General features: G+C 44.7%; 225 protein-coding genes, 1 tRNA gene, 1 pseudogene and 3 riboswitches (2 of these 230 running past the window's edge). Of the genes and pseudogenes, 173 read left to right on the top strand and 54 right to left on the bottom strand.

Annotated features, from left to right (window positions below; translation table 11 throughout):
* A protein-coding gene (locus tag ACOJUR_RS14710; protein WP_203114720.1) for an adenosylhomocysteinase crosses the window boundary here: on the top strand, positions 1-732 show its 3' portion. Its footprint begins 537 nt before the window's first position; only the last 732 of its 1269 coding nucleotides appear in the window; the start codon falls outside the window, past its left edge; the stop codon is at positions 730-732.
* A gap of 82 nt (positions 733-814) precedes the next feature.
* On the top strand, positions 815-1546 hold the full coding sequence (locus ACOJUR_RS14705) for a gamma-glutamyl-gamma-aminobutyrate hydrolase family protein (protein ID WP_420950410.1): 732 nt from the start codon (positions 815-817) through the stop codon (positions 1544-1546).
* On the opposite strand, the gene ACOJUR_RS14700 is transcribed toward ACOJUR_RS14705, so the two are convergent.
* Positions 1531-2286, bottom strand: coding sequence for an alpha/beta hydrolase (locus ACOJUR_RS14700; protein ID WP_420950409.1), 756 nt, complete (start codon positions 2284-2286; stop codon positions 1531-1533). The two genes, ACOJUR_RS14705 and ACOJUR_RS14700, sit on opposite strands and share 16 nt — an antisense overlap.
* A 274-nt stretch (positions 2287-2560) precedes the next feature.
* On the opposite strand from ACOJUR_RS14700, the gene ACOJUR_RS14695 reads away from it, so the two are divergent.
* Positions 2561-3211: a peroxiredoxin gene (locus ACOJUR_RS14695; RefSeq protein ID WP_072873354.1), complete on the top strand. Its 651-nt coding sequence runs from the start codon at positions 2561-2563 to the stop codon at positions 3209-3211.
* A gap of 109 nt (positions 3212-3320) precedes the next feature.
* On the opposite strand, the gene ACOJUR_RS14690 is transcribed toward ACOJUR_RS14695, so the two are convergent.
* Positions 3321-4142 (bottom strand): methyl-accepting chemotaxis protein, encoded by an 822-nt coding sequence (locus ACOJUR_RS14690; protein WP_420950408.1) that lies wholly within the window; start codon positions 4140-4142, stop codon positions 3321-3323.
* A 188-nt stretch (positions 4143-4330) separates the two neighbouring features.
* Between ACOJUR_RS14690 and ACOJUR_RS14685 the strand changes: the two genes are divergently transcribed.
* The 14 genes from ACOJUR_RS14685 (at position 4331) to ACOJUR_RS14620 (ending at position 19053) form a co-directional block, all read left to right on the top strand.
* Entirely contained in the window at positions 4331-4591 is a 261-nt protein-coding gene (locus ACOJUR_RS14685; RefSeq protein ID WP_072873356.1) for a DUF2642 domain-containing protein, read from the top strand.
* Positions 4592-4748: 157 nt separating this feature from the next.
* Positions 4749-6332, top strand: coding sequence for a GtrA family protein (locus ACOJUR_RS14680; RefSeq protein ID WP_420950407.1), 1584 nt, complete (start codon positions 4749-4751; stop codon positions 6330-6332).
* A gap of 81 nt (positions 6333-6413) precedes the next feature.
* Complete coding sequence (locus tag ACOJUR_RS14675; protein WP_083574074.1) at positions 6414-7382, top strand: glycosyltransferase family 2 protein; 969 nt, start codon at positions 6414-6416, stop codon at positions 7380-7382.
* 228 nt (positions 7383-7610) lie between these two features.
* Entirely contained in the window at positions 7611-8924 is a 1314-nt protein-coding gene (locus ACOJUR_RS14670; protein WP_203114714.1) for an MFS transporter, read from the top strand.
* Between the two features lie 294 nt (positions 8925-9218).
* A complete protein-coding gene (locus ACOJUR_RS14665) occupies positions 9219-10667 on the top strand; it encodes an MFS transporter (RefSeq protein WP_306953574.1) in 1449 nt (482 codons plus the stop codon).
* A 148-nt stretch (positions 10668-10815) separates the two neighbouring features.
* On the top strand, positions 10816-11826 hold the full coding sequence (locus tag ACOJUR_RS14660) for an NADP-dependent oxidoreductase (RefSeq protein ID WP_072875082.1): 1011 nt from the start codon (positions 10816-10818) through the stop codon (positions 11824-11826).
* An 85-nt stretch (positions 11827-11911) separates the two neighbouring features.
* Positions 11912-13591: an ABC1 kinase family protein gene (locus ACOJUR_RS14655; RefSeq protein ID WP_306953571.1), complete on the top strand. Its 1680-nt coding sequence runs from the start codon at positions 11912-11914 to the stop codon at positions 13589-13591.
* Positions 13592-13600: 9 nt separating this feature from the next.
* Positions 13601-13846, top strand: a complete 246-nt coding sequence (locus ACOJUR_RS14650) for a hypothetical protein (RefSeq protein WP_072875080.1) — start codon at positions 13601-13603, stop codon at positions 13844-13846.
* Positions 13847-14032: 186 nt separating this feature from the next.
* Positions 14033-14425: a hypothetical protein gene (locus ACOJUR_RS14645; RefSeq protein WP_420950406.1), complete on the top strand. Its 393-nt coding sequence runs from the start codon at positions 14033-14035 to the stop codon at positions 14423-14425.
* A 19-nt stretch (positions 14426-14444) separates the two neighbouring features.
* The gene (locus tag ACOJUR_RS14640; protein ID WP_420950405.1) at positions 14445-15143 is read left to right on the top strand and encodes a cytochrome c biogenesis CcdA family protein; all 699 of its coding nucleotides are present in this window, start codon (positions 14445-14447) and stop codon (positions 15141-15143) included.
* Between the two features lie 136 nt (positions 15144-15279).
* Positions 15280-15600 (top strand): hypothetical protein, encoded by a 321-nt coding sequence (locus ACOJUR_RS14635; RefSeq protein ID WP_420950404.1) that lies wholly within the window; start codon positions 15280-15282, stop codon positions 15598-15600.
* Positions 15601-15680: 80 nt separating this feature from the next.
* Positions 15681-17342 (top strand): mercury(II) reductase, encoded by a 1662-nt coding sequence (merA, locus tag ACOJUR_RS14630; RefSeq protein WP_420950403.1) that lies wholly within the window; start codon positions 15681-15683, stop codon positions 17340-17342.
* Between the two features lie 139 nt (positions 17343-17481).
* Entirely contained in the window at positions 17482-17829 is a 348-nt protein-coding gene (locus tag ACOJUR_RS14625) for an ArsR/SmtB family transcription factor (RefSeq protein ID WP_203114707.1), read from the top strand.
* Between the two features lie 213 nt (positions 17830-18042).
* Positions 18043-19053: a Rieske 2Fe-2S domain-containing protein gene (locus ACOJUR_RS14620; RefSeq protein ID WP_420950561.1), complete on the top strand. Its 1011-nt coding sequence runs from the start codon at positions 18043-18045 to the stop codon at positions 19051-19053.
* 118 nt (positions 19054-19171) lie between these two features.
* Here the strand turns inward: ACOJUR_RS14620 and aceB are convergent, their stop codons facing one another.
* On the bottom strand, positions 19172-20776 hold the full coding sequence (aceB, locus tag ACOJUR_RS14615; protein WP_420950402.1) for a malate synthase A: 1605 nt from the start codon (positions 20774-20776) through the stop codon (positions 19172-19174).
* A 115-nt stretch (positions 20777-20891) separates the two neighbouring features.
* Entirely contained in the window at positions 20892-22502 is a 1611-nt protein-coding gene (locus ACOJUR_RS14610; RefSeq protein ID WP_072875084.1) for an L-lactate permease, read from the bottom strand.
* 294 nt (positions 22503-22796) lie between these two features.
* Between ACOJUR_RS14610 and ACOJUR_RS14605 the strand changes: the two genes are divergently transcribed.
* The 4 genes from ACOJUR_RS14605 (at position 22797) to ACOJUR_RS14590 (ending at position 27863) form a co-directional block, all read left to right on the top strand.
* Positions 22797-23576 (top strand): IclR family transcriptional regulator, encoded by a 780-nt coding sequence (locus ACOJUR_RS14605; RefSeq protein ID WP_072875074.1) that lies wholly within the window; start codon positions 22797-22799, stop codon positions 23574-23576.
* A gap of 151 nt (positions 23577-23727) precedes the next feature.
* A complete protein-coding gene (locus ACOJUR_RS14600; RefSeq protein WP_420950401.1) occupies positions 23728-25068 on the top strand; it encodes an FAD-binding oxidoreductase in 1341 nt (446 codons plus the stop codon).
* The gene (locus ACOJUR_RS14595) at positions 25052-26431 is read left to right on the top strand and encodes a (Fe-S)-binding protein (protein WP_420950400.1); all 1380 of its coding nucleotides are present in this window, start codon (positions 25052-25054) and stop codon (positions 26429-26431) included. The genes ACOJUR_RS14600 and ACOJUR_RS14595 overlap by 17 nt, the downstream gene beginning before the upstream one ends.
* Positions 26406-27863, top strand: a complete 1458-nt coding sequence (locus tag ACOJUR_RS14590; protein ID WP_420950399.1) for an FAD-linked oxidase C-terminal domain-containing protein — start codon at positions 26406-26408, stop codon at positions 27861-27863. The genes ACOJUR_RS14595 and ACOJUR_RS14590 overlap by 26 nt, the downstream gene beginning before the upstream one ends.
* Before the next feature lie 86 nt (positions 27864-27949).
* Here the strand turns inward: ACOJUR_RS14590 and proS are convergent, their stop codons facing one another.
* The gene (gene proS, locus ACOJUR_RS14585) at positions 27950-29401 is read right to left on the bottom strand and encodes a proline--tRNA ligase (RefSeq protein WP_420950398.1); all 1452 of its coding nucleotides are present in this window, start codon (positions 29399-29401) and stop codon (positions 27950-27952) included.
* A 116-nt stretch (positions 29402-29517) separates the two neighbouring features.
* Here proS and ACOJUR_RS14580 point away from each other — a divergent pair, with 116 nt between their 5' ends.
* Positions 29518-30546: a metal-dependent hydrolase gene (locus ACOJUR_RS14580; protein WP_420950397.1), complete on the top strand. Its 1029-nt coding sequence runs from the start codon at positions 29518-29520 to the stop codon at positions 30544-30546.
* On the opposite strand, the gene ACOJUR_RS14575 is transcribed toward ACOJUR_RS14580, so the two are convergent.
* Both ACOJUR_RS14575 and ACOJUR_RS14570 read right to left on the bottom strand, forming a co-directional pair.
* Positions 30532-30930 carry a helix-turn-helix domain-containing protein gene (locus tag ACOJUR_RS14575; RefSeq protein ID WP_255567372.1) on the bottom strand — a complete coding sequence of 133 codons (399 nt, stop codon included), beginning with the start codon at positions 30928-30930 and terminating at the stop codon, positions 30532-30534. The genes ACOJUR_RS14580 and ACOJUR_RS14575 overlap by 15 nt on opposite strands.
* 81 nt (positions 30931-31011) lie before the next feature.
* Positions 31012-31659: a hypothetical protein gene (locus ACOJUR_RS14570; RefSeq protein WP_420950396.1), complete on the bottom strand. Its 648-nt coding sequence runs from the start codon at positions 31657-31659 to the stop codon at positions 31012-31014.
* 180 nt (positions 31660-31839) lie between these two features.
* Between ACOJUR_RS14570 and ACOJUR_RS14565 the strand changes: the two genes are divergently transcribed.
* The 7 genes from ACOJUR_RS14565 (at position 31840) to ACOJUR_RS14535 (ending at position 43463) form a co-directional block, all read left to right on the top strand.
* A complete protein-coding gene (locus ACOJUR_RS14565; protein ID WP_238413550.1) occupies positions 31840-32049 on the top strand; it encodes a helix-turn-helix domain-containing protein in 210 nt (69 codons plus the stop codon).
* On the top strand, positions 32046-32726 hold the full coding sequence (locus ACOJUR_RS14560; RefSeq protein ID WP_203114699.1) for a helix-turn-helix domain-containing protein: 681 nt from the start codon (positions 32046-32048) through the stop codon (positions 32724-32726). Before ACOJUR_RS14565 ends, ACOJUR_RS14560 begins: the two co-directional genes overlap by 4 nt.
* Entirely contained in the window at positions 32713-32904 is a 192-nt protein-coding gene (locus ACOJUR_RS14555) for a hypothetical protein (RefSeq protein WP_129583649.1), read from the top strand. The genes ACOJUR_RS14560 and ACOJUR_RS14555 overlap by 14 nt, the downstream gene beginning before the upstream one ends.
* A gap of 94 nt (positions 32905-32998) precedes the next feature.
* Positions 32999-33340, top strand: a complete 342-nt coding sequence (locus ACOJUR_RS14550; RefSeq protein ID WP_072875063.1) for a YerC/YecD family TrpR-related protein — start codon at positions 32999-33001, stop codon at positions 33338-33340.
* Positions 33333-34016, top strand: coding sequence for a class I SAM-dependent methyltransferase (locus ACOJUR_RS14545; RefSeq protein ID WP_072875062.1), 684 nt, complete (start codon positions 33333-33335; stop codon positions 34014-34016). Before ACOJUR_RS14550 ends, ACOJUR_RS14545 begins: the two co-directional genes overlap by 8 nt.
* Before the next feature lie 376 nt (positions 34017-34392).
* Positions 34393-35175, top strand: coding sequence for a GTP-sensing pleiotropic transcriptional regulator CodY (gene codY, locus ACOJUR_RS14540; RefSeq protein ID WP_203114698.1), 783 nt, complete (start codon positions 34393-34395; stop codon positions 35173-35175).
* A 152-nt stretch (positions 35176-35327) separates the two neighbouring features.
* Entirely contained in the window at positions 35328-43463 is an 8136-nt protein-coding gene (locus tag ACOJUR_RS14535) for a GH36-type glycosyl hydrolase domain-containing protein (protein ID WP_420950395.1), read from the top strand.
* A 34-nt stretch (positions 43464-43497) separates the two neighbouring features.
* Here the strand turns inward: ACOJUR_RS14535 and ACOJUR_RS14530 are convergent, their stop codons facing one another.
* On the bottom strand, positions 43498-44868 hold the full coding sequence (locus ACOJUR_RS14530) for a dipeptidase (RefSeq protein WP_420950394.1): 1371 nt from the start codon (positions 44866-44868) through the stop codon (positions 43498-43500).
* A 188-nt stretch (positions 44869-45056) separates the two neighbouring features.
* A riboswitch (cobalamin riboswitch) is annotated at positions 45057-45243 on the top strand.
* Between the two features lie 33 nt (positions 45244-45276).
* Between ACOJUR_RS14530 and ACOJUR_RS14525 the strand changes: the two genes are divergently transcribed.
* Both ACOJUR_RS14525 and epsC read left to right on the top strand, forming a co-directional pair.
* The gene (locus ACOJUR_RS14525; RefSeq protein ID WP_420950393.1) at positions 45277-46707 is read left to right on the top strand and encodes an APC family permease; all 1431 of its coding nucleotides are present in this window, start codon (positions 45277-45279) and stop codon (positions 46705-46707) included.
* Positions 46708-46748: 41 nt separating this feature from the next.
* A complete protein-coding gene (gene epsC, locus ACOJUR_RS14520) occupies positions 46749-47627 on the top strand; it encodes a serine O-acetyltransferase EpsC (RefSeq protein WP_238413549.1) in 879 nt (292 codons plus the stop codon).
* A gap of 182 nt (positions 47628-47809) precedes the next feature.
* Here the strand turns inward: epsC and ACOJUR_RS14515 are convergent, their stop codons facing one another.
* Positions 47810-48004, bottom strand: a complete 195-nt coding sequence (locus ACOJUR_RS14515; RefSeq protein ID WP_072875376.1) for a hypothetical protein — start codon at positions 48002-48004, stop codon at positions 47810-47812.
* Positions 48005-48205: 201 nt separating this feature from the next.
* Positions 48206-48384: riboswitch (FMN riboswitch) on the top strand.
* A gap of 127 nt (positions 48385-48511) precedes the next feature.
* Here ACOJUR_RS14515 and ribD point away from each other — a divergent pair.
* From ribD to ACOJUR_RS14475, 8 genes are all read left to right on the top strand, one after another.
* Positions 48512-49696: a bifunctional diaminohydroxyphosphoribosylaminopyrimidine deaminase/5-amino-6-(5-phosphoribosylamino)uracil reductase RibD gene (ribD, locus tag ACOJUR_RS14510; RefSeq protein ID WP_420950392.1), complete on the top strand. Its 1185-nt coding sequence runs from the start codon at positions 48512-48514 to the stop codon at positions 49694-49696.
* On the top strand, positions 49696-50358 hold the full coding sequence (locus tag ACOJUR_RS14505; protein ID WP_072875375.1) for a riboflavin synthase: 663 nt from the start codon (positions 49696-49698) through the stop codon (positions 50356-50358). The genes ribD and ACOJUR_RS14505 overlap by 1 nt, the downstream gene beginning before the upstream one ends.
* A gap of 33 nt (positions 50359-50391) precedes the next feature.
* Complete coding sequence (locus ACOJUR_RS14500) at positions 50392-51582, top strand: bifunctional 3,4-dihydroxy-2-butanone-4-phosphate synthase/GTP cyclohydrolase II (RefSeq protein WP_072875374.1); 1191 nt, start codon at positions 50392-50394, stop codon at positions 51580-51582.
* An 83-nt stretch (positions 51583-51665) separates the two neighbouring features.
* Complete coding sequence (ribH, locus tag ACOJUR_RS14495) at positions 51666-52145, top strand: 6,7-dimethyl-8-ribityllumazine synthase (protein WP_072875373.1); 480 nt, start codon at positions 51666-51668, stop codon at positions 52143-52145.
* A gap of 287 nt (positions 52146-52432) precedes the next feature.
* Positions 52433-54616: a penicillin-binding transpeptidase domain-containing protein gene (locus ACOJUR_RS14490; RefSeq protein ID WP_420950391.1), complete on the top strand. Its 2184-nt coding sequence runs from the start codon at positions 52433-52435 to the stop codon at positions 54614-54616.
* 33 nt (positions 54617-54649) lie between these two features.
* Positions 54650-55855, top strand: a complete 1206-nt coding sequence (locus ACOJUR_RS14485; RefSeq protein ID WP_306953529.1) for an MFS transporter — start codon at positions 54650-54652, stop codon at positions 55853-55855.
* A 169-nt stretch (positions 55856-56024) separates the two neighbouring features.
* Positions 56025-57275 carry an aminopeptidase gene (locus ACOJUR_RS14480; RefSeq protein ID WP_420950390.1) on the top strand — a complete coding sequence of 417 codons (1251 nt, stop codon included), beginning with the start codon at positions 56025-56027 and terminating at the stop codon, positions 57273-57275.
* A gap of 41 nt (positions 57276-57316) precedes the next feature.
* Positions 57317-58078, top strand: a complete 762-nt coding sequence (locus ACOJUR_RS14475) for a sugar phosphate isomerase/epimerase family protein (protein WP_420950389.1) — start codon at positions 57317-57319, stop codon at positions 58076-58078.
* Between the two features lie 139 nt (positions 58079-58217).
* Here the strand turns inward: ACOJUR_RS14475 and ileS are convergent, their stop codons facing one another.
* Positions 58218-61361: an isoleucine--tRNA ligase gene (gene ileS / locus ACOJUR_RS14470; protein ID WP_420950388.1), complete on the bottom strand. Its 3144-nt coding sequence runs from the start codon at positions 61359-61361 to the stop codon at positions 58218-58220.
* Between the two features lie 529 nt (positions 61362-61890).
* Between ileS and ACOJUR_RS14465 the strand changes: the two genes are divergently transcribed.
* From ACOJUR_RS14465 to queC, 3 genes are read left to right on the top strand one after another with little or no spacing between them, the layout of a single operon-like run.
* The gene (locus ACOJUR_RS14465) at positions 61891-63156 is read left to right on the top strand and encodes a nucleotide sugar dehydrogenase (RefSeq protein WP_072874610.1); all 1266 of its coding nucleotides are present in this window, start codon (positions 61891-61893) and stop codon (positions 63154-63156) included.
* A gap of 39 nt (positions 63157-63195) precedes the next feature.
* Complete coding sequence (locus tag ACOJUR_RS14460) at positions 63196-64590, top strand: glycosyltransferase family 4 protein (RefSeq protein WP_072874609.1); 1395 nt, start codon at positions 63196-63198, stop codon at positions 64588-64590.
* A 31-nt stretch (positions 64591-64621) separates the two neighbouring features.
* Entirely contained in the window at positions 64622-65305 is a 684-nt protein-coding gene (gene queC, locus ACOJUR_RS14455; protein WP_072874608.1) for a 7-cyano-7-deazaguanine synthase QueC, read from the top strand.
* 48 nt (positions 65306-65353) lie between these two features.
* Here the strand turns inward: queC and ACOJUR_RS14450 are convergent, their stop codons facing one another.
* Entirely contained in the window at positions 65354-65800 is a 447-nt protein-coding gene (locus ACOJUR_RS14450) for a helix-turn-helix domain-containing protein (protein WP_420950387.1), read from the bottom strand.
* A 182-nt stretch (positions 65801-65982) separates the two neighbouring features.
* Between ACOJUR_RS14450 and ACOJUR_RS14445 the strand changes: the two genes are divergently transcribed.
* The gene (locus ACOJUR_RS14445) at positions 65983-66672 is read left to right on the top strand and encodes a metal-dependent hydrolase (RefSeq protein ID WP_072874606.1); all 690 of its coding nucleotides are present in this window, start codon (positions 65983-65985) and stop codon (positions 66670-66672) included.
* Positions 66673-66794: 122 nt separating this feature from the next.
* On the opposite strand, the gene ACOJUR_RS14440 is transcribed toward ACOJUR_RS14445, so the two are convergent.
* Positions 66795-67052, bottom strand: a complete 258-nt coding sequence (locus tag ACOJUR_RS14440; RefSeq protein WP_072874605.1) for a DUF3243 domain-containing protein — start codon at positions 67050-67052, stop codon at positions 66795-66797.
* 132 nt (positions 67053-67184) lie between these two features.
* On the opposite strand from ACOJUR_RS14440, the gene ACOJUR_RS14435 reads away from it, so the two are divergent.
* The 5 genes from ACOJUR_RS14435 to tpx all read left to right on the top strand — a co-directional run bounded on the left by ACOJUR_RS14435 (position 67185) and on the right by tpx (position 70926).
* Positions 67185-67490 carry a hypothetical protein gene (locus tag ACOJUR_RS14435; RefSeq protein WP_203114683.1) on the top strand — a complete coding sequence of 102 codons (306 nt, stop codon included), beginning with the start codon at positions 67185-67187 and terminating at the stop codon, positions 67488-67490.
* Between the two features lie 326 nt (positions 67491-67816).
* Positions 67817-68335, top strand: coding sequence for a signal peptidase I (lepB, locus tag ACOJUR_RS14430; protein WP_072874603.1), 519 nt, complete (start codon positions 67817-67819; stop codon positions 68333-68335).
* A 139-nt stretch (positions 68336-68474) separates the two neighbouring features.
* On the top strand, positions 68475-68933 hold the full coding sequence (gene argR / locus ACOJUR_RS14425; protein ID WP_255567371.1) for an arginine repressor: 459 nt from the start codon (positions 68475-68477) through the stop codon (positions 68931-68933).
* Positions 68934-69119: 186 nt separating this feature from the next.
* Positions 69120-70331: a M20 metallopeptidase family protein gene (locus tag ACOJUR_RS14420; protein WP_420950386.1), complete on the top strand. Its 1212-nt coding sequence runs from the start codon at positions 69120-69122 to the stop codon at positions 70329-70331.
* A 76-nt stretch (positions 70332-70407) separates the two neighbouring features.
* A complete protein-coding gene (gene tpx, locus ACOJUR_RS14415) occupies positions 70408-70926 on the top strand; it encodes a thiol peroxidase (protein ID WP_370541883.1) in 519 nt (172 codons plus the stop codon).
* 128 nt (positions 70927-71054) lie between these two features.
* Here tpx and trxA read toward each other — a convergent pair whose 3' ends face one another.
* The 4 genes from trxA to ACOJUR_RS14395 form a co-directional block, all read right to left on the bottom strand.
* Complete coding sequence (trxA, locus tag ACOJUR_RS14410) at positions 71055-71378, bottom strand: thioredoxin (RefSeq protein WP_420950385.1); 324 nt, start codon at positions 71376-71378, stop codon at positions 71055-71057.
* A 73-nt stretch (positions 71379-71451) separates the two neighbouring features.
* Positions 71452-71901 carry a TlpA disulfide reductase family protein gene (locus ACOJUR_RS14405; protein ID WP_083574286.1) on the bottom strand — a complete coding sequence of 150 codons (450 nt, stop codon included), beginning with the start codon at positions 71899-71901 and terminating at the stop codon, positions 71452-71454.
* A 116-nt stretch (positions 71902-72017) separates the two neighbouring features.
* Positions 72018-72557: a peroxiredoxin gene (locus ACOJUR_RS14400; RefSeq protein WP_072874599.1), complete on the bottom strand. Its 540-nt coding sequence runs from the start codon at positions 72555-72557 to the stop codon at positions 72018-72020.
* Positions 72558-72640: 83 nt separating this feature from the next.
* Positions 72641-73045 (bottom strand): Fur family transcriptional regulator, encoded by a 405-nt coding sequence (locus ACOJUR_RS14395; RefSeq protein ID WP_072874598.1) that lies wholly within the window; start codon positions 73043-73045, stop codon positions 72641-72643.
* A gap of 242 nt (positions 73046-73287) precedes the next feature.
* Between ACOJUR_RS14395 and cysK the strand changes: the two genes are divergently transcribed.
* On the top strand, positions 73288-74211 hold the full coding sequence (gene cysK, locus ACOJUR_RS14390) for a cysteine synthase A (protein WP_203114679.1): 924 nt from the start codon (positions 73288-73290) through the stop codon (positions 74209-74211).
* Positions 74212-74356: 145 nt separating this feature from the next.
* On the top strand, positions 74357-76003 hold the full coding sequence (locus ACOJUR_RS14385) for a pyrroloquinoline quinone-dependent dehydrogenase (protein WP_420950384.1): 1647 nt from the start codon (positions 74357-74359) through the stop codon (positions 76001-76003).
* Between the two features lie 4 nt (positions 76004-76007).
* On the opposite strand, the gene ACOJUR_RS14380 is transcribed toward ACOJUR_RS14385, so the two are convergent.
* Positions 76008-76901, bottom strand: coding sequence for a YitT family protein (locus tag ACOJUR_RS14380; RefSeq protein ID WP_203114676.1), 894 nt, complete (start codon positions 76899-76901; stop codon positions 76008-76010).
* Between the two features lie 141 nt (positions 76902-77042).
* Here ACOJUR_RS14380 and ACOJUR_RS14375 point away from each other — a divergent pair, with 141 nt between their 5' ends.
* The 7 genes from ACOJUR_RS14375 to pyk all read left to right on the top strand — a co-directional run bounded on the left by ACOJUR_RS14375 (position 77043) and on the right by pyk (position 86086).
* Positions 77043-78347, top strand: coding sequence for a DRTGG domain-containing protein (locus tag ACOJUR_RS14375; RefSeq protein WP_072874594.1), 1305 nt, complete (start codon positions 77043-77045; stop codon positions 78345-78347).
* Positions 78344-81343 (top strand): DNA polymerase III subunit alpha, encoded by a 3000-nt coding sequence (dnaE, locus tag ACOJUR_RS14370; RefSeq protein ID WP_420950383.1) that lies wholly within the window; start codon positions 78344-78346, stop codon positions 81341-81343. The genes ACOJUR_RS14375 and dnaE overlap by 4 nt, the downstream gene beginning before the upstream one ends.
* Positions 81344-81383: 40 nt before the next feature.
* Entirely contained in the window at positions 81384-81866 is a 483-nt protein-coding gene (locus ACOJUR_RS14365) for a phosphatidylglycerophosphatase A family protein (protein WP_072874592.1), read from the top strand.
* A 103-nt stretch (positions 81867-81969) separates the two neighbouring features.
* Positions 81970-82164, top strand: a complete 195-nt coding sequence (locus tag ACOJUR_RS14360; RefSeq protein WP_072874591.1) for a glutamate decarboxylase — start codon at positions 81970-81972, stop codon at positions 82162-82164.
* Between the two features lie 15 nt (positions 82165-82179).
* Complete coding sequence (accD, locus tag ACOJUR_RS14355) at positions 82180-83088, top strand: acetyl-CoA carboxylase, carboxyltransferase subunit beta (RefSeq protein WP_072874590.1); 909 nt, start codon at positions 82180-82182, stop codon at positions 83086-83088.
* Positions 83072-84025, top strand: a complete 954-nt coding sequence (locus tag ACOJUR_RS14350; RefSeq protein WP_203114675.1) for an acetyl-CoA carboxylase carboxyltransferase subunit alpha — start codon at positions 83072-83074, stop codon at positions 84023-84025. Before accD ends, ACOJUR_RS14350 begins: the two co-directional genes overlap by 17 nt.
* 306 nt (positions 84026-84331) lie before the next feature.
* The gene (gene pyk / locus ACOJUR_RS14345; protein ID WP_072874588.1) at positions 84332-86086 is read left to right on the top strand and encodes a pyruvate kinase; all 1755 of its coding nucleotides are present in this window, start codon (positions 84332-84334) and stop codon (positions 86084-86086) included.
* Between the two features lie 53 nt (positions 86087-86139).
* On the opposite strand, the gene ACOJUR_RS14340 is transcribed toward pyk, so the two are convergent.
* Positions 86140-87006 (bottom strand): bifunctional 5,10-methylenetetrahydrofolate dehydrogenase/5,10-methenyltetrahydrofolate cyclohydrolase, encoded by an 867-nt coding sequence (locus tag ACOJUR_RS14340; protein WP_420950382.1) that lies wholly within the window; start codon positions 87004-87006, stop codon positions 86140-86142.
* A gap of 75 nt (positions 87007-87081) precedes the next feature.
* A riboswitch (ZMP/ZTP riboswitch) is annotated at positions 87082-87169 on the bottom strand.
* A gap of 68 nt (positions 87170-87237) precedes the next feature.
* Entirely contained in the window at positions 87238-87798 is a 561-nt protein-coding gene (locus ACOJUR_RS14335; RefSeq protein WP_083574285.1) for an HNH endonuclease, read from the bottom strand.
* A 190-nt stretch (positions 87799-87988) separates the two neighbouring features.
* Here ACOJUR_RS14335 and ACOJUR_RS14330 point away from each other — a divergent pair, with 190 nt between their 5' ends.
* From ACOJUR_RS14330 to ACOJUR_RS14290, 9 genes are all read left to right on the top strand, one after another.
* A complete protein-coding gene (locus tag ACOJUR_RS14330) occupies positions 87989-88897 on the top strand; it encodes an NAD(P)-dependent oxidoreductase (RefSeq protein WP_420950381.1) in 909 nt (302 codons plus the stop codon).
* Positions 88898-88915: 18 nt separating this feature from the next.
* The gene (gene trpS, locus ACOJUR_RS14325) at positions 88916-89905 is read left to right on the top strand and encodes a tryptophan--tRNA ligase (protein WP_072874584.1); all 990 of its coding nucleotides are present in this window, start codon (positions 88916-88918) and stop codon (positions 89903-89905) included.
* Positions 89906-89988: 83 nt separating this feature from the next.
* The gene (icd, locus tag ACOJUR_RS14320) at positions 89989-91284 is read left to right on the top strand and encodes an NADP-dependent isocitrate dehydrogenase (RefSeq protein WP_072874583.1); all 1296 of its coding nucleotides are present in this window, start codon (positions 89989-89991) and stop codon (positions 91282-91284) included.
* A 100-nt stretch (positions 91285-91384) separates the two neighbouring features.
* On the top strand, positions 91385-92326 hold the full coding sequence (gene mdh / locus ACOJUR_RS14315; RefSeq protein WP_420950380.1) for a malate dehydrogenase: 942 nt from the start codon (positions 91385-91387) through the stop codon (positions 92324-92326).
* 169 nt (positions 92327-92495) lie between these two features.
* On the top strand, positions 92496-95156 hold the full coding sequence (gene polA, locus ACOJUR_RS14310) for a DNA polymerase I (RefSeq protein WP_420950379.1): 2661 nt from the start codon (positions 92496-92498) through the stop codon (positions 95154-95156).
* A gap of 159 nt (positions 95157-95315) precedes the next feature.
* Complete coding sequence (gene mutM, locus ACOJUR_RS14305; protein ID WP_203114670.1) at positions 95316-96182, top strand: DNA-formamidopyrimidine glycosylase; 867 nt, start codon at positions 95316-95318, stop codon at positions 96180-96182.
* Positions 96179-96787 (top strand): dephospho-CoA kinase, encoded by a 609-nt coding sequence (gene coaE / locus ACOJUR_RS14300; RefSeq protein WP_306953487.1) that lies wholly within the window; start codon positions 96179-96181, stop codon positions 96785-96787. Before mutM ends, coaE begins: the two co-directional genes overlap by 4 nt.
* Positions 96751-97386, top strand: a complete 636-nt coding sequence (locus ACOJUR_RS14295) for a lytic transglycosylase domain-containing protein (RefSeq protein ID WP_072874580.1) — start codon at positions 96751-96753, stop codon at positions 97384-97386. The genes coaE and ACOJUR_RS14295 overlap by 37 nt, the downstream gene beginning before the upstream one ends.
* 47 nt (positions 97387-97433) lie before the next feature.
* A tRNA-Leu gene (locus tag ACOJUR_RS14290) sits at positions 97434-97518 on the top strand.
* A 197-nt stretch (positions 97519-97715) separates the two neighbouring features.
* Here ACOJUR_RS14290 and ACOJUR_RS14285 read toward each other — a convergent pair.
* Positions 97716-98297, bottom strand: coding sequence for a pyridoxamine 5'-phosphate oxidase family protein (locus tag ACOJUR_RS14285; protein WP_420950378.1), 582 nt, complete (start codon positions 98295-98297; stop codon positions 97716-97718).
* Between the two features lie 296 nt (positions 98298-98593).
* On the opposite strand from ACOJUR_RS14285, the gene ACOJUR_RS14280 reads away from it, so the two are divergent.
* The 11 genes from ACOJUR_RS14280 to ACOJUR_RS14230 all read left to right on the top strand — a co-directional run bounded on the left by ACOJUR_RS14280 (position 98594) and on the right by ACOJUR_RS14230 (position 111798).
* A complete protein-coding gene (locus ACOJUR_RS14280; RefSeq protein WP_072874578.1) occupies positions 98594-99196 on the top strand; it encodes a transglycosylase SLT domain-containing protein in 603 nt (200 codons plus the stop codon).
* A gap of 214 nt (positions 99197-99410) precedes the next feature.
* Positions 99411-100727, top strand: coding sequence for an RNA polymerase factor sigma-54 (gene rpoN / locus ACOJUR_RS14275; protein ID WP_420950377.1), 1317 nt, complete (start codon positions 99411-99413; stop codon positions 100725-100727).
* 115 nt (positions 100728-100842) lie between these two features.
* Positions 100843-101793 (top strand): cation diffusion facilitator family transporter, encoded by a 951-nt coding sequence (locus ACOJUR_RS14270; RefSeq protein WP_420950376.1) that lies wholly within the window; start codon positions 100843-100845, stop codon positions 101791-101793.
* A 238-nt stretch (positions 101794-102031) separates the two neighbouring features.
* A complete protein-coding gene (locus ACOJUR_RS14265; protein ID WP_203114666.1) occupies positions 102032-103033 on the top strand; it encodes a LacI family DNA-binding transcriptional regulator in 1002 nt (333 codons plus the stop codon).
* 82 nt (positions 103034-103115) lie between these two features.
* Positions 103116-103943, top strand: coding sequence for a carbohydrate ABC transporter permease (locus ACOJUR_RS14260; protein ID WP_072874574.1), 828 nt, complete (start codon positions 103116-103118; stop codon positions 103941-103943).
* 100 nt (positions 103944-104043) lie between these two features.
* Complete coding sequence (locus ACOJUR_RS14255; protein WP_203114665.1) at positions 104044-105414, top strand: ABC transporter substrate-binding protein; 1371 nt, start codon at positions 104044-104046, stop codon at positions 105412-105414.
* A 108-nt stretch (positions 105415-105522) separates the two neighbouring features.
* Complete coding sequence (locus tag ACOJUR_RS14250; RefSeq protein WP_238413543.1) at positions 105523-106455, top strand: carbohydrate ABC transporter permease; 933 nt, start codon at positions 105523-105525, stop codon at positions 106453-106455.
* 33 nt (positions 106456-106488) lie between these two features.
* On the top strand, positions 106489-108699 hold the full coding sequence (locus ACOJUR_RS14245; RefSeq protein ID WP_420950375.1) for an alpha-galactosidase: 2211 nt from the start codon (positions 106489-106491) through the stop codon (positions 108697-108699).
* Positions 108700-108909: 210 nt separating this feature from the next.
* Entirely contained in the window at positions 108910-109587 is a 678-nt protein-coding gene (locus ACOJUR_RS14240; protein WP_420950374.1) for a cobalamin B12-binding domain-containing protein, read from the top strand.
* A 6-nt stretch (positions 109588-109593) separates the two neighbouring features.
* Positions 109594-110688: an ATP-binding protein gene (locus tag ACOJUR_RS14235; protein WP_420950373.1), complete on the top strand. Its 1095-nt coding sequence runs from the start codon at positions 109594-109596 to the stop codon at positions 110686-110688.
* A gap of 135 nt (positions 110689-110823) precedes the next feature.
* Positions 110824-111798 carry an aldo/keto reductase gene (locus ACOJUR_RS14230; protein ID WP_072874569.1) on the top strand — a complete coding sequence of 325 codons (975 nt, stop codon included), beginning with the start codon at positions 110824-110826 and terminating at the stop codon, positions 111796-111798.
* A gap of 11 nt (positions 111799-111809) precedes the next feature.
* On the opposite strand, the gene ACOJUR_RS14225 is transcribed toward ACOJUR_RS14230, so the two are convergent.
* Complete coding sequence (locus tag ACOJUR_RS14225) at positions 111810-112796, bottom strand: aldo/keto reductase (RefSeq protein ID WP_072874568.1); 987 nt, start codon at positions 112794-112796, stop codon at positions 111810-111812.
* Between the two features lie 131 nt (positions 112797-112927).
* Between ACOJUR_RS14225 and ACOJUR_RS14220 the strand changes: the two genes are divergently transcribed.
* Positions 112928-113569 (top strand): MBL fold metallo-hydrolase, encoded by a 642-nt coding sequence (locus ACOJUR_RS14220; protein WP_072874567.1) that lies wholly within the window; start codon positions 112928-112930, stop codon positions 113567-113569.
* 49 nt (positions 113570-113618) lie between these two features.
* Here the strand turns inward: ACOJUR_RS14220 and ACOJUR_RS14215 are convergent, their stop codons facing one another.
* Entirely contained in the window at positions 113619-114071 is a 453-nt protein-coding gene (locus tag ACOJUR_RS14215) for a GNAT family N-acetyltransferase (RefSeq protein WP_420950372.1), read from the bottom strand.
* Positions 114072-114186: 115 nt separating this feature from the next.
* On the opposite strand from ACOJUR_RS14215, the gene ACOJUR_RS14210 reads away from it, so the two are divergent.
* The 3 genes from ACOJUR_RS14210 to ACOJUR_RS14200 all read left to right on the top strand — a co-directional run bounded on the left by ACOJUR_RS14210 (position 114187) and on the right by ACOJUR_RS14200 (position 117156).
* Positions 114187-114762 (top strand): small multi-drug export protein, encoded by a 576-nt coding sequence (locus ACOJUR_RS14210; protein ID WP_420950371.1) that lies wholly within the window; start codon positions 114187-114189, stop codon positions 114760-114762.
* Positions 114759-116087, top strand: coding sequence for an MFS transporter (locus tag ACOJUR_RS14205; RefSeq protein WP_420950370.1), 1329 nt, complete (start codon positions 114759-114761; stop codon positions 116085-116087). Before ACOJUR_RS14210 ends, ACOJUR_RS14205 begins: the two co-directional genes overlap by 4 nt.
* Positions 116088-116376: 289 nt before the next feature.
* Positions 116377-117156, top strand: coding sequence for a nuclease-related domain-containing protein (locus ACOJUR_RS14200; RefSeq protein WP_420950369.1), 780 nt, complete (start codon positions 116377-116379; stop codon positions 117154-117156).
* A 123-nt stretch (positions 117157-117279) separates the two neighbouring features.
* Here the strand turns inward: ACOJUR_RS14200 and ACOJUR_RS14195 are convergent.
* Both ACOJUR_RS14195 and ACOJUR_RS14190 read right to left on the bottom strand, forming a co-directional pair.
* A protein-coding gene (locus ACOJUR_RS14195; RefSeq protein ID WP_420949004.1) for an IS3 family transposase occupies positions 117280-118544 on the bottom strand; the annotation gives its coding sequence in 2 pieces (ribosomal slippage) (positions 117280-118223 and positions 118223-118544; 1266 coding nt in all).
* Between the two features lie 182 nt (positions 118545-118726).
* A complete protein-coding gene (locus ACOJUR_RS14190) occupies positions 118727-118951 on the bottom strand; it encodes a helix-turn-helix domain-containing protein (protein ID WP_420950368.1) in 225 nt (74 codons plus the stop codon).
* Between the two features lie 229 nt (positions 118952-119180).
* On the opposite strand from ACOJUR_RS14190, the gene ACOJUR_RS14185 reads away from it, so the two are divergent.
* The 8 genes from ACOJUR_RS14185 to ACOJUR_RS14150 all read left to right on the top strand — a co-directional run bounded on the left by ACOJUR_RS14185 (position 119181) and on the right by ACOJUR_RS14150 (position 123275).
* Positions 119181-119345 carry a hypothetical protein gene (locus tag ACOJUR_RS14185; RefSeq protein WP_203115738.1) on the top strand — a complete coding sequence of 55 codons (165 nt, stop codon included), beginning with the start codon at positions 119181-119183 and terminating at the stop codon, positions 119343-119345.
* Entirely contained in the window at positions 119324-119692 is a 369-nt protein-coding gene (locus ACOJUR_RS14180; RefSeq protein WP_420950367.1) for an RNA polymerase sigma factor, read from the top strand. The genes ACOJUR_RS14185 and ACOJUR_RS14180 overlap by 22 nt, the downstream gene beginning before the upstream one ends.
* 79 nt (positions 119693-119771) lie before the next feature.
* A complete protein-coding gene (locus ACOJUR_RS14175) occupies positions 119772-120071 on the top strand; it encodes a hypothetical protein (protein WP_420950366.1) in 300 nt (99 codons plus the stop codon).
* 6 nt (positions 120072-120077) lie between these two features.
* Positions 120078-120305, top strand: a complete 228-nt coding sequence (locus ACOJUR_RS14170; RefSeq protein ID WP_420950365.1) for a hypothetical protein — start codon at positions 120078-120080, stop codon at positions 120303-120305.
* Positions 120302-120682, top strand: coding sequence for a sigma-70 family RNA polymerase sigma factor (locus tag ACOJUR_RS14165; protein WP_420950354.1), 381 nt, complete (start codon positions 120302-120304; stop codon positions 120680-120682). Before ACOJUR_RS14170 ends, ACOJUR_RS14165 begins: the two co-directional genes overlap by 4 nt.
* Positions 120683-121129: 447 nt before the next feature.
* A complete protein-coding gene (locus ACOJUR_RS14160; RefSeq protein ID WP_420950364.1) occupies positions 121130-122065 on the top strand; it encodes an IS110 family RNA-guided transposase in 936 nt (311 codons plus the stop codon).
* A gap of 86 nt (positions 122066-122151) precedes the next feature.
* Positions 122152-122349, top strand: a complete 198-nt coding sequence (locus tag ACOJUR_RS14155; RefSeq protein WP_420950363.1) for a hypothetical protein — start codon at positions 122152-122154, stop codon at positions 122347-122349.
* Positions 122350-122576: 227 nt separating this feature from the next.
* Complete coding sequence (locus ACOJUR_RS14150; protein WP_420950362.1) at positions 122577-123275, top strand: glycoside hydrolase family 25 domain-containing protein; 699 nt, start codon at positions 122577-122579, stop codon at positions 123273-123275.
* 44 nt (positions 123276-123319) lie between these two features.
* Here ACOJUR_RS14150 and ACOJUR_RS14145 read toward each other — a convergent pair whose 3' ends face one another.
* Complete coding sequence (locus tag ACOJUR_RS14145) at positions 123320-124537, bottom strand: hypothetical protein (RefSeq protein ID WP_420950361.1); 1218 nt, start codon at positions 124535-124537, stop codon at positions 123320-123322.
* Positions 124538-124634: 97 nt separating this feature from the next.
* Here ACOJUR_RS14145 and ACOJUR_RS14140 point away from each other — a divergent pair, with 97 nt between their 5' ends.
* The 4 genes from ACOJUR_RS14140 (at position 124635) to ACOJUR_RS14125 (ending at position 126201) form a co-directional block, all read left to right on the top strand.
* Positions 124635-124892: a hypothetical protein gene (locus ACOJUR_RS14140; protein ID WP_420950360.1), complete on the top strand. Its 258-nt coding sequence runs from the start codon at positions 124635-124637 to the stop codon at positions 124890-124892.
* A complete protein-coding gene (locus ACOJUR_RS14135; protein WP_420950359.1) occupies positions 124889-125254 on the top strand; it encodes an RNA polymerase sigma factor in 366 nt (121 codons plus the stop codon). The genes ACOJUR_RS14140 and ACOJUR_RS14135 overlap by 4 nt, the downstream gene beginning before the upstream one ends.
* On the top strand, positions 125244-125468 hold the full coding sequence (locus ACOJUR_RS14130; protein ID WP_420950337.1) for a hypothetical protein: 225 nt from the start codon (positions 125244-125246) through the stop codon (positions 125466-125468). The genes ACOJUR_RS14135 and ACOJUR_RS14130 overlap by 11 nt, the downstream gene beginning before the upstream one ends.
* 85 nt (positions 125469-125553) lie before the next feature.
* Complete coding sequence (locus ACOJUR_RS14125; RefSeq protein WP_420950358.1) at positions 125554-126201, top strand: glycoside hydrolase family 25 domain-containing protein; 648 nt, start codon at positions 125554-125556, stop codon at positions 126199-126201.
* Between the two features lie 29 nt (positions 126202-126230).
* Here the strand turns inward: ACOJUR_RS14125 and ACOJUR_RS14120 are convergent, their stop codons facing one another.
* The 4 genes and pseudogenes from ACOJUR_RS14120 to tnpA form a co-directional block, all read right to left on the bottom strand.
* Positions 126231-127103 (bottom strand): hypothetical protein, encoded by an 873-nt coding sequence (locus ACOJUR_RS14120; RefSeq protein WP_420950357.1) that lies wholly within the window; start codon positions 127101-127103, stop codon positions 126231-126233.
* 198 nt (positions 127104-127301) lie between these two features.
* Positions 127302-128888 (bottom strand): annotated as a pseudogene (gene tnpC / locus ACOJUR_RS14115) (IS66 family transposase).
* 64 nt (positions 128889-128952) lie between these two features.
* Complete coding sequence (gene tnpB / locus ACOJUR_RS14110) at positions 128953-129315, bottom strand: IS66 family insertion sequence element accessory protein TnpB (RefSeq protein WP_420950356.1); 363 nt, start codon at positions 129313-129315, stop codon at positions 128953-128955.
* Positions 129309-129653, bottom strand: coding sequence for an IS66 family insertion sequence element accessory protein TnpA (gene tnpA, locus ACOJUR_RS14105; protein WP_072875300.1), 345 nt, complete (start codon positions 129651-129653; stop codon positions 129309-129311). The genes tnpB and tnpA overlap by 7 nt, the downstream gene beginning before the upstream one ends.
* Positions 129654-129746: 93 nt before the next feature.
* Between tnpA and ACOJUR_RS14100 the strand changes: the two genes are divergently transcribed.
* The 3 genes from ACOJUR_RS14100 (at position 129747) to ACOJUR_RS14090 (ending at position 131823) form a co-directional block, all read left to right on the top strand.
* On the top strand, positions 129747-130019 hold the full coding sequence (locus ACOJUR_RS14100; protein WP_420950355.1) for a hypothetical protein: 273 nt from the start codon (positions 129747-129749) through the stop codon (positions 130017-130019).
* Positions 130000-130380: a sigma-70 family RNA polymerase sigma factor gene (locus tag ACOJUR_RS14095; protein ID WP_420950354.1), complete on the top strand. Its 381-nt coding sequence runs from the start codon at positions 130000-130002 to the stop codon at positions 130378-130380. The genes ACOJUR_RS14100 and ACOJUR_RS14095 overlap by 20 nt, the downstream gene beginning before the upstream one ends.
* Positions 130381-130659: 279 nt before the next feature.
* On the top strand, positions 130660-131823 hold the full coding sequence (locus ACOJUR_RS14090) for a hypothetical protein (RefSeq protein WP_420950353.1): 1164 nt from the start codon (positions 130660-130662) through the stop codon (positions 131821-131823).
* A gap of 108 nt (positions 131824-131931) precedes the next feature.
* On the opposite strand, the gene ACOJUR_RS14085 is transcribed toward ACOJUR_RS14090, so the two are convergent.
* Positions 131932-132912 (bottom strand): hypothetical protein, encoded by a 981-nt coding sequence (locus ACOJUR_RS14085; RefSeq protein WP_420950352.1) that lies wholly within the window; start codon positions 132910-132912, stop codon positions 131932-131934.
* A gap of 95 nt (positions 132913-133007) precedes the next feature.
* Between ACOJUR_RS14085 and ACOJUR_RS14080 the strand changes: the two genes are divergently transcribed.
* From ACOJUR_RS14080 to ACOJUR_RS14055, 6 genes are all read left to right on the top strand, one after another.
* Positions 133008-133244 (top strand): hypothetical protein, encoded by a 237-nt coding sequence (locus ACOJUR_RS14080; RefSeq protein ID WP_420950351.1) that lies wholly within the window; start codon positions 133008-133010, stop codon positions 133242-133244.
* Between the two features lie 48 nt (positions 133245-133292).
* Entirely contained in the window at positions 133293-133682 is a 390-nt protein-coding gene (locus tag ACOJUR_RS14075; RefSeq protein WP_420950350.1) for a sigma-70 RNA polymerase sigma factor region 4 domain-containing protein, read from the top strand.
* Positions 133672-133884, top strand: coding sequence for a hypothetical protein (locus ACOJUR_RS14070; RefSeq protein WP_203115748.1), 213 nt, complete (start codon positions 133672-133674; stop codon positions 133882-133884). Before ACOJUR_RS14075 ends, ACOJUR_RS14070 begins: the two co-directional genes overlap by 11 nt.
* A 77-nt stretch (positions 133885-133961) precedes the next feature.
* Positions 133962-134204, top strand: a complete 243-nt coding sequence (locus ACOJUR_RS14065) for a glutaredoxin family protein (RefSeq protein ID WP_420950349.1) — start codon at positions 133962-133964, stop codon at positions 134202-134204.
* A 42-nt stretch (positions 134205-134246) separates the two neighbouring features.
* Positions 134247-134723, top strand: coding sequence for a hypothetical protein (locus tag ACOJUR_RS14060; RefSeq protein ID WP_420950348.1), 477 nt, complete (start codon positions 134247-134249; stop codon positions 134721-134723).
* A 28-nt stretch (positions 134724-134751) separates the two neighbouring features.
* A complete protein-coding gene (locus tag ACOJUR_RS14055; protein WP_420950347.1) occupies positions 134752-135909 on the top strand; it encodes a glycoside hydrolase family 25 domain-containing protein in 1158 nt (385 codons plus the stop codon).
* 69 nt (positions 135910-135978) lie between these two features.
* Here ACOJUR_RS14055 and ACOJUR_RS14050 read toward each other — a convergent pair whose 3' ends face one another.
* Positions 135979-136206 carry a hypothetical protein gene (locus ACOJUR_RS14050; RefSeq protein ID WP_420950346.1) on the bottom strand — a complete coding sequence of 76 codons (228 nt, stop codon included), beginning with the start codon at positions 136204-136206 and terminating at the stop codon, positions 135979-135981.
* Between the two features lie 44 nt (positions 136207-136250).
* On the opposite strand from ACOJUR_RS14050, the gene ACOJUR_RS14045 reads away from it, so the two are divergent.
* Both ACOJUR_RS14045 and ACOJUR_RS14040 read left to right on the top strand, forming a co-directional pair.
* Positions 136251-136577 carry a transposase gene (locus ACOJUR_RS14045; RefSeq protein WP_420950560.1) on the top strand — a complete coding sequence of 109 codons (327 nt, stop codon included), beginning with the start codon at positions 136251-136253 and terminating at the stop codon, positions 136575-136577.
* Between the two features lie 187 nt (positions 136578-136764).
* Positions 136765-136911: a transposase gene (locus tag ACOJUR_RS14040; protein WP_420950345.1), complete on the top strand. Its 147-nt coding sequence runs from the start codon at positions 136765-136767 to the stop codon at positions 136909-136911.
* Positions 136912-136980: 69 nt separating this feature from the next.
* On the opposite strand, the gene ACOJUR_RS14035 is transcribed toward ACOJUR_RS14040, so the two are convergent.
* On the bottom strand, positions 136981-137835 hold the full coding sequence (locus ACOJUR_RS14035; RefSeq protein WP_420950498.1) for an IS3 family transposase: 855 nt from the start codon (positions 137833-137835) through the stop codon (positions 136981-136983).
* An 11-nt stretch (positions 137836-137846) separates the two neighbouring features.
* Complete coding sequence (locus tag ACOJUR_RS14030) at positions 137847-138134, bottom strand: transposase (RefSeq protein ID WP_370541913.1); 288 nt, start codon at positions 138132-138134, stop codon at positions 137847-137849.
* A 312-nt stretch (positions 138135-138446) separates the two neighbouring features.
* Here ACOJUR_RS14030 and ACOJUR_RS14025 point away from each other — a divergent pair, with 312 nt between their 5' ends.
* On the top strand, positions 138447-138932 hold the full coding sequence (locus ACOJUR_RS14025; protein ID WP_420950344.1) for an IS3 family transposase: 486 nt from the start codon (positions 138447-138449) through the stop codon (positions 138930-138932).
* Between the two features lie 233 nt (positions 138933-139165).
* On the opposite strand, the gene ACOJUR_RS14020 is transcribed toward ACOJUR_RS14025, so the two are convergent.
* The gene (locus tag ACOJUR_RS14020) at positions 139166-140074 is read right to left on the bottom strand and encodes a hypothetical protein (RefSeq protein ID WP_420950343.1); all 909 of its coding nucleotides are present in this window, start codon (positions 140072-140074) and stop codon (positions 139166-139168) included.
* A gap of 290 nt (positions 140075-140364) precedes the next feature.
* Between ACOJUR_RS14020 and ACOJUR_RS14015 the strand changes: the two genes are divergently transcribed.
* From ACOJUR_RS14015 to ACOJUR_RS14000, 4 genes are all read left to right on the top strand, one after another.
* The gene (locus ACOJUR_RS14015; RefSeq protein WP_420950339.1) at positions 140365-140622 is read left to right on the top strand and encodes a hypothetical protein; all 258 of its coding nucleotides are present in this window, start codon (positions 140365-140367) and stop codon (positions 140620-140622) included.
* Complete coding sequence (locus ACOJUR_RS14010) at positions 140619-140984, top strand: RNA polymerase sigma factor (protein WP_420950338.1); 366 nt, start codon at positions 140619-140621, stop codon at positions 140982-140984. Before ACOJUR_RS14015 ends, ACOJUR_RS14010 begins: the two co-directional genes overlap by 4 nt.
* Positions 140974-141198: a hypothetical protein gene (locus ACOJUR_RS14005; RefSeq protein ID WP_420950337.1), complete on the top strand. Its 225-nt coding sequence runs from the start codon at positions 140974-140976 to the stop codon at positions 141196-141198. Before ACOJUR_RS14010 ends, ACOJUR_RS14005 begins: the two co-directional genes overlap by 11 nt.
* 86 nt (positions 141199-141284) lie before the next feature.
* Entirely contained in the window at positions 141285-141494 is a 210-nt protein-coding gene (locus ACOJUR_RS14000; protein WP_420950342.1) for a hypothetical protein, read from the top strand.
* Between the two features lie 63 nt (positions 141495-141557).
* Here ACOJUR_RS14000 and ACOJUR_RS13995 read toward each other — a convergent pair.
* A protein-coding gene (locus ACOJUR_RS13995) for an IS3 family transposase (protein ID WP_420949712.1) occupies positions 141558-142723 on the bottom strand; the annotation gives its coding sequence in 2 pieces (ribosomal slippage) (positions 141558-142465 and positions 142465-142723; 1167 coding nt in all).
* 137 nt (positions 142724-142860) lie between these two features.
* Here ACOJUR_RS13995 and ACOJUR_RS13990 point away from each other — a divergent pair.
* Positions 142861-143679 (top strand): hypothetical protein, encoded by an 819-nt coding sequence (locus tag ACOJUR_RS13990; protein WP_420950341.1) that lies wholly within the window; start codon positions 142861-142863, stop codon positions 143677-143679.
* An 85-nt stretch (positions 143680-143764) separates the two neighbouring features.
* Here ACOJUR_RS13990 and ACOJUR_RS13985 read toward each other — a convergent pair whose 3' ends face one another.
* Positions 143765-144742: a hypothetical protein gene (locus tag ACOJUR_RS13985; RefSeq protein ID WP_420950340.1), complete on the bottom strand. Its 978-nt coding sequence runs from the start codon at positions 144740-144742 to the stop codon at positions 143765-143767.
* Between the two features lie 95 nt (positions 144743-144837).
* Here ACOJUR_RS13985 and ACOJUR_RS13980 point away from each other — a divergent pair, with 95 nt between their 5' ends.
* From ACOJUR_RS13980 to ACOJUR_RS13965, 4 genes are all read left to right on the top strand, one after another.
* Positions 144838-145095: a hypothetical protein gene (locus ACOJUR_RS13980; protein ID WP_420950339.1), complete on the top strand. Its 258-nt coding sequence runs from the start codon at positions 144838-144840 to the stop codon at positions 145093-145095.
* Positions 145092-145457, top strand: coding sequence for an RNA polymerase sigma factor (locus ACOJUR_RS13975; protein WP_420950338.1), 366 nt, complete (start codon positions 145092-145094; stop codon positions 145455-145457). Before ACOJUR_RS13980 ends, ACOJUR_RS13975 begins: the two co-directional genes overlap by 4 nt.
* On the top strand, positions 145447-145671 hold the full coding sequence (locus ACOJUR_RS13970; RefSeq protein WP_420950337.1) for a hypothetical protein: 225 nt from the start codon (positions 145447-145449) through the stop codon (positions 145669-145671). Before ACOJUR_RS13975 ends, ACOJUR_RS13970 begins: the two co-directional genes overlap by 11 nt.
* Before the next feature lie 81 nt (positions 145672-145752).
* Entirely contained in the window at positions 145753-146421 is a 669-nt protein-coding gene (locus ACOJUR_RS13965; RefSeq protein WP_420950336.1) for a glycoside hydrolase domain-containing protein, read from the top strand.
* Positions 146422-146479: 58 nt separating this feature from the next.
* Here the strand turns inward: ACOJUR_RS13965 and ACOJUR_RS13960 are convergent, their stop codons facing one another.
* A complete protein-coding gene (locus ACOJUR_RS13960) occupies positions 146480-147466 on the bottom strand; it encodes a carboxypeptidase-like regulatory domain-containing protein (RefSeq protein ID WP_420950335.1) in 987 nt (328 codons plus the stop codon).
* A gap of 41 nt (positions 147467-147507) precedes the next feature.
* On the opposite strand from ACOJUR_RS13960, the gene ACOJUR_RS13955 reads away from it, so the two are divergent.
* On the top strand, positions 147508-147741 hold the full coding sequence (locus tag ACOJUR_RS13955; protein WP_420950334.1) for a hypothetical protein: 234 nt from the start codon (positions 147508-147510) through the stop codon (positions 147739-147741).
* A gap of 189 nt (positions 147742-147930) precedes the next feature.
* On the opposite strand, the gene ACOJUR_RS13950 is transcribed toward ACOJUR_RS13955, so the two are convergent.
* Positions 147931-148683 (bottom strand): hypothetical protein, encoded by a 753-nt coding sequence (locus tag ACOJUR_RS13950; protein WP_420950333.1) that lies wholly within the window; start codon positions 148681-148683, stop codon positions 147931-147933.
* Between the two features lie 368 nt (positions 148684-149051).
* On the opposite strand from ACOJUR_RS13950, the gene ACOJUR_RS13945 reads away from it, so the two are divergent.
* From ACOJUR_RS13945 to ACOJUR_RS13935, 3 genes are all read left to right on the top strand, one after another.
* Positions 149052-149804: a metal-dependent hydrolase gene (locus ACOJUR_RS13945; protein WP_420950332.1), complete on the top strand. Its 753-nt coding sequence runs from the start codon at positions 149052-149054 to the stop codon at positions 149802-149804.
* A 303-nt stretch (positions 149805-150107) separates the two neighbouring features.
* Positions 150108-150809 carry a hypothetical protein gene (locus ACOJUR_RS13940; protein WP_420950331.1) on the top strand — a complete coding sequence of 234 codons (702 nt, stop codon included), beginning with the start codon at positions 150108-150110 and terminating at the stop codon, positions 150807-150809.
* Complete coding sequence (locus ACOJUR_RS13935) at positions 150806-151645, top strand: ABC transporter permease subunit (RefSeq protein ID WP_420950330.1); 840 nt, start codon at positions 150806-150808, stop codon at positions 151643-151645. The genes ACOJUR_RS13940 and ACOJUR_RS13935 overlap by 4 nt, the downstream gene beginning before the upstream one ends.
* An 11-nt stretch (positions 151646-151656) precedes the next feature.
* Here the strand turns inward: ACOJUR_RS13935 and pstB are convergent, their stop codons facing one another.
* Positions 151657-152409 (bottom strand): phosphate ABC transporter ATP-binding protein PstB, encoded by a 753-nt coding sequence (pstB, locus tag ACOJUR_RS13930; protein ID WP_072875009.1) that lies wholly within the window; start codon positions 152407-152409, stop codon positions 151657-151659.
* Between the two features lie 105 nt (positions 152410-152514).
* Here pstB and ACOJUR_RS13925 point away from each other — a divergent pair, with 105 nt between their 5' ends.
* From ACOJUR_RS13925 to ACOJUR_RS13880, 10 genes are all read left to right on the top strand, one after another.
* A complete protein-coding gene (locus ACOJUR_RS13925) occupies positions 152515-152895 on the top strand; it encodes a hypothetical protein (protein WP_072875008.1) in 381 nt (126 codons plus the stop codon).
* 98 nt (positions 152896-152993) lie between these two features.
* Positions 152994-154943 carry an asparagine synthase (glutamine-hydrolyzing) gene (gene asnB / locus ACOJUR_RS13920; RefSeq protein WP_420950329.1) on the top strand — a complete coding sequence of 650 codons (1950 nt, stop codon included), beginning with the start codon at positions 152994-152996 and terminating at the stop codon, positions 154941-154943.
* 99 nt (positions 154944-155042) lie between these two features.
* Entirely contained in the window at positions 155043-155936 is an 894-nt protein-coding gene (locus ACOJUR_RS13915) for a C39 family peptidase (protein WP_083574342.1), read from the top strand.
* Between the two features lie 2 nt (positions 155937-155938).
* Positions 155939-156628 (top strand): response regulator transcription factor, encoded by a 690-nt coding sequence (locus ACOJUR_RS13910; RefSeq protein WP_072875006.1) that lies wholly within the window; start codon positions 155939-155941, stop codon positions 156626-156628.
* On the top strand, positions 156625-158025 hold the full coding sequence (locus tag ACOJUR_RS13905) for a sensor histidine kinase (protein ID WP_420950328.1): 1401 nt from the start codon (positions 156625-156627) through the stop codon (positions 158023-158025). The genes ACOJUR_RS13910 and ACOJUR_RS13905 overlap by 4 nt, the downstream gene beginning before the upstream one ends.
* Positions 158026-158084: 59 nt before the next feature.
* Entirely contained in the window at positions 158085-159965 is a 1881-nt protein-coding gene (locus ACOJUR_RS13900; protein WP_420950327.1) for a cation:proton antiporter domain-containing protein, read from the top strand.
* Positions 159966-160076: 111 nt separating this feature from the next.
* On the top strand, positions 160077-161060 hold the full coding sequence (galT, locus tag ACOJUR_RS13895) for a galactose-1-phosphate uridylyltransferase (RefSeq protein WP_420950326.1): 984 nt from the start codon (positions 160077-160079) through the stop codon (positions 161058-161060).
* Between the two features lie 19 nt (positions 161061-161079).
* Positions 161080-162291: a galactokinase gene (locus ACOJUR_RS13890; protein WP_306954811.1), complete on the top strand. Its 1212-nt coding sequence runs from the start codon at positions 161080-161082 to the stop codon at positions 162289-162291.
* Positions 162288-163298 carry a UDP-glucose 4-epimerase GalE gene (gene galE, locus ACOJUR_RS13885; RefSeq protein WP_420950325.1) on the top strand — a complete coding sequence of 337 codons (1011 nt, stop codon included), beginning with the start codon at positions 162288-162290 and terminating at the stop codon, positions 163296-163298. Before ACOJUR_RS13890 ends, galE begins: the two co-directional genes overlap by 4 nt.
* Positions 163299-163355: 57 nt before the next feature.
* Positions 163356-164981, top strand: coding sequence for an EAL domain-containing protein (locus ACOJUR_RS13880; RefSeq protein WP_420950324.1), 1626 nt, complete (start codon positions 163356-163358; stop codon positions 164979-164981).
* 133 nt (positions 164982-165114) lie between these two features.
* Here the strand turns inward: ACOJUR_RS13880 and pruA are convergent, their stop codons facing one another.
* Positions 165115-166662, bottom strand: coding sequence for an L-glutamate gamma-semialdehyde dehydrogenase (gene pruA / locus ACOJUR_RS13875; protein ID WP_420950323.1), 1548 nt, complete (start codon positions 166660-166662; stop codon positions 165115-165117).
* 31 nt (positions 166663-166693) lie between these two features.
* Here pruA and ACOJUR_RS13870 point away from each other — a divergent pair, with 31 nt between their 5' ends.
* From ACOJUR_RS13870 to coaA, 9 genes are all read left to right on the top strand, one after another.
* A complete protein-coding gene (locus ACOJUR_RS13870; RefSeq protein ID WP_203114643.1) occupies positions 166694-166903 on the top strand; it encodes a hypothetical protein in 210 nt (69 codons plus the stop codon).
* A 206-nt stretch (positions 166904-167109) separates the two neighbouring features.
* Positions 167110-168066 carry a cytochrome c oxidase subunit II gene (locus tag ACOJUR_RS13865; protein ID WP_129583643.1) on the top strand — a complete coding sequence of 319 codons (957 nt, stop codon included), beginning with the start codon at positions 167110-167112 and terminating at the stop codon, positions 168064-168066.
* A 59-nt stretch (positions 168067-168125) separates the two neighbouring features.
* Positions 168126-170084 carry a cytochrome aa3 quinol oxidase subunit I gene (gene qoxB / locus ACOJUR_RS13860; RefSeq protein WP_420950322.1) on the top strand — a complete coding sequence of 653 codons (1959 nt, stop codon included), beginning with the start codon at positions 168126-168128 and terminating at the stop codon, positions 170082-170084.
* Between the two features lie 14 nt (positions 170085-170098).
* Positions 170099-170728, top strand: a complete 630-nt coding sequence (locus ACOJUR_RS13855) for a cytochrome (ubi)quinol oxidase subunit III (protein WP_072875018.1) — start codon at positions 170099-170101, stop codon at positions 170726-170728.
* Between the two features lie 3 nt (positions 170729-170731).
* Positions 170732-171058: a cytochrome aa3 quinol oxidase subunit IV gene (gene qoxD, locus ACOJUR_RS13850; RefSeq protein ID WP_072874999.1), complete on the top strand. Its 327-nt coding sequence runs from the start codon at positions 170732-170734 to the stop codon at positions 171056-171058.
* A gap of 239 nt (positions 171059-171297) precedes the next feature.
* Positions 171298-172227, top strand: coding sequence for a heme o synthase (locus ACOJUR_RS13845; protein ID WP_420950321.1), 930 nt, complete (start codon positions 171298-171300; stop codon positions 172225-172227).
* Between the two features lie 66 nt (positions 172228-172293).
* Entirely contained in the window at positions 172294-173265 is a 972-nt protein-coding gene (locus tag ACOJUR_RS13840; protein WP_306954802.1) for a COX15/CtaA family protein, read from the top strand.
* Between the two features lie 58 nt (positions 173266-173323).
* A complete protein-coding gene (locus ACOJUR_RS13835; RefSeq protein ID WP_420950320.1) occupies positions 173324-174355 on the top strand; it encodes a L,D-transpeptidase in 1032 nt (343 codons plus the stop codon).
* A gap of 97 nt (positions 174356-174452) precedes the next feature.
* A complete protein-coding gene (coaA, locus tag ACOJUR_RS13830) occupies positions 174453-175406 on the top strand; it encodes a type I pantothenate kinase (RefSeq protein ID WP_306954798.1) in 954 nt (317 codons plus the stop codon).
* Between the two features lie 26 nt (positions 175407-175432).
* Here the strand turns inward: coaA and ACOJUR_RS13825 are convergent, their stop codons facing one another.
* Positions 175433-176881, bottom strand: coding sequence for a Ppx/GppA family phosphatase (locus tag ACOJUR_RS13825; protein WP_072874995.1), 1449 nt, complete (start codon positions 176879-176881; stop codon positions 175433-175435).
* The gene (locus tag ACOJUR_RS13820) at positions 176878-178257 is read right to left on the bottom strand and encodes a dTMP kinase (RefSeq protein ID WP_420950319.1); all 1380 of its coding nucleotides are present in this window, start codon (positions 178255-178257) and stop codon (positions 176878-176880) included. The genes ACOJUR_RS13825 and ACOJUR_RS13820 overlap by 4 nt, the downstream gene beginning before the upstream one ends.
* Before the next feature lie 156 nt (positions 178258-178413).
* Between ACOJUR_RS13820 and ACOJUR_RS13815 the strand changes: the two genes are divergently transcribed.
* The 5 genes from ACOJUR_RS13815 to ACOJUR_RS13795 all read left to right on the top strand — a co-directional run bounded on the left by ACOJUR_RS13815 (position 178414) and on the right by ACOJUR_RS13795 (position 182916).
* Positions 178414-178926, top strand: a complete 513-nt coding sequence (locus ACOJUR_RS13815; protein ID WP_420950318.1) for an NUDIX hydrolase — start codon at positions 178414-178416, stop codon at positions 178924-178926.
* Positions 178916-179323: a hypothetical protein gene (locus tag ACOJUR_RS13810; protein WP_072874992.1), complete on the top strand. Its 408-nt coding sequence runs from the start codon at positions 178916-178918 to the stop codon at positions 179321-179323. The genes ACOJUR_RS13815 and ACOJUR_RS13810 overlap by 11 nt, the downstream gene beginning before the upstream one ends.
* A 138-nt stretch (positions 179324-179461) precedes the next feature.
* Positions 179462-180517, top strand: a complete 1056-nt coding sequence (locus tag ACOJUR_RS13805) for a sugar-binding transcriptional regulator (protein ID WP_306954792.1) — start codon at positions 179462-179464, stop codon at positions 180515-180517.
* A 14-nt stretch (positions 180518-180531) separates the two neighbouring features.
* Positions 180532-181554, top strand: a complete 1023-nt coding sequence (gene gap, locus ACOJUR_RS13800) for a type I glyceraldehyde-3-phosphate dehydrogenase (RefSeq protein WP_072874990.1) — start codon at positions 180532-180534, stop codon at positions 181552-181554.
* A 162-nt stretch (positions 181555-181716) separates the two neighbouring features.
* The gene (locus ACOJUR_RS13795) at positions 181717-182916 is read left to right on the top strand and encodes an acyl-CoA dehydrogenase family protein (RefSeq protein ID WP_072874989.1); all 1200 of its coding nucleotides are present in this window, start codon (positions 181717-181719) and stop codon (positions 182914-182916) included.
* Between the two features lie 67 nt (positions 182917-182983).
* On the opposite strand, the gene ACOJUR_RS13790 is transcribed toward ACOJUR_RS13795, so the two are convergent.
* Both ACOJUR_RS13790 and ACOJUR_RS13785 read right to left on the bottom strand, forming a co-directional pair.
* Positions 182984-183850 carry an SDR family oxidoreductase gene (locus tag ACOJUR_RS13790; RefSeq protein ID WP_420950317.1) on the bottom strand — a complete coding sequence of 289 codons (867 nt, stop codon included), beginning with the start codon at positions 183848-183850 and terminating at the stop codon, positions 182984-182986.
* Between the two features lie 95 nt (positions 183851-183945).
* Entirely contained in the window at positions 183946-185226 is a 1281-nt protein-coding gene (locus ACOJUR_RS13785; RefSeq protein ID WP_420950316.1) for an adenylosuccinate synthase, read from the bottom strand.
* A gap of 102 nt (positions 185227-185328) precedes the next feature.
* Between ACOJUR_RS13785 and ACOJUR_RS13780 the strand changes: the two genes are divergently transcribed.
* From ACOJUR_RS13780 to ACOJUR_RS13765, 4 genes are read left to right on the top strand one after another with little or no spacing between them, the layout of a single operon-like run.
* A complete protein-coding gene (locus tag ACOJUR_RS13780) occupies positions 185329-186282 on the top strand; it encodes a LysR family transcriptional regulator (RefSeq protein ID WP_072874986.1) in 954 nt (317 codons plus the stop codon).
* Between the two features lies 1 nt (position 186283).
* Entirely contained in the window at positions 186284-186967 is a 684-nt protein-coding gene (locus tag ACOJUR_RS13775; protein ID WP_420950315.1) for a response regulator transcription factor, read from the top strand.
* Complete coding sequence (locus ACOJUR_RS13770) at positions 186964-188463, top strand: sensor histidine kinase (protein ID WP_420950314.1); 1500 nt, start codon at positions 186964-186966, stop codon at positions 188461-188463. The genes ACOJUR_RS13775 and ACOJUR_RS13770 overlap by 4 nt, the downstream gene beginning before the upstream one ends.
* An 8-nt stretch (positions 188464-188471) precedes the next feature.
* Entirely contained in the window at positions 188472-189275 is an 804-nt protein-coding gene (locus tag ACOJUR_RS13765; RefSeq protein WP_420950559.1) for a lipoate--protein ligase family protein, read from the top strand.
* On the opposite strand, the gene ACOJUR_RS13760 is transcribed toward ACOJUR_RS13765, so the two are convergent.
* Together ACOJUR_RS13760 and ACOJUR_RS13755 are read right to left on the bottom strand one after the other, a co-directional pair.
* Entirely contained in the window at positions 189229-190509 is a 1281-nt protein-coding gene (locus tag ACOJUR_RS13760) for a sensor histidine kinase (RefSeq protein ID WP_420950313.1), read from the bottom strand. The two genes, ACOJUR_RS13765 and ACOJUR_RS13760, sit on opposite strands and share 47 nt — an antisense overlap.
* A gap of 6 nt (positions 190510-190515) precedes the next feature.
* Complete coding sequence (locus tag ACOJUR_RS13755) at positions 190516-191199, bottom strand: response regulator transcription factor (RefSeq protein ID WP_072874981.1); 684 nt, start codon at positions 191197-191199, stop codon at positions 190516-190518.
* A 289-nt stretch (positions 191200-191488) separates the two neighbouring features.
* Here ACOJUR_RS13755 and ACOJUR_RS13750 point away from each other — a divergent pair, with 289 nt between their 5' ends.
* The 6 genes from ACOJUR_RS13750 (at position 191489) to ACOJUR_RS13725 (ending at position 199101) form a co-directional block, all read left to right on the top strand.
* Positions 191489-192730, top strand: coding sequence for an MDR family MFS transporter (locus ACOJUR_RS13750; RefSeq protein ID WP_420950312.1), 1242 nt, complete (start codon positions 191489-191491; stop codon positions 192728-192730).
* A 484-nt stretch (positions 192731-193214) separates the two neighbouring features.
* On the top strand, positions 193215-194195 hold the full coding sequence (locus tag ACOJUR_RS13745; protein ID WP_420950311.1) for an ABC transporter ATP-binding protein: 981 nt from the start codon (positions 193215-193217) through the stop codon (positions 194193-194195).
* Between the two features lie 3 nt (positions 194196-194198).
* A complete protein-coding gene (locus ACOJUR_RS13740) occupies positions 194199-195164 on the top strand; it encodes an ABC transporter ATP-binding protein (protein WP_072875046.1) in 966 nt (321 codons plus the stop codon).
* A gap of 185 nt (positions 195165-195349) precedes the next feature.
* Positions 195350-197110: a peptide ABC transporter substrate-binding protein gene (locus tag ACOJUR_RS13735; RefSeq protein WP_242650334.1), complete on the top strand. Its 1761-nt coding sequence runs from the start codon at positions 195350-195352 to the stop codon at positions 197108-197110.
* 94 nt (positions 197111-197204) lie between these two features.
* Positions 197205-198095 carry an ABC transporter permease gene (locus tag ACOJUR_RS13730; protein WP_072875045.1) on the top strand — a complete coding sequence of 297 codons (891 nt, stop codon included), beginning with the start codon at positions 197205-197207 and terminating at the stop codon, positions 198093-198095.
* 52 nt (positions 198096-198147) lie between these two features.
* Positions 198148-199101 carry an ABC transporter permease gene (locus ACOJUR_RS13725; protein WP_072875044.1) on the top strand — a complete coding sequence of 318 codons (954 nt, stop codon included), beginning with the start codon at positions 198148-198150 and terminating at the stop codon, positions 199099-199101.
* 58 nt (positions 199102-199159) lie between these two features.
* Here the strand turns inward: ACOJUR_RS13725 and ACOJUR_RS13720 are convergent, their stop codons facing one another.
* Positions 199160-200458: a uracil/xanthine transporter gene (locus ACOJUR_RS13720; protein WP_420950310.1), complete on the bottom strand. Its 1299-nt coding sequence runs from the start codon at positions 200456-200458 to the stop codon at positions 199160-199162.
* Positions 200459-200530: 72 nt separating this feature from the next.
* Between ACOJUR_RS13720 and ACOJUR_RS13715 the strand changes: the two genes are divergently transcribed.
* The 3 genes from ACOJUR_RS13715 (at position 200531) to ACOJUR_RS13705 (ending at position 203200) form a co-directional block, all read left to right on the top strand.
* Entirely contained in the window at positions 200531-201268 is a 738-nt protein-coding gene (locus tag ACOJUR_RS13715) for an HAD family hydrolase (RefSeq protein WP_072875042.1), read from the top strand.
* 76 nt (positions 201269-201344) lie between these two features.
* Positions 201345-201557, top strand: coding sequence for a DUF378 domain-containing protein (locus tag ACOJUR_RS13710; RefSeq protein WP_072875041.1), 213 nt, complete (start codon positions 201345-201347; stop codon positions 201555-201557).
* 86 nt (positions 201558-201643) lie between these two features.
* Positions 201644-203200, top strand: a complete 1557-nt coding sequence (locus ACOJUR_RS13705) for a Na+/H+ antiporter NhaC family protein (protein ID WP_420950309.1) — start codon at positions 201644-201646, stop codon at positions 203198-203200.
* Here ACOJUR_RS13705 and ACOJUR_RS13700 read toward each other — a convergent pair.
* Both ACOJUR_RS13700 and ACOJUR_RS13695 read right to left on the bottom strand, forming a co-directional pair.
* On the bottom strand, positions 203197-204516 hold the full coding sequence (locus ACOJUR_RS13700) for a purine-cytosine permease family protein (RefSeq protein WP_420950308.1): 1320 nt from the start codon (positions 204514-204516) through the stop codon (positions 203197-203199). The two genes, ACOJUR_RS13705 and ACOJUR_RS13700, sit on opposite strands and share 4 nt — an antisense overlap.
* Positions 204517-204637: 121 nt before the next feature.
* Entirely contained in the window at positions 204638-205225 is a 588-nt protein-coding gene (locus ACOJUR_RS13695) for a transcription repressor NadR (RefSeq protein WP_420950307.1), read from the bottom strand.
* 187 nt (positions 205226-205412) lie between these two features.
* On the opposite strand from ACOJUR_RS13695, the gene ACOJUR_RS13690 reads away from it, so the two are divergent.
* From ACOJUR_RS13690 to ACOJUR_RS13640, 11 genes are all read left to right on the top strand, one after another.
* On the top strand, positions 205413-207155 hold the full coding sequence (locus ACOJUR_RS13690; protein ID WP_306954761.1) for an ABC transporter ATP-binding protein: 1743 nt from the start codon (positions 205413-205415) through the stop codon (positions 207153-207155).
* Positions 207152-208960: an ABC transporter ATP-binding protein gene (locus tag ACOJUR_RS13685; RefSeq protein ID WP_072875038.1), complete on the top strand. Its 1809-nt coding sequence runs from the start codon at positions 207152-207154 to the stop codon at positions 208958-208960. Before ACOJUR_RS13690 ends, ACOJUR_RS13685 begins: the two co-directional genes overlap by 4 nt.
* 59 nt (positions 208961-209019) lie before the next feature.
* Entirely contained in the window at positions 209020-209910 is an 891-nt protein-coding gene (locus tag ACOJUR_RS13680) for a hypothetical protein (protein WP_072875037.1), read from the top strand.
* Positions 209911-209976: 66 nt separating this feature from the next.
* On the top strand, positions 209977-211440 hold the full coding sequence (locus ACOJUR_RS13675; RefSeq protein ID WP_420950306.1) for a hypothetical protein: 1464 nt from the start codon (positions 209977-209979) through the stop codon (positions 211438-211440).
* Positions 211441-211641: 201 nt separating this feature from the next.
* Positions 211642-212541 carry a LysM peptidoglycan-binding domain-containing protein gene (locus tag ACOJUR_RS13670; protein ID WP_072875035.1) on the top strand — a complete coding sequence of 300 codons (900 nt, stop codon included), beginning with the start codon at positions 211642-211644 and terminating at the stop codon, positions 212539-212541.
* Between the two features lie 127 nt (positions 212542-212668).
* Entirely contained in the window at positions 212669-214294 is a 1626-nt protein-coding gene (locus ACOJUR_RS13665) for a spore germination protein (RefSeq protein WP_420950558.1), read from the top strand.
* Positions 214291-215448, top strand: a complete 1158-nt coding sequence (locus tag ACOJUR_RS13660; protein WP_420950305.1) for a Ger(x)C family spore germination protein — start codon at positions 214291-214293, stop codon at positions 215446-215448. The genes ACOJUR_RS13665 and ACOJUR_RS13660 overlap by 4 nt, the downstream gene beginning before the upstream one ends.
* A gap of 42 nt (positions 215449-215490) precedes the next feature.
* Entirely contained in the window at positions 215491-216588 is a 1098-nt protein-coding gene (locus ACOJUR_RS13655; RefSeq protein WP_420950557.1) for a GerAB/ArcD/ProY family transporter, read from the top strand.
* Between the two features lie 76 nt (positions 216589-216664).
* Positions 216665-217453 carry a DODA-type extradiol aromatic ring-opening family dioxygenase gene (locus ACOJUR_RS13650; protein WP_420950304.1) on the top strand — a complete coding sequence of 263 codons (789 nt, stop codon included), beginning with the start codon at positions 216665-216667 and terminating at the stop codon, positions 217451-217453.
* A gap of 213 nt (positions 217454-217666) precedes the next feature.
* Positions 217667-217873: a hypothetical protein gene (locus ACOJUR_RS13645; protein WP_420950303.1), complete on the top strand. Its 207-nt coding sequence runs from the start codon at positions 217667-217669 to the stop codon at positions 217871-217873.
* Positions 217836-219380, top strand: a complete 1545-nt coding sequence (locus ACOJUR_RS13640) for a recombinase family protein (RefSeq protein ID WP_420950302.1) — start codon at positions 217836-217838, stop codon at positions 219378-219380. Before ACOJUR_RS13645 ends, ACOJUR_RS13640 begins: the two co-directional genes overlap by 38 nt.
* 18 nt (positions 219381-219398) lie before the next feature.
* Here ACOJUR_RS13640 and ACOJUR_RS13635 read toward each other — a convergent pair whose 3' ends face one another.
* On the bottom strand, positions 219399-221642 hold the full coding sequence (locus ACOJUR_RS13635; protein ID WP_420950301.1) for an ATP-binding protein: 2244 nt from the start codon (positions 221640-221642) through the stop codon (positions 219399-219401).
* A gap of 49 nt (positions 221643-221691) precedes the next feature.
* Positions 221692-222492, bottom strand: a complete 801-nt coding sequence (locus tag ACOJUR_RS13630; RefSeq protein WP_420950300.1) for a Na-translocating system protein MpsC family protein — start codon at positions 222490-222492, stop codon at positions 221692-221694.
* Between the two features lie 182 nt (positions 222493-222674).
* Here ACOJUR_RS13630 and ACOJUR_RS13625 point away from each other — a divergent pair, with 182 nt between their 5' ends.
* Positions 222675-223352, top strand: coding sequence for a Na-translocating system protein MpsC family protein (locus tag ACOJUR_RS13625; RefSeq protein WP_420950299.1), 678 nt, complete (start codon positions 222675-222677; stop codon positions 223350-223352).
* Between the two features lie 29 nt (positions 223353-223381).
* Here the strand turns inward: ACOJUR_RS13625 and ACOJUR_RS13620 are convergent, their stop codons facing one another.
* The 3 genes from ACOJUR_RS13620 to ACOJUR_RS13610 all read right to left on the bottom strand — a co-directional run bounded on the left by ACOJUR_RS13620 (position 223382) and on the right by ACOJUR_RS13610 (position 225499).
* Complete coding sequence (locus ACOJUR_RS13620) at positions 223382-223711, bottom strand: hypothetical protein (RefSeq protein ID WP_420950298.1); 330 nt, start codon at positions 223709-223711, stop codon at positions 223382-223384.
* 60 nt (positions 223712-223771) lie between these two features.
* On the bottom strand, positions 223772-224275 hold the full coding sequence (locus ACOJUR_RS13615) for a hypothetical protein (protein ID WP_238413534.1): 504 nt from the start codon (positions 224273-224275) through the stop codon (positions 223772-223774).
* A gap of 138 nt (positions 224276-224413) precedes the next feature.
* Entirely contained in the window at positions 224414-225499 is a 1086-nt protein-coding gene (locus ACOJUR_RS13610; protein ID WP_420950297.1) for an ATP-binding protein, read from the bottom strand.
* A 348-nt stretch (positions 225500-225847) separates the two neighbouring features.
* Here ACOJUR_RS13610 and ACOJUR_RS13605 point away from each other — a divergent pair, with 348 nt between their 5' ends.
* The 6 genes from ACOJUR_RS13605 to ACOJUR_RS13580 form a co-directional block, all read left to right on the top strand.
* On the top strand, positions 225848-226234 hold the full coding sequence (locus ACOJUR_RS13605) for a glycosyl hydrolase family 18 protein (RefSeq protein WP_129583645.1): 387 nt from the start codon (positions 225848-225850) through the stop codon (positions 226232-226234).
* Between the two features lie 422 nt (positions 226235-226656).
* A complete protein-coding gene (locus ACOJUR_RS13600; RefSeq protein ID WP_420950296.1) occupies positions 226657-227415 on the top strand; it encodes a polysaccharide deacetylase family protein in 759 nt (252 codons plus the stop codon).
* A 147-nt stretch (positions 227416-227562) separates the two neighbouring features.
* The gene (locus tag ACOJUR_RS13595; RefSeq protein ID WP_072875023.1) at positions 227563-227772 is read left to right on the top strand and encodes a DUF3311 domain-containing protein; all 210 of its coding nucleotides are present in this window, start codon (positions 227563-227565) and stop codon (positions 227770-227772) included.
* Positions 227773-227843: 71 nt separating this feature from the next.
* Positions 227844-229364, top strand: a complete 1521-nt coding sequence (mctP, locus tag ACOJUR_RS13590) for a monocarboxylate uptake permease MctP (RefSeq protein WP_072875022.1) — start codon at positions 227844-227846, stop codon at positions 229362-229364.
* Positions 229365-229570: 206 nt separating this feature from the next.
* The gene (locus ACOJUR_RS13585; protein ID WP_083574346.1) at positions 229571-230164 is read left to right on the top strand and encodes a DedA family protein; all 594 of its coding nucleotides are present in this window, start codon (positions 229571-229573) and stop codon (positions 230162-230164) included.
* A gap of 108 nt (positions 230165-230272) precedes the next feature.
* Positions 230273-230686 carry the 5' portion of an APC family permease gene (locus ACOJUR_RS13580; protein ID WP_420950295.1) on the top strand. The gene runs 1521 nt beyond the window's last position, so only the first 414 of its 1935 coding nucleotides appear in the window; the start codon lies at positions 230273-230275; its stop codon lies beyond the right edge, outside the window.

Genomic DNA, 230686 nt, shown 5'->3' with positions numbered 1-230686 from the left:
ATGATGGCAGTCAATGACGCTTACTGTAAACATCTTTTTGATAATCGTTACGGTACGGGACAATCGGCCTGGGAGGGAATTATTCGTGCCACCAATTTGTCAGTGGCTGGAAGTACTGCCGTGATAGTGGGCTATGGCTTTGTGGGAAAAGGATTGGCCATGCGAGCGCGTGGGTTAGGTGCGAAAGTGATTGTGACAGAAGTCAATCCAGTGCGAGCACTGGAGGCGGTTATGGATGGGTTTGAGGTTATGCCGATTGTGGAAGCTGCACGATTAGGTGATTTTTTTGTCACAGCGACTGGGAATGTGGCAGTCATTGACGAAGATGCCCTGGCAGTGATGAAAGACGGCGCTATTTTGACCAATGCAGGTCATTTTGATGTAGAAATCAGTAAACCCGCTTTGCTCCGCCTATCCCTCCATAAGAAAAAAGTACGGGAACATGTCGAGCAGTATAGCATGAAAGACGGTCGTTCCCTTTATCTTTTAGCAGAAGGACGTCTGGTCAACTTAATTTGTGCGGATGGTCATCCAGTGGAAGTGATGGATTTGACGTTTGCCATGCAATTTTTGGGACTCGAGTATGTCATTCGTCACCGTCTAGAGCCCGGTTTGCATAGCATGCCAGTAGAACTTGATATGCGCGTTGCAAAAATGCGGTTGTCCGCCTGGGGTATGAAGCTGGATGAACTGACGCCCGAGCAGTCGGCGTACCTCAATTCATGGAAATAAGCTGGCCACCCTGACGGATTGCGCCGCGTTGTTTGACTTCGCAGCAGCAAAGGGGCGATCCCGATTGTACCCAATCATCGCCATGACCACTTCACGACAAAGTTGGCAAGCGTCAGATAATTCCTGGCATCTGATGGGAGCTGGACTTGCAGATGACTATGCTCGCTCGGTAGAAGATGCGGGCGGAGTTCCCTGGTTGATTCCTTACTTGCGCCATCCGGAGACCATTGCATCCGTAGCTGAACGAGCTGATGCACTTATTCTGACAGGTGGCGATGATATGTCTCCCCGCTATTACGGAGAACAGCCACGTTCAGGTTTGCGTCAAGTGACACCTGAAAGAGATTATTTAGAAAGTCTTTTGTTCGCCGCTTTTCGTATGCAAAATAAGCCTATTTTAGGTATTTGTCGGGGGCTGCAAGTTATTAACGTGCTGCTTGGCGGTAATTTGTATCAAGATCTGGAACGGGAGTGGCGCGGATGCCTCCAACATGAGCAGCACGCCCCGCGTTCCCATTTTGCACATACGGTACGTATCGATCCTGAAAGCATTTTGGCGGTCAAAAGAGAACTGGGTGAAGAAATTTGGGTCAATTCCTATCACCATCAGGCCATTCATCGTCTGGCAAGTGGACTTCGCCCTATCGCCTGGGATGAAGAAGGGCTGGTGGAGGCGTTTGTTTCCTTGGATGGAAACATTCTTGCTGTACAATGGCATCCAGAAAACACAGCGCCAGATGACACTGTGTCCAGACGAATTTTTGAATGGTTAGTAGAACGAGCAGTAACGGTTGAATCTCATTCTGGTGCGTAAGTGCGAATAAATTGGATGCAGAGGTCGGCAATTTGATCTTTATCGTGATCGAGCGTAGCTACGTGGTAAGAGTGGGCTAAGGCGATACGCTGTTTTTCTGGTGAGCCGAGCATCTGCATCCAATCTTCTGCATTTTCAGCACCTACCACATGGTCTTCATTGGAGGCCAAAATCAAAGCAGGACATTGAATATCTGCCAGGATAGGACGAGTTTGGTCAATCAAGTGCGACAATTCGCGTAATGAACGGAGTGGAGTACAATCGTAAGCTAACTCTTGCACGCCTTCTGCCCGAATATCACTCCCAATAGCAGGTAAAAAACGGGGCTCACTCATTTCCAGCATCGGTTTTAATGCATCGTTGCGAATGACAGCGTTAATGAGAACCATTCCAGATGTCTCTGGATAGCGATATGCGAGATTGGCGACCAAAGTTCCGCCCATCGAGAGCCCTATAACAAAAATAGTGTCACAAACGCGAGCCAATTTTTCATAACCTTGCGAGGCAGAATCAAGCCAATCTTGATAAGTTGAGCGCTCCATGTCCTCCGGATGGGTGCCGTGTCCGGCTAATCGCGGCGCATGCACGGTAAATCCGGATTTCGCCAGTTGCTCCCCTACATAGCGCATACTATGTGTCGTGCCTGTGAATCCATGTTGCAAGAGCACACCAATAGAATCTCCGTGTAAAAAGAATGGTTCGGCACCTTGCATCAATGGATGATGCTCTTGAAATTTCATAAGTGGCATTCCCCCTCCAACAGATTTGAAAACGATTTCACAAGCTTTATTGATAGAAGTATAACGTCAAATATAGAGCTTCAACACAATTTTTTTTGCAAATGTTCCGACAAAAAACTGAAAGATGTGTAAAATGATAAAGGGGGCTAGAAGTATACTCGCGGGGTCTCTATTCAGTGGTCTGTCGAATCGAAATCAACTTGAATTGTTATTACCCATTTTATAATATAGTAATCAGATAGGATTAATATAAATTAGGGGAGGTTTCAATTCAATGAGCGATACACAAGTCACTTTGCCAAAGTTAAATGAACCAGCTCCAGATTTTGAAGCTGTGACCACACAAGGTAAATTAAAACTCAGCGATTTTCGCGGTAAATACGTGGTACTGTTTTCCCACCCTGCCGATTTTACACCCGTTTGCTCAACTGAATTTGGCTCCTTTGCTTCCCGTCAAGAAGAATTTACAGCTCGCAACGTGCAACTGATTGGACTGTCAGTAGATGGTGTGCAAGCGCACTTAGCGTGGATTAACGATATCGAAAGAATTTTTGGTCAGAAAATCAATTTCCCCGTCATTGCCGATCTCGATATGAAAGTCTCTTCTCTATACGGCATGATTCATCCCGGGGCCTCTTCCACTGCAGCTGTACGTGCGGTCTTTGTGATTGATGACAAAGGTGTATTACGAGCTATGATTTACTATCCTATGAGCGTAGGACGTAATATTTCCGAGATTTTACGTGTAGTTGATGCCTTGCAGACAAACGATAAGCACGGTGTATCCACGCCAGCCGATTGGACTCCTGGAGCGCCTGTGGTGGTTGCGCCACCAGCAACTGCTTCAGCTATTGAGTCTCAGCAAGAAGCAGAAGCAAAAGGTTTAGAGTATAAGAGTTGGTATCTGCGTACAAAAAAACTGTAAATTTATCCTGAGCAGGCTTATGAACAGAGACAAATCAGCCCCAGAGTGAACATGCTCATGGGGCCATTTTTTCGTGAGAGTGTAATTCATAGCTGCTTTTAGGGTTGGTTTAGCTTTTGATAATTTTAGCTAATTCGGTCAATTGGCTGCTTACTTTTTCTACTTCTCCTACAGCATCGGCAACACTATTAATTTCATTTGTCTGTTCATGGATAAAATGGCTGATCTCAACAATGGAAGTTGAAACTTTCTCTAATGATTCCACCATAACTTCTGAGAATTGAACAATCTGATGGCTTGAATTTTTTGTATTTTCTGACAACCTACGAATTTCACTAGCCACAACAGAAAAACCGCGTCCATGTTCACCTGCGCGTGCAGCTTCAATTGCCGCATTGAGACCGAGCATTTTGGTTTGTGTCGAGATGTCGCTAATCATTGTCGCAATACTACTAATCCGTTCCGTTGCTTGTTGAATTTGCTGGTTGTGGGTGGTCAGATGATCGGCTAATGCCTGCAGTTGCCTGGTTTGAACACGCAGTTCCTCTAATGTAGCCGTAATTTCCTGAACCATGCCAAGCATATTTTCTGAAGTGTTTTGTAAGGTTTGTTTGTTTTGGGTAGGTAAAAATATGCACATTGCACCCATGACTTCATTATTTTCTACAATAGGGACTCCTGTTCCTTGATAAGGAATACCTCCAGTTAGCGCTGGATTTCCCATACGCGTAACAATTTTTCCGGTCGTTACTGTTTCTTTGCCAATACTGCCATCTAAAAATGTTTTTCCTTGGTCGAAAACTTCAAGAAAAAAATGTTCACCAGGCAACGCGAGGATATATTTTTCCCTATCGGTCACTACGAGTTGGGCTTCAGGTATTAATGCATGAATCATGGGGGCAGCTTCTAGAATGAGTTCCAGTCGCGTCAAACCTTGTCCTTCCCTTCTGCGCAATGCCTAAATGCTGACTTTTTAAAACTTATTAAAGAAAATTCTTCCGCTCACCTCATTTCTCCTCTTTTGTAAGGCGAAAGTGCTTGATTCCAACTGTCCGTATCAGCTTGGCTTACAACAGACGTAAGATACAGCAACTTCAGAGACAAGGAGGTGCATGCCATATGAAGAGCAAATGGGTCTATCGTCGTCTGACATTTAAAGAAAAGGCTCGTCAATTGGTTGGGAAACGTGTAGTCGTCACTACAACCAACGGCACTTTCCGAGGAGTTCTTTACGCAGTTGAATACGACTATCTGACACTGCGCAGGTTTGAATACGGCAGTTATCGCAAAACCTATATTCGCATTGCTGAGATTGTTTCCCTGCGTCGCGCGCTTACTTCAAGCACAAGTTCATCCAGTCTTTCCAGTTCTAACAGCTAATTTTCCAGGTTGAAAAAAGGGCTGTCTCAAAAGTCATCGTAGATGACGGAGGGACAGCCTCTTTACATACGACACCATTCGACTTTCAGTTTCATCGAAGGTATACTTTGGCTCGAAGACCTATTGTCTGGAAATCTATGGTGAGGGTGAGAGTCGATTGGCTAGAGTCAACCTTTCGGCGGGGGTATCCTTTTTAAAATATTGTGCTACAGGTGTTGTCAATACCCTGGTATCTTATTTGGTTTTTTTGTTATTACGCCGCATAGGAGCTACGGCTGCTGTTTCCCTAGCCATAGGCTATGCCTCTGGAATGGTAACTTCTTATTTGCTCAATGCACTCTGGACATTTGCTCAACCTGTCAAGAGTGGAAGACAAGCGCTGCGGTTTTTAGTTGCTAATCTCTTTGTGTTATTGATCAGTGAAGCCTTATTGCAATGGATTATGCATCACATCACGCACGTGGCTGATGTCGCTCAAGCTATCAATCTTTTACCCACGACTTTGATTGGCTTTTATATCAATCGAAGATATGTTTTTAAGGTGAATTCGAATCGTCCATCCCGTGATGAGAAAAATGACAATCATTTTTGGCTCTTTGGTCTGATCGCGTTCTTGCTTGTGGCTGTTCAGCGAATCATAGTTTTGTTTGGAGAATGGGAAGCTGCTAAAATTCACCATCTACCTGTTTCTGCTTATCAGCTCTGGGTAAAAGGCATGATTCACTGGGATGCGAGATGGTATTTGGAGATTGCCCAATTCGGTTACCAAAATATTGCGCAAACAGCATTTTGGCCGTTTTATCCATGGGTAATACGCTGGACCCATGAATGGACAAGCCTATCCTATCCGGTAGCAGCGATTGTTGTTTCACTGGTCTCTTTTTTCTTGGCCATTTGGGTTATGTTGGTGTGGGTGAATGGTTGGTTGGGTTTCAAAGCAGCGCTTTCTGCCGCAATTTTATTCTGTTTTTATCCTACATCCTTTTATTTCGATGCAGCTTACACAGAATCATTGTTTCTTTTATTGATGTTCTTGTCTGTAGAAGCATCTCGCCGCAATCGAGTATGGTGGGCCAATATTTTTGCGTCACTGGCTACATTAACAAGAAACACGGGTGGATTAATAGGATTTATTTTGTTTTTTCAATATCTTCAAAACAAGCGAATGGATTTTCGTTTTTGGCTCCCGGTTTGGTGGAGAAAGCTGAGTTGGCAAGCTGTTGCTTTTTTGTTGCCATCCGCTAGTCTCTTGGTTTACTGCTATCATCTCAAACAGCGTTTTCACTCATGGATGCCATTCTTAAAGGCCGAAAGAAAACATTGGCATCGTCAGTTTATGTGGCCCTGGAAAGCTTTCGCACACACTTTATATCTTTATCATCACCCTCGTTTAACAGTGATGCAACATCGATATATTGCCTTTGAACTAGCAGCTTTTTTAGTCATGCTCGTTCTTTTGGTGTCAAGTCTTGGACTTTTAGCTTGGCGTCGCCGTTTTACAGAGTGGGGGGTTTTATTATACATGCTCTCCGTCTCATTCATTACGTCAAGTGAGCCTTCTATGAACATTCCAGATTACTTGGTATCACTGCCAAGATACGTCCTTATGTTGTTCCCAGGATTTGCGGCTATAGCCAAACTGCTTCGCTCCCTCGTCTTGTGTGTTTTGATTGCTGCTCTTTGCGCGATTGTTCTTGCATGGAAATCTGGTGTTTTTTTCCGTGGTATTTGGATAGCCTGATAGGCAGGGGAGGAAAGAGTCGTGTTACCGAAACAAGTTTCATCTGAATCGATATATGTAAAAACTCGACCTGCTAAACCGCTGGTATCCATTGTTCTTCCAGCCTTTAACGAAGAAGCCACCTTGCAAACTACAATCTCTCGTATCTCTGATGTCATGCAGAATTTAGACCTAACCTACGAGATAATCGTTGTCAATGACGGTTCGTCCGACCAAACCAAAACAGTGCTTGAAGATTTGGTAAAACGCCATACTGAAGTCAAAGCGATTCATTTTTCACGTAATTTTGGACATCAGATAGCAGTGACGGCTGGAGTCGATCACGCCATTGGTGACGTGGTTGTTTTGATGGATGCTGATTTGCAAGATCCTCCTGAGTTAATTGAGCAATTTTTAGAGAAATGGCGAGAAGGATACGATGTTGTTTATGCTGTTCGTCAAAAAAGAGAAGGAGAAAGTTGGTTTAAAAAAATAAGTGCCCATCTTTTTTATCGCGTACTTCGTGCTATGACTGACATTGATATCCCTATGGATACAGGTGATTTTCGTCTGATGAGTCGAGAAGTCGCATTAACCCTCTCAGCCATCCGGGAACGCCACCGCTTTATTCGCGGCATGATTGCCTGGATGGGTTTTCGACAAATTGGCGTTCCTTATGAAAGACAAGAGCGTTTTGCGGGAGAATCGAAGTATCCTTTGCGTAAGATGATCCGGTTTTCTATAGATGGTATTACTTCGTTTTCTTTCCGCCCTTTGCAGTTTGCAACACATGTCGGTGTGTTTGTCGCCTTTTGTGGTTTTCTCGGCATGCTCGCTGTCTTGTATGAAAAAATATTTACCCGCAATACGGTGCAAGGTTGGACATCACTGATGCTGGTGGTACTTTTTCTAGGTGGGATTCAGTTGATACTGCTTGGTGTGGTTGGAGAATATATTGGACGTATTTACGATGAAGTGCGTGGGCGTCCTATGTATATTGTGGAACAGAGAAGCAATCTCAATCATTCTGCACTTGAACAGGCCCAATCAATTAATAAAAATAGGGAATAAAGGAATAGGTTGATTATTCTAACATAGAGAACAGCGAATTTGCATAATTTTTGTCGATTTAGAGAAAATCATCTGATCTATTGTCTATAAAATTTGTTAAGATGTCGATGCATGCATCAGCGATTGTGAAATCGAGTTCAGAGTGTTGAGAGAGCGCTTTCTGCATGCGCGCGTAAAGTTAAATCCACCATCTTTACGCATCAATCATTATTGACAGGAGGGAAAGGAATGTCTGGTGTGGCGGTTGATACGAGAGAGCGCTGGACGAGCACAGACAGTTGGCTGTTTTGGTCATTCGGCCTCGGCATGCTACTGGAGAACTATATTTTTTCTCTCGCGCCAGTAGCTACTGGATGGGTAAAAGTACCTAAAGTGCTTGACCAACTCATGTTATCTTGGGCACCCATCTGGCTTATCATCGGAATTATCATTTTTGGTCCTATTGCCGATCGCTTTGGACGCAAGTCGACTTTTTATTTAACCATGGCTCTTTATGCGGTGGGCGGCATTATTTTGATTTTTGCTCATACGTATGTCTGGATTCTTATCGCTTTGGCTTTGCTTCTCCTTGCTTCCGGTGGTGAGATGAACACGATTATGGTTGCATCTCACGAAATGATGCCACGTTTGCATCGGAGTAAGACGATGATGATGGAATTAAACTTCATTAATCTTGGTGCTTTCTTGCTGGGTATTTTGGCAGTCATTTCATCAGCATGGAATTCATCGGAGACGTTTCAAAAATCTACAGTGGGCGTCGCTTTAATCATTGTTTTATTTGTTCTCTTTCTGGCTCGGACTCGCACACCGGAATCTATTCGCTGGCTCATGCGTCAAGGTAGAAGAGAACAAGCAGAGGCTGAAGCCATACGTTATTATGGTGAAGAACAGGGACGGATTCGCCTTGAACCCGTTCAAAAGCGAATAGAGCAGCCCTCTGATTCTATGCCTAAAAAACGTGTTTCGCTCGGTTTGCGCTTTTATGTCACGCTGACCACAGCGTTTGCCGGATCGGCCGGATTCGGCTTAATGACCTATACGCTGGCTCCCAACTTTTTTCCCAAATTGACGTCCACCATTATTTTGATAGCTGGTGCGACCGGATTTTTTTCTGGATTCTTTGGTTTGTTTGGAGACCGTTGGAGTCGCAAGAAGCTTTTACTCACAGGATATCTCGGTACGTTTATCATTACGGTTCTCATTTATTTTACCCTTGGTGCTTGGAGTAAAAGTCTGGCCTTGTTCATCATCTTGCTTGTGATTTTGAATGTGTTTGTCAACATTGGCTATTTGACAGAAGACGCGCTGAAAGGCGAGGTTTGGCCGACCCATCGTCGGGGAACATACACGGCTATTGTCCGCTTTGTGTCCATTGGTCTCTACATCCCCACTATCTATATCTCTTATGCAATCAGCCTCAAAGGCAACATGGTCATGAATATTATCATTTGGGCTATTGGCTTGACAGGCGCGCTGCTTTGGGTAGCTCGCGGTATTGAGACAGGTAAAGGTGTTTCTATTGAAGAGGCTTCTTTAGAATAAAAATTTGCGTCTGATAGTTTATTTGTAAAAAGCTATCATTGAATATGCTTTGGGACAAGGGAAAGATTGCCCTTAGTTCTGAAGCATTTTTTTGTTGATACATGTTCACGATAAAAGGTGTTCCAAACATAGGACGTTTATCTTCAGTTCGACAAAAATCACAAAACTTTTACGTCATCTTCACACAGTCTTTACAATTCCGTTTTACGATACAGATAGTCAGTCAGACCAAACATTCTGTTTGCACTCATATGAAGCGTATTTTTTGGCAATCTGGCTGATAATTAGGGGGAGGTGAAGGATTCTCGCGACGGGGTAAGCGCGGGAATCTATGAGCGAATGTCTCAAAACAACAGTTTGGTTGACGCGCTGAATGAAGCGCCGCTTGGCTTGTTTCACTTAAGAGCAGTCATTACAGCAGGGCTGGGATTTTTCACAGATGCTTACGATTTGTTTATCATTGGCGCCGCCCTTGTCCTGATTAAAAGTGAATGGCATTTAAACAGTAGCCAAGTGGGTCTTGTAGGAAGTGCTACTCTAATCGCCACATTTATTGGAGCGTTTGTCTTCGGAAGACTGGCAGATATATATGGTCGCAAGAAACTCTATGGGTTAGAAGCGGCAATTATGGGAATAGGAGCATTATTAAGCGCTTTTTCTCCAAATTTTATTTGGTTAGTTATTTTCCGTATCATTATGGGCATTGGCATAGGAGGAGATTATCCGGTCAGTGCAGTTATCATGTCGGAGTTCTCCAATACTAAAGACAGAGGAAAAACAGTCGGTCTGGTCTTTTCCATGCAAGCTTTGGGCACGATTGTTGGACCGATGGTTGCTATAACTTTAGTGGGTGCAGGAATTCAACATGATTTAGCTTGGAGAATTATGCTCGGTCTGGGAGCGATTCCGGCTTTAGCCGTTATTTATTTACGCCGTACACTTCCTGAATCACCAAGATTTGAAGCGCAGGTTAAAGGTCGTGAAGCGGAAGCGGCGAGTACCATGCGCAAATTCACCAATGGTACGGTGGATGCAAAATCGAACAGTTTAACAAAGAATGTGCAGCGTCTCACTTTCCGTCAATTTATAACCAATCCTCGTTTCCTCATCACGCTCATTGGTACGGCAGGTACATGGTTCGTATTTGACTATGCATACTATGGCAACACCATCTCCACGGGTGCCATTCTCAAACTTGTTTCTCCGCACATGTCCTTAATCCAAAATGAGGCCATCTCGCTCATGATTTTCTCAATTGCCGCAGTTCCTGGCTATGTGGTAGCCTTCCTAACTATGGATAAGATTGGTCACAAACGTCTGCAGCTCATTGGATTCTTTGTCATGGGACTGATGTTCCTCCTTATTGGAGTTATACCTGGAGTTACCAAAGATTTAATCCCATTTGTTTTGCTCTATGGGGTCAGCTACTTCTTTGCGGAATTTGGTCCGAATACAACAACTTTTGTCATGGCTGCAGAACTTTTCCCTGTTTCCCAGCGTACTACTGGACATGGTATATCAGCAGGTATTGCTAAAATTGGGGCGTTTATCGGTGTATTCATCTTCCCTGTTTTGAGCAGCCACCTAGGGCTTAACGGAACGCTTGATATCACATTTGGGTTTGCGCTGGCAGGTATTTTATTGACACTGCTCTTACCAGAACCGGCAAACAAGTCTATGGAAAGTCTCACAGATATTGGTCAACCATCATCCGTTGCCAAAACGGTCTCAACAGGAGCTTAAGTTCTGCGCTCCACTGCTCAATCTTGTCATTGTTCAAAAACGAAAATTGTCTTGGCATGAGTGGAGTGATTCGCTCGTGCTTTTTTTTCATTTGGAGAAGCCACTCAGGATGGTTACAATAGGAAGTAGTAAAGGAGTGGAGAAATTTATGGCAAAACAACGCGAAATTAAACTGGCAAGCAGACCGCAAGGCATGCCAAGTCAAGACAATTTTTTGTTTGAGACAGTTGAAATACCTGCTTTGCAAGCAGATGAGGTTCTTGTAAAGTCTCTTTATATTTCAGTTGACCCTTATATGCGTGGCAGAATGAATGAAGGAAAATCTTATGTGCCTCCCTATGCACTGGGTGAAGTTATTACAGGTGGCGTGGTAGGTCAAGTGGTGGAATCCAAGAATGACCGCTTTCAAACCGGGGATTTCGTCTTAGGTGAACTCGGCTGGCGGGAATTTAACGTAAGTAAGGGACGCTTGACGAAATTAAATCCGCAGCTAGCTCCACTTTCAGCCTTTCTCGGCGTATTAGGTATGCCTGGCTTGACAGCTTATTTCGGATTGTTGGATATTGGACAGCCTAAAGAAGGGGAAACAGTGGTTGTCTCTGGTGCTGCTGGAGCGGTAGGTATGATTGTTGGGCAGATTGCCAAATTAAAAGGATGCCGCGTAGTGGGTATTGCCGGATCGGACGAAAAAAATCAATATCTTGTTTCAGAACTTGGTTTTGACGCAACCATCAATTATAAAACATCACCTTCGATTCGTAAGGAACTAGCGGAGCTTTGTCCACAAGGAGTGGATATTTATTTTGACAATGTGGGAGGAGACATCACAGACGCGGTTTTTCTTCAATTGAATGACTTTGCTCGCGTTGCGCTCTGTGGGCAGATCGCTCTTTACAATACGGAAAAAGTTGAAGTGGGTCCGCGCATTCTGCCTATTCTCCTCGTTCGCAGAGCGTTGCTAAAAGGTTTTATTGTCAGTGATTATCAGCCTCAATACAGTGTAGCTATGCAGGAACTAGGGAAATGGCTTCAGGCAGGTCAATTGAAATATCGTGAAACCATAGTCGAAGGTTTTGAAAATATTCCTGAGGCTTTTTTAGGCCTGTTTCGCGGAGAGAATGTAGGAAAACAACTTGTTAAAGTGGCCGATCCGTTTTAAACCATGTCAGGCATTTGAAACAGATAAGTTTTCCAAACAATCCATATGAGTTCGGTGCAAATGGATGGAAAGGCGGTCATCTATCATGTGGACACGATTCTCGCTTTATCGAATTTTTGTTATCGTGAACATGAGTATCCGCTTTTCCCTGCAAATTTACTGGTTTTCCAAACGCCATCCAGAACCACGTGATGCAGCCGCGATGGAAGCGTGGGAACAATTGCTGGTGCGACAGGCCCGCGAATATCGGTCCATAGCGCTATCACTGCAGGGATTATGGATTAAAATTGGTCAATTTCTCAGTACACGTGCAGACTTGTTGCCTGATGTATTTTTGCACGAGTTGGACAATCTGGTTGATCAAGTGCCACCTGTACCTTGGCAGCAAGTCGAGAAAGTAATGCGAGAAGCTTGGCATGGCGATATCAGCAGTGTGTTAGCAGACGTGGAACACCATTCTGTCGCTTCCGCTTCTATCGGCGTTGTTTATCGTGGGAAATTGCATGATGGTACCGAGGTGGCGGTGAAGGTTCGCAGACCGGGTATTGACCGGATTATTCGTGCGGATTTTCGAGCGATTCGTATTGTCATTTTTCTTATGAAAAGATTTCGTCGTTTTCGCAAGATGGCGGATTGGTCAGCGCTCTATCGCGAACTTGTACTTGTCATTCGCGATGAACTGAACTTCCGCAAGGAAATGGAAAATGGCCAATATTTTCAAGATAAATATGCGGAACGTAAAGATATTCATATTCCACGCTACTATCCTGAGTTTACAACCCGTTCTGTGCTGGTTATGGAATGGATGGAAGGAGCGAAAGTTTCAGATCTCGATTTTCTCGAAGCGCATGGACTCAATCGTAAAGAGTTGGCAGAACGGTTGTTTAATGCTTACGCAGAACAAATTTTTTTCGGCGGCAAATTCCATGCAGATCCCCATCCGGGTAATCTGTTAGTACAGAGTGACGGAACCATTGTCTTTCTTGATTTTGGTATGGTAAGTTCATTAAGATCGGAAGATGCTGCGCACATTCGTTCTTTGGTTGAAGGCATACTTCTCAACAACATGGATCAAATTATTGACGCATTAGAAGCGTTGCGCTTTCTGTTACCTAACGCGAATCGTCGTGAATTGTCACGAGCGATTTCCGATTTGATTTCGCTTTACCAAAGGCAGAGCATAGAACGTTTTGATGAAACGGTACTGGAAGAAATTTTAGTAGATATTCAAGCTGTGATACAACGTCAGCCTATTCAATTGCCTGCAGAATTTGCGTTTTTAGGCAGGGCGCTTTCGACGTTTGTCGGTGTCTTGCATATCCTTTCGCCCGGCATTGATATTGTAGCGCTCGGTAAACCCATTGTTGAGAGCTGGATTCAAGGACGAGGCAAAGATGAGAATCAGGAAACAGGGCAAGGTATATCTTGGCTTCGACTTGCTCAAACCTATTTGGCGCCATTGACGCGATATCCTGGCCTGGTCGAAGAAGCGCTTAAAACTCCGAAAGAGCGCTTGACGTTTGAACGTTTTCAATTCCACTATTCTCTCGTCGAACGTGCTCTTGCAAGACAGATGCTGTACAGTTTTCTGCTGCTCTTCGTTTCTTTTGTGGCACTGATGCTCAGTCTCTGGTTCAAACAAAGGGTTGCAGAAATTATTGCATGCGCTATGATGGGATTGAGCCTGTTATGGCTGTTTATCGTTTGGCGAAAACAGCAAGGCTGGTTAAAAAATATTGCAGAGCGCCATTTTCCGGACAGGTAGGAGATGCGTATGAATGACAAAGAGCGCGTTCTGAAACAGGCCAAGCAGCCTCTTGGACCGGTAGAAGTGAAGGTTGAAGGCTTGGAAGATGGATATCGTCTCACATTTCGCGCCAATCCAGAAAGAATTCGTACCGACAGGCGTGTAGCAGGTTCATTTATAGCATTTTTGTCACAGGTCGATCGCGCTGGCATTCGCTTGCCGTTTTTCTTTCGCTGGTTGCTGCGTTTTTGGAAACGATATAATCAAAAATAGAGCTCAGAAAAGAATAGAGAATCATTCAATTTTAAATAAACACTCCTATTGGAAGGAGTGTTTTTTTTAGACGTACATCAGGTTGATCCAGATGCTTTATCATAGAAGCATGCTTGGAAAACCTCAATAGTTGACTATACATCAAAATATTATATAATTTTAATATGATGAACTGGAGGGAAATCGATGAAAAAATTCTTGCTGAGTTCAACTGTTCTTGTTGCTATTGGGTTGACGGGATGTGGTACACCATTGACTGCAAAATCGCAAATAGCTACCCATACAACTTCTACGATAGGCAAGAGTTCTATCACTACAGAGGCCACTCAAAATGCCTCACTAAAGACCTCTACGAGTTCAGTCAAGAAGACAAGTTTCCTTTTGCAACCTGGTGATTCCTGCTGTGGAGAAGTGTCAGCCAGCACATTTCAACAGTTTATAATGAAATTGCCCGGGGTAAAGAAAGTATCAGCAGAACATAATTTGCATATGACCGTTTGGTACGATTCAGCACAAACAAATCCAAACCAGATTGAGAGAGAAATTCTCCAGGCTTCAGGATATGTAGCAAGGGGATAATGAGGAAGGAGAATACTCATTGGAGACAGCCAACCTATGGTTTGTTTTTGTTGCAGGAATTGCAGCTGCCTTTAATCCATGTAGTATGGCGATGTTGCCGTCTTATGTGTTGTATCTTGTGGGTCATGGTGACGTTGAAAATACATCTTACGTGAAAAATGGAGTGCGTGGAGCACTTGTTGGATGGTGGATGACACTAGGTTTTCTTCTCGTTTTTGTGGTGCTTGGTCTAGGTATTACGTTAATTGGACAAGTACTGTATCAAATTATACCTTGGCTTTCTGTAGGTATTGGCGTCATTCTCGTAGGAATGGGAATAATGATGCTGGCTGGACGTGGATTCGAAGTAAACACTGCGAAATATACTGGCGGTCTCGGTAAAAGAATAAAAGTAGGGTCTGCTTGGTCGATGTTTACTTATGGCATATTCTTTGCTATAGCATCGATAGGCTGTACGTTCCCAGTATTTTTAATGCTTGTATCTCAGTCTATCATGTTTGGAAAGTTTGAACAGGGATTATCACATTTTGTCTTATATGCTCTGGGTATGGGTCTTGTGGTTGTGACGATTTCTGTTTTGGCGCTTATTTCAAAAACATATCTTGTCAAAAGACTACGCCAGATATTGCCTTGGGTCACTCGAATCAGTGCTATCATGATGATAAGCGCTGGATTATATGTTATATATGACTGGCTATTTGGCCACCATTTGATTTAAGAGAATAAAATTTGTATTGGCTCCTCTTTTATATTAAAATATTAAAATATAATTATTCAAAAAAGAAACTGAGACGATTTTTAGATTTGTGCAAGCAGGAATATAACAATGAATCATAATAGGAGGAGGATATTTTTTGGAAGATAAAAAGAATGGTTCGTGGTGGAGTGTTTTGGGCATTTTGTCTCTTTTGATTGCGCCGTTGATTTGTTGTGGGGGACCACTGATTGCTGGGATTTTGGGGGCGACAGGTGTGGGACTCTTCATTACGGGGTTCCTCAAACATTGGCTGCTTGCTGGTGTGATTGGAATCGTCCTTGTGATGGGTATCGTAATCTTTGTGAAACAACGAAATAAGCGTAAAGCGGCTTGTCACTGTGATGTCAAACTCTCCAGTCCTCTTACAAGCGCAAAGGATGCTAACTTAAGCAATCATCACAGTACGAACAAGACTTAATACGAAGCTTTTTCTTCATTCCGGTGTTTTGTTTTCCTCTTTTTAGGGCGATATATCTCAAATGTCGGGAGTGGTTATAAATGTCTGACAATAACGAATGGAGAGTTCGTTTAAAAATACGAGGCATGACTTGTACAGACTGTGAAAATCACGTCAAATCTGCCTTATTGCGTGTCGGAGCGAAAGATGTATCCGCAAATTTTCGGCGTGGAGAAGCAACTTTTCAGGTTAAAGATAAAGAGAGCCTCGAAGAGGCCAAACACGAAGTTTCCAATATAGGTTATATGCCGGGTGATGCGGAAATCTTAAATATTTCAGAGCGTGTTCCAGAAATTGCGCCGGGAAATGATGAATATGATTTGCTCATCATTGGATCGGGAGCATCAGCGTTTTCTGCAGCGATTCAAGCGGTTGGGTATGGGGCGAAAGTAGCCATGGTGGAACGTGGCACCATTGGCGGAACCTGTGTGAATATTGGTTGTGTCCCATCCAAGACGATGTTGCGAGCGGCAGAAATTCATCATATGGCTATGCATAATCCGTTTCATGGGCTAAATACGTCAACAGGTGCAGTTGATTTAGCAAAGCTGATAGTTGACAAGAATGAGCTTGTAGGGGAGCTTCGCCAGCATAAATATATTGATTTGATTGATGAATACGGGTTTAATCTCATTCAAGGGGAAGCACGGTTCGTAGATGAAAGGACCGTGGAAGTCAACGGCCGCCAAATCACAGCACGCAACTTTCTGATTTCGACTGGTGCTTCTCCTGCAGTCCCGAATATTCCTGGTCTTTACGAAGTCGATTATCTGGTAAGCACGACGGCTCTTGAACTACAGAAGCTTCCAAAGCGACTTGCTGTCATCGGATCAGGCTACATCGCCATGGAGCTGGGACAAATGTTTCACAATCTCGGTTCTGAAGTGACCTTGATGCAAAGAAGTGCCCGTGTATTGAAGTCGTACGAACCGGAAGTCTCACAGGCGATCACCGAGGCACTCACGGAGCAGGGTATGAAAATCATCACCAGTGCGACGTTTAACAGAGTCGAACAAGTCGGGGATATCAAGCGGGTTTACATTACGGTAGGTGGTCATGAGCAAGTCGTTGAGGCCGAAGCTCTGCTCATTGCAACGGGACGCAAACCGAATACGGATTCCTTAAACTTGGAGGCTGCCAAGGTGAAGTTGGGGGATCGCGGTGAAGTGATTGTGAATGAATATCTGCGTACGAGTAATCATCGGATTTATGCGGCTGGAGATGTTACGATGGGGCCACAGTTTGTGTACGTGGCTGCGTATGAAGGCATGATTGTGGCAGAAAACGCAATTACTGGTGCCGAGAAAAAAATCGACCTCCGTGTCGTCCCAGGTGTGACATTCACTAACCCATCCATTGCAACAGTCGGCTTGACTGAAGAGAAAGCAAAGACTGAAGGGTTTGACGTGATGACGTCCGTATTGCCTTTGGATGCGGTACCACGAGCTTTGGTTAATCGAGAAACGACGGGAGTGTTCAAAATCGTAGCGGATTCACAAACACGGAAGATTCTGGGTGTCCACGTGGTTGCTGAGAATGCTGGTGACGTTATCTATTCTGCTCTGTTGGCTGTGAAATTTGGACTTACCATTGATGATTTGCGGTCAACACTTGCTCCGTATCTGACAATGGCAGAAGGGTTGAAACTTGCGACACTGACATTTGATAAAAACGTATCAAAGCTTTCCTGCTGTGCAGGGTAATATAAAACCTATTTTGTAGATGCTAACCTCCGAAATTCTTTGCAAGATTCACTTTAATAAGATTAAAGTATTATAATATCTTTAGAACTTTGAGCATCAATAATTTATGCCATTCATTGAATATAAGGGGATAGTTGAAATGGCGGATACTAGCTCTCCGTATCAGGAGTCTGAAAATATATTGCAAACAGAAATATACGCAAAATTTTTTCATGGTTTGTCAAATTCAACACGACTTCGCATTGTTGAGTTGTTACTAGCTGGGGAGAAAAGTGTCAGCCAGTTGGTCGAAATGATAGGCGCCACGCAGAGCCAAGTTTCAAACCAGTTAGCTTGCTTGAAGTGGTGTGGATATGTTACTTCTCGACAAAATGGCAAGTATGTGTTGTATCGGATTTCAGATGAGCGAGTGAGTGCGATTTTAAGACTTGCCAAAGAAATTGTGGCGGATAATGCAGAACATATTCGTAGTTGTACGCGTATGTAGCTGACAGAATTGAATATAAAAATCCCATGGTCATCGAAGAGAGTCAACCTTGTTTAGTCAAGGCTTTGACTCTCTTTTGACGCTTCACTTAAAGATTGGAATCCCTTTGTAAAATCAGACTGTCTTATAAATTATATATACGGTATAATATAAATAATGGTGTGAAAAAGTTTGATTCAAGTCGAGTGATGAGGAGAAATCATATTGGAGACTATGAGAAACCCCATAACGAATATGGCAAAAGATGAAGAACCCGCTGTTTTTCACAAGTTGCCAAGTGACGATTCGGTTATCCCTCTCGCGTGGTATCCAGTGGCTTGGTCAAAAGAGTTGCGCGATCGACCTTTAAAATGTCGAATTGCTGGTATGGATCTGGTTCTTTATCGTACAAGCAAACAAAAGGCTCGTGCGCTTGAAGCGTATTGTGCACATCGGGGAGCAGATTTGTCTTTAGGGAAATGCATTGGTGATCATTTGCAATGTGCGTATCATGGATGGGAGTTTTCTGAGAAGGGTATATGCGAGAAAATCCCTGCTCATCCAGACAGGCCGATACCTGATTTTGCGCGAGTCAGAGCGTATCCGGTCGAAGAGTGTGCAGGATTGATTTGGGTATGGCCGGATGCCAATATTCCATCTCAACCTCTGCGCGTATTCCCCGAGCTTTTAGAAGCCCAGATGCATTTGGCTGCCTATGAACAAACCTGGAACGCGCATCTCACTCGTGTAGTGGAAAGCGTGCTGGATGTGGCCCATTTGGCCTTTGTGCATGAAAAGACAATTGGGCGTCGTTTGCGTCCGGAAATTCCAAAAATTCAATTTTCAGTCGAACAGCAGGACGTTATTCAAATTCAAAACGGCGGCGGTCATTTGCGATATGAATTTCCTCAACAATGGATATTGACTCCATCATCAGAGGCGCGTCGTAAGTTTATTAATTATGTTGTATTCTCTCCGATGGATGGAAAGACAACTAAAATTTTTGGTTATGCGGGAAGAAATTTTATGCAGAGTGTACCTGGGATGGATAGAATTTTTAGTCGTTATAGCTTGAAAATACTAAATGAGGATAGGGAAGTTGTGGAAAGTCAACACCCACGACCTATTCCTGAGGCTTTACGCATGGAGGCGCATGTTCCTGCAGATGCGCCGCAGATTCGGTTTCGACAGCGCTGGTTTGAGTTTTTAAGTTCAGATGAAGCCAAGTTGAACGTACAATCCTAAACCATGTCTTGATCGATTATAAATTGAAGTTGGTGATTGCGTTGCTTAGATAGTTCACTAGGAGATTCGGTTAAGAACTGGATGGATACCCTGTTCTTAACCGAATCATATGTGTGTGTTATTCTGTCAGGAGTTCGTAACCAGGAAGAGTTAAAAATTCAACGCATTCTTCAGAAGTCGAGATTTTGTCAAACAATTGCTTGGCATCAGTGAAACGGGAATGATTCATCGCTTCATTGCCAATTTGCGACGCAATTTTTTCAAGTTCTTCATCGAGCAGTTGCCGGAAAAGTTCGACTGTCACTTTGCGTCCATCTTCCAAAATACCTTTGGGATGGTGAATCCATTGCCAAATTTGTGTTCTGGAGATTTCTGCAGTCGCCGCGTCCTCCATCAGATTGAAAATAGGAACTGCTCCAGAACCGCGCAACCAAGCCTCAATATACTGAAGTCCTACACTAATATTCGTACGCAATCCTGCTTCAGTAATCGAACCTTCAGAGGGACGGATAAGTTCTTCCGCCGTCACATGAACATCTTCACGCAATCGAGAAATCTGGTTGGGTGTTGGCATGTGTTGATTAAAAACTTCCATGGCAACAGGGACTAAACCAGGATGAGCTACCCAGGTTCCGTCATGTCCGTCTGTGACTTCCCGTTCTTTATCTGCGCGCACTTTAGCAAAAGCTTGTTCGTTAGCTGCTTCGTCGTTTTTCACTGGAATTTGCGCCGCCATGCCCCCCATAGCGTGAGCTCCGCGACGATGACAAGTTTGAATCGTCAATAGCGTATAAGCACGCATGAAAGGAACTGTCATCGTTACTTGAGCGCGATCGGGCAAAAAGAAGTCCGGCAAGTTTCGGAAACGTTTGATGTAGCTAAAGATATAGTCCCAACGTCCGCAATTTAAGCCTGCAGCGTGGTGACGAAGTTCATAAAGGATTTCGTCCATTTCAAATACTGCCATAATAGTTTCAATCAGAACAGTAGCTTTGATAGAGCCACTGGGAATCCCCAGTTTTTCTTCGGAATATTGAAAAACATCATTCCAAAGTCGAGCTTCTAAATGACTTTCCATTTTGGGCAAATAGAAATAGGGTCCCGATCCGCGTGCGAGGAGTTCTTTAGCGTTGTGATAGAAATAGAGACCAAAATCAACCAGTGCTCCAGAAGTCAGCTCGCCGTCTACGAGAATATGCCGTTCGGGGAGATGCCAACCGCGAGGCCGCATAATGAGCACGGCTGTTTGCTCATTTAAACGATATTCTTTTCCCTCAGGGGAAACATAGTCAATTTGGCGGCGAATAGCGTCAAACAGGTTGATTTGACCTTGTATCGTATTTTTCCAGGTGGGAGAATTGGCATCTTCAAAGTCCACCAAAAAAGCCTTGGCGCCAGAATTAAGAGCATTGATGACCATTTTTCGATCACTGCTCGGACCAGTAATTTCTACACGCCTGTCCTGTAAATCAGCAGGGACAGGGTCTATTTTCCAATCAGAGTTGCGAATTTCAGCCGTTTCAGGAAGAAATGTGGGTAGTTTTCCTGCGTTTAATTCAGCTTGACGCTTTTCTCTGTTTTGTAGCAATTCAAGTCTGCGGCGGTTAAAGTGGCGATGTAAATCAGCCACAAATTGTAGCGCGTCCATACTCAGAATAGGTTGGTATTCTTCACGCCACGCGCCATGAATTTCCACTCCTTGGGGGGTGTTAAAACGGGTCATCTCTTGAACCTCCCTGTCTGAATGAATTGAACACTTAGAATCATATCACAGTGTTCTGAAATATAGAAGTGCGTTCTGATATACAGAACGCACTTTAGAGTATCCAACAGGTGTTTTAGGGAACCATACCTTTCCATACATGAGCTTGCAGAACAACTAAAATTCCTAAGAGTGCAGTCAGAATTAAGCTGTGAATGAATGTCCTGCGAATGACCAAACCTTCTTTTCCTTTGAGTTCGCCTGTTGATACGCCCGTAGATACGTTTTGTGGCGAAATCATTTTACTCATCACGGCACCACTTGAATTTGTAGCAGCCATTAAGGTGGGTGATAGATGTAAACGGTTGGCGGCGACTACCTGAAGATTGCCAAATAGGGCATTGGAAGAAGTGTCCGAACCCGATAAAAAGCAGGCTATCCAACCCAAAAATCCTGAAAAGAATGGGAATGCCGCACCCAAGGCTGCCACAGCAATACCCAGAGTATAGGCCATACCTGAATAATTATAGAGGTAGGCAAGACCTACGATGCACATAACCGTCAGTATGGGAAATCGCAATTGTCTCCAACTGTCTGCTGCCGCCAGCCAGAAATTTTTCCAACCAGAACGAAGCAACAAAGCAGAGAAAATAACGGCAACCAATATAGGTGTACCACTTCCAAGAGGTTGGAAAACGTAAACGGCTGCATACTTTTTCGCGTACAGTGTCAAATAAATAAGATTGTCCAAGCCTGGCCAGTGAATTTTCTGAGTGCCGAGATCGGACAAATGCAAAAATGTCCAGGCTATGACAATCACTGTAATGGTGAGCCAGGGCAACCAGCCTCGCCAACCTTCTTTACTTGTAAAACCTTCAAAATCTTTGTTGCGTGATTCTGCATGAGCATAAGACTGAAATTCATGACTGTCTTTAGGTTTCCAAACTCGTGTGAAAAGAACAAGGACAATGAGAGAAACTAAAGCAGCCAGTACATCAGGAAGTTGTGGACCTAGATAGTTGGAAACGAGAAATTGTGTAATAGCATAAGAGAATCCTGCTACAAACGCGGCTGGCCAGGCGCCTTTTAAAGCTTTCCAACCACCCATGACTAAAATGACATAGAAGGGTAGGAGGAAGGCGAAAAAAGGTAACTGTCGCCCGACCATGGCTGATAAATGGGCTACTGGCAAATTGGTCACAGAACCGAGTGTGACAATGGGTACGCCAAGAGCTCCGAAAGCGACAGGAGCGGTATCAAAAATAAGAGCGTATACTACGGCGTCCAAAACTGGAAAACCCAGACCGACAAGAAGTGCAGATGCAATGGCTACAGGTGTTCCAAATCCTGCTATTCCCTCCATAAGTGCACCAAAACTGAAAGCAATGACAAGCAGTTGAATTCTTCGGTCAGTTGTAGCGTAGCGATACATCCACCGGCGAAAATTTTCAAACGATCCGGTTCTTTGACTAAGGTTGTAGAGCCACATAGCGGCAAAGACAATCCACATGACAGGCCATAAGGCAAATACCGCTCCGTTGGCAATTGAACTTACAGCTAGATGAGCGGGCAATTTCCACACGAATACGGCCATAATAAAACCAATCACCAGGCCGCTCAGAGCTGCAATCCAGGCAGGTACACGAAGAATACCAAGCAGAACCAGGACAACGGCAATGGGAATCAATCCTACCAAAAAGGAAGGTAGTGTTGCGTGAGCAACCGGGAGTAAGAGCTGATGAAACAATGCGTGGGAAAGATTCAATCGGCTCACATCCTTCTGTAATCATGAATCGTAAAGCTTGAAATACAACGAGATCAGGAAATATATATGAAAGCGGTTACATTATTTTTCTGGACGCTTCCTATCCTCCTTTCTTTGCTGTCATCGACAGACAAGGATCGTGTTCGACACATTCTATTGCGCAAAAATTCAAAATACAATATTCTAGAACAAAATTCTGTATAGTAGAATTCAGTAGGAAGAAATGTCTCCCGAATATCGGGATCATATTGAACATCAAGATTAGGGGATAGACATTTGGAGGATTATACGGTCAAATCTGTTGAAAAAGCATTGCAGTTGCTGGAAGCTGTCAGTGAGTATCCACAAGGAGTGGCTATTACTGAGTTAGCAGAACGTATGAGAATGGTCAAAAGCACTGTACATCGTCTTTTGCAAACGATGATGCGTCGCGGTTTTATTGAACAGGACAGCACCACGGGACGTTATAAGTTGGGTTATGCTGTGCTCGATCTCGGTATGCGTTTATATGCGTCGATTGACTTGCGCAAGGAAGCTGAGCCTTTTCTACGCGAACTCGTGCAACAAACTGGTGAAGTTGTTCATCTGGCGCTAGTTGATCAAGGATCGGTCGTTTATATTGACAAATACGATAGTGCGAGTACCATACGTATGCACTCCAGAGTTGGCAAGCGAGTACCCGTTCATGCTACTGGGCTCGGAAAAGCGATTTTAGCTTTCTCTCCTCGTCAAATAGCACTTTCTATACTGGATCGGTATGGGATGCCATCGCTGACTCCTTATACCATCACGAGTAAAGAAGTATTTATGCAGATTTTGCAACAAGTTCGTGAGAATGGTTTTGCGGAGGATGCCGAGGAGAACGAATTAGGTGTTTGTTGTGTGGCTGCGCCTATTTTTAATAATCAACGGCAGGCGGTTGCGGCTTGCAGTGTTTCCGGTCCGAAGGATAGAATGGACGACAAACGACGTCAAGAGTATGCTGAATATGTGCGACAGGCAGGGCATAACATTTCTATGCGACTTGGCTACGGATTAAGTGGTTCCTCTATTTAACGATTCGTTGCATGGAGTGGCTTTACGTGTGAAATACATAAATTACAGAACACAGTTCTGTAATATAGAACAATTTTTCAGAATGATGGCATGTTTCGGTTTTATTCGTTAAAAGATCATCCATGATAGGTCGGTAAAAGGTGGGGAAAGTATGGGGCAGCATCCAGATGATGTGTTGGAAAAAATAAGTCTGTTACAGAAAACGGCAGCCCATTTTTCGGAAAATACTGGCATTACAGTGGAAGAAAGAGCTGGAATGTACAATAACCAATATCTTCATGTGAAAGCCCATAGTCCAGAGGCGGTTGTTTCGGTCATGAACTTGGCGGGAGAGAAGGGCTGGCGTGTACACCCTTGCGGAGCTGGGACGATTTGGCCAATGTTGGATGATGATTCCATGGACATTCTGCTGGATGTATCTCCTCTTCAACAATGCATAGAGTATTCTCCTGCTGATATGGTCATTACCGTACAAAGCGGAATGTCTTTGCATTGTTTACAGAATATAGTTCATGAGCAAGGGCAGCATCTACCCGTTTATCCAGTTTGTCATCCTGGAGCCACTGTAGGAGGACTTTTGGCTGCCAATCATAATGGACCCGAAAGGGTGTTGTATGGTACTTGGAGAGATTTGTTGATTGGTGCACGGGTTGTGATGGCGAATGGTGAGTTATTGCGTACTGGAGGCAAAGTGGTTAAGAATGTAGCTGGTTATGATATGTCCAAGTTATGGGTAGGTTCTTATGGTTCTCTGGGTATTCTTACGGAATGCACTTTTAAGTTGCGTCCCTTGCCACTTTATCACTCCGTATGTCTATTAACTGGTGATTTTATGAAAATTTCTGAGGCTAGTTCCTTGATTAGAGATTCATCGTTGATTCCAAGTACTTTTGAGTGGATGTCAGGAGATGAATTGAACAACTTATGGGATACGCCAGCGCCAACAGCGTTAGCCATCGGTTGTCATGAGAACCAGCTTTCAGCTGAATACCAAGCTGATTTTCTTCGTCAGATTTGCCGTCAACTCGGTATTCAAATATCTGTCCTTCACGGGCAGGAAGCAGATGAATGGTGGCAACAATACCGCCAATTGCTTGCTTCCTATCCCATTCTCCTGCAAATACAGGCTAAGCCCACAACTTTGCCTGAAATTCAGAAAACATTGCACAACTGGTCTCACGTTACAGGTTGTCCAATAGAACAGAGTGCAAGTCAACCAGTGGGAGTTTTACGCATCTATACCAAGCCTACAGAAATTAATGCCCGTCTATTGATAGCAGAGGCAGTCCGCCTAACTCGCCAATATTCAGCTACGCTTCAACTACTTTCTGCCCCACTTGCCTGGCGTTCCTCTTTGCTTCGTGAATTGCCCACTTATCTTCATCCTGTGGAGCAACAACTGATGAAATCGTTAAAACAATCGTTTGATCCAAATGAAATTCTACCCCAACTACCTATTTTGGGAGGCGGTTTGCTTGAGTCTGCCATTTGAAGAAGTACATCGCCAGTCATCTTTCATATTTGCGGATGCTCCAGATGAGGATAAATACTCCGTCTGTGTACATTGCGGTTTTTGCTTAGAAGTTTGCCCTACATATCAGGAGTGGTCGGATGAAAACCATTCACCGCGGGGAAGGGTTTATTTAATTAAACAAACAGCCGAAGGTCACTTGACTCTAAACGAAGATGTTATGGATCCCGTTTTCACTTGTCTAGATTGTCGAGCTTGCGAATCTGTTTGTCCTTCTGGTGTGCAAGTGGGAGCTTTGATAGAGGAGGCGCGAGGACAAGTGTTTTATGCCAACCCTAAAAGAGGTTGGCGAGGATGGTTAGAGCAACTATTTTTACGTGAGATTTTCCCCCATCCTAAACGTTTACAAAAGTTACGGGCTCTGACGCGTTTTTATCAAGTTTCAGGACTTCAAACTTGGGTGAGAAAGCTTGGGTTATTGCGGATTTTGCCTCGGCATTTACAGGCGTTGGAAGCGGCTATGCCTGAAGTGACTGTTCAACCATTACTAGGGAATTCGGAAAATTTACCAATGGTGGATGGCAAATCTTCAACTCGTAAAAATACGGGAGAAAAAGGTAAGGTTGCACTGTTTACAGGTTGTGTGATGGATGTTTTTTATACGCATGTTCATGAAGCTACAGCTGAAGTCTTGCTTCGCAATCATTTCCAAGTTCATGTACCAAGCGAACAGAAATGTTGCGGAGCACTGCAGGTTCATGCGGGAGACCGGGAAACAGCGCGTTCGTTGGCAAGAAAGAATATACAAGCATTCCTAAATTCAGATGCAGATTATATTGTTGTTAACGCTGCAGGTTGTGGAGCGTTGTTGAAAGAATATCCTGAACTTTTCCACAATTATCCAGAAGAAATAGAAAGAGCAGAGTTATTTGCATCTAAAGTCAGAGATATTTCTGAATTGCTTTTTGAAAAAGGATGGGAACCTCCGAAAGGTGAGCTTTGCGAAACTGTAGCCTATCATGATGCTTGTCATCTCTGTCATGCACAAAAAATACGGCATCAACCAAGAGCATTGCTCGCTTCTATTCCAGGACTTCAATTAGTGGATTTGCCAGATGCAGATCGGTGTTGTGGAAGTGCAGGTATATATAACCTGACACATCCAGAAATGGCTCAAAGACTTCTCGAACGTAAACTGGCGGACATTCCGGATGACGTATCCACTTTAGCAATGGGAAATCCGGGTTGTCTATTACAAATTTCCTCAGGTCTGAAAGAAAAAAATGTACCCGTCAAAGTGGTCCATACGGTGGAACTGTTGCAACGAGCCTACAGAATGGAAGGGGAAGGTGAAGACGGTGCTGCCAAGACATGTGCAAATTGAGCTTGAAAACTTGCTCGGATCGGCAAATGTCATCTTTCAATCGGATAAGCTAAAAGCTTATGACTGCGATGCGTATGTAGCTGAAAAGGCGATGCCAAGAGCAGTAGTGTTCCCTCAATCTACTGAACAAGTGGCCTCCATTGTAAAAATCTTCAATCGCGAGCAAATACCTTTCCTTCCTCGTGGCGCTGGTACAGGATTGTCAGGGGGAGCTACTCCGTTCGCTGGTGAGGTTGTCATTAGTTTAGTTAAAATGGATCGATTGCTGCATGTGGATTTTGAAAATCATCGAGCTATTGTGCAGCCGGGTTTTGTGAACTTAGTTTTAAGTCGCCAGATTGCACATCGTGGCTTCTATTACGCTCCCGATCCCTCCAGCCAGTCTGTATGCACCATAGGAGGAAATGTGGCTGAAAATTCTGGGGGATCGCACTGCCTCAAATACGGGGTAACGAGCAATCACGTAGTGGCTTTAACTTTGGTCACTCCCACAGGTGAAATTGTTACGCTTGGGCAGGTACATGGTGATGTGTTGGGATATGATTTACTGGGAGTCATGGTAGGTTCGGAAGGGACATTGGGCATTGTTACAGAGATTACAGTAAAAATTTTAAAAAAACCAGAATCGGTGGAAACTGTATTAGCTTATTTTCATACGGTAGCCGACGCTTCTGACACAGTTTCTGATCTCATAGCTCATGGTGTGCTGCCAGCTGCGGTAGAGATGATGGATCAATTGATGATGCAGGCAGTAGATAAAAGTGTCTACCATGTAGGTTATCCGCCGGAAATTGCGGCAGTGCTGCTGATTGAAGTAGATGGCCTTCAAGCTGGTGTGGAAGATATGGCCCAACGCGTATTGGATATCTGTTGTCGCCATAATGTTCATTCAGTTCGTCGGGCTGTTAATGAAGAAGAACGGAAACTTTGGTGGAGCAGTCGGAAGATGGCATTTCCAGCCGTAGGTCGAATTTCTCCTGATTATATGGTTCAAGATGGTGTGATTCCACGTACAAGGTTAACGGAGATATTGGCTAGGATTGCAGATTTGAGTCATGAATATGGATTGCGCGTCGCCAATGTCTTTCATGCTGGGGATGGGAATTTACACCCATTGATATGTTATGACGGCCGTATTCCAGAGCAGTTGGCAAAAGCGATGGATCTCGGCAGAAAAATTTTAGAGCTTTGTGTAGAAATGGGTGGGAGTATTACAGGTGAGCATGGTGTGGGAATTGAGAAAATTGAACAGATGAAAGTCCAATTCTCTTCTGTTGACTTGCAATGGCAGGAAAGGTTGCGACGTGTGTTCAATCCTGCTGATTTATGTAATTCTGGCAAGCTGATTCCACGCCCTGCCCGTTGTGCTGAATTTCGACAAATTCAAACCATGGTTGAAAAGTACGCAGCAGCGTTCCAGGAAACGGTATAATTCGTCAATACCAGCGCCCCAATCCATTGTCGACTGATTGGGGCGTGTAAATGGACTAGCAGCTCAAATGACCAAACAGATTCTTCTTAATAAGACTTGGCGTACCATACGCTGTGTTTCGCTTCAGAGCCGCAGACTACGCATGTTTGTAAGTGAGTAGGCGGCTCAAAGGGAATGTTGCGGCTTGTAGCGCCAGTTTTCTCTTTGATAGTTAACTCGCAAACGTTGTCACCACACCAACCTGCTAAAACAAACCCACGCTGATTTTGGATAATATCATCTAATTCAGTAAAAGATGCAGCGATTCGGCTATTTTCTTCGGCAAATTGCTTAGCTTTGCGATACATATTTTGTTGAATATCCGTTAAAAGATGTTCAACGGTCTCTTCTAATTTATCTATTGCAATAGCCTGTTTATCTCCTGTGTCGCGACGAACCAAGACCACTTGTCCAGCATCCATGTCGCGCGGTCCCACTTCTAATCGAATAGGAATTCCTCGCATTTCATATTCGTTAAATTTCCAGCCGGGACTTGTATCTTCATTGGCGTCCATTTGAACGCGAATGTTACGTTTAGAAATTCGCTTCAATAAATCTTTGGCGTGAGTTACAACGCGTTCTCTCTCTTTTTGTGGACCAATTGGAATGATCATGACTTGGGTAGGTGCGATTTTAGGTGGTAGTGCCAAACCGCGATCGTCCCCATGAACCATAATCAGCGCTCCAAGAATACGTGTGGAGATCCCCCAGGAAGTCGTATGAACATATTTTCTCTCGTTGTCTTTATCGAGAAATTGAATCTCAAACCCTTTGGCAAAGTTTTGTCCCAAATAGTGTGATGTTGCTGCCTGCAGCGCTTTTCCATCTTTCATCAGGGCTTCAATTGAATAAGTGCTAACGGCGCCAGCAAACTTTTCTAGAGGTGTCTTTTGACCTTTGAAGACTGGAATGGCCAAGAAATTCTCTACAAAATCTGTATAGATGTTGAGCATCTGTTCAGTTTCTGCAATCGCTTCTTCAGCAGTTGCGTGTGCAGTATGACCTTCTTGCCAGAGGAATTCGCTTGTTCTTAAGAATGGAAGCGTTCGTTTCTCCCAACGCACTACGTTTGCCCATTGATTAATCAGTACAGGCAAATCACGATAGGACTGAATCCATTGTGCGTACATATGACCAATGATGGTTTCGCTGGTTGGCCTTACCGCCAGACGCTCTTCCAATTTTTCTCCGCCTGCTTCAGTTACCCAAGGTAACTCAGGGTTAAAACCCTCCACATGTTCTTTTTCTTTCTGAAAAAAAGATTCTGGAATGAAGAGCGGAAAATAGGCATTGCGGTGCCCAGTTTCTTTAAAACGTCTGTCAAGTTCTTGTTGGCAGGCTTCCCAAAGCGCATACCCATCTGGTTTAAACACAATACAACCGCGCACCGGCGCGTAATCCATCAAGTCAGCACGCCGAATGACGTCAATATACCAGCGTGAAAAGTCTTCGCTTTGAGGAGTAATTTCTTTGACGAAAGATTTATCAGATTTTGGCATACAGCGTCCTCCTTGTTTTCCTGTGCCCATCTTACACGGCAAGAAGCCTAAAGGAAAGTGCAGGAGAGTAGAACAAGCTTTCTTCGCCATAATAATTTTGTCAGGAGGAATTTCACATGGATACCATTACGCACGCTGCTATGGGCATAGGTGTCTACTCTACATGGTTGGCTTTTGCCCCGCCGGATCCCCATCTTTCCCACTCTGTCATGCTTGCGGCAGCCGTATTAGGCTCGGAAATCTGTGATTTGGATACCGTTATGCGTCTTTTTGGCAGGGAACGATTTTTATATGCTCATCGTCGCGCCACGCATTCTCTGCCAGGCACTCTCTTTTTCGCTTTATTGATTGCCGCTGTTTTTCAGTTGTGGAGTTCAGGGAAAGGTCCGGAAATTTTTTTCATGGCTTGGTTCTGTGCGTTGCTGCATGTGCTTAGTGATGTTTTGACAGCTTATGGTACGGCTGTTTTTTGGCCGATCTCGGAAAAAAGATACGCATTGGATGTCTTATTTTTATACGAATACGCATGGGATGTATGGCTTGTCTTAGGTTTAGTGTTACACCTCATGGGCATTCCGCTCTTGAAAGTAGTCATTCTTTGTGACGGATTGGCGTTGTTGCTGCTATTCATTCGTGTTCTGAATCGACTCATTTTACCTAAACGAGTACGTCCTATCCTGCAATCGGATGAATCTGCGGTTTTTCCACCCGCGCTACTTCCATGGCGTCAACAGTTTGTCTTTGCTCATCCTTCAGGAATAGTGCGTTTTGGAAGTTGTTCGTGGTTTAAATCTCCGGTGATAGATGCTGTTTATCAAACGGAGGAAACGCAAGCGTTTCATTATGTATTGCACGAAACCAAACTTGGTCGAGAGTTTTCACGCTTGGCGAGAGTGCTGATTGGGTGGACAGAGCGAGAGGGCGATGGATTTCGGGTACGCCTGGCGGATGCAGTGTTTCGTAGCGGGCGGTTGCTTCCTTTTCATATTTGGGTTGTATTGCGATTGGAAGGAGAACGTTTTGCCATTTTGTCTGAAGGTATGCGCTTTGAGGCATTTCGACCTGCAGCTTGGGGAGGTCAGGTAGTGGATTTTCCTTTAAGAAATAAGAAAAAAACTCCATCTGCTCATTCAATCATCCGTTGAGTGCGAATCTTCAGGAAGATAAGTTGCTTGATTGTCGCTTAAAAATTCAGCAATCGATTCCAGTAAAAGAGAAGTGTTATCGAGTGCTTTACGTTCAGCGAGATGTTCAGCCAATTGTAAGTAACGTGCTCCTTCTTCAGAAACCAGCAAAGGATAGTTTACAGTAGTCATCTTTTCCTCTCGTTCGTTGTGACTGTCAAAATAGCTGAGCGGCAAATCAAATGCATGGGCAATCCGGCAGACCACATCGAAGGAAGGATTTTTGCGTCCCCCTTTTTCAATGGCGCTTAAATGGCTCATAGAAATTCCCGTCCGTTGACAAAGTGTTGCCAACGTCCAGTGTCTTTGTAGTCGCAAGTACCTGATTTTTTCTCCCAGTGTCATGTGGCCACCCCACAACAACGCTCAGTATGCTTTATCAGTATAGGAATGTTATACAAATGTGTAAAGGGGAGAGACGATTCTCTAAGTCTCTCCATTTTTTATATGAGTTACGTGTGGCCAGTATCTAGACCACTCATCCCGGCTTACTACTGCCATGGACAATAACTCATCAGACTCAAATTGTCTTCGTCGGAAAAACTTTCGATAATGCGATGGAATTTTTCCGGTATCAGAATAAAAACGATGAGGGGGTAGTTTACGCCAGGCTAGAATAGCTTGCATATTCTCTGTAGGGATGAGAAAAAGAGCCTCCTCAATAGAAAAAACATGTATGAGATTGTGAATCAGTTCAGACTTGACAGGCAAATTCCACCCCTTATTGCGAAAAGAAGGGAGTAGATAGGTTCCAGCCTCCATACGCCGTTGGCCATCGTTAAACCATTGTTCATCAATGAGGGATACGTACGCAAAACCAATGGTCTGTTCTGACTCATTCCTTGCAGATGTTTCGCCTGCCTTTTGGAATGAGTTCTCACGCTGAATAGGGTGCATAGTAAATATCCATGCTTCGGCGCTGCCGTTTGCTCGGCCAAGTTGTAAGCTCGCCCACCATGACAACACTGATGTTGTAGAAAAAGCCATAGCAAAGGCTTGATCGGATTCAAGAAGAGGTAGTAAATCAAGTAAATTTTCCTCAGTCATGGGACAAACACTGGAGAGTTGAAGCATGAGTGACTTCCTTTCTGTAGGATTCTCAATGTTTGCAAGATGCTCATTCTAGCATACGGTAATTGAATATTAAGAGAAAAATTTTTCGCACGTTTTCTACAATCGTATAAAAATGGCAGACAAATTGAGTCAACATCTGCTAGAATTTACTCTATTGTAGAAAATGATGGGGTGGTGGGTGTGGCACGTTTGTCTGAAAATGTAAAATATTACCGAACAGTCAAAGGGATGTCGGTTCGAGAACTTGCCATGAAAGCAGGAGTTAGTTCTTCATATATCTATGCCATAGAGTCGGGCGCTAGAGGAAGCAATTTAACTAAATTGGAGAAAATTGCAGAAGCTTTGGAAGTTCCGCTACAACGATTGTGGGAGGAGAAAAAACACCCATGAGTCTTCGTACAGGACTGGAAAAAAGACGAAAAGAGATGCGACTGTCACAATTTGAATTGGCGAAAGGGCTGACCTCTCAGAGTCATATTTCTCTTCTTGAAAGAGGGTTAGTAAAGCCGTCCAACGAGTTGGCGGAAGCACTTTCCCAAAGATTGTGTTGTTCAGTGGAACAACTATTCGCAGCAGATGACAGTTCTCTCCTGCAAGGGAAACTTTTGCAAAAGGCTTGGCATGCTTTTTTGCTATCTGAGTTATCTCAACCTGAGGGTTTGAAAGAATTATGTCAAATTAGAGAGGATTTGCTTGATATACAAGAGAAATTGCTATATCAACACTATCTTATCTCCTCTCAAAGTCTCACAAACGAATTGGACTGGTACGATTTTGAGAGAAGATTAGACTGCGTCTGGCTGATTCCAGCAGGAAAAAGCAGAGAAAGCAGACAGAGGGAAATACAGCGCAAGGAAGAATTACAGCGTCTGGTGGTAGACGCAGCTACTCGCAGAAATATTTATGCTCATCTGGGTCGAATGGAAGCTGCCGATTGGTGGAGTCAACAGGAATGTCAATTGCTGCAAAGGTGGAACTGGTATCAGATGCAGCCGCTTGTCGATCAGATTTGTCACCGTCTATATGATTCCAAGGAAGAAAGGGAACTTCATGATGCCCACGCCTGAAGAGATTGGATATGCAGATGCCATTCGTCAAATGCAGCGCGCCTTGCATCGCAGGCAAAAGCAGTTACAAGAACAACTTGAGCAACCGGAGATTAGCAGCGAAGCAGAGGTAAAACTTCAAGCAAGGTTAGATGAAATCAAACATTGTTTAGAGGTTCTTGAATCCATTCACCGCTGATCTTTGATAAAAATTTTATAGGAAATTATCAAAAAGTTGTTAACATGTGATACCATGCGGATAAGTGACTTCGTAAATTAGAGGATGGGTTACTATGCCGTTTGAGCGTCTCCGTGACAAACACGTAGATAAACTTTTTCAGGCAGTTCTGTCATTGGAGACAATGGATGAATGTTATGCATTTTTTGAAGACCTCTGCACAATCGGAGAAATTAAATCGCTTGCTCAGCGCTTGGCAGTTGCGGAGATGCTCCAGCAAGGACTCACGTATCATCAAATTGAAGAAGAAACGGGCGCCAGTACCGCCACCATCAGTCGTGTCAAACGCTGTTTGTACTATGGTGCAGACGGTTATGTCACGGTGTTGAAGAGATTGCAGCAAGAACAAACCAACCATTGGCGCCAAGGCGGAGATGGGGATAAGACGTATGATTGATAAATGGGGTAGAGAGCGTTTTGAGTTTGTTCAAGATCCAATTGATTTTTTTGATTTAATGGGACAGGCTGCTTGGCATCGTGAATTACAGATGACCTGTCTGCATACGGCAAGCATTCGCGAAATGGACGATGTGGTAGACATGGCGTGTGGTGCTGGTTGGCTGGGTCTCTATTTGGCTCATAGAGTGAATACAGTTTACTTTGTGGATAAAGATGAACGAATGGTAGAACGTGCCCGGCGCAATGCAATCAAATATAAAATTGACAATGTAGCTTTTCAAGTCGCAGATGCCAGTCATCTTCCTTATCCGGATTATCGCTTTTCAGTTATCTTTTGTGTTAATCTTCTATTTTTATTGGACGATCCGTTAAAGGCCATTCGTGAAATGATGCGTACGCTCAAGCCGGGAGGAAGGTTGATTATGGTCAATCCTTCTCGCAATATGAATCTTTGGGCGGCAGAACAGTATTGCATGAATAATGGTATTACTCAGTTGGACAAGGACATGTTTGTTTCTTGGGCAGCAACGGCTGCTCGTTGCAATCCTCTGATGATCCGCTCCTTAGAAAATCCTCAAATTCCAGAGGCTGAACTGATTAAACAGCATTATATGTTGGGTGGGTTAGCGAGTTTTGTCAGAGTTGTCAAACGGAAAGAACTGCCGACTGCTTAAAGTGATGAAGAATGACTGGCCCGTAAAAACCGTGGTCAGTTTTGTTTTGAAAAGAAATTTCTCAATATTTGAAATTGATTTATACGTTGATTCTGGATAATTGGTTGACGTGCAGGATACGCTGGAAAATATAAAATTTGCAATCCTGAAAGAGGAATAAGACTACCCCTTCGAAAATTGTTAAATTTGTGTCGCAAATTGACACAATTTGTGGTCATTTGTCGGAACAGTATGTTAAGCTACGGGTGTATGATTGCTGTGGCCTTCCAAATTGGGCAAAAAACATTTGGAAGAATCAGAAATTATTTACAACCATAAACCAATTTCACCGATACGACATTGGGTGGTCGAAAAAAATAACAAAGAGGTGTAGAACATGAGATTATTGGACAAGGTTCAAGAAATGGGTAAGTTGTTGCGCAGCGCAAACGAACAGGTGAATTTTCATGAGGTGGCGGAGTTTCTGAGCCGTGTTTTGACTGCGAATACTTATATTGTTGGTAGAAAGGGAAAAATTCTTGGTTATGGCGTAGCAGAACATGCGTTAACGGAAGAGTGGCTGGATATCATGACCCGCGATCAACGCTTCCCCGGGGATTTTAACAAGCATTTGCTTACAATTGAACAAACCGTGGCCAATTTGGAGGATAAGGAACCTTTCTACGTTTTTTCTCCTGAAGAAAATGAAAGTTTTCGCAGTAAGCATATCGCCATTGCACCCGTGATTGGTGCACGTGAACGACAGGGAACGCTTGTTTTTGCTCGCACTAATCAACAATTCAGTGAAGAAGATATGGTATTGATTGAATATGCTGCTTCGATTGTGGCGCTTGAAGTTGTACATTCGCGCCAACAGCGAAAAGAAGAGGAAAGCCGCCAGCGTGCGCTTGCACATTTGGCTGTAGAGTCACTGTCTTTCTCCGAATTACAAGCAGCCAAATATTTGGTCGATGCGGTAAAAAATTCTCCAGATGGCATTGTCGTCAGTAGTCAAATAGCCGATGAACATGGTGTTACCCGTTCTGTTATTGTGAATAGTATTCGTAAGTTGGAAAGTGCGGGAACCATTGAAAGTCGTTCGCTTGGTATGAAAGGTACACATTTGCGTGTATTGAACGCTTTTGTAGAGGATGAAATTAACCGCCAATTCGACCGCTAAAATGGCAGCTGCTAGGTGGATATGCGCCTCGTGAGGTGGTAAATTTTATTCCTGGTGAGCAAGAAAAACTTGTTCCAAAATCGGAATGCGCACTTATAAAGATGGTGAAATAGGGGAATTTAACCGGAGACAAGTTTTTTCCGGGAGGCCCTATGTTCGAAAACCATTCTTTGCAGGAACGAGCGCAAACTATTGCCCTCACACATGAAGTTGGACGGACTCCGGTGCTTCTGGCACAGCGCGGATTGCGTGAATTTAAGCGTGCAATGGATAGTATGCGCGCCTTTGTCCAGCAGTTGCAGCAGCAAAGATCTGAGTGCAGTCAGCCTGCAGAAGACTGGCTGTTAGATCACTTTGCGTTTTTGGAAATACAGTCAGACTTGGTGATTAACCATTGGTCTCGCCAGGCCGTTCGACATTTACCGTATTTGCAACAGACAGGGAAAACGCGTATTGAAGCCATTGCAAGTGACTATCTGCAGGCTGTTCAAGGTCAATATCAAATCCATACATTTCTACAATACATTTCAGCCTATCAAGAGGTTGCCATTTTGCAAATACAGGAGTGTTTTATGCTCTTGGATGCTTTGCGGATGGCAGCCATTTCTCAATTGTCTGCTGCTATGCGCGAGGTTGAGCATAGAAGCCAAGTCTGTCGAAAGATTTCAGATTGGATGCAAAAGGTTCGCCAATCCGAACAGACCCATGAGGATATTGCTCAAAAGGTTGCAGAATATGCCCACTCATCCTCCTTCACTCCAGTTGAAATTGTTCATTTGACCCAGCATTTGAATGAGTTATCCTCGAATGAAGACATGGTTCATCATTGGTTGTTGAGTTATGTTCAACAGTCTAGTCAAGATCTGCAACAAATGATTTCCATAGAGCATCAATTTCAAGTGGATTTGCAATTAAATTCTGGATATCTTGTTCAAACATTACATCGATTAGAACGTGAATGTTGGCAGGATATTGTTGCGAAAATCTGTCGTGTAGAAATTCTTTTGCAAGAACATGCTTTTGCTGATTATCCGCGTTTAGACAAGAAAAGTCAGCATCAACTTTTGCACAGTATCCGCGAACTGGCGGGAAAACTTGCTTTGCCGGAAATGATGGTCACTGAAGGATGTTTAAAACTTGCTGAAAATGCGTTTGAAGCACATGGCTCTGAAGTGAAAGAAGCTTCACCTGCTTACTATCTACTTGAGCCCATGGGACAACATCTGCTTCATCAATATCTATCACAATTAGCCAAACCGCGTTTCTTACCCTCGCTGCCGCTTCGTCGCAGACCATATCTGGCTTATTTTACAGCCTTAGGTCTAGCGATAGCTTTGATATTTTGGATTATGGTGGATTTGACATTACCCTCCATAGCTTGGCGAAGTTCTCTGTGGATAGCTGTTGTGGCTGCTCTACTGATCATATTCCCTGCAAGTGAATGGGCTTTAGAATGGGTACATACGACCATTGTAAAAACGTGCCAGCCATGGCCGTTGCTGCGATACGATTTTAGTGAAAGTCTTCCTGAGGATGCTCGTACGATGGTGGTTATGCCAATTCTTTGGAGTCATAAAGAAGATGTGGATGACGTATATGAACGACTTCTCACGCATGCATTGGCAAATCGCCAAGAGCATATTCACTTTGCCGTGTTGGCTGATTTTCCGGATAGTCAGTCAGCTTGCTCAGAAGCAGATGCAGAATTACTTGCTTATGCGAGTGAACGAATGGCAAAAATTCAAGAAGAATATGGCAGTGATCGGTTTTTTCTGTTTCATCGAGATCGGCAATGGCATGCGTCTGACAAGCTATATCTAGGATGGGAGCGGAAACGGGGGAAATTAGTAGAGTTTGTCCGTCTGCTGCAGGGATATGAAGATACAAGTTTTTTTCACATACAAGGCGAACGTTCAGTATTGTCAAAGATACGCTATATTTTTACGGTTGATCACGATACGCGTTTGCCAATAGGTGCTGTTTGGCGCTTGGTCGCTACCATGCACCATCCTTTGCATAGACCGCGTTTAAATGAGACAAAAACCCGCGTAGTTTCTGGTATGGGGGTACTACAGCCGCGTGTAGCGGCCAGTTACGATTCCGTTTTTGCTTCAAGGTACGCAGAGTGCACAGCAGCTGAACCAGGACTCGACCCGTATGCATTTGCAGTATCTCATCCGTATCAGGACTGGTTTGGTCAAGCTTCGTTTGTCGGTAAAGGATTGTTTGATGTGGAGATGTTTGCGCAAGTACTCTCCAAACGTCTGCCAGAAAACAGTATTTTGAGTCACGATTTGTTGGAAGGAGGATTTTTGCGCACCTGTCTAGCTTCAGATGTTGAAGTGCTTGAATCTCAACCTAAGACCATCTATGAACACGAACGACGTCTACATCGCTGGATTCGTGGCGATTGGCAATTACTTCCTTGGTTTGGCAAGTATGTACGCAATGCCGAAGGCCAATCAGAGAAAGTAGATCTCTGTTCATTAACTCGTTGGCAAATGATAGATAATTTGCGCCGCAGTATGCTGGCGCCTGCTTATCTTTTGCTGGCATGGTTGGCCACGTTTGCCCAAACAACTTGGAGTTGGCGGTTGTGGGTGTTGATTGTGGTTACCTTAGCTCTGCCTTGGTTGAGGACTCTATTCCGTTTGACAATGGGCCGATCACGTCGTAAAGAATGGCAAATGGTTACTTTGCGATGCTGTATGGATGTGATTTTTTTGCCGTTTACTGTTGCGTTGGCCGTGGATGCTATTGTGCGCACTCTTTATCGGCTAATCATAAGCCATCGACGCTTATTGGAATGGACACCATCAGCACAAGTAGCGAGAGAGCATAAGCAACCTGCGTTTCTTTTTACAAAAACAGGGATTTCCTTGTATGTCCTTTTGATTTTGTCGGTTACCTTTACTTCTTGGAACGGACATTTTCTAACAGCTGGTTTGTTGCTATTCTTTTTCTTCGCCAGTTGGCCGTTTGAACGTTGGCTGAGACAACCACCTCGTGCTAAAAATCCACTTTGGACCCAGGAAGACTTGCAAACTTTGAGACATTGGTCTGAAAAAATTTGGTCTTTTTACAATTGTTATGTAACGGCTGAAGAAAATTGGTTGCCGCCTGATAATGTTCAATATTTTCAAGGCGAGCAAATCGCTCATAGAACATCTCCTACCAATATAGGTCTGTATTTATTATCGACCGTTGCAGCAGCCGATCTCGGTTATCTGACGGAAGAACAATTATATGAACGACTCTCTTCCACGCTAGCAACTGTCGAACGCCTTCCCAAGTGGCATGGCCATTTACTGAACTGGTATAGCACTGAAGATTTGCGCCCGCTGTTGCCTCGCTATGTATCAACCGTAGATTCAGGCAACTTTGTAGGTTATCTGATGGTCTTGGAGGAAGCTATAGCTGAACGCAGTCAGTCAAATGTAAAGAATAATTGGGAAATATTGCTGAAACGTGTTCGTCGGTTGATAGCAGAAACAGATTTTCGTCCATTGTTCCATTATCGAGAACAGTTGTTTTCGATTGGCTATCATCTGGATAGCGAAAAATTGGAGGATACTTTATACGACTTAGCCGCATCAGAAGCGCGTCAAGCCAGCTTTATAGCCATTGCTCTGGGGCAAATTCCTGCTTCTCATTGGTTTGTGTTAGGACGGACCATGGTACGCGTAGGTGAACACAATACTCTCCTTTCGTGGTCAGGAACGATGTTCGAATATTTTATGCCTTCTTTAATCATGCGAACTTATCGGGGTGGGTTGTGGGACGAGACCTATCAAGGTGTGATTGAAAAGCAACAGTCGTATGCGCGCTTACTCGGTGTTCCTTATGGTATTTCAGAAAGTGGGTACTACGCGTTTGATGAGCATTTGTCTTATCAATATCGTGCCTTTGGCGTGCCGGGGTTGGCTTTTGACCGGGAACAGCAAAATGAGTTGGTGCTTGCTCCTTATGCTACCTTGCTGACACTTCCTTTTGCTGGACATTCTGCCATGCAAGCGCTCGCTGAATTTAGCAGACGCGGTATGGAAGGAGATTTTGGATTTTATGAAGCGCTCGATTGCACACGTCGTCGCTTGCCTCCCGGATCAAAAGAAGAGCGCATTATCAGTTATATGGCGCATCATCAGGGCATGGCTTTGCTAGCCATAGCCAACGTATTGACCAACCAGAAAATGATTCAACGATTCCACCGTCACCTGGCTGTGCGAGCTGCTGAATTATTGCTGCAAGAGAAAGCTGCAGCGAAGGCGCGTTGGAAACAGGCTCCAGTCCTACCCAAAGGAGTTCCGGATTTTCAGCAGACAAATGACGTGGCGCGTCGAGAATTTCAGCAACGGCCAGCATGGCCAGAAGTCAATCTCTTAGAAGGAGCAGGTTTGTCCAGCATGCAGACCACAGCGGGGGGCAGCTGGTTGCGTTATCGAGGTGTATCGATCACACGTTGGAGAGAATTTGCAGTTTCAGAGATTTATGGGTCATCCATCTATTTGCAAGTGTTGAATGGTCAAGAGTCTTTACCCGATTCGCCAAGCTTCTATCCTTGTAGCCGAGAATTTGGTGAAGTTTGTTTTCAGCCAGATAGCAGTCGTTTTAGAAAACAAATGGGGAACTTGGAAAGTGAATTGTCCATAACAATTCATCCAGAAGCGCCTATTGAATTGAGACGGTTGCGTGTATTCAATCATGGCGACAAAAATTTGCGACTTTGTTTAACCACATTTACTGAGCTGTCCATGGCAGAACAGTCTGCTGACTTGGCTCATCCTGCTTTTGTCAAATTGTTTGTGGAAACTAGGTTTTGCCCGGAAGCAGGTTGTTTGGTTGCCAAGAAAAGAGCGAGATCAGCCGAAGAAAACGAGTTGTATACCATTCAAGCACTTTTAGCAGACCCTTCGGATCATTTATCAGTGCTGGAATTTTCATCAGATAGGGCAGAATTGCTTAAACGTGGTGACACGATGTCTGCCCCGCAAGGTCTCAACCAACCGCTATCAGGAAGTACAGGTTCTGTGGCTGATCCGGCGTTTATTTTTCGTCATACTATTGACTTGTCTGCCGGTCAATCCGCGACGTTTTACTTGGTAACAGCTTGTGCGGATACAGAGGAAGAAGCGATGTCTCACATAGAATACGCTAAACGTCCTGGCGCACTTGAGGGTATGTTTCATCGAGCTTGGCTAGCTGCTGAAGTTAGACGGAGGCAATTTGGGCTGACGGCAGATCAAGTGAAAGTAGCAAATCTATTGGCGAGTCGTCTTTACTTTCCTCTTCTCCAGCGTCACCAGAAAAAATGGGCGATGCAAAATACCCTGGGGCAATCAGCTTTGTGGTCAAAAGGTATCAGTGGAGAGTTGCCCATTGTATTCCTTAGAATTTCGCATTTGGCAGATATGCCTTTTGTGATATCGCTGGCTCGTATTCAGCAATGGCTTATACAGCAGGGATGCGACTGTGATTTGTTGATTATGGATGCAACCGATGGCGGTTATCGTGATGAGTTGATGAATCGACTTAAAACTTCGCTCGGTCATAGTGGACACTTTGTCGAAGAGCGAGTGCACGTATTGCGTCAATCTCAACAGACCGAAGAAGTATTGCGATTGCTCAAGTCAGTGGCGCGCGTTCATTTAAGAGCAGAGGGTCCAAGTTTAGAACATCAATTGCGTCAAACAGAATATCAGCCCATAGCGTTACAGGATCAGGAAATAAACGACATCATGGCTCATACAGTTCGCCCTGAATGGCCAGCAAAACCATTGCATTGGCCGGCTGAACCGTTGCATTCCATGTTTTGGAATGGTTATGGCGGTTTTCAAAAAGGTGGTCAAATCTATCAAATGGCTGTTCATTTGAATCGTCCTTTGCCGAGACCCTGGAGTATGATTCTTGCTAACTCGCACTTCGGTTGTTTATTGACCGAGTTAGGAACAGGGTATACTTGGTGGCGCAATTCACGAGAATGGAAGATATCTCCTTGGAGCAACGATCCCTTGCTTGATCCACCTGGAGAAGTTATTTACTTGCGTGATGATGAAGCAGGAGAGGTATGGTCTCCCATGCCCAAACCGCTTGGAGGACAGAAATGGTTTACGGTGTCTTATGAAAAAGGTCGAGTAACCTATACTTCTCAACAGAGTGGAATCGAGCAAGAACTGGAGGTCACGGTTCATGCGCGTTTACCTGTAAAAATGATGCGGATCCGACTCAAAAATACCACTCCACAAGTGCGTCGAATGAGCCTGTTTGCCGTTGTATCCTGGGTGTTGGGAGTGCAACGTCAACCGTTTGATCCTTTCTACCATATAGAATGGGATGAAAAACGAAAGCTGCTTTTAGCGAATCATCGTTATGCGGATACCTTGAAAGATGCACACGCTTTTATACATGCGTGTCAGTTGGGTGAAAACGGAGTAGAAGAAAATCCCCAAATATATTACAGTGCTAGTTTAATGGATATATATGGACCTTCGGGAAGTCCAGAACAACCTTTGATGATTTGTAGCCGAGATTTTTTGCCGAATCGATTACTGTCTTGGCCAGAGCCCTGCGGCGCATTGCAGGTATGTTTTTCCATTGCTTCCGGAGCGACAAAAGAGCTTCTTATATGGATAGGAGCGGCTGAATCTAAGCAGGCAGCGCTTCGTGTGTTTGATGAATTGACGGACTCCATGATACACAATGAAGTTTTGCCTGCACAATTGTCCGAAACTTCTTTGTTTGCGTATGCAGCATGGACCGAGAAAATTTGGGTGAATACGCCCAATGCGGCATTCAACACGCTGATGAATGGTTGGTTGCTTTACCAGGCGCTTGTATGTCGGCTATGGGCAAGAACTGCTTTCTATCAAGCTGGTGGAGCTTATGGATTTCGCGATCAAATACAAGATTCACTAGCCTTCTTACAAATTGATCCTAGCCTCTGCCGTGAACAAATTTTGCGTTCAGCGGCTCATCAATATCAAGAAGGTGACGTTCAACATTGGTGGCATGAGGAGACGGGTAAGGGTATACGAACCAGGTTCTCTGATGATTTGCTCTGGTTGCCGTATGCAGTGTTGCGCTATGTCGAAACAACCGGAGATCAGTCCATTTGGCAAGAATCAGTCGCTTTTTTGTACAGTCCGCCTTTGCGCGATGGCGAATTGGAACGTTATGAGGATACCTGTATCTCTCATGAGAATGCTTCACTAACTGAACATTGTCGGCGTGCGCTTCATCGAGCTTGGCGGCTGGGCGAGCACGGTTTGCCATTGATTGGGATTGGCGATTGGAATGATGGGTTCAGTCGTATAGGGGCAGAGGGACGTGGCGAGAGTGTCTGGCTAGGCTGGTTTCTTCTTGACATTTTAAGTCGATTCCAGCGTATTCAGCCATATCCTTTTACAGAAGAAGAAAGAGAAGAATGGCGGATCAAGGCTGAAAAATTACGTGCAAGTATGGAGCGCGAAGCGTGGGATGGATTCTGGTATCGGCGTGCGTTTCACGATGCGGGGTTCTGGATTGGGACGTCAACCGCCACAGAATGCCGAATAGACGCGCTAGCTCAGTCCTGGTCAGTTATCTCTGGAGCGGCTGAACCGGATCGACAGGAACAGGCCATGCGGTCTTTCTTGCGTGAGTTGGTAGATGAGAGATGGATGTTGGCGCGTCTGTTGACGCCAGCCTTCAATCATTCCCATCCCAGTCCGGGTTACATTCAAGGGTATCCTCCGGGTTTGCGTGAAAATGGAGGGCAGTATACGCATGGCGTGATATGGTCAATCGTAGCGTTAGCGATGTTAGGTGAGGGTGATCAAGCTTTTCATCTATTTCAAATGTTATCTCCCATTTCACACACCAGTTCCTCCCAGGGAGTTTGGAGATATGGAAATGAACCTTATGTGATGTCTGCAGATGTCTATACAGCCCCGCCGCATGAAGGACGAGCAGGGTGGTCCTGGTATACAGGAGCGGCTGGTTGGATGTATCAGGCAGGATTGGAGTGGATTCTGGGAGTTCGCAAAGAAGGTGAACGTTTAATCATTCAACCTGCTGTACCAGAAGAATGGCAGGAGTTTTCGCTTCGATACACCTATGGGGATAGTGTCTACAACATTCAGGTTATGTTAGATCGAGAGCAAACTGAGACGATTTGGGAAGATCTTGATAGTGGTCAGAAAAGTAGTTTTCTGACACTTGTTGATGATGGCCGTCAACATCGGTTTTGCGTAAAAGTGGCAGTAACAAATAAAAAGCTTGCCACGAACGTCTTTGCGTTGGAGCAAGCTTGAATCTACGGGTCGGCTTTACAGCCGACCTTATTCTTTATTTAAGGGCATCGGGGAGGCCCTGATAATAATAAGCCAATGTCCGAGTACCTAAGCGAAAGTTCTCCAACGCGAAGTTTTCATCAGGAGCGTGCATATTTTCATCGGGTAATCCAAACCCCATCAAAACCACTGGTATATGAAGCAATCGATCAAACGTTTCAACAATAGGGATGGATCCTCCGCCGCGTGTAAATGTCGCTTCCACTCCATACGCTTTTTCATATGCCTTAGCAGCCCATTGAATCGCAGGGTGATGGAATGGAGTTACGTAGGGGCGGCCTGAATCTTGACGGGTCAATGTGACGCGCGCACCTTTAGGGGTGTGCTTTTCAATATGTCTTTCAATCGTCTGGTAGATATGTTCTGGCGTCTGATCCGGAACAATTCGGCAAGTGAGTTTTGCATGTGCTTCGCGGGGAATGACGGTCTTGGTGCCTTCACCCTGAAATCCACCATAGATACCGTTCACTTCTAAGGTTGGTCGCACCCAGAGGCGTTCCAATGTACTGAATCCCGGTTCGCCATGTAAGGCTGGCAGGCCGAGTGACGTACGGTAAGCTTCATCATCGTGACCGAGATCGCGAAAAGCTTGTAATTCTTCCGCGGTTACCGAGGTTACTTGGTCGTGAAATCCGTCTACTGTAATTCGCCCTTCGGCGTCATGGAAAGAAGCGATTAATTCAGCTAGAGCGTGAATTGCATTGGGTACGCCGCCACCGTGCTCGCCGCTGTGCAAATCACGCTTGGCCGTTTCTACATGTAATTCAAAGGCAACCAGTCCGCGCAATCCATAGCATATGGTTGGTCGTCCAGGAGCAATCATGCCTGTATCAGAGATGAGCAGAACATCAGCTTGAAAGCGTTCTGCATTTTTTTCTAAGAAATCCGGAAGATGGGCACTACCGATTTCTTCTTCGCCTTCAATGCAAAATTTAATGTTCACTGGCAGTTTGCCTTCTGTTTGAAAGAGTGCTTCCAAGGCTTTGAAATGTAAGAAGGTTTGTCCTTTGTCATCTGTAGCACCACGCGCAAAAATTCGTCCATCGCGAATTTCTGGTTCGAATGGCGGAGTTGTCCATAGAGGCAGTGGATCGACAGGTTGCACGTCGTAGTGACCATAGACAAGCACAGTGGGTTGACCAGGAGCATGCAACCAGTCGGCATAGACGACGGGATTTCCCTTTGTCGGTAACAACTCTGCATTTTCGAAACCCAGATTGGCTAAATGATTTTTAATAAATTCCGCGCAAGCCAGCACATCATTTTTGTGTGCAGAAAGTGCTGAAATGCTAGGGAAGCGGAGAAGATCAAATAATTGTTGTAAATGTTCTTTTTCGTTTGCCTCTAAATAAGCTTCCAAATTCATGACTAGAGACTCCTTTCGTATCCCCCGTAAATAGGGGCATAGATGACTCATCCATAGTGTAAAGCATTTGCGCTTTTACAGCTATTCGAAAAAAACATGGACGCAAAAGAAAAAAACAGATAAGATGAGAAGGGTTTGTCCCCAATACCTTCGCTTATCTCGTGTATGCGAAAGGGAAAACATTTGAAATGAATAGAAAAGGCCCAGGTACCCGTTTTTGTACGGGTTGAAAAGGGAAACCGGTGAAAATCCGGTGCGGTCCCGCCACTGTGAATGGGGAGCGCGTCTTCCATGAAGCCACTGGATTTGTCTGGGAAGGCGGATGCGCGTGAAGAACCAAAGCCAGGAGACCTGCCTGTTGGCCTGTTACATTTGCCGTTCCTACGGTCGATAGGGAGAGGTGTCTATATGTCTATGCCAGAAAAACGCGGTCAGCGTCTGCGGCAAACATTTAACCTTTTGGATTTAAGCAGTTTATCCATTTCCAGCGTTGCTCCTGCTTTCAGTATTTCTGCCACAACAGGTATTATGATTGGCTATAGCGGCATCTATAGTTTGCTGGCGATTTTGCTGATTGCCATTCCGTTTATTGTATCCTCTTTCACATTTCGCACCCTCAATCGTCATTTTCCTAGCGCAGGGGCTTCATATCATTGGTCGACTCGAGTTCTTGGCAAACGGATTGGACGTTTTCAAGGCTGGATTTTATTGCTCGCCTATTTTAGCTCGATTCCTCCCATCCTGGTTCCTGCCGCCCAATATACTTTGGCGCTTATCTACCCTCACGGTGTAAACCAGCCGTTGCTTGAATTTTTGGTGGGTTCTTTTTGGATAGGAGTAGCCATGCTCCCGTTGCTTTCTGGAGCGCGTCCAACTGCGCTGATTACTCAGGTGTTTTTTGCTGTTGAAATTTTCTTTCTTATCCTGTTTGCCATATTGGGCATCATGGCTTGGCCGCATGCGCATCCGTCCTTGCCTGTCGAGCATTCTCCCGTCGGAGGTATTTTTCTAACCATGATTGTGGCCAGCACCATTATGGACGGATGGGAAATTGACAGCTATGCTTCCGAAGAATCCACTCAGCCCAATCGCGATCCTGGTGTTGGTGGAATGATTGGCGCACTTTTTGCCTTAGCTATCTATTTATTGTTTGTGCCCATGATGATATGGGAAACTCCTGGCAATGCTCTTGCTGGTTCTGCCGATCCGTTGGTTACCTGGATTCATTATTTACCCACCACAATACCTCACGCTACCATTTGGATGTTGGTTCCTATTCTCGCCTCAACGGCAGGTTCGCTCTGGTTGACGGCTTATATTTTGATTCGTGGTGTGTATGCCATGGGGCGTGATGGGTTATTGTCCCGACGATTTGCCAAGTTGAATTCTCGCCAGGCGCCATCTTTGGCTACGGCAGTGGTACTTATGGCGGCGTGGGCGGTAATGGCCTTACAATTGTTTGTCCATTCGCTGAATGTCTTTTTTAGTATTGTCTTGTCAACCGCCGGGTTTTTCCTTATTTTCGAATTTATGCTGGACAACATCACAGCGACTGTATTTCTATGGCGAATGCATCATCGCGATCAACTGCATGAAAAAAGGGATAGAAAACATTCTCATCGCATCATGCTGATGTTTTCTTCGTTCACATCTTTTTACTTGCTCATCTTGCTCGTAGCCTTTCTGTTTCTAAGTGGGCGCACGATTTCTCCCTGGGTGAATCCAATTTTAGCAGGGTTACTGTTGGCAGGTTTTTTGTATGCCGTCAAAAAACCATCACCAAGTCAAATGCAAGAGTCCGAAAATTTTTGTCAGCAGTACGATGAAGGGATATACTAAAGAGAATGAATGTGGTGTTATGGCTAAAGGAGGTTCCTGCGGTGTTTAACAGTAAAGAGATAGCCCGTCGCTTGACAGAGAACAGCCAACGAGCGTTTCAGGGCTGTGTCTGCTATCCGCAGCCTGATGCAATTGCCAAAATGATTAAATTGTTGCGCAGCGCTTTGCTGCCTAACTATTTTCCATACAACAATCTCGGCCTGGAAAGAAGCGTAGAAGCAACCATCAGCGAGTTGCAGCAGGTCTTGGCAGCTCAAATTCACCGTGCTTTGTTTGAGAAATGTTACGATTTAGAAAGTTCTCAAGAAACACGACACATTGCAGATGAGCGTGCGGCGGATGTTCTACAACATCTTCCTGAATTGCAGACCATGCTTTATGAAGATGTTGTGGAGACACAAAACAGCGACCCTGCAGCTTCATCAGAAATTGAGATTATCCTAACCTATCCTGGCCTGCTGGCACTGTCTATCTATCGTATGGCACATGTTCTCGTACAATATGATATCCCACTTTTACCAAGGATGATGACTGAATATGGTCATCGCTTAACGGGGATTGATCTACATCCAGGTGCCAGCATTGGACACGGAATTATGATCGATCACGGTACGGGTATTGTTGTGGGTGAGACAGCGCAAGTAGGCAACCATGTAAAAATTTATCAAGGTGTGACCCTGGGAGCTTTGTATTTTCCTCGTGATGAGCAAGGTATTTTAGATCGCCAGACAAAGCGTCATCCTACCGTTGAAGATTATGTTGTTCTATACGCTAATGCGACTGTGTTGGGTGGAGACACGGTAATTGGACATCACAGTGTGATTGGCAGCAGCGCATGGGTTACTGAGTCGATTCCACCTTATTCGCGAGTTGTGCACAACCATCAGTCTGTTGTCACAAAACGACAAAAATCGCGTTAAATATACTCTAAGGTGCTTTTCTTTCATCGCAAACATGTGGTACGTTTATCATAACCCTTTACCTCTATTTTTGGTCCGCCATATTGGCGGCCTTTTTTATTGAAGAATCCTTCCTTTATTTGTTCTTCAATCGTTAAGAGCGTGAAATCAGTGAAGCGAGTTTGGAATAGATGATTTTGCGGCTATGATACTTGAGAATAAAGAATGGGCATTTTGTAAATAAAACTTAAAATTAGAAGCCGTGTGGCTTCATTGGCAAAAGTCATGCCTTTGTGCTGCAGGATATCTTCACCAAAGAGTCCATGAATCAAGATGAAGCAGGCTAAGAATACAAATGCGGTACGGTAATGTGTTGCAATCTTTTCTTCTGCATTCAAGCTTTCCACCGCCTTGACTCAAATGACAGACGTTCTGATGATTGAGTCGAAGTGAATCATTTTAGGATATGTGTAAAAATCTTATAGGGAACGGCAGACCTATAGGTTGCTAACGACTGTTCCCATCGTTAAGTATGAAAAATCGTTTGTACTTGTGATTTGTGAGTAAGCAGCATATACTAAGATTGACTTACAATTTCATAGTTCCTTCGGGGCAGGGTGAGATGGTTTCCCTATACGCCATCAATTCCCGATCGGTGGTGAGCGCATCCCGTATGATGCCAAGTCCACGAGCTGAAAAATGCAGTTTTCACTGCGGTACAGCATGAACTGGTGAAAATCCAGTACCGACGGTATAGTCCGGATGAAAGAAGGAAATTGGCGCAGACCGAAAGGTTTTGTGTCTATGTGTCATTCGTTCATTGCCCCTCCGCGTTCTGTTGGAGGGGTTTCTTGTTTAGGATGAACGATGGCTAATCAAGGCCCGAAGAGAAGATGGGGGTGCAGATGTTCGCAGACTTTATAGAAGAACTTTTAGAGGATAAACATTGGGCTATGGCAAATTTGCAGTCGTTTTTGGATGAATCAGAGGATGAACGTTGGATGCGCATGGCGCTTTCTTTGGCAGCTACGGCTGGTAGTCAAACCCATCCCAATCCTAGGGTGGGTTGCGTGTTGGTCAAAGAGGGGCAATTGATTGGACAAGGGGCGCATCTCCGCGCCGGTACTCCACATGCTGAAATCCATGCTTTGCGCCAGGCTGGTCCAGAAGCGAAAGGCGCTACGGCTTATGTCACACTGGAGCCATGCAGTCATTATGGCCGGACGCCTCCTTGTGCTGATGCCCTGATTCAAGCAGGGATTAAGCGTGTAGTTCTAGCCATGGTCGATCCCGATTTACGCGTATCCGGTCGAGGTGCCGCGAAATTGCAAGCGGCTGGGATCGACGTGAAGATGGGGGTTATGGAAGAAGAAGCGCGCAGATTAAATAAGCCTTATCTTCATGTTCAAACGACTCATATGCCATATGTTGTCTGGAAAACTGCCAGTACATTAGATGGTCGTATGGCGACATCAACTGGGGACAGTCGATGGGTAAGCGGAGAAAAGTCTCGTCAAATGGTTCATTACTGGCGGTCGCGAGTAGACGCAGTGATGGTGGGCATCGGCACAGTCCTTGCGGACAATCCGCAGTTGACAGTTCGCTTGTCTCATATGCGGGATGTCCGTCAACCGATACGAATCGTGATCGACACCCACTTGCATACTCCGCCTGCTGCTCGGTTGCTCAGTGAACCTGGACGCACATTGATTTATTGTGGACAGCAATTTCTGCAATCTGAGCAGAAGGAGGAGTTGATTTCACAAGGAGACGTTGAAGTAGTAGGCGTAGCAACCGATGTGAATGGCCGATTAGACTTGCGAGCTATGCTTGCGGATTTGGCCAATCGTCAGGTGGTAACGGTCTTGCTTGAGTCAGGACCAACTTTGTCAACAAGTTTCCTGGAACAGGGCCTGGTACAAGAAATAGCCTGGTTCATGGCTCCCAAATTGTTGCTGTCTGGTAAATCGACATTACTTTCTCAGCAACCAATTACCCGTATGTCTGACGCTCTACAACTGGACAGTGTCAAAGTCCGGATGGTGGGACAAGATATTTTGCTGACCGCTGTTCTAGGGGGACAATCGTAATGTTCACCGGTCTGGTAGAAGAATTGGCGATTCTTAAGAAGATAGATAAATCGCCACAAGGCGCCCGTTTCATTTTGGCTGCAAACAAAATTCTTGGAGATATGCAATTGGGTGATTCCATTGCAGTCAACGGTGTCTGTTTAACAGTAGTGGAGCGAATGTCCGGAGCTTTTGCTGTAGAAGCAGTGCCAGAGACAATGCGCCGCACGAATTTAGGGCTTTTGCAAACGGGTGACGAAGTTCATGTAGAACGGGCATTACCTATAGGTGGTCGTCTGGGTGGACATTTAGTTTCTGGCCACATCGATGGTACCGGAACCGTGCGCGAAGTGATGCACGAGGGGATGGCACGCGTCTTGACGATTGCAGCTCCTGCTCACTTGATGAAATACATTGTTCATAAAGGTTCCGTTTGTATTGATGGGGTTTCGTTAACCGTTATGGAAGATCGAGGAGATGCATTTACACTCTCCATTATTCCTCATACTGGTCAAATGACAACATTGGCAAGCGCTCGTCCTGGCCGAGTTGTAAACATTGAATGTGACGTGCTGGCCAAGTATTTAGAGAAACTTTTGCAATACCAAACTGTTGACTCATCGTCTGTCAATCGTAGTAGCCAGTTGTCGTTGCAGTGGTTGGCGGAACACGGTTTTGCTTGATGGTGGCAATGGTGGAAGAGAGGGGAATGGGCAATGTTGAGTACAATTGAAGCTGCAATTGCCGATTTGCAAGCTGGCCGTCCTGTTATTGTGGTGGATGATGAAGATCGGGAAAATGAAGGAGATTTTGTGGCGCTTGGTGAAAAAGTCACGCCTGAACTGATCAATCTCATGATTACCCATGGTAGGGGTCTGGTTTGTGTGCCGATTACGGCAGATCGCGCTGCTCAATTAGGCTTTGATGCGATGGTTGCGCACAATACGGATGTGCATGGCACAGCTTTTACGATTTCTGTCGATGAAGCACATACGCACACAGGTATATCAGCTTTTGAACGGGCGCAAACCATTGCGGCCATAGTCTCTGAAGAAGCTCGTCCCGAGCACTTTCGCCGTCCTGGACATATTTTTCCACTCATCGCTAAAGACGGTGGAGTCTTAAGGCGAGCTGGCCATACAGAGGCGGCGGTTGACTTGGCTCGGTTGGCAGGCGCGAAACCTGTGGGGGTCATTTGTGAAATTCTCAATCCCGATGGGAGCATGGCTCGACTACCTGATTTGGAGAAGATTGCGGGTCAACTCGGATTGAAAATGATTTCTATAGCCGATTTGATCGCTTTTCGAAAACGCTCTGAAAAATTGGTTATTCGTCAGGCCCAGGCCCAGTTGCCAACCGTTTTTGGTCATTTTCAGGCGGTGGTTTATACCAATTCGCTAGATGAAAAAGAACATGTGGCGCTGGTCATGGGGGAGATAGATGAATCACCCACATTGGTTCGTGTGCATTCAGAATGTCTCACAGGAGATGCGTTTGCTTCTCTGCGCTGTGACTGTGGACCACAGTTGCATGCGGCACTGCGTCAGATAGCTGAAGAAGGAAAAGGCGTTTTGCTTTATCTTCGCCAGGAAGGGCGTGGCATTGGTTTGCTGAATAAGATACGAGCCTATGCCTTGCAAGATGAGGGAGCAGATACAGTAGAAGCTAATCATCGACTTGGATTTGCTGATGATTTGCGAGATTATGGAATTGGTGCACAAATTTTGTACGATCTCGGTGTGCGACAAATGCGGTTGTTAACCAATAATCCGCGCAAAGTGCGGGGGATTGAAGGGCACGGTCTGACCGTGATCGAGCGTGTCCCTCTGGAAGTGGATCGCAATCCATTTAATGAGCATTATTTGCAGACCAAGCGCGAAAAGCTGGGGCATCTTCTTCATCTGTAGCTCTGAGTTGAAGTGAGCTGTTACGAAATCGATAACATTTAAGCGTGTAAGGACATTGAAATGAAAAAGGAGTTGAACAAAGTTTGAACGCGCAAATTTGGGAAGGACATTTGATAGGTCAAGGATTGCGCTTTGGCATTGTGGTTGGACGTTTTAACGAATTTATCACGCATCGCTTGCTTGGTGGTGCTCTGGATGCTTTGCAACGCCATGGAGTTGAAGAGAGTGCTGTCCATGTTGCTTATGTACCGGGAGCATTTGAAATTCCGTTTGCGGCCAAGCGATTGATGCAAAGTGGTCGATTTGATGCTGTAATTACATTGGGTGCAGTTATTCGAGGCTCTACGCCTCACTTTGAGTATGTTTCGTCAGAAGTTGCGAAAGGAGTGGCCAACCTTAGCTTACAGGCTGAGATTCCCGTTATTTTTGGCGTATTGACCACAGATACTATAGAACAAGCCATAGAACGAGCAGGTACAAAGGCTGGCAACAAAGGTTGGGAAGCTGCAGTTTCGGCTATAGAAATGGCTAACTTAAACCGCTCGCTGCAAAATTTAGGTTAAGTATTTGAGTTGCCTCAGAGAGCACCCTGATACCAAGTCGCCCATGGCCATTCGTTTTGGTTCTGGGCGACAGCTTTGCTCGATTCATGATTATGACAATTTGGTTTCTGACTAGAGCAGGGTTTGTTCAAGTCGTCGCGAATTTTATGAAGAGCACATTTCGCACAAATTGTGGGCTGTGCTTTCTCTTTTTGGCGAATAAGAATAGGCTGGAAGGTTTGATAGTTGACACTCGCAGCCTGGCTATTCATAAATCGCTTTGAGGTGCAAAAGCGAGGGGTGGAGCTTTGAAAGACCAAAAAAAACGGTACAAGCCTGGCAAAGTGATGACGGAAAAGCGCCCGAGAAGGCATAGAAGGCGTATGCTTGCCTTGCAGGTCGGCGGCATAGCTGCACTTTGTCTGGTAGCTTGGCGGATTACGAATATACAACATGTGTTAGGGCCGGGATTGTTGAAAGACGCGTCCAATGTTCAGGATGTTTCCAAAGTCGAATTGGCACCGCGTGGTGAAATTCTTGATGCTGCTGGTCAGCCCATCGCGTATGATGTTCCAGCCTATATTATGGATATTAAAATTTCTGATTTCACCAACCGTCAGGCTTTGGCGCAAAACTTATCCAATATTCTACAATTGCCATACACCCAGATTTATAGCTTAGTATCTCAAAGTTATGATTGGATTCAGTGGAATCAACCGATTCTTGCGACAACGAAGGATGCTATTGAGAAACTGTACGGACAGGGTAAACATGCTGAAGATTTTACGTTTACCTCTACAGAGAAGCGTTTTTATCCTTTTGGCCGTTTTGCCGCAGCTACAGTTGGATATGTTGGACCCAATGGTCAAGGTGTCATGGGGATAGAAGCTGAAGATAACCATTTGCTCGAAGGTACCCCTGGTAAGTTGGACTATCGGCAAGATGCACTTGGATTTCCGTTACCGGGCAGTGTACATACAGTAGTGGCTCCTAAACCGGGGGATTCTGTGCAATTGACCATCAATCCAGTCATTCAGGGTTTTGTCGATCACGAAATGGATATTTTGGATGAGACGGTACATCCTGAACACGCAGCCATGATTGTGATGGATCCCTGGAATGGACAGATTCTCGCTATGTCGAGCCGTCCAGATTTTAATCCCAACCAATATTGGACGGCATCGCCTGTAGCACTCGATCAAAATTGGGCAGTGTCGGCTTCTTTCGAACCAGGTTCCACATTCAAGCTTTTTGTTCTGACAGCTGCTTTAGCTACTCAATCCATCAATCTCAACCAGACTTATATGTCAGGACAAATTACAATTGATGGCCGTACCATTCATGATTGGAATTATGTTGGATGGGGTAAAATCTCGTTTCTAAAGGCTCTTGAATACTCCAGTAATGTTGGATTTGCCAAGATTGCTCTTAAACTAGGTTGGTCCAATTTGATGCATTACTTAAATCTTTTTGGCATGACTCATCCTACAGGTGTTGACTTGCCGGATGAAGGAAGTTCTATTCTTTTTCCGCCCTCACAAGAGGGTCAAATCCAGTTGGCCACTACCGGATTCGGTCAAGGTATTGCTGTAACCCCCTTGCAATTGATTGATGGAGTTGCGGCCATAGCCAACGGTGGAACGCTTTATCGGCCATATGTCGTAGAAAAAATCATTTCGCCTGAGGGACAGGTTATTCAAACGACGCAACCAGACGCGGTACAGAGAGATATTGCTCCATCTTCGGTACTTGCTGCTGTGCGCCATGCTATGGTTCTTGATGTCTCTCAGGGGATCGATAATGCGGCATACATTAAAGGATACGATGTGGCAGGTAAAACGGGTACAGCTCAGGTGGTCAATCCAAAGACAGGGAAGTTTTATAATTCTCGATTCATCACGTCTTTTATTGGATTTGCTCCTGGTTGGGATCCGCAAGTTGTAATTTATTGTACGGTAGACTGGCCGAAAACACCGGTTAATGACACATGGGGAAATACTACAGCAACACCTGTGGCTCGTGCTGTTTTGCAAGATATTATTAATTACTATCATATTGCTCCTCTCGGACAGACACAAAACCAAACATCGGAATTAAAACCAGCACAGAAAATGTCCTATATTGAAAATTTACCTAGCTTTGTAGGGGATACTGTAAGTCAAGCACAAAATCTTGCTGCCCGTCTATCAGGGAATTTGGTTATCAATGGAAACGGATCGACCATATTGCGCCAGTGGCCTGCTCCTGGTAGTGAATTAGCAACCTCTATGCCCGTATATGTTTGGACGCGCGGCAATCTAGAGGGGGAAACGATGCCGTCTATAAAAGGGTTAACATTAGAGCAAGTCATTGGTTTATTACAAGCCTATGGTTTGAATCCCGTTGTGCAGGGAACGGGATTTGCTGTGCAGACTTCCATTGCTCCAGGACAACCTGTACATCCAGGTGAGCAAGTGAACGTTGTACTCAAACCGCCTTCCACCATCAGCTAATCAAGGGTGTTTTTACGTTGGGGGGATTTGAAGTTGAATACGTACACTTCTTCTGCAGCGTCGGGAGGTCAAGCGCTCTCTCGGCGCCTTTTACTTGTCATGGCCATAGCCAGTGGAGCTGCTGTGGCTAATCTTTACTATGTACAGCCTTTATTGGCGGAAATTGGTCAAACCTTTCACGCCAGCACGCACGCGTTAGGTATTCTGTCTATGCTAACCCAGGTGGGGTATGCGTGTGGTTTATTGTTTTTTGTTCCACTCGGAGATCGTTTTGAACAACGCCGATTGATTGTCATTTTATTGATTCTCGTCAGTATACTTCTGGCGGCAATGGCCACGTCAGTTTCTATGCTCTGGTTATGGATTTTTGCGTTCCTAGTCGGATTGACAACCGTGGTACCACAAATCATTATCCCGCTAGCCGCAAATATGGCGGATGAGACGAATCGCGGCAAAGTTGTAGGGGTGGTAATGAGTGGACTACTCATTGGTGTCCTGTTGGCACGTGCTTTTGCAGGGTTGCTTGGATCGGAACTAGGCTGGCGTTCAGTGTTTGAGATTGCGGCCATATTCATGATTGCTCTTGCGCTGTTGCTCTACTTCATGCTTCCAGTTTCACCCCCAAAGTCAAAACTTCAAGCAAGAGACATATTTTTATCGCTTTGGCAGTTGATACGCACGTTACCCACACTTCGTGAGGCTGCCTTGATGGGAGGGTTGCTATTTGCCGCTTTCAGTGCTTTTTGGACGACGCTCGTCTTTCGACTTAGCACATCGCCCTATCATTATGGGGCGGAAGTGGCCGGCTTTTTTGGGTTGCTCGGAGTAGCGGGTGCTTCCATTGCGCCTGTGGCTGGACGTCTGGCAGATCGTATGCCGGCTCGGAGAGTGGCATTTCTTGGAGCGCTTTGCACCCTCCTTTCCTTCCTGGTGTTTGCTGGATTGTCAGCGCATCTTTGGGGTTTAATCCTGGGAGTCATTTTGCTCGATCTCGGTGTGCAGGCAGCGCAAATTTCAAATCAAGCAAGAATTTATAGTTTGCGGCCAGACGCTCGCAATCGTTTGAATACAGTTTATATGACGAGTTATTTTATAGGAGGTGCACTTGGGTCTGCCATTGGGGCTGATATGTATGCTCACTTTCATTGGCTTGGCGTTGCTAGTGTAGGTTTCGTATGTTCCTTTGCAGCGGCATTAGCTGCTGCGAGACCTGTAAAACGTATGGTCAGCCAAAAGTAGAGAGTGAGTCCAATGATGCGCTATACTGTGGAAGTGTTAACGCTTCCATAATTCAAAACTGTCAGTAACCCTCATCGCAAGATCACGCATCCCGCCAGAAACATTGGGATACATACTACCTGCCTCGCATTGAGAAGTATTCACGTAGAGGTATCAACAAGAACAGGAGATGGTCAGTCTGAATCAACAGTTAAAGAAATACGCGGAATTGGTGATTCGAATTGGTGTCAATCTGCAACCAGGTGAGAATTTGGTGATTGGTTTTGCCAGTCGCCAAGTTTATCCAGAACATGTAGAGTTTGCACGTTGTTTGACGGAAGCGGCATACGATGCAGGTGCTAAGTTTGTTCATGTGGACTATGGTGATGAATGGTGGATGCGAGAGACTGTAAAGCGCGGTTCACTGGAAACTTTAGCAGAAAGAGCAAAGTGGCAAGCGCAATGGGTGCAAAAATTAGCGGACGAAGGCGCAGCTTTTATTGCCATACCGGCGTCCAATCCATATCTTTTTGACGGAATTGAACGTAGTCGGGTTGATACAGCCAGTAAGTCAATTGCGAATGCCTTCCGTTCTTTCAATGACCGACGTACCAATGATGAATATACTTGGTGTTTGGCCTCCGCTCCAATTCAACCATGGGCTGATGTAGTTTTTGCCGATCTACCTGTAGAGGAGCGAACAGAGGCTCTTTGGAAAGCGATTCTCAAAGCGGCACGTGCAGATGGTGAAAATCCAATTGAAGAATGGAAACAACATATTGTCAATTTGCAGAAACGTAGCCAGTGGTTGAATCAACTAAACATTGTGGAACTACATTATCGCGCTCCCGGAACAGATTTGACGATTGGTATGCCAGATGGTCACTATTGGACAGCGGCTGGGAAACCAAGTCAAGGCGGAGTGCACTTTGTAGCCAATATTCCAACGGAAGAAGTGTTTAGCGCACCACATCGCGATCGGGTCAATGGCACTGTGACAAGCACCATGCCACTTGTTCACAATGGTTCATTAATTGAGGGCATACGCATCCGTTTTGAGGCTGGTCGAATTGTCGAATATTCAGCTGAGAAAGGCGAGGATGCACTGCGTCATATTATTGAGGCTGATGAGGGAAGTCATTATTTGGGAGAAGTAGCTCTTGTTCCTGTTGATTCGCCTATATATCAAATGGGGCGACTTTTCTATAATACGTTGTTTGATGAAAATGCCTCCTGCCACTTGGCCATTGGTAAAGCCTATCCATTAATTGAAGGGGGCTATCAATTGCGTCGAGCCGATTGGAATGAGCACGGATTAAATGATAGTCTCATGCATGTGGATTTTATGATTGGATCGCCAGAAATGAATATTGATGTCAAAACCAAGACAGGTCAAATGATGCCCATTATGGTAAATGGAAAGTTTGTAAGTATGGAGTAAGGATTTCCAGGATTGCCACACACGGGAAGGAGTGGCTTAACTTGGCGAATATTGCTTTGCAGATGTATTCTTTGCGCGAGATGGCGGCGGAAGATTTTGTCGGAACGTTAAAGAAAGTATCTGAGATAGGCTATCATGGAGTGGAATTTGCAGGGTACGGAGGTCTAGGTGCTAGAGAACTTCGAGAAATTTTGTTCGATCTTCAACTTCAACCAGTATCCAGCCACGTTCCGTTCGATCAGTTAGAAAATCAATTAGAAGAAGTTCTGGAATATGCTACTGAGTTGGGACTTTCATATATTGTCTGTCCATTTATAGCACCGGAGCTGCGTAGGAATTTGCAGGATTATCAGCGATTGGCTGAGAAACTTGAACAAATAGCTCAAAAAGTGTCTCAGGAAGGTTTGCATTTTGCATACCACAACCATGACTTTGAATTTATAAAGATAGAAAATGAACAGCCCATACATGTACTGCTAGGGAAAGGCCATTCATCTCTAATTCAAGCAGAGTTAGATATTTATTGGATTGCGTATACTGGCGAAAATATAGCTTCTTATCTGCATAACTATACTGGACGCGCAGATCTGTTGCATGTCAAGGATATGTCCAAAGAGGATAAACGGCAAAACGAAGTTGTGGGCAGTGGACGTCTAGATATTCCGGCTATACTTCATGCCGCTCAGACAGCTGGTGTGAAATGGTACATTGTTGAACAAGAAACCTATCAAGGACATCCGATGAGAGATTTGAAATCTAATTTTATCTATCTATCGCAACTCCTATCTGCACCTAGCCAATAAACAACAAAGCTTGCCATACTATTTCAAGGTATAGTGACAAAGTAGAGGCTCCCTGTAACAAGAAATAAAGAAAGCGTGAATCTAGCTTTCTTTATTTTTCGGGGAGCCTCAAAATGGATATTTCTATTTGACAATCTTTTTACGATATACGCGCCACTGTCAAGGTTAAAGATTTGCCATTAATATCCCATTCTTTTTGAAGATCTCCAGCGATAGGTTCTGTCACTAATTCCTTCATGAGAACAGTCGATTGAATGTGTGGAAGATGTTTGCGCAGAATCGACATAATCTCACTATCTCCTTCTGCGAAAAACTTAACCCATTCCGTTACCTCGTAATTTACTTCTTTTCGCATCATTTGCATTTTGGAAATCAACTCGCGTACATAACCTTCCTCAATCAGTGCAGGAGTCAATTCTGTATTCAAACCTACAAATCCCTGTCCGACATGGGTCATAACGCCTGTAAAACAGGGCTTGTAACGAATATCTCCATGTTCACGCGTAATCGTTTCACCAGCTAAATCAACAACTCCACGTTGGGCAAATTCATGAATCTGGTCGATACTCGCGGTTTTGGCAGCTGCGTTAATCAAAGGAACCTTGCTGCCAAACGATTTTCCAAGAGCTTTTAAGTCTAGGTAGATCTCTGCTTCAGCAACTTCGTTAAGAGTAGTGTAGACAAGCTGCTTGACATTCAGTTCGTCCTTCAAAATCTCTTCGTATGCTTGCAGGGTATCTTTCCAGTCTAAAGTAACGTAGAGCGTTTCCAGTGGTTGACGAGTTTTGCACTTACTTTCATTGCGCAATAGTCGTCCTGCTTCAACCACTCGCAGAACGAGTGACATCTCATGAATCAATTGTTCATCAATAAGCGCTTCGTCCACAGCAGGAAAAGCGCAAAGATGCACACTGACAGGTATATCAACTCTTGTTCCGCCATCTCGCGTTACGTTTTGATAGATTTCTTCAGCGATAAAAGGTGTGTAAGGTGCAATCAGTTTGGAAAGCGTTGTAAGGGTCTCGGCAAGTGTTAGAAACGCAGCAATTTTATCTGATTCCATGCCAGATGCCCAAAAACGTTCACGATTGCGGCGAACATACCAAGTCGACACGTCATCGACAAAATTCTGCAGCGCTCTGGCTCCAGCAGTAGCATCATAGGAATCCAAGCTAGCATCCACCGTCCGAATCGTCTCGTGCAGACGTGCCATGAGCCAACGATCAAAGAGCGGGCGTTCCACTACAGGAATGTCGTAATCTGTCGGCGAGAACTGATCAATTGCAGCATACAGAGCGTAAAAAGCGTGTACGTTCTGCAGAATGTCAAGAAACTTTGCCTTGCTCTCAGCCACAGCTCGATGATAGAACAACTGTGAATTCCAAGGTTGCGTATTCGAGAGAAAGTAAAAGCGCAACGCATCTGCTCCATGCTGATCAAGTGCTTCAAACGGATCGATGACGTTACCTTTCGATTTAGACATTTTTTTCCCTTGCTCATCTAAAACATGACCCATCACAAGTACATTCTTATAGGGAGCTTCACCTGTAATCAGGGTGGAAATGGCAAGTAAAGAATAGAACCAGCCGCGTGTTTGATCGATGGCTTCGGAGATAAAATCGGCCGGATATTGTCTGGCAAACTGCTCTTCATTTTCAAATGGATAATGGTGCTGGGCAAACGGCATGCTTCCAGAGTCAAACCATACATCAATTACTTCCGGCACCCTTTCAAACGTACCGCCGCAGGTGCAAGCGAAAGTTAATTCGTCAATATAAGGTTTGTGTAGTTCCTTAGGAAGTTGTCCTGTTTTCTCCAGCAGTTCTTTGCGCGATCCGATACATATCTCCTGATGGCAATGGTTGCATCGCCAAATGGGAAGCGGTGTTCCCCAGTAACGGTTGCGTGAAAGGTTCCAGTCCACCACGTTCTGCAGAAAATTACCCATGCGACCTGTTTTTACATGTTCGGGTATCCAGTTGACACGGTTGGAATTCTCCAGCAGCTTTTCACGGACGTCTGTCATACGAATAAACCAGCTGTCAATCGCGTAGTAAAGAAGCGGTGTGCCGCAACGCCAGCAGTGTGGGTAAGAGTGTTCAAACTTCTCTTTGCTGTATAGTAAACCTGCTTGGCTTAACTTGCGGACAATATCCACGTTGACTTCTTCATCTTTGACAAATCTGCCAGCAAAGTCAGTCACGTCATCTGTAAAACAACCAGTTTCATCTACAAAGTTGCAAAAGGCCATACCGTGTTCGCGACAAGCTTTGTAGTCATCTTCACCAAACGCGGGCGCTTGATGAACAATACCTGTGCCGGATTCATCTGTGACATGCATAGCCTGAATGACTTCGAATTTTTTTCCAGGAATGCGATTGACATATGGGAAGACAGGCGAGTAAGGAGTTCCTGCCAATTCACGACCAAGAGCTTTTGCTGTCACGCGGCCGTCATCGCCAAGAAAATTTTCCTGTAACGCGCTCGCCACCCAATACGCTTCTTTTTGTGAAGGTGAGAGAATACGCACATACTCGATATCTGAATGCACAGCCAGTGCAACGTGTGAAGGAAGCGTCCATGGTGTGGTAGTCCAGGCTAAGAAAGAAGTGACTATCCCTGGTTCACTGAGTGGGTGGTCATCGGGTAAGCGGAATTTGACCGTAACCGACAGGTCTTTCACGTTTTCGTAGCCTTGAGCAACTTCATGACTGGATAGAGTGGTCTCACAATGTGGGCAGTAAGGAGAGACGCGATGCCCTTGATAGAGATAACCACGTTCATAGATGGTTTTCAACAAATGCCAAACCGATTCAATGTACTCGTCTTTTAATGTCATATAAGGATTATCGAGATCGACCCAATATCCAAGTCTCTCCGTCATTTCCCGCCAGGTAGCTTCATATTGAAAAACACTCTCCCGGCAAGCTTGTATAAACTTTTCGACCCCAAAAGATTCAATCTGCTTTTTGCCGCTGATGCCGAATTTTTTTTCGATCTCGATTTCCACAGGTAGTCCATGAGTATCCCATCCTGCTTTGCGCATGACGTGATAACCTTTCATGGTACGGTAACGGGGATAGACGTCTTTAATGACGCGCGTCAAGACATGGCCCGGATGTGGCTTTCCGTTGGCAGTGGGAGGACCTTCGTAAAAGACGAACTCTGGGCCTCCTCGGCGTTCTTTCTCTGTACGCTGAAAAACGCTTTGCTCGTGCCAAAATTCCAGTACACGTTGCTCTCGAACGGAAGCTTGCTCTTTAGCGTTTACTTTTTTAGCCATAGATGGTTAATCACCCTTTTCTAAAAACAATTTTGAATCAAAAAAGCCCGTCCCGCTTAGGGACGAGCTACTAGGAACCCGCTGTACCACCCTGATTAGCCATGCACATCCGCTGACTGCGGGCACGACTCCATCGGCCGCTGGCAATAAGGCTGAAAGAGAAAAAACCTTGCGCAGCGCATCCAGATAACGGTGGAACACCGGTGTGATCTACAGCAGACAAAATGATACGGATTTTGCCTTTTCGACACACTTCTTGAAGGGGATATCGCGCAACCGGTGTATGGGCTTGCACCACCGCCCATTCTCTGCGACACTGGAGGAAGCGCAACGTGTCCTTCGCATTGAATGTTCATATGAAAATTGGACGAGTTGAGGTATTTTCTTATAAACTCATGGCGTTTGCGCCTTTTGTCGATGGCTGATTTTAGCATAAACCATTTGCGGTCTCAAGTAGCCATTTGTCTTCTTTACTATTCTTTTATGAAATGAGAGACCGGATGATTAAGAAAATGAGAGGTGCTCCAATTTGCAAAGCATCAGTGTGGTTGGACTTGGTTTTATTGGCCTGCCTTTGGCCATCAGTTTTTGCGAGAAAGGATTTCGTGTCTATGGAATCGAGGTAGACACTGCCAAGCTGGATTGGTTGAAGCGTGGCGTTTCCTATGTTCAAGAAGATGATCAAGGCATTCCGCTTGATAAGTACCTGCAAAAACATTTACAGCAAGAGACGTTTATTCCTACGGATCGTATGGAAGAAGCGGCTAAAGCTGTGGACACTTATGTGGTTACAGTCGGTGTTCCTGTTTCTGGTACAGGTGATATGGTATACGACTATTTGGACAGTGCGATGCAAAATATCGGATCTGTTCTTAAAAAAGGGGACTTTATTCTCCTGCGGCCCACTGTCGTTCCCGGAATGATTGAAGAACGGCTCATACCACAGCTTGAGCGGGTAAGTGGATTAAAAGCAGGTGCTGATTTTCATGTTGCCTACGCTGCAGAACGAGTAGCTGAAGGTCGGGCTATGGAAGAGTTTCGTACACTGGATGTTGTTGCTGGCGGTTTGACACCTGCTTGTACGGAACGTGCAGTGCAATTGCTCCAACAACTAACGTCTGGAACGGTACATGTTACCGACTTGCGTACGGCTCAATTGGCAAAGGTTGTTGAGAATGTGCAAAGAGATGTGAATTTAGCCATCATTAATGAATTGCGTCAAGTTGCTGAGGCTCATCATGTTGATATCTACGAATTGATACGCATGACGAATACGCATCCTCGAGTACAGCTTTTGATGCCAAGTGTGGGAGTGGGGGGATTTTGTATTCCCAATGCCTACTATTACTTGCGCGCATCTGTGGACAACCCACATATGATGCCTCTCTATGATACTGCGCGTCGCGTGAACAGTGATGTGCCCAATCAGTTGGTGAAAGATGCTGCTACCGCTCTTGCAGCTTCTGGACGTTCATTGCAGGGGGCGCCTGTAGCTATTCTCGGACTGGGTATGAAAGATGGTTCCAATGATACTCGACTCAGTCCACCTGTCGATTTGGCTAAAGTGTTCATAAGCAGTGGAGCCCATGTACGAGCTTACGATCCAACTATAGCCGAACACTCTTTTCCTTTTCAGGTCGAATCGCCAGAAGTTTGTCTGGACGGAGCACAGGTCTTGGTCGTAGGTGCCTGGCAACCACCGTTTGAAGCCTTGCCTTGGCGGCAATTGCTTGAGAAAACCAATCGTCCCTATATCATCGATCCTCGACATCGACTCAAGGGGTATCTGAGCTAGAAACTTTTTGGAAACGTGATGGAGAAAGAGGTTGACTGCATGCCGCGTGTACTTGTGATTGCCCATCTATTTCCACCGATTGGCGGTATTGGTGTACAGCGGGCGCTCAAATTCACACAATATCTTTCCGAATATGGCTGGTCGCCCGTGGTACTGACGACCAGTGATTTTCATGTTGCAACCATGGATCCGTCTTTACTGGAAAAAGTGCCTGCGTCTGTCCCGGTCTATCGCACAGCAGATCGAATGGCTCGCTGGATGGCTAGAATTTCGCCAGTTTCAGCTCATGCTGCCAAAACGTCTGAGAATTTTTCGGCCAAGCCAACAAAGCGAAGTTTCAAACAGCGTCTTCTGCCCATGCTCAAGACCTTGCGCAATACTTTAGCTATTCCTGATGAACAATTGCTTTGGGCTATATCGGCTGCTTTCGCGGCTCGCCATGTGATTCGTAAAGAACAGATTGATTGTGTTTTCACAACTTCGGGACCCAATAGCGCCCATATAGCAGGATATTTGCTCAAACGGTGGCTGGGTATTCCCTGGGTGGCTGATTTTCGTGATCCCTGGACGGACAATATGCACTTTCCAGATGAGGGAGTTCGCGCTGTTGTGGAAAGGGCTCTGGAAAGGCGTGTTCTCAAAACTGCTGATGCGCTGATCACTGTGACGGATTCTTTTGCATCGCTCTTTAAACACAAGCATCCTTCCGTTCCAGGAAAAATTCATGTGATTCGCAATGGGGTCGATCCGGCAGATTTCCCCATTGTTACACCAGACCACCATACGTCTCATCAAACACTTGCTGGAGAACGTCCTTTTACTTTACTTTACGCAGGAATTCTTTATCCCAAGCGTTCTCCGGAAATTTTCTTGCGCGCTTTGCAAAGAGCAATCGCTTCAGGTGCAATTCAGCGAGAACAAATTCGCATAGAATTTGCTGGCGTTTTTGACTATCCAGCGCCCGTCAGCAATAGTCAACTGCTGAAAGAACTAGATCTTGAAGATGTAGTGCAGCCTCTGGGTTATCTGAGCCATGATGAAGTAGCCAAACGCATGCTGCAGGTTGACGGGTTGCTTTTGATTGGAGATGCAGACGAACGCGCGGGTATGTATATTCCCGGAAAGGTTTATGAATATCTTTACGCTCGAAAGCCGGTTTTTGCCTTGCTTCAACCAGGTGAGGCCGCCAAACTTCTGGAACAGTTTCAAGTGGGGGTTGTAGCTCCTGTAGAGGATGAAGAAAAAGTTTTTCAGGCGCTATGTGTTTATTGCAACGAATTTATCCAGAATTGGTCGGGAGGACCGAATGAACAGGATTTGCTGATTTTTAGCAGACAATATGAGGCGCAGTTGCTGGCTGATGTTTTGACGGAGACCCTCCAGCCTTGGTTGCTTGAACGCAACCGAAGCCAATCTGCATGGGCAGTCCAATAAAGAGTATACGCATGGTTTGGGGTGATGAAGAATGCTCAATAGAAAAGCGGTTGTTGTTTTAAGTGGAGGATTAGACAGCACCACATGCCTTGGGATTGCTGCTGACGAAGGGTATAGTTTGTATACGTTGACATTTGATTATGGACAGCGTCACGCACGGGAATTAAGAGCTGCCGAGCAAGTAGCAGACTATTACCAGGTTGCAGATCGGCGGATTGTCAAACTGGATTTTCTTCGAAAGATTGGTAAGAGTGCATTGACCGATTTCCATTTGTCTGTTCCGAAGAACGTCCATGATGGAGAGGACATTCCAATCACTTATGTGCCTGGCCGAAATTTGCTTTTTCTTTCTCTGGCGGCTTCTTTCGCGGAGGCGATTGAAGCGCAAGCTATCTATATAGGTGTCAATGCCCTGGATTATAGTGGTTACCCTGATTGCCGTCCGCAATTTATTCAAGCTGTTCAAAAAGTGCTTGATGTTGGCACAAAAACTGCTGTGGAAGGTGCCCCCATCTCTCTTCAGACACCTTTGTTACATTTGACCAAGGCAGAAATCATTCGTTGGGGACATCGCTTAGGCGTGCCCTATCAATTGACGACCTCCTGTTACGAAGGCGCAGAGGAAGCTTGCGGAGAATGTGACAGTTGTCGGCTTCGTCTGCGCGGTTTCAAAGAAGCAGGTTTGGTCGATCCGATTCCATATCGCAGTCTTTGAATCTCAACATCAAGGAGTCGATTCTCTTGATGCAAATGGAAGATGGTATTACTGGCGTTGAAATTCGTGAATGAGTCTCCAAGCCTTTTCCACTTGAGCGCGTTTTTGTGCGTCAGCATTGATATATGCTTGAAGAAACTCCATAGCCTGTGGGTTCATGCGAGTAAATAAAATCATTCGCGCTTCTTCTCGAGAAAGTGTCAGTGTAGTGGTTCCAGCCTGAGCTGCCGCTATGGGCGCTGCTTTTACAGTTTGCGTTTTCTCCTGATGGGGTAGGCGGGTTTCCGTTTGGTTGTTGGTTTTGCTGTTGTTGAGTTCTTCAGGACTTACTTGCAGTGCTGAAGAAAGCTGCTGTAAAATTTGCTCATCTGGCTGTCTGCGGTTGGTTTCATACATAGCAATGGCACTTGTACTTACACCTGCTAGTTTAGCAAGTTGCGCCTGAGTCATGCCGCGTTCTTTACGTAGTTGGGCAATACGGTTTGTTGCTTTCACACGATCACCTCGCAAGGCGTATCTATCCAATCTAGAGTATAGGGTTTGTAAGAAGACGCTACAACTAGGGTGTTCATGATTTCGTGTATATGCCTATAGTTGGAGAAGTAACTATCTATTTTTGATGGGCTTCCTTTTTGTTGCTATACTGAAGAAGAATGAGTTCTAAGGGAGGGAATTTGATGAAGATAACCTATCATGGTCAATCCACATTTATTATTGAAGCGGATGGGCACAGTGTAATTATCGATCCGTTTCTCAGTGGCAACCCCAAAGCACTTATTAAGCCTGACGATGTTAAAGTAGAAGCAGTTCTGCTCACTCATGGTCATGGTGATCATATTCTGGACGCAGAGCCGATTGCCCGCAAGAATAATGCAGTCATTATTGCTCCGAATGAACTGGCGGTATATTTCGCTGGCAAAGGTGGATTAAATGTGCATCCTATGCATATTGGAGGTGCACATCAATTTGCTTTCGGCCGTGTTAAATTTACGCTCGCTTTCCACGGTTCGAGCATAGATGTCGGCAACGGGCAGACGATATATGGCGGTATGCCTTCGGGAATCCTTTTGACAATGGGCGGGAAAACGGTCTATCACGCTGGAGATACAGCTTTGTTTGGCGATATGAAATTGATTGGTGAATTGAACTCTGTGGATGTAGCGTTACTTCCAATTGGTGATAACTTTACCATGGGTCCGGAGGATGCCGCTATCGCAGCAGAATGGATTCATGCCAAAGTGACCGTTCCTATGCATTACAATACGTTTGATTTGATTGCTCAAGATCCGCATGCTTTTGTTCAGTTAGTTGAACGCAAAGGGTTGCGGGGACAAGTACTCGAATACGGTCAGTCTCTGGAAGTATAACCACAACTTATGTAAAGAATTTTGTTTCTGGATAAGCAGCCTTCTTTCCATTTCATGAACAACGCAACCTGTCCCAAACTGGAGAACAGGTTGCGTTTATGTTCATTATAGCGGTTAGCAGGTCAGTGAGCGCGATCGGCCAATTTAACCATTAATTTTGCAATTGTTCTGCGCTCTTCATTGTCTCCTACGTCCCACAGTTCCTTCAGCAAACGTTCTTCCGGATTTTTCGGATCGACTTTATCAGCCAGAAATTCACCCATCTTGGCAGCTACATTAGCAATTTGGTCATCATTAAAGCCCATCGACTGAGCCTTGTCTACATGTTCACCAAGAAATTCCTTCCAACGGCCGAAGCTTTCCAACACACTATTGTTCATGCCTGGAATCATCCTTTCAAATTGAACTATTGTACTTTTTCAGCATTCCGCAACTGCAGGCAGGCTATGCATGGGAAAGAGAGGGACAACATATGTTGGAATAGAGGACAAGAAAAGAGGTGCGAAATTTTCATGTGGAGAAAAACAGCGAATGTTGTTAACGGCCGCCGTAAAGCCCTGTATTACGGTTGTGCCGCTATTGCTTTAGCAGCCTATGGATTGCCCAGAATCCCACGTCTGCAACATGGTTTACCGGGAACATTTTCTTTCTTGTGGATCGCAACCATTACACTGGTCCTTGCGGCCAATATATATTTTTTGGTAGGTGCGGACAAAGAAAGGAGTATGATGCTGGAAGTTAGACAAATATTACCTTCCCGTATCAAACAGCGAAAAGATATACAGGAATTACCTAAACGGGTGCGTTCAAGGGGATGAAAAACTATTTTTTGGGATTTCGCGATTCGTTTCTTAACATGAAAGATACGAAGACTCCGCCAAGTCCAATGCAGACCAGCATGGTTACAATCGGATCGAGCGCACCGCCTAAAATCTCCATCTGAGAACCTCCTCATGGGTTGCTGAACAAGTTTCAGCAACTTTTATTCTATCATAAAAGAGTTTTCGGAAAAGATAGGGAAGAGGAGATTTGTATAAAAATATGTACGAGTTTGAGACGATATTGTGAAATTGGGTGGCAAAACACGCTTAACTTCGGCATACTGAAGTATGTACAAAGCGACAGAACTTCATGAGGTGAATGCATGAAAAAAGTCTGGGACTGGATATGGCCGATTCTTGTAGGAGTTTTGGTGGCATGGGGGATTATGCATTGGGTGGTTTCCTTTGCAGTTGTGCCTACAAGTTCTATGTATCCAACCATCCCCAATCCGTGTTACATTTTAGTTAACCATTTAGCCACGGAAACATCTCCTATACATGAAGGAGAAGTGATTGTTTTCAAATATCCGGATGATCCGTCCCAGATATTTGTGAAACGTGTCATTGGTCTTCCTGGTGAGACGGTGACGATTCATGGTGGGCATGTATACATTGACAACCATGAATTGGCCGAGCCCTATCTTCATGGTCTGTTGACGGAGGGTACATTCGGCCCTTACCATGTTCCTGCGGGACATTACTTTGTCATGGGAGATAATCGTCAAAATTCTTATGACAGTCGATATTGGACACCTTATAAATATGTTCCGCGAAGCTATATTCTTGGTGAAGCGGATGCTGTCATTTGGCCGCTTTCAAAGATGAAGCCAATTCCGCAATAATGAACTTAGGCAGTCAATCTTTGGCGCGCCTGATAGGTATGTAACATTGAGATGAATCGAAGTAAGTTGCATTGTGATGTTCACAGGTATTTGTGTTGAAAGCGGGTCGAGTATACTCGACTGCAGGGGGTTCTTTTGGGTGAAGGACAAGCGTCACATGCGGATTCGAGAACTGGTTAGTCAATATGAAATCGAAACGCAGGAAGAGTTAGTCAAGGCTCTGGAAGAGTCTGGATTTCCGGTCACTCAAGCGACCATTTCACGAGATATTAAAGAATTGCAGCTCATTAAAGTGGTAGGTAGCAACGGGCGTTATAAGTATGCTATTCCTGTGGCAGCTTCCGGATTTTCTCTTTCTACGTTGCGTAGAAAACTGGCGGAAGTTCTCATTTCACACGCGCGTGCGAATAATCTTTTGGTTATCAAGCTGATGCCAGGCAACGCTCACGCGATTGGTGCTATGATGGATGGGATGACCCAACATGGTTTGCTGGGTACAATTGCCGGAGATGACACCATTCTTGTGGTTTGCCAAGATGATGAATCAGCCATTAAGCTCATGGCCTTGCTGTTGAATGATGTCAAACAAAACAGTTGAATAGTTTGATGAGAAGAAAATCTCTCCGCTTCTACGCTTCTAGTCTCTATAGGGTTAAAATCTCACTATAGCGAAAAATCAGCAACATTTGTAAAGATGAAAATGAAGTTGATTTTCGCCATAGTGAGATGGTCTCTATAGAAATTATGCGATATGGACCGAAAAATAGGATAAGGGGTGATTGAGTTGACTGAACTATCAGACGTCGATTTGCAAAGAGAGTTAGTCGCTGTAAGGCGTGCGTTGCATCGCCATCCAGAAACTGGTTTAGAAGAGTATGCTACGACACAAACTATTGAAAATTTTTTGAAAGAACATGGCATTGAGATCATCTCGGGTCGTATGTCAACAGGTACATTTGCGTATGTCAAGGGAAAACGGCCAGGTCCTTGTGTGGCTATTCGCGCTGATATTGATGCGCTTCCTATTTTAGAAGCTACAGGGTTGCCCTATGCCAGTGAAATAGAAGGGAAAATGCATGCTTGTGGGCATGATTTTCATACCGCTGCTGTAATCGGATCGGCATTGTTGGCTAAAGAGCGGGCTGAGAGTGATGAATCGTTTGCAGGCAGCTTGCTTTTTGTCTTTCAACCTGCTGAAGAACTTGGACTTGGGGCCAAGCTGGTTTTGGATAGCGGTGTGCTCAAAGAGCATCAAGTCAAGTGCATGATTGGAGAACATAATAACCCGCTCTTGGAAAGTGGAAAGATTGGCGTACGTGTGGGACCACTGATGGGTAGCGTGGATGAATTTACATTGACCATTCATGGTGTTGGTGGTCACGCAGCTATTCCAAATTTAACGGTAGATCCCATAGTTATTGGTGCTCATTTGGTCACCGCTTTGCAAACATTGGTCAGTCGCGGGGTTTCTCCTCTTGCTTCTGGAGTGGTTACAGTTGGCAAATTTCAAGCAGGGACAGCACGCAATGTCATTCCTGATTTTGCTGTATTAGAGGGTACCGTAAGATCTTTGGATGAAAATGTCCGCCGCTTTTTAGAAGAACGCATTTGGCAAGTATCCGAAACGATTTGCCAAGCGTTTGGAGGCAGTGTAGACATTGAATTTGAACGTCAACTTCCTGTAACGACCAACCATTCGGAGGTTGCTGAGTGGGTGCGCCTTGCTGCCATTCAAGTTGTTGGTGAGGAAAATGTAGTTGAGGCAGAACAAACATTAGGTGGAGAAGATTTCTCGATATACAGCCAAGTTATGCCTGCTTGTTTTTTTTGGGTGGGTACAGGCAAAGGCGATGGCTCCTCGCGAGGGTGGCATCATCCACAATTTGATGTTGATGAGAATTGCCTGCTGATGACTAGTCGTGTTCTTTTACAGTCAGGTTATTTAGCGCTTGAATATTATGCGCAGCAAGAAATGACAGTTAACATTGGCAGTTAAGAGTTGTTTTGAGTAAAGATATGCTAAAATTTTCAATGGACATTTGATTTCTAATGTCGAAAGGGAGATGATTTCTGTGTCAGAAGAGCGCAAAGGTGAGGTTACATTTGGTGGGAATCCAGTAACTTTAGTGGGTCCTAAAATTCAAGTTGGACAAAAAGCTCCAGAATTCGAAGTTCTGGATAACGATCGAAAACCAGTGACGCTCTCTTCGTTTGCAGGCAAGATTCGCATCATCAGTGTGGTTCCATCGTTAGAAACAGGTATTTGTGATGCTCAAACTCGTAAATTTAATGAAGCTGCTGCCAGTCTGGGTAACCATGTAGTCATTTTAACCATTAGTGCAGATTTACCGTTCACTCAGAAACGCTGGTGTGCTGCTGCAGGTATTGAACAGGTACATACCTTGTCAGATCACATGGAAATGTCGTTTGGGAAAGCATATGGAACGTACATGAAAGAGCATCGGCTGGAGTGTCGAGCTGTGTTTGTAATAGATTCGAGCGATCGCGTTGTTTATGTAGAATATGTTCCAGAAGTTGCTCAGCATCCAAATTATGAAGCAGCTATTGAGGCGGCAAAAGCAGCTCAATAATGAGATGGTGGGAGCATGAAAAATAGAAAAACAGCCATTACAGACATCTTTTAATACTGTAATGGCTGTTTTTCTATTCGTAAGTTGCGTATGGATGAAGCGATTATAAAGCTAATCCATGTTTTGGATTATGAGAGAACGTCGGAGAGCTGATGGACTAAGTCAGCCTTGGGGCGAAAGCCAACAATCTGCTTAGTCGCTTTGCCATTTTGGAAAAGCACCAACGTGGGAATACTCATGATACCGAATTGTGAGGCGGTTTGTGGATTTTCATCCACATCCAATTTTGCTACAACCAGTTTGTCCGCATGCTCTTTAGCTACTTCTTCCAATACAGGAGCCATCATTCGGCATGGACCACACCAAGTTGCCCAAAAGTCTACTAATACAGGTTTGTCAGAAGAAATAACTTCTAGAAAAGTGCTATCTGTTACCTGCACGGTACCTGCCATTGACACACCAACTTTCCTACTAGATTTTCACTTGAATGAGAGAGCGCTTTTTACGAAAGGGTTGTGTACATACTCACTCTTGAGCGAGTGCTTCTTGAATTTTCGACTCTACTTTTTGAAACCCTTTGTCCCCAGCAGCGCGAAATTTTAGTTTGCCATCCTTTCCAAAAATGAAAAAGGCAGGAACATACTCATTTTCAAATCGGTCGGCTACAGCGCGAGCGTGATCGAGACCGACTGGCTGGGTTAAATGAAATTGTGAAATATCTTCTTTCACCTTTTGAACGTTAGCATCTTCTGCAATTCTTGGCAAGTGAAATGCAATAACTTGCAACCCCTGCGGTGTGTATTTTTCCACCATTCGCATCAAATCATCCATAGTTTCATGACAAATATGACAAGATACAGCCCAAAAATGAATCAACGTCACCTGGTTGTCAGCCAGTTGTGGTCTGCTTTGTGTGTTGAGCCATTCGGTGGCGCCTTCAATGGACGGCATTTCTGTACCTAGACGCAACGGCATTGTTTGCACCGCCTTTCTCGCTTGATGATTTTGAACAGTCTCATGAGTGGTGAAGCTTGTGACTTTTTTAGAGCAGAAAAGGCTGACAAAAGTCAGCCTTTTCTTGCAAATTTTGCTTATACAGTGAGCAGCGCTTCGCCAGGCTTCCAGTTGGCTGGGCAGAGTCCGCCAGCTTGCAAAGCTTCAAGAACGCGCAACGTTTCGTCCACATTGCGACCAATGTTCATATCATGAACGACTTGGTAACGCAGGATTCCTTCAGGATCAACAATGAACAACCCGCGCAGAGCCTCACCGCTCTCTTCTACCAGGACATCATAGTTGCGTGCAACCTCTTTAGTAAAGTCGGCAGCCAGAGGATAGTCCAAACCACCTAGACCATTTTCATCTTTGGGTGTATTGATCCAAGCTTTGTGGCTGTGCACGCTGTCACAACTTACACCCAAAACTTCAGCATCCAAATCTTTGAATTCCTGTAGGCGCTCGTTCATGGCTATAATTTCGGTTGGGCAAACAAACGTAAAGTCTGCTGGGTAGAAAAATAGAATCAGCCATTTGCCGCGATAGTCGGATAATTTTACAGTCTCATCAAGGGTTTTTAAATTTTTTGTACTGAGCATCTCAAAATCTGGAGCCGGTTGTCCGACCAATGGCATGAGTGATCACTCCTAGGATATAGAATTAAACTAATTCTAAGCACTGGGACATTATAACACATATTCAATGTCTAAGCTACCCGTCAGTTTGGTCGTTTATACATCTGACGACAGCTGCTACATAGGCCAGTAAAATGGATGTTCATTTTATCTATTTGAAACCCCGTCTGTGATTCTAATTGAGACAGCCAATCGGAAGGTAATGGAGTGGCGATCTCGCTGATAGATCCGCATTGTTCACAGATAAAGTGATGATGGTTCTCCAATCGTCCGTCATACCGAGTCACGCCGTTACCAATATTCAACTCCTGTATAAGGCCGTGATCGGTCAAATACTTTAAGGAGTTGTAGACGGTTGCGTAAGCAAAGCGATTACCCTCTTGGGCCAGTTTCTCCATAATGTCCGCAGCGGTTGGGTGATCTGTTGCGTTGCGGATAACCTCTAAAATGACACGGCGAGGTTCAGTGAGATTAACAGTCTTCGCCATATCGTCGCCCTCCTTTCCTGTAGAATCTGCAGCAAGGGCATACTTTACACTATCTTTGCTGTAAGATACGCTCACTCACGGGTGAAATCAAGCCAAAATTTGTTTTCTTGGCAAATTTCTCGGGTATTGCTGAGTAAGGCTGTTATTCCGGTATAATGGATTGGGATTGTCGGAGAAATACTCGCCTAACATCATGACCTGTTTGTGAACTTTATAAGACAAATCAAAAAAGGAGAATGGAGATGCCATTGTATAACTCGGTGTTAGATTTAATTGGAAACACTCCGGTTGTTAAATTAAATCGCATTCCTCATCCTGATGGCGCTGCTGTGTATGTGAAACTAGAAGGTTATAATCCAGCGGGCAGTGTGAAGGATAGGCCGGCATTGAACATGATTGTACAAGCAGAGCAAGAGGGAAAATTGATTCCCGGAAAAACCACCATTATTGAACCTACTTCCGGAAACACAGGTATTGGCATTGCTATGGTCTGTGCAGCCAAAGGATATCGTTGTATCATCACTATGCCAGATAACGCTACTGACGAGCGGGTCAAGTTGCTAAAAGCGTACGGTGCTGAGGTGCATCTGACTCCTGCAGCTTTGAGGATGCAAGGGGCTATTGATGAAGCGAAAAAGATTGCTGCTTCCTTACCGCACGTATTTATCCCTATGCAGTTTGACAATCCAGCAAATCCTGATGCTCATCGACATACAACGGCAGTAGAGATATACAACGATTTTTCTGGACGTCTTGATGCCATGGTATTGACAGCAGGTACAGGTGGTACAGTTACAGGTACCGGAGAAGAACTCAAAAAGAAGATTCCAGGGCTGAAAATTTACGTAGTTGAACCAGCGGGAAGTCCGGTACTCGCAGGAGGACAACCAGGTCCACACAAAATTCCTGGCACAGGACCAGGTTTCATACCTTCCGTGCTCAACCGCTCCGTTTATGACGAAATACTTCATATAGAGGATGCAGATGCACAGCAGATGGCTCGTCGTTTAGCTGCTGAAGAAGGAATTTTGCTTGGGGCTTCTGGAGCTGCTTCAGCTTTTTTTGCTGTCCAGATTGCCCAAGAGATGCCCAAAGATGCGCGTGTACTCTTTATTGCTCCTGATACTGGCGAGCGATATCTGTCGTCCGATCTCTTCCAGGCTTAAGCGGCGCGTGTACTCTTGCCGTGGATGGAACATATCCAGACGCTTTTGTCACATTTTTCGCCACTGTGTCGTCTTTCAACAGTGAACAGGTTGAATCCTGACTCCTGTCAAGCAAAGACGATAAAGAGAGAAATGAGGCGGAAGCGTGAATATAAAAAGCAGATACTCTATATGGGCAGCAGGATTGAGTCTCACCATCACAGCTGTGGTGGGATGCAGTTCTGCTGTTTCTTCTTCAGGCATGCATCCTCAACACTCTCATCAGGGTCTATCTAAGAATACTCCCCAAACCCACAAAGCGAATGTTCTGCAGCTTTCTACAGATTGGCCTAATTTTGGTAATAATCTCTGGCAAAATCATCTTTCTCCCTTGCGTGTTTCTCAATCCTTCAACATGCAACTTCTTTACAGTCAAAATCTTGGCAACGGTGGGGAAAATGAAAGCTTCCCCATAGAAGTGGGGGGCGTTCTTTATGTAACCACTATGCGCGATCGCGTTTTAGCCTTAGATGCCTCCACAGGAAATGTCATGTGGGAGTTTTCGCCGCAATTACATCTGTTGCAAGGCATTCCCACCATTAATCGAGGTGTTGCAGTCGGGCAGGGAAAAGTCTTTTTGCTGACAGCGGACGATCGACTTGTGGCTCTTTCTCAGCAGACCGGACAATTACTCTATCAAGTGTCAGTGGCTAACGAGTCAAAAGGATATTTTGAATCTATGTCGCCTCTTTATGTGGATGGCAAAGTATTTGTGGGCAGTGCGGGCGGCGATGAGGGAGTCCGTGGGTTTGAAGCCTGCTATCTAGCGTCAAATGGGCAATTGTTATGGCGGCGCTATACCGTGCCCAAGCGTGGTGAAGGCTGGTTGCCTGCAAGTGGTCAGCACGGAGGTGGAGCTGTATGGAATATCCCTGCCTATAATCCTCAAGGGGGTCAACTCTTTTTTGGTACCGGGAATCCTTCACCAGATTTTTACGGTGTTTCGCGTCTAGGACCTGACCCTATGACAGACGCTGTTGTTTCGGTGAATGCAACTACGGGAAAAGTCAACTGGTATCGACAAGAAGTCAAGCATGATTTATGGGATTATGATGTGGCTTCTCCGCCTATGCTTTTTCCGGTTCAGGGAAAATTAGCTGTAGGTGAAGCAGGGAAAGACGGGCAATGGTATGAATGGTATGCAGCGAATGGTCAACCTGTTTTTTCGCCAGTAGCGTTTGTGAAAGAACAGCACCGACCGCCTGGCGCTCAGCCAACTTTGGAGTGGCCGGGATCAGACGGCGGCGCTAACTACGGTCCGAGTGCCTATGACCCTATACAACAAACAGTACTGATCAGCGGTATCAATGGACCGGAGTATGTCAAAGCCGGGCCGACCCATCATACCAGCTATCGTGTGGATGATGGTACCAGTGCTTCACCTGCGCCAGCAGGAGATTGGACTGGCACATTGACTTCCATTCGAGTCAACGACGGGCGTATAGAGTGGCAGAGAAAACTATCAACTCCAGCAATTGGTGGCGTAACCACCACTATGGGGGGTGTCGCTTTTTTTGGCGAAGCCAATGGAATGCTCTATGCCGTCAATATGAAGAATGGCCAGACGCTTTGGCAGTATGACGCCCACATACCTGTAGCAAGCGCACCCATTGTTTATAAATTAGACGGGCAAATAAGAGTTACTTACGTTTTAGGTCAAAGCGCTTCTCTCCAAGGTTTATTCCCATATCTGGGCAAGACAAAAGTTTTGACATTTCAAATCAAGGCTCGGCATGCAACTGGAGCTACTTAACCAATTAATCTAAGAGATGGCGAAAATGTCCCAATACTTCCGTTGTGTCTAAAATGGTAACAAACGCATGAGGATCGATATCCTGAGCTAGCAATTTAAGGTCGGCTACTTCCAGCCAAGTAAGCACACACATGAGCACCCCAAGATTTTGTTTACTATAAGTGCCGGAAGCACTCATGAGCGTGCTTCCCCGTGTTAGGCGAGCGCTGATGGCGTTGGCCATTTTTTCTGCCTGAGAGGTGACGATGAGAGCCGTTTTTCTTTGTTGATAGTGCATTAGAGTGGCCACGACGCGAGAGGCGGCAAACATGGAAACCAGGGTATACATGCCGGCCTCTGTACCAAAAACCATCGCAGATAAAAGAAGAACAATGACGTTCATAATAAGTCCCGTTGAAGAGACGTTGCGTCCTGTTAATCGGTAGAGCACGACAGAAAGAATGTCTGTTCCTCCCATCGAGCCGCCTACGCGAATAGCTAACCCTGAGGAGATTCCGCCAAGCACACCACCATAGAGAGACATCAGAAGTGGATCGTGATGTGGCGTTTGAAAGTTCAGATGCACCAAGTCGGTAGCCGCAGAGAAACCCACCACACCAATCGCTGTCAGTAAAATGAAACGTTTTCCAAGATAGCGGTATCCGAGCAAAAAGAGAGGTATATTAAAAAGGAAATAGAGCGTGCCAATCGGGAGAATCACAAAATAGTGGTGAAGGATCTGGGCAATACCTGTGACACCACCGGAAAGTATGTGTGCGGGCACCAAAAAATTGTTAACGGAAATGGAACCTGCCAAGTCTCCGAGCAACACTACAAAGACTCGCCACATAAAATCAATGACTGGCTTGGATCGCCATGATTTAATAGATAGTTGAGAAGGAGAAAATGATGTGGACATGAACGTGTTCCACCCTTTCGTGAAACATAGAATGTTAAAACCTTGCTAAAGAAAGATTCCGTTTTTTTCTTTTAGATGTACTATAGCAAGGAATCCACTTTACAGACAAAATAGGGCGGCAAGATTTCGGGAGGAGTCGTTTTGTCAACCAAACACGAGCAAATTCTCGAATATATTGAACAGCTCCCCATTGGCGCGCGTATTTCAGTGCGTGGTGTGGCGCGTGATATGCAGGTAAGCGAAGGTACAGCCTATCGAGCCATCAAGGAAGCTGAAGCACATGGATTGGTCAGTGCAATTGATCGAATAGGTACGGTGCGTATTGAACGCAAACAGGTTCGTGAAATTGAACGCCTAACTTTTGAGGAAGTAGCGCGTATTGTTGAGGGAACTGTGCTCGGCGGTCAAGAAGGTCTGAACAAGACGCTGCATAAATTTGTCATTGGCGCCATGCGTTTAGAAAATATCACAAGATATCTCGATCCAGGCAGTCTGATGATTGTGGGAAACCGTGAAAATGTGCAAAAACTGTCTCTTGAAGCAGGTGCAGCTGTTCTTATAACGGGTGGTTTCGATGCCTCACCGGAAGTGCGTAAATTGGCTAATGAACGAGAATTGCCTATTATTTCTTGTTCTTATGACACGTTTACAACAGCCGCCATGATTAATCGAGCGATTTACGATCGACTCATTAAAAAGGACATTCTCTTTGTAGGGGATGTAGCACAGACAGAGGGATTGGCCGTATTGTCTCGTGATGCGACAGTTCGAGATTACTTTCGAGTCGTCGAAGAGACGGGTCATGCGCGCCTGCCAGTTGTCGATAGCAATCAACGTCTGGTTGGCGTGGTCACCGCACGGGATGTGGCGGAGGCTCGTCCAGAAGATCCCGTTGAACTGTTCATGTCAAGTAAACCTACCACAGTTTCACCGCAAACCACGGTTGCCTCAGCGGCGCATCGGATGGTCTGGGAAGGCATTGAGATGCTGCCTGTAGTCTCTCATCGCAAACTGATGGGTGTTTTAAGTCGTCAGGATGTCATTAAATCACTTCAGTTTATGAATCGACAGCCGCAAGTTGGAGAAACGCTAGAAGATCTAGCAGTTCGTGGATTTTCTTCAGAAACTTGTGAGCAAGGTGTCCGAGTACGGGGTGTAGTTACCGCTCAATTGACCAGTGCGCTCGGAACGCTTTCCACAGGAATGCTGACCACCTTGATTGAGTATGCGGTGCGTGAATGTTTGCGGCGGCAGCGCAACGTTGATATGGCAATTGAAAATCTATCGTTTTATTTTCTCAAACCTGTATCGATTGAAGCTGAAATCAGTCTCACTGCGCAGGTGCTCGACTTTGGGCGTCGGTTTGCCAAAGTGGAGGTGGATGTATCTGGAGAAGATGGGCAGTATGCCAAGGCACTGGTAACCACACAGATGATGGAGAGGTGAACGGTCAGTTGGATTTTGTGCATTTACATGTTCACTCTGCATACTCGTTGAAGCAAAGTTGTCTCAGTCTAAAGGACGCCATCGAGACCGCCCAATCTCTACATATGACTGCCCTTGCTTTAACAGATAAAAACACTCTCTATGGGGCAGTATCTTTCTGTCGTTTGGCTAAGTCGGCAGGAATTACGCCACTGATTGGCGTGGATTTTGACGTTCTCTCGGAAGAGGCGTCTGAATCTGCTGGACGTCAGGGCAACTCACCGCTGGATAGCCTGGTATTGTTAGCCAAAGGTTTCGCAGGATATTCGTCGCTCGTGAAACTGGTTACACTGGCCCATAGCCGTTCGCGTCGTCCGTATGTTCAGTGGTCAGAAATTGCTCAGCATAGTCACTCCCTGATTGCTCTGGTGGGTGGACGCGGCAGTAGTATAGCGCGGGCGTTTTCTGAAGCGGATCGTCATAAAGGCGAGCAGTTGCTGCAACGCGCCAGTGAGATGTTTCCGCCTGGGGAATTGTATGTTCAGTTGCACGATCACGGTCTTCCTGAAGAGCGACGGGCTTTGCCGGGGTTAATTGCTGCCGCTCGCCAGTTGGGGTTACCACTTGTGGCCAGTAATGAAGTATATTACGCACGTCGAGAAGATGCTGCAGTCCAGAAAGTTTTGGCGCAAGTGGATGCAGATGGATTACTGTTACCCGTAAACCATTTTCATCTGGCATCATCGGAAGAAATGGCCGAGAAATTTCAGAATCTCCCCGAGGCAATTGCGAATACACGGGTAATAGCGGATGCAGCCGCTTTCGAATGGCCCAAACCGCAACTTTTTTTGCCTCGCTATCCGTTACCCCCAGGTGAATCTGCGCAAGAAACGCTACGACGTGTGGCGTATGTGGGTGCAAAAAAACGCTATCCCCTATGGACAGCTGAAGTGGAAGAACGTCTCCGTTACGAGTTGGATGTTATTGATCGACTTGGCTTTGCCGACTATTTTCTGGTGGTGGCCGATTTTATTCGCTATGCGCATCGGCAAGGCATCTCCACAGGTCCTGGCCGAGGTTCTGCTGCAGGTAGTTTGGTCGCTTACGCACTATCGATTACAGATGTCGATCCGTTGCAATATGGTTTGCTGTTTGAACGTTTTCTCAATCCCGAACGGGTGAGTTGGCCGGATATTGATATCGATTTTGAATTTGAGCGGCGTGGAGAAGTCATTCAGTACGTACTGGAGCGTTATGGCGATACGCGGGTAGCCCAAATTGGAACCTTCGGCACATTTGCCGCGCGAGCAGCGATTCGCGATGTGGGGCGTGTATTGGGATCGGATAAAAAATTGGTGGATACATTGGCGAGGCTGATTCCTTCTCATCCAGGTGTAACGTTGAATGAAGCTCTTGAAAATGTAACTCAACTGCGGCAAATGGAGGAAGAAAATCTGGAGGCGAAAAAAATTCTCGCCTATGCCCGTCGACTGGAAGGGTTGCCGCGTCATGTCTCCATACACGCAGCGGGGGTTATCATTTCGCCTGTTTCACTGCAGGACTGGATACCTGTTGTGCCTGGCGCTAGTGGAATGCCAGTCACCATGTATCCTATGGAAGATGTCGAGGCACTTGGTTTCTTGAAAATGGATTTTTTGGGTCTCAAAACTTTGTCACTGATGGATATGACCCGTCAAAGTGTGGCTCAGCGCATAGGACAACCGTTGCCTGAATGGCAGCAAATCGCGGATGGAGACGAAGCGACTTATCGTATGCTGACGCGCGGCGAGACGAGCGGTTGTTTTCAGCTTGAGTCGTATGGTGTCCGAAAAGTGTTGCGGGATGTCAAGCCTACCTGCTTGGAAGATTTAATTGCCGTTATTTCACTATATCGCCCTGGTCCTATGGAGAATATTGCTGAATTTGTTGCTGCCAAACATGGCCGTCAATCGATTCGCTACCCGCATCCTGACTTGGAACCGATTCTTAAAGATACTTACGGTGTCATTGTCTATCAGGAGCAAATTATGCAAATTGCTTCCCGGATGGCTGGCTTCACGCTCGGTCAGGCAGATATTCTGAGGCGCGCAGTATCCAAAAAGAAACGAGAAGTGCTCGACGCTGAGCGTGAACGATTTGTCACGGGATGTCAACGTCGTGGTTACAGTGCGGAGACAGCCAATACCGTCTACGATTTGATTGTTCGCTTTGCGGATTACGGCTTTAACCGTTCGCATGCAGCGGCTTATGCATTGCTCGCCTACCGTACAGCCTATTTGCGCGCTCATTATCCAGCTGATTTTTTTGCAGCTTTAATGACGCTGGCTGCCGGTACTCCAGATAAAATCACTGAGTATACGAGGGATGCCAAAAAATTGGGCATTCAACTGTTACCGCCCAGCGTCTCTGCAAGCGGAGCGGCTTTTTCAGCCGAGTCGGACAGGAGCATTCGTACTGGCCTTCTCTCCATACGTGGCGTTGGTCGTGCGGCAGTCATGGAGATATTGCGTGCGCGCGAGGAAGCCCCTTTTACTTCCCTGGTTGATTTTTTGCGTCGTGTTTCTTCTCGCGCCTGCAATCGCAAAGCCGTTGAAAGCCTGGCTACAGCCGGGGCTATGGAAGCCTTTCTGCCTTCAGCCAAACTCAGTGAGCAAGCACTTTCCCAAATCCTCGACCATGCCTATTTGGAAGCTGAAGCAGGAGGTGAACAGGCTCGGCTGTTCAATTCCGACCACACGTTTTCTGCACACGCGACAGCTTCGGGGCCAGCAACTCTCTTCATTCGTTATCGAGCTGGCGACGATTCCCGCACACTTTTGGCTGCAGTGCGTTCAGCTCTGCTTGAGAAACCGGGATCGACCCCGGTGGCTTTATTTGAAACGTCTACCCGCAAAGCACGCTTGTTGCCAGCTCGTTATACAGTAAAGGTCGATCCCGATTTAATCGCTGAATTAGAGACTATTGTGGGTCTTGGCAATGTGAAATTGCAGCAGCGGTCTGAAACGGCTCGTCATTGAGTAGGTTTAGGAGAAAGCATGAGTAAAGGAGACGTGTAACATGAAACAGCAAATCGTGGAGTGGCTGTCGCGCCGCCATGTGGAATTGACCGATATTGCCCATATTGTGTTGGAGTTACAGCGTCCGTACTATTCTGACCTGACGCTTGACTATTGTTTGGAGAGTGTTCATCGTGTCTTGGATAAGCGGGAAGTGCAGCACGCTCTCTATACAGGAATAGCACTTGATGAACTGGCGGAGCAGAAATTGCTGCCAGAGCCGCTGCAAAGCATCATGGAAAAAGATGAGCCTCTTTACGGCGTCGATGAAATTCTTGCGCTCAGTGTGACCAATGTTTACGGGAGTATAGGTTTGACCAATTTTGGATATCTCGATAAAACAAAAATTGGGATTTTGGGGTACCTGAATAATCACGCGTCGGAAATTCACGTATTTTTGGACGATCTCGTGGCTAGTGTAGCAGCGGCTGCGGCAGCTCGAATTGCTCATCAGCATCACGCTTCTTCTTATAAAGATGAATAAAATGACTGATAACAATCAAGGTGTGGCGTCCGCAGACAGGCATGGTATACTAAACATAATTTCAAAAAGAGGAACGTGGGCGATAGAAATGGGGCGATTGTGAATGTGGACTGTAATTTACATCGCCCAGTCTGCCAAGCAGGCTGAATGGGTGAAAGAAAAATTGACTCAGGAAGGTTTTCTCGCCAAAATTCGTGCAGCCCACATGGCCAAGCAACAATACGAAATTTTGATACCTGAAACGGAATTGGAAGAGGTAAAGGAAGTTCTTCATGATATCCTTCACTCTTCTTTGTGATGCAGAGGTGACGGAGTGCTTAAAGATTTATTTGTAAAGAAGCGGCATTATGCAACGCTGCCTAGCGCTGTTAAATCGTCAGAACGAGATCAGAAAAGTCAGTCTGTTCCTGAAAAAGATATTCCTAAAGGATTGGTGGAGAAATGCGACGGCTGTGGCGCTTTGTTGCTTGGCAAGGAGCTGCAGAAGCATGATTTCACCTGCCCTCATTGTGATTATCATTTCACGCTTGGGGCTGACCGCCGTATCCGTTTGACGCTGGACGAGGGCAGCTTTGAAGAGTGGGATGCTTCGTTGACTTCAGTCAACCCACTACATTTTCCCGATTACGACAAAAAATTAGCCAAAGCACAAGAGATGACCGGCATGCGCGAAGGCGTGGTCACAGGACGCGGGACCATTGCTGGGATTCCACTCGCTATGGGCGTGATGGACTCGCGTTTTATTATGGGTAGCATGGGTTCTGCGGTCGGAGAAAAGCTGACACGAATGATGGAACGCGCTTTAGCGGAACGTCTGCCAGTGGTACTCTTTACGGCTTCTGGCGGTGCTCGCATGCAAGAGGGCATTTTGTCGCTGATGCAAATGGCCAAAACCAGTGTTGCGTTGGAGCGTTTGCATGAAGAACAGCTTCTTTTTGTCACTGTTATCACGCATCCTACTACAGGTGGCGTAAGTGCGTCGTTTGCCTCGTTAGGTGATATTATCCTGGCAGAGCCGCGAGCTCTCTTTGGTTTTGCGGGGCGGCGCGTGATTGAACAGACCATCCGACAGAAGTTGCCAGACGATTTTCAAACGGCGGAATTCATGCTCAAACATGGCATGATTGACGAAGTTGTACATCGTAAGGAACTGGTCCATACTTTAGCCAATATTTTGACAATCCATAGCGCGAAGGGGTGGAAGCATGGCAACGGGACTTGATTTCGAGCAACCCATTCGCGATTTGGAAAGCAAAATTAAAGAACTTCGTTCTTTTGCGGAGAGCCATCAAGTGGATTTGTCTGATGAAATTCGCACGCTTGAACAGCGTCTGCAATCACTGGAGGATTCGCTATACAGTAATCTTACTCCTTGGCAACGAGTGCAGATTGCTCGCCAATCGGGGCGCCCAACCACTTTGGAATATGTGCGTGGGATCTGTGAGACGTTTGTAGAGTTGCATGGTGACCGCAACTTTCGGGACGATCCGGCTGTAGTTGGCGGTATTGGCATGTTGCAAGGACAACCTATCACATGGATTGGTCATCAACGTGGTCGAGATACCAAGGAGAATCTCTATCGAAATTTTGGTATGGCGCATCCTGAAGGATACCGCAAGGCGTTGCGACTTATGCGTCAGGCAGAAAAATTTGGTCGGCCAGTGGTATTTTTTATCGATACTATGGGTGCTTATCCTGGTAGTTCTGCTGAAGAACGGGGGCAAAGTGAGGCTATTGCAACCAATTTGCGGGCAATGGCCGGCCTCAAAACACCTACCATCAGTGTGGTCACTGGTGAAGGTGCGAGCGGAGGAGCACTCGGCATTGGCGTGACCGATCGAATTTATGCCTTAGAGTATTCTTGGTACTCTGTCATCGCTCCTGAATCAGCAGCTGCTATTCTCTGGCGCGACAGTACTTACGCCGAAAAAGCGGCTGAGGTCATGCGCATTACAGCGCAAGATTTAGTCGATTTGCGAATTGCTGATGAATTAATACCAGAACCACGAGGCGGTGCCCAGAAAGATCCAAATTGGATGATCTCTAAAGTAGGAGAAAAAATAGTAGCAGGATTGAAAGAACTTTTGCAAATTCCTATTGAACAACTGTTGGATGAGAGGTACCATAAGTACAGGGATATGGGATCTTTCTCGGAATAACAGAACTGGATTGAACGGAAGCGGCGATGTCCACCGGACTGGTGGGCATTCCGTTTGCCCAGCGTGAATGTCATAGGAAATGAGAAAGACTACATGGAGAATGCGTGCTCCAAGAGCGTACATAGAGAGCAGCCGTCGTTGAGTGGATAAGACTGTTTCTCTATTTAGGGACAAAAAATGTCCATGTATGACAAAATAAGTCCAGCGCATTGCTTTTGTGTCTCTTGATTTCTTTTGCTTTGTGTATGGAAACTGATTGAAATCGCCAAAGATGAGGAACGATATCCTCGGAAGGAACGGTGAATCATGCGAAAAACCAAAATCGTTTGTACCATTGGGCCTGCCAGTGAATCACCCGAAATCCTGCGTCAATTGATGCGCGCAGGCATGGACGTTGCCCGTCTCAATTTCTCCCATGGTTCCTATGAGGAGCATGCTGAGCGTATCCGTCGTATTCGTGAAGCGGCTGCGGATGTAGGTAAGCATGTAGCCATTTTGTTGGATGTCAAAGGTCCGAAGATTCGGACAGGGAAAATTGCGGGTGGACAAGTTGAACTGCTTGACGGAAAGTTGGTCACCTTGACCATCCAGCCTCTTGCAGAGGGAACGGCAGAACGCGTATGGATTTCCTATGAAGGACTTGTGGAAGACGTCTATCCAGGGGCTCCTATTCGTATTGATGATGGCTTGATTGGGTTGAAAGTGGTTGAAGTCAAAGGTCAGGACATTGTCTGCATAGTAACCAATGGCGGTATACTGAAAGACAATAAAGGAATTAATGTACCTGGTGTGACACTGCGTATTCCTGGTGTTACTGAGAAGGACAAGGCAGATATTCGCTTTGGTATTGACCAAGGTGTCGATATGTTTGCTGCTTCCTTTGTACGTAAAGCCGGAGATATTTTGGAAGTGCGCAGAATTCTCGAAGAACGCCATTACGAAGCAGATATTATTGCTAAGATTGAAACGGTGGAAGGTCTCGAACGGTTGGATGAAATTGTCGAAGTTACAGATGGTGTCATGGTGGCCCGTGGCGATCTTGGTGTAGAAATTGCGACAGAAGATGTGCCGCTGGCTCAAAAACGCATTATCTCGCTTTGTAACCAGTGGGGAAAACCTGTTATCACTGCAACGCAAATGCTCGATTCGATGCAGCGTAATCCTCGTCCAACTCGTGCGGAAGCCAGCGATGTGGCCAACGCTATTTTGGATGGCACAGATGCTATCATGCTCTCGGGCGAAACGGCTGCAGGCCGCTATCCCCTGGAATCGGTGCAAACCATGGCGCAGATTGCTGAGCGTGCTGAAGAGGCCATTTTAAAGCGTGAAGTGGTCTATCATCATCATACGGAAGTTGAACGGAAGGTGCCGGATGCGATTTCTCATGCGGCTAAAGAAATGGCTTCCGAATTGGATGTGGCTGCTATTGTCACCGCAACGACTTCCGGACATACAGCGCGACATATTGCCAAACATCGTCCGCTTAAGACCATTGTAGCTGCAACTCCGGATGCGAGGGTGGCACGTCGTTTAATGCTTTCCTGGGGTGTCTGTCCAGTTGTGGTACCTATGGCTTCCACGACAGACGATGTACTGGAAACCGCAGTAGAAGGTGCTCTCGATGCAGGTTATGTGCAGCATGGAGATATGGTGATTATTCTGGCAGGTGTTCCTGTCGGTATCCGTGGAACCACCAATTTACTAAAAGTGCACACTATAGGAGAAATTTTAGTTCGTGGTAAGGGAATTGGACAACATGCTGTGAGTGGACGTGCAGTAGTGTCTAAGAAAAATCAAGATATTCTGGAACGTGTTCAAGAAGGGGATATTCTTGTCACGAATTGCACCGATGCTGACATTATGCCTGCGATTGAGAGAGCTGGAGGAATGATTGTTGAAGAAGGTGGATTGACTTCTCACGCTGCAGTTGTGGCCATATCCCTCGGCAAGCCAGTAGTAGTCGGAGCTTCGGAAGCCACGGAGCGTGTGGAAGATGGTGCATTGGTTACGGTCGATCCGGTTCGAGGTTTGATTTATCGTGGTCGAGCGCAAGTGCTGTAAAATAGTTCAGCGGATGGGTAAATAAAAATCATGAGGATGGCGCTTGGCCATCCTCATGAAGTAGGATGTACCATCAACGAATATTGATACTCAACAGCTTCTAATAAATTCGCGAATATTTGCATTGTAGTTACGCTGCCTACTCCTCCGGGAGTGGGAGTGAGGGCATGAACCACTTCTGCCACTTCCGGCGCGGTATCGCCTGCGATTTGCCCGTTTTTATCCTGATTGATACCTGCATCAATGATAATAAGTCCTGGATGACACATTTCGGGCTGAATTAGACCTGCCTTCCCGACTGCAATAAAGGCAATTTCAGCGCGTTGCAAGTGCTCGCCAATATCTCGTGTTTCTGCATGACAAGCGGTTACAGTAGCTCCTCGGCGAATGAGTTGATGTAAAAGAGGCATACCGACCGTTCTCCCACATCCAACTAACGTAACGTTTCGTTTACGCAATGGAACTCCGTAATGATCGAGCATTTTCAAACAAGCGAGAGGAGTAGCTGGATAAATCCCTGGTGTACCGAGCATATTGGCTAGTGCGTTTTTTTCTGTCAAACCGTCAATATCCTTAAACGGATCGATCTCCTGTAAAATTCTCCATGATTCTAAATGATGAGGGAGCGGTAACTCAAGAATGATGCCATGAATGGTATGATCTTGATTCCATGCATGAATCTGTTCTATGACGCGTTGTTCCGTAACGCGTGCGGGAAAGATATGCAACATGCATTCAATGCCGAGCTTCTCTGCCATGCGGACTTTAGAACGAGCGTAACAGAGAGATGCGGCGTCTCCTTCGACTAAAGCAGCCACCATTTTTACCTGTATATGTCGATGAGAGAGGGAATTCACCTGCTCTCTAATTTGTTGTTTCATTTGATCTGCCACTGGTTTGCCATAGAGCAAGTGGGCCATGAGATCATCAACCTCCTATGCATAGGCTGTCCCAATGACGAAAAAAAACCGTCTGGGCGCCGTCTTTGTTTTTCGAGACGTTGCCCAGGCGGTCGGCAAAAGGCAGCAATCGTGCGCAGTCCCCCGTGGTTTTCCACGTTATCCGCCAGTTCTGCGCGCAGCCTGTTTCATTCACTGTAACAGTGTAAGTCTAACGCGATGGAGTACTTTCGTGCAACTGTTTGTCAACTTCTATCTGTTACGTTCGTTTGAATTTTCACCATGATATTGAAACCTAACTGCCTCTCGATAAAGTGCGAGAATATGTTTGCGCCGAACGGTTTGCCCAGTAGCCTCACAATGAGCCAGAAATTCTGGAATGTCCATATTTTTTCTCTCTTGGTTGCACGCTAAACAGGCACACATCAAATTTTTGGGATGAAATCGCCCACCTTTAGACTCAGGAATGATGTGATCCATTGTTGTGGCAGGTGCTCCGCACCATACGCAACGGCCACTGTCGCGGCGCAGAACCGTTTCTCGATATTTCTTTTTGCTCATAGCGGAAAAACGTAGGCGAATTGTTCTTTCATTGACCCAAAACGCATTTCCGTAGCGTACTTCTTCCTGTGCGCGCTCTTTGGTACAGGGAGTGAGCAGGGCACCCGAACCATCTAATACACGTACCACGCTACCCTCGTTCAGTTGGTGTCCGCAATGAGGGCAGGCCCCGTTATGACTCTCCATACTGGATATGGTAAATAATCCGTTGCAACGAGGACATCTCCCCTCTGCATGACGTTTTCTGCCCACATGCTCACCTCACTGACTAGAAAGTTCAAGGATGTTGTCATCAAATCATCGATTCCGTAAGTTCTCTGAATTCTATTGTGACAAATTTTGATTCGTAATGCGACTGGCTCACTGTGCGCTTGGTAAGAAGCTGAAAAGAGCTATACTGATGAGAGTGGTGAACATCAATCTCTATGGTGGGTGGAAAATAATGAGAATTGGATTTCTCGGCACAGGAACTATGGGCTTGCCCATGGCGGAAAACTTGCTACGTGCAGGATATAGTGTTACAGCATATAATCGATCTCCTGAAAAAGTTCAACCCTTGCTGCAAATGGGCGGAAAACAGGCTCAGAATATAGCTGAAGCCGTACGTAACCAAGATGTAGTTATCAGCATGCTTTCTGATGACAGCGCCGTACGAGAAGTCTATTTAGGAAATGGTGGTGTGGCTGAGAACGCGAAACATTCTTTTGTGGCTATTGATATGAGTACCGTTTCGCCGGGAACAGCTCTGGAAGTGCAGAAAAATATGAACCAATTAGGCATTGCGATGCTGGATGCCCCCGTTTCAGGAAGTGCAGGTGCAGCCAAAGAAGCGAAGTTACTCGTCTTGGCAGGTGGTCCGTTGGAAACGTATGAAATCACGCGTCCGATTCTGGCGGCTATGAGTCAGGCGCAATTTTATTTCGGACCTGGCGGTAACGGCGCCAAGGCAAAATTGGTTGTCAATCTACTTCTTGCCTTGACAATGCAAGGAATCTCTGAAGCGCTTGTCCTTGCAGAAACGTTAGGCTTGTCTCGCTCCAATGTTCTCGATATGCTTTCCCAGTCGTCTGTTGCATCACCTTTTCTTGGAATTAAAAAGCAGATGTTGATTGATGAATCTTTTCCACCAGCATTTGCACTGAAGTACATGCGTAAAGACTTGAATTTGATTCTCCAGGCAGCGACTGAGAGAGAAGCAGTACTTCCGGCCACGTCAGCAGCTTTCGCGAGCTATACGTCAGCGATGCACAATGGTTTTGCGGAAGACGATTTGGCAGCTGTTATGATGGAACTTTTAAGGCAATCAGGGTATACTGGCGCGAAGGATTCATCTTTCAACTTAGGTTTGTAGGGCAAGGAGGAAGAATTCATGCAAAGAGTGTTTTCCGGCATTCAGCCGTCAGGAACCATTACCATAGGAAATTACCTAGGCGCTATACGCAATTTTGTCCAATTGCAACATACAGCTGAATGTCTCTTCTGTGTTGTAGATATGCATGCAATTACTGTGCCGCAAGATCCACAGCAACTCTATCAGAGAACGCGCGAATTGGCCGCTTTGTATTTGGCGTGTGGCATTGATCCACAAAAGGCAATCTTGTTTGTTCAATCACATGTGCCTGCTCATGCTGAACTGGGGTGGCTTTTGCAGTGCATGATTTATTATGGCGAACTTGGACGCATGACGCAGTTCAAAGATAAATCAGAACAAAAAGATGTAGTTACAGCAGGTCTATTCACTTACCCGGCATTGATGGCTGCTGATATTTTGCTGTATCAAACCACTCTTGTCCCTGTTGGCGAAGATCAAAAACAACATCTTGAACTGACTCGCGATGTAGCCATTCGTTTCAACCGTCGTTATGGAGAAACGTTTATCGTTCCTGAGGCAATGATCCCTAAAATGGGTGGAAGAATTATGAGTTTGGAAAATCCTTTGAAAAAAATGAGCAAGAGTGATGAAAGTCCCAATGCAACGCTCTATTTGCTCGATCCGCCAGAAGTCCTACGGAAAAAAATTAGTCGCGCTGTCACAGACTCGGGACGCGAGGTCCGATACAATGAAGAAGAAAAACCAGCAGTATCCAATTTGATGACGATTTACGCGCTTTGTACAGGCAAGAGTCTGCAAGAAGTAGAGGAAGAGTTTGCAGGTCAAGGGTATGGGCCTTTTAAACAAGCTATCGCTGATGCGGTTGTATCCGTGTTTGAACCCATTCAGCAACGCTATCACGAATGGCTCGAATCTCCAGATTTAGAAAAGACACTTGCAGATGGGGCTGAAAAAGCTGAGAAACTGGCTTCTGTGACACTGGAGCAGGTCAAAGAACAAATTGGGTTTCTGCCGCGCAGAGCGTAAAAGATCATTCTTTGGTTTTTGGTTTTTCGTTAGCAATTATGCTAAGATGTGGCGTGGAACCTGATACATAAGGAGGCACCCTCATGGCGCAATTCAAAGCGTTTTCAGGCCCGACAGAAGGAGAACCGATTACTCTTCAAAACGGGCAGCTTCATGTTCCTCATCATCCTATTATTCCTTTTATTGAAGGCGACGGCACAGGTCCGGATATCTGGCGCGCATCGCAGCGTGTTTTTGATGCCGCTGTTCAAAAAGCGTATGGTGGCCAGCGGAAAATTGCGTGGTTTGAAGTTTATGCTGGCGAGAAGGCGTTCAATCAGTTTCAGGAATGGTTGCCAGAAGATACATTGAAGGCTCTTTCGGAGTATATTGTCTCCATCAAGGGACCACTGACCACACCCGTAGGGGGAGGCATTCGCTCGTTAAACGTAGCGTTGCGTCAAGAACTTGATTTATACGTATGCCAGCGTCCAGTTCGCTATTTCAAAGGCGTTCCCTCTCCGGTCAAACGTCCAGACTTGGTAGATATGGTTATTTTCCGTGAAAACTCGGAAGATATATACGCAGGTGTAGAATGGCAAGAAGGTACTCCTGAAGTGAAAAAGGTCATACAGTTCTTGCGTCAGGAGATGGGCGTGAAGAAGATACGCTTCCCAGAAACGTCCGGCATAGGCATCAAACCAGTTTCCAAAGAGGGTACAGAACGTTTGGTACGTTCAGCGATTCAATATGCGTTACAACATAAACGCAAGAGCGTCACATTGGTTCACAAGGGAAATATAATGAAGTTCACAGAGGGAGCCTTCAAAACTTGGGGTTACGAACTTGCCGAGCGTGAGTTTGCAGACCAAACGTTTACATGGGCTATGTATGATCGCATTAAAGAAAAAGATGGACAGGCCGCGGCTGACAAGGCTCAGGATGAAGCGCTCAAGTTAGGCAAAATTATTGTTAAAGATGTCATCGCAGATGCATTCTTGCAACAAATTTTATTGCGTCCAGCGGAGTATGACGTCATTGCTACACTGAATTTAAATGGTGATTACATTTCTGATGCCTTAGCAGCACAAGTAGGTGGCATTGGCATAGCACCGGGAGCGAATATCAATTATGAGTCCGGACACGCAGTATTTGAGGCGACACATGGTACAGCGCCAAAGTATGCCAATCTGGATAAAGTCAATCCGGGTTCTGTGATCTTGTCTGGTGTGATGATGTTTGAATATATGGGGTGGCAGGAAGTAGCGGACTCCATTATTCAGGCGTTGGAAAAGACTATTGAATCGAAAGTCGTAACTTATGACTTTGCCAGACTGATGGAAGGCGCTACTGAAGTAAAAACTTCTGGGTTTGCCGACGCAGTCATTGCGAATCTATAAGACATTGACGTGCCGCTTGGCGCGTCCTTTTCTTATTGACGTAAACATCAATCTGGTTTGCGAAGAATAGATAGTCAGAAGAGAAAGGTGGGTTATGACTATGATGAAGCGCAAAAAGGTATCTGTGATTGGGGCAGGACTAACAGGTGCTACAACAGCTTTCATGATTGCCTCCAAAGAATTAGCCGATATAGTGCTCTTGGACATCCCACAGATGGAAAACCCAACTAAAGGTAAAGCTTTAGATATGCAAGAAGCTATGCCTGTTATCGGATCGGACGTAACGGTAATAGGTACGGCAAACTATGAGGATACCAAAGATTCCGACTTGGTCATCATTACAGCTGGACTGCCGCGCCGACCTGGTATGAGCCGTGATGATTTGGTTTCCACCAATGCCGGAATTGTCAAATCGGTGACAGAGCAAGTGGTGAAGTATTCACCTGATTGCATTTTGATGGTGCTATCCAATCCTGTCGATGCCATGACCTATGTGGCCTATAAAACGTCCAAATTCCCTAAAAATCGAGTCATTGGTCAGGCGGGCGTCTTGGATACGGCACGTTTTAACACATTCGTTGCCATGGAACTTGGTGTGTCTGTGGAAGATGTGCGGGGATTTGTTGTAGGTGTCCATGGTGATGATATGGTTCCATTGGTTCGTTATTCCACAGTAGGCGGAGTGCCACTCACACAATTGCTTTCCAAAGAGCGCATTGATGCCATCGTTGAACGTACAGCGAAAGGCGGAGGAGAAATTGGGGCTCTAATGGGCAATGCAAGTGCCTACTACGCTCCTGGTGCGTCGTTAACAGAAATGGCGGAATCCATTTTAAAAGATAAGCGTCGCATTCTTCATTCTATTGTGCTTCTCGAAGGTGAGTATGGGCAAGAGAATATGTTTCTCAGTGTGCCCACGATTCTTGGTGGCAACGGTGTTGAGAAAATTATAGAAGTGGAACTTACGCAAGAAGAACGTGACGCTGTACAGCGTTCGGCTAATTCAGTGCGTCGTGTCATCAGTGTTGTAGACAATATGTAGGCAAACTGGTTTAAACAAAGCTGTTCATCATCACAACAGGTAGGCCTGAATGGCACTGCCTGTTGCTTTTTTATCTAAAGGTAGGAATGACCTGGAGCTAGCTATGCTACAATGACTAGCGAGTGAAGCTTGTCTTCGCAAGGCGAAGATAGGAAGTAGAGGTGCATATATGGTTGAACGAAACCCTCTTTTGGTAATTGTTGATGGAAACAGTATTGCATATCGAGCTTTTTTTGCGCTGCCTCCTTTAACGGATCCACAGGGACGACCCTCACAGGCAGTTTACGGATTCGCCATGATGCTGTTGCGATTACTGGAACAAAAAAAACCGACACATATGGCTGTCGCTTTTGATAAAGGCAAACAAACATTCCGTCATGAGTGGTATACAGATTATAAAGGCACAAGAGAAAAAACCCCCGATGATTTGGTGCAACAATTCCCATATATAAGAGAATTGCTTGAGGCATTTTCAATACCCTATTTTGAAATAGATCAATACGAAGCAGATGATATTATTGGCACATTATCTCGGCAAGCGGAAGAGGAAGGTTTGCCGACTTTGATTGTTTCGGGTGATAAAGATCTCTTGCAACTGGTGACTCCTACAGTAAGGGCTGCCTTAACCAAAAAAGGGGTTACAGATATGGATGAGTATGACGAAGATGCCGTTTATAATCGATTTCAACTATCACCTAAGCAAATCGTTGATTTGAAAGGATTGATGGGTGATCCGTCCGATCATATTCCTGGAGTTCCGGGTGTTGGAGAAAAAACCGCCATCAAGTTATTACAAACTTATGAAACGGTAGAAAATGTTCTTCTCAATAAGGAAGAAGTCTCGGGAAACAAATTGCGTGAACGATTAACTGAGCATGCAGAACAGGCTCTGCTTTCCAAACGACTTGCTACGATTCATCGTCATGTGCCCTTGGACGTTCCTCTCTCTAAACTGGAGTATCCAGGTTACGACGTGCAACGGCTAAAAGAAGCGTTTCATTCCTATGGGTTTCGCTCTTTAATCGACAAAATTTCCGGGGAAATGACAACATCCACGAATCCCGACAAAAATCATGTCGAAACGAGTGAAGTCTCAGACAACTGGACCATTCAACAGATTCGTCATATCGAGACGCGTAGCGAGTGGTCCGATTTTTTGAATCAATTAGCCGATCCGTTAGGAATCCTCTTTCACTTTTCTGATAAAACAAGTGTTTCTTCGGAGATTAGCGGGGTCATGCTGGCTTCCTCCAAGTCTGCAACTTTCGTGTCATTTGAGAAAGAACTCGATATGAGCGATCTGCAGGAGTTTTTCAACGGTCCGGAAGAAAAGGTTACTTTTAATGTCAAAGAAATGGCTGTACTGTTAGATGCTCACGGTATTACACTGTATCCGGATCATAATTTTCAGGATGTTATGTTAGCTGGCTATCTTCTAAACCCATCAGAGGGAGAATTGACCCTTGAGCAATTGGCAGAGCGAGAATTATCGCTATCATTTCCAAAGAATGTGCCTGTAGAAAATGAACTTCTTTGGTTGGGACGCAGAGCGCATTCGTTGGTCGAAATGCTCAATGGGTTACTGGAAGCCTTATCTGCTCAAGAAATGGATGATTTGTATCGGAATGTAGAGATGCCACTCGCGTTTGTGCTCGCAGGCATGGAAGTTTGTGGATTTCGGGTGGATGAAAAGCTTTTGAAAGAAATAGGCAAAGAACTGGATCAAAGTTTGCAAGCATTGACAAAGACTATTTATCAGATGGCGGGAACGGAATTTAATATTCAATCTCCCAAGCAACTGGGGGAGATTTTATTTGATAAACTCGGCTTACCAGCAGAGAAAAAGACGAAAACAGGTTACTCCACAGCGGCTGATGTTTTGGAACGTTTGGCGCCAACGCATGAAATTGTTCAAAATATCCTTGACTATCGTCAACTTAGCAAACTCAAATCAACCTATGTAGAGGGTCTCTTGAAAGTCATTCATAAGGATACGGGTCGAATTCATACTCGTTTTCATCAGGCGCTTACCGCTACGGGTCGTTTATCAAGTTCTGATCCTAATTTACAAAATATACCTATTCGTATGGAAGAGGGACGCCGTTTGCGTAAGGCATTTCTTCCTACTTATCCAGACTGGAAGATTCTCTCGGCTGACTATTCTCAAATTGAACTGCGCGTTTTGGCTCATCTCTCTGGAGATGAGGCGTTAATCGAAGCTTTTCGCCAAGACATGGATATTCATACACGTACAGCTGCTGACGTATTTGAGGTTTCTCCAGATCAAGTGACGCCACTCATGCGCCGTCAGGCAAAAGCGGTGAATTTTGGTATTGTCTATGGAATTAGTGATTTTGGCTTGGCCCAAAATTTGAACATTTCACGTAAAGAGGCCAATCGATTTATTGAAAATTATTTTTCAAAATTTCCACAAATCTACACTTACATGCAAGAAACTGTTAAAGAGGCTAGGAAACGAGGTTATGTCACAACGTTACTCAATCGTCGTCGCTATCTTCCCGATATTCACCATAAAAATTACACCATACGTTCCTTCGCTGAACGTACAGCAATGAATACGCCGATTCAGGGAACGGCTGCGGATATTATCAAGCTGGCCATGGTGCGTATGGATCATGCTTTAAAAATATCGAATTTGCATGCACGTATGCTACTTCAAGTGCACGATGAACTGATTTTTGAATGTCCTCAAAGCGAAGTAGTCTTGTTGAGTCAACTAGTGAAAGAACAGATGGAAACCTCTATATTGCTTACGGTTCCATTAAAAGTGGACGTTCATGTAGGGGGCTCTTGGTATGATGCCAAATAAAAGATATGAAAATGTTGGTTGGAAAACTTATTTTATGTGTGTTCTGAGAAGCCCCTGCCTTTAGGCATGGGGTGTGGACACCCTGTTATGCTTGTCATTTGTTTGTAAACTTTGTGCGTTAGAATGTCAATGGCAAGTAGTAAGGGGAGGATTCGACAGTTGCCTGAATTGCCTGAAGTAGAGCATGTTTGCCGTAATTTGCAGCAGTTGGTGGTTGGAAAGACCATAGGCTGTGTAGAAGTGCGTTTGCCAAGGATCATATGCTATCCATCAATCCAAGAATTTTGTGCACAACTTCAGGGTTTGACCATACAAGGTGTTCGTCGCCGAGGAAAATATCTGATTTTTTCAATCCCTCCTTTTGAACTTATCTCTCATTTGCGTATGGAAGGCCAATATAGATTAGCGATTTCAGAAGAAGAACAACCGCATACGCATGTGGTTTTTCACTTCACAGATGGCACAGAATTACGTTATCGGGATGTTCGGCAATTTGGCACCATGCATTTGACGGATCGGCCTGAAAATTATCCGATAGGATTACAAACGCTCGGTCCAGAGCCATTTGATGAATCGCTGAATGCTTCTTACTTTCTGCAAATCGCAGGACGCAGGAAACTGTCAGTTAAAGCGTTACTGTTGCAGCAAGACGTTATTGCGGGTATAGGGAATATTTATGCGGACGAGGCGCTTTTTTTGGCAGGTATTCATCCGGCGGCGTCTTGTTGGCAATTAAAGAAGAAAGATTGGCAACGTTTGTTGGTGAGTGTTCGCGAAATACTTCAAATGGCTATCGAGGCGGGTGGGTCTACGATACGTTCTTATGCTGATGGGTATGGTCGCCACGGCGGGTTTCAAATCCAATTGCAAGTGTACCAACGAGAAGGGCAACCCTGTCAACATTGCGGTCGGGAAATTGTCAAAATTCGTTTAGCCGGTCGAGGTACTCATTTTTGTCCAAAGTGTCAAAAGATACCGCGTGTTCAGTCGGATTCTCAATCTGTCCAAAGGAGAAAAGAAGCGTGATTATTGGATTGACAGGCGGTATTGCTTCAGGAAAAAGTACAGTTTCGGCTATGTTCAGAGAACTTGGGGCATATGTGGTTGACGCAGATATTTGGGCACGCAGAGTGGTCAGTCCAGGCAGTAGTGGATGGAAAGAAATAGTCGATTTTTTTGGGCGTGAAATTTTAACAGAAGATGGCGAACTGAACAGACCTAAACTGGCTGAGTTGATTTTTCATCATCCAGATTATCGCCATCGTCTCAATGCAATTACGCATCCAAAAATTCGTATAGGCATGAAAGAGGAGACAGAAGACTATCTTAAGCAATATCCAGGTCAACCTGTGATATGGGATGTGCCGCTTCTATTTGAAGGGGAAACACACCAACTCGTGGATGAAACTGTCCTCGTATATGTGCCCTACGATATTCAGTTAGAACGTCTGATGAAGCGCAATCAACTGTCTGAAGAGGAAGCGAAGGCTCGTATAGCTTCCCAAATGCCGCTCGATTCCAAGCGAAAACTTGCCGACTATTTAATTGACAATTCGTTAACTCTGGAACATACAAGAGAGCAGGTGCAATCCATATGGCGTACAATTCAACAAAACGCATGCCAAGAATAATTTTTGTCCGCCGTCGCTTCCTGGTTTCCTTACTCCTGCTCATTTCAGTCTTCGCCATCATTTCTTCAAACACTTTTTGGAGATGGATGTATCCCATTTCTTATCAGACAACGATTCAACAATCTGCTCGCGCTGTATCGGTTGATCCGCTTTTGGTAGCGTCCATTATTCGGGTGGAAAGTAAATTTAATAAAAACGATGTATCGGATGTAGGGGCAGTTGGATTGATGCAACTGTTGCCAAGCACTGCTTCTTGGGCGTTACAGAAAATGAATCAACAGAATATGGCGTTGCTGAGGAATACAGCAGATTCGAGTCATAGTTTGGCCAATCCAAGTGTCAATATTGCCATTGGGAGTTGGTATGTAGCTTATCTTATTCAACGCTTTCACGGTAATCTTGTGGCGGCAGTTGCTGCATACAATGCGGGTCCTCGTCGAGTGGAAACCTGGCTAGAGCAAGGAGTATGGAATGGCCAACTGAATACTATCTTAAATATTCCTGTAGGTGAGACGCGTCATTTTGTCGATCGCGTGTTTTACAATTATCGTCTTTATCAGCATATTTATGGATCTTTTCCTGAATGGCAAAAAGGTTGACACTGAATTGAAAACTGTTATAATGGGATTCGTTCTCTTTGATACACGTCGGGATGGCGGAATTGGCAGACGCGCACGTTTGAGGGGCGTGTGGGGTAACCCGTGCGGGTTCAAGTCCCGCTCTCGACACCAAAAAAGTCTGGAATATCTCAGTGTAGCAGGGTTTTTGAGCTTTTGAGCTCAAAAACCCTGTTTTGATTTCTGTCTGATATTTTGGCAGGAATTTAGCGTGAACGTGTGGAGACACACGTTCACAAGAGTGCGAACCCAAAAGGGGCCAACCCCCACACGTCCAGAAAAGGGAGCGTGAGGGTATGGAGAGTGAACCACTACAATGTCTGATTTGAGTGTTTGGTTTGTTTGGTTAATTTAGCCTTAAAATAGTCGCCACCTTTATATTCTGCGTTGTCTGTACCCCAATGAATTTCTTTGTCCAGTTTTTTGAGAAGAGGGATGTGCTTGGAGCAGTGTATATACGCTTCCTCCACTTTGATTTTGACCCAACGCTCAGCTTTTGGATCGTTCAAATCCGCGATTTCTTCTTCGATAAAGGCAGTACCATTCACATGCAAGCCAATACAGTCTTGAAAAAAATCAATAAAAAGAAGTCCGATATGAGGATTTTCTAAAATATTTCCGATACTGGCGTAAACTCCATTTCCTCTATATTCTGGATAAGCCAGCGTTTTTGCATCTAAAACTTTGACAAAACCAGGTTCTCCAGCCCGAAACGACGCATCGCAATTTCCTTGCGAATCAGCTGTAGAGACAAACATCATCTGTTGTTTGGCAATGAATCGAATCATTTCTGGATTAAGATGTTCAAGCATTTGATTGTCATAAAAAGCTTGCGCCCGACTTTCCGATTTGTATCTTTTTTGCAGCTCTTTTTCTCCATTTGATCCAAACAAGCCTATTCACCCGTTTTCCGCACAGCTATCATTGAGTGTTTCTGATAGCTGCCAAATTGTTGATATTAAATGTAGTTTATCATTTCTAATCCGTTCTTGTTTCCTTCCATAACAGCCATTTTCTCTGGATGTATGATATATCAGGACGGAAGGATAAGGCTTGTAGATGATTCTGAGTCACAAAACGGATTGGTAAAATATAAAGTTGTAATGTCGCGGGCACTTTGCCAAAGTTGATATATACGATACAATCTTTTTTGGCAAGAGGAAAAATTTTAATCAGAAAGGACGAATCAATGGCGTATTTATCAGCACATCAAGTCGCGCACTACGCTTATGAAGCGGGATTTCGAGGCAGTTCTCTGGTGACAGCGGTAGCGATTGCCGACAGTGAATCATCATTCAATTCTACAGCAGTCAATCCGGATCATTCGTGTTTCGGGCTTTGGCAAATCAGTGATTCCAATCGTGGAGCCCAACCAGATCTACTTTTTCATCCATTGGATAATGCACGAATGGCATACTTTATTAGTGATGGTGGGTTCAATTGGAGTGCATGGACTTCTTTTGACAGCGGATCGTACAAACAATTTTTGGGAATTGCAGAACATAGTGTATTAGAAGTAGAGCAGTCGGCCCATTTTCCCCGAATTAATGTACGAGTCGATGGGCAGCCGTTTATGGCAGTTGAAGTAGGCAATTCAACGTATATGCTATGGACGATTCTCGCAAAGTGGGGTATTCCCTACAAATATCTCGGTAACGGTAAATTCTCCATTGATGGACGAAAGGTAAAAGGCTTTGTCTATAAAGGCAGCAGCTATATCAAGTGGCGTTCCATACCGAATATCCAGGTTAATAAAGTCAATGGAGAATTTAACTTCACTGAGAGCCGTTGAGACCTGCAACCAGTTGGGTGCTATACGGAATTTCAATGATTGAACAGCGGGAATTGTGGCGCAAGCCATTCAGGAAAATTTTATCGCTCTATCCCTTTGGGGATAGGGCGATTGTTATGATTCTCGAGTTTATCGACACTTTCTGTCGACTCACCTACAATAGAGTGAAAAAGGTGCGATCGCGTTGTTCAGGTATAGTCTGGGAGGGGAGCGAATGAATCTCGAAATAAGTCTGGGTATGAGTCAAGAACTGTCGCAAAGACTGGCGCTTACACCTCAGATGACGCAATCCATCCAGATTTTAAGTTGCAATATATATGAATTGCGGGATTACTTGTTGGACGCTGTTAGCCAAAATCCCTGTCTTGAGGTGGTGGAACCTCAAAACTTCGTCCGTTCAGCGGGGGGACGTAGCGGTGTGCAAATGGATGATTGGTTAGCTGCACGACCTTACCAGCCCTCACTGGTTGAACATGTCACCCAACAAGTACGCTGCTTGCTCCATACGTCCGAAGAGATGCGAATTGCTGAATACCTTATTGGTTCGTTGGATGAGTCAGGATATTTGCGTGTACCATTAACAGAAGTTGCAAATGGTTTAGGTCAAACTGTGCAAACTGTAGAACGTGTATTAGGAGCCGTGCAATCGTGCGATCCACCAGGAATTGGTGCGCGCAATTTGCAGGAATGTCTTTCGTTACAAGTTGGTCAGTATTCTCCTCAAATCAGTCAACCCTTGCTCTTATTGATACAGCATTTACCCGATCTTGCTGCCGGGCGTTATCGCCAGGTTAAGAAGATATTAGGCATAGATGACGCTCATTTCGAACAACTCATGGTACAGTTGCGTTCATTGAATCCTCGCCCGGCTAGTGGTTATACGGTAGTTCAGCGAGATACCCTTCTGCCGGATGTGCGTGTATGGATGACAGACTTTGGCTGGGAAATGGATATCGAAGAGCGAATCTTGCCGATGATACGTGTGTCTGACGAGTATAGCCAGATTCTTCACCATGCAGAAGAGAGCGTTAGGGATTATGTGCAGCAACAGTACCGTGCGTTGATGTGGTTGCAACAATGCGTCTTACAAAGACAGAGAACGATTCGCAGAATTGTAAAAATTGTATTGGAAGTGCAAAATCATTATTTGCAGTCCAATTCTGATTGTCTGGAGCCTTTGTCCATGCGTGATGTTGCACTTCGTCTTGACTTACATCCATCTACGGTCAGTCGTGCAGTGCGAGGTAAATTTTTGCAGACACCACGCGGGACCTATGCAATGAAGTTTTTTTTCAGTCATCGTCTGCATCCAGAAGAAGACTTATCAGCGCAAGCGATTCAACAACATTTGAAAAACTGGATAGAACGGGAGCCCCCTGAACGTCCGTTCTCTGATGCGGAAATCGCTCAAAAACTCAGTGTACAGCCAGGGGTTCAATTGTCCCGGCGTACGGTTGCTAAATATCGTGATCAGCTTGGCATACCCAATTCTTCTTTGCGCAAGCGAAAGGGATTCGGAGATTTTTTCTAAATTCTGAAAACAATCTTTTCAGTAACAGAGGGTATGGCTAGGCTATAATATGTAAAATAGGATTGGGAAATTGAAGGTTAAAATGCGTCCATTGGATCAAAAAAGGAGAACATGCATGAGCCATCATGATCACAGCCACAACCATTCCCATGATCATGCGGATATTTTTCATAGTCACGCTCCTGCGGGAAAAATGCAACTTGCTTTTTTTCTGACTTTATTTATTTTTGCAGCCGAAATTGCGGGTGGTTGGTTATCGCACAGTCTTGCGCTCTTTTCTGATGCAGGCCATGTTCTGACGGATATTGCAGCGATTGGATTGTCATGGTTTGCTATGAAACAATCAGAGAAACCTGCTAATCAAGAGATGACATTTGGCTATTATCGAGCGGGGATACTGGCGGCCTTTCTCAATGGATTGTTGCTCATTCTGGTAACGCTCTGGATACTTTGGGAAGCTTATCAACGTTTTCAGCATCCGCAACCAGTATCGCCGGGCTGGATGTTTGTCAGTGCTGGTGTGGGACTTTGTATCAATCTATATTTAGGATTAGGAATGCGTCATGAAGAAGATATCAATGTCAAGAGCGCCGTTTTGCATATGCTTGGCGATGCTGCTGCATCAGCAGGTGTGATTATAGGTGGTCTAATCATTTTGTTCACACGCTGGTATCTGGTCGATCCGTTGTTAAGTGTGCTCATTGCTGTTTTGATTGCTTTGGGAGCATGGAGAATTGTCAAGCAAGCAGTTGGGATTCTCATGGAAGGGACACCAAAAGGAATTCAATTTGAGAAAGTTGTCAATGAGATTAAGTCAGTACAGGGAGTTCAAGGGGTTCATGATATCCATATGTGGAGCATTACCAATGGGAAAAATGCGCTTTCCTGTCATGTTATACTTGATGGCCGTATGAGTATACAGGAAAGTCAAATCATCCTGCGAGCCATAGAACATCGGCTGGCTCATGTCGGTATTGGCCATGCCACCATTCAAATCGAAGACTCAAACCATCCTCATACAGACTCCGAATTCTGTGCGGCCATTGAGACCCACAATCATTCATGAAAACACTGTTTTTTTTCATTTCTCCAACGTTTTTAGAAAAACAGCCCAAAAATTTTAGTAAAATAAATTGAATATATTCTTGATATTTTTCTAGTTTTTTATTCGATTTTTATAAAAATGACAAGTTTTTTGGGTAAAAAAGAACTATTGACAAATTGAAAACGGAATCATAGACTAATCTCCAAGATAAAATATGAGCATTAATTGAAATAATTTTACTAAAAAAGAGAGTGATAAGATGCCGACCATAAAAGATGTAGCTGAGAAGGCATCCGTCTCCATTGCTACCGTTTCACGTGTTTTAAACGGAGACAGAACATTGGCTGTTCCGGAAAGCACACGTCTTCGAGTCTTTCGTGCTGCAGAAGAATTGCATTATGTTGCCAAACGTCGACGCCGGGAAAAAGATACGGCAACTGTTAAGAAAATCGGCATTATTCCTTTTGGTAACGAGGAACTTGAGAATCAGGACCCATACTTTTTGAGTATTCGCCGCGGGATTGAGACGGAGTGTAACAGGCAGGGAATTGAAGCTTCGCTTTTATTAGGATGGAGAAATCTGAATGAAGGAAGAAGTGATTTAGGGGAATTTGATTGGGTGATGGTTATTGGTGAACCCGATCCATTTTATACCGCTTTGGAAAATCAGGCAAAGAATTTGATTTTTATCGATTCTTCGCCCAATCCAGAGAGATTTTTTTCAGTTGTAACGGATTTTGAGCGTATTACACATTTGGTTCTTAGACATCTCATGAAGTTAGGTCATACGCGCATTGGTTTTATCGGTGGGAGTCGGCTTTCAAGACGAGATGAACGACATGTCGCTTTTGAAAACTATATGAGAGAGCAGGGGCTGTTTCGGGAAGATTGGGTTTTTATTGGACCTTGGTCCATTAATGGCGGGTATGAATTAGCCAAGCAAGCTCTACAGTCAGATGATTTGCCATCCGCGTTTTTTGTAGCCAGTGATCCTATGGCAGTTGGCGTCATTCACGCCTTGCGTGAAGCCAAGCTCTCTGTTCCTGGAGACATAGCTATTGTCGGCTGCGACGATATTGATATGGCAGCGTACATGAATCCGGCATTAACGACCATTCGTATTCCGGCTGAACGTATGGGGAAATTGGCAGTGCAGATTTTGCTTGGATCTGTCCATGAAAATGAGGGGCCATTCCAAATTACTCTACCTTCAGAATTGGTGATTCGTGAGAGTTGTGGTTCATCTTTAGAACCATCTTGAAAAGAGGCTTGAGGAATTGAGAAGTATCCATACAGCGACAGATAAAGCAGTTCTAACCAAACTATAAGGAGGCGTAGAACCAATGTCACATGCCCGTTCTGCTTGGTGGGTCAATGCTTTGATTTATGCAGTACTTTGCGTGGGGGCGTGTATCTCCATTTTCCCGTATCTCATTTCTATTTTAACTTCCCTCAAACCGGCTAACGAGGTTTATGCAGGCCATTTATTTCCTTCTCATGTTGATTTTAAAAATTATCTAGAAGTTTGGACGTCAGTTCCGTTTGGACGTTATTTGCTGAATACGTTGTTTGTGTCCGTGGTCATTGTCTTGGGGCAACTCATTTTTGGATCACTCGCAGCCTATGCTTTTGCCCGCATGCGGTTTATGGGACGCAACGTATTGTTCATGATTTATTTGAGCACATTGATGGTTCCTAATATTGTGACTCTGATTCCGCTCTTCATTTTAATGAAAGATTTAGGTTGGATTAATTCTTATGCGGCTTTGATTGCCCCAACTGTATTGAGTACGCCAGTAGGGATATTTCTTCTTCGGCAATTTTTTCTTGGTATACCGGGTGATATTGAGGAAGCCGCACGAATTGATGGCGCGGGTGTGGTTAGAATTTTCCTGCAAATCATTCTTCCCCTCAGTCGTCCCATCCTTGCGACGTTAGCGATTATCACTTTTGTAACTTCCTGGAACAACTTTTTATGGCCATTGATTGTCACCAATACGGATCAATATAAGGTGGTCAGTCTGGGAATTGCGTCCTTCCAATTGCAGTATGGCGCAGAGTGGAACGAATTGATGGCTGCAGCTACAATCGCGCTCTTGCCTCTGATTATCCTGTTTATCCTGTTCCAAAAACAAATTATTCGCTCTATTCAATTGACAGGATTGAAATAAAGCACTCAGTCTGATCGATAGGCTGGAGAGGGGGCGGGGCTTGGCGTTTGCTCTGGTTTGTATGAAATTTTCATTAATTTAAAATTTAGGGGGTAAATATATGAAGAAAAATAAAACTTGGAAATGGATTACTGGTGCTTCTGTCTTATCCTTGACCTGCGCAGTAACTGCTTGTGGTAGCCCGCAGTCGAGTAATACCTCTTCAGGTGGAGGCAGTTCGGATGGTAAAGTAGTTCATCTGACTTACATGTTATGGGATCCAAATGAAGAAGTTGGATATCAGAAATCGATTGATGTGTTTGAAAAGTTACATCCAAATATTCAAGTAACCATTGAACAGTATCCGTGGGCTCAATATTGGCAGAAGCTTCAAACCGAAATGGCAGCAGGGGATGCTCCAGACGTTTTTTGGGATCATGTAACCTACTTTCCTACGTTCGTACAAAATGGCCAGTTGTTAAATCTTAAGCCTTTTATTGAGAAGGATCATCTCAATCTATCCATCTACTATCCCAATCTGCTCAAGCAATATGAATATCAAGGTGGGATTTATGGATTACCCAAGGATTGGGATACTATCGCTATTTTCTATAACAAAAATCTCTTCAAGAAAGCGGGTATACCAGCTCCTAATCATTTGACATGGAACCCGCAGAATGGCGGGACGCTTTTACAAACTGCTGAAGAATTGACTGTAGATGCAAATGGCAAACATCCTGGACAACCGGGTTTCAATCCGAATGATATCAAGCAATATGGATTTTTCTCAGGAAACAACAACCAGGTATTCTACTACAATTTTATTGCCGAAAATGGCGGGAAAATTATTGACCATCCTTTTGGTCACAAGATGCTTCTCAACAGTCCACAATCTGTAGCAGCACTGCAAAATTTAGTGGATATGATTTACAAATACCATGTGTCCCCAGGCGGCTCTGATGTCACCCAGCCGAATGTTGGTTCAAACGCCATTCAACTGTTCGATGAAGGCAAAGTAGCCATGTATACAGATGGTGACTGGGATTTAACTCCTGTGGTCAAAGGAGCTAACTTCCCTGTGGGTATAGCACCCTTGCCAGTTGGACCAGATGGTCGGGTTTCAGTCATGAATGGTTTGTCGGATGCGATTTATGCGCATACCAAACATCCACATGCAGCGTGGGAACTAGTAAAATGGCTGGCTAGCAAACAGTCGGAGAAAATTTTGGCTTCAGGCGGCTATGTATGGCCTGGAATTCCGTCACTCGCTCCGCTGTTTGCAGAGTCATGGGCGAAGCGCGGTGTCAACGTTACACCATTCTTGAATGAGTCTCATGGTCAGACGATTAGCTTCCCCATTACAACCAATTGGTCGCAAGCGAGCACAGCTATAGACAATGAGTTCAATTTGCTCTGGTTAAATCAAATATCGGCCCAAAAGGCGGCGCAAGTTGCTGTTCAAAATGCAGATGCGGCACTTTCTGGTCAATGAATCTGGAACAGGCAGAGGGAGGTGCTTTGCTGTGCCTCCCTTCCTCAAAATTCTCTCTTTTGTCCGATGGACGGAAGACGATAGGCTTCAGAAAGCGAGGTGTAAACCGTGAGTTTTGATACCAAGATGTTGTCTACTCGGATGCCTAGAGAAAAAATCAAAAAATCGAAACTAACATCGCAAGGTATTACACCCTATCTCTTTGTTTTCCCCAGTTTTGTTGGCGTTTTATTGTTTATGTTAATTCCGGCTATAGCAGTGCTAGTAATTAGTTTATTGCATTGGAATTTGCTTTCGTCTCCTTCTTTTGCTGGCCTGAGTAACTACACGAAAGTTTTTCACGATCCAACGGCACTTCACTCTATGCTGATCACGGTTTACTATGTTTTGCTGAATATTCCACTTCAAACGGTGTTAGCCATCATTTTGGCGTTACTTCTCAATCGTAGATTGCCTGGGATGGCCATTTTTCGGGCTTTGTTTGTCATACCTTGGTTGGCTATGCCGGTAGCAGTAGGTGTGGTTTGGCAATGGATTTTGCAGCCCACGGGTATGCTTGACTCACTGTTACAGGTGTTGCATCTACCGCAAATTGATTGGCTTGGGACACAACACTGGGCTTTACCTGCAGTTGCAATGGTGAACATATGGCAGTGGACCGGTTACAATATGCTCTTTTTTCTAGCTGGCTTGCAAGGTATCCCAGCCTACCTTTACGAGGCAGCCGAGTTGGATGGAGCCTCACCGATTCGTAAATTTTTCACGATAACATTGCCGCTCTTGCGACCCACATTACTTTTTGTGCTCATTACTTCAGTGATTGGATCGTTTCAAGTATTTGATACAGTCTATGTAATGACTCAGGGAGGACCGGGTCAAGCAACCAATGTGTATAATTTCTATATTTTCCAGGAAGGATTTCAGTTCTTTCATATGGGATTTGCTTCTGCTTTATCCGTCATTTTATTTGTTGTCATTTTGCTAGTCACTTTGTTGCAGTTTGCCTATTTCCGCAACCGTACAACTTACGATTTAAGCTAACCACGACTTTCCCAAAGAAGAGAGATGTGAGAAATGCAAATTTTGTTTGATCCTGAAGAGCAATTGTTCCATCTTCAAAACAAACACACCAGTTATGTCATGAAGGTTACAGAGGAAGGGTACTTAGCACATCTCTATTGGGGAAGGAAATTGCGTTCCTCTTCAACCGCACATTTACTGAAGATGATAGATCGTCCTTTTTCGCCCAATTGTAATCCTGAAAATCCTGCTTTTTCTCTGGACACACTTCCTCAAGAATATCCTGTTTATGGTCATGGAGATTTTCGCGTTCCCGCATTAGAAGCTATTTTTGCGGATGGCACATCCGTTGTTGATTTGCGATACAGGAACCATCGAATTCTGGAAGGTAAACCTGCATTGGCTGGGCTTCCTATGATCTATACAGAATCTCCGCATGAAGCTTTGACGCTGGAAATCGATTTGTTCGATCCGGTTCAGGAGTTACAGGTTACGTTACTTTATACCGTGTTCTCACAAATCGGGGTGATTACGCGATCGGCCCGATTGTATAATGCTGGCCAACAACCTATTCAGCTGACTCGGGCATTGAGTATGAGTCTTGATTTACCGTGTTCTTCCTGGGATATGATGCAACTTTCTGGTGCCTGGGGAAGAGAGCGTCATTTGGTTCGTCGACCCGTGGTCCCTGGAATGCAAGCGGTAGAAAGTCGTCGTGGAGCGAGTAGTCATCATCAAAATCCATTTTTAGCGTTAATGGCTTCTGATGCTAGGGATACACATGGTGAAGTAATGGCGGTTAATCTAGTATACAGTGGTAATTTTCTGGCACTCGCTGAACAAGATTCCTTGCAGCAGACACGTCTTCAAATAGGAATCAATCCAGCAGATTTTTCATGGTTATTAGAGCCTGGTGAAATTTTTCAAACACCAGAAGCGGTACTGGTCTATTCTGCTGAAGGTTTAGATGGAATGACGGAGATATTTCACAACGCCTATCGAGAGAGACTTTGTCGTGGCCTTCATCGCCATCAACCGAGACCTATTCTTATTAATAATTGGGAAGCTACGTATTTTGCTTTTGATGAAGAAAAACTTTTACAACTTGCTGAAGAAGCAGGTCAGTTGGGCATTGAACTATTTGTGCTGGACGATGGTTGGTTTGGTCAAAGGGATAATGACAAAACGTCTCTGGGCGATTGGCGAGTGAATTTGAAAAAACTCCCGCATGGATTAGCTGGATTGGCCGAATCTATTGCCGAAAAGGGTATGAAGTTTGGCCTTTGGTTTGAGCCGGAGATGGTATCGCCAGAAAGTCAGTTGTTTAGAGAACATCCTGATTGGTGCTTGCATGTGCCTGGTCGTCGTTCTTCTACAGGTCGTCATCAATATGTTCTGGATTTTTCACGAAAAGATGTTTGTGATTTTATCGTCCATTCAGTGAGTGAAATACTGTCGTCTGCACCCATTCAGTATGTAAAATGGGATATGAATCGCCATATGACGGAAATCGGATCGGCCTGTTTGCCAGTTGAACGACAACGAGAGACGGCGCATCGCTATATGCTTGGTCTCTATGCAGTCATGGAAACTTTGACAACACGTTTTCCTGAAGTGCTCTTTGAGAGTTGTTCCGGGGGTGGAGGACGATTCGATCCTGGCATGCTTTACTATATGCCTCAGACATGGACGAGTGATAATACAGACGCTATTGAACGTCTTTATATTCAATACGGTACTGCTCTGGTTTATCCCCCTATCACCATGGGGGCCCATGTTTCTGCTGTACCCAATCATCAGGTGCAGCGAATAACGCCGCTTGCCACACGCGGGATTGTTGCCATGGGAGGGAATTTTGGTTACGAATTGGACATTACAAAGTTAACAAATGAGGAAAAAAATATCGTAGCAGAACAGGTTGAAACCTATAAGCAAATTCGAGAAACGGTTCAATTTGGTCGTTACTTTGCTTTAGCCAATCCATTTGAGGGCGATTTTTATGCTTGGATGTTTGTATCCCAGAACAGGCAACAGGCGGTTGTTTCTTGTGTTACGAAGCTTCAACAGGCCAATCATGCTATACATCGGTTGCGTCTTAAAGGCCTGGATGCTGAAGCTCAATATCGTGTGGAACTTGTGCAAGGGATGTCTTATGAAAGTGATATTTATGGCGGCGATGAATTAATGTACGCGGGGATAGCCATTCCTTATTTCACAACTGATTTTCAATCTTGTATGTGGAAGTTGTCCAAGCTGAACGCCTAAACGAAAAGCAAACCCTATCCATTGGCCCTATCTCGCGATAGAGGCCAATTTTTGATGAACGATAAATTCAATTCAATTCTCTCATCTTCATGAGAAGTTTATGTATTTTCTATACATAGATTCTTTTTAGAAGTATTCTTATAGATGGGATGAAAATAAATTTTTTAAGATATAGACAGAGAATATTATGGAAGTAAGGTGAGTGATGCCGTGAATGGGGATGTGGAACAACTCTCCAAAGCACTGCTTGAGGGAAACCGGGTCACGGCATGGGCTCTTTTGCGAAGATACGCAAACGATATAGGTGATAGTTTGGGTGTATATGATTATCTAACCCAAACCATGAGATGGATTGGCCAGTTATGGATGGAAAACGAAATTACAGTGGCAGATGAACATCTGGCGACTGGTATTTGTGATTATATTTTATCCCAATATGCTTACTATCATTTAGCGGATAATCGTTACGCGCATCAAACTGTCAGAAATCAACGGGCCATGTTTTTTTGTGTTGAAGGAGAGAGTCATTATTTGGGGCTCAAGATGGTTCGTTTATTGTTTCAAGAAGCCGGTTACGAGACCGTGTTTTTAGGAACGCAAATTCCCTTAGCTGAAACAATCGAGTACGCCAAGCAATTTCAGCCATCTATTATTGGTATTTCAGCATCCATGTCCTACCATCTTCCGTCTGTCGTCAAGGCGGTTGAAGCGTTTCATTCTTTGAAAACTCTTGAGAAGTTTAAAATCATTGTAGGTGGACGTCTGATACAGCAAATCGCGGATGATGTTTCCAGGTTTTCGCATTGTCTACTATTTCACAACCTGAAAGAAGTTCAGCACTGGTTAGAGAATGACGCGAATTCGTCTTTGCGTCCTCGTTTGGGGTGAGCAGAATTGTGGATCGATGCTGGGGAATTTATCAGTTATTTTGTGATCGATCCGGAGTTTCATATCCTCTATGCTTCGCCAGCTGGTCAAAATAAATTTGCTACGCCAAACAATTTTTTAAATATAGTGGATGAAGGAAGTCTGTCGAAAGTAGGGTCTTTTATTCGCCCGGATAGGCCTATCATGCAGTTGGAAGTTAATCTGATGACCAAAAAAAATCAGATTGAGCTTAATAAATTGGAGGTTATTTGGGACTCACCTGGGAAAGCGACGATTCTTTGTCATACTATGCAAAGCGAAACGGACGAATTGACACTGCAGCTTGAAAATATTCGAAAAAAACTTGAAGCTGTTCCTTTTCCTATACTTCAGTCGTTGGAAACTGCCCAATGGTTGTCAGATTCAGCTCTTTCTCATCCAAATTGGCTTTGGGTACAGAAAAAGATAGGCCAATTGATCAACCCTCTTAAGCAATCATTATTGCGTTTGGAAGATTTATTAGAAGAACAGAATCTTCAGGAAGAAAAACAACAGACAGATGATCAATTAAACGAAAAACTGTTGCATGAACTCAGTGTGGCAGAGTTACTGATTTCTCAATTACAAGCCGATTATTCGCTAATTTCTGGAGAACAGCACAAACTGGACTTTGTTCGGCTTCTTCAGTCGATTTTGCACGAATTTGATGAAGTCATTGCAAAAGAAAACATCTCAGTTCAATTGGACGCGTGGTTAGAAAATAGTGAACTGTGGTTTAATGCCCATCAACTTGCGCAAATTTTGCGAACTCTTATTTATCATTCTATACAGTCAGTGTTAGGGCTTGGCAGAGACCAATTGCGATATATTCATTTTGATGTACGGAAACATGAAAAAATTTTACAATTGACGATTTATCATAACGGATGGATGGTCGATGAATGGGTATTGGAACAAATGTTTCATCCTACTTCTCTCGATCAGCAACCCTTGGCTTTTTTGCATTTAGATTTAGTGCGTAAATGGGTTGAGGAAAGCGGTGGGAAACTGAAAGTGACTAAACGAGAACAGAATGGAACAACACTCTGCCTCTCTTTGTCTTTATTAAAATCATCATCGTAATATATATATATATATATACGCTTAAAATAGGTTAGCTTATAAAAATACGTTACAATGAAATCTGAGAGTGACCTATGGGTTGTGCATCATGTTTGGAGCATCCGGTAGATTGGATGACAGCAAGGAGGATATAGAATGAAATATCGTCATTTGGGTAAAAGCGGTCTTGAAGTGTCTGTCATTGGCCTGGGTACCAATGCATTTGGAGGTCGTGCAGATAAGGCAAGCTCCATTCGTATCATTCATCAGGCGCTTGACGCTGGACTGAACATGATTGATACGGCAAACGTATATACCAACACACAGTCAGAATCAATGATTGGCGATGCGCTGATCGGTCGGCGTTCTGCAGCCATACTGGCTACAAAAGGTGGTATGCCGCGTGGAGAAGGAGCCAATCGACGTGGTGCTACGCGCATTCACTTAACGACTGAGTTAGAAGGAAGTTTACGAAGATTACAGACAGACTATGTTGATCTGTATCAGGTGCATACTTTTGATCCCCATACGCCACTGGAAGAGACGTTAGCTGCTTTAGATGATTTTATTTCTTCTGGGAAAGTGCGTTATATAGGAGCTTCTAATTTTCAGGCTTGGGAATTAATGAAGTCCTTGAGCTTGAGTGAACGTCACCACTGGGCTAAGTTTATTTCTGTACAACCTTGCTATTCATTGGCAGATAGAACCATTGAACAAGAACTCATACCCATGTGTGTCTCAGAAGGCGTTGGAATTATACCTTATTTTCCGCTGGCTGGAGGTATTCTGACAGGCAAATACACTAAAGACAGTACACCTCAAGGTTCACGAGCAGAGAAAGATCCGAATTTTGCCAAGAAGCTTGATGACAGTCGCATAGAACTAGGAAATCAGGTGGCTCAGCTTGCAGAAAAGCTCGGTGCTACAGCGACGACGCTTTCTTTAGCCTGGCTGTTGCATCAGCCTGCTGTTTCTACAGTTATTGTGGGCGCCACTAAAGTAGAGCAATTGGAGCAAAACTTACAGGCTGCTGAATTGGAACTTTCGGCGGACACGCTGCAAACGCTCGATGAAATGAGCAAGTCGTTTGTATACGCGCCGCCATTTGCTGTATATCGTCCGCTTGGATAAAGGGATGTGCCTTAGGGCATGGGTTCGCCACGGGCGGTAATCCAAAGGTCATACCATTCTTCCCGACTTAGTTCGATATTTGCAGCATCTTTGCAGGCAAGAATACGTTCTTTGTTTCGAGTACCAATTACAGCCTGAATTCCTGCAGGATGGCGAAGCAACCATGCAATTAGGATGGACTCCACTGTGGTGTGTTTTTTTTCAGCGTATTCGCTTAACTTGGCTGCAGTTTTTTGTACGACGGGAGGAGCCTCAGCAAGGTTTTGTGCGCCTGTATAGGCACCTTGAGCCAACGGTCCCCATGCCTGAATTTGAATATTGTGAGTCCGACAATATTCTATAGTACCTTCAGGAAAAATATCGCCTATTGCAGGTTGGCGATTAATATTGATTCCTACATTGACAAAATCATGGTGCAACAAACTCATTTCTAATTGGTTCACAACAATAGGCTGTACTACGGCTGTCTTGAGAAATTCAATTTGGCTGCCACTCATATTGGATACTCCAAACCAACGCACTTTCCCAGCCTGTTGTAAAATATCAAAGGCAGCAGCTACTTCCTCCGGTTCAACAAGCGGATCAGGTCGATGGAGGAGAAGAATGTCTAAGTAATCCACACCAAGTCGTTGTAAAATACCGTCTACGCAGTGAAGGATGTATTCTTTAGAAAAATCAAAGCGAGTAAAAGAGGCTTGTTCATCTGCAAAACGAATACCGCATTTGGATTGCAATAGAATTTCCGAACGCAAACTGGGTCTTTCTTTCAGCACATAAGAGAACGCTTTTTCTGCATTGCCGGACTTATAGATGTTAGCGTGATCGAAAAAATGAATACCAATTGAGAGGGCAGCGTCCACAGCTTCATGGGCTTCTTTGATGTCTGCTTGGCTGAGCGGTGTACGTCCGCTCCAATCTGCACCACCAAGTCCCATGCAACCGTAGATCAAAGGCGTTGCTGCTAAACCTCGTTTTTGTAAGGGTAAGATTCTGGACATAAAACAGTCTCCTTTGCTGCATAAGTCATTTTTGGAAAAAGTTAATCCAAGTTCCATTGTACACAATGCTATACAAGACATCCCGTTTTGGTATGATTTCGCTCAAAAATCTCAATCAAGGAGAGAACGATATGGAAATCCGCCGATTTGTGGTATCTCCTTTTCAGGCCAATTGCTATGTTTATTTCAATCCTCTTCAAGAACATCGACCAGCTGTTCTTATAGATCCTGGCGATCTCGATTTACAGCCTGTTTTTGATTTTTTGGATGAGCAGAAGCTTACTTTACAGGCAGTCTACTGCACACATGGGCATATCGATCATGTATCCGGTGTAGATGTGGTTCGATCTCGTTACTCAGTGCCAGTTTATATTCACCGGGCTGATGCAGACACGGTATGGAAGGCTTTGCCCCAAACGGCTAAGCGTGTTTATGGGCATGAAATACCGTCCTTGGCAGCTCCAGATGGATATTTTAAGGAAGGCGACCAACTTGATTTTGCTGGTGAGACTTTTACTGTGATGGAGACGCCGGGACATTCGCCAGGCTCAGTATTGTTTATTGGGAAAGAGTTGGTATTTACAGGAGATACTTTGTTTGCAGGCAGCATTGGTCGGACAGATTTGGATTTTGCCAACCCTTTGGATATGCAGACGTCTTTACGCAAATTGCTTGTATTGCGAGACGAATTCAAACTATATCCAGGTCATATGGGAGCTACCACTATGGAAATGGAACGAGAAAGCAATCCTTTTTTGTTACGCTTGCAGTAAACTCAGCAATATGAAAGGCCTCGTATTGTGTGCGAGGCCTTGCTGATGCTCATAGAACGAAGTGGCTAATATCTTTCTCCATGGTTTGGTGCAAGATACCAGCTTCTTCAAAACGCTCGCCTATGGGTAAATAATTTAGTTTTTCATAGAAAGCTAGCGCTTGTATTTGGGCGTTCAGGCGAGCTTTGATAAAGCCGCGTTTTCTTGCTTGTGCTTCCATAGCCCGCATTAGAGCTTCGCCGTATCCTTGTCCTCTGGCTTCTTGCAAGATCGCTACGCGTTCGATTTTGATGGTTTGTAGTTGATAAGGGCGAAAACGCGCGGTACCTATTGGTTGCTTGTTCACTGTCAGCAACCAGTGGGATGTTTCGGCATGTGTGTCGTACTCGTCTAATTCAAGAGATTCCGGAACATGCTGTTCTTCCACAAAAACTATTTTCCTGATTTGCAGAGCTTGTTGTTTTTGGCTTTCACTCGTCACCTCAAAAATTTGAACGTCCAAGTGCGCACAACCTTTCTCCATCCAGCCTTACTTGTAGTTCTTGCTTGCTAGCGCAGGTATTTGCTGTCATCTTGGCATCAAGTATACAATGTTTCTATCAGTCTTGTGTGCGGAGGTGCTGGACGCGGAAAGCATGGGCATGTTGCCGCCAGTTCAGGGCAGGACGTTTAAAAAACTCTTATTTATCAGTTCTGTCATCAGCGTTACGTGCTTTGTCGGCGCTTTTCTGATTGGCGTCTTTGAAAGGAAAGCTCTCCTGGGGTTGAGTTTAATTGGGTTATCCATCTTGTTCGAAGCTCAACCTGCGGCAGTAGCCAGCCTACCTATGGGATTTCATCCACTTTCAGGAGCGATTATCAGCATTTTGGCCAATTTTATCCCTCTGCCGTTTTTGATGCTTTTTTTTCATCAATTATTGCAGAAGTGGCGTTGGCTTCGAAAGAAACTATTGAAGACCAAACGTTGGTCACGTAAATATGGACATTACGGCGTATGGTTTCTTGTAGTTCTATCTCCGTTCATTGGTGCGTATGCCTGTGTTACTTTGGCTTATGGTATGCATTGGCGGCCTGTGCCCACATTCGTAAGCATTTCCATAGGTGTTATTGGTTCAGCATTACTGATTACATATGGAGGCGACTTTATTTTGCATATATTTCATCCTTTTTCGTTTGGAATGAATCACCGATGAAAGAGAAGATAAACATTCATCCTATTGCTAGACGTTTGATAGAGACAAGATTTTTGCGCAGTGTTGGTCAAGGAGCACTGGCAGTTGATTTCACACTCTATTTACATGCGCGTGGTTGGGATGCAACCGAAATAGGTCTACTTCTCATGGGGGGAGGACTTGCTAATAGTGCTCTCAGTTTATTGGTTGGGATAACCAGTGATCGTGTAGGGCGCAAATTATTTTTGGTTTTTTATGAAATAGGTCTGTTGGCAGCTACGTTGTGGCTTACATTGGCTCCGTCTATAGGGGTGCTGATTTTATCTGCGGTTTTATTTGGTTTTGGTCGTGGGGCCAACGGAGCGTCAGGCCCATTTGCGCCAGCTGAGCAAGCCTGGCTTGCCAAGTATATCCCTGGTCGTCAGAGAGGTTCCATTTTTAGTTGGAATGCGGCGTTGCAGTTCTGGGGCATGGGAATTGGTTCTTTGCTTGCAGGTTTTCTGCCGAGAATGCTTCCGGGCACATCGGGTTCGCACCGTTTTTTGCTTTTATTTGTCTTAAACGCCGTGATAGCGGCCATCAACTTGTTACAAATTGCGACATTGCGAGAGGATGCTCCTGTACCGGAAGAACTTCCATTCCGGAAAGAAAAAAGCTTGGAAAAGCAATCTGCGTCAAACGATTCAGTTATACAGGGACAAAAAGAAGTGGTCATGTCTGCAGTAGAAAGCGAAAAAGAAATTCGACATCGAGAAAATCGTGCCCTTTTATTGTTGGCTGTTATCAATCTCGTCAATTCAGTGGGTGTAGGACTCGTAGCGCCGCTACTCCCGTACTGGTTTGACGTGAAATTTGGGGTTGGCCCTTCGGCCATTGGTCCAGTTTACGCGCTTACTTTCGTGTTAACAGGACTTTCTTCCATTGGAATAGGTCGATTGACGCAACGTTTTGGATTAGTACAGTCGATTGTCTGGCCGCGTTTATTAGGAGTAGCCCTGCTGGTTGCCTTGCCCTTTGTTCCAACTTTTTCTTGGGCTGCGCTATTATATGTGGTACGTTCCATTGTCAATCGCGGTTCCATGGGAGCGCGCCAAGCACTATCCGTTAGTCTTGTTCGTGACAAAAGACGAGGTTTTGCCAGTAGTCTGAATAATTTAAGTTGGAGCCTTGCGGCATCTTTTGGTCCTGCTGTGGGTGGTTGGTTGCTCGATCGCGTTTCTTTCTTTTGGCCGTTTTTAATCGCTTCGTTCTTACAATTGGCGTATGTTTTTCTCTTTCAGCGTTTCATGCGCCCATACGATAACATGTCAACAACAGCCTCGCCTAAATCGGCAAGCCATTCTTGAATACAAAAGGATGGTTATTTTCAATGAAGGCGAGTGTGTGGACAATATACATCATGCTGTATGACCAGATGCTTGATTTCAGGAGACAAATTGAGCTGTCCTTTACTTTTCGGACACGCTCTATCCCCTATTTGTACTCTTCAACCCCGTTATATCATTCGACAAGACCGGATGTTAGTAGGAGAAGCGCTACAAAAACCAGAAGTGCGTGTGTGGTTGGAAAAGAAGCTGGAAATGTTTCGTGTGTATAGTGAAAAACAAAAACATTTAGGTTGAAGCGGGGATGAACATGAACACATCGACCGTCATGCATCAAATGAGCGGAGATTTGGGTATTTTATTGGCAATAATCTTTATTCTATTCGTAGGACTTCGGTTGTTTGGCGCAAAATTCAAGGGAAAAATGGGCGAATTGAAAGTCGATGGATTGCTGGTCAAACTTCCGTCTACAACCTATCACACCTTGGACAATGTGCTGCTTCGCAAGAAAGATGGTCGCACATCACAAATCGATCACATTGTGGTTTCCAAATTTGGTGTATTCGTGATCGAAACAAAAAACCGTGGTGGACAAATTGTAGGCACAGAACACCAAAATCAGTGGACACAATCGATAGGCCATCAACGTCACACCCTTCAAAATCCACTGCACCAGAACTTTGGGCATGTCAGGACGCTTCAGGAAGTCTTGCCAGAATTGCCGGAAACAGCGTTTGTGCCCATTGTGGTCTTTCCCAACCACACAAGCCTTCGTGTTCACGCTTCGTCTCCTGTGCTCCACATGAGGGACTTGGTACGATGGATAGTGGCGCAAAAAACGGTGCGTTTAACCGAGGGGCAAGTTGGACAAGCCTATGCCAAACTCAAAGAGATGCGTGTCGTAGATAAAACGGCGTACAAAGAGCATGTTCGTCGAATTCAGAAGGATACCAGGGCGATGGAGCAAGCCATCCACACAGGCGTTTGTCCAAAGTGTGGAGGGAAGCTGATCCAACGACAAGGTCGATATGGGAGCTTTTGGGGGTGCAGTGGCTTCCCACATTGCCGATTTCGAGCCAGTATCCGCTAAAACCGTGTTGATTTTGCCAGAAGTGTCATATTCATGAGAAAAGAGCGTGATTCAGACGCCTATGGCGAAGAACGCGGATTGACACCCGTAAGTTGGACATAGCTCTCTTTTTCTAGCGTTTTCTTAGACTTTCACATTTTCTTTCGGTTTTAATCCGGTATCACAATGCTTTTTGTGAAACTCGACCGGCGATAAGTAGTGCAGGCTGGAATGCATCCTTCTTTCATTGTAATATTCCATGAATGAAACTACTTCCCGATATGCCTGTGTATAACTCTCAAATTCAAAGCGAGAAAAACAGTCATCTTCCAGTATCCTGTGAAAAGATTCGATATGAGCATTCATATTTGGTGTCTTTGGCGGTATCCGCTCATGCTCCAGCCCAAGTTGTTCACATGTGGATTCAAACAGGTGACTGACAAACTGTGGCCCATTGTCGGAACGAATTACAGGCAACTCGGATTTCCCGTATAATTTTCGTTTCCAGAGCGCACTTTTCAGTGTATTTGCAGCATCTGTAGCCTCGCAGCGCAACCCAATATGGTAGTCCACAATTTGTCTGTCATACACATCAATATACGACAGCACGAAGAAGAATCGATCTTCACCCGTAATATAGCCATACTTAATATCCACTTCGAACAATTGATTCGGACCCGTGATATCTCGGTTTCTAGCCAATTTCCGAGGATGCTTTTCCTTCAATTTGCGTTGTGGCTTAAGGATCTTCAATTCCTTGCAAAGCCGATATACCTTTTTCTTGTTGATAACCAACTGGTACTTTCTCTTTAATAAATAGGTTAACTTGAGATATCCATAGGCAAAACCATCTCCTTCTATTTCATTCATAATCCATTCCTTGGCCTGCTCGTCACTTACCTTGCTGCCATCTTGTGTATAGGTATATTCGGTTACAGGACGCCCTCCAGCAGTCGTTCTCGGCTGTGGTTCATGTGTCTGCTGATAGTAATAGGTGGACCTAGAAACCCCCACGATGCGCAGCACGATGGTGACTGAATACCCGGCTGTGATCCACTTGTGTGCAATAGCTATTTTATCCGCAAGTGAGGGTTGGCTTTTTTTAACAGGTCACGCAAAATGTGATTTTCGAGTGCCTGATCAGCTAATGCCTTTCGTAATTTATCATTCTCAGAAGCCAACTCTGAACGCTCTTCAACGACCTGTTGGTAATCATCTGAAGTGACATGTGTTGGTATACCTTTTGATTTTCCAGGCGTTATACCTGTCTTCTTAAACTCACGAGTCCATCTACCAACCATATTGGCATTTAGATCGTGCTTCCTTGCCACAATAGTAGGACTACCAGTTTCCAGACATTCCTGGACGATCTGTTGCTTGAACTGTGATGAAAATTTCCGTCGTTCCATAAAGACAACCTCCTGTTGCTTCTAGTCTCCTATACTTTAGAGAGGTTGTCCAACCTGATTTCGGGGCTTAAGAGAACGGACTCCTCCACGTCAACTTCATGAATCTGGAGCCTCCTGTGACGTACGTGGAAACCTGTTTTTCGCATGAGCGACATCGGTGTCTGAGAAACGCTCTTTCCTCACTACAGGCCAAGATCCCAAAAATCTGTTGTGTCCACTCCGTACTCCCTCAACACCGGCCGTAATTTCCGCTCGGTTAAACGAGAAGGTCTTTGACTACTCCCGCTGGCCAAGAAACTCAATGTGGCATGTGAAACACCGCTTTTTCTAGACAACTCCATCAAGGATATACCGTTTCTCTCCAACCATAGACCAAACCGACTTCTTGGCGGATGAAATTTGCGCATAGTGTTCCTATCACCTCTAGCAACCATCCTGTCCCTACAAAGAATTGTTTATACGCTTACATCTTGGACAAACCGTCTTGCATATTCTGGAATACTGGCAGAGGGGATGACGGCACGTGGAAAATGTTGTAGGATTAATACGAACATATGTTCGTTAGGTTTGTCACATTTCTTCGTGCTTCGTCGTCATTTTCATACCCGCCTTGCTGATAGAGAAAGAAGGTTCCTTATGAATCCCCAAGTGTACTGGCCCATCGTGGATCAGATTCTGATGCAATCATCACCGATACTGCACGACGAAGATGGTCTTCAGAGTTTGCGATTGGCCGTTTGGAAAGCGCTTCGAGAGATGGAAGAGAAAGAAGCCTCTGTATGCACACCTTTGAAACGCTAGAGGATATCAAACGTTTTGTGATCGCTGTGGCCAAAGCAAAGTCGGTGGACTATTGGCGCAGGGAGAGTCGGTATCGAAATCATGAACAATTGACCTTAAATCAAGCGAATGAGCAAGGTGAGGAGCCCATAGAGACTTTGCCTTCCACGGATGCGGAAAGAGATTTTCAAGAAGTGGGAATGAGGTTGGTTCTAGACACGTTGCCCGAAAAACAGAAAAGAGTCATGGTGGGTCTCGTTTTGGAAGACAAGACGGAACGAGAGTTAGCGGAGGAACTGAAGGTATCTCAGAGTACGGTTCATCGGCTGAAAACAAAGGCTATTCAGCAACTGCAAAAATTTTTTTGAAAAAAGTGAATCAAAATGGCCAGTCAAAACGGTTTTAAAAGTAAGGGGGATTTTAGAACTGCAAGGGAGGTGCAAAAAAATGGAACCGTTGTTTACAATCTCTTCCCTGCACACCGTGGATGGTGGAAGTTTGGCCGTCATGCTGGTGGTACAGATGGTGAAAACGTGGCCAGTATTTCAGCGTTTACCTACGCGTTTTCTGGCTGTGATGGTGGGAGAAATGTTGGTGATTTTCACGACAAGACCACTACCTACCCATGTGGGAGGTTGGACAGTGCTCATCCTCAACGGCGTGTTGTTAGCGGCAACCGCCGTTGGAGGGTGGCACCTGGTCACGAAAAATGTGACCGAAAAAACAAACATGGACTTGAGAGGATGATACCACATGATATGCAAAGAACGCCTTATTGAAGCGTTGACCCAAACGCACAAAGCGTTGATAGCCTATACCAGGTGCGCGGAAATGTTGGAGAACGAGGAAGACCAGAAGCGGTTCGAACAGGTGAGTTTGCTATTGGCAGAACAGGCCAAGGTTATCCAGGACGAACTGCTTGGCTATGCCCTCTACTGGGGACGTGGACGGGGACATATGCAAGGACGTGATCGAGCATGACCACCTATACTCCTGAGCAGGAAGTAGCCTGGATTCGCAAGATCATACGGCATGCCCTACTCAACGAGCAAAGACGTTATCGGCGTTGGGATCGAGAAAAACTGGTGCTTAATTCCCCAACAGGTGAGGAGGAAAGCTTAGAAACCATAGATACTTTGGGGGATGAATCGGCGATTCATTTCATGGTTGATCGGGAATGGGACATGTATTTACAAACTTTAAGCCCCAAAGAACAATTCATCATTCGCGGTTTGTATTGGAAGAATCATACACAATCTGAAGTGGCTCAGAAATTAGGGATAAGTCAATCAAGAGTAAGTCAAATTCATCAAGTAGCTCTTCAAAAATTAAGGGAGATGTTAGAACGTGATTTGTAAACGGGAACATGTACATGAATTATTGAGCGAAATCCAGCAAGGACATGATGTGGGGAATGCATTGATTCGTTGTTTTGAAGATGAGATCCGTTGCTCTATTCGTAGAAGCAGGAAAAGCCGATATGAGGACGTAGAACAAGCGATTCGAATGGCTCTGGTGAGGAATATCCAAAAAAAACGCTCATGACCCTTCGGGACACAGGCTATGATGAAAATGGTCATGGCTTTTTTGTTTGCTAAGAATCTCGCATAATGGAGACGAATCCGACCAGTTCGGTTCTGCTTTGTGGTGGTTTGACCCCGATAAAAAAACTGAATGGACAACCCTCGAAGCACAGGATATTGGACCGAGAGTCCGAGTAAAAAATCTTCAATGTCGGGTTGTCTTCGGATTCATCATTCTGTGGGATGGAGGTTGTCATTCATGATGGAAGCCATTCTTGAGCGGTGTGCTGGGCTGGGCTGGACGTATACCAGGAATCTGTAGTCGCCTGTGTGTTAACAGGCCAACTGGATCGCTCGCCCAAGTCTGAAATCCGGACGTTTGGCACGATGGTTGAGGATCTACTAGCGCTTGCAGATTGGCTCAACAAGAGTGGCTGTACGCATGTCGTCATGGAGAGCACGGGGGTCTACTGGAAGCCCGTCTGGAACGTGCTTGAAGCCTTTGATTTTGAATTGCTCCTCGCCAATGCGCACCACATCAAAAACCTCCCTGGACGTAAGACCGACATGAAAGATGCAGAGTGGATAGCCAAACTCCTTCGCTCTGGTCTCATTGAAGGTAGTTTCGTCCCTTCTCAAGAAACACGGGACCTGCGCGATCTGACTCGGTACCGGAAGAAGCTCGTACAGGATGCTACTTCAGAGAAAAACCGAATTCATCGACTCCTGCAGGATGCAAGCATTAAACTGACTACGCATATGTCGGATATCTTCGGGGTATCCGGACGAATTCTGCTACAAAAGATTATGGACGGCGAAGTCATTACATTGGAGTTCCTGGAGTCGGAGATGAAGGGTGCACTACGGCATAAATCAGCCAAATTGCTGCAGTCACTGAACGGTCGCTTACGGAGACATCACCGAGATATGCTGCGATTTTCCTATGAACACCTGCAATTCATTGAGAAGGCCATTCTGGAAGTAGAGCAAGAGATACGCGCTCACATGGCGGATAAGCAGGAAGCTTTTGAACTCATTACGACCGTACCCGGAATTAATGCAAATGCGGCAGCAATCATCTTGGCTGAGATGGGTACCGACATGGAGCAGTTCGGCGGTGACAAACAATTGGCGGCATGGGCCGGACTCAGCCCAGGAAATCATGAGAGTGCAGGTAAAAAAAACGGGTTCGGTCCCGAAGCGGGAACAGTGCTCTAAAAGCAGTGCTTTGCGAATGTGCCTGGGCAGCAGCACGAACAAGAAATACCCGCCTGTCCGCCCGTTATTGGTTATGGGTCCGTAAGATGGGCGCCAAGAAGGCGCTTGTCGCTCTCGCTCATACTCTGCTTCGGATTGTGTACCACATCCTGCATCGTAAAGAACGGTATACAGAGCTTGGTCCAGATTATCTAGATAGTTTCAAGCAACGTAGTGAAGAACGTCGGGAAGCGGACATGATTCGTAGGTTGCAAGAGAAGGGATTCCAGGTATCTAAACCTTGATACCGATGCGAATATCCAGTCATTCCGCGAGACTGTAGTGACAGCCTCTATTTCCGTTCGTCCATATTCGATCGAGACTCTTCAGCTGATACGGACTCATTTTCGTAAAAAATTCAACAGAGCTAATAAAAATCGCAAGTCGAAGTGCTTTTAAAGAGTAGAGGGGCAAAACGAAAGCCCCTCACCACTCCGGCCGGGTGGAATTCATAAACTTGGAGGAGATTTAAATGGCAAATGAAACACTCATATCAAGTTCGAGTCTTAACTTTGGAATTGATGGTGGAGGCGATGCTTCTACAGGGCCTTGTGGACTTAGTTTTTATATTGGTCAATTAGGAGCAGGTACCTCAATAGGAGCAGGACCATGCTATAGTGGTGCTTGTTTCAACATTGAAGCAGCTAATCAGGTTGGCGCAAGTAATACTTATGGCTATTGGTTTGTCTTTGGTCCATCTAGAGATCCTAATTATGATGGTTCGGTATCAACTGCTAAACAGTGGGGAATTAATCAAGGTAACCAAGCTATTCAAGCGTGGAATACCAATTCTTATGTAGCAAGATTAACCATTTTTGCTGACATTGAAGGATATCCGGGTATGAATGGATGGGTTAATAATACAGGTTTAAATCAAGCTGTTTGGGAAGGATGGTATAGTATAGTGCAGGCTGGTAATGGTGGAGAACTTATTGCAGGGGTATATAGTGCTCCAGATGCATGGAATGAAATTATGGGAAGCTCATATACGCTTTATAGTTCTACACCAACTTGGAGTTATGAACCCCAAAATGGTTGTGGTTCTAGTTGTCCTACAATATACTCATATGATGCAGAGTCATTCGGCGGAGTATATCCCGTGATATGGCAATATGCGCAAAATTGCGGAAACTATGGGGATTTAGATGCTGCTTCTGAATTGCCCAATTAACCTAATTAAAAATATAGAAAAGATTAACTACACTTCTCTTTCTTTTAAGAGAGGTGTAGTTTTATAGAGACAATCTTCCACGTGAGTCCTCCATTCGAAGTTTTGTACAGTTGACCGTGGGTTGATAAAATAAATCCAATATTGTTTGAAGCAAATTGGATTTGTTCTATTTTTAAAGAGGTAAAAGTGTTAGTTAACATCTTCCATTTAGAAGTTGATGAGTGAAATGAATTTTCCCATATTCCAGAGAAGTCGGAGACCACAAAACTACCGTTAGGAAGTACTACCCAATGGATTAACGTAGGTTGGGACGTCTGTTGAGGAAGCTTTAATTGTTGAAAGATATTCCATGTAGCTCCGGAATTAACAGATTTATAAAATATAACGCTGGATTGTTCATAAGATTGATTAGAGATGGGATCAACATGGATCTGGGTTTCAATGACTGGCAGATAACCAATTGTTTTAGAAATAAATTTAACAGGGTAGCTTATAAATTGTGCATCTTTGCTTTTTGGAGGAATTGGCAATCGGATCGCATGCCACTGTATATCATTATTTGAGTAATAGAAATAGATATCTCCGTAGGAAGTGTTTAAGCCAGAAATAAATGCGTTATTGGTGTTTAGAAACTTAATTCCAGTTGGTTCTCCATGAAACGGAAGTTCATTGTATGACTGTAAAAAAGATTGGGAAATTAATTTCCAATACTTACCTTGAGTATTTGTAGAATAAAGTAATAATTTACTACCTTGCATAGATTGACTTTGGTTGATCAATATCCAACCTTGATGAGAATTAATAAAATCTATAAACGATTGACTTTCCGTAGAATCAAAATGTAATTTAAATGGGATTTCATAGAATTTATTTTCGTTTAAAAAATACATATATTCATGATTATTGAGATTTACCCATATCCAAGCATATTTTTTATAGAAGTATGTATGAACGTTATATGGATTGTGGATTTGTTGAAAGATATGGGAAAGAATAACATCCCATGTTCTCCCCTTATTTTGAGTATATAAAATTCCTTTATTGGAGAGCGCCCAACCTTCCTGAAGATTAGACATAGAAATTTTGTATAGATCACAACTTGGCTGAGTAGTTTTTATCTCATGTTTATGTTCAATTTTATTGATATTTTGCGATGGACGTTTTTTTTGCATATAACGAATAGGTTGAGATCCACACCCGGTCACCGTCAAACACGTCAATGCAAGCATAGACGCAGTCAGTTCCCAGATTCGTTTTTGCACAAAAACCACCCCTAGTTTCGATTGTTCACCTGTATAGACGTACCCGCTACACACTTTGTGACACAGGGGCATTTTCCCATCCACACGGGTTATCTTCGTGACCGCAGAGCGTGTTCTGTCATCATCGGACGTTCTTACCCCATCGTACCCATCGACCTCATCCCAAACGCACAAAGCGTTGATAGCCTATACCAGGTGCACGGAAATGTTGGAGAACGAGGAAGACCAGAAGCGGTTGGAACAGGTGAGTTTGCTGTTGGCGGAACAGGCCAAGGTTATCCAGGACGAACTGCTTGGCTATGCCCTCTACTGGGGACGTGGACGGGGACATGTGCAAGGACGTGACCGAGCATGACCACTTATACCCCTGAGCAGGAAGTAGCCTGGATTCGCAAGATCATACGGCATGTGGCAGCCCATACGCGAAACCAATACAAGAGATGGAGCCGAGAACACCTCATTCTTAATACCGCGAATGTAGAAGGAGAAGAGTTTATCCAAACCATCCCTAATTTGTTAGCTGATCATTCAAACCGTGAGATGGAATGGTTTTCTGGCTTATCCGAGCGAGAAAAAATCATTCTGTATGGATTGTACTGGGAAGGAAAAAGTCAACGGGAATTATCCAGACAAATAGGGATTGCCCAAACAACGATTAGCCACATACACCGTCAAGCGATTCGGAAATTAAAGGAGCAGATACAAAATGAGGGATAGAACACAGAAGGTACACAATCTTTTGGAACAAGTTAGACAAAACAAGGAAGTAGATGTCTTTCTGTTATGTCGATATTTCCGAGCAGAGATCGATCAGCAAGTGTCATCTGTGCCGAGATGGTGGAGAGAGGAAGCTCAATCGCAAGTTTGTACAGGAATGTTGGAAGAGGTTCTGAAAAAAATTTTTGAAGAGCATGCTCAAAATGGGGAGTAGAGGTGCTTTTAAAGAGTAGAGGGGCAAAACGAAAGCCCCTCACCACTCCGGCCGGGTGGAATTCATAAACTTGGAGGAGATTTAAATGGCTTACTATGGAGTAGATACCAATACTTCAACCAGTCCCTGTGGAGTAAGTTTCTATATTGGGCAAATAGGTTATGGAACGACATCTAGCATGGAAAATTTTAATACGTCCGCCGCAGATAGTGTAGGAACAAGTAGAACATGGTCGTATTGGTATGTCAATGGTCCACAAAACGATCCAAACTATTCTGCTGAATACTCTGACTCAGATGCAGCAAATTGGGGACAGTTACAGGCTCAAGAGTACACAAATGCTTGGGTAAATAATACTTATGTTGGAGGTGTAACATTATTTGCAGACATTGAACAGGGAAATAACGACGAAGGTGGATGGCTGTTAGACGGTACAAGTAATAGTTACAGATTGAATTACTATGTATATCTTGGTTTTATTGAGTACTGTAAATCCTTTAGTGGGACAAGTGTTGGTGTTTATAGTTCGCCTGGTGAGTGGAGCTCAATCATGGGAGATGCAGCGGCCTTACCGGCTGATATTGAATGGATTGCCGATTGGAGTGTAGCTTGCGATGCGTGTCCGACAACTATAACAACCACTTCATTTGGAGCTATTTCACCGACGATATGGCAATTCAGTGGGAGCAATTGTGGATACGATCGTGATTTTGCAACGATGTTACCAGAGTAAATGGTTAAACCATCATAGGCCGTCTTGACCTATGATGGTTTGATTTCAAAATGATAAACGTGAATAATTTCATTATTCATTAGTCCACCACCACTGAGTGCTTCTTTATACATAACTCCAGATTTCACAATAAAGGTTTCAATTCCGGAGCCTGCTAAAGAGCGATTAACAATGAATAATGCTGGTGAGTTTGTCTTGTTATTTATGATATGAATGTCTGAATTCACTATTCCGGAAAAAATAATTTCGTAATACCCCTTTTTAGCAGGGAGCACCATAATATCTCCTATGGGTGTATCCCAAGCTGTATAAGGAGATTGTTTCGATGGAGTAAAAAGCTTGTATCTCGAGCTTAAATTATTGATTCTTAAAGGACGATAAACTCCTTTTTTAGGTACACTGGAAATAGGTTCCCCCCATTTAGGATAATTCCACTCAAAAATATTTCTTCCAAATTGAGAAACAAAATGTTTGTAAGTATTTGGAGTAATATTTATATATAAATAAAACCACTTCCTTTTCGCGGGAATAGGAACAGTAACATAGGGCTGAGATGAATTCTGTATAGTAACAGATGTTGCTATAGTAGATTGGTTATTGTGAATAGTCATAAGATTATGCTTTAATTGAAGATGAGATGTCTCCACATTTTTTGCTTGACTGATTGAATTTCTTAACGTTTGAAAATGGTTTTTGTTATACTTGGAAATTGTATCAGTGTAAGTTTTCCGTGTTTTGTTGGAGGTAATCTTGACTTGTGATGTAGTTTTTATAGTTTGTGGACTATGAATAGACTTATATTGTAAAGAATTTGCTGCACCAGAATTTATCCCACACCCGGTCACGGTCAAACACGTCAACGCAAGCATAGACGCAGTCAGTCCCCAGATTCGTTTTTGCACAAAAACCACCCCTAGTTTCGATTGTTCACCTGTATAGACGTACCCGCTACACACTTTGTGACAGGAGCATTTTCCATCCACACGGGTTATCTTGTGAACGTCAAATCCCGCCCACCTTGCACTCCCCCCCCTCATGCTGTAGCAAAGTCGTATATGAAAGCAAACCCCGCCGGGGAGCCAGCGGGGCACCTTCATATGCTATGCTTTTTTCGGTCTCCTGCGGATTCGCTCAGGCAGACGCTCCGACCACGGCAGCAACTCGTTCATTGCCGTCTGGTCGTCCGTCTGGATGTTCGGTAGCCGTTCGAAAAGGTACTCCAGGTACAGGTACGGGTTCAGTCCGTTCTCCTTGGCCGTCTCCACCAAACTGTACGTGGTGGCACTTGCTCTCGCGCCCCGTGGGGTGTTCGCGAACAGGAAGTTTTTTCGTCCGATCACGAACCGCTTCATCGACCGCTCACTCCGGTTATTGTCCAACTCCAAATGCCCGTCTTCCAGGAACGTGGTAAGTTTAGACCACTGGTTGAGGCAATAAGAAACCGCCTGCCCCAAGGCGCTCTTGGGCAGCAACTGTTTGTTCTGCTCCTGAAGCCATGCCAAAAACTCGTCCAGCACCGGCCGGCTTAACCTCTGCCGCTCTGTGTGACGTTCTTCTGGGCTCGCGTCCTTCAGAGCGCGTTCAATCTTGAACAACCGGTTACAGTATTCTAATCCTATTCTGGTCGCTGTCGGTTTCTTTCGCTCCTCTGCTGGCAGTGCAGTGTGTGCCTCATGAAACTTGCGCCTGGCGTGTGCCCAGCACCCGACCAGCTTCACCCCTGGAAGGTCGTTGTACCCGCTGTACCCGTCCACGTGCAGGTACCCCTCGAATCCTTCGAGAAATCGCTTCGGGTGCTCTTTCGAGCGGGTCTCCTGATAGTCGAACAGGACAATTGGCGGTCCATCTGCACCACTGCGGTACAACCACATGTACGATGTCGTCTCAGCCGGTCGTCCTGGCTCATGCAGCACTTGCAGTGTCGTCTCGTCCGCATGAAGATACCGCCGCTTGCGCAATTCCTCGTGCAACTGGTGGTATATGCGTTCGAGCCATCGTGTCGCGCCTAGTACCACCCAGTTCGCCAGCGTCTGCCGGGTCAACTGCAGACCCTGCCGGGCAAACTGCTCCTCCAGCCGGTACAGCGGTAAGCCGTCCACGTATTTCTTGTCCATCACATACGCCAACATCGATGCGGATGCCAGACTACCCGGTATCGGGGGCTTGGGCATCTGTGCCTTGACCATGGGCGTTTCGGTCCCATGCTTGTCGCACGTCCGGCATGCGTACTGTTGTTGCACGTGTTCACGTACCTTTGTCTGTGCCGGAATGTGGATGAGCTCGCGACGGATTTCCACACCCGCCTCGTCCATCACCTCGCCACAACACGGGCACTGACGTTCCTCCTCCGACAGACGGTACTCCACCCGTTCCACCGGAAGGTCTGCCAGCATGGCATCCCGCTGGCCAGGCTGCTTCTTGCGTCGCTCATAGGTCACCGTCTCGAGGGTGGGTTCCGTTGCCTACGGCTGCGCCTCAACCTCGGCCTCATTGAATACCAGATCCAAGCGCATCTGGTCATTCGCTACGCGTTCGCTGGACTTCCCAAATTGCCGATGACGGGTCAGGCGAAGCTTCTCCAGCAGCAGTTTGACCTGCTTTTTCAGCTCCGCGACTTCCAGTTCCAGCGCCTCGTTGCGCTGTTGAAGGGCTTCCAGTTGGTTTGGGGTCTCCGTCGTCGTGTTCATCATGCAAAACGATTTCGACACACTTGCCGAAATCCCTTGACAGATCCTTCTGTGTTTATCGGTCTCACACCACTTTTTTCGCCGTAACTTTGGGGTGTGCCTTTGGTTGGTTGAGTGGCAGTCCGTCCAACAGCCAGTTCAGCTCCCGACGGGTGATGAGGAGGGTCTTGCAGTCCCTGGCGCCCGGCCATTCAAACCGTCCCCGCTCCAAGCGGCGGTAAAACAGCCAGAAGCCGTTGTGTTCCCAGTACAACAACTTCAATTTGTCCCGCTCCCGGTTACAAAACGCGAATACCGCTGGAGAAAACGGGTCCAGCTGAAAGGACTCCTGCACGAGGACCGCCAAACCGTCGATGGACTTGCGCAGGTCCGTGCTGCCGCAGGCCAGATACACGCGCAACTCCGGTGCGGTGTCGATGTTCAGCATAGCGATGCCAGAGTGCGCACCACATCGCGCAGCAGATCCGAGTCGTAACCAGGTAAGACCTCGATCACAGCAGGCCCTACGCGTACGGACAGCGGCTTGTCCGTCACTTCAGTCGCAAACTCGTCCAAGCGCACCGGGATAAAACGCGGCTCAACATCATCGCGCCCCTGGCTGTCGTGGGCGGTGTCCGCCTTAAACTTGCCGACCCAATACCTCAGCTGGTGCTCCTTGACCTGATGCGCGGCACACCATGCTGCTCCGGTTAACCCGCTGGCCCGAAAGTCCGTCACACGGGCGCGCCAAAGCTCGCGAAGTTCTTCTAACTCGGCTTTTGTCACGATGATCCCTCCATGACTGGATTCTGGAGGGGATCATCTCGCAGAAGAAGGACTAACGCTAGGTGTGCGCTATTTGACGCACACGTTATCTTCGTGACCGCAGAACAAGCTTTGTCATCATCGGACGTGCTTACCCCATCGTACCCATCTACCTCATCCCAAACGCACAAAGCGTTGATAGCCTATACCAGGTGCACGGAAATGTTGGAGAACGAGGAAGACCAGAAGCGGTTGGAACAGGTGAGTTTGCTGTTGGCGGAACAGGCCAAGGTTATCCAGGACGAACTGCTTGGCTATGCCCTCTACTGGGGACGTGGACGGGGACATATGCAAGGACGTGACCGACATGACCACCTATACCCCTGAGCAGGAAGTAGCCTGGATTCGCAAGATCATACGGCATGCCCTACTCAACGAGCAAAGACGTTATCGGCGTTGGGATCGAGAAAAACTGGTGCTTAATTCCCCAACAGGTGAGGAGGAAAGCTTAGAAACCATAGATACTTTGGGGGATGAATCGGCGATTCATTTCATGGTTGATCGGGAATGGGACATGTATTTACAAACTTTAAGCCCCAAAGAACAATTCATCATTCGCGGTTTGTATTGGAAGAATCATACACAATCTGAAGTGGCTCAGAAATTAGGGATAAGTCAATCAAGAGTAAGTCAAATTCATCAAGTAGCTCTTCAAAAATTAAGGGAGATGTTAGAACGTGATTTGTAAACGGGAACATGTACATGAATTATTGAGCGAAATCCAGCAAGGACATGATGTGGGGAATGCATTGATTCGTTGTTTTGAAGATGAGATCCGTTGCTCTATTCGTAGAAGCAGGAAAAGCCGATATGAGGACGTAGAACAAGCGATTCGAATGGCTCTGGTGAGGAATATCCAAAAAAAATTCAACAGAGCTAATAAAAATCGCAAGTCGAAGTGCTTTTAAAGAGTAGAGGGGCAAAACGAAAGCCCCTCACCACTCCGGCCGGGTGGAATAATAAAGAGGTGAGAACAAAAAAAATAAAAATAAAAATCTATAGTACCAAAGAGCATTTATTTCTAAATAAATTACAAAAACAAAACGATGAGATGGAGGAAACTAAAATGACACTAAATGCAAAACAAATTTTTCTTTATGCAGCAGATGATACGGACTATAGTCGAGCATTAGATATTGCAGACAATTTTAACCTTCCATATGGTAACGTAATCGGTAGTTTTGCAAATGCATGGACAGCAACAGCTGTTGGAAATTTTATGGTTATTGCTGTTGGGAATGCGGCAAATAATGCATTATATTACAATCCATGTGGATTTTCTGGGTATGTTTCCGGTTCAACACCTTTTTCATATTATAGTACACCTAGAGATACACTTCCTGGACAAAATTACTATATGAATGCAGCAGGATCAACTGGAACAGATAGCTATGACCTAGCTTATGCTTATGTTAATTGTGCTCTCAATGGTAATTGTAGTACCAATTTAAGTCCTATATCACCTGTTTCAACTTGTATTGGTCGCAATCCAGTCAATCAGAATGCAGCATCATTTGGTTCTACTTGTGATGGTTCTAATACATGTGGCGGGAATATTCAAAATCAGCAGAGTATTTCAGATATAGAATCGACAGCCATAGAATCCGGATGGGATCCTGAAGCAATAGCTCAAACTGTTTTAAATTTAATGAGTGGCTCTGGTGTGAATATCTACGGTATGGATCGATATATGGCAGTAGCAGCAATGGTTGATCAAGGTTGTTATGTTTGTCCTACTACATGCTATCAATTCGGATATGGGTGTGATTGTTCTTCCCCACAGGATGGTCAAGGATTTGGGGTTCTGCAAGATACCTGGAGTAGTGAAGGACGATTAGATCATTCCAATACAGCGATTAATAGTATTCAAAACAACAGTCAAAGTGAATCAGCGTGGTTTCCGTTGGGAATTAACCCCTGTACCGTTGTTGCTGATCCAGGAACAGCATTTGCAGAATTTTACTGGTGGGCATTAGCTCAACCTTATGATAATTGTGAGACAATCCCATATTGGGTAGTGTGCCCGTGTAGTGCTGCTTGTGATGCTATACAAGCATATACAACCCAAACGGGAAATTCATGCACATACTATAATTCAGGATGTTCTACGATATGTGACTGTACCAGCTAACAGGTAAAAGATTATCACAAACAGGACTGTTTCAAAAAGGGTGAAAACTACCTAGCGAGACAGTCCTTTTTTTATCCTAAATACAACTTTAATAGGAACCAATGTTATTTATAATCTCAGTAATTTCCATTTTGCTGCCATGCGAAGAACTCCCACAGCTTCATTAGTCTCATCGAATCCTGCCATAGAGACGTGGATGACGTCATTTCCTTGTAAAAATGAGGCATTTGCATAATCCCCGTGTACTCCAATTTGTACAGTTGCAACACCAGGACTTGGTGGAAGTAAATGAACATTCATATATTTGACCATCGCATGGGCAACTTGAATTTCTGTTTTTGCTAAACTATTTGGCAAGATAAAAGTCCAATCTCCTTCGTTCCAAACAAGGGTTGTACTGAAATTCTGTAACTGATACATGGTTCCAACAATACCATGACCTAGACTAATATTGCGATGCGACCAAGATATCCATGATTCTGTATCAGCGTCTAATGGAAAACCATTAAGCAAATTATTCATACTTTCAGTATGCAAGGCAGGAATGCTAGTGACAGTGATATTATTTACACCGATTGACCATGAGGGTCCTAACTCCCAATCAATTAAATTTTGTAATACGCCATTTTTTGACTTTTTGAGGATTTGTAAACTATTTGTATGAAATGGTTGTTTAGTCATGTATATCTTAGCTGACCATCCGTTTGAAGTGGTTTGTACAAAAGCTGATGGAAATCCTTTTAATGATGTTTGTGGCAATTTTATCGGTGCTCCAATAGGAACCTGTGTATGCTTAATTAACCATTCAATTACTCCGATAAGCGGCGTTGGATAAAGTTTTATTGTTGTTTGCAAATTAGATTTCTTCATAGATGGAGTGGAAGTTGATTTTATACGGTCAGATTTGTTATTGTTCGCTTTTGAAGACGAATAAGTTGTTAGACTATGTGTAGATTTTAATGCTGTTATTTGTGAATTATTGTTAGTGGTTGTGAACATTGAAGAAGCTCCAGAGTTCCCACACCCGGTCACCGTCAAACATGTTAAAGCAAGCATAGACGCAGTCAGTCCCCAGATTCGTTTTTGCACAAAAACCACCCCTAGTCTCGATTGTTCACCTGTATAGACGTACCCGCTACACATTTTGTGACAGGGGCATTTTCCCATCCACACGGGTTATCTTCGTGACCGCAGAGCGTGTTCTGTCATCATCGGACGTTCTGACTACAACGTACCCATCTACCTCATCCCAAACGCACAAAGCGTTGATAGCCTATACCAGGTGCGCGGAAATGTTGGAGAACGAGGAAGACCAGAAGCGGTTAGAACAGGTGAGTTTGCTGTTGGCGGAACAGGCCAAGGTTATCCAGGACGAACTGCTTGGCTATGCCCTCTACTGGGGACGTGGACGGCGGGATTGATATTCAAAGTCAGAATAAAAATCTCATCAAATGGAGTGAAAATATGTCATGAACTTAAAGAAACAGTTTGAACCAAAACAAGAAGTTGCATGGTGTCTTAAAGTCATTCGCAATCATGCTCATAATATGCGTAAACAATATGCGCGTTGGAGTAAGGATGAATTAACTTTGAACGAACTAACAATGACAGGGGAAGAGAGAGAAGAATCATTCCCGTCAGAGGCAGCAAGTTATGAATTGTCAATGACTGAATGGGAAATTTTTTTCAATGAGACATTGACGAACACAGAGAAATGCATTGTGAAAAAAATTTATTGGGAAGGAGCTTCTCAACGAGAAACAGCAAAATCTTGTGTCTTGAGTCAAGCTGAAGTAAGTAGAGTCAATTATCTTATCTTACAAAAGTTAAAGGAGGAATTAAAGCAATATGAAATGTAGTGCTCATCAAATTCAAGAGCATTTACAAAATGCTCGAGATGGAAATAGGAAATCTGCCAAAATGTTATGTAAGTGTTTTGAATCTGAATTCAAAAAGCAAGCATATAGTATTTCGTCAAGCTATGCACAGGAGATAGAACAGGAACTATGCCATGAACTTCTTAAACAAATTTTAAAAGACCTTTCTTGTGAATCAAAATAACGATTCAAGTTGTTTGTATAGAGTAGAGAGCCAAAAATCGGTTCTCTACTCTTCACTTTTGAAAGGAGGGATTACGATTGGCTAAAGTCAAAGTTTACGCCAGTTCGACATGTGTCTACTGTAGGAAAGCCAAAGAGTTCCTTAAACAAAACGAAGTGGACTATGAAGAAGTAGACGTTATGACGGAGATTGGCAAACACGAGTTAGAAAAACTTGGATTCAATGTGGTTCCCATTCTACTTATTGATGATCAAGTAATTCGTGGATTTAACAAGGTAGCCATCCAAGAAGCACTGCATCTAGATATGACTACTCCCTGATGTGAACAAGACCGACAGAATCAAAAAAATGAGGTGACAATTATGACAATACCAGCAGGGAATATATTACTTTATCCCGCCGATTCATCCAACTATGACATGGCTATGGCGGCGGCAAGCATTGCCGGTGTACCCATTTCTCCCAATGTACTAGGTGATTTCTATGATATTTGGAATCATACGGAAAGTGGTGAATATCTCGTCATTACAGTGGGGGCAAACGCGAATAATGCTCTTTACTATAATCCTTGCGGATGGAGCAATCCTGCAGGTGATGCCGGTGGGTCAACACCTTTTGCATATGCTTCGGAGCCGCAGTCGTCATTGCCTGGTGCAAACTACTATGAGAATGGTGCCGGAACAACAGCACTTGGAACTTTAAAGTTAGTCACCATGCTTGCCTATTATGCGGTAAATGGTAGTTACCCAAGTGGATGGGGAGATACTTTACCAGCTACAGCTGTTGCAAGCAACACTTGTTCTTCATCTATGAGTTCTGATCAAGGATGCACCTGTTAAAAATTCTAAATTAAGGAGGAAACGAATCATGAGTATATCAGCATCGCAGTTAGTGTTATATGCTGCTACAACTGGAGACCTAGAAAAGGCAAGAGGTATAGCTGCGGCACTTCAATTGCCAAGCACCAGTGTACAGGCTGATTTTTATAATGCTTGGAATCAAGTAACAAGTGGAGACTATTTAGTCATAGCGGTTGGCGGAGCAGCCCTTGATTCGCTTTATTACAATCAGTGCGGCTGGAGCAACCCAGCTGGGGAAGCAGGTGGGAGTACACCTTTTGCGATTGCAACTGCACCTCGCGATACGTTGCCAGGAGCGAATTACTTTGTCAATGGAGCGGGTGCAACAGCATCTGATACTCTCTATATTTCAGCGGCATACGCATACTATGCTCTTTATGGTGTATACCCTGCTGAATTTCCGAGTCCACCAACACCAGAAGGGCCATCAGCCGTTTGTGAAAGTTCCTTTAATTCTGACGTTCCATGTCCGTGCAGTACAACCGGTAACTACTATGGTGGAGATTCTCGTGATTATCAATCCGTGTCTTGTGGTTCATTTGATTTTTATGGGAAACCTACAGGCTATGGAGTAACACCAACTCCGGCTTGTTCGTGTAGCACTTGTATTAGCAACGCTGCCTCAGTTTACAGTTTGTGGACTCTTCAGGGACCTGGAGATGCAGGTAGTTACTCCACTTCAGAATGGGGAACCAAGCAAGCAGAAGCTGCAATAAGTCAGTTACAAGGTGATAGTAGTATTACCGGTAAAACAATATTCTTTGATGTAGAATTGGCCTCTGGAGGATGGGGAACAAACCAAACTGCAAATCAAGAAGTATTAGAGGCTGCTCTGTCATACATTGCAAGCACCTCAGAAGGATATAATCCAGGGGTATATATATCAATTGGTTCAACAGACAATAAATGGAATTATTATTTCGGCTCTTCATATGTACCATCAACGCCTTTTGTATTATGGGCGGCGCTACATCAGTGTTATTCATGTAGTGAGGCTGAAAGTATGTGGCCAAACTATTATCAAAGTTCACCGATAAATGCTGGGGGTCAAGAAATTGTAATTGCCCAGTATTCTATTGGTGAAGTTTGCAGTGGAGTAGCAGGTGATTTGGATTACATGAGGCAAGACCCAAAAAGTCTTCAGTTTCAACCAGTTTCATATTAATCGGGTAGAAAGTGGTGACTAACCCCCGTTCTCCCACACCACCGTACGTACCGTTCGGTATACGGCGGTTCATGTCGTGGAACGAAGGGCATCGTATCGTTCAACTAGGCTCACGAGTCCTTGGTCTCGCCAGTAGGCGAGGCCAAGGGCTTTGTTCATTTGCGGAGTCAATGCCAGACGCCAGTATCCCTTGCGAGAACCGCTAATATTTCTAGCCCATTCCTCGGGGATGCCGAGAGAAACCAGTTTCTTGCGCTTCGTTTCTCTTAAGCCCCGAAATTGGATTTGAGTCTTCATCCCTTGTCCACTAAGCTTGAATTATCAGTGGAGGGGATTTATTGATGCAACGGAAACGATATACGTTGGAATTTAAAGAACAGATTCTTAAAGAGGTGCGTGAGGTGGGAAATGCCGCCCAGGTAGCGCGCCGCCACGGTATTGTCCCAAAAGTGGTTGATAACTGGATGTCTAAATCCAAGCATCAGGATTGGCAGTCCGCAGCCCCTGAGGCAAAGAAGGTTGCCAGCTACATCCCTTCCTCGTCGGAGTTCAAGGAGCTTGAGACGGAGAACGACAAGCTCAAGAAGATCTTGGGTGACAAGGATCTGGAGATTGCCATACTGCGTGACCTGTTAAAAAAAGCAAACCCTCACCTGCGGATAAATTAGCGATTGCGCACAAGTGGATCACAGCCGGACATTCAGTCACCTTCGTGCTGCGCATCGTGGGGGTCTCTCGATCCACCTATTATTATCAACAGACACACGAGCCGAAGTCGAGAACCTCTTAAGCCCCGAAATCAGGTTGGACAAACTCCCTGCTGCGTAGGATACTAAACCAGCAGGAGGATGAATAATGGAACGTCGGAAATTTACAACACAGTTTAAGCAGCAGGTTGTACGTGAATGTATTGAGACCGGGAATATTGCTTTGGTCTCCAGAAAGCACGACATCAACACAAATGTGGTTCGTCGTTGGGTGAAGCAGGCTGAGCAAACGTAGTGAACCCGATTTTGTCAAGACAGATGGGATGGCTTTTAAGAGAGAAATGCAATTCAGATAAAAACCGTCTCACGCTGCGTTCCGTTTCTTTTGCCAATTTCTGAATTCCAAAGGCGAGCGATAACCTAGTGCGGAGTGTGGTCGGTCCGTGTTGTAAAAGTGAATGTACGATTCAATTGCCGCTTTCGCCTCGGCAAAGCTGTTGTATTCCTGCAGCCAGACTTCTTCCTCTTTCAGTGACCGGAAGAATCGCTCGATGTATCCGTCAGCATCAGGGTTGTTGTACCCCGTCCGCTCGTGATTGATTTGGCAGACCTTCATCGCTTCGATGAACCGTCGACTCGTCATCTGGCAGCCATTGTCCGTTCGAAGCGTCAAACCGGCACCTTGAACGCCGCTTGGGAAACGATAATTCAGCGCCATATCTACAGCATTCAGCAAGTCCTCCGTACGGCAGAACCGGGAAAATGAGTACCCCACAATCTCCCGGTCATAAGCGTCAATCACGGCAAACAGATAACCCCATCCGTCTTTCCCGCACCACACCTTCGTCATGTCGCACTGGAAATGCTCGTTGGACCTGGTGACTGGTATTTTCCCTCGCCGTTTCGCTCGTGAAGCGCCCCGTTTCTGGGTTTTCACCAGCAGCCCCATTTCCTTCATCAGCCGATACACCCGTTTATGGTTCACCCGCAAGTTGTATCGGCGGCGCAGCATGACTTGGATTCGCCGGTATCCGTACGTGGGGAATTCTTCGCACAGTTTCCGAATCCACTGATGAACCACAGCGTTCTTATCCACAGGAGGCCGCTTCGGTTTTGGCACATACGGCTTCAATAGGCTGTAACAGTACGTCCGATTCAGCCCTAACGCTTTTGCAATCACTGGGACCGGGAACCCTTCTTTGGTGAGCTGACAGACCAAAGAACGGCTATTTACTTCCGGCCCCAATTCGATTTTTTTCGCAACACATCCACCTGCATCGTAAGCTCACCGATCTTAGCCCTAGCCTCCTGCAACTCCTTCTCCAACTCCTGCTCCCTCGTAGAGGGTCCGGACTGAAGTCCAGCCCGCCCACCAGACAGGAACGCTTCACGCCACCTGTAATAAAGACTCTGGGCCACGCCATGCTGCCGACATACTTCGCTAATATTTGCACTAGGCATCATGCCCTCGAGGACGATGTTTATTTTTTCATCCACTGTCCACTTACGTCCCAGCATCACAAACACCTCTACTTCATCTTAACCCATCCCTTCTGTCTGGGTTGACTTTGGGGCAAGTATACAAAATGGTGGCAAGATTCCTGGCACTCTAAAGGGAGTTCCTACGCATGTCACCCCTGAAGAGATTAAGCAATTAAACGCAGAGCGTTCTGAGCTGTCTACGGAAGTTGAGCAATTGAGAAAGGCTCTTGCTGACCAGGCGCTTGAAAATAGTATTTTGCGTGACCTGTTAAAAAAAGCAAACCCTCACTTGCGGATAAAGTAGCCATTGCGCACAAGTGGATCACAGCCGGACATTCAGTCACCTTCGTGCTGCGCATCGTGGGGGTCTCTCGGTCCACTTATTATTATCAACTGACACACGAGCCGAAGCCGAGAACGACTTTGGGAGGGCGTCCTGCGACCCAATATACGTATACGCACGATGGAAGCAAAGTTAGTGACGAACAGGTCAAGGAATGGATAATGAACGCCGTAGCGGGAGATGGGTTTGCCTACGGATATCTCAAGCTGACCTACGTGTTAAAACGAGAGTATCAGTTGGTTATCAACAAGAAGAAGGTATATCGACTGTGTAAAGAGCTGGGGATTCTCAAACAGCAGCGGCAAATCAAGTCCAAGTATCCACGGAGATTGGCCAGAAATCGGGACATTATGGCACCGAATCAGCTCTGGGAAGTTGACATCAAATACGGCTACGTTCATGGTGAGGATAGATTCTTTTTCGTACTGTGTAAGCGTCAAATAGCACAGACCTTGCACCACGTAATCACTGGTCCTAGGCTTTCTACATAAAAGCCCTGCCGTCGGCGGGGCTGTATGTTCATATATCACTTTTTGCTAGGCTTGCGTATGGATTCAGGTAGTTGTTCAGACCAGGGGAGTAGGGCTCCTAATAGCTCTGGGTCGTCGATTTGGATATTCGGCAGCTGTTCGAAAAGATGAGTAAGGTACAGGTTTGGATTCAATGTGTACGTCAAATAGCGCACACACATATAATTCATGGGGGAGTTACATTTTAATTAATACTACTTATAAGGTGTCATTGACACGGCCATTTCTAATGCCGACAGATAACCACCACTTGAATTAGAATTCCAAGTTCCATTGCTAATTGTGTTAAATACGTACTGTCCTTTATTCCAAGCAACGTAAATAGTTGCATATCCTGATGCCAGATTCGTGAGAACGTAGCCTTTTGTATCGGGAACAGGAAGAAATTTATAATGACAATACTGGACAATTTTTTTAGCAATTGTAATAGCTTCGCTTTGTGAACTTGTCGGATACAAAACTTGCATTGTCCATCGCCCTTCGTTCCAGACGAGTGCAGATACGTTTTTCCCTTGAACTGGTGACTTTTTTACTCCAGCTTGAATACCATTTCCCAAGCCTATTGTTGATACAGATGGCACAGATGTTTGTATATACAGCGATGAATTTTCTGGTAATAAATGTTGAGAAGCGGTGTTTGTAGTAGACCAGTCAGACATGCTAAATCCACCTATGTTTAAGTTATTCCGATTGAACATGATACTATAGTTCGATGTCGGTGAACTTCCGATATTAGTTGATACTGTCACTGGAACAGGTGTGTGTGCTGAACCAGGGTAAATTGTAGGTGCATACAACGGAAGTGATGTCTTCCCACTAATCTGTTGCATACCTTCTTGGATTAGTGCAGGAAAGGTATCCATTTTTGTACCAGTCTGATTTGAACTCGTACTGCTCATCTTGGTTTGATTTGTCAAATTCGCAGTGACTACCGTATTATTTGATGATATTGATGCACTTGTATTGTTAGTAGCAGTGTTGTTCGTCACATTCTTCGAAGGAGTCGAACTTGAACTCACTCCACCACCTGTCCCACATCCTGTTAGGAGCCCAACTATTGTCAATGCAATCCCTGCTGTAATCCATTTTTTATATCGTTTCACTTTGAATTACCTCCTGAGTATTTTGCACATGATGATTATACGGCAACTTTATTGAATCGGTTAAATCAATCAAAATCCAATTTCTGGACGGAATCAAACAACGCATGAGGCGATTCTATCAATCCCACACCCGGTCACGGTCAAACACGTCAATGCAAGCATAGACGCCGTCAGTCCCCAGATTCGTTTTTGCACAAAAACCACCCCTAGTCTCGATTGTTCACCTGTATAGACGTACCCGATACACATTTTGTGACAGGAGCATTTTTCCATCCACACGGGTTATCTTCGTGACCGCAGAACAAGCTTTGTCATCATCGGACGTTCTTACCCCATCGTACCCATCTACCTCATCCCAAACGCACAAAGCGTTGATAGCCTATACCAGGTGCGCGGAAATGTTGGAGAACGAGGAAGACCAGAAGCGGTTGGAACAGGTGAGTTTGCTGTTGACGGAACAGGCTAAGGTTATCCAGGACGAACTGCTTGGCTATGCCCTCTACTGGGGACGTGGACGGGGCCATGTGCAAGGACGTGACCGAGCATGACCACCTATACCCCTGAACAAGAAGTAGCCTGGATTCGCAAGATCATACGGCATGTGGCAGCCCATACGCGAAACAAATACAAGAGATGGAGCCGAGAAGACCTCATTCTCAATGCCGCGAATGTAGAAGGAGAAGAGTTTATCCAATCCATCCCTGATTTGTTAGCTGATCATTCAAACCGTGAGATGGAATGGTTTTCTGGCTTATCCGAGCGTGAAAAAACCATTCTGTATGGATTGTACTGGGAAGGAAAAAGTCAACGGGAATTATCCAGACAAATAGGGATTGCCCAAACAACGATTAGCCACATACACCGTCAAGCGATTCGGAAATTAAAGGAGCAGATACAAAATGAGGGATAGAACACAGAAGGTACACAATCTTTTGGAACAAGTCAGACAAAACAAGGAAGTAGATGTCTTTCTGTTATGTCGATATTTCCGAGCAGAGATTGATCAGCAAGTGTCATCTGTGCCGAGATGGTGGAGAGAGGAAGCTCAATCGCAAGTTTGTACGGGAATGTTGGAAGAGGTTCTGAAAAAAATTTTTGAAGAGCATGCTCAAAATGGGGAGTAGAGGTGCTTTTAAAGAGTAGAGGGGCAAAACGAAAGCCCCCTCACCACTCCGGCCGTGTGGAATTCATAAACTTGGAGGAGATTTAAATGGCTTACGGAGCAACTTCCTGTTCAAACCCAAGTAACAATACGTATGATGCCTACTACCTTGAAACTGCTGATCCTGTTTGTGATCAGACAATAGTTTCTTATTATGGAGCTAGTGGAGACTCGGAATATGCACGTATGAGAGATCACTTAATTGGAGCAGCTTCTCAATTTAATCTCCCGTCAATGGTTGGTATTAAGTCAATATAGTGGACACCTCAAAACAGAGAAATTGTAAGTTTTAATATTCTGACACGATTACTTTTGTCTCGCTTAGCTTGCCTTGACTCTCGACACTTGGAAATATCTTCTTTCGTACTCAGCCGGTGCTAGAAACCCGATAGATGAGTGTACCCGCTCCCGGTTGTACCAGACCTCAATGTATTCGAAGATCCGTCGTATGGCTTGTTCCCTTGTTTTGAACTTTTCCAGATACACGAGCTCTCGCTTGATGATGCTGTGAAACGACTCAATACACGCATTGTCAAAGCAATTACCCTTGCGGCTCATGCTACCAACCATCCCGTACTCTTGCAGCTTTTCCTGGTAGTCATGAGAGGCGTACTGGCTCCCACGGTCCGAATGATGCAGCACTGGTTCTGTTGGCCTCTGGCGTTTGCAGGCCTGCTCCAGCGCTCCGATGCACAGCTCTTTTGTCATCCGTGCATCCGCACGCCAGCCCACAATCTTGCGGCTATATAAATCCTCCAAGCTGGCCAGGTAGAGCCATCCCTCATCCGTTGGGATGTAAGTGATGTCTGCCATGTATACTTGGTTAGGACGCTCTGCTACGAACGTTTGGTTTAGCACATTATCCTGTACCGGGTAGTCGTGGTTCGAATACGTCGTCGCCTTGTACTTGCGGACTGTGCGGCTCCTAAGCCCATTCTCCCGCATGATGTTGGCCACTGTCTTTTGAGCCACCCGTTCGCCCTCATGGCGCAGGATCTGCGTGATCTTAGGACTGCCATATAGACGACGGGATTTCACGAATATCTGATGGACTCGTTTCGTGATTCGCTTCCGGCGCTTGGAACGCTCACTCTCAGGACGCCTGAGCCAAGCATAGTACCCGCTCCGAGATACCCCCAATATTTTGCACATCTTCTCAACCGAAAATTTGGAGCGGTGTCTGTGGATGAATTGGTACCTTATTTCCGGTCGTTTGTGAAGATGCGCACAGCTTTTTTTAAGATCGCATTCTCCTCTCGCAGTTCACGGATTTCCCGCTCAAGATCCCGTAGGGCCTTCGCTTCCGGCTTGAGGTTCCCGCTCCCGACGAACGGGGTAGAAGGATCCTCCTTGTATTTTGCCATCCAGCCATACAACGTCTTTTGCGAAATACCGAGCTCCCGAGCCACCTGGCTCGCTGGTTTCCCGCTCTCCAAAGCCAATTGAACTGCGTGAAGTTTGAATTCCTTGTCGTATTTCTGTGTCATGTGGCTCACCTCGAATCGCCTTATTCTTACATTCTCGATTCGTTGTGTCCACTATTTCATCCTAACACCAGGTTTTACTTGCACAAGCCATACAAGAGAATGGTGGTCCACTACAAAACTGGATGCAAATAGGTACTGTGGATTCTCAGTCATTTATCGACAGCTTTGTTTCTCCGAATAACAATACGGGACTCACGATGTCCGTTAGTGATGTAGAAAACGCTGATTCGATAAATGCGGCTGCAGGTGCTTGGTACCTAAAGGGGAATATGGGTGGATCAACTGTAAATTGGCAAAACCTTTCTCTGGCTTTGAATCAGTATAATGAAGGTCCTAATGACTATATGGGTAATGGATATAATAATGCATATGGACTTTCTGTACTTTTTAAAGCTTACGGAATTAATTACCAGAACGTTCCATCTGTAAATTACGATGGTCCTTATGTTGCAACCTCTCCTTCTGGAACACAGCCAAGATATAATAACGCTTCTTCAGGTGACTGGTCATACGGACCTATTTTGACTCCGAGTTTTACTGTAGAAAGCGGTTTGAACTATATTCCTTTTGGAACGAACAGTCAAAATCGAAGAGTGGTTATATTGGTGGGTGATGATGAAGATTACGTAAATGGACTATTCATTCAGCAGTGGTTGTACGATTCACCAAGTTTTGTCCAAGCATACCTTACTAGAGATGCTCAGATTGCTGTTCATTCTGCTAATTTGGGTGTAAATGGTCAATGGTGTGTAGTGGCAATGGGGGGAGCAGCGGTAAGTAATTTGCAATCTACAGCTTCAAATGATGGAGTTAATCTTACAGAGTTTACAAGCTTCTCTGCTTGGGAATCTTCTCACAATATCGGCTATATTGATTGCTCTGGAGCAACATACGCCGATAATTACGATAAAGGATTGACTACTGTTCAACAGGCTGCTAATGCAGGATGGCTGTAAAAATTACTCCAAGGTAAAAGGTAGACATTATCTAACCATTTACCTTGGAGGTCTCTTCTGTTTTCTACAACACTATCAAATGAAGTTATGGGTATAATCTCATAGATACGAGCATTTTTGCCGCTTGCAGTGCAGAGTGGTAATCACTGCAAAAATACCGGACATTTCCATTTACCCAAAGTGCAGATGTGTGATTGCCATCAGCTGCCATTTGAACAATAAATACTCCATTTTTAGATGGCAAATTATATTTGTGCAAATACGTAGCCACTTCCTTTGCAACTGAGATAGAAGGAAGTGTAAAACCACCCATCACCTCTAGTTGCCAATCATTTTGATGCCATATAACCCAACTAACTTTACCTGATGAAATGGAATATTCCATTCCTTGAATACCCTCGCCAAGATTAATTCTGCCAGATTTACTATTAGCAGGAGGTAAAAGTCGAGAATTGATTTGTTGAATATCTAGTTGCTCTAAAGCGGCCTTACTAGAAGAATACTGTTTACCTCCAAAAGATCCAATGATAGTAGCATCGCCAGTATTCGGAGGCATCGATAGGTTAGGGCTATTCACAGGTAGTTGGCTATGTGCCCATTGCAAGTTGACCATATAACTATGAAGATTGCTTTCCGTCGTAGCACCTAAAAACATGGAAGTACTATCTTTGAATGGTTGAAAACCAGAAAGATTTTTTGAAGGTCGATATTCTGGAAGAGTAGGAGCCATAAGTGGGAATTTGGGTTCCGTTATATGTGACATTGCCTCTTGTATTATAGATTGAAATCTTTCATTTGAAGATACTTTCCTGATATTTGTGGAGATATTGTTTTGATTCAATGAAATCGAATGGTTATTTAATGTTGAATTGGATGTTTTGTTTACCCTTAAACTACTATTCGAAGTATCGGATGATAATTTTTTACTCTGATGTTTATGGCCAAACGTAGAAAAATGATTTTGTTGAGATGAATTATTAGCAGGAACAGTCCCACACCCGGTCACCGTCAAACATGTTAACGCAAGCATAGACGCCGTCAGTCCCCAGATTCGTTTTTGCACAAAAACCACCCCTAGTCTCGATTGTTCACCTGTATAGACGTACCCGATACACATTTTGTGACAGGAGCATTTTTCCATCCACACGGTATATCTTCGTGACCGCAGAACAAGCTTTGTCATCATCGGACGTTCTTACCCCATCGTACCCATCTACCTCATCCCAAACGCACAAAGCGTTGATAGCCTATACCAGGTGCGCGGAAATGTTGGAGAACGAGGAAGACCAGAAGCGGTTGGAACAGGTGAGTTTGCTGTTGACGGAACAGGCTAAGGTTATCCAGGACGAACTGCTTGGCTATGCCCTCTACTGGGGACGTGGACGGGGCCATGTGCAAGGACGTGACCGAGCATGACCACCTATACCCCTGAACAAGAAGTAGCCTGGATTCGCAAGATCATACGGCATGTGGCAGCCCATACGCGAAACAAATACAAGAGATGGAGCCGAGAAGACCTCATTCTCAATGCCGCGAATGTAGAAGGAGAAGAGTTTATCCAATCCATCCCTGATTTGTTAGCTGATCATTCAAACCGTGAGATGGAATGGTTTTCTGGCTTATCCGAGCGTGAAAAAACCATTCTGTATGGATTGTACTGGGAAGGAAAAAGTCAACGGGAATTATCCAGACAAATAGGGATTGCCCAAACAACGATTAGCCACATACACCGTCAAGCGATTCGGAAATTAAAGGAGCAGATACAAAATGAGGGATAGAACACAGAAGGTACACAATCTTTTGGAACAAGTCAGACAAAACAAGGAAGTAGATGTCTTTCTGTTATGTCGATATTTCCGAGCAGAGATTGATCAGCAAGTGTCATCTGTGCCGAGATGGTGGAGAGAGGAAGCTCAATCGCAAGTTTGTACGGGAATGTTGGAAGAGGTTCTGAAAAAAATTTTTGAAGAGCATGCTCAAAATGGGGAGTAGAGGTGCTTTTAAAGAGTAGAGGGGCAAAACGAAAGCCCCTCACCACTCCGGCCGGGTGGAACATGAAACGGAGGGTAAAAAATGACACAAGTGATTACAGTAACTGCTCCCGGAACAACAGGTTTTGATACCGCGTCCATTCTAGACTCATCACAGATTGCAACAATGTGGGATAATTCCCCATATTTAATTGCACTAGCTGATGTAGTTTCAGGTACTACAAGTGAAATACAGAACTATGTTCAACAACAATTAAGCCAAGGGTTTTATGTTGGATTGTACAGAGGATATTACTCTGGCATGTTTGATTCTGATCCTAGTTCTGTTGGTGCTGCACACGCTCAACAGTGTATAGATGTAGCGAATGGATTTTCTGGCGCAGCAGGAATGACATTATGGTGTGATTTGGAGGGAGCAACTGCTAATACGACGATTCAGGACATCATCGACTATGCTAATTCTTTTAATAGCACTTGCCAAGCAGCTGGTTATGAAGGGGGAGTATATGTGGGAGATGATGAACCTTATGCTCAAATGGACGGCTCACAGTTGTACTACGATTTAACAACTTCACATTATTGGAGATGCTGCTCATCTAGTATTTGGCCAACTGTTGATAATGGGCAAGTAAGAGGATGGCAGATACTCCAGACTAGTTGCGAATATGATTATGATGGAATTGTTGTTGACAATGATTCCATACAAACAGACCAACTTGGAGGTAATGCAGTTTTTATTAAACTTTCTTGAAGATTGGATAGGAGACCAGGTTGATAACCTGAGTCTCCCTATTTCCAATTACATTTGATTAATACGCATGAACAACGATACGCAATGCAGAAACTGGATCACCGACATACTTGAATGAATATATTTTGTTTCCTTTTTGCCAAACTATAGTCGTTTTGAGTGTACTATCAGAAGGATGATATTGATTGGAATTGTCACTCACAAGAATTGCGCCAATTTTCTCTGGAATGGGCATCATATGTGAGTGCAAATATTCAGCAATAGATTGCATAATCTTTTTCCCGTTTTGATTGGTTGATAAAAATTGTCCTTGAATGGCCCATTGTCCCTCGTTCCATAAATATACATAGTTACCGGCACCGCCGATAAACTGAGATTTTATTCCATATCCTAAATTGACTAAAGGATTTTGAGGATGACCATAATTCGGGATCATTTGCTGGATAGCATCAGTTGCTTGAATACTATTATTGAAAGTCTGTGTCTGAATATTAGTATTAGAATGAACAATTTGGGTTGTTGATGATGTCTGTTGGGGACTAGAAAGAGCACCCGAATCAGTTGAATTGGGTTGAACTACAACTGTGAAATGCGCAGAATGTTTCTCGTCACTAACATTCACCAAATAATGCCCAGGTTTACTCCACTTTGCCGTTAGATCAAACTCACCTTGAGCATTCGTTTTCACCATGTATCCAGATGAATGGTCAGGAAGTCCCACCACGGCTAACTGAATGTTAGGTATACCTTGATGTGATTGATTCAATACCACGCCACGAATTTGAACCGACTGGTTAGTGAAAACTTGCATATGAGAATGAGGAACAACTATATTTGCAACTTGATTTTGGTTATTCCTTGAAGATGTACTATGTTGCGATGTATTCGGGCTTCCTGTAGAAGAAGGATGATGAGTGATCCCACACCCGGTCACGGTCAAACATGTTAACGCAAGCATAGACGCCGTCAGTCCCCAGATTCGTTTTTGCACAAAAACCACCCCAAGTTTCGACTGTTCACCTGTATAGACGTACCCGCTACACATTTTGTGACAGGGGCATTTTTCCATCCACACGGTATATCTTTGTGACCGCAGAGCGTGTTCTGTCATCATCGGACGTGCTTACCCCATCGTACCCATCTACCTCATCCCAAACGCACAAAGCGTTGATAGCCTATACCAGGTACGCGGAAATGTTGGAGAACGAGGAAGACCAGAAGCGGTTGGAACAGGTGAGTTTGCTATTGGCGGAAGCCAAGGTTATCCAGGACGAACTGCTTGGCTATGCCCTCTACTGGGGACGTGGACGGCGGGATTGATATTCAAAGTCAGAATAAAAATCTCATCAAATGGAGTGAAAAATGGAGCAAGTCCTACCTCTAATGTCCCCGGCTCGGGTTTGGTATATCTAATCGGAGTGCATAATCTAGCACAATACGACTACATCTACTCATAAGCATTAAGAGGGTCTGCTTTACCCCAGGGCAGACTCTCTCCTATGAATGTCATTATTGATTTGCCCCCAAATAGACCATCGAACTTGCCATTTTTTCAATCTGAGTTTGTGACACGGATTTCAAGTTTGAACTAATGGTGATGTGGGTCTTACCAATCCAAGTCATAAAGTAGTCACTGAGTTTATTTGTTTCAGTTGGTACTCCTTGATTGGGCACGTACCAAGTACCCATCGCTCCGTTAGAAAGTTTAACTGAATTAGTTTTGTGAATAGCCAACAGAGAAGGTTGTTGACCGCCGATTCTTACTTTGAATCCGCTAAAATACAGAGTCACGCATGCCCCAAATACTGCACTCGCACCAAAATCGGCATTCAGAAATAGCTGTCCTTGCGGAATTTGTTGGGGGACATATATCTTTATCTCTCCATCTGCAAACGTCATTTGGCTTGGGTTTCCTCTGAGTTTAATGATGGCCGTTTTAATCGTTTGGATTTGAGCCTGAGTTAAATTCAGATGTACCATCCCTGATGTTGAAGAAGACGCCTGAGAACTTGGTTTTGTATTGTTACTGACTGTCGAGTTATTGTTGAATTGATGAGTACTAGTCGACGTGCTGTTTGCCGTTTTACTTGCAACGCTATTCGATGGTGTTGATGTATGTGTAACATTCGATGTGGGGCTATTGGTCACATTAGTAACAGGAGTCGAACCTGAACTCACTCCACCACCTGTCCCACATCCTGTTAGGAGCCCGACTATTGTCAATGCAATCCCTGCTGTAGTCCATTTTTTATATCGTTTCACTTCGAATTACCTCCTGAGTATTTTGAACATGATGATTATACGGCAACTTTATTGAATGGGTTAAATCAATCAAAATCCAATTACTGGACGGAATCAAACAACGCATGAGGCGATTCTATCAATCCCACACCCAGACACGGCCGAACACGTCAATGCAAGCATAGACGCCGTCAGTCCCCAGATTCGTTTTTGCACAAAAACCACCCCAAGTTTCGACTGTTCACCTGAATAGACGTACCCGCTACACACTTTGTGACAGGAGCAATTTCCATCCATCAAAATTGATGTTTTTTTGACGTTTTTCTAATCCACAAACATGGTACGCTCCTTGTAGAAAGTGTACTTCTCCACAAAGGGGTGTATTTTTTATGTTGGGGCGCAGTCATATGGGAATTGGCGCAGTGGGTGCTGTCGTGGCCACACCTTTTCTACTCCACGAATCCTGGGAACCCATGCGCCGCCTTCTAAGCCACAGTTGGCGGACGATCCCGCACATGCTCATCTTGCAAGCCATTCTTGTCGCAGCGTTTGTCATCGGCTCACTTTTGCCTGATCTCGATGAACCGAATGCGCTCGCTTCTCGCGATTTGGAGCGCTTCATGGCCCTGCCCGTCTTTGCCTTGTTGGTTGGCATGGTGTTTTTGCTTCACAGAGAAACCTCTCTCGACGCTTGGGGAATGGTTATCGTATTGACGCTTGCCTTTCGGACTTCTCGCAATCTTTCCAGACGTTTGGGATTGGGACTCATTGCGGTACTCCTCGCGTATCTCGCCTGGAAACATTATCTATCTTGGCAGGCGACCATCCCTATCGCTCTTTGGTGTGTAGGCGCCATGTTCTCCAAACATCGTACCTTCACGCACAGCCTTATCGCTGTTTTTATGCTCGGGTACGGGCTTTGGCACGTCCATACCGTTTTTTCTGACGTACATGTAGCGGTTCTTGGTCTTATGATTGGCTACATCCTGCATCTGATTGCGGATGCCATAGCGGGAGGCGTACCGCTGTTTTGGCCTTGGTCGAAGCGATTGGGGATACGAATCCTCACTACGGGAAGTGCCTGGGACCATATGATTGGCGGATTGACTGTGTTTGGCTTCCTCGCTCTGGCGTTGTTTTAAGCGTTCCATGGGGCAATGTGTTCGGTCTCTGACGGATGTAATTCCGCTTGAATTGGAAAAGTTGTATCATCAGCATATCTTGAAAGAGTTTCAATCATTAAGGATGAACTGACCATCTTCTCAAGATCAATTCATTGAAGTTCGGATAACCAGGTTATGTTGCAAAGTGTGGATGATGTTTTTAGATTAATTGACGAAAGGTCCAAGGATGCAAAAATAACCATACAAGTAGTTGATTATCCTAACGGCGTACGGGACGTTATTGGTGCAATAGAATAATAAACGGTTAAAGGAGGGCATCGTGTGCTAATGGCTGAATTGCGCTCGTTGCTGATGGCTGTCATAGCAACGTTCATAGCCCTCATTTTTGCGACTGGAATCTCTTATGCGATTTGTTTTCAGGCAGTGGGTAATCGTCAGCGAATCATGATTTTTTTGAGTGATGTCCTGCGTGGTCTACCCGTGTGGATTGTTGGTCTTTGTATGGGCAGCATTTTATTTCATTCTTACACTTCAAATCGTCAGGCAAATATGGACGAGCTATTTTTCTTGGCGGGAATTCTGTTGTTAATCGTTTTGCTGATACCCTTGCTCATCTCAATACTCTGTGAAGGATATTTTCAGATTTCTAACCTGACTCGTGAAGCGGGACTCGGTCTTGGTTTAAGCGAATGGGAGCTAGCCCGTCATGTCTATTTTCCTTTGTTGCGTCCCATTTTCTACAGTGCTCTGCTGATAGGAATTGGGCGAGCATTTTGTGAAACCGTCGCACTTTGGGTGCTTTTTTTTGCCCATTTTCCTTCTACTTGGTTTATGGATGTGAATGCAGGCGTTCGGATAGTGGCGGATGCACTGTTTTCGCATGGCAAGTTATCATCACTCATGCGCACAGCAGGGCTGCCTTTACTTAGTTTTTTCATCATCATTGCCTTGACTCAGAGTCTTTCACATTGGCTCATCCGCAGAAGTCTTTTAATGAAGTTGATTGAGAGGAAGCAGATATGATGGAAGCAGAAAGATTGCGTCGTAAGCGCAATCGCAGGGCGGCAATCGTGTCTAGCGGTATGGTCTGGCTGCTGGCAGTCCTGTTTGTTGTAATCATACTTTTGGTTTATGTGCAAGCAGGGACATCACTCGTTTGGCTCGGTGGACGAGCCTGGCCAGATTTTTTTATGGTAATGGAGTATATGGGGTTGCTTTTTGGCAGTTTGTGTTTTTCAATACCGTTTGCCTTTTTCTTAGCAGTTTATTACAAAGAATATCGCGCAGTCTCCACGTCTGTTTGGCTTCAATACGTGTTGCAAATTTGGGCAGGATTGCCGGGGGTCCTTTTTAGTTATGTGTTGGGTGTGATCATTTTCCAAAGAACTCAAGGACATTTGATTGTCGCCTTGTTCTTGGCAGCATGGCTGTATTTGATTCCACATCTCAGTCAGCTTTGGATGGCAAGTTTGGCGAGGGTGCCGGAGAGTGAGCGTGAGGGAGCGTTGGCCCTGGGAATTCGCCGCATGCAAATTGTATGGCATCTACTTTTGCCGTCGACTAAAAATTGGATGTTGGGTGCTGCAGGTATTGTTTATCTTCAGTCTTTGGCCGATCTCGGTCTTTGGTTATTCATTACCCCATTTTTCCAAAAAGCTGGTCCAAAGTTGGGAATATGGTATAGTCAATTACTTTTACCTCATTTGCAACAGCAGGAACGATTGGGGATATGGTTTGTGGCCAGCTTGTTTTTAACTATTCATCTTTTGACGCAGATTTTCGTTCGAGTTTGGCTTTGGAAGTTTCGTAAGATGTCCACCATGCATTCTCGCTTTTTTCTGAATGTTGACCATGAATGACGAAACATTCATCAGCCAAATCGTCCAGCAATATAATCTTCCGTTCTTCTATCCGATGGTTTGGTGAAAAGTAGTGAAGTGTCTCCCCATTCAACCAGTTCTCCGTCTAGAAAAAAGGCTGTAGTATCGGCAATCCGCGCCGCTTGTTGCAAATTATGCGTGACAATCACAATGGTGAGGTCTTTTTTGATTTGTTCCATTAACTCTTCAATTTGTAAGGTTGAGACCGGATCGAGTGCAGAGGCTGGCTCGTCAAGCAGCAGTACATCGGGCTCCAAAGCTAACGCTCTGGCAATGCAAAGTCTTTGTTGCTGACCCAGACTGAGGACAAGTGCATTTTGATTGAGTTTGTCTTTGACTTCATCCCATAAGCCAGCGACGCGCAAACTTCTTTCAGCTCGCTCTCGTAATTGGCGATGGTTACGCATGCCGCCAAGGCGCAACGCCAAAGTGAGATTATCAAAAATGGAAAGTGTAGGAAAGGGATTGGGTTCACGAAAGACCATACCTATGCGCCTTCGTACTTCTGTAGCTGGCATTTGATAAATAGAGCTTTCTTCTAAAAAAATATCACCAGTTACGCGTGCGCCGGGGACGGTTTCATGCATTCGGTTGAGACAGCGAATAAAGGTTGATTTACCACACCCGGAAGGTCCAATGATGGCAGTGATTTGGTTGGCTGACAGATCCATATGAATATGTTTGAGCACCAATTGGTCACTGAACCAAGCGTTAATATTTTGTACATGAAGCGACTTTGCCAAACTGAATCCCCCCTACAGCGAAACTAGCATATTTGCAAGTCTGTCACATAGTTTGAAAAAGGACAAGATAGAATCATCAGTTGAAAAAAGTAGGAGGGATAGGCAGTGAAAAGATGGATAGGCCGGATTTTGCTCATTTTGTTTGCCTTATTGGTTGGCGTGCAATCTTGGTGGATTGCCTGGGTAGGAGTTTTTAACCAAATTCCTCAGCTTACTGGAGATGGCGGGGGAGGTGTATTGCTTGCTTTTTGGCTGCTGCTAGGTTCCCTGCTTTCCTTGAAATGGCGCTGGCCAGTGATTGTTTGCTGTCTGCTCGCTTCTATAGATGGGGTTTTATGCGGTCAAATCTATCAGGATAATATGCAATACGTTTACGCTGCTGGGGCGTTGATTGCAGCCTGTGTTTTTTCGTGGAGTTTGTTTACCAATTATAAAAGTGCCAAACTGTCTCCACAAGATCTCCATATACTGAAAAAACCATTTTAACTTCCCGAGATTGGACAGACGATATACTGCGGATGAATCAAGAAAAAACAGGGAATGATAGAGAAAACAAGTGCGTCTGTCCAAGGTCGCCATTTAGATTGTACGGCCTTGCAGTTGGCTCGGGAAGCGGGGCATCCAGCATGTGTGGTATATGTGGAACAGTTGAACGATCTGGAAAACATGCGCAACAAGATATGTTGCTTGCTATGACAAGATCTATGGTACATCGAGGTCCGGATGAGGAAGGAATTTATTTGGATAAAGAAGCAGGTCTTGGTTTTCGCCGTTTGTCGATTGTCGATTTAGCGCATGGTCATCAACCTATGACTAATGAAGATCAATCGGTTTGGGTAGTTTTTAATGGTGAAATATACAATCATAAGAATTTGCGCAAAGATTTAATTCATCGTGGACATCAATTGAAGACTGAATCAGATACAGAGGTATTGGTTCATTTATATGAAGAACATGGCGTGGAAATGGTTCATCTTCTGCGTGGCATGTTTGCTTTTGCCATTTGGGATGTACGTAAAAGAGAAATGGTTTTGGCGCGGGATCGGTTTGGGATCAAGCCTCTATATTATACGCACAGTCCAAACGGCCTACTTTTTGCTTCTGAAATGCGTTCTTTACTGGCTTCAGGGCAAATCAACCGCCAATTAAACCATCAGGCCTTATGGGACTATTTAACATTTCAATATGTTCCAGATCCACAAACCATATTGGCAGATGTACAAAAGCTTCCTCCGGGTCATTATTTGCGTTATCGGCAAGGAAATATTGATATGACCCGATATTTTACACCTCGTTTTTTGGAAAGAGAAGATTGGACAGAAAGTGAGCATGTTGATCGCGTTCGACAATCACTCGAAGATTCTGTTCGTTTACATCTTCAGGCTGATGTACCTTATGGAGCGTTTCTGTCCAGTGGCGTTGATTCCAGTTCAATTGTGGCTTTGATGAAAAAATACGATACAGAGGTAAAAACTTTCTCCGTAGGATTTAACGATGCGAGTGGCTGGTATAACGAGTTAGCGTCTGCTAGAGATACAGCTCGAGCATTGGGTACAGAGCATCGTGAAATTTCTGTTTCTGCGGCGCAATTTGCGGAAAGATTGCCGGAAATTCTCCAGGCGCTGGATGAGCCGATAGCAGACGTAAGCGCCTGTGCTCTTTACTTTGTAGCTGAATTGGCTGCAGAAGATGTTAAAGTTGTGCTCTCTGGTGAGGGGGCTGACGAATTATTTGCGGGTTATCCAATCTATCATGAACCGCGATCGCTCAAAATGTTTTCGCAGTTTCCTTCCTGGGTATTACGAGCTATTGGCGGCGTTGCTGGAAGACTGCCGGCGGGACTCAAGGGTCGAGGGTTTCTTGAACGTGGAAGTTTGCCTTTGGAAAGACGATTTGTCGGCAATGCCAAAATTTTTTCTGAAGAAGCAAAGTCTATGCTTATGGAACAATTTTTCCGGACGCACTCATCTTTTCATGTGACCGATCCGGTTTATCAAGCGTTTGCCGATTTACCTGAAATTACACGCATGCAGTTAATTGATATGCATACTTGGTTGCCGGGCGATATTTTGATGAAAGCGGACAAAATGACAATGGCGCATTCTATCGAATTGCGAGTTCCTTTTTTGGATAATCGGGTATTGGAAGCGGCTTCAGCTATACCTGAATCCATGCGCATTCAGGGCCGCACAACCAAAGCTATTTTGCGCAAGGCCGTTCGTGATCTGTTGCCAGAAAACGTCGTTTCGCGCCCTAAGCTAGGTTTTCCTGTTCCTGTTTCCACTTGGTTGGCGGGCAGTATGGGAGAAATGGCGCTGGAGTGGATTGTGGAGAGTCCATTGATGGATTGGCTTTCTAAGAATGAGGTGGAATCTTTATTCCGTCGCCATCAAGAAGGTGAGCGTCATTTATGGCGCGAGTTGTGGACGCTTGTGACGATGGCAGCTTGGCTCAATCATTTCCTTCAGCCAAAGAGTGTGAGCAGCGATTATTCAATGGTTGGAGCGCAGCAGTCTTTGACGGTTGGCTGGTAATAAAGGAAATTGCTTGACTGGTCAAGGACTGTCTAAACTTGTAGAATGGAATGCGGTTAGCATTTTATTTCTGCATCAAGTGGAAGGGAGTCTCCAGACATGCGTAGCAGCCGAAACCAAGTCATGGCCAGACGAATACGCAGCAGAAAATCGGCTCGGTGGCGCATTGGTGTGCTTACAGGAGTTGCTGCAGTGGTATTTGGGGCAGCTTGGACGGTTTTCGGTGCACCGTTAGCGCATTCCACGGTTCCCAGTGTTGTCAAAACTAAACAGCCAAAATTAATTTCAAAAAAGACAAAACCGAGATTGCCAACGATGAGTGAAGCTTTGCAAAAATTATATGCAGAGCCATTGCCGGCTTCTGCCTTATTGAATGTACCTGCAATATCCCAATTGCCGCAGCTTCCTGATGGTTGCGAAATGACAAGTTTGTCTATGCTTTTGTCAGCTGCGGGTCATCCAACAAGCAAAATGTGGCTGGCTGCTCATATGCCAGTTGATCCTACACCTTTGCGCACGAATGCAGAAGGCCAGCCTGTATATTGGGGAAATCCTAATGTCGGCTTTGTGGGAGATGTCTATACGGATACAGATGGTTACGGGATTTATAACGGTCCTGTAACGAAGTTTTTAAATCAAATATTGCCGGGACGTGCGCTGAACCTGACGGGTAAACCGTTTCGTGATGATTTGGCGACGGTTGCGTCAGGTCGACCAGTGGTCCTCTGGACCACGGCCACTTTTCAGCCGACAGACGACTGGGTAACTTGGCAGAGTCCTGAAGGCCCTGTTCATGCTACTTTTGAAGAACACGCCGTTTTGCTGGTAGGATATAAAGGGGATACACTCTATATTAACAATCCATTAAATGGGGAGAAAGACCAGGCTGTAAACAAAGAAGCTTTTCTCGAAGCCTGGGATCAATTGGGGCATCAGGCTGTCACATATACACCGCAGAGCGTCAAAAGCCTGCTGAGCAGAGACGGGGTGTAAGGATGTCCTATCGACTCTTGATTGTCGATGATGAACCTAAAGTAGTGGATGTCATGCGTTCTTTTTTGGAAGGCGAAGGATTCCTGGTAGAAGCAGCATACAGTGGCACAGAAGCGTTACATAAGATTGAACAGAGTTCGCCTGATCTAGTCGTACTCGACTGGATGCTTCCAGGAATGAGTGGGTTAGAGGTATGTCGTGAGCTGAGAAAAAGCTCAAACATTGGGATTATTATGGTGACAGCCAAATCAGAAGAAGCTGACAAAGTCGTTGGACTCGAAGTTGGGGCTGATGACTACTTGGCCAAGCCGTTTTCATTGCGTGAATTGTCAGCTCGCATTAAATCTATCTTGCGTCGTATGGGCGGCGAATTTGAGGAAGAGCGTGTTCTGGAACGCGGAGATATTCGTATTGATGTTGCCAAGTATCAAGTATGGAAGGGTAATCAGGAAGTACAACTAACACCCACGGAGTTTAAGATTCTTCTCACACTTGCAGAAAAACCAGGAGTTGTATATACGCGTTTACAACTGTTGAAAGCCGCAATGGGAGAAGAATATCTGAATTATGAACGGACAGTGGACACTCATATTAGCCATGTACGCCAGAAGTTGGAGGATTCTCCTGCACAGCCCGTCTATATTCAAACAGTATACGGTATAGGATATCGTTTTGGGGAAGCGAAGGCGTGAAACTGCGATCGAAAATATCCGGTTTGCTTGGAATCCTCGTTCTCTTTATGGCGACTGTATTCTATCTGATCTCACATGTCTTTATTATTCCTCTCTTCAGCGAATATGTGCGGGCAGCCGAACATGGAGAAGCCGAGCAATGGGCTCGCTCTCTTGCTTATTATTACACTTCGCATGGTAATAGTTGGGGTGGTGTCGGGCAGTTTGCAGAAGGTGTGCTCATGCAATCCGATATTGCCCATCCTAATAATTATGTAGAAAAAGTAGCTGTATACACACCTGAAGGTAAACCCATTACGTCTGTGGTTCGTGAGGGAGACCATTCTGAGCACATGGACAGCGACGATGCGGAGCTTATTGACGCCAATGGTATGGTGGCTGACATTTGGGTGGGCAATAAGCCAGTTGGTCAAGTTCGCGTCGTGGATGCGGGTGCGGACAGTCTTCAGGATGTACAAATGAGAGTCTTGCGCCTCATGGATATGGCAACCCTCGGTGGTGGACTGGCTGCTGCAGTTTTTGCTCTCTTGCTAGGCTTTGTGTTTGCTAGTCGATTGACAAAACCGCTGCAATCGTTGGTTCAGGGAATCGCCCGCATAGGTCGAGGCGAGAGTGGTGTACGGGTTGTCATTGCCAGTCATGATGAAATTGGTCATGTAGCCGAACAATTAAATTATATGGCGGAAAAGTTGGAGCAGCTGGAAGCGGCTCGCAAACGCTTGGTTGCAGATGTGGCTCATGAATTGCGTACACCACTGACCGTCATGGAAGGTCAGTTGGAACTGATTCAGCAGGGAGTGATTCAGCCTTCTGATCAGACTCTTCTGCCTATATTGGATGAAGTGATGCGCTTGTCTCGTCTCGTCGATGATTTGCATCAGCTGAATCTTGCAGACGGTGGAGTTCTCAAATTAAATTGTACAGAGGCCGATCTCGTTGCCATCTTGCGCAGAATTATGGATAATTTTTTGTATGAAGCTGCAGAAGAACAGGTTCGATTACGCCTGACGACTTCTGCGAATGAACTTGTAACTTATATGGATGCCAGCCGGATTACCCAGGTGTTTGTCAATCTTCTTGGCAACGCTTTGAGACATTGTCCGCCTGGCGGGGCTGTGGATGTTCAAGTGCTGGAAACACCGCAGAATATCGTTTGCATAGTTACGGATGATGGACCTGGCATCCCAAGCGTTGATTTGCCGCACATTTTTGATCGATTTTATCGAGGGGATGAATCGAGATCGCGCGAATCAGGCGGGATGGGGCTGGGGTTGGCAATAGCTCGAGAATTTGTGCAAGCTCACGGCGGGACGTTACTTGCTGCTAATCATCCTTCTCGAGGCGCTCAATTTACAATGACTTTGCCCAAACAATTGCGGAGCAAAGTAGAAGGTTGACGATCTTTTCATTGCATGGTACCATCCACATACTCCCCCGATGAAAGGGGACATTTTGGATGGGGCCATCAAATTTTAGTGTCTATTCTCTTTTGATTGTTTCTTTGCTGGCAGTTTCAGTGCCGTTGCTCGTCTCACGTATGAAAGCCATCCGCATTCCCATTGTGGTAGGCGAGATTATTGCTGGAGTCATTGTTGGCAATAGTGGCTTTCATTTAATTCAGCAAAGTGAATGGTTGCAATTTTTGCAATTTTTCGGTTTAGCTTACCTCATGTTTGTATCCGGGCTGGAGATTGATTTTGCAGCCCTGCGTCCTACAAACGAAACCTATAAACGCTCCCTGTCAGGTTGGCTGACTTCTGCTCCTGTTTTTGCCGTCCTGACATCTGTCATCACACTGGGACTTTCCTACCTTCTGTCAGAACGTCTATATTTTTTACATATGATTCGCAGTCCATTGCTGCTGTCTTTAATTATTACAACCACATCGTTGACAGTGGTTGTACCTGTGCTGAAGGAATATGGGTTAACCAGCCATCCTTTGGGGGGCCGTATTATGGCCGCTGCCGTAATGGCTGATTTTGTAACCATGTTGCTTATCTCTGTGGCTGTCTCGTTATACAAGGGTGGGCTTTCGCCGAGTGTTCTGTTGGTATTTGTGCTTATTCTCATTCTTCTTTTACTTTATCGCTTATTCCGCCGCTTTTCAGGTATAGCCGCATTCCGGAATTTAGCACATGGCACAGCTCAACTCGGAATTCGCGCTTCGTTATCGTTGATGATGATTTTTATTGTTCTCTCTGAAACACTCGGCGTTCAAGTCATTCTTGGCACCTTTTTGGCAGGCATGTTGGTAGGACTGGTGAACCCTCGCGAGCGGTCAGATGTCCGAAGCAAGCTGGACGCTATTGGTTTTGGATTTTTGATCCCGATTTTTTTCATTATGGTTGGCGTGGATTTTAATTTCCGTTCTTTGCTGCATGACCCTAAAGCGTTGCTTTTACTGCCAATTTTGTTCGTGGCCACTTACCTCTTTAAAGGATTGCCGGCGATTCTCCTGAGATTGCGCTATCCATGGCCGGAAACTTTAGCGGGTAGTGCACTTTTAACGACGCAAATGAGCGTTACAGTGGCAGCCGCCGCTGTAGGGCTGAAAATTGGCGCAATCAGTCAGGGAGTGGATACGGCTATCATCCTGGTAGCTATGTTGACATCCGTCATCTCACCCATAGCATTTGGAAAATTACTGCCAAAGCATGTGCAAGAGACAAAAAAATCGCTATGGATTATTGGTGAATCTGCGGGCGCTCAACTTTTGGTGGAACAAGCTCGGGAACGAGGTGAGGATGTAAGATGGATCCAGCCGCATGTTGGATTAGAGAACGAAGTCACTTTGGAGGAAATCGCTAAAAAGAATATCGGAGAAGAGGCGGATTATATTTCCGGTATGGTTCTTTATACCGAGATTGACCAACTCAATCTTACATTTGCCAGAGAAGCCGCTCAAGCAGGTATTCGACCTGTTATATGCCTGGTCCGTGATATGGCACTTTACCAAGAAAATCGCGATGAGACGGAATTTGTGGTTGTACAGCCGCAATTTGCAGCTGTTTCGCTCGTCGATCAGCTGGTACACTATCCGATTTCTACGCAGTTTCTTAAAGCACCAGCATCTCTGCAAATTCAGGAAATTCTGTTGCAAAGTCGCGTGCTGCATCAACAACGTTTAATGGAAATCAATTTGCCGGGTCGATTGCTGATTCTATCGATTGTCCGCGATGGTGAGCAGATTGTAGCGCATGGTGAAACAGAATTGCATGTAGGTGACATTTTAATTGTGGTCGGCAGCCGTGAAGACATTGAAGCGTTTCACGTCATGGCAGGTGTGGGCTATTCCGGGAAAGATAAGAACATCAGCCGACCGTGGTTGAAGGAGTAAATCAAACAGGAACTTTGATTGGATTGCTAAAAACAGTGAAGTCTGTATTTTACTATGCAAAAGTGAAAAGGAACGTGGTAGACTGTGACTGTTAGAGAGAGGGGTGGTTCTATGTCTGAATTGCGTTACAATCCGTTACTGAGGGATTGGACCATGGTTGCAGCCAACCGCCAGGTTCGTCCAGATATGCCGAGTGGCCAGTGTCCTTTCTGCCCAGGCTCAGGAAAAGTACCTGATGAATATGAAGTATTTGCCTACGATAATGATTTTCCAGTTCTTTCACCGCATCCTGACACACCTGGTCAACCTTCACAATCGCTGTATCGTACTCGACCAGCCTATGGAAAATGCGAGGTGGTTTTATATTCTTCCAATCATCAGGCCTCGCTTGCCAATCTCAGTTTAAACCAAATGGAAAAGGTAGTCAGCCTTTGGCAGCAACGTTATGCGGCTTTGGCGAGTGACGAGCAGCATCAGTATATCCTCATTTTTGAAAACCGAGGCCGTGAAGTGGGGGCCACCATTCAGCATCCGCATGGGCAAATTTACGCCTATCCGTTTATTCCCATTAAAATTCGGACAGAGTTAGAGTCTGCGCATCAGCATCATCAGGTTACCGGACATTGTTTGCTTTGTGATATTACTCAAGCAGAGATGGAAGACGGAGCGAGAATGTTAGTGGAAAACCGTCATTTCGTTTCTTTCATACCCTATTTTACTGATTTTCCTTATGGCGCATGGATTGCTCCCAAAGTGCATATTCCAGACATCCGCTCTTTTACTGGAGAAGAAATTCGTTCATTAGCAGAAATTTTGAGTGCACTCACGGCGGGAATGGATGAACTCTTTGAGAGAGAATTTCCCTATATGATGGTACTTCATCAAACGCCTGTACATCGGCCTGATACTTCACTTTATTACCATTTTCATATTGAATTTTACCCACCCTTACGCACGCGAGATAAGATTAAGTTTCTTTCCTCTTCTGAAACAGGTGCCGGAGCTGCAGCCAATCCTGCGTCTGTGGAGATGACAGCAGTGGAATTGAGAGAAGCGATACAGAAAGCACAACGTCGACGAGCAGATCAATTTTAATGGTAGGAGAGATTTTGGAATGGCCGACTCTGCAATGGCTTTCATAGAAGAAACAGGAGTTTTTCCAGCATTTTTTCAATTTTCTCCCGGTCCTGCAGAAGATGTTCGAGTGTTTTTCGCCCCTGGCAGAGTCAATTTAATAGGTGAGCATACGGATTACAATGGAGGGTATGTACTTCCCGCTGCCCTTCAACTTGGAACAAGTGCAATAGTCCGACCGCGAAAAGATGGTCAATGGCGCTTTGCTTCCACGAGTTTTCCTGACACCGTGGTTGAATTTTCTCCAGAAAATCTTGAATATCGAGAAAATGCAGGATTTGCTAACTATCCAGCTGGAGTTATCTGGGTTCTTCGTCAGGAAGGGTACATAGCGAATGGAGCAGATATTTTCTTTGCGGGAAATTTGCCTGCTGGCGCTGGATTGTCGTCTTCTGCTTCTGTTGAGGTGGTGACCGCGTTTGCCATGGCTTCCCTTCATCATTGGAGTATCAGCAAAGAGACGCTCGCTCTCTACGCCCAACGTGCTGAAAATCAGTTTGTCGGCGTCAACTGTGGGATTATGGATCAGTTTAGTGTCGCTTTGGGTATGGAGCAACATGCGCTCTCTCTGCACTGCCAATCGCTTTCTTATGAGCAGGTGCCTGTAGAACTGGGAGATGTTGTCATGGTTTTGACCAACAGCAACAAACCACACAGTCTGGTTGAATCCAAATACAACGAGCGGCGCAGTGAGTGCGAAACTGCATTAAGTCTTTTGCAAGACGCCGGATTTTCCTGTTCATATCTAGCCGACTTGACACCAGAACAATGGCCGCAAATAGATGCAGTGCTGGTCGATCCGGTATTGAAACGTCGTGTTCGTCATGTTGTATTTGAGAACCACCGTGCCAAAGAAGCGCCAAAGCTTTTGCGACAAGGTAGATTGCGCGAGTTTGGCGAGTGGATGAACGCTTCACATCGGTCGCTTTGCAAGGACTATGAAGTTACCGGACCTGAACTGGATACACTCGCAGAATCAGCGTGGCAGGTCGAAGGCTGTTTGGGTAGCCGAATGACTGGAGGCGGGTTTGGCGGATCGACCGTATCACTTGTGGAACGTCAGCATTTGGATGTTTTCCAGGAGCATGTAGCGCGTCAGTATGAGAGCACCATAGGTTATGCTCCGTCCTTTTATATCACGGGACTGGGTGAAGGAGTCCGTGAATTGACTGGGGAGGTAGAAGGAAAATGAGAATTTTGGTAACGGGCGGAGCTGGGTACATAGGCAGCCATACAGTCGCGGAATTGGTCGATCACGGTCATGAAGTGACGGTGATTGACAATCTTTCGCAAGGTCATCGTCAAGCGTTGGAACCTTTTCCTACTGTCGAGTTTTATCAGTTGAGTCTCTTTGACGAGGAAGCGCTGACTCAAATTATGCGGGAAAAAGGGATTGAATCCGTGGTTCATTTCGCCGCCTTTTCACTAGTGGGACAAAGCACCAAGGAACCCTTGCTATACTATCGAAATAACGTCAGCGGTACAGAACGTCTGCTCTCTGCCATGGTGACAAGCGGCGTCAAGCGTATCGTATTTTCTTCAACAGCAGCAGTCTATGGCGATCCGTCAACGCTCCCGATTCCAGAGGGTGCGCGAACCTTGCCAACGAATCCCTATGGTGAAACTAAGCTCGCTATTGAAAAAATGCTTCGGTGGGCTAATGAAGCGTACGCAATCAAGTCAATTTCGCTGCGTTATTTTAATGCTGCAGGCGCGCACACCAAGTATCCGATTGGTGAAGATCATCGGCCTGAGTCTCATCTTATTCCGCTTGTGCTGCAAACGGCGCTTGGACAGCGTGAGGCCATTCACATTTATGGATGCGATTATCCTACACCGGATGGTTCGTGCGTACGCGATTACATTCATGTCATGGATTTGGCCAGTGCCCATCGTCTGGCTCTGGAATGGCTTGTAGAAAATTCAGGAAGCCAAGTTTTCAATTTGGGGAATGGCCTTGGTTTTTCTGTGCGAGAAGTCATTGAAATGGCAGAACGCGTGGTGGGCAAGCCAATTCCGATTGTGGAATCAGACAGGCGTTGGGGCGATCCGGCAGTGCTTGTGGCGTCTCCAGAACGCGCCAAATTGACACTCGGTTGGAAACAGGAGTATCCCGAATTGAGCGATATCATTCGCTCAGCTTGGAACTGGCATAGCCAGCATCCGTATGGGTATGAACATGAGTATGAACAAGAATAGTTATTTTGAACGATGTGTCCTGACGGTCATTTGTTAAGTTCAAAAGGAGCAGAATGCATGTCTTCCCATCTCATCCAGCCTATGACTGGGCTTGAAAAAGCCATATTAGAAATCATCGATTCGGCTGTTGCCATTTGTGACACTGAAGGTGACTGGGTGTTTCTCAATCACGCCGCCGATGCCTTGATGAATTATCCTTCTTTGCTCAGACAGTTGCCCGTGGAGGAGATTTTGACGAGTCGGAAAAGGCAAGAAATCGAACTTAGGCTGGAGCGTGAACTGGGAGAGACAGAGGTCTGGAACGCCAGAGCTATACCTGTGTTTTCACCGGATGGTCAGGTGCAGGCCGCACTCTTTGTACTTTCTAATTCAGCTGAAAAGACATTGGACGAGTCCAACTTTCAACGTCTCTTAGAGGAACAGGCACTTGTCGATCCGCTCACACGCCTTCCCAACCGGACAGCGTTTGAGAAAAAAATCAATCAAATCATAGCGGATGCCCGACTTCAGCACACGCAACATGTATTAGCTTATCTCGATCTCGATCAATTCAAGATTGTCAATGACACGGTTGGCCATACGGCAGGTGACGAACTACTCTGCGAGGTGGCGCAGCGTTTTACGGCGCTGATGCAGCCTGGAGAGATATTGGCTCGCCTGGGCGGAGACGAGTTTGGCGTCTGTCTCTCTAACTGCAGTATGGATGAAGCCAAGCATCGTCTGCAAAGATGGATTGACGCTCTCAGCCATTTTCACTTTCAGTACGAAAATCGCCGCTTCCGAATTGGCGTTTCCATGGGATTGGTAGCCGTCGATGCAGACTCTGCAAGCTATCCTGACCTGCTGAGTGCGGCGGATACTGCTTGCTATGCTGCAAAGGATAAGGGTCGCAATCGGATGGAAGTGTATGTGCCGGGCAATCAGGAGTATGAGCGACGGAAACTGGATTTAGACTGGGCGGTTCGCCTTTGTGATTCAGTCGACGAAAACCATTTTGAATTGTTGCTGCAGCGCTCGCTTCATCGCCAAGGTGTGCAACCTTATTGTGAAGTGCTTTTACGTTTAAGACTGGCAGATGGCCGACTGGAGATGCCGGGAGCTTTTATTCCTGCGGCGGAACGTTATCGACTTATGCCGCAACTTGATCGTTGGGTAGTGCGGGAAACTTTTCGCCGTCTCTGTGAAATTGAAGATGATGGCACTTGTTATGCCATCAATCTTTCAGCCCAGAGCATCAGTGACGAAGAATTTTTGCAATTTGTTTCTTTACAGCTTGAAGAGAGTGGTATTCGAGCAGAACGTATCTGTTTTGAACTGACGGAGACTGCGGCAGTGCAAAACCTGCTGCAAGCTGAACAATTTGTGAAGAAAATTCGCGCTCTCGGGTGTCGCTTTGCTTTGGATGATTTCGGAAGTGGATTTGCCTCATTTGCGCATCTAAAAGCTTTGCAAGTAGATTTTGTGAAAATTGACGGATCTTATGTGCGGGAGATATTTAATAGCGAGATCGACCGAGCAGTAGTAGAAAGTATTTGTAAAATGGCTCGTTTGATGGGTAAGTCGATTGTGGCGGAAGCTGTGGAGACAGAATTGCTTTTGGCCGAAACCGAGCGAATGGGTATTGATTACCTGCAGGGATACGCAATTCATCGACCTGAAGATTGGCCCATGGTGTCAGCCTGAAGTATAAAGAGATAGAGCGAATCTTTTCAGCGAAAGATGGTATTCCATCTAAAATCTATCTTATTAAAAAGTGAGGAGCTGGTTCCTGACAGTTTCTACTGCCCAGGAGACAGCTCCTCCATCGCTTGTGCGATTAGAATTTTTCCGAAACAGCTTTTGCCTGCATAAATTGCAATAGGTAATCAGGGCCGCCGGCTTTTGAATCGGTACCCGACATATTAAAGCCACCGAACGGATGAACGCCTACCAATGCCCCAGTGCATTTACGATTGAAATAAAGATTGCCGCAATGCATACGATTTTGGGCGTATTCCAAATGGCTGCGGTCATAAGAATAGACGGCGCCCGTCAAGCCATATTCCGTATCGTTGAAAGTATCAATGGCCTCTTCAAAACTTTCTGCGCGATAAATAGCGAGTACAGGTCCAAAGATCTCCTCGCACATTATGCGCGCCCCGCGTTTAGCGTTTGTGAACACAGTGGGTTGAATGTAGAATCCTTCTTCCAAACCGCGCTCTCCGCCAACGGCTAGGGTAGCTTCTTGTTTACCAATTTCGATATAGCTCATGATTTTATCGAAAGACTTTTGATCAATAACAGGGCCTGTGTAGAAGTTTTCCGCAGGAGGTCCCATTTTTAAAGCTCGAGTCAGTTCAATGACTCGCTCAGTAACGGCATCGTAGATGTCTTTGTGCAAAATGGCCCGAGATGCGGCCGAACATTTCTGCCCCTGGAATCCGAAGGCTGAAGCGACAATCTGCACAGCCGCGTCTTCCAAATCTGCATTCTTGTCGACGACAATGCCATCCTTGCCGCCCATTTCTGCAATCACTCGCTTAATCCAGCGTTGTCCTTGTGCTGTTTTAGCCGCCCGTTCTGCTATCCGCAGGCCGACAGTTTTTGATCCGGTGAAGGAGATAAAACGAGTTTGTGGATGTTCCACCATAAAATCGCCAATTTCCTCCGGAGGGCCAGGTACAAAGTTGATTACACCAGATGGCAAACCAATGCGATGCATCAATTCAACAAATCGTGCAGCAATGACAGACGTATTGGGAGAAGGTTTAAGCAGAACGGTATTGCCGGTGACAATTGCAGATGTGGTCATGCCTACCAAAATCGCCAGCGGGAAATTCCAAGGCGGAATAATGACACCAACGCCGAGCGGAATGTAATACTGACGGTTAAACTCACCTGCAAGTGGAGTCAGTGGAGTCGGTTCTGCAAGGCGTAACATCTCTCTTCCGTAGTACTCCAAAAAGTCAATCGCTTCGGCGACGTCAGCGTCAGCCTCTCCCCAGTTTTTTCCTGCCTCATACACTTGCCATGCGGCCCATTCAAATTTGTTGCGTCTAATTTCGGCTGCAGCTTTGAATAGATAGCCAGCACGCAATTCGGCACTGGTGTAGCGCCAGTCCTCAAAACGCTTACCAGCAATCTGCAATGCCTGTTCAATATGTTGCCGATCCGCTTGGCAGACCGTTCCTACTACTTCACTTTTTAAAGCGGGATTGATGGATGCCAAGGAATTCTGAGTTTGAATTTGTTCACCGCCAATCCAAAGTGGATAGGTTTGTCCGAATTGGCTGCGCACCTTGGCGAGTGCAGCTTCCATTGCCGCTTTATGAGCGGGTTGGCTGAAATCAGTGAATGGTTCGTTGTGGAAAGTTGTTAAAGTCATTGGCGTACCTCCAGCACACAAAATTTAGCGCATGAAAATTGGAGTGGCTGCAGAACTGGGGAGATACGATTGCTGCCACTTCAAATCGCGCCATGCTGTACCCATCTATCCTAACATGAAAATTGTCTTGACTTCATCTCTGGTGACAGAAGGAAGGGAAAAGATGAAAATTGCAGAATTTTTCTTGTGCGCCGAAGATTTTTTGCATAAAAACTTTGCAAAGCGGGCACGCTATCGGTAGTTATGAGAAACGTCATAGCGAAGTTATGATTTTGGCTCACAGTAAAGTCATCAAAACTCAGGGGATTGTTTCTTGTCAAGAAGTGAAGAAACAAAACTGTGAATTTTTACGGAACGAGTTGTGGTGAAATTGTTAACGCTGCTGTGTCGTTTCTTTGAAACTCGCAAAATTCTTCGGTAGCAAAGGGTGTCGAATGGTATCATCTAATGCGAGAGCCTTCGGCTGTACGTTCACGGGCCGTGCAGGCTCTGCCGCTGTGCGCGCGCCGGCACGGCGGCACCGGACGAACAAACGGGCTGAGAGAGGAGTTGGAAGTGTCAATGTTACCGCCCAAAAAGCGCTTGGCAAGCGTACTCGCCATGGCGGCCGCAGTCATGCTGTTAGCTACCGGATGCAGTTCCAAGTACGCTGTCATGTCTCCGGCAGGACCGGTCGCCAAGAGTGAGTATCATCTCATTCTCTGGTCATTCGTTGTAATGATTATTGTCGTCATCATTGTGGCAGTGCTTTTTATCTATGTTCTAGCAAGATTTCGTGACAAAAGCGACAATCCTGCGCCCTACCATCCTGAATGGGAAGGCAATCGTAAGCTGGAGACAATTTGGACCATCGTTCCGATTGTGCTGGTTGCTGCTATTGCCATACCGACTGTCGTGGTGACGGGAGAATTGGAGAACCCTCCCAAGTCGAAAAACGCACCAATTACGATTGATGTGATTTCGGCGCGTTGGAAGTGGATATTCCAATATCCTCAGCAGGGGATTGAAACAGTCAATTATGTTGAAATTCCTGCCAACACTCCGGTTAACTTTCAATTAACCTCAGTAGGGCCTATGAATACCTTCTGGGTTCCACAGTTAGGCGGTATGGAGTTCAGTATGCCAGGTAAGGATTTGAAGTTATGGCTGGAAGCCAGTCATCCAGGCACCTATCTGGGGCGCAGTGGTCAGTTTTCAGGCAAAGGATTTGTTCATATGCAGTTTAATGTCTATGCTAAACCGACCAGTCAGTTTGATGCTTGGGTACAACAGGTAAAAACAACAGATCCGGCGCTTTCGGAAGCTGCAAGCCGTAAATTGCTGATGACAGCCGGTCTGGCAAAACCGGAAAGTTTTTCGTCTTATCCATCCGATCAACAGCTTTTCGCTCAAGCAGACAATTAATTTGAGAAATCTACTTGAATGAGTAACAATTTCTCCGGGAAAAAGGAGGAGACGGAAAAGTGAGTCCTGCTGTGAAACAGTGGATCCTCAACTTCTTCCCTCACAACGTTTTAGAGTTAGGTGCAGATGGCGCGATTATTCTTGCATCCTTGGCCATTTTATTTGTACTCACCTACTTTAAAAAGTGGAAGTGGTTGTGGAAAGAGTATTTAACCACGGTCGATCATAAGAAAATCGGCATCATGTACATTATTGCCGCCATTCTTATGCTCTTTCGCGGCGGTTCGGACGCCATACTCATGCGTTCGCAATTGGCATTCCCGAATGAGCATTTTCTCAGTGCAGAGCACTACGACCAGATTTTCACCACACATGGTACAGTCATGATTCTCTTTATGGCTATGCCGTTTGTGATTGGATTGTTCAACGTTGCTGTTCCCTTACAGATTGGCGCTCGTGACGTAGCTTTCCCTTATCTAAACGCTATTTCTTTTTGGTTGTTCTTTTTTGCGGCTTTGCTTTTCAACATATCGTTTGTCGTTGGTGGATCACCGGATGCAGGCTGGACATCGTACACACCGCTTGCTGGTGCTCATTTCGATCCGGGTCCTGGAGAAAACTACTATCTGATTGCTTTACAAATTACAGGTATCGGTACGATTGCTACAGGCGTAAACTTCATGACAACGATTTTGAAGATGCGCGCGCCTGGTATGACTTTGATGCGCATGCCCATGTTCACTTGGTCTGTGCTCATCACATCTATCATTATTATCTTCGCTTTCCCGGTACTGACAGTAGCCTTGGCGCTCTTGCTCATTGACCGTCTGTTTGGCGCTCACTTCTTTACCATCAGTGCTGGCGGAATGCCCATGCAATACATTAACTTGTTCTGGATATGGGGTCACCCTGAGGTTTACATCGTTATCTTGCCGTTATTTGGCGTTTTCTCCGAAGTGGTAGCAACTTTTGCACGTAAGCGTCTCTTTGGCTACAGTGCCATGGTCGTGTCACTGCTTGCCATTTCGATTCTGTCTTTCGTTGTTTGGGTTCACCACTTCTTCACCATGGGCGCTGGTGTTGGTGTCAATGACTTCTTTGGGGTTTCAACCATGTTGATTGCTATTCCGACTGGTGTCAAAGTGTTCAATTGGTTGTTTACCATGTGGCGTGGACGAATCCGTTTTGAATTGCCAATGCTTTGGACACTTGCTTTTATCCCTAACTTCTTGGTTGGTGGTTTAACGGGTGTCATGCTAGCAGTGGCTCCTGCGGATTATCAGTACCATAACAGCTACTTCCTGGTTGCTCACTTCCACTACGTGCTCATTGGTGGTACGGTCTTTGGATGTTTTGCAGGCATGTACTACTGGTGGCCAAAGATGTTCGGCTTCAAGTTGGACGATCGTACAGGTCGCTGGGCATTCTGGACTTGGATCATTTCTTTCAACGTCTGTTTCCTGCCCATGTTTGTTGTTGGATTAATGGGCATGACTCGACGTATGTATACTTATCCGGCTGGTCTAGGCTGGATGCCTTACAATTTGATTGAAACGATTGGTGCTTACGGAATGGCCATTGGCTTCGTGCTCATGGTATACAACATCTATTGGAGCATTCGTTGGGGTGAACGTGACTTGACAGGCGACCCATGGGATGGACGTACGCTTGAGTGGTCAACCACTTCACCAGCTCCAGAATATAACTTTGCTGTAATCCCAACCATCAAAGATCGCGATCACTGGTGGTACGTGAAGTATATCGAGAAAGAAGAAGAAAAAACCAAACCGGCGTTCAAACCGATTCATATGCCCAACAACTCTGGACGTCCGTTTATAATGTCGGCAGCTTTTGGACTTGCTGGTTTTGGGTTTGTCTTTGAGTGGTGGGTTCCGGCTATCTTAGGATTGCTGATTGTACTCATCTGTATGGGGCAAAGGTCGTTTGAAGTCAATACCGATCATTATATTCCGGTGGACGTGATCGAACGCACCGAAGCCGAGGCGGGGAGGTTGTAAGGGTGTCCTATCAGATGGAAGGTCATTTGAACCTGGAACATGACCATCACATCGACACGTCCAAGCCGATGGAGTACTCTACTGAGGACGGAAGCCTAAGAATATTTGGCTTTTGGGTCTTCCTTGGTTCCGACTTGGTTCTGTTCTCTTGTTTGTTCACAATGTACATCCTGCTCTTCCGGAATACGGCAGGCGGATTTACATCACAACAACTTTATGACTATCCGACATTTCTTTCTGAGACGTTCCTGCTGTTGACCAGTTCTTTCACCTGCGGTCTGGCTACTTATTCCATGCGTCGAGGCTGGAAGAACGCCGTCATAGGTTGGTTGATTGTCACTGTGTTACTTGGTCTTGGTTTTATTGGCTTTGAAGTATCCGAGTTTCTCAAGTACGTGCATATGGGAGCAACGATTTCCAAAAGCGCGTTCCTCTCCAGCTTTTTCATTCTGGTAGGTACGCACGGGTGTCACGTTTCACTCGGTATTCTCTGGCTCACCTCGATTATCATTCAGGTGGCTCGCCGTGGTCTAAACCCTGTAACGACGCGCAAGATATTTATCTCTGGCCTATATTGGCACTTTCTTGACGTCGCTTGGATTTTCATCTTCACAGTAGTCTACTTTATGGGAAAGGTGTTGTAAGCCATGTCATCCAACACGCCGACCCGTTCGCATCATCACGAAGAAAAGTTTCCGTGGAAGCACATTATTGGCTATGTCCTATCACTGGTACTCACTTTTGCGGCGATTTGGTTTGTGCTTGACTCGCATCTTCCGTCAAGCGCCATTATCTCAGCGATTGTGATTCTGGCAGTATTCCAGGCGGTCATTCAGTTGTTTATGTTCATGCACTTGACTGAAGCGTTTGGACCCAACTATCAACAATTTCTCATATTCTTTGCCATGTTCATCGCGTTTACAGTTGTAGCAGGTTCCATTTGGATCATGGCATTCAAAAGTTATGTTGCATAACGTGTTGCGGCGGCTCGGTGAGGCCGAGTCGCCGTTTGCAAAAGGAAAGTTAGCTTCGTGAGTTTTGGAATCCTATCATTTGTACTTTGTTTTCCAAGATAGAAAAATCTTATACTGTCGTTCAGAATGCTTGTTTACTGAACTTTATAAGTTATTGAAGATGAATGCTTGCTTTTGTTGTCTGTCCAATTCAACTGCAGTGTCTGCAGTTCTTTTCTGAGGAGAGGAAGGGACCGGAAATGTCGATGGTCGAGCGGGAAAGCCCGAAGTCGCAGTTAGATCGGCATGTATCGTTGACATACAGATGGGTGGATGTGGTACAAGCCTACATTGCTACTACAAAACCTAAAATCCAAATTATGCTTCTTTTCACTGCAGCTACAGCAATGATTGTCGCCCATCACGGCTTTCCACGCTGGTCGCTGTTTATCAATACTTTGCTGGGATTAGTGCTAGCTACGGGCGGATCAGCCTCAATTAATATGTGGTTCGATCGCGATATTGATGCTGTTATGCAACGCACTTCCAAGCGGCCCATTCCGTTAGGGAGGGTGCCAGCCCATCATGTGCTTATTCTTGGCCTTCTTTTAATCGCTGGCTCTTTTGTCTATCTCAATCTAGCTGTGAATCCATTGACAGCCGGACTGGCTCTTGGTGGTGCTTTCTATTACGCCGTGATTTATACCATGTGGCTCAAACGTCGCACGCCGCAAAATATTGTGATAGGCGGCGGAGCGGGTGCTTTTCCGCCACTCGTTGGCTGGGCTGGTGTAACAGGACATCTTGGACTTGCTGCGATTATCATGTTTGCTATTATTTTTCTCTGGACACCTCCACATTTTTGGGCGCTTGCGCTTTATAAAAACGAGGATTACACCAAAGCAGGTATTCCAATGATGCCTGTAGTCAAAGGAGCACGTAAAACCAAGATTCAAAGTGTTGTCTATGCTGTTCTGTTGATTATCGCGTCAGTACTTCTTGCCTGGACGGGACAGGTAGGCTTGGTATATGCGGCTGTGGCTGGGGTAGTTGGGATTATTTTTCTCGGTTTTGTCTTACGATCTTATTTTGAACCAGACGCAAGCATGGTTTGGGCTAAACGGACTTTTCTCTGTTCACTCATTTATTTGCCAGTTGTTTTTGTGATGATGATGCTCAATATGCGTTAATTGAATCATAGGATGGCCAGGCACACTCCAGTGTCTGGCTAGTCTATCTTATATGGAGGCCAGCGCATGGCAAATCAAGATAAACGGAGTATACAATTTGTCACTATTCTATTGGCCATTTTAACAGTTATTTTTCTTCTTGCTGTCAATACGGTTGGATTTATTGATACAGAGACAGGTTCGGGATTTGCTTGTGGAAATTCATGGCCGCTATGTGAAGGCGTGTTAATCCCACAGCATATGGGCATTCATAAGTTGATAGAGTTTGGCCATCGAGCTTTGGTACCTATTGCAACTTTACTTCTACTTGCTACATCCGTTTTCGCCCTGATTCAGTATCGTAAATTGCGTGAAGTTGTATGGCTGATTGTCTTGGCCATTGCTTCAGTTTTTGTCCAAGGAGCACTGGGAGCGCTTGGGGTGATTTTTGGCGATCCCGCTTGGTTTTTAGCTTTTCATTTTGGCATCTCATTAATTGCTTTTGCTTCCGTTCTTTTATTGTGTATTTTATTATTTCAATTGCGACGTGTACCATTACAAGAAATTCTCCAAGGCGGTCGCTTACGTCCAGACTATTCGGCAACGGGTAGCCGAATCCGATCGTTAGTCTGGTGGTCGCTGATTTATATTTATGTTGAAATGTATTTCGGAGCTTACATCTCAAGTAGTGGAGCTGCCCCGTTTTTTCATGGTTGGCCTTTTCCTACAGAAAGCATCTACGCACCACACTACGCATTTTGGATGGACTGTATTCACAGGCTTTTTGCTTTAGGTTTGCTTGTCTTTAGTCTGTTTATATTGCGAAGCGCCGCTGCCCTACGAAATCTACGCTCCGATCTTTACCGAGCCGCTTGGGGAACAGTGATCCTGGTTCTTTTGCAAGCTTTATCCGGAATTTTAATTGTAACCTATCATAATGTTTCATCGTTTCTCATTCATGTAACACTTGTAGCATTTCTTTTTTCGTCCCTATGCTTGCTAGCGCTTTTGACAGTGCCGGATCGACCAAGGAAAAAAAGTGCGTCGACAACCCTGTAAAGCTGAAATGTTTTTGCTTTCATCTAATCTCTAAAATCTAGTGAGGTGGCTGGCTGGTATGAAAAGTCGATCCATTTTTAGCTGTGTTGTAGCAATATGGGTCGCGCTTGCCACCTATTTCGGCGGTGGAATGCTGATGGCGCCGAGAACACGAGAGAATTTGCAAGTTCTTCCCCAAATTACGCAATTTAATGTGCTTAAAGGAATCTCGTTACATTTTAATCATCGAGTTCAAAGTTTGAAGTGGCGAATAGACGGAAAAACCTATCAGGAATCTTTAGCGGTTCCACAAGATACTCTTTGGTTGAAGGCATCCATGCAACAGCATCAATTTAATCAGTTGACATTGCTTTCTGCCGTCGATAAAGAAGGCCAGCACTTGCAACACTCAGTTACAATTGCTGGTTGGACCCCAAAACCGCTCCATGTTACAACAGATCCTGGAATTTGGCAGCTTGAAGTCTCGCAAGATGGTCCCTTTTGGTTTCACTTCAGTGCGCCAGTGAAAAATCCTCAGAGTCTCCAGCATGATCTCAGCTTTCAACCAGCGGTTGCTGGAAATGTGGAATGGAAGAACAGCACTACGGCTGAGTTTATACCGAATCAGCCCTTGCCTGCCACGGAGCGAGTTGTTATGTTATTGCGTGGCGGCAAGCATAGTATTGTTTCTACCACTGGTCAATTTTTGCCTGTGGCTCAGGTAGTTCGTCCTTTTGTAACTGCTACTCCTCTTAGTATTGTAGTTAGAGAAGGAACACCGGAAACTTTAACCGTTTATCAGGGACAACAAGCTATCTTTAAAACTCTCTGTAATACCGGCGTTGACAATGCAACGCCGCTTGGACATTTCTATATACGCTTTAAGTCGCCTGTCGTCAATATGAAGGGTGTCAATCCCAATGGGACACACTATGATGATCCGGGAGTGAAGTGGGTCATGAGCTTTGATGGTAATATTGCTATTCATGGATTCCCGAGGCCCTCCTATGGATTCCCGCAGAGTGCGGGTTGTGTGGAATTGCCAGTGAATATAGCTAAAAAGCTTTACAGTATGGTACATATAGGAACGCCTGTGACGATTGAAGCATGATATCTGACCGGGGTTGGCAAGAATTTATCCATTCATAACATCATAAATAGAGAAAACATGGCTCAGGGATGATGAGCCATAAAAGGGGTCAACTTTCTTGGTGCAAAAAAATAGAACTGCACACTTTTCCCGATACATCACATTCACCAGAGATGAATGGGCGCAATTACGCGCCTCCACTCCCATGCCATTGACAGAAGAAGATTTGGTTAAATTGCATGGGATTAATGAACAAGTATCTTTAAGTGAAGTTGATGAAATTTACTTGCCTCTGTCACGATTGCTCAACCTTTATGTGGATGCTACACGAAACCTCTATTTAGCATCCAGTCGCTTTCTTGGCCATTTGGAGGAGAAAGTACCCTATATCATAGGTATTGCAGGAAGCGTAGCAGTGGGTAAAAGTACGACGGCGCGTATCATTCAAGCTCTGCTAGAGAGATGGCCGAGTCACCCGCGGGTGGATCTGGTCACTACAGATGGATTTCTCTACCCTAATCATGTTCTTGAAGAACGTGGTCTTATGAATCGTAAAGGCTTTCCGGAAAGTTATGATGTTCGCAGTTTGATTCGTTTCTTGGCAGACGTCAAGTCCGGCAAACCAGCCGTTAGTGCACCTGTATACTCACATCTAACCTATGATATTGTTCCAGGAGAGTATAAAGTCGTTGAGCATCCGGATATCGTGATTGTGGAAGGCTTGAATGTCCTGCAAACAGGAGGTACAACAACAACTAAGCCGCAGCTATTTGTTTCAGATTTCTTTGACTTTACCATTTATGTAGATGCGGAAGAACATCAGATAAAGCAGTGGTATATCGATCGTTTTCAGAAGCTCCGGGAGACGGCTTTCCGTAAGAGAGAATCTTATTTCCAGAGGTATTCACTGCTTTCCGAAGAGGAAGCAATATCTACAGCCTCTCAGATTTGGGATACAGTGAATGCAGTTAATTTGCGTGAAAATATTCTTCCCACCCGTGCCCGTGCCCAGTTAATTTTAACGAAAGGGCCGCACCATGCGGTTCAACTGGCGCGGCTGCGAAAATTATGAAAATCAGAGATGCCGTATAAAAAATGTCAGGCATCCAAAAAGATAAGGGGAATTTGAAAAGTCAGCAAAAATTCATCTACTAAAGATGCATCTGCCGATTTTTCTACTTGATGGTTCATGTCGGGTATTCGGCCAATCATCAGACTGTCTTGATTCATGACGATCTCAATTTCCTCTGCGTTCATGCCAAGTTGTAAGGTCAGCAGCTTGGCGAGTCGCAGTAATAATGAAAGTCGTTTTAAACGCTTATTGGCTTTCCCGGACAGAAGTTGCACCATATCCTCCGTTTCATGGTAACCAAGACCATACAGTTGCGACCATTGGGCCAAGTATGCGGAATGATGCATCCAGCGTTCAGTATGAATGTAGCATCCAGCGCTTTCTACTTGAACGGTTGTGTAAAATAAGGTTCGATCCGCTGCATCGACAAGTGACTTTTCAACGAGTGCGTCAAACAGGCGCAATGCAGCATCCGCGACGAGATCGGACACAGTAGGGTTGACGACAAATTTTCGCTGAAAATTAAAGAGGCTATGACTCAACACGTCATGGACCACAGCGCTGCCAGTATAGCGTAGATATCGTTCATAAAATATACCTTCACGTAATCCCGCCCGACTCACCATCAGAGATGGGCTACTGGTTTTCTTCATAAGAGCGCTCATGATTGCTAATCCAGGTACAATAATATCTGCTCGGCTCTTGGAAAGGTTTTTTATTTTTTTTCGCTTGGCAAGCGGTAAGCTGGACAGTTCTTCAAACCATTGTTGGACAGCCTCCTGGTCCATGGTAAAACCGTGAATGCGAGCGCTTGGTTTGTTCAGACGGGCTAATTCCAGTTTGGCCAATGCTCGAGCTGTTCCGCCCATCCCTACCAGAGGCATATTTTGTGCAAAAGACAAAAATGAGACCTCGTTCAACGCTTCCTGCATGAAATGATAGACGAGTCTGGCTGTCTCAGTTTCTGATACATTCTCAAAACGTTTCATGAGATTTAATGCTCCATGCGGCAGGGACACCACGCCTTTTAATTTCCTGCTTTCTACCAGCATCAACTCTGTGCTCGCTCCACCGATATCAAAGAGCAAGGCGTTCTGTATAGGCAGTGTATTGACTGCGCCTATATAGCCGTATCTCCCTTCGTCCGCGCCTTCGATAACTTGATAAGCAATTCCCGCTTCCACTCGTAAACGATGCAAAATTTCGGACTGATTACGACTTTGGCGAATAGCTGCTGTAGCGACTGCTAACCATTCGTCCACATTGTGTAATTGACCCGCGCGATAAAAAAGTCTTGTACAGGAAATCGCTCGCTGGATTCCTGTTTCCTGAATTATTCCATCGTTCATGGCTTCGGCTAGGCGAATATTTTGTTTCATCTCAAAAATGGGCCAGTAGGCTCCGCTTTTTTCAATTTCATAAATCATCAAGCGGGCTGAGTTTGAACCGAGATCGATAATACCGATTCGACTCATGCCTCATCACCTGCCAACAGTTTCAAGGCTAACTTTTGAATTTTTTCTTCCGTATTTTTTTCGAAGGCGGGCAGCGTTTGCATACCGTATAGATTGGCCATTTTTCTATAATGGGCGAGTAATCCGTTCTGATAATGCAACAAAGAATCGAGGGCATCAGGTGAGATAGCTAAATCCATACCCGCTTCCCAATAGAATAGCTGACCATATTGTTGCAGGCATCGGCAAGCTAAAGTCGTTGCATCAGAATCTAGGTAAAGAGCCAAGTCCGGCTTGGGAGCCGCTTGATAGAGTTGGTGTAACCACTCACTATCTTCACCGCGTACGAGTTGACGCGCCATCAGGGTGAAAATGTAACGGTCAGCCACAACAACCATACCAGCTCGTAAAGCAGGCAAGATACCGTGTTCTAGCTCGGAGAAAAAATCTGTTGCATAGAACAACGCCATGGTGCGAGGTCCTACCATCTGTTCTTCTTTCGCTTCGTCAATAGCCTGTCGCATCAGTTTGGAGCGTTTGATACCAGCGGAATAAACAGCATATCCTTGAATTTCCAAAAATTCCTTAAGTTTTTGGCTATACTGATAATGATGAGAGTAGTCTGAACCTTCAATCACAATCAGTTTGCCGGGCAGTTTATGATTTTGGAAGGCGAAAGCTTGTTGCAGGTTTATCGCTTCGTTGCAAAAATGAGCAGATTTACCTGTATTTAATTGCAGAGCAGATAAACCTTCGTAGTTTTTTAGCACAGATTCCGTTAGACGCCGTACCTCACGTTGCTGTACGTCAATCGGCAAGGTAGCGTCAATAACGTGCAAGTGCTCTTCATCCGCCATGCGATCATATTCCTGTTTGACAAGACCTTGAAAGATTTTAAAGCTTTCCACCGGGTCGTCCGAAATACCTAAATCGAGTCCAGCTTCATGATATTTGAGTTCCGTCCGACCTACGAGAATTCGGTCTACTGCCACGTTTAGAGGAGTTTGGAAGTAAAGCGAAAGCGCAGGGCGTACGACATCACGGTATGTATTGTGCACCCAGGCACGATTGCAGCCGCGTGCGGCATCTCTGGCAAACGCAGTATAAATATAGCGATCCGCCAAAACTATGAAGCCCGCTCGCAAAAGTGGCAATATGAAACGTTCATATCGTTCATAAAAGTCTGCTCCATGTATTAAGTGAAACGTGGCGGGCGATAACTGTTTTTGTTGTTTCGCTTTTTTGGTCCAGCTTTTGACGAGGGCAGATGAGTTCCATTCTGTAAAAACCACCGGATAGCCTTGATGCTCAAGCCATGTTTTGAGTAAGGCAATTTGAGTGCTTTTGCCCGATCCGTCAGTACCCTCCACGATAATTAATTTGCCGGGGTAGTTCATGGGTTGGCTCCCCTCTATTTTGGTCTCTTCTACGCTCTACATTTTGCCAGAGTAGGGTGCGACGACTCAAGAGTTTTTGCGAATCAAGGACTCCATACGTTCTTTCAAAGGTTGTAGTAAAATGAAGACTTGATGTCGCACAAGAGGATGATCTTTATGAAAATCGCCAAAATCACGCTCTCCGTCAGTACAGTTTTGCTCTCCGGCGGAGAGATCCTTTGTGTACGTGAAGGGCGCGGCAAAAAGAAGGGATGCTGGAATATCCCCACCGGTCAACCTCATCCGGGTGAACCGTTGTTGGAAGCGGCTATGCGTGAATTACAAGAAGAAACAGGCGTAAAGAATTGTAGTTTGACAGGATTTCTTGGCCTCTATTCGTATTGGCGTAAATTCCACGAACGAAAACTGCGCTTGGTTTTTCTGGCCCGAGTAGAGGATATGCCAGCCTCTTTGCGTTTAAAGGTGGACGGGAAGGAAATTTTGGAGGCCCGTTGGATCACATTGTCCGATTGGCAAGAAGAATTAGAGGAAAATCCAGACTGTTGGTGGAAAAGTGGGATTCTACAGCAAATAGCATCCAATATACAAGCTGGACAATGTTTGCCGCTCGACTGTGTCCATGAAGAATTATCAGGCATACAGGAGGGAGGCATACCGAGTGCGTTCTAAAATGTTACGCACTATTCGCCATTTATTGATGTATATTCGTTTCGCTATTGTAGGAATTTTGTTTGCAGCATTACTGATTGGCATCGTTGGTTTTATCATACGTTGGGGCGAATTGCTGAATCATCCTGAAATTGTTTTAACTCATTTTCGAAGTCTAACTGAAGATATTTTTTCTCTGTTGCTTGTTTACGAAATCCTTGAGTTGATTCGAACGCTGTCACCAACTCATTTAACAGATTTTATCCTAACAGTTTTAGCGAGGAAAATGATACTTTCACTACAGGACAGTGCAATCTTTCCAGAAGTAGCCTCATTCTCCTTGCTGCTTGTCATACGATTAGCTTGGGCCATTTGGCAAGAAAAATGCAAAACTTCTGCAAATCATCAGGATGGGTAAGGATTGCCCATTGCAAAATACGGTAAAAAAGAATACACTGACTACAAAGGTATCATATTAAGAAGGCTATCTTTTGTGGTGGTTGGGACGAAAAATGACTACACGGGACTAAATTAGTCCCATTGGTGGCAGATGAGCTTGAACTCAATAGAAGATGTTTCCATCTGGAGTGCCGTTCGTCGACTCGTACCTGAGCTATCGGACGAATTGCAAAAACGTATTCGCATTTTGGAACGCATTCTTGCCCTGCAACCTATTGGTCGCCGTGCTTTAGCTGTGGAAATGGGTACAACTGAGCGTGTGCTTCGCGCAGAGCTGGATTTTCTACGTGTACAAGGGCTTTTGACGGCTAGCTCTGCAGGAGTCTCTTTGACCGAAGATGGAGAAGCTGTGCTCGATCGCGTTGCAGAATTTGCTGTTCGCATGGATGGCAGAAAAGAGCTGGCTGAGCGCGTTTCCCGAGTACTGGGAATTCCTCAGGTGGTGGTTGTGGAAGATGACAGCGACCAAAACAGTTGGGTCAAAGACAACCTCGGCTATCGAGCCGCAGAGTTATTACGGAGTCTTCTGCAGCCAGACGAGGTCGTTGGTATCACAGGCGGCACTACCATGGCGGCCATAGCCCGACGAATGCCTGCTCGTGCGGTTTCTTATCCTGTAAAAGTTGTGCCTGCGCGCGGTGGATTAGGAGAAAAGGTAGAGTTTCAAGCCAATACAATTGCTTCCACGCTGGCTGAAAAGCTGGGCGGTGAGTCCATGATGTTGCATGTGCCAGACAGACTCAATGAAGAGACAATGGAACAATTGTTGAACGACCCATACGTTCAGCAGAGACTGCCGGAAATTCGCAAAGCCACGCTTGTCGTTCATGGAATTGGCGAAGCCGTTAAAATGGCAAAACGTCGTCAAGTACCTGATGAAGAAGTGGCGTGGTTGGAAAATCAGCAAGCAGTAGCAGAAGCGTTTGGTTACTACTTTAATCAGCAGGGCGATGTGGTGTATTCCATGCCCACAATTGGACTGCGTCTTGATGATTTGCAAAATGCCCGCGTAGTCATGGCTGTTGCTGGCGGAAGCAGTAAGGCGAGAGCTGTTGCCGCAGCTGCGAAGGCTTACAGAATCGACGTATTAATTACTGATGAAGGCGCAGCGCGTCTCATTGTGCAATCTCAAGATTACTATCAAGATAAATAAAGGGGAGAATAAAGATGGCACTCAAAGTTGGCATTAATGGATTTGGACGTATTGGTCGCAACGTATTTCGCGCAGCTATGAAACGTCAAGATATTGAAATTGTAGCGGTCAATGATTTAACGGACGCTGAAACTTTGGCTATGCTGCTTAAATATGACTCAGTCCACGGTAAATTAGATGCTGAAGTAAAGGCAGACAAAGACAGTATTTTAGTGAACGGTCGGGCTGTCAAAGTGTTTGCTGAGCGCGATCCAGGTGAAATTCCTTGGGCCAAAGTCGGTGTCGATTTGGTGATTGAGTCTACGGGGCGTTTTACAGATAAAGAAAAAGCGCAAGTGCATATAACAAAAGGTGGTGCAAAAAAAGTCATTATTTCTGCACCGGCTAAAAATGAAGATATTACTATCGTTATGGGTGTCAACGAGCATATGTACAATCCGGATGTGCATCATGTTATTTCTAACGCTTCTTGCACGACCAACTGCTTGGCTCCAGTTGCAAAGGTTATTGACGATGTATTTGGGATTGAACGCGGACTGATGACCACTGTTCATTCTTACACAAACGATCAACAAATTCTCGATTTGCCGCATAAAGATATGCGCCGCGCGCGTGCTGCAGCGCTCAACATCATTCCTACATCAACTGGTGCAGCTAAAGCTGTGGGACTGGTGTTGCCGCATTTGAAAGGTAAATTGAACGGTATGGCTATGCGTGTACCAACGCCAAATGTTTCAGTGGTTGATCTGGTTGCTGATGTGCGCCGTGATGTTTCTGTAGAAGATGTGAATGCTGCGTTAAAACAAGCGGCAGAGTCTTCCTTGAAAGGAATTCTTCAATATACAGAAGAGCCATTGGTTTCTCGCGATTTTAATGGTGATGCGCATTCTGCCTCTGTGGATGCCCTTTCGACTTTTGCCATCGATCGTATGGTGAAGGTTGTTGCATGGTATGACAACGAGTGGGGATACTCCAATCGAGTTGTTGATTTGGCAGCCTATGTAGGTAACAAATTGGCGGTAACTGCAAGAGCCTAAATGGCCGTCCAGATCATTTGCAGGCAGTGCTTTGACTTTCGCCTGTAAATCATCCATACGCAGTCCGTATCATTGAATTGACAAGTTGCACCCCTGATTGGCGCGGAGTAAAGTCAAGTTATCCGCGCTTTTTCTTTTGCGGTGATTGGGAGGGAGCATAGATTGGATTTCAGTTATTCAGAGAAAACGCTTACTTGGATGAAGAGACTTAAAGAATTTATGGAAGAAGTAGTTTATCCTGGAGAGAAGATTTATGCCGAGCAATTGGCAGCCGCGGAAAACCGTTTCTCCATACCTCCAATTATGGAAACTATGAAACAACAAGCCAAATCGGCAGGACTCTGGAATCTATTTATGCCAGATGAAGAATACGGCGCAGGGTTGACCAACCTGGAATATGCACCACTTTGCGAGATGATGGGACGTTCTGAAATTGCTCCGGAAGTATTCAATTGTAATGCACCAGATACGGGTAACATGGAAGTTTTGGCGCGTTATGGGAGTCCAGAACAAAAGGAAAAATGGTTAAAACCACTTTTGGCGGGTGAAATTCGTTCTTGTTTCGCTATGACAGAACCAGAAGTAGCTTCTTCCGATGCCACCAATATTTCTGCCAGTATTGTGCGAGATGGAAACCACTATATTATCAACGCTCACAAGTGGTGGTCGAGTGGGGCGGGCGATCCTCGCTGTAAAGTAGCCATTCTGATGGGGAAAACGAATCCAGATGCGACTCGCTACGAACAACAGTCGATGATTTTAATTCCGTTTGATACCGAAGGTGTCCGAGTGGAACGAATGCTGCCTGTTTTCGGTTACGACGATGCGCCGCATGGTCATGCTGAGGTTACTTATCACAATGTGAGAGTACCAGCAGACCATATCATCTGGGGAGAGGGGAAAGGATTCGCTATTGCTCAAGGGCGTCTTGGTCCTGGGAGAATTCATCATTGCATGCGTTTGATTGGGGCTGCAGAACGTGCACTTGAACTTATGTGTGAGCGAGCTAAACAGCGTGTCGCCTTTGGCAAACCACTTGCTCAACAGGGAGTTATCCAGTCATGGATTGCTGATTCTCGTATGGAGATTGAGCAAGCGAGGTGGCTTGTTTTGAATGCCGCCTATAAAATGGATACCGTTGGAAACAAGGCGGCTCAAAAAGAGATTGCCATGATTAAAGTTGTCGCTCCCAATGTGGCTTTAAAAGTCATCGATCGGGCAATTCAGGTTCATGGTGGAGCGGGTGTTAGCGATGATTTTCCGCTGGCTAAAATGTGGTCAAACGCGCGCACGCTTCGTCTGGCGGATGGTCCGGATGAAGTGCATCGCCGTGCGGTAGCGCGTTTAGAACTGCAAGATTGACCGGATACTTCATCAGCATACCCGGTCATGAGCTGGTTTTATAGGAGTATCATCGTAAAAGTGATTTTTAAGAAGAAACAGCAGTACCGCCATTGACGTGCAACACCTGACCCGTCATATACGAACTGTCCTCGCTTGCCAAATACACATAAGCGGGTGCCAGTTCACAAGGTTGTCCTGCTCGTCCCAGCGGTGTTTGACTACCAAATTGGCTGACTTCTTCTGCACTGAAAGTAGACGGAATGAGTGGTGTCCAAATAGGACCAGGGGCTACAGCGTTGACTCGAATGCCCTGCTTGGCAAGAGATTTGGCTAAGGAACGTGTGAAACTGACAATAGCACCCTTGCTGGCAGAGTAATCTATCAGTTGTTCATGTCCTTCGTAAGCTGTCACAGACGTTGTGTTGATAATGGCCGCACCTTTTTGCAGGTGCGGCAATGCTGCTCGTGTTAAGAAAAACATGGAAAAGAGATTGGTCTGAAAGGTCGACAACAATTGTTCCTGCGTAATGTCAAGAAGAGAAGCTTGAGGATGTTGCTCGGCTGCATGATTAATCAGAATATCCAATCCGCCCAGCGCCTGAACGGTATCGGAAACGACTTTTTGGCAAAACGTTTCTTGGCGAATATCGCCAGGAAACAAAAGCGCCTTTTGTCCCGATTTTGTAATCCAATCAGCTGTCTCGTTAGCATCTTCGTGTTCAGATAAGTACACAATGGATACATGTGCACCTTCTGCTGCAAACGCTGTCGCTACCGCTCGGCCTATACCACTGTCCCCGCCAGTAATCAATGCTCGCTTGCCAGCTAATTTTTCAGAACCTCGATAAGATGGGTTGTGAAAAACGGGACGTGGTTGCATGAGGGTTTCCAGTCCCGGTTGCTGATTTTGATGTTGTAATGGGAAAGATGTCGGAAATACGGGCTGGCTCATGGTTCATCTCCTCGTTAGAAAATCAATCCGCAAGAATCTTCTAACAGGATAACCTTTTTGCCAAGCTTTACTCCCCATTCTCCAATATGTGTTTTTTATTTTCCTAAAGAGACCACTTCGTTACGAATAATGGTTTGATCTCGATTGGGTCCTACGGATATATAGCGAATGGGAATTTGCAAATCGGCTTCCAAAGCCTCGATGAACTGTCGGGCTGTTTTAGGTAATTCTTCGTAAACTCGGCAATTCGAGATGTCTTCAGAAAAACCTTCGTAGAATTCGTAAATCGGCTCTGCATCTTCCAATTGATAAGCAGGCATAGGCATAGAGTAAGTGTGTCCGTTCCAACGATAAGCGACACAGACGCCAATTTTTTCAAGACCAGCCAGCACATCCAGTTTCATCAGCGCCAATTCTGTATAGCCGTTCAGCCATGCTCCCATGCGCAATGCAGGTAAATCAAGCCAACCACATTTGCGAGCCCGACCAGTGGTAGCTCCAAATTCCTCTCCTTTATCTTGTAAAAATTGTCCAATTTCATTATCTAATTGTGTAGGGAATGGACCTTCACCCACAGCAGTAGTATAAGCTTTGGTAATACCTGTGACGCGTGAAATTGCTGTGGCAGGGATACCCGCCCCAGCAAATACTCCACCAGTAATGGGCGATGATGAGGTAACGTAAGGATATACGCCCCAATCGAGATCGCGCATAATGCCTAATTGTCCTTCCAGCAAGATGTGCTTTTGAGACTGTTCTGCCTCCATTAAAAATGGCAAGGTATCAGCAATGTGGGGTAAGAGAACTTCACGAGCATCTACCAATTCCGCCCACATAGATTCAAAACTTCCATAATCAGCAAGAGCCGGCATACGCTCGATTTTGGCTGCCCAAGCCGCTTCCAGACGAGTACGGAAACTGTCCAAATGAATCATTTCGCCAATCTGAATTCCATAACGACCTACTTTATCTTGATAAGCAGGACCAATTCCCTGTAAAGTGGTTCCTACTTTGCGACTGCGCTTCTCTTCTTCGTAAGCGTCTTGCCAAACATGATAGGGCAGCACGAGATGGGCTCTTTCAGAAACAATAAGTCGTTTGGTGGAAATGCCACGATCTTCTAGTTGACGAAGCTCACGCACCAAATGAGCTGGATGAATGACTACGCCAGTTCCTAAAATACAAAAAGTTTCCGGATTAAAAATTCCGGATGGTACTAGATGCAGGGCAAACTTACCGTGTTCATTGACAATGGTATGCCCCGCGTTGCCTCCACCTTGGTAGCGGACGACCACATCGGCGTTGACAGCAAAATAGTCAACCATTTTTCCTTTACCTTCATCTCCGTACTGAGCTCCAACTACTGCGTGAAACATGCCGGTTCCCCCTCGTTTTGCAAGCCATCACAAATTTCAGTGTATGTAAAAAGTATCTATGTGTAAAATTGATTTATTGTATAATTCTTATACGGAATTCAAATGAATTTGAGATGGGTGAAAAGGTTGGAACTATATCAGGCGCTGGTGCAAATAGTCGAGAACGAAACTCTCGTCCAGGCCGCACAAGTTCTGAATACTACACAGCCAACATTGACACGGCAATTGCAGCAATTGGAACACAGATTGGGTGTGCGGCTATTTGACCGAATTGGCCGCAGGTTGGTTATGAATCATGCGGGAGAATTGGCCTATCAGTATGCCAAACGTATTTTGCAAACAGAGGAGCGTTTGCGGGAAGAAATGAATGCCTTTGGCAATCCGGAAATTGGAACGATACGGTTGGGGGCGGGGTTGACTCCTTCCATATATCTTTTGCCACCGCTGCTCGCGCACTACCAACATCTTCACCCAGGAGTCCGTTTTCAAGTGACCACCGGTAGCTCTCGGCGTACCATTGAAGCGCTTTTGCAAAACGAGATCGACCTAGGCATTGTAACTTCCTGGGATGCAACAGACTCACAATTAACCGGGGTGGAGCTATGGCGTGACCCACTGCTTTTTGTCGCTGCTCACCATCATCCACTTGCTGGAAGAGAAGTAACACTGGCAGAAGTTTGCGCCTATCCCTTTGTCCTCATGCGCCAAGGCTCAGGTTTGCGTAAGATTATTGCCGATCTCGCTTTGGAGTACGGCGTAAACATTGACGCCAATATGGAAACGGACAGTTTGGAAAGCATCAATCGCGTGTTACAGTATGGGGAATGGGTTTCTGTGTTGCCAAAATCGAGTGTACAGGATGATATGGAGACGGGAAGATTGACAGCTCTTCTTGTATCGAGAGTTTTGCTGACATCCCGTACTATCACAGTGATTCGTCGACGTCAAGGTACGCTTATGGCAGCGGCGGAGCAGTTTGCTGCTCAACTGCCAAGTCTTTCGGCTGTTTTTTGGCCCAATATCCACAGTCAGCAGTCGCTACACGAGGTGGATTGAGATGCAAAGGATTCTCTTGGTTGAAGATGAAACAGGTTTGGTGGAGTTCTTGCGAATTGAGTTAGAACTGCAAGGATACCATTTGTATGTAGCTACAACGGGTGCGGCAGGATTGCGTATTTTTGAGGAACATTCTGTGGATTTGATTTTGCTCGATCGTATGTTGCCGGATATCAACGGACTTGAAGTATGCCGAAAAATTCGTGAAAAAAGCGATGTACCAGTCATTTTTCTGACAGCTCGGGGAGCGGTTGAAGATCGAGTACAGGGGTTGGATTCGGGCGCAGATGATTATCTGATCAAGCCGTTTGCCATTGAAGAGTTAATTGCTCGTATTCGTGCCCTGACACGCCGTAAAGAGAAATTTTTGGCTAGCGAGCCAACGGGAAATATCCAGTTTGCAGATGTGGTGATCGATCCGTTGCGGCGCAAAGTGTATAAAGATGGCCAATTGGTTGAATTGACTGCGAGAGAGTTAGATCTGTTGCTATTTTTATGGGAACGCCGCGGCGCTGTGATTAGCCGCAGTGAATTGCTGAAACAGGTGTGGGGGTTTGAAACGCCTGTCGATACCAATGTGGTGGATGTCTATATAGGATATGTTCGGCAAAAACTCGATCCGGATAAGCTATACATACGTACGGTAAGAGGACTTGGTTATATGCTTCGGAGTGATACCCCATGAGTCTTCGATCCCGCTTGTTGTGGTTGACAATACTCTGGTTTGCGCTGGTTATGCTGGTGTTTACCATCACCTTTTCCGTGTTTGTCCGTCAGTCTAATTTTTCCGACTACGAGCGGGAATTGACGCTTGAGGTCAACAACGTATGGCATGCGGCTGAACTTAATCCCAGCGATACTTTGATGAATAATAATTGGGAGGATTATGCTCTTTTTACTCGATCAGCCATTGCGTTTTTTAACAGTCAAGGCCAAATCACTTCTCTGGATGAAACGAATGATTTTCCCGATAATGTATGGAATCAAGTGGAGAGTAAGCTTTCGCAGGCATTGTTAGCGAGTCGATTGTCGCTGAAGAAGAGCATTGTTCGTTTGCCGGATATCACTTATGTAGAAAATGGACAGTTGAAATCGATGATGGCGTTAGCTCGTCCCATTGTATATCCTACTCAAGAAGTAGGGAGTGTGGTGGTAGTCGGTCCAACGGAGCAGATATACAGTAAAGTGAGCTCAGTGATGCATACGCTCTTTTGGATTGATGCAGTCAGTTTACTCATTTTTGCTGCGGGTCTATACGCCCTCTTGCAGCGAGGACTAAGGTCGCTTGTGCAGTTGATTGACGGTATACGCACAGTGGAGTGGTTGCGTTCCAACCGTGTTCCTGTACCGGAAGGTCCTCAGGAAATTGTTTCTGTAGCTACTTCCATCAATCATTTGCTGGATAAAGTTGAAAGAGGTGTGGAAGAACAGCGTCGCTTTATTGCGGATGCTTCCCATGAATTGCGGACACCTTTGGCTATTGTGGCTGGTCATGCCAATATTCTCAGACGTTGGGGCCATACCAATGAAAGTGTTTGGGAGCCGGCGGTTCATCATATAGTCACGGAAGTAGATAGATTGCAAAACTTGGTTGATCGATTGCTTTTGCTCTCGCGATTAGAGAACCATCAAGAACCGGTTGAGTCCATGATGAATACTGAGGATATAACGTCTCTTCTGCAGCATATGGCAGACGATGCGCGTCTTTTGCGGCCAGATTTGCGTGTTTTTGAACAAATTCATCTTCAAGCAGGATTAGCTATTCGTATGGATCGCAACGATCTTCGGCAAATTCTTGTGATCCTGGTGGACAACGCAATGCGCCATACAAAAAGCGGGGGACAAATTGTGCTGGCTGCCAATCGCGAGGCGAGCCGCTTGCGGGTTTCCGTCCAGGATTCTGGTGAAGGCATTCCTGCAGATGATTTGCCGCATGTCTTTGAACGGTTCTATCGCGCGAAGGAAGGCCGTGATCGGAACAGTGGCGGTGCAGGACTGGGACTGTCTATTGCTCGTCAATTAGTTGAATTATATCAGGGCCAAATTTACATTAATAGCCGTTTAGGGGAAGGCACAACGGTTCATTTGCTTTTTCCGCTTTTGTTGGAGAAAGGCACATCACAAAGTAACAAATTTCGCTTAAAATCTGGGACCCTATCGAATTCGCCCATGGAGGAATAAATATTTTGATGAAAGCTAAGGATGTTTTGCTTTGGCCGGAAAATGTCGTTGCAGATACGTTGGAGTTGGACGATCCAAACGACAATATTTTATTGGATGATCAGCTGGCAGCTTCCATTGCTCGCTCTGAAAGACCGCCTTTGCTACGGATATGGCAGCATAGTGCGCCAGATGGTTTGGTGGTGAGCCGACGAGATGTAGCAACCCAAGCAGGTCAATGGGCAAGGGAACAACTTGCTGTGGAAGGTTGTCCCGTTTTTGTGCGTTCGACTGGCGGGACTGCAGTTCCTCATGGGCGAGGCATGCTCAATCTATCCTTGCTTTTTCCTAGAGTAGCTCATCCTGGAGCTACAACCGACGCCTATTATCGATTGCTCTGCCAACCGTTGCTCGATTGGTTGAATGAACTTGGCGGCCGAGGGGAAATTGGTGACTTGCCGGGCAGTTATTGCGATGGTCACTATAATGTATTGCTGGGTGGCAGGAAATTGGTGGGAACTGCGCAGACTTGGAAAGGTGGATTAGCCGGTATATCCACCCATAAGCCAGGATACATTGTAGCGCATGCTTGTATTAGTGTTTATATTGAAGTTCCAAGAGCAATTGCCAATATCAATCGTTTTTACGAACTGTCCCATCAATCCTTTCGCGCTTTGCCAGAGACAGCAGTTTCGCTCCATGAAGTCTGGGAAACTGTCCATTCCCAGGAGCGGGAAGAAGTAATGGCTGTGGCTAAGCGTTCACTTTTGGAAAGTTGCCAGCAATTTATTCTGAAGATGAACGAGGCGAAGCAATCGGGAGTTCAATGGTAACGGTTGTTCCCATGCCCAATCCTTCGCTGGCGATTGAAATCTTCCCTTTATGCGCCTCGACAATCCATTTGGCAATGGAAAGACCAAGTCCAGTGCCACTGACTCCCGTCTCGTTACTGGTCTCTCGTGTACGGGATGCATCGCCTGTAAAAAAACGGTCAAAAACGCGCGGCAAGTCTTCAGGAGCAATGCCGCGTCCTGTATCCTTGATTTGAATCAGCAAATGATTTCGCGAGCGTTCAGCAATCAATGCTATTTCACCGCCAGCAGGCGTAAATTTTCGTGCATTGTCAAGCAAAATAAGGAGCAATTGCTGAATGCGATCCGCATCTCCGGAAAAATATTGATGGGCGGCACTGGCGGCGATTTCAGAGCGATATCGGATACCGTTCATTTCTACAATGCTGCTGTATAAATCGGTTACTTTGTCAAAGACTTCTTCAATTGACAAGGTTTGAATTTGTAACGGCAATTTTTCTGAATCGGAACGGGCGAGTGTCAACAAATCGGTAACGAGTTTGGATAGACGTCGGGTTTCACTATGGGCGTTGTTCAGCCATTCCAAATTATCGAGAATCGATTCGTCTGTGTGTCCCATAGCAATATTCAAATTGGATTGAATGACCGCCAGAGGGGTGCGCATCTCGTGAGAAGCATCAGCTACAAATTCTAACTGCCTTTGCCATGCGGCGCGAATGGGGCGCAAAACACGATTGGCGAGAAAGAAGCCAGCCAGTGTAGAAATCAACATACCTGCCAAACCTACAAGGAAGATGACGGTTTTCAAGTTGTTCAGCACAGAAAGTTCAACGCGATCGTCCTGAGCTACCATTAAAATATCTGTGCCTTGTTTACCTAAATTTGACAACGCATAAAATACTCGATAGTGAATTCCATCAGCCGTCAAATCGACATAATGTTCTCCAGGCGGGGCGTTGTGAATCAAATTCAGCAACACCGGTTGTAGGCTGGAAGTCGTTTTGACAAATAGAGTTCCGCTTGCAGCGAAGAATAGATAAGTGCCATGTGGCAAAAGATTTCCTGTAATTTCTACATTACCTGTGGCATCGTATTCGTTTGCTACGCGTTCGGCAATCGTGTGTAAATGTTGATCGATGCCATGGATGACATAAAGATGGACGATAGCATAAACAGCGATGGAAGAAATCGTATAGATAATGAGCACCAAACTTAAGGCGAGTAGCGCAATGCGCATTCGAACTTGTTGGAACACTACGATTCAGCGACCTCTCTCCACCTGGAAAATGTAACCGACACCCCTTACGGTGCTGATATAGGACGGTGTGTTTGCGTCATCAATCTTCTTTCTCAAAAAATGGACGTAATTTTCAACCGCGTTGCCAATCACCTCAGCATCAGGTCCCCAAACGCGATCGAGAATAATCTCCTTGGAAAGTACCTTCCCCTGGTTGCGCAAAAAAAGTTCCATCAGTTGAAATTCTTTGCTGGTCAAATTGATGGTTTGTCCATTCTTTTGCACTTCCCGTGTGGCAAAGTCGAGCGTGAAGGGCCCAACTTGCAAATTTTCCGTCCCTTGCAAATTGCCTGTACGGCGCGTCAAAGCCCGCACGCGAGCCAGCAATTCTTTGTTCGCAAACGGCTTGACCAGGTAATCATCTGCGCCGGCATCAAGACCTGTGACGCGGTCTTCCACCGTATCTTTAGCTGTTAGAAGCAAAATGGGAACATTTAGCTTTTCTTTACGCAATGTCTGTAAAATCTCTAGTCCGCTCATGCGCGGCAACATAATATCAAGAATTAAAGCATCGTAAGAATTGGTCATAGCTAAATCTAGACCGCTTTCTCCGTCAAAGGCAGCGTCCACGGCATACTGATTTTCTTTGAGTAATTGGACAATAGCGGCAGATAAACGCCGTTCGTCTTCCACCAACAAGATGCGCATATGACCACCCCGTTGTGACTATATTTTTGAGCTTTTGATGTTTGAATCTCATTGTACATCAAACTTTTCTTAAACTGATTTTTCAAGAGAAATTCAATATGAAACGAGGTGAATTGTTGCATCGTATGGAAAAGTTTCGTATAGACTTCCGACCATTCACAAAGTGGCGAGGAAGTTTTTTATTCTTTTTCTATCTCGTTTTCTAAAGCCTTAGGTGATATAATTTCGCGGGACCAACAAGCCTCTGCAGAGAATTGTGAACGGAACAGGTGAAGGAGAGTGCAACAAGATGGATAGATGGAAAAAACGGGCTTTGGGCAATGTGCCGCTCGTTTTATGGTTGCTTGCCTTGGCCTGTTTCATCAATGTGGGTGGACTGTCACTGCTCTGGCCAGTGAATTCTATCTATATCCATGTAAAGCTTCATCAATCCATGGCGGTTGCTGGGTTTGTGTTAATGGTCTATTCCGGAGCAGGTTTTATAGGCTCTCTGCTCGGAGGATGGTGCTATGATCGCTTTGGGCCTGTGTTAACGTTGGCTGGCTCATCATTTTTGGCAGCCATATCCATTTTATTGCCTGTTTTTCATCAACATTTTGCTGTTTATGTTGGAGTTATGGCCGTTTTTGGAGTGCTCTGTGCCGTGCCATTTCCAGTGCTCAATGCTTTGGCTGGTCACGCCTGGCCGGAAGCAGGGCGTAAAGCGTTTAATTTCTTGTATGTCAGCAATAACGTGGGCGTGGCTATAGGAACGGCGATTGGCGGTTTTATAGCAGCTCACTCATTTGATACAGTATTTTACGGTATTTTTTTGAGTTATCTTCTCTTTGTCATCCTTACCTTAACAGTGTTTCGACGTCCTTTCCAGAAGGTCTACCAGCATCGCTCTGTTCATGGTCATGAAAGTATTGAGAATGTAGCCAGTCGTTTGGAGACAGCCTCCATTCCCTGGGGGGCGATTGGCATCTTGCTGGCCGGTTTTATAGTGGCTTGGTCTGTGTATGTCCAGTGGCAATCGACGATTTCAGTCGACATGCAGGCCTTGGGTTATCCGTTGTCAGCTTACAGTATCCTTTGGACTATCAACGGAGCCCTCATTTTCCTTGGTCAACCTGTGGTTAGCTTTGTGGTTCGCCGTGTTCCCTCGCTTACCGTTCACATGGTGGGAGGGGTGATAGGGTATATCCTCGCCTTCTTGCTTCTTGCCCTCAGTCATGATTACATCGCTTTTTTGCTCGCCATGTTGTTGACAACATTTGGTGAAATGTTTGTCTGGCCATCTGTTCCAGCCGCCATTGCCCAACTTTCACCGCCTCGAAAACTTGGGTTTCTGCAAGGGTTGGTCAGTAGCGGTGCAACCTTTGGTCGAATGATCGGTCCATTTTATGGAGGCTATATGTACGATCGCGATGGAATAAATGGAGTTTTGCATGTAAGTTTGCTACTCCTTGTACTGCCTATTTTTTTATTTTTACTCTTTCATGTTGTCAACAGACCGGGTCGAATTGCTGAAAGACGTGAGGTTTCTTAACAAAGCAAGCCTCGATTAATTGCGCAAATATTCTTGAATTTTTACAATTTAACAAATGAAAGCGCCTCCATAATAATTTTAAGAGGATTCTTAGATACAACTGAAGACCCGAAAAATCCTTAAAAACCTTATAAAATCAAAGTTTTTTCTTGTTTTCAGGTAAAAATTCACTGTTCAGAAAGCATGACATCTTCTTTACAATATAGTTAACACAATATACAATGTCCCCATTCAAGAAGAAATGGTTGCGAAAGTAGAGTCAATTCGACAAGCAGCTTCCGGATTGGAAGTGTAATAGATTGTTGGGAAACAGGTGCTTTCGCCAGCCTTTGAAAATAAGAAAAGATTTGATATTCAAGATTGCGGAATGGAGCAGGGTTAGGTGGCAAAGTTCTTGCAATCTGAAAACAGGTTGTCTTTGCCATAACAAAGGCTTCCTGATTTTTCTGCAATCACAGATTGTAGCACAGGAGTGAGTAGCGCATTGGCTAATAGCGTATTAAATGTGGAGTCGTTGAACGTCGAGTTCAACATGGAAGGAAATTACTTCCACGCTGTGCGCGACGTTTCCTTTAAAATTGAGCCAGGAGAGACGCTAGGGCTCGTCGGTGAATCTGGTTGCGGAAAAAGTGTGACATCTTTAGCGCTTGTTCGCCTGCTCACACAATCCGCTCGGGTTACTGGCAAAATTGAATACCAAGGCAAGAATTTGCTGGATTTGCCGGAGAGAGATATGCGTGATATTCGTGGCAACGAGATCAGCATGATTTTTCAGGAACCCATGACATCATTGAACCCGGTTTATAAAATTGGCGCTCAAATTTCCGAAACCTTGTTGCTTCATAAGGATATCTCACCACGCGAAGCTTTTCAACAATCATTGGAAATGCTAAAAAAAGTTGGAATTCCCAGACCGGAAGATATCATGGACGAATATCCACACCAACTTTCTGGCGGTATGCGTCAGCGTATCATGATTGCCATTGCTATGGCGTGTAATCCTAAATTATTGATTGCTGACGAACCAACTACAGCGCTTGACGTGACTATTCAGGCGCAAATTCTTGAACTCATGAAGGGGATTTCTAAGGATTTAGGAACATCCATCCTCCTCATTACGCACGACTTGGGTGTAGTGGCTGAGATGTGCGATCGCGTTGCTGTTATGTATGCGGGTCAGATTGTAGAGCAAGGCAGTGTTGATGATATCTTTTTCAATCCACAACATCCTTATACGCGTGGATTGCTTAATGCGATTCCGAAAATTGATGCAGAGCAAAAACAACGTTTACAACCGATTGAAGGAAATGTACCGCCGATTACGCGTATGCCTAAAGGTTGTCGTTTTTCGCCACGCTGCATGCATGCAAGTGATCGCTGTCGCGCTCAACAACCCGGATTTTTTCAGGTGGATAATGCGGAACACTTGTCGCGATGCTGGCTGAATGAAGCGAAGGAGGCGTAAACGATGAGCGAAGTGTTACTCGAAGTTAAAAATCTAAAAAAGCACTTCCCCATCCGTAAGGGTTTTATCCGTCGCACTGCCGGTTATGTTCGCGCTGTTGACGGTATAGATCTTACAGTGTATGCGGGTGAGACGCTTGGTGTTGTTGGTGAGTCCGGTTGCGGTAAATCAACCATGGGTCGGAGTTTGCTCCGTCTTGTAGAGCCAACCAGCGGACAGATTCACTTTCAAGGTAAAGATATCATGAAGCTGAGTAAATCTCAGATGCGCGATATGCGTCGTGAGATGCAAATTGTATTTCAAGATCCATATGCGTCACTCAATCCTCGCTACACGATTGGGCAGACATTGTCTGAACCTATGGAAATACACCATTTGCACAACTCAACGGCGCGCAAACAACGTGTGCAGTCAATGTTAGAGCGTGTTGGACTGGATCCGTCTTATTCCAGTCGATTCCCGCATGAATTTTCCGGCGGACAGCGCCAACGTATCGGTATTGCTCGTGCCTTGGTTCTGAATCCAAAGCTGATGATTCTTGATGAACCAGTTGCTGCCCTTGATGTATCCGTTCAATCGCAGGTTATTAACTTATTGGAGGATTTGCAGCAGGATTTTAATCTCACCTATATCTTTGTGGCGCATGATTTATCCGTAGTGAAACACATCAGTAATCGAATTCTGGTTATGTATCTTGGGCGTATGATGGAGCTTGCATCCTCCAACGATTTGTTTGCCGATCCGCTTCATCCATACACGCGCGCGCTCTTGTCGGCTGTGCCGATTCCAAATCCGCGTGTGAAACGAGAACGTATTATCCTGCAAGGAGATTTACCAAGCCCAGCTAACCCTCCAAAGGGTTGTGTCTTTCATACGCGTTGCCCGCTTGCACAGGACGTTTGTCGCGAAAAAGTTCCTGAGTGGCGTGAAGCGAAGCATAATCATATGGTTGCCTGCCATTTGGTTTAATGGTAATGGAGTCCATGCCGAGAAAGGGGGGATGCGTAGGACGTGGCTCATGCCGGCAACTATGGAATGCAACGACGATGGGATGAGTGCATGAACACGGCGTACTTTCAGTCACCTGCACGCTTTTACTTGGGCGTTGTGAGACTCGCGTTCAGATGCATAGCAGAAAAAAGGGGGTTTCCAATTTGAAGTTGAAAAAATCTGTTTCTGCAGTCGTTGCAATGGCAGCTGGCACAGCATTGCTCGTGACAGGATGCGGTACATCTACGAATAACACGTCCAACTCATCCAACAGTACGTCATCGACGTCGCAATTGACGCCGCAAAAAGGCGGAACGATTACAGTTGCGCTTCCGCCGCAGACCGACTTAAACTGGTATTTTCCTTTAGTGAATTCAAGCTATGATAGTTTGTATAATTTTCAAATGATTGACATGTTGTATAAACCACTGATATGGATTGGTTCCAACTATAAAATCAATTATAGTTCTTCAGTTGCGGATAAAATCCAATACAACAAAAAAGGAACCGTCTATCACGTCTATTTAAATCCGAAATGGAAATGGTCAAATGGTCAACCTGTGACCTCCAGTGATGTTCTATTTAGCTGGAATGTTATCAAGGCTATCTCAGCTCCCAATGCACCAGCTCCTTGGCCCTATGTGAATGCAGGGGTAGGCGATATACCGAATGGAGTACAAAGCGTTGTAGCCAATGGTCCTTATGAATTTACAGTGACCTTAAAACAGCCAGCTAACCAGCAGTGGTTTATTTATAACGGGTTGTCGCAGTTGGTACCACTTCCGGCTAAAGTCCTTAACAAATATCCAAACAATATGACGCAAGAAATTAAGTATTTGGGTCAGAACGGCACGAATCCGAATTTTGATACAGTTGTCGATGGTCCATTTAAGTTACAAAATGCAGTTTCCAATCAATCGTGGACCTTGGTACCTAACACAGCGTATTCTGGCCACAAGTCTCTGGTTGATAAATTGATTTTTACGTATGAAGGTTCAAATGCAGCGGAATTTGCTGCACTTAAAACAGGAACGGTTAATGTCGGTTACATTGATCAAAGTCAATTGGGAGCTAAATCTGCATTGACTTCGATGGGTGATAAAATCACGCCTTCCTACAGCCTTTCCTTCTTTGATGAGATGCCTAATATGAACTCGGGATCGAAATCAGCCAGTATCTTTAAACATTTGTATGTGCGTGAAGCTTTGATGATGGGTGAAGACCAACAGTCCATGAATCAGTATATCTATAAAGGTTTTGCTGAATCTCAATATGGGCCGTTGCCTCCTCAACCTGACACAGCGTTCACATCACCGGAATTGTTAAAACCACTATATCCATTCAATATTGAAGCGGGTAAAAAATTGCTTGAAGAGCATGGCTGGCACGAAGTGAATGGCATCATGACGAAGAATGGACAACAGATGAAATTTCTGATGATTTATTCTGGTGGTACAACTTCGACGGATGACCAAGTTGAACTCTTAAAAGAAGATTGGGCGAAGGAAGGTATTGATGTAACGCTTAAATCTATGCCGTTCTCCACACTGGAAAGTGTAATCTCTAATCCAAAAGATGCGAATCAGTGGGATTTGGCTGCAGGTCAAGGTATCATTTATGGTGGTTCTTATCCGACAGGTGGCGAAATTTTTGGAACCGGTGGAGGATTGAACAGCGGAGGCTATAGCAATCCAGAAATGGATGCCTTGATTAAAGCGACACACCAGCCGTATCCGACGCAGCAACAATCTATCCAGGCTCTCTTTAATTATGAAAATTATGTTGCACAACAACTGCCAGTCATTTTCACAGATAACCCTGCTAGCTTGACGGTTACTGCTGCAAACGTACACGATGTAAACACATACTCTAATCCAGTAACGGGTTATCCGCAAATGAACTATTGGTGGGTGTCCTCTAAATAACAAGAATCTCGCACTAGCAAAATAGTGCGGCTTGTAGGCTTGCGGGCGGCAGGTCATCACCGCCCGCAGCAGATAACAAGCGAAAGGAGGTCCTATGCTCAACTCAACGATTTTTCAAGAAGAAGAGTTACAGCAAGAACAAGTCGTCTATGAACGCCCTGGTTTTATGAAACGCTTTTGGAGGTCAGGTACCACCAAACTAGGAGTATTTTTACTGTTGTTCCTTGTTCTATTCTCTTTTGTGGGTCCATTGGTTTATCGCAAAAGTGCGATTGCCACTCACTTGCTTTATACAGTGCAGGGACCATCCGCCCGTTTTCCACTTGGAACGGATAGTCTTGGCCACAATATTTTGGCCCAACTTATGGTAGGCGGGCAGTCATCATTAGAAGTTGGTTTTGCAGCAGCTATCGTTACGATGATTTTTGGTACGTTTTACGGAATGGTTAGCGGACTGGCTGGTGGTTGGGTCGACTCACTCATGATGCGTATAGTGGATGTGATTTTGGCAATACCATCCATTTTTATATTGCTATTCTTAAACGTTGTTTTTCAACCTAACATTTGGATCATGATTCTCGTGCTTGCCTCCACCTCATGGCTTGGCGTTAGCCGACTAGCGCGCGGGGAAGTATTGGCGCTCAAAAACATGGTCTATGTGGAAGCTGCCAAAGCACTTGGTGCGCGGGTTGGGCGCGTGATGTTCCGATATATGCTACCGAATTTTATTGGTACGATTTTAGTGGCTGCAACATTGAGTATTGCTGATTCCATTTTAGCTATGGCAGGTTTGAGTTTTCTGGGTCTTGGATTGCCACCCCCGGCACCAAATTGGGGTAGTATGCTGTCCGACTCGTTGAACTATATGTTCCAGAACGCGTGGTGGATGATTTACCCGCCAGGACTATGTATTCTAATTTCTCAAGTCTCCATCAATCTTATTGGTGACGGTCTTCGCGGTGCAGTGGAAACGCGTCAACGTTAAGCGCGTTTCCCGTCTCTACCGTTCGGAAAAAATGAAACGAGGAGGATAATGGATGCTCAAATATATATTGCGACGAATTTTAGAGCTGATCCCCACTTTAATAGGCATCTCTCTGATTTCGTTCATTATGATACACATTGTTCCTGGTAATCCAGTGCGTATTTTGTTGGGTAACCGTTATACGGTGGCTCGTGCAGCGGCACTTACAAAACAGTTAGGCTTAAACAAGCCATTGTGGCAACAGTTTCTGATTTGGTTGTGGAATATTTTGCATGGCAACTTTGGATACTCCTATGTTTACGATAAGCCGGTTGTTAAGCTAGTTTTGCAAGCGATTCCTCATACTTTGGTGATTGTCGTCGTCTCTGTCATGTTTGCTCACATATTTGCAGTATTTCTTGGCGCCGTACAGGCATATTTCCAAGATACAATTTTTGATCAAGTAGTTACCGTCATCAACTACTTCTTTTATTCTATGCCATCTTTCTGGCTGGCTATTCTGTTGATTATCTTTTTTGCCATCGATTTACCTTGGTTTCCGTCTGGAGGCATCGTAAATCCTCAAGCGACGAATCCAAGTTTCGCGGATTTTCTGCATCACTTAGTTCTTCCAGTTGCTTCGCTGTTCCTGGTTTCTGTTGCCGGTTGGGCTCGTTTTATGCGGTCGTCTATGCGTGAAGCGTTACTTCAAGATTATGTTCGTACTGCCCGTATGAAGGGCGCTCGCGAGTTTCGTGTGCTTTTCATTCATGCACTGCGTAATTCCATCATTCCGTTGATTACGCTGTTAGGTCTCTCACTGCCTGCTCTGTTAAGTGGTGCTTTGTTTGTAGAAGAAATTTTCAACTATCCGGGAATGGGTCTCTTGTACTGGAACGCTATCATGTCCCGTGACTATCCTATCATCATGGGTGTTACGTTCTTTCTCGGAGTAGTAACCATTTTGGGCAATCTATTGTCAGATGTTCTCTACGCAGTGATTGATCCTAGAATTCAGTATCAATAAGCTGAATCAAGAAATCACCAAGAAATCCCTATGATTTTTATGGGCTGACCGATATCGGTCAGCCCTGTTTTTCTGTTTTCCAAGGGATACAATTTTCAGTGACAACAGCTATAAGAATACCTAACAGCATACCATTAGAGAGTAGTACCTGGAGCATCATGGGCAGGCTAGAAAAACTATGGTTTGGCAAGGTCATGATAGCAAGCCCCAACAGAGTTGGAAAGGCCAGTCGAAATGTGTTCATAGCATTAAAAGTGAAACCTTGGACATTTATTAGGGCAGCACCAAAAATTTGAAGATATGCAACAAAGAGAACAGCATCACCAACAGCAATGGGTAAGGTTGAAAGAAAACCAGCAAGAGCAGGGAATACGCCAATGATCATAAAGAGGAGGGCAGCTATGATGAACGGTTTGCGGTCTAGTACACGTGTTGCTCGCAAAAAACCTATTGCAGAAGTGTAAGGCGCATACGGAATGAGTGCGAGTGGGCCGGAAAGCATCGTATATAATCCTGTTAGAATAAATGATCTTCTCATTTGTTGCTTGGTTGCTTCTTGCCTAAACAAGCCTTCTGAAGCACGCAGCGTTGCAATGGTGTTTGTAGTATTGAGCAACGCGGTAACGACTCCAGCAATTACTAAACTGATTTGAAAGTGTGGGTTGCCAAGAGCAAACCATTGACCTATATGGCCAAAACTAGGGGCAATAGACTCTTTGTTTTCCCCAAACAAAATGACGTAAGCAAGCCAGCCCACGACTAGCCCAAAGAGAATACTGATGTTGGCCACAAAACCACGTGCAAATAAACTCATTCCAGCAACAAAGAACATCAGAATCATGGAAAAAAGTAAAATATCTGGTTGAATTACAGGGCCGCTGTCTAAACCAAGCATGCCGCGAAAGAATACATCGATTAATTGAGCCGAGAGCAGAATCAGAAGTACCGCCATCACAATGGGACGAAATAATTGATTTAAATACCGATAGGCTCCCAGGACTCCAAGCAGGATAATCAGTAATCCACCTAGTATCATGCCCACTTCCAGACTTCCGCCGATTTCAGCAAGCGATAGCCCAGAAGCAGCCCCTAGATTGGCTAAATTAAGGACAATCCCCCACCAAAGTCCACTTTGACCTTCCATAATAGGTAACTTGTGACCTATCCAGGCTTGTAAAAGACATGCAAGACCCGTAAACATGAAACTACGAGCCAACATCCCGCTGATGGCACCATGTGTGAGATGAAACGCTGCTCCCACAGATAGAGGAATAACAACAGTATTCGCAAACATAAAGCCAAGCCACTGAATACTTGCCAAGCTTGTGGTAACGTAATTGGAAGCTGGTGAGCGCAAAAAATTCCCTGCTTTCTATGCATATTTAAAATACAACCTTATCCAACGTGCTATGGGAAGGAGCAATCATTGATGACAGTCAAGCCATTATTTCATACAGTTTTGTTCGATCTCGATCATACTCTGATTGATACATCACTACAGTACACAGCAGGTTTGCCAGAAGTCCTTCGACAACTCTATGGTCACCAAATCCCAGATCATTGGATGGAAGAATTTTTTCGTCACCATGAGTTATTATGGAAGGAGTTTGATGCACGTCGGATAACGATTGATCAACTCCGACGTGAGCGTTTTCTTAGAACTTGGCATGCCTTTGAAAGACAACCAAAGGCTGAGGAAGTCGAACAATTTCAACGTTTACTAGATAAGGCCCTTGATGAGTATACACGTCCTTTACCCGAAGCAGAAGAGCTTCTGGCTCAAGTGAGTAAAGAATTTCCGCTGGCCATCCTCTCCAACGGATCGTCCGATGTCGTGAGAAGAAAATTAAAACTAGCTGGCTTAGAATCCTACTTTCATCCAGAAGCTGTCTTTGTCTCAGAAGAAATTGGGCCAGCAAAACCAGATCCACTTATCTATCGACAAGTCAGTCTTCGTTTGGGTTCACCTGTCGAACGGTTGTTGATGATTGGAGATAACTATGGGGGAGACGTGATAGGGGCAAGAAAGGCCGGCTTGCAGGCGATTTGGTATGTGCCAAAGTCAGAAGGCATTCGACTATCGGACGGTTTGAATGCTGGAGAACCTATGCTCACAACTGCAAAAGAGGTTTGGCAAACCATTCAAAAGCTGCAAGAGGTCAGATGACCAGACACGCTTCGACATTGCTTGGTCTAAGTGGGCACAGACAGGCATATGTAGAGGACAAAGGGAGGTGGCTGATGTGGAAAGAGCCGCATGGTGGCTGGTGGTCATTGGAGCCATCAATTGGTTGTTGGTAGGACTTTTCCAATTTGATTTGGTTCAAGCGGTTGGTAATTCTGTATTTGCTGATTATGGGAATCTATTTAGTCGCGTTGTTTACGTACTCGTGGGTGTTGCAGGAATCTATCTGCTGCCGAGATTGTTTGGTGTCCAGGTTGTACGAAAAAAATAAAATATTTTCTTAAAAAACTGTATGAGATTTCTCTTGTGTGAAATGTTACGTAATGAAACGGAACATTGAACGCAGGAGGAATTTTTATGCATTTGTATGCGACAATCTTTTCGCTGATACCCTTTTTGATTGTCATCCCTATTGCGCTCATCAGTCGGCAAGTTATTCCCGGGCTTATTGTTGGTCTTCTGGTGGGTTCCTACATGCTTCATCCCACCTTTGTAGGGGGGCTCAAAGGTGCGATTGGTACGATTGTTCAACAAGTGGTTGTGCCAAACAATGCCAATCTCTTGCTGTTTTTATTCGGATTTGGCAGTTTTGTCGGTTTGGTGCGTGTCACAGGTGGTGTACAGGGATTCGCCAATTGGATGGGAAAACGTATCCATACAGCTCGAGGTGGATACGGAATTACTTGGTTGACCGCATTTTTTACCTTCATGGCGCCAGATTTTCGTATTGTCGCCATAGCTCCTGTCATGCGCGGCGTGATGAAAAAATTAGGTGTTTCAGTGATGCGCTCTGCTTTTATGATTGATTTGACCGCAACACCGTTTATTGCAGTCATTCCAATAGGTACAGTTTTTGTTGGCTATATGATTGGCCTGCTTTCAACTTCGTTACATCACGCTTCAGCAGGAGGATTGCGACCGTTTCAACTCCTGCTCGAATCTTTACCGTTTAATTTCTTCTCTTGGATTGCCCTCCTTTATGGACTATTTGTTTCGTTTCGAAAGCCAAAACCAGCAACAGTGGATGGGGACACACCTCACAATCACAAACCTATTCATCGCCATTTGCGCTGGCGTTTAACGGAGCAACAGATACAAATGGCTCACCGTGCGTCGCGTGCTGCACATGCAGAGGTAGGGCAAGTTGGAGAACTGGGAGAAGCTAGTCAATCCGGGAAATCTCGTGCCTTTCCAGACGCCTTGGAACTAGCTTCCGATGAAATTAAGCCAGATGCTCTCAATCTGGTTTTGCCACTTGTACTTCTTCTTGCCTTGACTTTCTTCTTTACATGGTGGAGTGGTCGAGCGCAAGCCACCAATATCTTTAATGCTTTTTTACATGCCAATGCCTCGTTGGCAATGTTGGAAGCCCTTGTTGTAACCTTGGTAGTAAGTTCTATTTATTATCTAATTAAAGGGCTAGGCATAGATCGCATCATGTTTGGATTTATGTCTGGCGGTAATGAAATGATGTCTGTCAATGTTCTGCTTATCTTTGTTTGGGGTGTTTCCGCCATTTCGTCCGATCTCGGTTTTGCGCAATACACGCAGCGGGAAATATCCCATTTTGTACCTGTTGCATTGTTGGTTCCGGCACTTTTTGTTATAGGATGTGTCATTTCGTATTTTATTGGTTCTTCGTTTGGCGCTTGGGCTATGTTGATGCCGCTTGGTTTTGCAATTGCTCAACATGGTGTTGGCCACCTGCCGCTGATTGCTGGAGCAGTATTTGCCAGTGGAACATTTGGCGGCTTTGCTTCACCGCTCAGCGACAACACAGTAGCCATGTCAACTGTCACCAAGTTGCCGGTCATGGATTACGCCAATTACAAAACAAAGGTAGCCGTTTGGTTGGCTGGTATTTCTACAGTGCTCTACGCTGCTGTTGGTTGGTTGATGCCTAATATTGCTTAGCTTTCTTTAGGTAAAAACCAAGTGAGAGTAAATGCAACTAAAAATCCAACAATAAACGTCAAATCGGTTCCACCCAAAGCTTTGGCAATCGGTCCTTCATAGAGACTGCTTGACATAAATGGAATAGAAACTAAAATACCGATGATAAATGCAAGCAAACGGGACAGGCGGAGAGATGTCACCGTCCGAGTTTGAAATTGATTTTTCCAGAAATCAGCGAGTAGTACGCCGACCCAAGGCGTAATCCAATAGCCCAACAGCAGCAGGAAGTTTTCGTAATTATTTTCAAAACTACCAGCGCCAATCCAGGAAAGAATTAGCCCGAGCAAACAGGTAATGACGGTCATGACGCTTCTTGGCAAACGAATATCTATAGCTAAAGCAGATAGGGCGTTGGAATAAAGATTGAGTGCATCAGCAGCTGTGCCGCCAAGAATAATGGCAATGACCGCCAAGTCTCCAAAAGAACCCATGACACTGTGCAATGCAGCAATACTGTTGCTGCTGTTTTTAGCCAGCAAAGCAACACCCAGACCCACCAACTCCAACCAAAAACTGGAGAGAAAATTGCCTATGGCGGCAAAACTGACAATCCTTGCAGAAGGTGTGTCGTTTTTGAGATATCGACTGTAGTCGGAGGCGTAAGGCGCCCAACTTCCTACGTATGAAAAGGTAGCTGCTGCCATGATGGCAAACAGTGGCCATACGTTGGCAGGATGTGGATGATAGCTGAAAAAAACAGAACTATGTTGAACAAGCCGCACAGAAACAACCAAAAATAGAACACCTAAAACGATGCTCATTATGCGCTCATAAATATGGATGAAGTGGTGGCCGAGAATGGCCACCACACCTTGTATGACCACAAGACCTAAAGAAAGAATGAAAAAAGGTATACCGGGCAGAAGGGTTTGTAATCCGAAGGTACCCAATATATTGTTGACTGCAAACCATCCTACTGTGGAAAGAAAATTAAAAGCGGCTGGCAAATATTCTCCTTTAATTCCAAACGAGAAACGTCCAATCACCAGTTGGGGCAAACCATATTTAGGCCCCATACTCGCCAGGGCACCCACAAGCAAGGACCCAACCACGTTTCCAAGAAGCAAGGCTGCCAATGTAGCCCACAACGGCAGACCAAGAGAAACGGGTAGAAAACCGAGCGCAAAATCGGCAATCGTTAAATTACAGCCAAACCAAAGTGTCAACTGGCTCCAACTGTTTTTCTGTCGTTCCTCTTGAGGTATAACTTCCACGCCATAAGGTTCAATCTGTAATTGACGTTGATAACGAACTGTATGTTGACGAACAGCCAATGACAATCCCCCCAAAAAATTGTCCAAAAAAATAATTACACATGTATATACACATGAAAAGAGAGTTTTGTAAAGTGATTTTTTAATTCTCACTAATTTTTCAAAAAAGGAAATATTAGGTTTACGAACGCGTTAAAGGAGAGCGTTTATTCAAGCCATTGGCAAGATGAGCTTCAATGCCCTGGTCAGCCAAAGCGGATATAGCTTCTTGAAGCCTTATATTGGATGGTACATGTACTGTGTGAAAATGCCAACCGTCCGTAAGAGAAGAAAGAAAAACAGCTTGCGTATTTTTAGCTTGTTGAAGAAAATGTTCGACATCTTTACGGGATTGCAAATCGAGTGTACCGCTCAGTGTTCCATAAAGAGGATGAGCCACTTGCACGTCAAGTACAGCCACACCGTGATCGACCAAAATGTAGAGCTCAGAAGCAGTTTGATCTGGACGATGGAAGACTTCCAGAAGAAGGACATGTTTACTGGACAGTTCTTCTTTCATAAGCATGTATCCGCGTGCTGTGGATAAAATAGGATAGCCAGACGATTTCAGCAGAGCAATATCATGGACAATCACCTGGCGCGTAACATCCAGACGATTGGCTAGTTCTTGGCCGGAGAGAGGTTTTTCGAGTTGGCTGAGCCAATCGAGTATTTGTTCCTGGCGAGCTTCGCGAGCCGCTGTATGATAGTTTTTTTTCTCTTTTTTCACGCTTGTTGACACCTCTGTTTTCGACTACAATGAATTAAGAATATTTTCGTCAGACGAAAAGTTTAATCTATGATTCGTAAAGATATGAGAACGTGTTTTTATATTTTGTGGAAGATTACGATATAAACCGAAAGCATTGAGCTTGTGGCTGCATTTACGGCACCCTAAGCGAGAAAGGTCGATTGTTATGAATCCAAGGAAGCTGCTCTGGCAGTTTCTGCTTGAACATAAAGGCTCCTACAGCTTATCGTTGCTCTCCATCATAATATCGGAGTTTATCACAGTTCAATTCCCTAATTTGCTTGGAGAATTTACTGACGCTTTACAGGCAGGTAAAATGACCAACCGGCTTCTTCTCCACTATGCGATTTTGCTGGCGCTGGTTGGCATAGCTTACGTGATTCTATATGGAATTGGACAGCTTTGGAACGGGGCGCTCGGACGCCAGTTTGAATATCTGTTGCGAAAACGTCTCTTTTTGCACTGGGAATTGCTTTCGACTACATATTTTCGACATCGCAGTATTGGTGACCTGCTCAATCATGCTATGACAGACGTGCGCCAAGTTCGCGAAGCATTGTCTGGCGGCCTGAATATTCTTACGAATGCAGTCTTTTTATTGATCGCCACACTCTATATGACGTTTCGCACGGTTTCAGTCAAATTGACACTCCTTTCCCTCATTCCACTTGTTTTTGTGCCGCTCTTTATTGTCTGGTTTGGACCCAAGGTGCGCATCGCTTCTCGCCATGTCCAGGAAGGACTTTCCGATATGGCAGAACTCACTGAAGAAAGTTTGGCAGCCATTCGTCTCATTAAAGCAACTGGAAATGAAGAGATAGAAGAAGAACGATTTCGCAAACGTGTAGAAGAGATTGTACGTCGGCAAATGACAATGTTCACACGTTCAGCAACGTTTCAGTCCATGATTCCTTTAATGGGGTCTATTGCGTTTGCCATTGCATTGCTGTATGGAGGCTGGCTGGCCCTGACCCGGCAAATCCCACTCGGTTCTTTTGTTGCTTTCACGCTGTATCTAACCATGTTGATTCAACCTTTGCAACAAATCGGTTTTGTGATTAACAATTTTCAACGCGCTTCCGCGTCGCTATTGCGCCTTTCCATTTTGTTGGGTGAGAAACCAGAAATTCAGTCACCTCCAGAACCGCAAGCGTTAGAAGAGGTTCGCGGGGAGATTCACGTCCATTTGCCAGCCTTTCAGTATGCTGATGCCGATGAACCCACGCTCTACGAAATTGATTTTCATCTGCCCGCTGGACGCACACTCGGCATTGTTGGACGTACCGGATCGGGCAAAACAACACTGGTTAACCTGATTCCGCGTATTTTCGATCCGCCGTCGGGCACGGTCTTTCTAGACGGTGTTGATGTACGCCAACTTTCCTTGGAAGCTTTGCGTGAAGCCATTTCCTATGTACCTCAAGACGGATTTCTCTTTTCAACCACGATAGCGGACAACATTCGCTTTGGTGATAGTGAGGCATCTGATGAGGAAGTGCATGCTGCCGCGCGTGCGGCAGCAATTTATGAAGATGTTATGGATTTTCCTAAAGGATTTGAAACGGTCATTGGAGAACGCGGTGTCACTCTTTCTGGCGGTCAAAAACAGCGGACAGCGATTGCTCGTGCTCTGCTCAAACGTGCTCCGGTGCTCATTCTGGATGACGCTCTCTCAGCGGTAGACATGCATACGGAAAAAAGTATTCTAGCCGAACTTACCGAGCGCAGGAGAGGGCAAACCAACATCATCATTGCTCACAGACTCTCGGCTGTACGCCATGCTGATCACATTCTTGTGCTGGATGAGGGGCGGGTAGTAGAACAAGGTACACACGAGTCGCTTCTTGCAGCGGATGGTATCTATGCACAAATGTACAGACTGCAGGAGGAAGAGGAGGCGGTAGGATGAGCAAGAAAAAGGCGAATACGAGCGGTATGGGGAGTTTATTGCGTTTGTTGCCGTTTGCCAAACCTTATCTGGGTCATTTTTTGCTGGTTCTACTGCTTGTCATTATTTTTAATGCAACTAGTGTGATGCAACCTTATCTGGTCAAAGTGGCTATTGATAAAGATATTGCTGTTTCGCAGCCTAATTGGCAGGGACTTTATCATATCACAGCTATTTATGTTGGGATTGTGGTTCTTGGCGTGGTGGCAAATTTTTCACAGATTCTTCTCCTTCAATATACAGGGCAGAGTATTATACGTGAAATTCGTCTGCAATTATTCCGTCATATTGAGCGTCAGTCTATGCGTTTTTTTGATACCAACGCCATTGGTCGTTTGGTGACCAACGTGAGTAGTGATACGGAAACTGTAAGTCAATTTTTTACGAATTTTGCACTCTCCATGATGCGCGACGGACTCTCCATTGTCATGATTATCATTGCCATGTTTGAGCTAAACGTGCGAATCGCTGCTTTTTCCATGATCATATTGCCAGTGTTGTTTGCCATATCTTTTGCTTTTCGCAATCGATTGCGTCAAGCCTACCAGACTACCCGCACTCGTCTCTCCAATATTGTGGCTTTTTTAGCCGAGAACTTGGCGGGTATGCGTATCATTCAAATTTTTCATCAGGAATCAAGGCAGGCAGAAAATTTCGAGCGGCTCAACACACTGCATCGACAAGCAAACGTTCGCGAGTATCGGACTTCCGTGTTCTTTAACCGGGTATTAGAACTTGTAGGCAATGTCGCTGTCGCTGCTGTAGTTTGGTTTGGCGGTGGTGCGGTGTTGCACCATGCGATTTTGTTTGGAACACTATATGCATTCATCTCTTACATTCGACAATTTTTTCAACCCATCAACTCAATGACTCAACAATGGAATACTTTGCAATCGGCCATGGTAGCTGCTGACCGTATTGGCCGTATTTTTGCGTTGCAGCCAGAGATTGTTGATCTTACTGAAGCAACCCCTTTAGCTGACTGGCACGCGGTGGCCGGGAAAATTCAGTTTGAGCATGTGACATTTGGCTATCATCCGGAATTGCCCGTGCTGCATGATATTTCTTTTACGGTCGATCCCGGTCAATTTATTGGCGTTGTTGGTCCAACGGGGGCGGGTAAGAGTTCAATCATGAGTTTGTTGACAAGGTTTTATGAACCGCAGGAAGGACGTATCACCATTGATGGGAGAGACGTGCGTCACTATACCCAAGCTGATTTGCACGCTATTATCGGGATCGTGCAGCAAGAAGTCAATCTATTTGCTGGAACGGTACTAGACAATATCCGACTTTTCCGTAAAGACATTTCACGTGAAGAGGTGGTTGCAGCAGCCGAGCGAGTCGGAGCGCATCGTCTCATTGAACGGATGCCGGAAGGATACGATACGCCGCTTGTAGGTAAGGGTGCGAATTTGTCAATGGGCGAGCGACAGTTGCTCTCTTTCGCGCGTATTGTTGCTTTGAATCCGCGTATTTTAATTTTGGATGAAGCTACAGCCAATCTGGATAGCCAGACAGAAGAACTGGTTCAACATGGACTGATGGAAGTTGCAAAGCAACGCACGACACTTGTCATTGCCCATCGTCTGTCCACCATTCGTCATGCTCATCGTATTTTGGTACTTGAAAAAGGACGTCTTGTCGAATCGGGTACGCATGAGGAATTGGTAGCAGCAGGTGGACTATACGCATTGTTGACGGAGCAAAGCTCAGTAGAAACTGCTGCTGTTCCAAAGAGTCACTCAATCGCCGTGTTGCACTAGGGTATTTACTTAGCCTATGCTATCATGGACGGAAGAAATGGGTCGGGAGGTCTGTCCGTTTGAATGGATCTAGAAGTTTACAAAAACCGCTTGGATTTTGGGCTATTTATGGTGAAGCATGGAAAATATTTCGCAAATATCCGGGCTATTTATTTGGTGCCACCATTGCCATTCTTGTACCCTACAGTTTATTAAACATCTATGTATCAGCTCGTTACGCTAATCCTAAAGCTTTGCAACAAATGACCCAAGCTTTTTCACAACTGCAAAACACTCCAGAGGGACAGGCGGCGAGTTCGCCAGCATTGTCTGCTGCAGTTCATGGCTATATTTGGCTGCTCGCCGTTTCGTTGATCTATTTGGTGGTCGCTAAACCTTTTGTCAATGGCATGCTGATTTTTCTTGTGATGTATTTGACGAGCAAAGGAGAGGCGCCTTCTTTAAATGATGGTTCTAGCTATGCAGTCCGTCGCTGGTTTCCTTATATTGGTACAGTAATGATGCTAGCGATTTTGGTCATTGGTGGTTCCATGGCTGTTTCGCTTTTGCTTGGTGTACCTACGGCAGTTGTTTCGCTAGCCTCTGGATTACATTGGGTCTATCTTTTGCTCTTTATACTACTCTTCGTCATTGCGATTTATTTTGCTGTGCGCTTTAGTCTTTCTTTGACGGCCACTCTCGCACAGCCGATAGCTGGACTGATGGCAGTAGGACAATCTTGGGGATTAACCAAGCGTTTCTTTTTTCGAACGCTTTTCTTTTTGCTGCTGATTGTTCTTCTGAATGGAATTATCCCGCTCCTCATCAGTTTTTTGGGTGGAGGTCAGATGCCTATTTGGCTATCTTCTACACTGGATTCTGTGGTCAATATTTTATTGACGCCTTTTTCTGTTGTTGCCGTGACCTGTTACTATGTCGATTTACTGGTGCGCCATCAATTGGGTGCTTAATCAAGCAGTAGAGAAAGCTATGAGTGAATCTGCCTGCTCGGATGAACTCTTATAGAAGGAGGAGTCATGCAAGCGAATCGCCTCAAACACAAGCTGCTGAGTCCGTCTACTGCTCTACTTGTAGTTTGGACTGTACTTTTTGCCTGTAACGCCATGGCACCGTTGACCGATCCCGATACACCATGGCACATGGCTACAGGCATGTATATTCTTCAGCACCACCATATTCCGCGGCACGATGTTTTTTCCTGGTCTATGCGTGGTAAGCCATGGGTAACTCAGGAATGGCTGTTTGAGGTGATACTTGCTTGGCTGTCCTTACATTTTCAATTTGCGGGAATATGGTTTTTAATTGTTGTTATACAATGTGTGACGCTTGGTTTTGTTTATGTGCTGGCTCGACGGCTGGCGGGCGGAAATGCAGTCGTAGCTGCTTTACTGGCAATTCTTGCTGTTCTCGTAGGCTGGCCATTTTGGGTTATTCGCCCACAAATTTTTTCCTACGCCTTATTTGCTGTTTTTTTGTGGATACTGGAGAGCTATCGACGAGGTCATCGTCGCTACATTTGGCTCAGTTTACCTCTCATGCTCATTTGGGCAAACTCACACGCTTCTGCACCATTAGGACCGTTGATGATACTTTTTGAACTGGCTGTATCGTTTCTGCCCTCATGGGGGGCGCTTGTTCAATCTTCATTTTCTCAACGAGATCGGCTTCAACTAGCTTTCTTTGCCATCACATCGGCGGCAATAGGATTGTTGAATCCGAATCATTGGCACGAATATGCGTACGCACTGCTTGGCGGTAATGCCCTCATGGTGCGCAGCATTATGGAATGGCATTCACCGGATTTTCATCAATCCCTGTATAAATGGGGCGTATTGCCTTATTTTCTCATTCTTCTTACGCTACTCGCGTATCAACGTCGAGGGGTGTTATGGAAGTTTTTTATTTATACGGCAGTGACTTTTGCGCTCACCTTGGTCTATCAGCGTTTTCTACCTTATTTTTCTATATCCTCTGCTGTACTTTTGGCTCAAATGATTCCTCAGCGATTTTCACTGAGTGACGCCAACCGTTCTTTTTTATGGCGTATGCTTTCGGGTATGGTCTCAATCCTGGCGTTGGTCTGGCTTGGTTATGCATTGCCAACCGTCAAAGGAACCTTTCGTCAACATCTCTCCAGAAATGCTTTTCCGTTTGGTGCGGTTGCCTATTTACAAAAACACCATGTCCAAACCAGTCTACTCAACGCGTACGACTGGGGAGGGTTTCTCATTTATGAACATATCCCCACTTTTGTCGATGGACGAACCGATATTTTTCTCGAAAACCATACTTTTGCTCATTATATGGACTTGCAAAATTTAGCCAGTGATGCTCCGGCTTTACTCGATGAATATCAGTTTCGCTATATTCTCATGCCACCCAATTATGCTCTGACCGTTTATTTGGAGAATGATGCTGATTATACCCTTGTCTATGAGGGACGGTTGGCAGATATTTTTAAGCGGGTCAACCCTTCATAAACAAATTGGGTCTGGTTATGGAGTGGAACCATGCGGACAAGCCTTGCCGGGCAGATTTTTTACAGGCACAATCGCCTATTCTCGCATAGCATGGGGAGAACAGGAAATGTGGGAATGCGATTGGTTGAGGTTATGAATCCATTCCTATGGCCTCAGGTCCACTATACGGATCGCTTAGACCGGCAAGCGGGGGGATAAACATTGCGTATTCATACTGTCATGCGCGGCGATACGCTGCGTTCAATTGCTGCGATTTATGGAACAACGGTGCGTGAATTGCTGCGTCTCAATGAGCTGGACAATCAAGAGTTATTAGTACCCGGACTGCACTTGTTGGTACCTGGCAAGCCGACGACTGTCCGTCCCTACACGGTTCAGCCAGGTGATACGTTAAAATCTATCAGTGAAAAATTGCAAATACCCGAACAGGGTCTCTCGCGTTGGCTCGGTATCAGTCCAGCAACAGCCGGAAAAGAACTGGTGGCTGGACGGACTCTCTATGTACCAGAATTGTTGACCAGCAAGAAAACGATTGAAGTGAATGCCTATATGACGCCTAGTGGACAGCCTTCCGATGCTGAAATGTTGCAAACGGTCTCAGACATTACTTATGTCAGTATGTTTTCCTACCAGGTGAAAGCAGACGGTACGCTCAAGCCGCTTAACGACGCGGTTGCTCGTCAAGCGGCCAAACGTTATGAAATTGCTCCGCTTATGACGGTTACTAATTTTGATGGCAACACTTTTAATACGGAATTAGCCCATACTATCCTGGCAAACCGTTCGATGCGTCAAAAAGTAATCGATCATATTTTGTCCGAGCTTGGGGAGCGTGGTTTTCGTGGCGTTAATGTAGACTTTGAACATATGCGGCCAACGGATCGCCCGCTTTATAATCAATTTATTCAGCAGCTCGGGGATGCAGTCAGGGCACGTAATTATTCACTTTCCATAGCCATGGGACCAAAGACATCTGATGAACCGAATGCACCATGGATGGGGGCGTTTGATTATCGCACACTCGGGCGGGAAGTAGATTTTCTAATGCTCATGACGTATGAGTGGGGATGGGTCGGTGGACCTCCACTAGCCAGCATTTGACTACCACACAAACCTCTAAAAAGGGTAGACATGATAAGATGTTCAGTGTGCGGTTTCTTGTCAACTGTATAAATGTAATTTTTATTGGGGAAAAGAAGGTGAAACAGGTAAAATACATGAAAGAGTGATGGATTTGTTTGGCATCTTCAATCGCAGTGACGCCAAAGATCGATACCCAAGTCGCTACAAACCGAAAGTGCCAGATTGGCGTGATACGCCAAAAATTACGGGAGACTTAAATCATACTGTAAAATATCTCCGACAAACGGCAGGACGAAGTATAGATTTTCAGATCAGCAGTTCAGACATCAATGGACGTGAAGTCGCTGTTGCCTTCTTTGCTACCATCACGGATAAGCAAGTTATTGAGGAACTTTTAGAAAGAATAAAAAGTCATGATTTTCCCAAACATTTGAGTATGAAAGTTCTACCTTCTTATCTGGCTCGCCATGTTTTAACGAGTACCAATATTACGATTATGGAAAATTTGTGGGAAATCCGTGAACGACTAACACTCGGTGAAGTTATTCTCCTGGTCGATGGTCTCAATCGAGCGGTGTCTGTTGGTGCAGGTTCGGTTGAACAGCGCAGACCTAATTTGCCGCTTTTGGAATCTAGCTCACGTGGAGCACAAGTTGCATTTGTAGAAGATTTAAACATTAACCTCGGTTTACTCCGCCACGTACTACAAAGTGATGCGCTCACAATTCGAGAAATAGTTGTTGGATATCGCAGCCGTACACGTGTCGCGCTTATCTATGAGCATGACGTGGTCAACATGACCTTGCTAGAGACGGTGACTAAACGTATTGAAGCAGTACATGTGGATAAATTGACAGGCAGCGCAACACTTGAGCAAAGAATTGTGGATAATCGCTGGACCATTTTTCCACTGACTCGCGCTAACTCTCGATTGGACAATGCTACGAAAGAAATTGGGCAAGGTAAAATTTTGATTTTAGTTGATGGTGATCCAACAGGATTGATTGTGCCTGGGAACATTTTTGATAATTTTCAGACTATGGAAGATGATCAACATCATTATATCGAAGCAACGCTAATTCGTTGGTTACGTATAGTTTCCTTTCTTCTTGCCATCTATTTGCCAGGTGCCTATATCTCGCTGACAGATTTTAATCCGGAATTGATGCCACATATTCTAGTCATGCAGATAGCAGGTTCACGAGAAACTGTACCGCTGAATGCTTCCCTGGAAGTCATCACGATGCAATTTTCGATAGAGATTATTCGCGAAGCAGCACTTCGTATGCCAAAAGTTATGGGGCAGACCATTGGTATTGTGGGTGGTCTGGTTTTAGGTCAAGCGGCTGTAGAGGCAGGATTGGTCAGCAATATTTTAATTGTAGTGATTGCTCTCACGGCGATTGCTACATTCGTAATTCCCAATTATGAATTTACTACGGTTACCCGCATACTTAGTTGGGCGAATATTATTGGAGCAAGTTTATTCGGAGTGTACGGATTGTTGTTGATGAGTATGTTAATGATGTACCACATGTATTCTTTAAAATCATTTGGAAGTAAATATATGGTTCCTATAAATGGGGAACATTGGAAAGATTTTTTCCTGGATGGAATATTCCGCTTTCCACTGGCCATGCTCGACAAGCGAGCGGAACACCTTAACAATAAGGAATCTACTCGAAGTTCCGATTATACCGATCCCGCTCCACATCCTTTACTGGAAAAGAATCCCCATGTTTTGAAAAAGTCAGAGGATAGAAGAATATGAACAATATGGTGAACAAATATCTGCTTACCGGCTTTATGGTATGCATGTTATTGTTTATTCCTGGTTGCTGGGATTATCAAGCAATGAACACCAAGGCCCTGGCGATTGGTATGGCTATTGATCAATCACAGGATGGCAATCCAGAAAAATTTCGCGTCACCATTCAATATCCGGTCTTTTCAGGCTCTTTAGGTGAAGGAGGAGGTTCGTCAGAAAACGGAAAAAATCATGCTGAAGAATCAGCGGAAGGCTATACATTAGGAGAAATTCTTCGCTCTATACAATTAAAAATAAATCGCAATCTTGATTTGAGTCAAATTCAGACTATAGTGCTCAGTAGTCAACTAAGACGAGAGATGCAGCAGGATATTTTAGAAGATTTAATCCGTGAACCACGTACGAATCGAATGGCTTATATGGTTAGCAGTCCATTCCAGGCTGCAGATGTCTTAAGCGCAAAACTGGATAAAATTTCGGCATCGGACGATCTCAGTAAGCGGTTTGGTGGGATTTTTCACCAAAATGGCTACTATATCAGTCGAACGCTTTGGGAGTTTTGGCGTGATCAAACACTGCCAGGATATGCTTCTTCTTTACCGCTCATTCGTCCATGGAAAGACCAGACTGGCAAAGTTAACAGACTTCTGGCTGAAGGAATTACGGTCTATCGACCAGATGGGAAAGTATTTACTCTCTCCAAAAAACAAACGTTATCAGTAAATTTTTTGCTTGGAACAGTCAAAAATATGAATTTAGATATTCCCTATCATCAAAAAATCGTGTCCTTGTCTTCAGTGTACGGGGAAAGCCAAATGCGATGTTTTAGGCGCAACTCGAAAATGATTCTCTATGCACGTATTTATATTCACGGCATTTTGGGAAAACGGGGTCATGTGAGTTTAGCGAATATGCCCCCAGCCAATGTCATGGCGCTTCAAAATACAGTCGAGCAGTATGAACGAATGCAGATTTTGCAAACCTTAAAGCTGTTACAAAAACATGGGGCAGATGTTTTGGGATATGGAGAAATCTATCTTCAAAAACATCCTGAACAAGAGCAACAAGTACGGAGCAATTGGAACCGCATCTTTCAAAAAGCGTCCGTGGAAATCGATGTTCAAGCATGGATAAGCAGCAAAGGAGTTCTGATGTAGAAGGGTGGGAAACCGTTGCTAAAATTGACTCATATTTAGGCAATCTGTCTTCTCTCTACTAGTTTTCTACCGCTTCTGTTTTGGGTTTTTCCAAGATATGCAGTGAGTTTTTCAGGCATAGATGGGCAATGGGCGATACTCGGGGTTTGTCTGTTTGGTATTCTTTCGGCCGTTTTGCATGGTTGGATAAACAAAACATTCTATCCCATATCTGGTGGGCAAATCGGGGAAATGATATTTGGAAAATGGTTAGGACGTTTTTTTACGCTCAGTTACATTCCTGGCTATATTCTGTTTGTCTCTCTGAGTCTTTTCTCCTTCTCACTGATTTTAAAATCCATATTACCGAATACTCCCCGTTTTGTCATTGTCAGTAGCATGGGAATGGTTGCTATGATAGGTGCTCTCTATGGATTAGAGACATTGGCAAGTTCCGCCTCGCTGATATTTCCAATTATTTTAGGCATTCTCTGTTTTTCCTGTATCAATTCACTGATTCACGCGCATTGGACAGGAATATTTTATCATCCTGTAAATCTGCAGCAATCTTTGTTTGGAGCCGAACATCTATTTCCTATATTTCTAGGATTCAGCCTCTATTTGATACTCAACCCTTACGTTATTCAACATCGCCGAGAATCATTTAGTATTCCTTTGCTCAGTATGGCTTTTGCAACAGGTACGCTTATTTTGATCTATGTAACTTCAGTAGTAGTGATTGGCTATTCAGGAATACAATCACTGACCCATCCTACAGAATTTGTATTGCAGTTGGCTCAGTTGCAGGGTCTATTGGTTGAACGATTCGGTATTGTCTTTGTCAGTCTGGTAACGTTTTTTGAAGTAGTATTTTTCAGTAACCATTTATGGGGGCTTTCCGAAACGATAATGAAATCTCTCAATTTGTCAGTTCATATTCGAGCCTGGTTAGTTGTAGGAGTGACAGTTGCGGTAATTTCAGTTTTTCAAGTCGTTCCGAATCAACAGGCTTGGGATAATTTAGTTAATCAAGTGTTGTTTCCATTGAGCTGGTTCTATCTTATAGGGCAGCCTATATTGATTTTGAGTACGTATCATTTACGCAAAGCATTGGGTAAAGGCCTGATTATAACTCCATCATCGAGTGGAGATGTGGGTTAATCAGTTATCCTAAAATAGGAAATGAACGGTTGAGTGATATACTGAAAATATCTAAGTAACGATAGGGGAGTATTCGATGATATCACCCATGTTCATTGCCCACGGTTCACCCATGGTAGCCATTGAAGACAGTGAGTACGGCAAATTCCTTGATAAACTTGGGAAAACTCTACCACGTCCGAAAGCTATTGTCATTTTTTCTGCACATTGGGAATCTAAAATTCTGACTGTCAGTGAAGTAGAGCAATATTCCATGATTTACGATTTTGCAGGTTTTCCGCCTGAACTTTATCAGGTTGAGTATCCTGCCCAAGGTCATCCAGCATTGGCCAAACAGATTCAGCAACGTCTACAATCGGCTGGTATTCCTTATGTGGTGGATGAGAAACGTGGGCTCGATCACGGTGTATGGACCATTCTCCATCGATTGTATCCGCACGCAGATATTCCGATTGTTGCTTTATCGGTTCAGCCCAATCAATCTCCGCAGGCTCTCTTTGCTGTAGGTCGACAGTTAGAAGCTTTGGCGAAGGAAAATATACTTGTGATTGGAAGTGGGGTAACTGTACACAACTTTCAAATTTTACCTTATTGTGATCGGCCAGAAATCAAGAAGGCTGTGTACAGTTTTGAGAATTGGCTAGAAGAAACTTTGCAGGCTTGGGATTTGGAAAAGTTATTTGCTTATGAGAGAATTGCGCCTTATGCGGAAGTTGCTGTACCCTCTATGGCCCGCGAACACTTTGTCCCACTATTTTATGTGATGGGGGCGGCAGGAGAGAAAGTTAAGGTAGAAACACTTCACCGCAGTTGGTTGTTTGAGGTGATGAGCAATACAGTGTTTGCTTTTCATCCAATTCACTGATACTTGAGTGAGAAACATATAAAAAAGAGAACTATGGAGTGTGTAGGCATGCAAGAGAAAAAAGAACCAAGAGAAGTGGGATTTGTGGAATGGGACGACATCGAAGATGACGAAGAGGATAAATATGGTTTTTTTCTCGTTGTAGATTGGCGTGATCGATAAGTAGGCAAGTGGACATCTCTCCCTGGCATAAACATGCATTAGGTGATGTAGGTGCCGAAGAAGTGGATTATTGAGGAGAAATTTGAAGGTAGCGAGTCGGAAGACAAAGTATGGAATGATTGTTTGCTGATCTTACTGGAATATTTGCGTTTGGATCAAACGGTGGAACAGTCAATGCCCTCATCGCATGATGAGCCTTTCTATGAAGGGGGAGTTGCGGTTGACTCGCTGCGCCATTTACGCTCGCGTATCCGATGAATCGCAACTTTCGGGTGACTCGCTCGAACACCAAATTTCAGTCTGTCGGGAGATGGCCAGAAGACGCGGTCAGGAACTGGGAGAATATTGGGAAACTCCGGATGAATGGATTTATGTGGATGAGGCAGTGTCTGGTACTAGTTTGGTGAATCGTTTACAAGCTCAGAAATTGCTTGCTGATGCTAGGGCAGGTTGTTTCCAGGTGGTGCTTTTTAAAGGAATTTCTCGTTTGGCGCGTGACACGGTGGATGCGCTCCTGCTTTTGCGCACTTTGCTTGCTGTTGGGGTACGTGTTCTTTCACTTGAAGAGAATTTTGATAGCCAAAAAGATAACGCCGAATTTATCTTTACCATCCATAGTGCATTGGCCCAAGCTGAATCGGAGAAAATTTCTATACGAGTGCGTATGGGAGCTATGCAGAAAGCGAAATCTGGACGTTGGAATGGACAGCCGCCAGACGGGTATCTTCTCAATCCGCAAACACAGCGTTTGGAAATTGACGAAACGTTTGCGCCCGTGATTCGGGAAATTTTCTCACTTTATCTGCAAGGATATGGAACACGCAAAATCGCTGAGATTTTAAACAAACGATTATGGAAAACCAAAAGAAACGCCGATTGGACGGCCAGGACAATATCCCGAATATTAGAAAATCCAGCATATACTGGTGATGTAGTCTATGGTCGGAGAGAGAAACGCTTACTTGCGCCTAGTAGCCACAACTGGTTAAAACGCCGTAGAATAACGGTTTGGAGTAAAGATAAGAACTCTCAAGCGGTTTGTCCATCGGCTCATCCACCCATTATCAGTCGAGAAATTTTTTCTCAAGTTCATACGCTCATGGAGCAAAGAAGAAAATATCCAGGCCGATCCGGTCAAGTTCATCTTTTATCAAATGGATTGCTCCGCTGTTCTTGTGGCAGTCGAATGATTGTAAAGAAAAACGGTCGAGGGAAACGTTATTATCGATGTCGATCCCAAGCGGAAAAAGGTGTTTTCTTCTGTAAACAATCCTATCTGCCAGCAGATGAAATAGAAAAGATGGTGCAAAACGCTGTACTCCAGCAGTTGAAACGGTTACTGTCTTCGCACGAACTTCCCAATGTAAAACAGAGTTGTATCAGCGTCTCAAAAAAAAGATTGGCAATTCAAAAACAGATGGATAGGGTCATTAAACAGTCGCAAGAACTTTTTATGGCCTATTCACAGGATGGATTATCAGAAGAAGTCTTTTTGCCCCTCAATCAAAAATTAAAGCAACAACTACAGCATTTAAGGAATACGGAGGCAACTCTACTAGCCGAATCTAAAAGCGAGCATCAAGAAGGCAGTGCCCCTCTTGATGCGCAGCAAACGCTTTTTCATGTAGTAGAAGAACTGCTTCATACTCCGTCGCCAGCTCCTGAGACAACCAGGGCTATTCTGCAAAAAATGATACAAGAGATTCAGGTTTCTCAAAGCACACTTTCTATACAGTATCGCTATTTTTTAGTGAATCATCCTTGATCACAACCACAGTACTTCTTACGGTGAGTTAAATTCATCTGAAGGTAATGGTAAATACACTCTAACAGCCGTACCAACTCCAGGTTCACTCTGAATATCCAATTTGCCGCCATGCGAATGGATAATGTTCTGGCTTACCATTAAACCGAGTCCTGTGCCGCTCTCTTTGGTAGTAAAAAACGGTTGACCTATCTTGTCTAAAATTTCTTGGGGTATGCCTATTCCTTGATCTACTAACAAAATTTCCACGTATTTTAGCTTTCGTTGGATGCGTATGGTTAAAACGCCACCAGAACTCATGGATTCAATAGCGTTCTTAATTAGATTGATCAATACCTGTTTGATTTGATCGGAGGCGCCATAAATAAATGGGACACTGGAATCGCTCAGGATATCAAAGTGAATACTGTGTAAACGCGCTTCAGGTTCCATGAGTGATACCACGCTTTGAACCAATTCATCCAGCTTAATTTCTGTATGTTGAACAGGATGGGGTTTGGCGAGCATCAACAACTCATCCAAGATGGAGCGTATTCGGTTCAATTCAGATTCCATAACATGAATGTAGAATTCATTTTCTCCATTTTCTGCTTGACTGTGCAGAAGTTGAAGAAAGCCGTGCAAGGCAGTCAAAGGATTGCGAATTTCGTGAGCGACTCCGGCCGCCAATTGACCAACAGCAGATAGTTTCTCCGATACTTGCAACAATTCCTGAGATTCGCGCAATGCCTCTTCTGCTTCCAATTGATCGGTTACATCTTGTAACATACCGAAATATTTTACCACTATATCGTCTTTTACAATGGCTTTACTCTTCATACGAATTCGTTTGCGATTTTTACGGTTTTGTTGAATATCAAATTCTAGTTCACACATCCGTTGAGACAGTAAATTTTCTCTAATTTTTTCAAAAAGCTCAGAATGAATGTCTCCCAGAAACTCCTGCACTCTATTGAGAGTCAATATATAGCATGGCGGCATTTCAAAGATACGATAAAAACCAGTGGAAGCACGGAATTCATCTGTAAAGGGGTCATACTCCCAACTGCCCATTTGAGCAAGTTCTTCCGCCATTTCCAAGCGTTCTTGGTTTTGCCGCAATGTCCATTCTGTGTTGCGCAAATGGGTCGTATCTTGCAAAATACCATAGACTTCCGTAACTTTTCCTGCGTGATATATGGGTTCTCCGTAGGATTGAACGAAACGTGTTTCGCCATTTGAGCGTATAATTCGATATTCTATAAAGTATGGATTGCCCAGGTATGATTGATCAATATTTTCTTTCCAAGTCCATCGATCGTCTGGATGAATACGTTCTACCAAAAGATCTAAAGTCACAGGCTGTTCTTTCGGTAAATCCCATATTTCATAAAGTTCAGGAGAAAAATAAATTGTATCATTATTTGGGTAGCGTTCCCAATATCCTAATGCAGCACATTGTTCTACCCGTTGCATCATGAGTTCTTTTTTTTGTAGCTTCAGTTCCTGCAATTTATAATTTGTTTGATTGATAAGAAAACCGGAGAGATAATGAGCTTTTCTATCAGAAGCATATAAAGCTTCAGCAATCAGACGGACGAATAATGTTGTTTCTTTATCCATCTGCATACGAAATTCCAAGTCACATTGACCATTTGTCAAAGAGTTGATGAGAATGCGTGTTACCCAAGCTCTGTCATCAGGATGCACATATTGTAGAAATTGGTGCATAGAATGAATATTTTCAGCAACTAAAGTTCCATTTTCATGGATATTCCAGACAATCATATTTTTCTGGATATCCCATTGCCATAAAGCTGCATTCGAAGCTTTTTGCAGTAAATCCCATGGCACGGAAGGATACCTATCTGCGATGGCTATACTTTTATCTAAATCCTCACGCAATGTTGTTAATTCTTGAATAGACCCTATAGTTAAAACTTTTCCATCGACAAATAAAGTTTCGTATGAACAATGAAGCCAATTCATGATTCCTGAAGAATTTAGATTTCGAAAGGTAAAGTTTTGGTAAGTATTTGCATGAGATTTGGAAATGGATAGCCATAGATGATGATCTTCCGTTAAAATCGTTTGAAGAAGATTTTTCATAGAAATAATATTTTCTGCTTCGGGCAAATTCATCATTCGCAACATTTGCGCAGAACAAAAAAATGTTTGTGAAGTGTGGTTATATTCCCAATATCCAACAGGTGTATGAACCACAGGAGAGTACTCAGGTAAATGATGTTCTCCTGGAATGAAGTGTTCTGGACGTTGTCGCACATAAACCGTCCTCTTCTAAATTAAAAATAGTCCTCATTAAACTATTCTCTTATGGATTCTCATCTTCCTGCTCAAAAGTATTGGCATCCGCTCTTTCTACCATGGGTTTATCTCCTTGTCCTTGCAATTGTTTTGGATTGAGTATATACACAATAATACTTTTATCAATATCAAAATTCCAATCCACGAATACTTCAAGTACACGTTGTTTTAAAATCCCTTCAAATGAACTGGTATTATGCAGATAACTTTTTTCAAGATTAGCTTTCACCCTTTTTAGTAAAGGGCCATGACCTACACGGATAAGTTCTTTTTCAATTCGAACAAGAATACCTTTACGAATAATCACAAGAATTTTTGGATGAAATAGAAAAGAAAATACTTCTTCAGGAACTTTTTGGGCGTTTTGGCTGATGCGAATAATTTCATCTTCTAGTAATTTCTTTCCTTCAAATTCTTGTTCAAGGTTTGCAATATTCGATAAAGGGTTGTCAGTCACTGCAAAAATTAATCCTGAACGATTATGAAAGTTCCAGTCATAATATAATTCTTCTATTTTAATACCAGATAGCATTTCAATGTAGGCTTTAATCTCTGGAAGTAAAGCTTGCATCACCTGTTGCCTTAATTCAGCTAAAGTAAAATCTTGATCATTTTCGAGCAATACTTTTTCCATAGGTGATAAAAAATTTCTTAAATAAATGGAAATAAATTTGTATCCGCTCGATACAAAAACAGACTCGGGCCCTTTTCCAAAATGTTCTCGGAAAAGTTTGCTCATACGATTACTAATCGTTTGATGGAAATCATTCTGATTGAATGATTCGGTTGTATTGGTTGGTTGGTTCACTGTTCCTCTCCCCATCAAGTCATTCAATTTTATTCATAACGCGATTCAGCATGCTCAAATTTGAAAATAATTATCCGTGTTAGGAAACATGAAAATATAAATTTTGTACAGAATAGACAGCACCCCATATCGAGAAAATATTTATGAATGAATTGTTTAGTGTGAGGTGTTGTCTTCTGGGTGTGGATGAGTCCTTAAAACAAGTAGCCAGTTATTTTAGTCGTTTACACAGAGAAATGTTTGGACGGGGACCGAGTCATTGCCAGGCTTTTTTAGAACATCAGGTTCTGGTGATACAGGTTACAAATTTTATTTCTTCACTAGAAGAGGTATTGTTAGATCAAGGACAGATGGACATTGCCGCAGAATCTCGCATGAAAATCTTGCAGTCTCTAATTTCAGAGATGAAAGGTGTACTGCGTGTACTTTTTCAAAGCGATGTGTTGGAGGTCTATCATGACTGGAGTTATGAAAATGGAACAGGAATTGTCATTGTCTTGTTTCAATTGCCCATTGAAAATGTGAATTTCTTGGGTAAGGAAAAATTGCATCAAGAGGTAGCTCGTTTAAGTGCACTAACGGAGAGAACTCCTGCAAAGATTCTATCCGTTAAAATCAACGCTCATTTAATCGTTGTTGAGCGCGACGGCATTCTTATACCATTGGAAAAAGCTATGATTCAAAAAGGTTATGCAACTCCATTGCGAACCACAAAGGCGGAACTGGAAAAGAAATATTTTCATCGTGATGGACACTTCCATGAGATATTTCAAGAAAGCGTCCAAGATATTTTTATTGATTGGAACTTGCAAACAGATAGAAGCCTTGTCTGTTTTGTCCTCAATACTGTGAAAGGATAAGCTCTTCTCATAGATGAACTTGTTTTAGCTTACGCAGTCTTCTTGTGTTGTTCCATCTGGTTTACGGCTAGTGCTGATGCGAATATCGCGATCGCGTTGATAAGCATATGTGTCTTTACCTTGGCTATTCCTTCAAGCGAAATCATCAGAAGTGCAAGTAGAATGACTTCACGATGGATAGATCTCGTGCTTTTTTGGGAAGGCTTCTTAACTTCGAAGCATAAGGTTGGAGTTCCAAGGCCCCAAAAAACAGAGGCAGGCGATGGTTGGAGAAGATACATATGGGACTTCCCGCCTCGGAAATTTCTGGTTTCGTCACTTAAAATCTTCTCGAAGACTGGGGTGAAGTGCTTTTTCATGCCTTCAACCTTCTTGTCCTATAAGGCTTTATAATTCTGCAAAACACTTATTTAAATAATTTAGCGGGAAGGAGTGGATGGAAATTTTAGCTCGTTACTAAGTTCAGCTAAATGTTCCAGAATGGTTTTACATCGATAGTTTTCCGTCAACATTACAAGAAAGGCTAATGAAAATTGGGCCCGGATTTCGTCTGGGATAAGTATAATATGGGTGTGAATTTGATTTAAGCAATTCTGGATTTGATTAATAACTAAGAGAAGATTTTGGATAGAAGAGGATATATCTACATCATTAGAATGTTGTAATTGATTGTTCCATACGATAATACTCTCCAGAAAATCATTCAAATGCAAACTGATTTTCACAATTTGTGTAAGGTGGAACTCGTATGGTTCACAATCTTTAATGAGAATATATGCAAAACCATGAATGGAAGCTAGCGCATCTCGTATGGTAGGAACTACACTTTCTGGTAATGAACTTAATACACTCAGCAAGTTAATTTTATCTAAATCATTCCAATCTAGTTGCAAGTTATTTTGTTTGGATGTTAGTTCGTTCATTATGTCAATATTCCCTCCAAATGAAAAATGAGCCTGAACAGATGCAGAAATTCTGCAAAACTGTTCAGGCTCACGTCTAGCGCACTCGTTAAAATGAGTGTCTAGAACATTGCCACCCTACTCAATCTTTTGAATGATTCATTGGCAAACAGGTAAACGAATTCTTACTTCAGTACCACGTTTTTCATTTTTTAAAATTTCAAGTTGACCCATATGGTCTGAAATAATACTTTGACTGAGCATTAAACCAAGTCCAGTACCACTTTCTTTGGTAGTGATAAATTTTTTTCCAAGATGATGGAGAATGGAATCGTCAATTCCTGGTCCATCGTCAATGATGAATATATCCACAAATTTATGGGTTCTTTTTACAATAACATCAATAATCCGACCTGGCTCTGAAGCTTCTACAGCATTCTTAATTAAATTAATAAAGGCTTGTTTAAGTTTGTTGGGCTGACATAACACATTTTGCTGCCAATCCCAGTTTTCTACAGAAAGGTGAATGGCGCAACTTTTGACAATAGCTTGCGGATTCAAAAGTATCACTACTGAATTTAAAATTTCAATTAGATTGCGTTGAAAAAAAGGTTGGCTTCTTGGTTTGGCTAATTGTAATAATTCCTCAACCAGACCATTAATACGATCGAGCTCGTTAAGCATGATTTGTGTATAGGATAGATTACTGTCCGGATCTTTGGAACGCTGAATCATTTGTGTAAAACCGCGTAAACTGGCTAATGGATTGCGAATTTCGTGTGCCAAACCGGCGGCTAATTCACCAACTACCAACAGTCTGTCCATTTCTTCAATGGACTCCCTATACGTAAATAAATCCGTAACATCTTTAAGAATTAAAAAAGTGATGGATGGTTCTGGAGTGCTAACAATGGTGAATTCTAAAATGAATAATTCACCATTCGTCAAATGTAAACGTTTCGTGTACAGATGAGCATAGCGAAGAGGCTCTCGGATGTCCAGAACAGATTTTAAGAATTCCTCTAGATTCGATAGTTTTTTAGGAGTATAACCAAGTGTACTGAAGAGTTGTTCAGCAACTGGATTATACAGGGCAACTGACTCATATTCGAAGCAAACAATTCCTATTGGCAAATGCTGAACTAGTGACAAGAAAACTTCTTGACTAAAAGTAAAAGATGGCTCGTCCAAATTAGAAGTTTTCTTTCTTTTTGTTGCTTCATGGACAATGTTTTCGTTTGCCATATGTAGACAGCCCTCGATTCGGTTTGTAATCGTACACGAATCGTCTGGTAAACGGTAACAATGCCATGCGCGACTTGCGTAAGTTATCACATTCGCTCATTTGCCCGCCCGCCATATTGCTTACTTTAGTTGATAAAAAATTTTAAATTGGAAGAAGAAAAAGACAATAAATCACTCAAAAAGTCACAGGCACATTGACTACCTTTGACCTATGCGCATTCTATCACATTCAATTTTAATTGGTCAAGATTGTAATGCAATATTTGGATATTGAGTCCATTTAACATGTATGGATGTGTATGTATGTAGGTATGTGGACCTCCGATGGCGGTAGCTCCCATCAATCAAGTGAAAAATGTTTTAGACTACGCCACTTCAGTGATTGCTTCAGAAAAAATATTAATGGGAGTTACACTTTATGGATATGATTGGCCCATTCCTTGGCGCAAAGGTCTCAGAGCGGCTAGCTTATCAAACAATAGTGCTCAAAATCTTGCTATCAATGAAAAATCACCTATACGGTTTGATCCTGTTTCCGCTTCTCCTAATTTTGAATATACGAATGGTTCACAAAGTCACCAGGTTTGGTTTGATGATGCGCTAAGTATCTCTGCAAAATTTTCTCTAATTGATGAGTACCAGTTGAGGGGCCTTTCTTGGTGGGTATTAGGAAATTCATTTCCTCAAGGGATTTACCTGATGTCAGATGTTTTTAATATTCGTAAAGTCTTCTGAAAATATCCCCAATATTCTACAGCTTTTCCCTCTTCTTTAAGGCTGCTATCCCTGACGATATAAAGGTTGTCCATCGTAGGATAGGGTAGTTTGATGGAGAGGGGGATGTTTTATGTACGGATGTTTTGGTGGATATACTCGTTGGGCAGTTGTCTTCTTAATCATCTTTGTACTGTTCTTCTTGCTTGTACCTGCAGCAGGATATGCGGCTGGTGCATACTAATGAAAAATTCAAAAATCTCATGAGAAATAGTTCGATCAAAGCAGGCATGCTTTTTAGTTAAAAACGTGATTGAAGAACTTCGACAGTGATTCACTGTCCAAGTTCTTTTTTCATGGATGGGTCGTTCAAAAATTTCTTCGTATGGCATTGCTTTCGATAACTCACAATAACCATAAATTGATGTGTGGAGGCATTCATGGTGCTGCTTGAAAATTTCCCAAAATGTTTAGAATCATTAAAAAAATATTTGAAAAAAAGTGTGTGTTCTATACTCGTAGGTATATTCTTCTTTGTATGCATACCCCCGATTCCAACGGTATTTGCTAAATGCTCTATTCTCCGTAAAGTTAACATGACCTCGAAAGAAGTGGCGATTACTTTTGATGACGGACCTAGTTTGACCTATACTCCGCAAATATTAAAACTTCTGAAACAATATCAGGCACATGCCACATTTTTTTTAATTGGAGAAAGAATCATTCCTTATCAAAAGCTGGTGGTTTCGGAATGGCAAGCTGGAAATGAGTTTGGTAATCATACTTATCATCATATTCTTTTGACAGGAAGAACTGAGAATCAAATAAGCCAGGAATTGTCGTTGACGGAAAAAGCCATGCATCAGGTAATACCTCAGGCAGGAAAATTAAAGTGGTTTCGACCGACCAGAGGTCGCTCAAATGCGAAAGTGTGTTCCATAGCCCAACAAATGGGTTATCGTACAGTGCTATGGAGCATTGATTCTTCTGACTGGCAAAATCCTTCTCCTGAAAAAATGGCTCAAAGAATACTCGAACAGATTCGTCCAGGCGATATATTGCTTTTTCATGATCAAGGAGGTAATCGCACTTCAACCATTCGTGCCTTACGTATCGTACTCTATGGACTACATAATGAAAACTACAAAGTCGTAACCTTATCTCAGTTATATACAGATAAAGAGAAAGGAGATCAGAAATAATGAAAAGATATTATTTTGGATAATATAGGATGTTTGTGATGGATAGGATTGAATTGACGATACCTTTTTTGTTGTGCGATAATTCTCTTAATTTTAGCTCATATTTTTTGAGCAACTTACCTTATAAAACAGAAAGGAGGACAATGTATGAATGCGCAGCAAGAACCCAAACGTAAACGTGGTCGTGTATGGCTTTGGCTACTGTTAATACCCTTCATTGGTACTCTGTATCCGCCTTTTTATGCATCATATCATCCTGTTTGGTTTGGGGTTCCGTTCTTCTATGCCTATCAGTTTCTGTGGGTCATCATTTCTGCTCTGATTACAGGTGTGGTTTATTTTCTTACGAAGGACTAATCGAATGCCATTTTAAATGAAATCATGAAGGCGCTATCATTGTAGGTTTGTGGGGGAGAGGTGGAAAATACTTGCATGCAGCAGCTGTAATTGTATTTGTTCTGTTGTTTATCTTTATCACCGTATTAGGTTTTGTTGCTTCCCGGTGGAGAAAAGGAAATCTATCTCATTTAGATGAATGGGGTTTGGGCGGTAGACGATTTGGGACGTTTGTAACCTGGTTTTTGCTTGGTGGTGATTTATATACAGCCTATACTTTCATTGCCGTACCAGCTCTTATGTATGGCTCAGGAGCACTAGGTTTTTATGCAGTTCCTTATACAATAGTTGTATATCCCTTAGCTTTTCTATTTATGCCGCGTCTTTGGTCAGTAGCTAAGAAACATGGATACGTCACAGCCTCTGATTTCGTGCAAGGAAGATATCAGTCTCGTCTACTTGCTTTGGCGATTGCCGTCACAGGCATTCTTGCGACGTTGCCGTATATTGCCCTGCAGTTGGTCGGTATGAAAGCGGTATTAGCGGCGATGGGTCTGGCAGGAGATTGGCCGCTTATTATTGCATTTATCATTCTAGCTCTCTATACGTACACAAGCGGTCTTCGAGCTCCGGCCATGATTGCCTTTGTAAAAGATATTTTGATTTACGTGGTCATTCTTGTTGCAGCCATCGTCATTCCCATGAAATTGGGCGGTTTTTCGCATATTTTTCATGCTGCAGCCGCTGCGCTTGCTACACATAAACCGAAGGGCGCAGTAGTCATCAGTCCTAAATTATTCTTGCCTTATGCGACCTTGGCGTTTGGCTCTGCAGTAGCCCTCTTTCTTTATCCGCATGCTGTAACAGGGACATTGTCAGCCAGCAGTCGTGTAGCGGTTAAACGAAATATGGCATTTCTTCCTATTTATTCATTTATGTTAGGTGTTCTTGCCTTGCTAGGATATATGGCTTTGGCAGCAGGAATCCATACAAAAGTTACAAGTAATGCGGTGCCTCTTTTATTTTTGAAAGAATTTCCTTCTTGGTTTGCTGGAGTAGGTTTTGCTGCAATTGCAATTGGTGCTCTTGTACCCGCAGCCATCATGTCTATTGCAGCTTCCAATCTCTTTACAAGAAATATCTATAAAGAATTCTTTGTTCGTCAAGCGACACCAGAACATGAGGCGAGGGTAGCTAAAATATTCTCTTTGCTTGTCAAATTAGGAGCGCTTTATTTCGTTATAGGCATTCCAACACAGTACGCGATTAATTTGCAGTTGCTTGGTGGTATTTGGATTCTTCAAACTGTTCCAGCCATTGTACTTGGGCTATACACAAGATGGTTTAACCGATATGCGTTGTTTATTGGTTGGGCCGTAGGTATGATTTATGGTACTGGCATGGCCGTTGAAAATCAGTTTAAATCTTCAATTTACACTGTACACTTAGGTCATTTGGCTATAGCGTCTTACGCTGGGTTAACTGCAGGTATAGTCAATTTGATTCTTTCAGTTGTTTTGACGCTCATATTGAAAGCGGTAGGAGTAAAATCCGGAACAGATATGACCGATCCTACAGATTACGAGCTTGAATTAACCACTCTTCAAAATTGATTGTAACTATACAAGACCATACGTTTACTTGTGATGCAGCCTGCATACTCCGTGCTCTGGGGTGTTGCAGGCTTATTCTTATTTGAACGATCACGTTTTATTAAGGTATGGAATGATATACTGAAGTTAATGGGATTTTAGACCAATCAATGCTAGGATAAAACATATATGAGGTTTGCTGATTTCATGGAGAGGGGAATTTTTGATTGTCTCTTTCAGTTCATGAATGGATTGTCCATTTTGGATATATGGGTGTTTTTTTAATTCTATTTTTAGAAATGGTGGGTATTCCGTTTCCGGCTGAAACGACGCTTGTAGTCTCTGGTGTAGAATGGATACATGGTCAGTTTTCTTTCTTTCCATTATTGTTGGCAGCTTTTTTGGGCAATGTGGTAGGTTCTACGGTAGCTTATTCATTAGGGAGAACGCTGGGGCGACCTTTGCTTGTTCGGTATGGAAAATATGTTGGAATCAACGAAAAACGTTTGAATAAAGCTGAAAATCAATTTGCCAAGTGGCGAATATGGATTGTTTTGATAGGCAAGTTTATTGCCGGAGTCAGAGTATTGGTACCGTATTTAGCTGGAATAGACGCTATGCCCATTTGGAAATTTTCACTTGTCAACGCTTTGAGTGCACTCATCTGGGTTGCGTTTTTTTTACTTTCGGGTCGCTATATTGGAGTAGCGTGGAATCATTATCATGTGTTTCTTATGCATCGCGGACTCCCGTATCTGTTGCTGCTCATGATTATTCTCTTGCTAGGTGCGTATTTTTTGCATTTCCGAAAAAGAAAATAATACAGGAAGGAGAAAAAACTAAATTTTTTCTAACTGAGGCGCTATTTAATGTTATTATCTGTGTTGCAACGTTCGTTGTTTGAGCATGCATGAAGGAGGCAACTGGCATTGCATAAAACTCTTCCTTTTTTAGATCCCTTACTTATTGTGTTGTCTCTTCTTGCGCTCTGGTTTGCCGTGGCTAATTTTAACTCTGTTAAGCGGTTTCTTGTAGGACGACCTATGCGCTCAAGAGAACTGAATAACAATCATACCAAGCTTTTTTGGTTTATCGCCCTACCTGTTTTAGCAGCAGATTTATATTCTTCTGTAGCATATGGCCCAGAGGCAGGCATCACAGAGATTGCGCAATTAGGTGTTGACGTAAAATGGTTGATTGTACCGATTACCTTAGCAACTGTTATACTTCTAACCGCACTGATTATTTCTTATATTATGGGCGTTAGCGCATATCCCAATGGTGGAGGGGCGTATGCAATAGCTAAAGACAATTTTCGTGCTCCTTGGGTACGTCTACTCGCT

The organism is Alicyclobacillus tolerans, assembly GCF_048984885.1.
Classification (GTDB): domain Bacteria; phylum Bacillota; class Bacilli; order Alicyclobacillales; family Alicyclobacillaceae; genus Alicyclobacillus_I; species Alicyclobacillus_I tolerans.
The sequence above is the reverse complement of the archived record's forward strand: the minus strand, read 5'-3'. Positions and strand labels throughout refer to the sequence as shown.

Bases quoted from the DNA above. Each gene is read 5' to 3' on its own strand.
- merA (WP_420950403.1), top strand. From the start codon at position 15,681: ATGTCTGACAATAACGAATGGAGAGTTCGTTTAAAAATACGAGGCATG.
- ACOJUR_RS14150 (WP_420950362.1), top strand. From the start codon at position 122,577: ATGGCAAATGAAACACTCATATCAAGTTCGAGTCTTAACTTTGGAATT.
- ACOJUR_RS14405 (WP_083574286.1), bottom strand. From the start codon at position 71,901: ATGCCGTTGCGTCTAGGTACAGAAATGCCGTCCATTGAAGGCGCCACC.
- ACOJUR_RS14340 (WP_420950382.1), bottom strand. From the start codon at position 87,006: ATGGCCCACTTGCTCTATGGCAAACCAGTGGCAGATCAAATGAAACAA.
- ACOJUR_RS13765 (WP_420950559.1), top strand. From the start codon at position 188,472: ATGAAAGCTAAGGATGTTTTGCTTTGGCCGGAAAATGTCGTTGCAGAT.
- rpoN (WP_420950377.1), top strand. From the start codon at position 99,411: ATGAATCTCGAAATAAGTCTGGGTATGAGTCAAGAACTGTCGCAAAGA.
- ACOJUR_RS14480 (WP_420950390.1), top strand. From the start codon at position 56,025: ATGGTCAGTCTGAATCAACAGTTAAAGAAATACGCGGAATTGGTGATT.
- ACOJUR_RS13780 (WP_072874986.1), top strand. From the start codon at position 185,329: ATGAATTTGAGATGGGTGAAAAGGTTGGAACTATATCAGGCGCTGGTG.
- ACOJUR_RS13675 (WP_420950306.1), top strand. From the start codon at position 209,977: ATGCAAGCGAATCGCCTCAAACACAAGCTGCTGAGTCCGTCTACTGCT.
- ACOJUR_RS13890 (WP_306954811.1), top strand. From the start codon at position 161,080: ATGGCCGACTCTGCAATGGCTTTCATAGAAGAAACAGGAGTTTTTCCA.
- ACOJUR_RS14260 (WP_072874574.1), top strand. From the start codon at position 103,116: ATGTCACATGCCCGTTCTGCTTGGTGGGTCAATGCTTTGATTTATGCA.
- ACOJUR_RS14130 (WP_420950337.1), top strand. From the start codon at position 125,244: ATGAGGGATAGAACACAGAAGGTACACAATCTTTTGGAACAAGTTAGA.
- ACOJUR_RS13965 (WP_420950336.1), top strand. From the start codon at position 145,753: ATGACACAAGTGATTACAGTAACTGCTCCCGGAACAACAGGTTTTGAT.
- galT (WP_420950326.1), top strand. From the start codon at position 160,077: ATGTCTGAATTGCGTTACAATCCGTTACTGAGGGATTGGACCATGGTT.
- ACOJUR_RS14190 (WP_420950368.1), bottom strand. From the start codon at position 118,951: ATGCGCAAATTTCATCCGCCAAGAAGTCGGTTTGGTCTATGGTTGGAG.
- ACOJUR_RS13910 (WP_072875006.1), top strand. From the start codon at position 155,939: ATGTCCTATCGACTCTTGATTGTCGATGATGAACCTAAAGTAGTGGAT.
- ACOJUR_RS14395 (WP_072874598.1), bottom strand. From the start codon at position 73,045: ATGGCGAAGACTGTTAATCTCACTGAACCTCGCCGTGTCATTTTAGAG.
- ACOJUR_RS14225 (WP_072874568.1), bottom strand. From the start codon at position 112,796: ATGTCCAGAATCTTACCCTTACAAAAACGAGGTTTAGCAGCAACGCCT.
- ACOJUR_RS14055 (WP_420950347.1), top strand. From the start codon at position 134,752: ATGAGTATATCAGCATCGCAGTTAGTGTTATATGCTGCTACAACTGGA.
- ACOJUR_RS14125 (WP_420950358.1), top strand. From the start codon at position 125,554: ATGGCTTACTATGGAGTAGATACCAATACTTCAACCAGTCCCTGTGGA.
- ACOJUR_RS13740 (WP_072875046.1), top strand. From the start codon at position 194,199: ATGAGCGAAGTGTTACTCGAAGTTAAAAATCTAAAAAAGCACTTCCCC.
- ACOJUR_RS14645 (WP_420950406.1), top strand. From the start codon at position 14,033: ATGAAAAAATTCTTGCTGAGTTCAACTGTTCTTGTTGCTATTGGGTTG.
- galE (WP_420950325.1), top strand. From the start codon at position 162,288: ATGAGAATTTTGGTAACGGGCGGAGCTGGGTACATAGGCAGCCATACA.
- ACOJUR_RS13970 (WP_420950337.1), top strand. From the start codon at position 145,447: ATGAGGGATAGAACACAGAAGGTACACAATCTTTTGGAACAAGTCAGA.
- queC (WP_072874608.1), top strand. From the start codon at position 64,622: ATGCTCAATAGAAAAGCGGTTGTTGTTTTAAGTGGAGGATTAGACAGC.
- ACOJUR_RS13730 (WP_072875045.1), top strand. From the start codon at position 197,205: ATGCTCAACTCAACGATTTTTCAAGAAGAAGAGTTACAGCAAGAACAA.
- ACOJUR_RS14280 (WP_072874578.1), top strand. From the start codon at position 98,594: ATGGCGTATTTATCAGCACATCAAGTCGCGCACTACGCTTATGAAGCG.
- ACOJUR_RS13775 (WP_420950315.1), top strand. From the start codon at position 186,284: ATGCAAAGGATTCTCTTGGTTGAAGATGAAACAGGTTTGGTGGAGTTC.
- ACOJUR_RS13855 (WP_072875018.1), top strand. From the start codon at position 170,099: ATGGAAGGTCATTTGAACCTGGAACATGACCATCACATCGACACGTCC.
- ACOJUR_RS13685 (WP_072875038.1), top strand. From the start codon at position 207,152: ATGAGCAAGAAAAAGGCGAATACGAGCGGTATGGGGAGTTTATTGCGT.
- polA (WP_420950379.1), top strand. From the start codon at position 92,496: ATGGTTGAACGAAACCCTCTTTTGGTAATTGTTGATGGAAACAGTATT.
- ACOJUR_RS14005 (WP_420950337.1), top strand. From the start codon at position 140,974: ATGAGGGATAGAACACAGAAGGTACACAATCTTTTGGAACAAGTCAGA.
- ACOJUR_RS14575 (WP_255567372.1), bottom strand. From the start codon at position 30,930: ATGACACTGGGAGAAAAAATCAGGTACTTGCGACTACAAAGACACTGG.
- ACOJUR_RS13815 (WP_420950318.1), top strand. From the start codon at position 178,414: ATGAAAATCGCCAAAATCACGCTCTCCGTCAGTACAGTTTTGCTCTCC.
- ACOJUR_RS14530 (WP_420950394.1), bottom strand. From the start codon at position 44,868: ATGAATTTGGAAGCTTATTTAGAGGCAAACGAAAAAGAACATTTACAA.
- ACOJUR_RS14660 (WP_072875082.1), top strand. From the start codon at position 10,816: ATGGCAAAACAACGCGAAATTAAACTGGCAAGCAGACCGCAAGGCATG.
- ACOJUR_RS14505 (WP_072875375.1), top strand. From the start codon at position 49,696: ATGTTCACCGGTCTGGTAGAAGAATTGGCGATTCTTAAGAAGATAGAT.
- ACOJUR_RS14650 (WP_072875080.1), top strand. From the start codon at position 13,601: ATGAATGACAAAGAGCGCGTTCTGAAACAGGCCAAGCAGCCTCTTGGA.
- ACOJUR_RS14500 (WP_072875374.1), top strand. From the start codon at position 50,392: ATGTTGAGTACAATTGAAGCTGCAATTGCCGATTTGCAAGCTGGCCGT.
- ACOJUR_RS13975 (WP_420950338.1), top strand. From the start codon at position 145,092: ATGACCACCTATACCCCTGAACAAGAAGTAGCCTGGATTCGCAAGATC.
- ACOJUR_RS14330 (WP_420950381.1), top strand. From the start codon at position 87,989: ATGAGAATTGGATTTCTCGGCACAGGAACTATGGGCTTGCCCATGGCG.
- trxA (WP_420950385.1), bottom strand. From the start codon at position 71,378: ATGGCAGGTACCGTGCAGGTAACAGATAGCACTTTTCTAGAAGTTATT.
- tnpB (WP_420950356.1), bottom strand. From the start codon at position 129,315: ATGCTGAACATCGACACCGCACCGGAGTTGCGCGTGTATCTGGCCTGC.
- ACOJUR_RS14155 (WP_420950363.1), top strand. From the start codon at position 122,152: ATGGGCGCCAAGAAGGCGCTTGTCGCTCTCGCTCATACTCTGCTTCGG.
- ACOJUR_RS13770 (WP_420950314.1), top strand. From the start codon at position 186,964: ATGAGTCTTCGATCCCGCTTGTTGTGGTTGACAATACTCTGGTTTGCG.
- ACOJUR_RS13660 (WP_420950305.1), top strand. From the start codon at position 214,291: ATGAACAATATGGTGAACAAATATCTGCTTACCGGCTTTATGGTATGC.
- ACOJUR_RS13705 (WP_420950309.1), top strand. From the start codon at position 201,644: ATGCATTTGTATGCGACAATCTTTTCGCTGATACCCTTTTTGATTGTC.
- ACOJUR_RS14580 (WP_420950397.1), top strand. From the start codon at position 29,518: ATGGATACCATTACGCACGCTGCTATGGGCATAGGTGTCTACTCTACA.
- ACOJUR_RS14700 (WP_420950409.1), bottom strand. From the start codon at position 2,286: ATGAAATTTCAAGAGCATCATCCATTGATGCAAGGTGCCGAACCATTC.
- ACOJUR_RS14460 (WP_072874609.1), top strand. From the start codon at position 63,196: ATGCCGCGTGTACTTGTGATTGCCCATCTATTTCCACCGATTGGCGGT.
- ACOJUR_RS13610 (WP_420950297.1), bottom strand. From the start codon at position 225,499: ATGGCAAACGAAAACATTGTCCATGAAGCAACAAAAAGAAAGAAAACT.
- qoxD (WP_072874999.1), top strand. From the start codon at position 170,732: ATGTCATCCAACACGCCGACCCGTTCGCATCATCACGAAGAAAAGTTT.
- pruA (WP_420950323.1), bottom strand. From the start codon at position 166,662: ATGACTTTAACAACTTTCCACAACGAACCATTCACTGATTTCAGCCAA.
- ACOJUR_RS14600 (WP_420950401.1), top strand. From the start codon at position 23,728: ATGGGGCAGCATCCAGATGATGTGTTGGAAAAAATAAGTCTGTTACAG.
- mdh (WP_420950380.1), top strand. From the start codon at position 91,385: ATGATGAAGCGCAAAAAGGTATCTGTGATTGGGGCAGGACTAACAGGT.
- ribD (WP_420950392.1), top strand. From the start codon at position 48,512: ATGTTCGCAGACTTTATAGAAGAACTTTTAGAGGATAAACATTGGGCT.
- trpS (WP_072874584.1), top strand. From the start codon at position 88,916: ATGCAAAGAGTGTTTTCCGGCATTCAGCCGTCAGGAACCATTACCATA.
- ACOJUR_RS14245 (WP_420950375.1), top strand. From the start codon at position 106,489: ATGCAAATTTTGTTTGATCCTGAAGAGCAATTGTTCCATCTTCAAAAC.
- ACOJUR_RS14365 (WP_072874592.1), top strand. From the start codon at position 81,384: ATGAAACAGCAAATCGTGGAGTGGCTGTCGCGCCGCCATGTGGAATTG.
- pyk (WP_072874588.1), top strand. From the start codon at position 84,332: ATGCGAAAAACCAAAATCGTTTGTACCATTGGGCCTGCCAGTGAATCA.
- ACOJUR_RS13825 (WP_072874995.1), bottom strand. From the start codon at position 176,881: ATGAGTCGAATCGGTATTATCGATCTCGGTTCAAACTCAGCCCGCTTG.
- ACOJUR_RS13750 (WP_420950312.1), top strand. From the start codon at position 191,489: ATGGATAGATGGAAAAAACGGGCTTTGGGCAATGTGCCGCTCGTTTTA.
- ACOJUR_RS14045 (WP_420950560.1), top strand. From the start codon at position 136,251: ATGCAACGGAAACGATATACGTTGGAATTTAAAGAACAGATTCTTAAA.
- lepB (WP_072874603.1), top strand. From the start codon at position 67,817: ATGAAAAAAGTCTGGGACTGGATATGGCCGATTCTTGTAGGAGTTTTG.
- ACOJUR_RS13840 (WP_306954802.1), top strand. From the start codon at position 172,294: ATGGCAAATCAAGATAAACGGAGTATACAATTTGTCACTATTCTATTG.
- ACOJUR_RS13785 (WP_420950316.1), bottom strand. From the start codon at position 185,226: ATGTTTCACGCAGTAGTTGGAGCTCAGTACGGAGATGAAGGTAAAGGA.
- ACOJUR_RS14220 (WP_072874567.1), top strand. From the start codon at position 112,928: ATGGAAATCCGCCGATTTGTGGTATCTCCTTTTCAGGCCAATTGCTAT.
- ACOJUR_RS13915 (WP_083574342.1), top strand. From the start codon at position 155,043: ATGCGTAGCAGCCGAAACCAAGTCATGGCCAGACGAATACGCAGCAGA.
- ACOJUR_RS13835 (WP_420950320.1), top strand. From the start codon at position 173,324: ATGAAAAGTCGATCCATTTTTAGCTGTGTTGTAGCAATATGGGTCGCG.
- ACOJUR_RS14040 (WP_420950345.1), top strand. From the start codon at position 136,765: ATGGAACGTCGGAAATTTACAACACAGTTTAAGCAGCAGGTTGTACGT.
- ACOJUR_RS14230 (WP_072874569.1), top strand. From the start codon at position 110,824: ATGAAATATCGTCATTTGGGTAAAAGCGGTCTTGAAGTGTCTGTCATT.
- ACOJUR_RS13595 (WP_072875023.1), top strand. From the start codon at position 227,563: ATGAATGCGCAGCAAGAACCCAAACGTAAACGTGGTCGTGTATGGCTT.
- ACOJUR_RS14205 (WP_420950370.1), top strand. From the start codon at position 114,759: ATGAAAGAGAAGATAAACATTCATCCTATTGCTAGACGTTTGATAGAG.
- ACOJUR_RS13715 (WP_072875042.1), top strand. From the start codon at position 200,531: ATGACAGTCAAGCCATTATTTCATACAGTTTTGTTCGATCTCGATCAT.
- ACOJUR_RS14180 (WP_420950367.1), top strand. From the start codon at position 119,324: ATGCACACCTTTGAAACGCTAGAGGATATCAAACGTTTTGTGATCGCT.
- ACOJUR_RS14135 (WP_420950359.1), top strand. From the start codon at position 124,889: ATGACCACTTATACCCCTGAGCAGGAAGTAGCCTGGATTCGCAAGATC.
- ileS (WP_420950388.1), bottom strand. From the start codon at position 61,361: ATGGCTAAAAAAGTAAACGCTAAAGAGCAAGCTTCCGTTCGAGAGCAA.
- ACOJUR_RS14060 (WP_420950348.1), top strand. From the start codon at position 134,247: ATGACAATACCAGCAGGGAATATATTACTTTATCCCGCCGATTCATCC.
- ACOJUR_RS13870 (WP_203114643.1), top strand. From the start codon at position 166,694: ATGAAAATTGGAGTGGCTGCAGAACTGGGGAGATACGATTGCTGCCAC.
- cysK (WP_203114679.1), top strand. From the start codon at position 73,288: ATGCCATTGTATAACTCGGTGTTAGATTTAATTGGAAACACTCCGGTT.
- ACOJUR_RS14380 (WP_203114676.1), bottom strand. From the start codon at position 76,901: ATGTCCACATCATTTTCTCCTTCTCAACTATCTATTAAATCATGGCGA.
- ACOJUR_RS14560 (WP_203114699.1), top strand. From the start codon at position 32,046: ATGAGTCTTCGTACAGGACTGGAAAAAAGACGAAAAGAGATGCGACTG.
- ACOJUR_RS14400 (WP_072874599.1), bottom strand. From the start codon at position 72,557: ATGCCATTGGTCGGACAACCGGCTCCAGATTTTGAGATGCTCAGTACA.
- ACOJUR_RS13960 (WP_420950335.1), bottom strand. From the start codon at position 147,466: ATGTGTAGCGGGTACGTCTATACAGGTGAACAGTCGAAACTTGGGGTG.
- ACOJUR_RS13880 (WP_420950324.1), top strand. From the start codon at position 163,356: ATGTCTTCCCATCTCATCCAGCCTATGACTGGGCTTGAAAAAGCCATA.
- ACOJUR_RS13845 (WP_420950321.1), top strand. From the start codon at position 171,298: ATGTCGATGGTCGAGCGGGAAAGCCCGAAGTCGCAGTTAGATCGGCAT.
- ACOJUR_RS14555 (WP_129583649.1), top strand. From the start codon at position 32,713: ATGCCCACGCCTGAAGAGATTGGATATGCAGATGCCATTCGTCAAATG.
- aceB (WP_420950402.1), bottom strand. From the start codon at position 20,776: ATGACCCGTTTTAACACCCCCCAAGGAGTGGAAATTCATGGCGCGTGG.
- ACOJUR_RS14570 (WP_420950396.1), bottom strand. From the start codon at position 31,659: ATGCTTCAACTCTCCAGTGTTTGTCCCATGACTGAGGAAAATTTACTT.
- ACOJUR_RS13945 (WP_420950332.1), top strand. From the start codon at position 149,052: ATGTTGGGGCGCAGTCATATGGGAATTGGCGCAGTGGGTGCTGTCGTG.
- ACOJUR_RS14620 (WP_420950561.1), top strand. From the start codon at position 18,043: ATGAGAAACCCCATAACGAATATGGCAAAAGATGAAGAACCCGCTGTT.
- ACOJUR_RS14685 (WP_072873356.1), top strand. From the start codon at position 4,331: ATGAAGAGCAAATGGGTCTATCGTCGTCTGACATTTAAAGAAAAGGCT.
- ACOJUR_RS14095 (WP_420950354.1), top strand. From the start codon at position 130,000: ATGACCACCTATACCCCTGAGCAGGAAGTAGCCTGGATTCGCAAGATC.
- ACOJUR_RS13900 (WP_420950327.1), top strand. From the start codon at position 158,085: ATGGGGCCATCAAATTTTAGTGTCTATTCTCTTTTGATTGTTTCTTTG.
- ACOJUR_RS13755 (WP_072874981.1), bottom strand. From the start codon at position 191,199: ATGCGCATCTTGTTGGTGGAAGACGAACGGCGTTTATCTGCCGCTATT.
- ACOJUR_RS13615 (WP_238413534.1), bottom strand. From the start codon at position 224,275: ATGAACGAACTAACATCCAAACAAAATAACTTGCAACTAGATTGGAAT.
- ACOJUR_RS14185 (WP_203115738.1), top strand. From the start codon at position 119,181: ATGAATCCCCAAGTGTACTGGCCCATCGTGGATCAGATTCTGATGCAA.
- ACOJUR_RS14175 (WP_420950366.1), top strand. From the start codon at position 119,772: ATGGAACCGTTGTTTACAATCTCTTCCCTGCACACCGTGGATGGTGGA.
- ACOJUR_RS13690 (WP_306954761.1), top strand. From the start codon at position 205,413: ATGAATCCAAGGAAGCTGCTCTGGCAGTTTCTGCTTGAACATAAAGGC.
- ACOJUR_RS14705 (WP_420950410.1), top strand. From the start codon at position 815: ATGACCACTTCACGACAAAGTTGGCAAGCGTCAGATAATTCCTGGCAT.
- icd (WP_072874583.1), top strand. From the start codon at position 89,989: ATGGCGCAATTCAAAGCGTTTTCAGGCCCGACAGAAGGAGAACCGATT.
- ACOJUR_RS14550 (WP_072875063.1), top strand. From the start codon at position 32,999: ATGCCGTTTGAGCGTCTCCGTGACAAACACGTAGATAAACTTTTTCAG.
- ACOJUR_RS14255 (WP_203114665.1), top strand. From the start codon at position 104,044: ATGAAGAAAAATAAAACTTGGAAATGGATTACTGGTGCTTCTGTCTTA.
- ACOJUR_RS14445 (WP_072874606.1), top strand. From the start codon at position 65,983: ATGAAGATAACCTATCATGGTCAATCCACATTTATTATTGAAGCGGAT.
- ACOJUR_RS13935 (WP_420950330.1), top strand. From the start codon at position 150,806: ATGATGGAAGCAGAAAGATTGCGTCGTAAGCGCAATCGCAGGGCGGCA.
- proS (WP_420950398.1), bottom strand. From the start codon at position 29,401: ATGCCAAAATCTGATAAATCTTTCGTCAAAGAAATTACTCCTCAAAGC.
- ACOJUR_RS14050 (WP_420950346.1), bottom strand. From the start codon at position 136,206: ATGAAGACTCAAATCCAATTTCGGGGCTTAAGAGAAACGAAGCGCAAG.
- ACOJUR_RS13790 (WP_420950317.1), bottom strand. From the start codon at position 183,850: ATGAGCCAGCCCGTATTTCCGACATCTTTCCCATTACAACATCAAAAT.
- codY (WP_203114698.1), top strand. From the start codon at position 34,393: ATGAGATTATTGGACAAGGTTCAAGAAATGGGTAAGTTGTTGCGCAGC.
- ACOJUR_RS14070 (WP_203115748.1), top strand. From the start codon at position 133,672: ATGAAATGTAGTGCTCATCAAATTCAAGAGCATTTACAAAATGCTCGA.
- ACOJUR_RS14075 (WP_420950350.1), top strand. From the start codon at position 133,293: ATGAACTTAAAGAAACAGTTTGAACCAAAACAAGAAGTTGCATGGTGT.
- ACOJUR_RS13865 (WP_129583643.1), top strand. From the start codon at position 167,110: ATGCGAGAGCCTTCGGCTGTACGTTCACGGGCCGTGCAGGCTCTGCCG.
- ACOJUR_RS14545 (WP_072875062.1), top strand. From the start codon at position 33,333: ATGATTGATAAATGGGGTAGAGAGCGTTTTGAGTTTGTTCAAGATCCA.
- ACOJUR_RS14440 (WP_072874605.1), bottom strand. From the start codon at position 67,052: ATGAACAATAGTGTGTTGGAAAGCTTCGGCCGTTGGAAGGAATTTCTT.
- ACOJUR_RS14270 (WP_420950376.1), top strand. From the start codon at position 100,843: ATGAGCCATCATGATCACAGCCACAACCATTCCCATGATCATGCGGAT.
- ACOJUR_RS14360 (WP_072874591.1), top strand. From the start codon at position 81,970: ATGTGGACTGTAATTTACATCGCCCAGTCTGCCAAGCAGGCTGAATGG.
- ACOJUR_RS14670 (WP_203114714.1), top strand. From the start codon at position 7,611: ATGTCTGGTGTGGCGGTTGATACGAGAGAGCGCTGGACGAGCACAGAC.
- gap (WP_072874990.1), top strand. From the start codon at position 180,532: ATGGCACTCAAAGTTGGCATTAATGGATTTGGACGTATTGGTCGCAAC.
- ACOJUR_RS13820 (WP_420950319.1), bottom strand. From the start codon at position 178,257: ATGAACTACCCCGGCAAATTAATTATCGTGGAGGGTACTGACGGATCG.
- ACOJUR_RS14535 (WP_420950395.1), top strand. From the start codon at position 35,328: ATGTTCGAAAACCATTCTTTGCAGGAACGAGCGCAAACTATTGCCCTC.
- ACOJUR_RS14295 (WP_072874580.1), top strand. From the start codon at position 96,751: ATGGCGTACAATTCAACAAAACGCATGCCAAGAATAATTTTTGTCCGC.
- ACOJUR_RS14655 (WP_306953571.1), top strand. From the start codon at position 11,912: ATGTGGACACGATTCTCGCTTTATCGAATTTTTGTTATCGTGAACATG.
- ACOJUR_RS14695 (WP_072873354.1), top strand. From the start codon at position 2,561: ATGAGCGATACACAAGTCACTTTGCCAAAGTTAAATGAACCAGCTCCA.
- ACOJUR_RS14625 (WP_203114707.1), top strand. From the start codon at position 17,482: ATGGCGGATACTAGCTCTCCGTATCAGGAGTCTGAAAATATATTGCAA.
- ACOJUR_RS14525 (WP_420950393.1), top strand. From the start codon at position 45,277: ATGTCTATGCCAGAAAAACGCGGTCAGCGTCTGCGGCAAACATTTAAC.
- ACOJUR_RS13725 (WP_072875044.1), top strand. From the start codon at position 198,148: ATGCTCAAATATATATTGCGACGAATTTTAGAGCTGATCCCCACTTTA.
- ACOJUR_RS14000 (WP_420950342.1), top strand. From the start codon at position 141,285: ATGGCTTACGGAGCAACTTCCTGTTCAAACCCAAGTAACAATACGTAT.
- ACOJUR_RS14170 (WP_420950365.1), top strand. From the start codon at position 120,078: ATGATATGCAAAGAACGCCTTATTGAAGCGTTGACCCAAACGCACAAA.
- ACOJUR_RS13650 (WP_420950304.1), top strand. From the start codon at position 216,665: ATGATATCACCCATGTTCATTGCCCACGGTTCACCCATGGTAGCCATT.
- ACOJUR_RS14165 (WP_420950354.1), top strand. From the start codon at position 120,302: ATGACCACCTATACTCCTGAGCAGGAAGTAGCCTGGATTCGCAAGATC.
- ACOJUR_RS14200 (WP_420950369.1), top strand. From the start codon at position 116,377: ATGAACACATCGACCGTCATGCATCAAATGAGCGGAGATTTGGGTATT.
- ACOJUR_RS14010 (WP_420950338.1), top strand. From the start codon at position 140,619: ATGACCACCTATACCCCTGAACAAGAAGTAGCCTGGATTCGCAAGATC.
- ACOJUR_RS13665 (WP_420950558.1), top strand. From the start codon at position 212,669: ATGGATTTGTTTGGCATCTTCAATCGCAGTGACGCCAAAGATCGATAC.
- ACOJUR_RS14265 (WP_203114666.1), top strand. From the start codon at position 102,032: ATGCCGACCATAAAAGATGTAGCTGAGAAGGCATCCGTCTCCATTGCT.
- ACOJUR_RS14350 (WP_203114675.1), top strand. From the start codon at position 83,072: ATGGCAACGGGACTTGATTTCGAGCAACCCATTCGCGATTTGGAAAGC.
- ACOJUR_RS13620 (WP_420950298.1), bottom strand. From the start codon at position 223,711: ATGAAAAAGCACTTCACCCCAGTCTTCGAGAAGATTTTAAGTGACGAA.
- ACOJUR_RS14030 (WP_370541913.1), bottom strand. From the start codon at position 138,134: ATGCTGGGACGTAAGTGGACAGTGGATGAAAAAATAAACATCGTCCTC.
- ACOJUR_RS14435 (WP_203114683.1), top strand. From the start codon at position 67,185: ATGTGGAGAAAAACAGCGAATGTTGTTAACGGCCGCCGTAAAGCCCTG.